A 230,686-nucleotide genomic window follows, 5' to 3' on the forward strand; every position below is an offset into this window, starting at 1 on the left:
TATCTCTTTTAAGTCACGTTCGTTAATTTTTGGAATGATGACCGTTTTAATCCCACCACGGTGAGCCGCTAATAATTTCTCTTTTAAACCACCAATAGGCAATACTTCACCACGTAAGGTAATTTCACCTGTCATGGCTACATCAGAGCGCACCGCATTACCGGTTAAGCTTGAAACCAAACACGTTACCATTGCAATACCGGCACTTGGGCCATCTTTAGGTGTTGCACCCTCAGGTACGTGTACGTGAATATCGCGCTTTTCATAAAAGTCGCTATTAATACGCAGCTCATCAGCACGATTACGCACAACGGTCATTGCCGCTTGAATCGACTCTTGCATTACATCGCCTAACGAGCCGGTGTAAGTCAATTTGCCTTTACCTGGTACTGCAGCACATTCAATCGTGAGTAAGTCACCGCCTACTTCTGTCCATGCAAGGCCTGTAACTTGACCAATACGGTCGCCGTCTTCTGCTTTACCGTAATCAAAGCGTTGCACACCTAAGTATTCTTCAAGGTTATCTGCATCAATTGTCACTGTTTTAGTGTCTTTTTCGATTAAGATATTTTTAACCGCTTTACGACATAGCTTAGATACTTCACGCTCTAAATTACGCACGCCCGCTTCACGAGTGTAATAACGGATAATACCAATGATAGCACTGTCGGCGATTTCAACTTCTTTAGCTTTTAGACCATTACGCTTAATTTGCTTAGGAATTAAGTGTTCTTTAGCAATATTTAGCTTTTCGTCCTCGGTGTAACCCGATAATCGAATCACTTCCATACGGTCTAATAAAGGACCTGGAATATTAAAGCTATTTGAGGTTGCAACAAACATCACATCAGATAAGTCGTAATCAACTTCTAAGTAATGGTCCGCAAAATGACTGTTTTGCTCAGGATCCAATACTTCTAACAATGCTGATGCAGGGTCACCGCGCATATCTGCTGACATTTTGTCAATTTCATCTAACAAGAATAATGGGTTTTTAACGCCCACTTTAGTCATGTTTTGAATTAACTTACCAGGCATAGAGCCAATGTAAGTACGACGATGCCCACGAATCTCAGCCTCATCGCGTACACCACCGAGTGCCATACGAACGTATTTACGACCCGTTGAACGCGCAATAGACTGTCCAAGTGATGTTTTACCTACACCTGGCGGTCCAACTAAACATAAGATTGGCCCTTTAAGTTTATTTGTGCGCTGTTGTACTGCGAGGTACTCAATAATGCGCTCTTTGACTTTATCAAGGCCGTGGTGGTCGCTATCTAATATTTTTTGCGCGCCGGCTAAGTCTTTTTTCACCTTAGAGCGCTTTTTCCACGGTACGTTAATTAACGTATCTATGTATGAGCGAACAACACTGGCTTCTGCCGACATTGGCGACATCATCTTAAGCTTATTTAACTCAGCTGTGGCTTTTTCTTTCGCTTCTGATGGCATGCCAGACTCTTCAATGCGCTTTTTCAACGCTTCAAATTCATCCGGTACGTCATCAATTTCACCCAACTCTTTTTGAATCGCTTTCATTTGCTCATTGAGGTAATACTCACGCTGCGATTTTTCCATTTGCTTTTTAACGCGGGTGCGAATTTTCTTCTCAACTTGCAATAAGTCTATTTCACCTTCCATCAGCGCCATTAAGTACTCTAAACGTTCTGTAACGCTAGATATTTCAAGTACTTTTTGTTTTTCAGGCACTTTCAATGGCATATGCGCAGCCATGGTATCAGCAAGGCGCGCTGGCTCATCAATACCAGAGACCGAGGTCATCACTTCAGGTGGAATTTTTTTATTTAATTTTACATAGCCTTCAAACTGGCTCAATGCACTACGAATAAAGATATCTTGTTCTTGTTCGTTCACTGAATCAGACTCAATAAACTGTGCATTGGCAACGAAGAAGTCTTCGTTATCAACAAACTCTTCGATATTCGCACGTTGTGTGCCTTCAACTAATACTTTTACTGTACCATCGGGTAGCTTTAATAATTGAAGTACAGTCGCAATTGTCCCAACACGATAAATATCGTCTTTCTCAGGCTCATCTACAGTTGCATCTTTTTGTGCAACTAAGAAAATTTGTTTGTCTTTATCCATTGCCGCTTCAAGGCATTTTATTGATTTTTCACGGCCTACAAAAAGCGGGATCACCATGTGTGGATACACCACCACATCGCGCAGTGCTAGCACAGGGATTTCGACTCGATCGTTTCTCTCAAGCGTCATTGTATTTTCTCTTTGCACTTCATTTATTTAAAGATTACTCAAGTATATGGGGATAACCTAATTAAAGTTCAACAATTTTTGTTAACTCGATTAAATTAATTATAAAAAAAGGAGCCATTGGCTCCCTTTTTTTATAATTCGCTCAGAATTTAATCTGCCGCAGCGTGTTCTTGATGACTGCTATCATAAATTAAGATAGGATCAGACTCGCCTTTAATAACGGTTTCATCAACAACCACTTTGCTAACGTTATCAATTGAAGGCAGCTCATACATAGTATCAAGCAATACACCTTCTACGATTGAACGTAAGCCACGCGCACCGGTTTTACGTTCCATTGCTTTATGAGCAATAGCACGCAGTGCATCATCACGAAACTCAAGCTCAACATCTTCCATACCAAACAATACTGAAAACTGTTTAGTAATGGCGTTTTTAGGCTCACTTAGAATTTGTACCAGCGCGGCTTCATCAAGTTCTGTCAGTGTTGCAACCACAGGTAAACGTCCAATAAACTCTGGAATTAAACCATATTTTACTAAATCTTCTGGCTCAACATCTTTAAATGTTTCACTCAAAGAACGGCTCGCCGCCGACTCTTTAACGTCAACACCAAAACCAATACCGGTGTTTTTATGGCTACGCTGCTCAATAACTTTATCAAGACCAGCAAATGCACCACCACAAATAAACAGTATTTTAGAGGTGTCTACTTGCAGGAACTCTTGCTGTGGATGTTTACGTCCACCTTGTGGAGGAACAGAAGCCACTGTACCTTCAATCAGTTTAAGTAAGGCTTGTTGTACACCTTCACCTGATACATCACGTGTGATTGATGGGTTATCTGATTTACGAGAAATTTTGTCAATTTCATCAATGTAAACAATACCACGTTGTGCTTTTTCTACGTCATAGTCACATTTTTGTAAAAGCTTTTGAATAATGTTTTCAACATCTTCACCTACATAACCGGCTTCGGTTAGTGTAGTGGCATCGGCCATAGTAAACGGCACATCAAGTAAACGAGCTAACGTTTCAGCTAATAATGTTTTACCACTCCCGGTTGGGCCAATTAATAAAATATTACTTTTACCTAGTTCAACGTCTTGTTTAGTTGATTGATTGCGTAAACGCTTGTAGTGATTGTAAACCGCTACAGACAATACTTTCTTCGCATGGTCTTGACCAATAACGTAGTCGTCTAAGTGGTTACGAATTTCTTTTGGCACAGGTAATTTGTCAGCGGCATCATGCTTAGGCGCGATGTCTTTAATTTCTTCCCTGATAATATCATTACACAGCTCTACACATTCATCACAAACGTATACTGAAGGTCCTGCAATTAACTTTCGAACTTCATGCTGGCTTTTGCCACAAAAAGAGCAGTATAACAATTTATTACTTTTGTCGCCGTCTGTAGGAGTGTCAGACATTCAGCTACCTCATTTTATTACGTTGGCCACCAAAGTCTTGGTGGCTATTTTAATACGCTTTAACTATACCAAAATTTAGTGTTTTTCGCATAGTAACTCTCATTAGCAAGCATCACTGCTTGCAGGCATACTTACTTGCTACCGCGATTAGTAAATACTGAGTCAACAATACCGTAATCTACAGCTTGGCTTGCACTCATAAAATTGTCACGGTCTGTATCGCGTGAAACAACGTCAAGCGGTTGGCCAGTATGCTCAGCCATTAAGCGATTTAACTTGTCTTTAATAGACAGGATTTCTTTTGCGTGTATTTCAAAGTCAGACGCTTGACCTTGGAATCCACCTAACGGTTGGTGAATCATCACGCGTGAATTTGGTAAACAAAAACGTTTACCCTTCGCGCCACCAGACAGTAAAAATGCGCCCATGCTAGCCGCTTGGCCTACACAGATTGTGCTTACGTCTGGTTTAATGAAGTTCATTGTATCGTAAATAGCCATTCCCGCAGTGACAGAGCCACCCGGTGAATTGATATATAAGAAAATATCTTTCTCTGGGTTCTCTGATTCTAAAAATAGCATTTGCGCTAAGATCAGGTTTGCCATGTTGTCTTCAACTTGGCCCGTTAAAAAGATAATACGCTCTTTTAATAGTCTCGAATAAATATCAAACGAGCGCTCGCCTTTAGCTGTTTGCTCAACAACCATAGGGACTAATGCGTTTAGGGGATCTGTCATACCAGTGTTCATACTTATTTAATTCCTTATGCGCTTATACTTATTCTAAGAAAAGCATAATGATCATTTTTAGCTAATTAAGAACCACAAACTAAAATGGCCCGGGCACACTGCATAAACAGAGTAACACGAGCCATTTAATCGTTAGCGAGCGCTTAAGTCAATGACTTATTATGCACCTTGCTGTGGATTCATGATGTCATCAAATGCTTTTTCAACATCAGTCACAGTTGCTTTAGCTAAAATAGCTTCAACAGCTTGCTCTTCCATTGCTACATTACGCATTTGCTGCATTAGTTGATCATTTGCTTTGTAGTATTCTACTACTTCAGTTGGATCTTCGTATGCAGAAGCTACAGTAGCAATCAATGCTTCAACTTTAGCGTCATCAACTTTGATGTCATTCGCTTTAATCACTTCACCTAATAATAGGCCAGTTTTAACACGTGTTACAGCTTGCTCGTGGAACAATTCAGCTGGAAGCTCTGGCATGTTTTGACCATTGCCACCAAAACGTTGAGCAGCTTGCTGACGTAGTGCGTCAACTTCTTGGTCGATTAATGCTTTAGGCACTTCAACTTCGTTTTGCTCTAAAAGACCTTTGATTGCTTGGTCTTTAACGTTAGCTTTAACCGCTTGGTCTAGCTCACGCGTCATGTTCTTTTTAACTTCTTCTTTAAGCGCGTCTACGCCGCCTTCGGTAACACCGAATTTAGTTGCAAACTCATCGCTTAATTCAGGTAATTCTTGCGCTTCAACTTTTTTCACTGTGATAGTGAATTGAGCCGCTTTACCTTTTAAGTTTTCAGCATGGTAATCTTCAGGGAAGTTTACATCAGCAACCACTTCTTCGCCTGCTTTTTTACCAACGATGTTATCTTCAAAACCCGGGATCATACGACCTTGACCAAGTTCTAATGGAAAGTCTTCAGCTTTGCCGCCTTCAAATTCTTCGCCGTTGATAGTACCAACGAAATCAACCGTTACACGGTCGTTTGCGCCAGCCGCTGCATCAACATCAGCCCAAGAAGCGTGTTGCTTACGAAGTGTTTCAAGCATGTTAGCTAAATCTTCGTCAGTAACTTCTACCGCTGGTTTTTCAACAGTAATTTTCTCTAAACCTTGAACTTCAACTTCAGGGTAAACTTCAAATGTTGCTGAGAATTCTAAATCTTTACCTGCTTCAAGTGCTTTAGGAGCAAATGTTGGTGCGCCTGCAGGGTTAATTTTTTCAGCAACAATTGCTTCAATGTAATTACGTTGCATTACTTCGCCAGCAACTTCTTGACGAACAGCTGGTCCGAAACGCTTGTTGATTACTGATACTGGAACTTTACCAGCACGGAAACCGTCGATACGCTGCGTTTTTGACAGTTGTTGTAAGCGTTTTTTTACTTCGGTCTCAACGTTCTCTGCAGGAACGGTGATGGTCAGACGGCGCTCAAGGCCTTGAGTCGTCTCAACAGAAACTTGCATGATTTACCTCAATATTCAATTTTGGCGACTGTTCGCCTTCCTTACAAACAAAGTAATCTATAGGCGTCTTGATAAAATTCAAGCTTTGGGGCTTAAAAAAATCCGTCGCTACCAGGAGATACCATTGCTGCTTTGCCCTTAGGGCACTATATTATTAAACAAATAGACGCGGCATTATAACCTAATATTTATGATAGTCGAGTGTAGGGGGCAATTATTTGGGGTAGATCAGGGTAGATAACGACTAAGCGAATAAAAAACAGACTAATTAAGTGAAAATACGATTAATAAAGAAAAAATTAAGGATGTTGTGTAATAAAAGTAGAATTTAGATGTGTTTTACTTAGGGGAAAATGGTCGGCGATGCAGGATTTGAACCTGCGACCCCTTGGACCCAAACCAAGTGCGCTACCAAACTGCGCTAATCGCCGATATAACTTTTTTTGAATACTTAAATGTTGGATTTAAGACCACTTATAAGAAAGTGGTCGGCGATGCAGGATTTGAACCTGCGACCCCTTGGACCCAAACCAAGTGCGCTACCAAACTGCGCTAATCGCCGATATTCTTTTTGTAAATTGGGGTGACTGATGGGGCTCGAACCCACGACAACCGGAATCACAATCCGGGGCTCTACCAACTGAGCTACAATCACCACGGCATTACAGTGTTTTCAAAATGGCGCACCCAGAAGGATTCGAACCTTCGACCGACGCCTTAGAAGGGCGTTGCTCTATCCAGCTGAGCTATGGGCGCATCGAAAACTTCATAGTTCACTAGTAAGTTAAATTGTTATGAATAAACATAAAAAATGGTCGGCGATGCAGGATTTGAACCTGCGACCCCTTGGACCCAAACCAAGTGCGCTACCAAACTGCGCTAATCGCCGATACTTACTATTGTCTGCGAGTGTCCTCGTTGACAACGGGGTGCATAATAGTGATTTGACTGGGTTAGGTCAAACGTTTTTTTAAGAAAACAAATCAATTGCTCATTTTTAGTTCATAATGGTCAAATATTACGATACAGGGATAAAATTTAAACTCTTTTTTATAATTCGAGCGCTTATACTTTAAAAGCAACTTGGCGCTTAACCGCTTTTCTGCGAAAATAGTCGCCATATTAAAAAATGAGTAAGATAAAGGTGTTTTCTTTATCGGCATTTTAACCCCTATATATGCATTCGTTTTTTAAATGTATCGGTATCAAGTTAATTAACCTAATTAAAGGTCACCCATGACGGCAAACATCATTGATGGTAAAGCAGTAGCAAAACAAGTACGTAGCGCAGTGGCTGAACGAGTTTCAGAACGTGTTGCACAAAACCTTAGAGCCCCAGGATTAGCTGTGGTACTTGTTGGACAAGATCCAGCAAGCCAAGTTTACGTTGGTTCAAAACGTAAAGCCTGTGAAGAGGTTGGTTTTATTTCTAAGTCATTCGACTTACCAGCAGACACCACAGAGCAAGCGCTATTAGCATTAATTGATGAGTTGAATGTTGATGGTGAAATTGATGGTATTTTAGTGCAGCTCCCTTTACCAGAGGGCTTAGATGCAGAAAAAATTCTTGAGCGTATTACTCCACACAAAGACGTTGATGGTTTTCACCCTTATAATATTGGCCGATTAGCACAGCGTATGCCTGCTCTTCGTCCATGTACACCTAAGGGTATTATTACTTTACTAGATTCAACCGGCGTACGTTACAAAGGCATGCATGCTGTGGTTGTTGGTGCCTCTAATATTGTGGGTCGACCTATGTCACTTGAGCTGTTACTCGCCGGATGTACCACCACTGTTTGCCATAAGTTTACCCAAGATTTAGAAACGCATGTACGCCGTGCTGACTTACTGGTTGTAGCAGTGGGTAAACCTGAATTTATTCCTGGCGATTGGATAAAAGACGGCGCGATTGTTATTGATGTAGGTATTAACCGTTTAGACAACGGTAAATTAGTGGGTGATGTAGAGTACGCCGTCGCAGAGCAAAAAGCTGACTTTATTACCCCTGTACCAGGCGGTGTGGGCCCAATGACGGTTGCCAGCTTAATTGAAAATACGCTAGAAGCGTGTGAAAAATATCACAGCTAATAAACAAAAAATAAAGTAATGAAGAGCCCGCTTAATTGCGGGCTTTTTGTATCATCATTCTTCGTTTTATTAAGTCCAAGCCTTGTGGCAATACCGAAAATACGATCATTAATAACATAATCGCGTACTGCCAACTTTCATATTGTTCGTTAATCAATAACCCTGCACATAAAATGCCGGCAATTGGGTTAGCTATAGTGCCAAAAGTAAATTCAACCACTGTCATTCGCCCTAATAACCAAACATACAAAATATAGGCTAAAGCAGTGTTAGGCACCACCAGCCAAAATAGCGCCAGCCATTGGGTTGTATTTATTGATGCAGTTAAAAATTGATACTGCTGGGGAGCAAAATAAAAAGCCTGTATTGCAGCAGCAATCGCTAGCAAACTGCCACCAATGATTAATTGCCACGTTAATACTGTCCACCAGTGCACTTTAGCGGTCACTTTTTTTACCAGCGTACTGCCTATAACAATAGTCAATAGCGCCCCTATCAGTGCCACTACTCCCAATAAATTAAGTGCAATATGTTGTGGGTCAAATAAGCGCCATGCTAAAACTAATAAAGCAAGGGCACAAAATCCTTGCACTAACGCTGGCTGTTGCCGTTTAACAAGCCAGGCATACAATAATGCCACTACCGGTACAGACACCATACCGACACCTGCAATCGCAGCAGGTAAATTAATCGCCATTACAAAAATAAAACTAAAAAACAACGCAATATTGATTGCGCCTATTAGAAAAATGCCTGGCCACTGTTTAGCCGTTGGCCAAGAAGGTTTAAATAACAACAATAATAAACCAGCAGGGAGTGCACGTATGGCTCCTAGCAAGATTGGCGGCCACTCTGGGGTTGCGTATTTAGTTACCGCATAAGTCGTTCCCCATAAAAAAGCTGGGATCATGGCAAGTAAAATATTCATTAATTTTCCATTTTTAAATTGATGAATGCGAGTTTAAAACCTCAACTATAATTGAGGTCAACAATATCAATTTTATTAAAAGCATAATCAATCTAATGCAATTGATATAACCAAAAAAGGGTTACCCTATGGCAACCCTTTTTTTGTGTTCAGCGCGTTATGGCTAAATCCGCAAAGCTCAACAAACCCTAAGCTTTACGCCACGTTGTTTTTCCCGCTGAATCTTCAAGTACTACACCTAACGCATTTAGAGCATCGCGAGCTTCATCTGCTGCAGCCCAATTTTTACTGGCACGTGCGTCATTACGTTTTACAATCAGTGCCTCAATTTCAGCCACTTCATCGTCGTTTTGACCGCCTTGTAAAAATGCCTCTGGTGCTTGTTGAGCAATACCAAGTATTTCACCTAAGCTACGTAGAATAAAGGCTAAATGTCCTGCTTTTTCGCTATCACTGTCTTTTACACGATTTAGCTCTTTAGCAACTTCAAACACAACCGGTAATGCTTCTGGCGAATTAAAGTCATCATTCATGGCTTTTCTAAACTTAGCCACATACTCATTACCCTCAAGCTCACATTCAACTGGCTCAACGCCACGTAATGCGGTGTAAATACGCTCAAGAGACGAACGTGCTTGGTCTAAGTTTTCTTGAGAGTAATTGAGCTGACTGCGGTAATGACCTGATATTAAAAAGTAACGAACCGACTCTGCGTCATATTGTTTTAATACCTCACGAACGGTAAAAAAGTTATCTAACGATTTAGACATCTTCTCTTTGTTCACTTGTACCATACCGGTGTGGATCCAAGTATTTACATACTGGCCATTATTTGCACAGCACGATTGCGCGATTTCGTTTTCGTGGTGCGGGAACTGTAGGTCTGAACCACCACCATGAATATCAAAATGCTCACCTAAATGCTTAGAGCTCATTGCTGAACATTCTATGTGCCAACCAGGGCGACCCTCACCCCAAGGTGATGACCACGACGGCTCCCCTGCTTTGGCTTTTTTCCATAAAACAAAATCAAGAGGATCGTCTTTATCTTGAGCTACTTCAACACGCGAACCTGATTGCAACATGGTTAAATCTTGTTGCGAAAGAGCTCCGTATTGCTCAAAGGTAGAAACATCAAATAAAACGTCGCCATCGGCTGCAACATAAGCGTGGCCTTTGGCAATCAAACGCTCAACCATAGCAATAATTTCATCCATGTGGCCGGTTACGGTTGGCTCTATATCAGGACGTAGCATATTTAAACTGTCAAAGTCTTCATGCATGGCTTTAGTCATACGCACGGTTAAGTCGTTAATCGCCTCACCGTTTTCATTTGCGCGCTTGATAATTTTATCATCAACATCGGTAATATTACGTACATACTTTAAATCGTAACCTAAGTGGCGAAGGTAGCGAACAATTACATCAAAACCCACAAATGTGCGTGCATGGCCAATGTGACAGTAATCATAAATGGTGATACCACACACATACATGTCGATTTTTCCATCGACCATAGGTTTAAACTCTTCTTTTTGGCGTGTCAGTGTGTTGTATATTTGTACCATTTAGTTGCTTTCCTTCACGATTAACAGAAAAGCTATGTTACCACTTGCTAAGCATGGGCTCTAGCGGTTTATCAAAGCTCTTTGTTAATCTGGGTCAACTACGATAAAATAGCGTCAATATTCAAACCAGCTATAGGAAATCTCATGGTTGTTCTACACACAAATTTTGGTGATATCACCATTAAAATGCACGAAAGCGAAGCTCCAAATACAGTAAAAAACTTTTTAGAGTATGCAAACTCAGGTTTTTATAACGGCACTATTTTTCATCGTGTAATTGATGGTTTTATGGTTCAAGGCGGTGGTTTTGCACCGGGTATGGAACAAAAAGAAGTAAACGACCCAATTGAAAATGAAGCGAACAACGGCCTATCTAACAAAGTAGGTACATTAGCAATGGCACGCACGCCTGATCCACACTCGGCTACAGCGCAATTTTTCATTAACGTGAATAACAACGACTTTTTAAACCACAGCAGTGAAACATCACAGGGCTGGGGTTACTGTGTGTTTGCTGAAGTAGTAGAAGGCATGGACGTAGTAAATAAAATCAAAGGTGTTGCTACAGGCAGCAATGGCTTCCACCAAGATGTACCACTTGAAGATGTGGTAATTGAAAGTGTAACTGTCAGCTAAGACCGCATTATTCTTCAAAGAATACATAAAGCGGGTATTCACCCGCTTTTATCTAAATGGAATCACCATGACTCGCCAAACCTACTTTATCGCCGATTTACATTTGAGTGAAAATCGCCCTGATATTACAGCGGCATTTTTTAAATTTTTACACGCCCATATTACTCCTCAAAAAGTAGACGCCCTATATATTTTAGGTGATTTTTTTGAAGTGTGGGTTGGTGACGATTATGTTAGCGAACTCTCAGCGGCAGTGGCAGAACAGCTAAAAGCGGTTAATAACTTAGGTATTCCTATTTATTTTGTACACGGTAATCGCGACTTTATCATGCGAGAACAGTACGCCAATATGGCAGGAATGACCTTACTGAATGAGCAAACAGTGATCGACCTCTACGGCACTCCTACTGTCATTTTGCACGGTGATGAAATGTGTACCCAGGATGTTGAGTACCAAAAGTTTCGTCGAAAGAGCCGTGGTTGGTGGTGGCCTAAACTTATGCTTGCTATGCCATTGTGGTATCGTAAAAAAATAGCGCGTGATGCACGTGAAAAAAGTAAACTTAGCCAAGCAGACAAACCTATAGAAATACTGGATGTAGTGCAAAGCGCAGTACTCGAAACCTTCGCCAAACATAACGTGGCTAATATGATCCACGGCCATACTCACCGCCCTGATGTACATACCTATGAAGTTAATAACCAAACGCTTACTCGCACAGTATTGGGCGATTGGTATACTCAAGGTTCGTATTTAGTGGTTACCCCTGATTCTCAAGAGTTAGTTTCGACCCCCTTGTAGGGTTTTTAGCCTTTATTGACTAACCGTAATGAGACTTTGCTTTTAAGTCAGGTAAAGTAATAATAAATTGCGTTTTAAAATAGGTATCGCTTTGTGGTTCTGAATGAAGTTTGATGTCCCCTTTTAAAATCTGGGTTACCCATTGATAAACCATATATAAACCTAAACCCGTGTTACCTTTACCTCTAGCTGTAGTATAAAAGGGTTCAAATATATCTGCCTTTATCTCACCATCAACACCTTTGCCATTATCTGACACGCTCAGCCTCACCCTATGATTAGTCGCTTGTTCGACTTTTATTTCTATTACCCCTTCCTGCTTTTCATCAAAAGCATGGTTTAGCGCATTAACCACTAAGTTTTCGACAACCTGAGAAATAATACCTGGCAAGCTAATCATCTGTTTATTAAGTAAAAAAACAGTTTTCACTTTTATTGGCGAGTTTTTTAACCTGGAGTTTAATGACAATAATAGCTCTTCAATAATTTTTTCAATATCACATGCTATAAATTCATCATTATGGCGATCAATCGCCATTTTTTTAAAACTTTTTACTAATACGGCGGTTTTATTTAAATTAATTTTAGCCAGCGCTAGGTTCTCTCCAATACTTGTTGTAGTACATTCTAACGTTGATTTAGTCAGCCCCTGTTTCATCGCTTCATTTAATTTATTCAATGCCATATCTGCATTTGAAACAGAAATAACGGCTCCACCGATAGGCGTATTCATTTCATGAGCAACACCTGCCACGAGCAACCCTAATGAGGATAGTTTTTGCGCTTCAATTAACCCTTCTTGCAGTTGCTGCTGCTGCTTAATTGTGGCATCAAGCTCACGGTTAACGATATCTAGTTCTATCTTTTCAATATGTAATTTATGTGACAGGGCTAATAGCTGATTTTGAAACTTATACTCACGATAAATAAAACCAAAGCTAATTAAACATAGTAATCCACTGCAAATTAACGCTAACCGTAAGGCCGCATTTCGTACAGTTATTAACAATTCATTGGGGCTACTTATAAGAATAATTAATTCTTTGTCAGCATTGCTAATTCTACCTTTGTTCTCGCGCAACGAAAAAATAGAAAAACGGCGGTAGGTATAAAGACTATGGTTAAAAAAGTGCGAACCATATTCTACATTGCCATCAATAATTTGCTGCCAAAGCTCTGGTTTTTTTAAAGCGAGTGTTTGCTCATTTTTACCATACATAAACCCCCACTCTAATTCAGCATCAGTATTTAATAACCAAAAGCCATCGTGGTTTAAAATGCTAATTAAAGTGCTCTCTTGGTTGTAACTTTTAATCTGATCAAACAAATAATCTAAGTTAAAGTTTACCACTAGCAAACCATCTAATAGGTAATTTTCTTTATCCGTACGATAGGTTACACGGATTGTTGGTTGATGAGGCATTACAATTTGGTTGCGTTCGATATTTAAATCTATTTCTGTGGCAAAAATGTCAGGCGCACTGACCTGCATCCCTTTTTGAAAGTAGTAACGGGTTTGCTTATTTTGCAACTCATCAGGCGATACAATTTCGCCAATACCATTGGCTGCGTTAATGCGGTATTGCTCTTGGCCTTGTGTATCTAGCCAGCGAATTTGCGCGATATTAGTAGAGATAGCAGCAAAATTTAAAAAATAGTTATTTATTTCATCTCTTCTTTGCTTTGATTGTATAGGCTTGTTTGGTGTGTCGCTTTTTAAAATCGGCCCTTGGGCCAGGATACGCGTAAGCTTTTTAATACTACTGAGCTCTTTAGAAAAATCTCCACTGATAAGGACTAACTTTTCATCTTGCTTAGCTTTTATGGTGTTTATTTTTTCTTGATATGTTTGTTCGTATATAAGCCAGCCAATAAATAAAGTGATAAATAAACTGAACGAAGACTTTAATAACACACTTTTTTTTGAGCCGACCGGCAAGCTGTTAAGGCTATTCATTCTTACTCACTTCAAACTGTTTTAGCCACACAATTAAATCTTTTAAAAATAATGGTTTAGAAAAGTAGTATCCTTGAGCAGTTTCGCACCCCTGCTGATGTAACCACTGAGCCTCAAATTCATTCTCAACACCTTCAGCAATTACCGAGAAGTTAAACTGATTCGCTAAAGATAATATCATCTTAATCATGTACTGATTGTTGTCATTAAATTCAAGATCACTAACAAAGTAGCGATCTATTTTTATCGACGTAGACGGTATTTCATTAATGTGAGCTAACGACGAGTAACCAGTGCCAAAGTCATCAATGCTGACTTTCATACCTAAGGCGATAAACCGTTCAAGTGCTTCTTTAATTAAGTTATAGTTACTTATGGCTTGCGTTTCTGTCACCTCTAGCTCAAGCATAGAAGGCAGAATGTTGTACTCTTCAATTTTAGTTTTTATTTGCTCAAAGTAACTAGGTTCAACTAAATCATAAGAGGATGCATTAAATGCAACGGGTAAGTTGCAGCCTTGCTCTTTAAGTTGATTAATAGTCTCTAGTATTTTTTCGAAAATTACATGGTCTAGTTCATTAATTAATCCGGCTGTTTCAGCTAACTCTATAAATTCATCAGGGCGTACAAAGCTGCCATCAGCTCTTTGCCACCTAGCGAGCGCTTCAAAACCTGCTGGTTTCAAGGTTGATAAGCTGATTTTGGGTTGTAACGCCACCTGTAAACTTTTATTACCTATAGCCGTTCTGAGCTCAGCCATCAGTTCATAACGACGAGTAATTTGATCTGTTTTTTCCTCGGTATGCTGAATATACTTAGTTTGGTTTAGCTGCGAAGAGTTCAGGCTCGACTCTGCAAGGCTGATTACTTTTTCAGGTGTTAAGTTTAAAGCTACATTTAATTTTAATTCTAAAATACGGACATCAATGTATTGCTTAACTTGTTCAATTTCGAATTTTTGTTTATTTTGAAAGTAACTAACTGCATTTGAGATATCAAAGTCAACGCTCACTAACATGCCAAACGCTTTGTTACTAATCAATGCTATACGGGGGTCATACCTAGTAAAGCTATCAACAATACTCTGGTAAACTAACTTCATTAATTTATTACAAAATTCATGACCAAAGGTGAATGCTTTTTCGTCAAACTGATAAATATCAAAAATGACCAATCGCGTTTTTAGCCGCTCCTGCGCATTCATGTTCTTTATTTCACGGGTTAGCCAGTTACGGTTTTGCAAGTTAAGTGACACATCGGTATAAGCAAGCTCGGTTAAGCGATTTAATAACGAAATATTAGCAAATCCTGTGCTCACATTTTCACTAAATACTTTAAGTAAATATTCGTTTTGCTCACTAATTGGGTTGTCTGATTTGACGATAGTTATGTAATCAGCGCCCTGCTGATCTGGCGTTTCGAAAAAAAACACACTGTGGTGCTTTGAAAAAATATGACGACGCTCTCTAATCGCTTGTTTAAAGTCTTGCAGCATTTCTGCAGGCAGATTAGGTCCCACAGGTTGCCCTTTAATGCCACTAAAGCAACCATGGGTTGAGAGTATTAAACATTCAGAGCAAGGGTTTGAATTACTCGAACAAAAAATACCACCACCTTCGGTTATTTTTAAAATGTTGCTAATTTCTTTAAGCACAGCATAAGAGAAAGAGGCCATATCGTGCTTACCGTTAATACTTCTAGATGCATCAAGCACCAACTGTAAACCTTGCTTGGCTGACCTAATTTGTGAGATATACTCCCAAGTGCGCATGTTGCTATTAACAATTGATTGCAGCTTCTCGGCAGATAGGTCTGATTTATTCCAGTATTCATCGATATCGAGCATTTTCATGATATCGCTCTCTGGTGCAAAACCAGGTTGCCCTGTTAAGAGCACAATACGCATTTCTGCGTTACCGATGACCTCTCGAATAGTATTCACTAAACGCAGACCTGAGTCATCCTCCTCCATCACCACATCTATAAAAATAAGTGCAATATCAGGGTGCATGCTCAACGCCAAAGCCGCCTCTGGTACCGAATTTGCTGTTAACAACTCGTATTTATAACCATCTTTGGCTTTTAGCTCTTTTAAGCTGTTAACTAACGCGTTTTGATAATCAAGATCATCCTCAACGGTTAATATTTTCCAAGTTTTCAGATCTGTATCTGCTGGTTCTTCTTCAGCTGCAAATACAAATAATCCCTCTTTATCTTGCATACATTCTCACCCAATAATAAATAAGGTATGGCCCTTTTATTAAAATGAATTACAAAGCAATATAGACCGTTGATAACTCAAAATTCGACTTGCTTAAATATTAGGAGAGAGTTTTGGAAGTGTCTAATTTAAAAATAATTTTGATACTAAAGTATGTGCTACAACAACATAACCCATTTGTAGCACTTAAGTATACTAAGCACTTTTACTTAACGGTGTTCCACTGTGAAACTTAAAGTCTTCGTCATCAGATAAAATTAACTGTGCTTCTATTTCAGCAAATTCTTTTACCCGCTCGGTAATATCAAAATCAGCAATGTCTTGAGCAAGGGTTAAATAATCTTGGTAATGACGTGCCTCAGAGCGCAGCAATGAAATATAAAAATCCCCTAAGCGTTTATCTACATGGGGTGCAAGCTTGGCAAAGCGTTCACACGAGCGAGCTTCTATGTAAGCACCTACAATAAGCTTATCAACTAAGGCATTAGGCTCAAACGTTTTAACATTGCGTAGCATGCCTTTGGCATAACGACATGGCGTTATACTTTTATATTCAACACCGTATTCATCCATAATTTCGAGCACTTGATAGAAATGATGCAGCTCTTCTTTTATCAGCATTACCATTTTATCAATTAAATCTTGGCCATAAGGCGAGTTAGATTTAGGGATAATGGATTTAGTGAGTTTATTTTTAGCCGCTAAATCACGCCAATTTCCCTCACGTTTATAAATAAGCGTTTCAAACGGTTTAAGCCATTCAAGCAGTGCATCACTGCTCTCTTTATCTACCGCATACTTACGAATTAAAAACATGGCACTTTGCGCCGCTTTTAATTCATTAAATGTAAATATGTGCATATATAAATAGCAATATATTTATCAAGTAGTTAATGAAAAATTATGCTGGGATAGTTTTTATTTGCGAATAGAATTAAATTCATATTCGTACAGAGTAAGATAGAACGTAAACAATTTTGAAAGCGTGTGGAATCTATCCAGTGTTCGCCTTAGTGAATTGATAAAAATGTTTTTTTAGTAATGATTTTGAAATATTGGTTTTAGATTGACCTAAACTGTTGCCTTTCAAACCCCTATAGTATTTATCTCTGACTTTATCAGAAACGACTATTTTCAAAGTCTGCGGCTCGATTGATATTAAAAACCTGTCAAATAGTCGATGTATATCGACTCTGAGACATAGTCCATTTTGCAACAGATTGGATTGTTCTCCTTTGTAAGGAATAATATGGGCAGCTTCTAACAAAGCCAGCTCAGCACATCCTGATACGGCACATTTTGAATAAAAGTTATCAAGAGTTAATGATCTAAATCCCTGCTGGCCAACCCTTGTAACTTGGCTCCTAGTGACTCTATCCCTGTTATCTTCTGTTAACGCATGTAGGCTCACTTGCTCTTTATCATCTATTTTTGTGTGAACATTTTCTGTTAACTTATCAATATCTTCTTCATCAATGTCAAAATCTAAATCAAGAATTTGGGGGTGTTCTAAAAAGGCTTTCCAGTGTTTTTTCTGGCTATCAATTTTTGTAGATTTTCTAATAATAGCTAATGCTTCACATGCCGCAGATATTGAAGAAAATGAGTAATTGCGCTCTTCCCATAATTTTAAAATACGCTTTAAAGGAAGCTGCACAACTTCAGATCTATTATATTTTTTTCTGTGAAACGGATTGATTGTGATTATCTGATCATTTTGAGGATTTTCTGCTAACTCAATATCCTTTAACTTTCTTTCAAATTCACTGATCAAATCATGATTTAAGTAGCTTTCCCAACCCTTATAGTTCTTAATATTACCATCATTAACATTCTTAATAGCCAATATTTCTGCCGCAGCTTCTTTTGTACCACATAACTTTAACCTGTGATGCCAAACTAACTCTACCTCCTCTAAAGTAAGCTCAGTTACATCTTCAGGGTCAAACACATATAGGTGCAGTGGCAGGTTATGTTTTACTTGGGTAGCAGTAGTCTCTTTATTTGGCGTATCTATTGTTTCGTAAAGATCATTTGAGCTCATTGATAAAGCAAAATCATCATCGAGATCTAAATCATCATCTAAAGGTATTTCCGTACTCTGCTTTTCTAAAAGGTATCGCTCGACATTAAAAGATGGACCAGGATTAATTTTTCTTTTAGTTTTATTATTCTTTTTTCCTTTATGCTCGGCATAAGCCTGTTTAGCTTTATTAAAATCAACAATATTTAAAAACTTCTTGAAAGCACTAAAATTTTCTTTATTTTCATAAGCTACTTTAAGAGCTTTCTTCTCACTTTTAGTTAACATGAATTCATGTTTCGCTAGTAGGTGAAATAAGTCGTTTATGCTTTTCCCTTTAGAATAATATTCAAAGATATCTTTTTTTATTCCAATAACAGTACGCTTCATCATAATTCTCTAAATAGATCTATATTTTGATATTATCTACATCTTTAATATAACTCGCGAAATTCCTATTCACCTTGCATACAAATACTTCTGAAAACCTATAAACGTATCGCGTATCGCAGCTGGTGATCCAAACTCAATAGCGGCGTCATTAATGGTGTTGTATTTAAGCTCTACTAAGCTACGCATTTTTTTAGGAGCCAGTTCTTGCACGCCGTCTTCAATGTATTTACTTAATATAAAGTTGATAAACTCTTGTTGTTTATAGTCAGTAAATGCAGAGTTTATTTTAGGCTTAGCTTGTTGAGCTCGTTCTGTGCGTGTTTGCGCTTCTGCGGCATAGGCTACGTAGGATAAAACATCGTATACGTCGCTGTCTTGTGCATCAATTACGGCTTTCATACTATCGAGTTTTTCGCTATCGTAGCCCGCTTCGGTTAAGTCTTCTAATAGCTTTTCGCGAGTTGTTGGGTCACTCCATATTTCGCGTAGTTGGTCTTCGTTTTCAAAAAAGCGCGGTAGGTCGTCAAACATACGTTCAACAAATTCTTTTGCTGTAATGGGCTTACCTTCTGCACTCCAGTACATTGCTGAGGAAATATGCTTAATTTGTCGTGTACGGCCGTCTGAGAGCTTTATTTCGAGCTTTTCACATACACATGGCCTTTCGCCACATTTTTCACAGCTTTCAGGCTCTGGCTTTTCACAAACACACGGCTTTTGTTCACACACCTTACACGGTTTCTTTTCACCGGCACCATCACCGCCAGTGTCTTCACATTGGCACGGGGTTGTGCCGCACTCTGGGCATACTTCGCTGGGTATTGGCTCACCATCCCAAGCTGGGTCAGCAAAGTTATGGTGCGCTTTTACAAAGTCGTAAATGGTAAAGTAGTCTTTGCCATCGTAAGTGCGGGTGCCTCGGCCAATGATCTGCTTAAACTCAATCATATTATTACAAGGGCGCATGAGCACAATGTTACGTACATTACGTGCATCTACGCCTGTAGAGAGTTTGCGTGATGTGGTTAAAATTGTCGGAATCGTTTTTTCGTTATCACAAAAGGTTTTTAAATCGTTTTCACCCGCTACGCCATCGTTAGCGGTAACACGAACACAATAGTTAGTGTTGGTAGTCCAGCCCTTTTTAACTGCATACTGATTAATAAAATCGCGCACCATACCGGCATGAACTTGTGTAGCACAAAACACGATGGTTTTTTCTTTATGATTAAAACGATCCATCCAATAGTGTACACGGCGCTCTTCGCGCTGAGGTATAGTAATAATGCGGTTAAAATCACCTTCTTTATACAGTTTACCGGGCTCAGGATCGCCTTTTACAATAACTCCATCACCCTTTATATAAGTGTACTCATCCATAGTGCCAACAATGGGTAGCACTTTAAATGGCGTTAAAAAGCCATCGTTAATGCCTTCTTTTAGGGTGTAGCTGTAAACGGGTTCGCCAAAGTAACCATAGGTATCAGCGTTATCGGTACGCTTTGGTGTGGCGGTTAAACCTAGCTGAACTGCTGGTTCAAAGTGTTTAAGAATATCACGCCAAGCACTTTCATCATTTGCGCCACCACGGTGACACTCATCAATAATAATTAAATCAAAAAAATCAGCTGGGTATTGCTCGTAATACGGATTTTCTGCCTTTTTGAGTGGCGCATTTTCATCTTCTTCTGTTGTGGCTTCTTTTAATTCGGTTTTAGGCCCACACATAAGGGTATGAAAAATTGTAAAAAACACACTGGCATTTTTTGGTACGCCGCCTCGTTTACGAATATCGTCAGGGGTGATACGTACAATGGCATCTTCACCAAATGAGCCAAAATCATTAAATGCCTGATTAGCTAAAATATTACGATCAGCCAAAAATAAAATACGCGGGCGCTTTTTAGCAAGCCTTATATCTTTCTGCGCGGTCAAACTCCAACGGGTTTGAAATAACTTCCATGCGGTTTGAAAGCCAATACAGGTTTTACCCGTACCGGTAGCCAGTGTAAGCAGTATGCGATTTTTGCCTTGAGCAATAGCATCAAGGGCATTGTGAATGGCGTTTTCTTGATAATAACGGGGTGCCCAATCACCTTTAGCTTCAAAAGGGATGGTAGAAAACGCATCACGCCAAGCGGTTGTGTAATCCGCTTCTGGTTTATCACCTTGTTGTTCAAAGGTTAAATCCCATAGCGCTTGGGGAGACATATATTCATCTACCAGCGTCTCAATACCTGTGAGCATATCAATCTGGTAAATCTCATGGCCGTTGGTGGCATACGCAATACGGCATTGCAGACGCTTTGCGTAGTCTTTGGCTTGGCGCACACCTTCGCTGTAAGTCAGGCTTTCTTTTTTGGCTTCTACTGCGGCAAGCTTACGGCCTTTATATACCAACACATAATCGCAAGGCACTTTGTTAGCGCGTTTGCCACCCGCCATAATTTGGCCTGGGCAAATAAGCTCGCGGCGAATAAAGCTGTTATCAACTTCACCCCAACCCGCAGCGACTAGTTTAGGGTCGATTAAATCCGCTCTGGTGTCGGCTTCGTTACGCGTCCTTGCTTGTGACATTAGACCACAGCTCCTTCTTTTTCTTTCGTTAACTCACCTGAAAAGGCTTTTTGTAGAATAGATTTTTTGAGTTCGTCTAAACTATCGAGCTTCTTTATGTAAATCCATTCCAGGTGGAAATACTGTTGCTTTAAAGATTTAAGAGCACGCACTATTTCTTCCTGCTGTTTTTGTGGAGCCAGCGGTGCAAGAAAAGATCTCATTGTTTTCAAAGATACATTCTTTATTGTTGCCCCAGTAGCTTCTCGTAAAGCATATTTTTGAAATAGAGGGCTCTCAATTACAAATTTTATATACTCTTTATTTACGTTTTCTTCTAAGTTGAAGTAGCAAGCACTTTTCCCAAGAATTACTTTTTCATTGTTATAAAATGCTACATTACCAAGAGTTCCATTTATAGAAACAAAGACTGTTCGATCATTAAGAGGCTTTTTGTACTTATTATATTCTTCCCTAGAAACTCTCTTGGTTTTTTCTTTAATCGTTATTTTTCCATCATCTAAATTATTACCATTGATAAAGAAATATTCACCCTCAGGATCGTACTTTGGTGTTCCGTGCAATCCATCTCCAAGTTTTGTCGTTATATCCGAAATTGGTGCTTCAACCCATCCCTCACCACTCTGGCTAAATACTTGCTGCAAGTAGCTTTCAAACAGCTCGCGGGCGTTTTTGAGGTTTTGCTCGGTCTTAGCGCGGGCTTGTTCTATATCAACAAAGGCTCGATCTAGAATGGCGACGATGCGTTTTTGTTCTTCTTCGCTAGGTGTCGGGACCATAATCTCTTTAAGAATTTTGACCGAAGCCATATTCTTAATCGCTGCCCCTTGTGATAACGACTCAATTTGCTCCTGAAAATTACGGCTTTCCATCCAAAGCTTTAAAAATTGAGGTGACAAGTTTTTATTAGGCGTTAATTTGAGTAATGCTTGATTAATTATGCCTTGCTTAATTCCTGAAGGTACAATTGCAATCTTTCCCATAGTGCCAGAGCAACTCATAATCAAATCATTAGGGAAAAGTTCAAACCGTCCCATTTCTGAAAATTTATCTTCATCTACAAAATATCTAACACTATCAAATTGGTTATAAATGGCATGTTGTTGCTCATAGACAGCATACCCGTCCTCTTTGAATATATTCTTTTTAAGAGCACCACCAAAAGGCCCCCTAACAAATTCACAGACATCACCAAAACGCTTAGTTTCCCAAGTCATCACAACAACTCCTGAATCTTACCCAGAATCGCTTCGCTCTCTTTATCCAACGCGATGATTTCTTCAATGATGGCTTGCGGTTCACGCAGTGGGGCTTCTTCTGCTTGGTTCGGGTTTTTAACTGATAAATCCCATGTTGCATCATTAAGCTCAGACGTTGCCAATAGCCAAGACTTAGCGCTGTCCTCAAAGCCTTTTTGTAGCTCTACAAATTCTTTTAAGTCTTTGTCGTTTAGCGGATTGGTTTTACCCAAGCTGCGGCCAGGGTCTAGCTGATAGAACCAAGTTTTCTGTGTCGGTTCGCCTTTGGTGAAAAACAACACCACGGTTTTAACCCCAGCACCTAAGAAGGTCTTTGCTGGGCAATCGAGTACGGTGTGTAAGTTGCAGTTTTCTAATAGCTCTTTGCGCAAGGCAATGGCGGCATTATCGGTATTCGATAAAAAAGTGTTTTTAATCACAATAGCGGCACGGCCACCAGGCTTTAGCATCTTGATAAAGTGTTGCAAAAACAAGAAGGCAGTTTCACCGGTTTTAATCGGGAAGTTTTGCTGAACTTCTTTGCGCTCTTTACCGCCAAATGGCGGGTTAGCCAATACAATATCGTGCTGGTTGCTTGGGGTAATGTCTTGTAGGTTTTCGCCCAGCGTATTGGTGTGAATAACGTTAGGTGCTTCGATGCCATGCAAAATCATGTTCATAATGGCGATAACGTACGCTAAAGACTTTTTCTCTTTGGCGTAAAAGGTGTGTTCTTGCAGGGTTTTTAAATCGCTGGTTGAAAGCTGCTTTTTGCTGGCACCACCTTGGCGAAGATAGTCGTAGGCTTCACACAAGAAGCCTGCCGACCCTGCTGCACCATCGTATATGGTTTCGCCAATTTGTGGCTGTAATACGTCTATCATGGCGCGGATTAATGGGCGTGGTGTGTAATATTCGCCACCGTTGCGACCAGCGTTGCCCATATTTTTAATTTTTACCTCGTACAGGTGTGAAAGCTCATGTTTTTCTTCTTGTGAGCGAAAACGTAATTCATCTACTTTCTCTAGCGCATCACGCAATGAATAACCACTTTGAATTTTGTTTTTGATCTCGCTAAATATCTCACCAATCTTGTATTCAATGGTGTCAGGGCCGTTGGCACGTAGCTTAAAACCTTTAAGGTAAGGGAATAACTCACCATCAACAAAATCCATTAAATCGCTACCAGTTCGGGCTTTGTCGTGATCAAACTCACCATTAGCAGTTTTAGGTGCAGCCCACGAACTCCAGCGGAAGTCTACATCAATAATGTATTCGTAGTTTTCCGCCATCAATTCGGCTTCTTGAGACTTGGTAAACTCTAAGTCGTCAAGGTATTTTAAAAATAGCATCCACGACGATTGTTCGGTGTAGTCTAATTCACTAGAGCAACCTGAGTCTTTATGAAAAATGTCGTCGATGTTTTTAAAAGTTTGTTCAAACATTATTGTTTTATCCCTGCATAGGCTGTAGAGCCTATTTAAATGTTTATATAATTATTTTAGCCACTTATTATTAGATGCGTTAAAAGCTTTAAGTGGTATTTATTATTCTCATCCATGCTTGAGCAACATAATCGATGGTTTTATTTTGCCCATCAACATTACCCAGTACATGACTGTATTTCAAGCAGTTAAACCAAAAAGAAAAATTGCAATAAAAGCACTAAGTACGTTTGTTGTATTACGTCAATAAGCGAAGCTTTTATTGTTGTATGGATTACATTGGAAGTATAAAGGGAAAAACATTAACAAAGAAGTGCTGGGTTTGAATTGAAATACTTTAATATCCACTTCAACCAATAACTTATACTTTTTAATTCTTAACGCGAAGCACCTCATAAACTTGCTTGATTTGCTTTAGCGAACTTTATATTTTTAATATGTTCGCTAAAGTTGGTTTTATACAGCCCGCATTCAAAGCGAAGTAATTTGAGTGTATTAATAACTGTAATTCAAAAAGAGTTACAGTTATTAACAACCTTATTACGCCTTGTCTATGTGCTTTGCAACAGTTTGTCTACTGAGACCTACAGCTTTAGAAATTGCCTTATAGGTCATGCTAGGAATCTCCTTTTTTAACAGGGCTGCATGCGTCTTAGGCTCACCCTGTTTTATCATTAGAAGACATGAGCTTTTACGGTTTAATTCCTCTTTGAGCTCTACATTTAACAAATGAAGACTTTCAAGATCTGCATCTTTTTGCGTAACCATAGCCAATAATTGTAACCACTTTTTCAGTAGATTGAGAAATGAACGATAATCAGAACATGCCAGTAATCTTTGTTTACTGAATAAGCGGTTTTTTAACAAACCGATTAGATGCGGGTTTGAGTCTGCCTCAAGCTTATGAAAAACCCTTGTAACCTGCTCATTTAAGGGGCTAAAGCGAATAACTTTATTACACCAGCTCTCATCCTGTTGAAACTCGTTTGCACAAGCCCGTAAAATCTTAGTTGCTGGCGCGGGTTCATTAAGGGCTAAGCTGATAAGGTAATAAAGCTGCTCATCACTTAGACTCTGACGAGTTAAGCCTTCTTTATCCGCCTTTTCTTTTTGTAAAATGCGAATATTGGCTAAAACAGCTGCCCTTTGTTTTTTAAGGTTGTTCAGCTCAGTAAATTGTTTTTTTAGCTGCATATCATGGCTTATAATGGGTTCTTCCATATCCATATCCATATCCATATCCATATCCATATCCATATCCATATCCATATCCATATCCATATCCATATCCATATCCATATTTTTTTCCCATATTCCGTTATGACAAGTTAATATCTTAACATAAATGGCACGACTCGTTATTTTTACCCTTAAATTAATTATTATTTATTAAGAAAATTATTTATTAACGCCTACAATCAACCATGAACAAATTAGATAAAAAATTAGCAATATTTATTTTTACCGATTGGCGTCGAGTTGCCCCAAATACGTTACGATAGTAATAATCAAAACAAGGAATAGAGTTTATGAGTAACGTATATATTGAAATTGAATTCATCTCAATTGTTGAAAACCTAGATAATGTATTTTCAGTTAAAATTGATGACACCATTAGTCTTAATGTAACCCTAGAAAAGGAGAACTGCACGTTAAGCGTAGACTTAACAGTTATGGAATCTAAGGAGTTTATCTTCGACGAAAATACAGGGGCTATAACAGGCGATGCAAGTTTGAAAGTCTTGCCTGTGTCCTTAGAAAAGGCAAAAGCTATCTTCTGGGAAGAAGAGTCCATATGGGGTTCTATTCGCCCCCGATCTTCGAAAGATATAATAGCTTTCGAGGCAAATGCTCATAAAAAGAAAATTAAATTTTCTAAAAGAGTCAGCCCATCAACTAAAGAAAACACACTAACAGATGAAAGCGAAACTGCTATAAAAGACGAGCATGAGGGGCTATTAGACTCAATGGGTGTTTGCCCAGAAAAATGTTAACCCACCGCGGAGCGACATTTTGGCTGAGTTGCGTAGCGTTACTCTTGCCAAAATGTGGAGTGGGTGCACAATTTACAATTGTGTTCAAAGTTGTCTATAGACAACTTTGAAGATGCATCCACATTTAAAAAAATGGCTAAGGATTAGGCAATGATTGATACAAGCAACAATAAAGCTATCTTCAGGATAAAAAAAATTAATTTGCAAAGACAGTTACGTGCTGCCCTTGCTCATAATTTGCGACTGGTAAACCCTCCAAACGTAAACACTGAGCTATCTCATTATAATATCCAAGCAAAAGGGTTAAACACTATTGAAGCCTGTATGAGTCGGTTTGAGAGTGCTTTAGAGGGTATAAAAGTGCGTAAGAATGCTGTACTAGCTCATGAAGCTATTATCACAGGCTCTCCAGATCATATGAATAAATTGACAAAAAAACAGCAAATAGCATATTTCACTGATGCTGCACACTGGCTAGTTAAATTACATGGAGGAGATTACAAAAATATCCTTTGTTTATCAATACATTACGATGAATTAGGCGCACACGGTCACTATTTAATGGTACCCAAAATAGAATCAAAGTTAAATAGCCGAGCTATTATTGGTGGAGCTCGAGGCAGACTTAGCGAATTACAAACGGAGTTTTACGAAAAAGTGGCAAAAAAATACGGATTTACACGAGGTGTAAAAAATAGTAAAGCTACACACCAGCACTACAGTGAATTTAAAAACCTTAAAAACGACTTAAGTGAGGTAAAGAATAAATTGGAACAAACCAAAATTGAGTACAAGACAGCCCTTAATAGACTCAGCTCTGCTCAGCAAAGCCTGTTATTTATAAAAAAGGAACTGAAACTAGCTAAAACTCTGGGGGTATCTGACTTAAGAAGAAAAATCGCTCTTCTGGAAAAGAATACTATGTTTAAGGTAACCCCACGCATTTAGAGTTATTGCCTTAGCGATTAAATTAAATTTCATGAAGTAACTAAACAAATAAAAATTATTTAACCTCTCAGGTTCCGAGTTAAAAAAATCGGCTATAATCAGAGATTCAAACAATGGTGTTGTTTTAATAACACTTTTTTATCCGCTAAATGCTAAGGAAAGCAATTTAATGAAGTTACATGTTACCCGCCAAGTCAAAGCTGTATTGGAAGAAGACAAGGGCTTAGATGAGCATTATGTCACTGATAAGTTAAGCTACTTTGAAAAAGCTAAAACCAACCGCGAAGCACTTATGATTTCTAGCTTTTTAGATCGAGAGGGTCGAAAAATGCTTGCTAACCGCCTGAAAATGAACGAACGTGACTTAACGGGATTTTATCAAATAGTCGAACAATCTTATTGGTGGTAGAGTAATCGGAGACTTACTACTATAGATTAATTATTTTATTAAACATGGGCTTATAAACCCATGTTTTTTTTATTAATAAGATACAACTCTTAATGAAAGCTTTCTTAAACTTAGATGGTGAAACGCTAACTTCGCAAGTTAAACCATTATGAAAGTGTAGGCACCCCACTATGAAACTTGAAGTCTTTATCTGGTGATAAAATTAGCTCAGCTTCTATGCCACCAAAAAATTTGATTCGCTCGGTAATATCAAAATCAGCAATGTCTTGAGCAAGGAGCAAGTAATCTTGATAATGACGCGCTTCTGAACGCAATAACGATATGTAAAAGTCACCTAAGCGTTTATCTACATGCGGTGCCAGTTTTGCAAAACGCTCACATGAGCGTGCCTCAATATAAGCACCAATAATGAGTTTATCGACTAAAGCATCTGGCTCATACGATTTGACATGGCGTAACATGCCTTTAGCATAACGACATGGAGTGATGCTTCTATATTCAACACCATATTCATCCATAATTTCGAGTACTTGATAAAAGTGATGTAGCTCTTCTTTTATTAGCATCACCATTTTATTAATTAAGTCTTGGCCATAGAGAGTATCTGATTTTGGGATCATCGACTTAGACAATTTATTCTTATCGCTAAGGTCGCGCCAGTCCCCTTCTCTTTTGTATATCAGAGATTCAAAAGGTTTTAACCACTCGAGTAACGCATCACCACTATCTTTATCAACGGCATACTTACGAATTAAAAACATTGCTGATTGAGCTGCTTTTAATTCACACACGAGGTGATCTAAAAGTACTATGTCGAGATTCTCATGTTTTTTTGCTTTTTCAACCCATTTCTTAGGTGTATTACACTGCAAGAAACTATTTATTGGTTCTAAGAGTTTATTAATTTCATTTGAGTTCATTACTAATCATCTTTTAATAATATATCTAAATAGCCACTTTCTGAATGTATCTTAAGGTAATACATGAGGCGAGCTGCATTTTCAACAGTAGATCCCCTGCTTTTGTGGGGGTACATTAACCTATCGATATCCCAATCAGATGTGCGCACCTCAGTGACATATTCACTTTCTCTATAATACTCTTTTGAACCATAAAAAACACATTGGTAGGCTTTACGTTTTCGATCATATTGGCTAAATTTGAACCTAGCTACAACGTCATCCTCTTCTAAGCTAAAAGATAATTCCTTGTTTTTTAAAATTATCTTATTGCCTATCCGATTTAATTCGAGATTATAATTTAAAGGGTCGGTTTGTGATAAATCGACTATTTTTTTAGATATTGAAGCTACATTAAGTTTTGTTTCAATTTCGGCTTGTATTTCAGCTAGCTGACTAACAATATCATTTATTTCATCATCTAATTCTTCCATCAAACCAAATATTGTTCCTGATTTTTTTTCACTATTTTTATAATAATCTTTCAGGTCAGCCAATTTTGTTTGAAGCCCTTTTAATTCATAAGTTAGTTTCGCTTTTTTCTCATGACTGGTAGAGCTTCGTTTTGCACCACTAATTTTAGCAAGTATCAAGGGCTCAACATAAGCAAAAAAGAAATGATAAGCTACAACATAAGGAAATGTTGTCGGTGCATCACAACTTTCTCCCCCCGATCTCTGTTTTCTACTACAGCGAAGCAACGGTAATGACTCTGCTGATTGTTGAATACTCATACCTGAACCACAATGCCCACACTTAACCAAGCCATGTAAGGGCCACTTCCTGTCAGGTCTAACGCTCGTAAACAGTCGTTCTTTACATATCCGCTGAGAATTATAAAAATCTTTATCACTTACAACCGATTCGTAAAGCTTCTCATTGTAAACTAAACCTATGCACTTAGGGTTTTGAATTATTCTGATAATTTTTGTCGGATTGATATTTTTCAGTGGCTTTATTTTACCGTATTTTTTTCTCAGTGCTCTTTCAATCAAAACTTGACCAAGTCCTTCAGCATGCAATTTAAAAATATCTCGCACTACATCCGCGTATTCATTTAACTTGCCTTTTTGGTCTAGCCAAAAAGGCATCCGCATCTTAGGGGGGATTTTATTTTCTTTGGCGTTATACTCTCGTCGACTCCAAGAGCTTTTTACTTTTTCTGAACGCCATTTAGAATCTGAATGAGCCTTATCAATCTCAACAATTAAACGCATACGTGTTGCTAAGTCATTACGCTTACTTGGGGAGTAAACACTTTGGTCTCTTGCTGTGACAATAGAAACGTCATGATCCCAAATTTTATCAAGCAACTTCTCCGTTTCAGTAATCGTCATTCGAGACAATCTAGAAAAATGCTCAACAAGAATAATCGAGCCTTTAGGAACTACCTTTGACTCTATTGCAGCAACAAGCCTCCCCAAAGATCCCGAACTTAAATGCTTGCCCGAAAATGCTGATACACCAGCATCAATGAGAGGCTTACCTTCAAGCTCAACCACAACGCAGTTCGGGTGACTACGTAACCACTCTCTTTGTGCCTCCCCTTGTCTATACAAAGAGCTGTTCCCTTCTTGTGCTTGAGAACTAAAGCGCTGGTATAAATATACGTTACCAGATAATTTATCGTCTGACATAGCAATTACTCACTGAATTTATATATGCACACATTATCATTGAGCTCACATATTAAGTGATCAATTAATATGATGGGTAAGTTTTCTTTTTTGATTGCTTGTTCAACCCACTCATCGGGAGTACTGCATAATAAAAAATTGTTAATTGGCTCTAAAAGCTGGCTATGTGGCACGCTGACTACTCATTGCTAAAAATTGCGATTATGGCATTTTAACATGAAATATTACTCTGAATAAAATAAACACTCGCCCTTATTGCAAGCATGTGGATAACTTGACTTTGTATACTTACTGAACCATAACTAAATGGACTGTATAAAAACAAACCAATTATAACCAAACAGTAATATATCCTTTTATGGAGAGCACGCAATGATACTAAATCACCTATGGGGTTTATACGCCCATCCACTCGAAGAATGGCAAACAATTGATAACCGTCACGAAAGCTTAACCTATAGCTTATCGCACATTTTGCTTATCGCTTTATTTCCCTCTGCAATGGGGTACTACTCATCGGTTTACTTAGGCTGGAGTATAGGTACAGGTAATCCAGTATTTTTAACCCATGAAAGCGCACTGATGATTGGCGCAGCCATGTATGTCGCTTTAATTGGCGGTGTATTTGCACTGGCCTATTTAGCCCATTGGATGGCGGTTACTTTTGGTGCTAAACCGACTTTTACCCAAACAATTGAGCTGGCAGCTTATACCGCTACACCGGTGTTTATGTCGGCATTGGCAGCTTTTTGGCCTGAGCTGTGGTTTGTGGTGTGTGTTGGATTAGTTGCACTCGCCTACTCAGTTTATTTACTGTACACCGGCGTGCCAATTTTGATGCACATTCCGCAAGAGCGCGGCTTTATTTATGCAAGCTCTGTTGTTACCTGTGGATTAATTTTACTGGTTATTATATTAGCACTTACCGCTATGCTATGGACCAACGGTATTATCAGCCCCATGTTTACTTAAATATTCCTTTTCTATAGACGCAAAAAAGGAGCTGTTAAGCTCCTTTTTTTATTAGCCTTAAAATACTATCAGGCTAACATTACATTATTAATCAGATTCGTTTTCATCTTGATTATGTATTTCTAAACCAGATGACATTGCGTTTTCACGGATGCTTTTAGCTGAATCGTTGCGCAGCTTATCTATACGGTTTAAGTAATCTTGATCAATGTCGCCAGTAATGTATTGTCCGTCAAACACTGATGTTTCAAACTTAGTGATCTCTGGGTTTTCTTGGCTAACGGCAGCAATTAAATCGCTTAACGATTGAAAGATTAAACCATCAGAGCTAATGCTTTGGTTAATATCTTCTACTTCACGGCCGTGTGCAATAAGTTCTGCCGCAGATGGCATATCTATACCGTATACATTTGGAAAGCGTATTTCAGGTGCTGCTGATGCAAAGTAAACATTTTTAGCGCCTGACTCGCGTGCCATCTCTACAATTTGTGCTGAGGTGGTACCACGTACAATTGAGTCATCAACAAGTAGGACATTTTTACCTTTAAACTCACGATCAATCGCATTGAGTTTTTGGCGAACTGATTTTTTACGAAGCTCTTGGCCAGGCATAATAAACGTACGACCAATATAACGATTTTTAACAAAGCCTTGGCGATACGGTAAGTCAAGCACGCGTGCCATTTCTAATGCAATATCACACGAGGTTTCAGGAATAGGAATAACCACATCAATGTCTTTGTCTGCCCATTCACGCGCTACTTTTTCACCTAACTTAGTCCCCATATTTACACGCGCTGCATACACTGACATGCGGTCAATGGTTGAATCCGGTCGTGCAAAATAAACAAATTCAAAAATACACGGTGAGTAAGACACTTTATCTGCACAGCTTAAAGAGTGAAACTCTCCATTTTCAGTGACATAAATAGCTTCGCCTGGGGCAACGTCACGAACAAATTCAAAACCGTCAGGCTTTAATGCTACGCTTTCTGAGGCAAACATGTATTCAGTGCCGTTTGCTGATTCACGTTTACCAAACACCAATGGACGAATACCGTTTGGATCGCGAAACGCCACAATACCATGACCGATAATCATGGCGATAGTGGCATAACCGCCACTTACTTTATTGTTAACTTCAGTAACCGCGGTGAAAATATCTTCAGGGTCTAATTTTAGTTTGTCTGATTTACTTAGCTCATGCGCCATGATGTTAAGTAAAATTTCAGAATCAGAGGTCGTATTAACATGGCGACGTGCCTCTGAAAATAACTGCTCTTTTAACGACTCGGCATTGGTTAAGTTACCATTATGCGCAAGCGCTATACCAAATGGAGAGTTTACATAAAACGGCTGAGCCTCTGACGAACTTGAAGAACCCGCTGTTGGGTAACGCACATGGCCAATGCCAATATTGCCTTGCAAACGTTTCATATGACGAGTGTGAAATACATCTTTCACTAGGCCATTTGCTTTGCGCAAGCTAAATGTATTGTTCTCAATAGTTATGATACCCGCAGCATCTTGGCCACGGTGTTGCAAAACGGTTAAGCCATCATAAATCGCCTGATTAACTGGCGATGTTCCGACTATTCCAACGATACCACACATGTAATTTATCCTCGCCGATTAACGGTTTACTGAATTTAAAAAGCTCGAGTTGTTTTCTAGGTACGAAAAGAACCATTCAACTACAAAGCCAAATTCTGGAATCAAAATAGAGTTGCCCCACCAATGCGTACTTGGCGCACCAGTAAAAGCATCAAGAAAGAAGAGTAACGCGCTCACGACCAACACGCCTCGAAGAGCACCAAACACCACACCAAAAACACGGTCTGTGCCGGATAATCCGGTTCGCTGTACAAGCTCACCTAAAATATAGTTTAGTAAACCGCCTAACAATAGCGTCGCAAAGAATAATATGGCAATGGCCGCCGCATTTCTTAAAAGGGGTTCAGAAATGGATGTTAGGAAGGAAGCTAAATATTGATAAAATAAGCTGGAGATGATGAAAGCCCCTGCCCATACCGCTAATGACATAGCTTCTTTAACAAAGCCGCGTATTAAACCGATGATGGTAGAGAGTGCAATAATGCCAAGAATGGCGTAATCAACCCAGATCATAAGAACCAATTAGTCGCTAATTTTGGGCGCATTCTATACCTAAACCTCCTTGTGATGCAAGTTTAAGCGTGAGATTACAGGTGAGTAAACACACACCATTATTAGATTAAAAATAGCGCAGTCTCACCGTTATAAAAACAACAAACATTTTGTTTATAGCGCATCTATTTTGCTATTTTTGTGTGGGCATTGATAAGTAAAGGAGCGAAGCTAAAAATGCGATAAAGGTCTATTTAAACGTATAAAATAAGACGAGGTAAGTGTGTAATATCTCGCGATAAACACACTTCCTTTTATTGAATTTATTTGGTCACTTCAAATTGGGTGACTTTACCGTTGAGTTTGGTTAACTCTTTAAGTGCAGGAAGTTGAGATTGCAGTTCTTGTTTATTCAGTGATGGTCCGACAAAAACTTTCGTTAACGTCCCATTTGGCGTTTTAACTGGTTTAGTAAAAGTTTTAAACCCTTTAGCCTTGAGCTTAGCTTGCAGCGCTTTTACATTGGCTGCATGTGAAAAACTACCTAACTGAATAACATACGCCATGCTAGTTAAGTTTTCGTTAGCTGGGCGCGTAGGTTCTTGAATTGCAGCCGTACTGCTTTGGTTTGTATCAGGTATTACCGCTTCAACCATTGCAGGCTGGTCGGTAATGTCTGTTTGAGCAGCACTGTTTTGCTGTTCAAATGCGGCATCATCAGGCTGAATATCTTCAACTTCATCCTCTTTTAAAGGCTGTGCATTTGCCACTTTTTGATCGATTGATTCTTGCAAATCAATGGTCTTGAACTCAGAGCGTTCTGGAATCGCTTTAAAGCCTTCTTTATAGTGCACTTTTTCACCATCGAGTATATTGGGAATAAACACAATTGCTGCGATCACCACAATACTTGTTCCGACTAAGCGATTAATAAAACCTGAGTTCACCGACATCCTCTCTATTTTTTAAAGTAATGAATAGCGCCAGCCACGGTAAAAAATGAACCAAATACAATTAATAGTGTGTTAGTTGGCTGGTTTGGCAAGATAGCATCCAATGCTGCCTCTACGCTATTATAACCCTGTTTAAAATAACTATTAGGAATGCTTAAAAGTGCCTGATGTAAATTAGCAGCGCTATCGCCGCGTGGGCCCTCTAAGCTCGCAAACGACCATTCATCTACTACATCACTAACTTCTTTAAGCACACCAACCTTATCTTTATCAGCAAGCATAGCGGCTAATGCATGAATTTTAAAGCCTTTATCTTTATAGCTTGCTAATTTAGTCGCTAAATAGCGAGCTGATTCAGGGTTATGTGCTACATCGGTATACACTAATGGCTCTGCACTTAGTTGTTGAAAACGTCCCTCAACGACTAAGTTCGCTAAACACTGAGTAATCACCTCATCGCTCGGTAATAAGTTTAGTACCGATAGAGCGGTTAATGCCGTGGCTACATTTTGACATGGGATTGCTGGTTTAGGTAACTCAAGATTATGCTCTTTAAATTGCCAACTAAAACTCTGCGCGTGCTCTTTAAAAATAAAGTCGCTGCCAGATAACACCATATTAGCGTTAATTTCTTTACCATAATCGGTCATTGTATGTGGAATATTTAAGTCCCCAATAATTGCAGGAGTACTCTCTCGAAAAATACCCGCTTTATCATAAGCAACTAATTCACGCGTGTCACCTAAGTATTCTTTATGATCTAAGTCGATGGTGGTAATGATGCTGGCATAGGGGGTAACAATATTGGTCGCGTCAAAACGCCCGCCTAAACCTACCTCTAACAGCACGTAATCAACCTCTAAACGCTTGAATATTGCTAACGCGCCTAAGGTGCCATATTCAAAATATGTCAGTGGGGTGTCACCACGACCTTGTTCTAATAAATTAAACGCATCGACATGGTATTGATCGTCAAGCTCTGCGCCATCAACGCGTACGCGCTCATTGTAACGAATTAAATGCGGAGAAGCATACGTACCAACACGATAACCTTGGGCTAATAACAGTGACTCTAAACAACGTGCTGTTGTGCCTTTGCCATTGGTGCCTGCAATAAGAATGATTTTACTTGAGGAGGTTAAAAGCCCAATGTTGTTAGCAACACGAGCAACGCGTTCTAAACCCATTTCTATATTAGCAGGGTGAACACTCTCTAAATAACAAAGCCAATCATCAAGGCTTGATGATTGGCTAGGAATTGTTTTTGTCATAGCATGTAATCAGTAAAGCTGAAATTTACGCTACTCTATGCTCTTGTTCCGTAGAAGGCAAGTTCATAAATTTTGCTAAGATACGTGCTAGCGTATCGCGCATTTCTCGACGGTCTATAATCATGTCGATTGCGCCATGTTCTAACAAGAATTCACTGCGTTGGAAACCCTCTGGTAGCGTTTCGCGAACAGTTTGTTCAATAACACGCGGACCGGCAAAACCAATCAAAGCTTTAGGCTCTGCAACATTAATATCACCAAGCATTGCCAATGATGCTGATACACCACCCATTGTTGGATCTGTCATTACAGAAATAAACGGTAGGCCTTTTTCAGTCATTTTAGCCAGTGCCGCACTGGTTTTAGCCATTTGCATAAGTGACATAAGGGCTTCTTGCATACGAGCACCGCCCGATGCAGAAAAACAAATCAGCGGCATATTATGCTCTAAACATTGGTCAACCGCGTCAACAAAACGAGCACCCACTACCGATGCCATTGAGCCACCCATAAATGAGAATTCAAATGCAACAGCAGCAACCGGAATGCCTTTTAGGTTCCCTTTCATTGCGACAAGCGCGTCTTTTTCACCGCTTGACTTTTGAGCTGCATTGATACGATCTGAGTATTTTTTTGAGTCTCTAAATTTAAGCACATCTTTAGGTTCGTGTTGGGCACCTAACTCGTGACGATCGCTTTCATCTAAAAACTGTTCAAGACGTTTACGACCACTAACACGCATATGATGATCGCATTTAGGGCATACGTTCAGTGATTTTTCTAATTCTGCTTTATATAAAATTGAATCACATGACGTACATTTAGCCCATACACCTTCTGGAATTTCTTTACGACCTGAAGATTTAGTCGTTTTTGGTAAGATTTTTTCTAGCCAACTCATTTGCAACTCTCTTAATGCTGTTCTGTGTCGCGAGTCTACATGTTAACCATGCAAACAAATTTTTCCAATTAAAACATGAATTACGCTGTCACGGTATAAAAAACTGGTCTTAGTAGTTAGCAATACGAATAACAGCGTATAAATTTAGCCTCAAAATATACACATCTCGTTACTTATCAAATATCACTGTCGGCTAAAAACAATGGTCCTAGCGGCGTTCTAGGGATATTAAAATGATCTGGATAATCAACATCCACTAAATATAAACCTGCTGCTTTTGCTGTAGCGCTCGCTTTAGCTCGCTCTTTAACATCTAGCAGCTCTTTTAACCAAATTGGTTCATGTTTATGTAAGCCAATATCCATTAAACAACCCGTAATATTACGTACCATATGGTGTAAAAACGCATTGGCTTTAATATCAATAATGACATAAGCACCTTGGCGCTGTACCGATAAATGATGAATCGTTCGCGTTGCCGTATTAGCTTGGCAGTGCAGCGCTCTAAACGAGGTAAAGTCATGCTCACCTAGTAAATATTGACACGCCTGCTGCATTTTCACTTCATCTAGTGGGTGATGAAAATGTGTAACACCTTCATTTAATACCGCACCACGAAACGCATAATTGTAAATAACATAACGATAACGACGAGCAGTTGCACTAAAGCGGGCATGAAAGTCTTCCACCACAGGTTGTGCAAAACGAATAGCAATATCTTTGGGTAATAAGGTGTTCATACCTAATGTAAAGGCCACCATTTCACGCTCAGCATGTGTATCAAAATGCACTACTTGTCCAGTGCCATGTACACCGGCATCGGTACGCCCTGCACATACAATTTCAACTGGATGATTACAAATGCGCGACAACGCTTTTTCTACTTCTTGTTGTACACTATTTACGTGTGATTGACGCTGCCAACCACTGTAACGTGCGCCATTGTATTCTACTCCAAGTGCTACTCGCATAATTACTGCTTTACCTACTGTGCTAATCGACGCTGCATTTTATGCTATATGGCGTCCCAATAAAAGCAGCGAACTAAGGTTCCTAACTATGCAATACAAAAAACCCGCTATTAGCATCACTAATAACGGGTTTTCATATCAACCATACCTTACAGGAGCTTGGTTATTAATTTTTAAGTTTAGCCTTTAAGCTTTGCGCTTCTTCTTGCACATCATCCGGGCCATTATTAATGATCTCATCCAGGATTTTAACTGCTGAGTCTGCATCATCAATCTCAATATAGGCATGTGCAAGATCAAGCTTAGCTGAGTAACCCCCGCTTTGGGTATCAACATCCATAGGGTTATCACCAGCCAGAAGTGAATCATACTCACCTAAACCAACATCCATATCGACGTCTGTGTAAGGTTCGTGATCTAAATCAGCTTCATCGCTTTGCTCTAACAATGCATCAATATCAACAAAGTCATCCTGCGCTAATGGCTCAGTAACCTCAGGTTGCTCAATAGGCTCTTGCAACGAGGATGCGCTTTCGTCAGCTAAGTCTTCACTTAGTAAGCTATTAAAATCAACATCAAACTCACTACTGTCACTTAAATCAACATTTTCAGGTTCTGCCAGTTCATTAAGCAAGGCATCAAAATCAGTTTGTGTTAAATCAGCCATGAACTCATCGTCAAGCTCATCATCTGAAATCATGTCTGATTCTGGCGATACTGGGCTTTGCGTTAAATCTGCTTCACGGTCAGCGTTCGTTTGCTCGTCAGTAAACTCTGATGATTCAGCTAAAACATCAAGTTGTTCATCATCAAACTCATCGTCTGTGCTAACGCTTTGCTCATCTGTAATTTGTTCAGTCAGCTTTTCAGGCTCTGAAGCTTCATTATCTAGACCTTGCGCAGTGTTTGACTCTGAAAACTCATTGTCTAGTAATAATTCATCATCAAAATCGTCTTCTAAGCTATCGAGATCATTGCCTGCGGATAGTGCATTAGCGAGATCTTGCTCTGCTTGACTTGGTGACATACCCGTTGCATCACCGTCTAAATTATCACCTTGAAGCTCTTCTGGTGTTAGTGATTGATGCTCTTCATCAGATAAAGGCAACTCATCATCAAGCTCTAACTCAGGATACTCTTCAAGCTCTTCACTCGGTGTAACTATTTCTGGCTCGTATAGCTCATCGTCATCTGTCGATAAATCATTGTTTTGGATATCACCAGCAAGCGGATCATCACCTAAATCAATTTCATCTTCATCAAGCTCATCGTTTAAATCGTCGAGTGACCAATCAGGAACGTGCTCATCTTCATCGCTTGTTTGCTCAAGTTCACTTAAAAGATCATCAACGCTTTTAAAGTTTTCACCGTCGTACTCGTCGAGCGCATCTTCTGGGTCGAGTAAGGTTGAAGACGTATCGGTAAAGTCATCTTCTGATTCAACGTCAAACTCAGGATCTTGTTCAAGCTCTGGTTCTACTTCAAGCTCTGGCTCTACTTCAAGTTCAGGCTCTGCTTCAAGCTCCGGATCTGCTTCAAGCTCAGGCTCTGCTTCAAGCTCAGGCTCTGCTTCAAGTTCAGGCTCTGCTTCAAGCTCCGGATCTGCTTCAAGCTCAGGCTCTGCTTCAAGCTCAGGCTCTGCTTCAATTTCAGGCTCTGCTTCAAGCTCAGGCTCTGCTTCAAGTTCAAGCTCTACTTCAAGTTCAGGCTCTGCTTCAAGCTCAGGCTCTGCTTCAAGCTCAGGCTCTGCTTCAAGTTCTGGCTCAACTTCAAGTTCAGGCTCTGCTTCAAGTTCTGGCTCTGCTTCAAGTTCAGGTTCTGCTTCAAGTTCTGGCTCAACTTCAAGCTCTGGTTCTGCTTCAAGCTCTGGTTCTGCTTCAAGTTCAGGCTCTACTTCAAGTTCAGGCTCTGCTTCAAGCTCAGGCTCTGCTTCAAGCTCAGGTTCAGTTTCAAGTTCTGGCTCTACTTCAAGCTCAGTTTCTACTTCAAGCTCAGGCTCTGCTTCAAGTTCAGGCTCTGCTTCAAGCTCAGGCTCTGCTTCAAGTTCAGGCTCTGCTTCAAGCTCAGGCTCTGCTTCAAGCTCAGGTTCTACTTCAAGTTCAGGCTCAACTTCAAGTTCAGGCTCTGCTTCAAGTTCAGGCTCTGCTTCAAGTTCTGGCTCTGCTTCAAGTTCTGTCTCAGCTTCAATTTCTGGCTCAGCTTCTACTTCAAATTCAGATTCTACTTTAAGTTCATCATCTACACCATCAACTGACCAATCTGGTGTTTCTACATAGTCGTCGGTAGGTTGTTCTAACTCACTTAACAGATCATCAATACTTTCAAGGTTTTCATCGTTAAATTCATCTAAGGCATCCTCTTGATCGAGTAATGTAGAAGATGTATCGGTGAAATCACCTTCAGATCCAACGTCAAACTCAGGCTCAGGTTCAAGTTCTGCTTGAAGCTCCGGCTCAGCTTCAAGCTCTGGGTCTACTTCAAGCTCTGGCTCTACTTCAAGCTCTGGTTCTACTTCAAGTTCTGGCTCTGCTTCAAGTTCAGGTTCAGCTTCAAGTTTTGGCTCTGCTGCTTCAAGCTCAGGCTCTACTTCAAGCTCAGGCTCTACTTCAAGCTCAGGCTCTACTTCAAGCTCAGGCTCTACTTCAAGTTCAGGCTCTACTTCAAGTTCAGGTTCTACTTCAAGTTCAGGTTCAGCTTCAAGTTCTGGCTCTGCTGCTTCAAGCTCAGGCTCTACTTCAAGTTCAGGTTCAGCTTCAAGCTCTGGTTCTACTTCAAGTTCAGGTTCTTCTTCAAGCTCCGGCTCAGCTTCAACGCCTGGCTCTGGCTCTACTTCTGGCTCAGCAAAAGATGAAGCGATAGATTCTACATCTTCACTATTTAACTCTTCTTGCGCGTCAGCTAAATCTTCAATTGAGTCCGCCAATGCATGATCTATTTCAGAATCATGAACATCACTTTCAGGTTGCTCCGCATCCAGTACATCGTCAATATCTACTTCGTCTTCATCAACTAGGCTGTCGATGTCTGGCTCTTCACTTTGAGCCTCAGTAGCCGATTGTTCTGCATCAAGTAAATCGTCAATATTAACTTCATCGTCTTCATCAACTAAGCTGTCAATATCCGCGTCTTCACTCTCTGCAGCAGCGGGTTGCTCTGCATCAAGCAAGTCATCAATGTCAATCTCGTCATCTTCATCTACTAAGCTGTCAATATCCGCGTCTTCACTCTCTGCAGCAGCGGGTTGCTCTGCATCAAGCAAGTCATCAATGTCAATCTCGTCATCTTCTTCAACTAAGCTGTCAATATCAGTTTCTTCACTCTGTGCAGTAGCGGGTTGCTCTGCATCGAGTAAATCGTCAATATCAAATTCGTCATCTTCTTCAACTAAACTGTCAATATCAGTTTCTTCACTCTGTGCAGTAGCGGGTTGCTCTGCATCGAGTAAATCGTCAATATCAAATTCGTCATCTTCTTCAACTAAACTGTCAATATCAGTTTCTTCACTCTGTGCAGTAGCGGGTTGCTCTGCATCGAGTAAATCGTCAATATCAAATTCGTCATCTTCTTCAACTAAACTGTCAATATCAGTTTCTTCACTCTGTGCAGTAGCGGGTTGCTCTGCATCGAGTAAATCGTCAATATCAAATTCGTCATCGTCTGCTGATGTGTCAGTTGCCTGCTCATTATTTTCATCGAGTAAATCATCAATGTCGAAGTCTTCGCCCTCTTCGGCGAGCTCTTCACTGAGTGCAGCCATATCATCATTCGATTCACCTTGGGGTTCATCTGGTAATGAATCGTCATCTTCTTCATCAAACAGGCTATCTAAATCATCCGCACTTAAAATATCATCCGATTCGTCAAGATTAATTGTATCGCCCGTGTCATCTTCATCAGGGCTATCAAAATCTTGTTGCATGAAAACATCAAGTTCATCGCCCTCAGTATTTTCATCTTCAAAAACAACATCATCATTAAGTAAGCTTTCTAACTCATCTTGATCTAATAAACTGTCATCATCGAGATCATCATTAAACTCCACATCATCATCAAGTAATACGTCATCCATGTTCTCATCTAACTGCACACTTAAATCATCAAGTGGATCGGGAGCAGGCGCTTCGTCAAGCGTGGGTTCTGGCATTTCATCTAGAGGGTCAGTATAAGCAGGCGCTTGTGGTATAAATTCATCATCGTTACTCTCAGGCTCTTGGTTATTATCACGCTTACGCAGCCACATAACTACAGCAAAAATAATCAACAACGCTGGAATGGTCATTAATAAAATGAGTACCAAAGGATTCGAGAGTAATGCAGCAAAGCTAAATTCATTCTCTTGCTCTGCATCTTTTAATTTTTGCTGTGCAATGATCTCGTTTTGCTTAACGATTAATTCTTTTAACTGTTGTTGAATTTCACTATCTTGGCCTAGTTGTAAACGAACGTTTTCTAACTCGTTTGAAATACCTGTCAGCTGTTTTTTAAGGTTGTTGTTTTCAACTAAAATCTCTTCTACGTTACTAACCGAACTTTTAAACTGCTGCTGAAGCTCAACTAATTTATTACCTTGATCTGTTTTAATCGCTTTTAATTCTTGTTGTAATTCTTTTTTGGCTTCATCAACGTCTGCTTTGCGGGCTTGGGTTACTTGTGTTTGTGCTGAATTGATCTCTGCTTGAGTGAGTGTGCCATTTTTCTTTTTTTCCCACAGTTCATCGTCTTGCTCAGAACGTTGCTTAGCTAATTGCGGGTTTACTCGTCTAATTTCTGCCAAAGTAGGTATTTTTAAATACGAACCACTTTGCATGTGATTTAAGTTTTGTTCTAAAAATGAGTTGGGGTTTTTGTTATACAAGGCCTGCATAACTTGATAAATGCTGACTGAGTTATCTGGGCGAACTTTAACGGCAATACGCCAAAGTGTATCGGTTGGTTTTATTGGCCCAATAGAGCGACCCTGCGCGCCGTAATCTGCGCCTTTAGGCCCTCTTAATTGGGTACTGTCTTGAGAGTAAACAGTCGTTACCATCAGTGCAGACGCTAATATAATAAGTGAAACGAAACCGCGCATGCTGATCCTTTAATGTTTAAATGTTAACGCAGCGCTTTAAAATTGGCGCTTAAACATTGATTATTCTTGCCGTTGTTAGCCACGTGGCCAACGCACATTTTTATTACAATCTATTTTTATTGCAAGCTCTATTCCAGTTACAAACTATAAACCAGTTAAGCCATAATATCCATCGCAACGCATTGAAAATAAATACCTTAAACATCATGATAAAAATGTTTTTATGTTGTTTATCAAGATGTTTACACTCTCTCAGTTAATAAGTGGCAAAAAAATGGCGGTTAAAGCATAAAAAAACGGCAAACCACTGTGGTTTACCGTTTATTGAAATTATCACTATTTTCAGGCTAATTACATATAATTAGCAATCAGTTCTTCTGCTATTTGTACACTATTGGTTGCAGCCCCTTTACGGGTATTATCACTTACTACCCACATATTTAATCCATGTGGGTGTGAAATATCAGCACGTAAACGGCCGATATAAACAGTATCATTACCACTGGCATCCGACACAGCCGTTGGGTAGTCGCCAGCATCATCAATTAGCTCAACACCTGGCGCATCACTCAATAGTTGCTTTACATGCTCAAAATCATAAGGCATACGCGTTTCAATATTAATTGACTCAGAATGACCAAAAAATACAGGGACGCGAACACAAGTCGGGTTTACCGCAATGGTTGTATCGCCTAAAATTTTATGCGTTTCGTTTACCATTTTCATTTCTTCGCGCGTATAGCCGTTATCTTCAAAGCTATCGATTTGCGGTATTACATTAAACGCAATTTGCTTAGGAAATATTTCGTTTTCCATTGGGCGTGCATTCATTAAATTTGCAGTTTGTTTAGCCAGTTCATCAACTGCCTCTTTACCCGCTCCCGACACCGCTTGGTAAGTTGAAACGTTAATACGATCAATGCCGTATGCATCATAAATAGGCTTAAGCGCAAGCATCATTTGAATGGTTGAACAATTAGGGTTGGCAATAATATTACGATTTCTAAAATCGGCTAAACTCGATGCATTTACTTCTGGCACAATGAGCGGCACTTCAAAGTCATTTCTAAAATGAGATGTGTTATCAATAACGATACAGCCAGCGTCTGCGGCGATAGGGGCATATTTTTCAGATACACTGCCACCAGCAGAAAATAAACCGATATGCGCTTGGCTAAAGTCAAAGCCTTCAACATCACGTACTTCTATGGTCTCACCACGAAACTTTATATCTTCGCCAGCACTGCGGCTGCTTGCTAATAAAAACAGCTGATCGACCGGAAATTTACGATCTTCCAAAGTTTCAATGATTTGACGACCTACAAGGCCTGTAGCGCCGAGTACGGCAACGTTATATTTTTGCGACATATTTCATCCTCTGTAAGCACGATTAAAACAACCGTGCTAATTAAATTAGTTTGCTGTAGTAAAACCAAGCTGCGCAAGTGCAGCAAGCTCGGTGCTATCACCTTCAACCACCACGGTGCTAAACTCACGTCGGGTTGGATAATTTTTTCGTAAACTGTCAAAGCCTTCATCGGCCAAGTGACGCAGTAAAATGCCATCATCACGGCGTACGTCATAAACTAAGTGCACTAAACGGGCTATATCTGTTTCGCTAAAACTACTTCCTAGGGCGACTTTTTTAATTGCAGGAGGCGGTAAAAAATCATCAAGTGATTTTATTGCGTTAACCCCTTTTAGCTCACACAAGCTTTGATACAACATTTGTGTACCCCGAGCTTTACCCTCAAGAGTATGTCCGGCAATGTGCACACTGGCATAGCGAACATGCTCAAGTAACTCGGTTAAAATGTTAGGTTCGTTTTCCCACACATCCAACACTAAATCGAGCTCAGCGCCTGCTTCCATCACCTCAAGTAATGCTTGATTATCAATCACATCACCTCGGCTGGCGTTAATTAAAGTAAGTCCAGGTTTAAGCGTAGTTAAGCGCTTTTTATCAAGCATGTGCAGTGTTTTATGCGTACCTGTTTTTACTAACGGCACATGAAACGTGACTATATCTGACTGCGCTAATAGCTCATCAAGCTCAACGTGCTCGGGTAATAGCCCTTGCTCATGCTTTATTGGGTCGCACAATAGTAAATTAACGTTAAGTGCTTTTAGCTTGTGCGCGAGGCAACTACCAATATTACCCACACCCACAATACCAATTGTTTTCCCGCTTAATGGGCTGGCGTTTTCTTGACTTAATGCAAATAAACTACTGATCACATATTCAGCAACCGCAATCGCATTGCAGCCAGGCGCACTGGTAAAATCAATATTTCTTGCGTTGAGCAAATCGGTATCAATATGATCCACACCAATAGTGGCTGTACCTACAAAGCTTAGCTTATTAGCCTGTGCTAATAATTCACTATTGACCTGCGTGACTGAACGAGTGAGTAATACATCAACATCAATGAGTTTTTCTGGAGTTAATTGCCTGCCATCAAATCGTTCAACCTCACCCATATCTTTAAAGAATTGCTCAACTAAAGGCATATTTTGATCGGCAAGAATTTTCATTGTGAATCCGTTTGGCAAAATGAGACCCTATTGTAACGAACAACCGCCTATTTGCACAAACGAAAAAGCCGAGCATTTTGCTCGGCTTTAAAATAGTTAAAGGTTTACTTAGCCTTTGTATTTGCTCATTACTAATGTGGCATTGGTGCCGCCAAAACCAAAACTGTTAGACATAACCGTATTTAGTTCAACGTCTTTGGCTTCAGTTACAATGTTCAAGCCCGCTGCTTGCTCATCAAGCTCATCAATATTGATAGATGGCGCAACAAAACCATGCTCAAGCATTAGCAATGAAAAGATGGCTTCGTGTACACCTGCCGCACCCAGTGCATGGCCTGTCATTGCTTTAGTTGCGCTGATCATTGGCGAGTTACCACCAAATACTTCTTGAATAGCGCCCAGCTCTTTCACATCGCCTACGGGTGTTGACGTACCATGGGTATTCAAGTAATCAATGCTATCAACGTTTTGCATTGCTTGGCGCATACAACGTACTGCGCCCTCACCTGATGGTGCAACCATATCGTAACCATCTGAGGTTGCGCCGTAACCGGTAATTTCAGCATAAATGTGCGCGCCACGTGCAAGTGCGTGTTCTAGCTCTTCAACAACCACAATACCGCCACCGGCTGAAATCACAAAACCATCACGGTTAGCATCGTATGTACGTGATGCTTTTTCAGGTGTGTCGTTATATTTAGTCGAAAGCGCGCCCATAGCGTCAAATTCCATCGCTAGCGTCCAGTGAAGTTCTTCACCCCCACCTGCAAAAATAACGTCTTGCTTGCCTAGTTGAATCTGCTCAACGGCATGGCCAATACAATGCGCAGAGGTTGCACACGCAGAGCTAATTGAATAGTTAACGCCTTTAATTTTAAATGGCGTTGCTAAACATGCCGAGGTGGTACTTGCCATAGTACGTGGCACCATGTAAGGGCCAACGCGCTTAACGCCTTTTTCACGAAGAATATCAGCCGCTTCTACTTGCCACTTTGATGAACCGCCGCCAGAACCCACTAATAAACCAGTGCGCTCGTTTGATACTTGTTCGTCGCTAAGGCCCGCATCTTCAATCGCTTGTGCCATTGAGATATAAGAATAAGCCGCTGCATCACCCATAAAGCGCATTGCTTTGCGGTCAACATGCTCTTTAACATCAATATCAATTTTACCTGATACATTGCTGCGCAATTTGTAATCAGCAAATTCTTGGTTAAAAGCAATACCGCTTTTACCCGCTCTTAGTGACTCTAATACTTCTTCTTTATTATTGCCGATGCTTGATACAACACCGATGCCTGTTATTACGGCTCTTCTCATGGGTAATTCCCTTAGCTTAATACTTAATTGTGTTCTATTTTACGCGAATTTAATCACCTAAGTGGTCAGCTTTCTAGCGTACACTTGTACTCTGAACCTACAGCTTATAAATAACGCCAGACTATTTCAAAGAAAACACGTAAAATAATTAAAAAATTATCTATAAAATTGAATTGGTCATGATAAAAAACGCCCACATACACTTTAATGATTTAGGGACACCGGTTGCTAATGACTTTGATGATGTTTATTTTTCTAATGACGACGGCCTCGCTGAGTCTCATTATGTGTTTTATCAACAAAACAATATAGAGTCACGGTTACAAAATCATGACCGTGAGCACTTTGTTATAGCCGAAACCGGTTTTGGTACAGGGCTTAATTTTTTAAATGCATGGCAGCAGTTTTATGACCACCTGCAATGCCCACAAGTTCAAAGTCAACAGTCTAATAACGTGCAACGACTGCATTTTATTTCTTTTGAAAAATATCCACTTAGCGTAAATGATTTAAAACAAGCCTTGCAAGCTTGGCCTAGTTTAAGTCATTTAAGCGCCCAACTCGTCTCCCACTACCCGATTAATTTAACCGGTTGTCATCGCCTTGAATTTGCCAATGGCCTTGTGGTGCTCGACCTCTACTTTGGTGATGTGCTGGAATGTATTAATAGCATGAGCTACCCACAAAGTGGACTGGTTGACGCATGGTTTTTAGATGGTTTTGCACCGAGTAAAAACCCCGACATGTGGCAGCAAAGTGTATTTAATGCCATGGTCGATATTTCTAGAAGCAATGCCACATTAGCCACGTTTACCGCTGCGGGCTTTGTGCGCAGAGGACTAAACGAGGCAGGCTTTAGCATGCAAAAAGCCAAAGGCTTTGGCCGAAAACGAGAGATGCTAGTTGGCACACTCGCTCAGGCTAATTCAAAACAATCGGCCCCCGCCTATTTTGAGCATCACTTCTCTCCCCTTACCAATGTGGCTGTTATTGGCGGTGGTATAGCCAGCAGTTGTATTCTTTATAGCCTCGCGAAACGCGGTATACCAAGCCACTTATTTTGCCAAGATAAACAACCGGCCATGGGGGCATCTCACAATGTACAAGGGGCGATATATCCGCATTTACAAGCAAAAAATTCGCCACACAGTGAACTATTTGCCCATAGTTTTTTATATGCAAAGCGCTTGTACAATCAATTACTCAATAATGGTTTTTTGTTTGATCACCAGTGGTGTGGTGTGCTGCAACATGCAGTAAAAAAACCATTGGCAGAGCGTCATCAAAATCTCGCTGATAAACAACTGTGGCCAGAGCAGCTTATGCGAAATGTGACTGCTGATGAGGGTGATGCTATTGCTGGGGTTAAAACAGGTTACTCAGGGGTGTTTTTTGAACAAGGCGGCTGGGTTAATCCCCCCCAGTTAGTCAGTGCTATGTTAGATGCCGCACAGCAATTAAATGAGTTTGAGAGCCTATTTAATTGCCACATTGAGCAACTTAACAAACAACCCGATGGCTGGTACTTAACCACGCAAAAACAAACATTTGGCCCCTTTAGCGATGTGATTATTTGCGCCGGTGAACACAGCGATGCATTTGCGCAAACTAAAACGCTCCCTATTGTTGGCGTACGCGGACAGGTGTCACATGTTCAAGCAAGCACGCAATCACGTAAGCTAAAAACCGTGTTGTGTCACAAGGGGTATTTCACCCCCGCTTATTTAGATCACCATTGTATGGGCGCCACCTTTGAAAAGAACAGTAAAAGCCGTGAAGTGACCGAGCAAGATAATCAAACTAACCGCGAGCAACTGCTGAGCTTTTATAACAACACTGAATTTGCAACCAGCTTAGGCGATATTAGCTCTGCTAAAGCCGCTGTTCGCTGTAGTTTTATTGATCACTTACCTATGGCCGGTGAATGGGTGGAGCAAACTGACTATACACATGCATTTGCTAATTTACGTTTGGGTAAGCGCTATCAATACCAAGCATTAAAAAAACCACAACAGGGCCTGCATATTTTTACCGGCTTTGGCGCGCGAGCATTATGCAGTGCACCGCTATCTGCCGAGCACTTAATTAGTAGTTTAAACAATGAACCTCGCCCACTAAGCGAGCGCGTAAGCCAAGCTATTCACCCAGGCCGCTTTATTGTTCGTGACCTTATTCGCAATAAAATTTAAAGGTAATAATACCTACAAAGCCCTCTACTGTAATTACCAAGAACGCAGTGTACGTATTGGCTTATACCAACGTAGCTTTGTAACCGAAGTAAGTATAATGATCGAGTAAAAAGTTCTAAAAAACGCCTTAAAAAATAGCTGATTTTAATACTCAGTTAAGTAATAACTTTTCACTAATATGTTTTTTTTAAATAAGCTCGTTTAAATCCCATTTACTCTTTAAAAATAATTTCCTACCCCAAGGTCTGTTTGTACGAACAATCTTTACACTATATTGAGAAGGAATTAATTATGAGTAAGACTTTAATTATTGGCGCAAGTGGTCAAATTGGTAAAATGGCTACCAAACTACTTTTAGAAAATGAGCAAAATGTTGTTGCACTTGTAAGAGACAAAAGCAAACTGCGTGATTTAGATAGCCCATTTTTAAGTATTGTTGAACAGGATTTAGAAGGTGACTTTTCAAGTGCCATTAATGGCTGCGACCAAGTTATCTTTGCAGCAGGTTCAGGTGGAAGTACAGGCACAGATAAAACCGTACTTATTGATTTGTGGGCAGCGACAAAAGCAGCAACTTATTCTAAAGAGCACGGTGTAAAACACTTTATTATGGTCAGCTCTATTGGTGCAGACGATCCTGATGCGATAGATAGTGACTTAAAGCCTTATCTTGTAGCAAAACATATGGCTGATGAGCATTTAATTCACAGTGGACTCAATTACACAATTGTCCGCCCAGGAACATTAACTGACGAAAGTGCCTCTTTGCAAGTAACAACAGAGCGCCCTAGCGATCAGTCAAAGGCTAAAATTAGCCGCGAAAATGTAGCCAACGCTTTGCTTCACGTTGCTACAAACTCATTTAATAGCAATCGTATTTTTGAGTTATTTGATGGCGACAAACCAATAAAAGCCGCTATTAAGTAAGCATTACACTCACCCCTTGCCATGCAAGCTGCATGGCAAGCAGAGTTAAAATCACTTTAAAAATAACCCTAAAACGTGCCACCGATAACCGCTTAAGTAAACGAATCCCTAACCAAGTGCCAATGGCTCCGCTTAAAATCATCGCCAGTGTTAACGGCAACCATTGCCAAAAGCTAAAACCCAGCCCCGCATAAACAACGGCTTTTAAGCTATGCTGCAAGGTCATAATACTTGAAAAAGTCGCGGTAAATTTAAGCTTATCGTAATGATTAATGTGTAAATAACTCGCCACCAGAGGCCCACTTGCTCCCACAAAAGTAGAAATAAATGCCGTAATTACACCCGCTATTAAACGCCCTAATCGTGAGTCTTTATTAAATTCAGGGATTGTTCCCCACAGTAAATAAATCACAAATAAAGCCACAAACAGCTTCATGCTATCAAGGTTAATATCGCTTACTACTTGGCTTGATAGCCCAGCACCAATTAACCCACCCAGAGTAAAATACAACAGCATCGGCTTATCAAGATGGGCAATACTTAACAACAACCGATTGGCATTAGAGCCTAACTGCACTAAACCATGAACAGGCACAACCACCGCCATCGGCATAACCGACGCCATTACCACCAACAGCATTAAACCGCCACCCGCACCAAAGGCCGCCGATACAAACGAAGTAAACCCCGCCAGTAAAATAAGTAACAGCGAGATCAAAGGGGAAATGTGTTCAGCTGTAAAAATATTCATATCAAAGCTCGCAGTTAATCATTGGCTCATAATACAAAAAATAAGCAAGTAAGCGACTAGTCTATTAGTTGTAAGAGGTTCGGGGTTCGCAAGATAAACCAAAGCACAATAAATTCAATAATTTTAGCCATAAAAAAACCCGCGACTTGATTGCTCAAGTTGCGGGTTTTTTAGGGTTTTTAAACAAACGAATTTAAAAACCGTTATTGGTGGAGCTGGGGGAGTCTGAACCAAACATATAACCAATTGAAAAATATATAGACAAGCAAAATAAAAACCTGCTGTTGTTACTATTATTGTTACTTATTATCTTTCCGTGGGTTCAACTTCTCGATTTGCAGCTGAATCGACTGTATTAATAACTACATTATTTGGATTACATTTAACTTTTGTTCATACGCTTTTTAGTTTCATCTAAAAACGCGGCTGATACCCTATGATCAACTTTAAAAATCGTGTCACACTTCTTTCCAGTGGCTTTCAATTCAATGTCTGCCTTGGCGAATTCTTCCAATCGCTCAACGGAAATATCAATTGCAAAATACTCATGCACAACTACATAGCTAACACCCATAGCTGAATTGGATGCAACATTACGATCTACCTCATGAAGTTTGTACTCTCTCCCAGTAGAATCATAGGCGCTATTTATAAAACACCAGCCATTTTGTGAAAACATCTTTCCGTATAATTGAATGAAGTCAGGTGTACTTGAATCTTTTCCGTACTTTGCACGATAATTGTAGTTTGTTACAGGTTCTGACATGCCGCCCACATAAACCTCAGACCTTAACCACCCTTCAGACTTAAACTTATCGTAATTATAAGTAATACCTTTAGCCGCAGCCTCCTTACTACCTACATTTACATTATAAGCACAAGCATTTAATAAAAATACCGATGCGCCAAATAGTGCTAAATTTAATATTTTCATACAATTCCCTTTATATAGTTTAACAGTCCTAGGGTTAATCAAACCCCAGCTCTTCTTTACTAGTTTTTGGTTTTTTTAAGCCGTTATAGCTTATTGAGAGCACAACATGCGCACTAAGCCCAGCATTAACAAAGACTAAAACTAGAGTAAAATCACCACTCACCCATTGCATTGCTGTTTTATTATTCTCTAGTTGAGTGTACTTACCGAACAATGTGGTGAGCTTATTTAATAACAACGGATAGTCTTCAACGTCAAAATATACACCAACGCCATTAAGCCGCATTTCAGAATCAAACACAAATGACGTATTTCTATTTTGCCTTTTAACCCCTAATACTTCTTTTGAATCTTTCAATTCAAGCCAAGCAATATCACCAACACTTTCCTTGGTAGTATTGGGTAATTTGTTTGCGACAGCTTCAATCGTATCACCCCACTGTGTACCAAAAACACCATCACCAAACAGCTCTGCAATAGTTGCCGCTTTTACAGGGAGTAAAAAAAATAAAAATAAAACACTTAAAAACAGCCTCATGGCTTTCCTTAAATTTAGTAGTAGAAACTGAATAAAGATATAAACCTATACCTTATACTAACACCAAAACCTAAATGGCTTGCGAGTATTTATGCAAACAAATGTAAGATACCGACTTAAAACTTTGTAGTAAAAAGCTTACAAAGCTATAAGCCTAATATGATGCATGTTTAAGAGCTTAATGAATACACGTGCATATCTCTCCGCAAAACAGCTGTAAGGTGTTTATTTGATACTGTCTTTTTATAAGCCTAAAATGATAGGTTTTGTAAGGTTTTGTTAGGCTTATTAAACTAAGTTTTACTAAGTATTAACGGCTCATACAGTTGAGGTTTTATCAGGTATAAAGGCTAGGATAATTTAGATTTCATCAGTACAAAAACAAATACATTCGCTAAGCTCTTAAAATAAGTAGAGCCATTTAAAAATCAATTTTTGACAATGTTTGATAACCTGACAGCAAACAAAGTTAGATATAAAGTGTTTAATTGCTTTGTATTGTATACATTCCTTAAAGCTTAGGTTTAACCCTACTTGAGCCGTGGTTTTTAGTTTGTGCTGGTTTATAGCCCTTCCCTCTGGCTTTAGCAAGGTAAGACATACGCCATATAGCGCCTTGCTTTTTATCATGCTCATATCGTTTAAATCTATAAAAACAATTTTTTGGAATCCATGGACGCACACCCAATGTATTTCCCATTTCTAAAATAAATTCATTTATCTTACTTGGGTAGCATACTTTGTTAGCATCAAGAATAACTACCACATGATAATGCTGCTTTTTCGCTCTTTCTTGCTCCCGCGTCCAATGGTAGCCAAAGATAGGCATTTTATACCTTTGCTTTATAAAACCGCTTAAACTTTCCATAACAGCAATAATAAAACGGTTATCATTTGTTTGATATGGAATACCGATATCAAATCGTAAAACTAAAACTTGGCTATAATGTGTTAAAACTGCCTCAAGCTGATCTAACATACTCTTCATTTGCGCTGTGTAAATGCCGCTCTTTGACGTATGAACTTGCCAAATGTTCTGTTTATGGCAAATTACAGGTGAGTGACTCACATACTGATAATTAGACACAAATACTTCCTATTAGATAATATAAATATCCGAATGATAAAAGGGGTGTTTTCACTAGTGTCATTATTCCACGGCTGGCTAACTCGACTTTATACAGTAAGTAGTAACTAACAACCTTCATTTTTAATGAAAACAAACCTATAAACCACTGCCGTTAAAGACCGCAATAAAAAAGGCTTAAGGGAAAAGACTGGATACACACGCCCTTCAATGTTAGTGGAAACTCACCTGAAAGCATTTTTATTATGAGCTTTACTTATTATATAATGCTTAAAGCTAGTGGCAGTTTAGCTACTCGCCACCAGCCCTCGAAATAACCAATCTAAAGCCGTCTAACTAACCATTAGTCGGCTTTTCCTTATCAAAGACAGGCTCATTAGCCGCACCAGTAACCTTTAAATGCTCGGTCACAATAATGGTTTTAACCTGCTCAATACCAAGTTGCTCAAGGATTTTAACAAGGCTCTTTTTTGCCCTTTGCTCTCTTTCCTTTTTGACTTTACGCTTAACTTTTTCACGCTGAGCCGCTCGTTTATTGAAAAACTCAAATCGTTGTAGCTCTGTCATAGAGTGAGAAACCTTTAGCCCAACCTCACGCTTACTTTGATAATCAATAAAGCATTTCATTTTAAGGTGGCTATGCTTTGCATCTTCCTTATCTAATTCAACATCGGCATACCCTCTACCAATTGGGCTTGTAGATTGACCGTTAAGCCATGCGAGCAAGATTGAACGGTGAATAATGTCCATTCGAACTAGCTCCTCAAAAGCTTCTGGTGCTAACTTTTCCAAATATTCCAATGTGATTGGTGTTGGCAGTTCATTTAAATTAATCATTAGCTGCCTCCAAGTGAGTGTATTGCTTAAGTAGATTTTTGCGCTTTGCGACTAGTTCACGAACAAATTCTTTTATCTGCTCATCGTTGTAGCCTGCAATGGTTACTGCTAAGGTTGCGTTTATTTCATACTTATAAAATGCAACTCCGCGTTTACCTATTTTTATAGGTGGAGGTATTAGCCCATCATTAATTTTTTGCTGAAATAGGGTTTTACCACATGCCCATAATGGACGTGCCTGCTCTTTTCTAGTTAATTCAAGTAGTGACATTTAAGACCTCCTAAGGTCGTTAATAAGTTTGCAATACAAATATTAACCTGAAGAATTATTTAAGCTATTTCAGTTTCCTAGTCATGTATCATCGTGATAAATATCAAGGTGATTTATCACTTTTTTGTAGGATTTCTTCTCTTATTTTTCTAATATGATTCTTGATAGCTTGATCACCTATCGTTGGGTACGTGTCCTTAGTAGCTAAAAAATCCTTATATTTTTTAACATAGCGCTCAAGCTTATAATCTTTTATTGCCTCACCAAAACTTCTAAAATCTTGACTTATCAGATGCTCAATATCACTTCTTATCTTTTCGGTTGAAATATTAGGCTTACTTCGTTTGGCTCTATTTTTCTTTGATTCCAACTTTCTAGTTTCATTTAAAGCCCAACTAGCTCCCTTTGTATCACCACTACACACCCCCATTTGATAAGCTCTCTTAATAAGTTCTTCTATATATAATCTTGAATACATTCTAACGTGAGTCGTCACATCAATATCATTGCCGTGTGACACATCAAAGTTCTGTATTAAACCATATTCAAGTGCATGTTCAGCTTTATCGACGTCAACTTGATTTAGCAAATCTGCATGAGAAGTTACTAAGTTCTCTATATAAATTTCGATTGCTTCAAGCGATTTCTCATAATTTTTAATAGCTGATTTAGATGGTTTCCCAAATCTATGGGGGATGTATTCGATTTTCATTTCAATACCTTTAGATAGCTAAGCCCAGCTAACGAACTACTTCCACTAGCCGCATTTTCTATATACTCAGACCACCAGCACATCATGGTTTTTCTTCGTTCAAAGTAGTCAGTGCGGTTATATGCTCGCCTTACTTCGTTTGTATCAACATGCGCTAAAGCTGCCTCTATTACGTCAGGGTCAAATCCTTGTGCATTAAGCGTTGTACTGGCAAGCGAGCGCAAGCCATGTGCCACCAGCTCGCCTTTAAACCCCATACGCTTTATTGCTGCATTGGCTGTTTGCACGTTCGCGTGGCTGCGTGGGTCTCTATCAGCGGGAAATACATATTCACGGTGCGCACTTATTGGTTTCATTAATTCAAGTAAAGCGAGTGCTTGCGGTGTAAGGGGTATGCGTTGCTCTTTGCCCTTTTTCATTTGCTCGGCTGGTATAACCCACACGCCAGTATTTAAGTCTATATCTTGCCATTTAGTTGTTGCAGCCTCATTAGGGCGTGTCATGGTGTGTAACTGCCATTCGATTAAACAACGCGTTGTAAGCTTAATACTGGCACGATTTAAGGCACTCATTAGCTCAGGTAGCCTATCCACTTCAATAGACGGCATAGCGCTTTTTTTAGGCGCTTGGAATGCTTGCCTTATATTCGCTAGTGGATTGGCTTCTATAAGCCCACAGTTAACCGCATGCACCATTACTTCGTTAATACGCTGGCATAGTCTTTTTACAGTCTCTAAGCTGCCCTTTGCCTCTATGGGTCGCACTAGCTCTATTACTTGAAAGGCTTTTAATTTACTTATTGGTTCATCACCAAACGCAGGAAAGGCATGATTAGTTAACAGATTTAAAGCGGCTTGTGCTGTTTGTGGTTTTATTTCTGTTTTCTTTTTCTCAAACCACATTAAAGAAACTGCTTTAAATGTTTGTAGGTGTGTTTCTTGTGCTTGCTTTTCATCTAGCTGGCGCTGGTGGATAGGGTCTATATTTTCAAGCACTAGGGCTTTATATTTTTTATGACGTTCTCTAGCCGTTTTAAGACTTATATCAGGGTAAGAGCCAAGCCCCATATTTTTACGTTTTTTAGTAATTGGCGCTGTGTAGTTATAAAGCCAAAATTTACCACCACTGGGCTTTATTCGTAATGTTAAGCCGCCACCGTCAGTAAGGTTATATTCCTTAGCTTTTGGTTTAGCCGAGTCGACTTGCTTTGCTTTGAGGTTGTGAATAGCCATTTGTAACAACGATCCCTATGTAAAATTCCAGTTGTTACGTTTAGTGTTACAACAAATCGCGGTTGTTACAAGTTTTAAACGGTCACTAATGGTTAAACTATAGGCATAAAAAAACCCGCAAGGCTCGAATTAACTAGCGTTGCGGGTCTTTTACGGTTCTTAGCAACGTATCTAAAAACCTTTATTGGTGGAGCTGGGGGGATTTGAACCCCCGTCCGAAAAGCCTCGACCGTCGGTACTACATGTTTAGTATTGTCATTTAATTAACCTTTAAATCCCGGACAAACACGGTAGATAAAGGCGAGGCCGCTTAGTTTTAACGCTTCAACCCCGGCCAGGGTTTCCGTCGCGATCAGGTGTTAGGGTGACACTCCAAAATCCAGTCCACAAGAATACATGGAAGGAGCGCTAGCCAGCCTAAGCTGCTAGAGAGTAGTTATCGTCGTTTGCGATTACTTTAAATTGCGGCTTTTTTACGAGGCAAACCGCACCTCGACATGCACCTTGGGCTTCTTGAATTCCGTCGAATCCTAATCAGCCCCTGAATAAGGTTACTCATTCAGAGCGTGCGAGCAGTATAACTGAGTAACCCATCAATACTCAACACCTTAGGCGTTTTATTTTATTGGTTGGTTAATCCTGCATCAAACACACTTTTAAATGTAAAATATTGGATAATTAAGAAACAATTACTTAACAAGTATGATGCTTTATGCTCAAATGTAGGGCTAGACCTTGGTCTAATACAATATAAAAAAATAATAACAGGCATATTACCTAGAGGATTTATAAATGTCGGTTTTTTCTTTTGATGAGCAAACGGGGCATATCTCTTTGCTCTCCCACCCTAATGTCTCAGGTTTAGCCTCAACAGCAACACAGCTTATTGAATTAATTAGTCAGTCAGAATATTGCGAGTGTGACATTATTGTTAGCAATATTGGTAAGTTGTTTGCTCAAAATAACGACGAAGAGATCCCCTCTTTGGTGGTTGCTCAAGCCATTGATGCAAAGCTAACCATTAACATTGATGAAAAAAATATGCTTGTTGAAGCTACCCTTATTACTGCTAAGGGCGGTAAATTACTTAACATGGAACAAGCAATTGACGTGTTAGCTCAGGCAGGGATTGTAAAGGGTATTAGCTCTCATGCATTAGAACAGTTATTGGCACAACAATTTGAACACCCCTCAGGAAGCACGCATTGCGCTGAAGTCGCTTTTGGTCGCGCGCCTAAAGTGGGTAACGATGCCAAATTTGTGCGTCTTTGCTGCACAGCGCAAGACCGCGTACTTAGCCCGCAAGCTAAGGGCGGTGGTAAAGTCGATATGAGAAACCTAGGTGATATTATTACTGTAAAACCTGGGTGTGAACTAATGCGGCGTATTCCAGCAACATCGGGAGTTGATGGCTTTACTGTGTTTGGAGATGTGCTAACTGCAATCCCTGGCAAAGAGCATAAATTACAACCTTTTGACGGTACTAAAATTGCGCCCGATAACCCCAACTTACTAATTGCCGACTGTACTGGTGTACCGGTTGCCCTTCCCCGTGGTATGCGTGTTGATGATGTTTTATGTTTTCATAATATTGACCCAAGTACCGGCCATGTTGAATTTGATGGCAGTATTATAGTCAGTGGTGATATAAAAGATGGCATGCGCGTGACTGCTACCGGCGATATTACTGTTTTAGGTTTTGTTGAATCGGCGCAGTTAAAAAGTAATAACGCCATCACAATAGTAAAGGGGGCAATTGGCAGAAAACGAGAAGCCGATGAGCCATTCACCTGTTCTATTTTTGCTAAACGAACCGTTGCTCTTGGTTACTCTCAATACTGTGACATAAAAACGGAGCAAAACTTATTAATAGAACGCCAATCATTACATTGTGACTTGAGTGCTGGAAATTTAATTAGGGTTGGCAGCGCAAAAGATCCTAAAGGGAAAATTATTGGTGGTCATATTCTAGACGCAATGCGCATTGAAACAGGTGAATTGGGCGCACCAGCAGGAACTAAAACCCGTGTTTGCATCGCACAGCGATGGTATGTGCTAAAACAAAAACAAGCGCAAATCACTGACTTTGAAAAAGTTTTAATCAGTAAGTCAATTGAACTACAGCAAGCGCGCCAGCGAATTAATAAACAAGTTGCAAGCGCACAGCGTCAGCAGTTTTTGAATAAAATAACAACGAATGAAGAACACATAGCAAACCGAAGCGCCAGTATCAGTCAGCAAAAGCAGTTGCTAAGAAAGAAAATGACGCAGCTTTTAGCGCTCAGTCGTTTGAAAGTTAATGAGCTTATGCACCCCGGGGTGGAGCTTAAAATTGCACGAGAATCAATTAGCTTTTCGCGTAATTATCCACCACATTTAATCACTCACAGTGAAGGTAAAATAACGCAATCGTTTTAATAACGCATATTAAGACTGGCTCAGCCCACACAGTGAACACTCATTAATATGAGCTGAGTTTATGCTAATCTTGGTTGCTTACTTCGTCTTCGTTTTGTTGTGTTTCATCTATAGCAAGTGGCCAACCACCTAGTTGCTGCCAACGATTAACAATTAAACAATATAATTCAGCGGTGCGTTCTGTATCGTATAACGCAGAGTGTGCTTGTTTGTTATCAAACTCTATTCCTGCCGCGCGGCATGCTTTAGCCAATACTGTTTGCCCTAATGCCAAGCCTGCAAGTGATGTGGTATCAAAACTAACAAACGGATGAAATGGTGTGCGCTTAATATTATTACGCTCAATAGCCGCATTTAAAAAGCCATGATCAAAAGCAGCATTATGAGCAACCACCACTGAGCGCTGACACCCTGCGGCTTTTTGCGCTTTGCGCACTACTTTACAAATTTCTTTAATGGCTTCTTCTTCTGGGACTGCCCCTCGAAGTGCTGAAAAAGGCTCAATACCATTGAACTCAATGGCGGCTTGTTCAATGTTTGCGCCCTCAAACGGTTGCACATGAAAATGAACAGTATGATCTATGCTAAGCAATCCCTCGTCATCCATTTTTAAAACGGATGCTGCAATTTCTAGTAGTGCGTCGGTTTCTTTGTTAAAACCGGCGGTTTCAACATCAATAACCACAGGAAAAAAGCCACGAAAGCGTTGTGCGAAAAGTGTTTGCTCAGTATTTGCCATAGTATTCTTGGTTTATAGGGATTAGCTATCTATTATGTCAAAATTAGGGGGCTGTCGGCTAGGGGATTTATTGATTTATTACAGCTAAACTATAGGCATGTTACTTGCTATGTAATTAACGTTTACGCTGAATTATTTGCTGTTGCATAATATTTTACGGTTTTTGTCACTTTTTTGGCAGAGCTTAATGGGGAGTTCTTGATGAAGTATAAGTTGTTATTTATTAGCCTAAGCATTAGCGGTGTGCTGTGTAGTTTTAATACGACTGCAGCTATGCGCCAATATACTGCTGACCAAGATAATTCAAATTGGAACTTGGTTAAAACAACTCGCTTACAATGCCAATTAAATCATGAAGTTCCCTACTATGGTGAGGCTGTTTTTAAAGCATCTGCAAGTAAAAATAAAGATCTTACCTTTAATTTAGACATGGTGGTACGCCCAGAAAATTATGCAATAGCGGGTTTAAAAGCGGTGCCACCTAGTTGGCGAGCGGGTCGCCCTGCGCGTGATATTGCTGATATGAAATTACTTAAAAAGTTTGATGGTGAATTAGGTAATAAAACAGCGTGGGAAATGCTAACTGAGCTTGAAAAAGGCAACCAACCTACCTTTTACTATCAAGACTGGCAAAATAGTGCCGACAAAATTGCCGTGGGCATGTCTAATATCAACTTTAAGCAAGCGTATTGGGCGTTTTTACAATGTCGCGACGAGTTACTACCATATAATTTTGAAGATATTTCGTTCACCATAATGAACTACGAATCGAATAGCAGTAAATTAACTAAATCATCGCAGCAGCGCCTTGATAAAATTGCTGAGTATTTAAAAAACGATCCTAGTATAGAATCAATCAGTATTGCATCGTACACCGATAGCTATGGTGGTCGCTGGAATAACCTCGATTTATCAAGAACACGCGCTAAGGCTATTAAAGATTACATGGTTGGCTTAGGCGTTGATGAAGCTAAAGTGGTTACTGAAGGTTTTGGTGAAAAACGCTTTGTAGATACTAATGACAATATTTTAGGCCGTGATAAAAACCGCCGCTTAGTGATTCAAATCGCTAAAATGTAAATTGTCGTATTCCTCCTCGACCGACGGTGTAATGTATAACGCTTTCGGTCAATACATGCCATTTTTGTGATGCCTATTTTATACATAGCAAACAACCTCCCTTTTAATTATTAACATTGAGCTTTTTATTTTTTCATTTATATTAATAAGTTAAATTTCCTTTTTTGATGATTTTGGCTTTTTTAATACAGTTGTAAATAGAAGATTACATTTTATTTTGTCTCTTTTATGACAAAACTATTTAAGTTTTACACAACTAGTTATATCTTGCGTGTCTCTCACGTTTGATCAGGATCATTAAGTGCTTAAAAATAAAACAATAGGTAGCATGTTAATTGTTGCAGGAACCACCATAGGTGCAGGCATGCTTGCCCTGCCTATTGCCTCTGCAGGGCTTGGGTTTAATACCGCGATGGTATTAATTATCGGTTGTTGGTTACTCATGACCTACACCGCTTTACTTATGCTGGAACTACATCAATACGCCCCACGCGATGCCACTTTAAATACCTTAGCTAAGCTTTGGCTAGGTAAGCGCGGGCAGTATGTGGCTAACTTTTCAATGATATTTTTATTTTATGCGCTATGTGCTGCGTATATAGCAGGTGGCGGAGCCCAGCTACAAGAACGTATAAACACTGGTTTTAATTTAAGTATTGCCCCACAGTTAGGCTCCGTTATTTTAGCGGTGGTGATTGCAGGCGTGGTGACTTTAGGCACTAGTAAGGTAGATAAGCTTAACCGAGTACTATTTAGTGTAAAAATAGTGGTTTTGGCTAGCTTGTTTTATATGCTAACACCTTATGTACATGGCCAACATTTGTTGGAAATGCCTGTTGAGCAAGGGCTGATACTATCGGCTATTCCGGTGGTATTTACCTCTTTTGGTTTTCATGGCTCTATTCCTTCTATTGTTAAATATGTTGGGCTTGATATAAAAACCTTGCGCAAAGTTATGATTGCAGGCGCCTCTTTACCACTGGTTATTTATGTATTTTGGCAAGTATTAAGCCAAGGCATAATGAGCCAAGAGCAATTATTACAAAGCGAAGGGTTAACTGGGTTTGTAGCCAGTGTGGCCAATATTGCCAATAACGCTAATGTCTCTTCTGCGGTTAAACTCTTTGCCGACTTAGCTCTAGCAACGTCATTTTTAGGGGTGAGCTTGGGGTTATTTGACTTTTTTGCTGACACATTTAAAAAAGCAGATACGGGCGCAGATAGAATAAAAACCGCATTTATTACCTTTATCCCTCCTCTTGGGTTTGCCTTATTTTATCCGCAAGGGTTTATTATGGCATTAGGTTATGCCGCTATTGCATTGGTGATATTGGCTGTATTTTTGCCGGTGAGTATGGTGTACAAACAGCGTCAAGGCGTTGAAAAAAGCGGTTATAAAGTACGAAGCGGTAATATTGGTTTAGCCATAGCCGCTTTGTGTGGCATTTCAATTATTAGTGCGCAATGCCTGCAAATGGCAGGGCTAATACCTGCAATAGGTTAATACCCAATAATAAGTAATACTCTATTGGCAATCCCCCCAAACAAGAGTTTGGGGGGATTGCCATGCAAACGCTAACGTTAAAACACGATTGCTTTTCCTCTACCGCTTTGCTCTGACGCCGCCTCTAATTTGCCATTATGATTAATAATCACATGCATATCACCAAAGTGGCGTTCGTCCACTGTGTAACCCATTTTTATCAGCTGTTGTTTTACTGATGGCTCCAAGCCGGCATGTGCTCTGATCACATTTTTTGGCCATAACTGATGATGAAAACGCGGGCTATTTACCACATCATCGGCGCTCATATTAAATTCAATCGCGTTGAGTATCGATTGATACACCGAGCTAATAATAGTAGTGCCACCTGGCGATCCTGTTACCATTTTCACCTGATTATTACTGAGTAAAATAGTGGGGGTCATAGAGCTGAGCATACGTTTATGCGGCTGAATTTCATTTGCTTTGCCGCCAATGGCACCAAATACATTCATAACCCCGGGTTTAGCGCTAAAGTCATCCATTTCATCGTTTAAAATAAAGCCTGCGCCTTCTACCACCACACCACTACCAAAGCCTAAATTAATGGTGGTGGTATTAGCTACAGCGTTACCCATGTTATCGACAATGGAAAAGTGAGTGGTTTGCTCGCTTTCTTTTAAACCGGGTTTAATGTTTTCGGTGGTTGAAATAGCCTTTAAATCTATACTGCTACTACGGTTTTTAAGATAGTTTTCTGCAAGTAGTTTTGCTGTAGGTACTTGGTAAAAATCAGGATCGCCTAAGTACTCTGCTCTATCGGCAAATACTCGCTTACCTATTTCAGCCAATAAATGCACATACCCTACTGAATTATGTTGTTGTGCAGGCGTTGGTTTTTTAAGCTCATACATTTTCAGCCATTGCAATATAGCAATGCCGCCTGAACTTGGTGGCGGTGAAGTAAGCACTTGGTAGCCATTCCAGTTCGCTTTTATAGGAGTCCGCGATTTAGCACGATAACGTTTTAAGTCATCTTGGTTAATGATCCCGCCATGTTGGTGCATAAATTTTGCAATAATTGCGGCAGTTTCACCTTGATAAAAGCCATCTTGACCGTCATCGCGAATGCGTTTGAGTGTGGCAGCTAGCTCTGGTTGTTTAAAAAGCGCACCTGCCGTAGCTGTAGCAAAATAACTGGCAAAATTTACTTTAATGTTTTTATTATTTAGATGCGCTATATAGTCCTCAATCAGCTGAGCCAACTTTTCAGGCACAACAAAGCCCTGCTCTGCTAATGTTACCGCAGGTTGCACTAACGCTTTCCACGGTAACGTACCATGCTTTTTATGGGCTAACCACATTCCTGCGACACTGCCAGGCACGCCACTAGCGTGTATGCCGTAAATAGATTTATTTTCAATTACTTGCCCCTGCTCATCTAAATACATATCACGATGCGCGGCACTGGGCGCGGTTTCGCGGTAATCTATAAAATCACCTTTTCCATCTTTATGGATAAGCATAAACCCACCGCCACCAATATTACCCGCTTCGGGGAGCGTAACGGCTAATACAAACTGAGCAGCAATAGCTGCATCAATCGCGTTGCCGCCTTGCTCTAACACGGCTTTTGCAGCGTGGGCACTAAATGTGTCGGGCATCGCCACCGCACTTTGTTTAGCCGCTACATTAAAAAAGCCTACTTGTATTATTAAGACACTGCTAATAATTAGCATGCGTGGTGAAAAAAGTGATCCCATCCCATATCCTTAGGTTATTTTTATACATTGATGGCAAACATTAATGCACAGTAACAAACACTAGGTCAATATTTATACGCCACATTTAAAGAGCTTAGGATTGTTGTTAGATTATCCACATGACTTTGAATAAAGTACGGCGGTTAAATTTGAGCCATCCTCTATATGAATATAATAATGTTTAAGCTGCATACCGAGTTTTTTCATAACATTAATTGAGCCAACATTTGAGGTCAGTGCTGTAGCGCTAATTGCCTTTACTTGGCGTTGTTTTTCAAGCTCTGAACAAATAGCGCCTGCCGCTTCAATAGCATACCCTTTGCCCCAACTCGCTTGCTTAAACCGCCAGCCCACTTCAATATCACTAAAATCAGGCGTATCTGAAAAAAAGCCCATCGGCCGAACAAGCACCCATCCTATAAAGGTATTGCTTTCACGCAAGGTTACTTGCCATAACCCCCACCCTTGTTGCTCGTTACGATAAGCAAGCATTCTAGGAATACTGACTGTTTTTATCTCTTCAAGCGAAGTGGGTTTACCTTGTGTTAAATACTGCATAACGGCTGGGTCTTGATCGAGCTCGTATAATTGCGGCCAATCATGTTCGTCCATTAATTTAAAACTTAATCGTGTTGTTACAGCTATGTTCATTTTCATTGTTGTATAGTTACCTCTGAAATATAATTTTCTCTAAAGGAGATAGTAAATGAAGAAATTAGCAGGTTTAGCTTTATTAGGCACTTTAATTACGTTAACTGGCTGTGAAGATGCCAACGAAGTAAAACAAGATGCAAAAGAAACAAGCGCTCAAGTGAAAGAAAAGCTTGATGAAACTTGGAATGAAGTAAAGGAAAAAACCAATGAGCTTAAAAATGATGAATCATTAAATGAGCTACTTGAAGAGAGTAAAGAAATGGGCTTAGACATGTACGACGACGGCAAAGAAGTAGCTGTTGATGCATGGATTAAAAGCAAAGAAGCGGCTGGCGAGCTGACTGAAAAAACCAAGCAAAAAGCACGTGAAATTGCCGCAGAAATTGAGCAGGCACGTAAAGAACATAAAGAAGGTTAATTATTTTTAACCATAAAAAAAAGGTAAGCCATGGCTTACCTTTTTTGTTTTACTTTTAAAGTAAAATATAGATTATAGTTCAAAGTCTTTTTTGAATTTTAAACCAAACTCACTACGATCATTACTGCGCATAACGCCAACAAAGCCAGTTTGCTGTAGACGTCCTACATCGTAAACTTCGTTTAATACGTTTTCGCCATATAACGTCACTTCCATATCACCGTATGGGTTAGTGTAAGAAATATTAAAGCCAACGAGCTCACGCGAATCAATCGTTTCACTCTTATTGAAAACTGATTGACCTTGCATTTCACTGCGGTATGAGTAATTTGCATTCAATGCAACTGTGCCACCATTACTTAAATCTACAAAGTAAGAAGGCGCAACCATCACTGTCCAACGCGGGGTCAATGCTGGTGAATCACCTTTACCAATACCTTGTACGCCCTCGGCGACTTCGGTAATCTCTGAGTCTAAATAACCTACCGCACTGCGAATAGTAAAGTCATCAGTTATTGCAATTGTGGTTTCAAGTTCAATACCTTGCGCTTTAGACTGACCTGCATTCTCAACGATAGTGACAAAGCCACCACCCGCAGTTGGATCTGAGAATGGTAGTGCTAAGTCAGTGTAGTCGGTAACAAACATCGCAAGCATCATAGACACATTTTCATGTACTTGGCCTTTTAAACCAATTTCGTAGTTAACTGCTTTGGTTTCATCAAACGATACAAACTGATCTGGACCACCAAATGGGCGCGGCGGGAAACCACCTGTTTGATAGCCTTTTTGTACTTGGCCGTACACATTCATATTATTGCTAAGCTGGTATGAAGCATTAATATCCCATGTCACTGCATTAAAGTCTGCACTAATGTATTTACGCTCTGAAAAGCTTGGGAAAATCGCATTCGCGTCTTTTTTATCTTCTGAGTAACGAAGACCACCGCCAATTGTTAAATCATCCGTTAAATCGTAACTACCGTTAATGTAAGCTGCGTATGAGTTTGTTTCTTGATTGATTTCAAAAAATCCAAAGCCACCAAATGACGGAGTAACTCCATCATTTAACAGACCATTTGGCGTGTTAAACGGGCTAAATACAAAATCTTCTGAGCGAGTAAAACCATCTTCATTAAAGAAATATAAGCCTGATACAAAGTCCATTTTGTCAAACGTTGCGTTTAACTGAACTTCAAAAGAGTATTGATCTGCACCGCCTACTTCTGGGAACTCAGATAAGTTAAGTGGTGATGCATCATCATCTAAGCCACCTTCATACTCAGAAGTGCGGTAGCTTGAAATAAACTTAGTTGTATACGTGTTATTAATTGCCCAATCAGCGGTAAATGACGTACCCCAACCTGAATATGAGGTTGATTCAATACCGGCAACTGTTGTGCCTAAATCATCTGGATTCGATGGAATTAAGTCTTCAGTTAATAATGGGAAATCGCCATTGAATACATCATTTGAATCTAATGAATCTGTTAGTTCAATAGTATAAGGTGATTGACCTGATTCATTATCAACCCCATCTAATGAGAAAGTAAACGCTAAGTCGCTGGTGGCTTCGTATTTAAGCGCGATACGACCACTAAACTCTTGCTCTTCACCAATTTCTTTTTCAGGGTTAGCTAAATTTACCGCCGTACCTACACCGTCACGTTGTTTGTATGACGCACTGGCTGACATGCTTAAATCATTGGTTAGTGCATTATTAAAGTAAATATCGCCAGCAATACGCCCACGGCTACCCACTTTAGCAGTTGTCGTTAAAATACCTTCATCACCAGGCTGCTTAGTAATTACGTTTACTGCACCACCTAATGTATTACGGCCATAAAGCGTGCCTTGTGGTCCACGTAGAACTTCAACTCGCTCAACATTAGGAAGCGATAAGTTAGACCCCATTTGGCGACCTAGGTAAACGCCATCTAGGTAAACACCTACACCGGGATCGGTTGTTATAATGTGATCTTGTAAACCAATGCCGCGAATAAATACAGAAGCATGTGCCGCGTTACCAACACCATAACGAGTAATGTTTAAGTTAGGAACGTATTTGCCAATGTCTTCTAAGTTACCCATATTGGCTTTATCAATAAGGTTAGCGCCTATTGATGTAATTGCAGTTGGAGATTCGAACAGGCTCTCGGTACGTTTACGTGCTGTAACTTCAATTTTTTCAAACGCGTCTTGTTTGGCAGTGGTTTTAGCTTCTTGTGCATTTACGGAAGTTGTTAGGGCTGCAATAACCGCTAAACTTAACTGTGAGAGGGTGCGTAATTTCAAGGTTTTCTCCAAAGGGTATTAATTTAATTATGCGTTATATGTTGTGTAAACATAAACTGTAGGCATAAAAAAAGATGCTTAGATGCATCTTTCCTCTGGGAGTGTATTGTATTACATAAAAGTTACAAAATGTATATTTAACTTTAGTTTATACAAAAAAATTAATTTTCAGTTTTTAATCTGAACTAATTATCTCAATAATGACGCAACTTTGGTTTTAAATTAAGACTTTAACATTAGCCAGCAGCCATGTTGTGCATAAATCGCACACATAATTTATTGTGAAAAATACATTAAAGCTACATGAGATTATGACAATATCCAAAGACCCTTTATATTTAAGTCTACAGTAAAGCCATTTTTAGGTGAAAGCATGATAAAAAAACAGACCACACAATCAGCTAACATGCTTTTTAACAACAACCACTATAATCCATTATTTTTTACTACATTGAATAACGACATATTGTTGGTATGCTACTCAGCCCTAAATTCTCTTACTAATTACGAACTTTTAAACCAATTTATTCATACTAATAATTACCAAGGGCTCGTTATTTTTAATATCCCTAAAAATACCGATGCGGCTTCACTCAAAGAATGGCCAAATTTAAAAGGTCTTTTTTATCAAGATACTAGTGAAGAGTTGTTCAATAGAGGGTTAGATGCAATTAAACAAGGTGAATTGTGGTTTCCACGAACCATTAGTGACATTTGGATGCGCCAAATGCTCGATACAGAGCAAAAAAACGCTTTGCAAACAGCTAACCTAACCGATAAAGAAATTAAAGTACTCAATCTACTCTTTAGCGGACTTCATTCCAGTGCTATTGCTGATAGTTTATTTATAAGTGAAGCGACGGTGAGAGTGCACTTACATAAAATTTATAAAAAAATAGCGGTCAAAAATAAACAGCAAGCAATTCGTTGGTGCCAAGATAACCTAAAAAATATAAATTCACGTTTATAACTAAAAAAATAATTACTACTTAATGCGTACTGCAGTAAATATTATCTCATCATAAATAATTCTAAAAAACTCAGCTAGTTACATTACCTTAAAATATAAAAGCCTTAATTTTCAATCACAATCATGTGTTCTTGTTGCAAAAAGGTGGTGAAAAGTACTTAATTTATTAATTTTAATTAGAAAAAAGTTAATACTCGTCTTATACTGCAGCGGGATACACATGAAATTAAATAGGATACACAATGAAAAAACTATCTGTAGCAGTAGCAATTTGTTGCGCACTTGCCACAAGCAACGCGAGTGCTGAAGTTCGTATTAATGGGTTTGCTTCTATTGTCGGTGGTAAGTCGCTCGATAGTGATCAAACTTTATATGGATATGATGATGATATTTCATTCAAAAATGAAAGCGTATTTGCTCTTCAGCTAACTGCTGATTTGCAAGAGAAGCTATCCGCTACAGCCCAAATAGTGGCTCGCGGCGAAAATGATTTTGATGCCGATTTTGAATGGGCATACTTAACTTATGAGATATCTGACGAATTACAGATCAGTGCTGGTAAAATGCGTGCACCGTTTTATCGTTACTCTGACTTTTTAGATGTTGGCTATACCTACCGTTGGGTGCGCCCACCTCAGTCTGTATATAACTTACCTTTTTCAACCTATGAAGGCCTAAGCTTATTACATACAACTCAGCTTGGTGATTGGGACTCTACTCTACAGGTTATTTACGGCAGCTTCGATGATAATATTGCCGTAGTATCTGTTAATGGTGATACCGAGCTTAATGATATTGCAGGGTTAAACTGGACATTAAGTTACGATTGGTTCAGTGCTCGCGCTGCTTACTTTGTTGCCGAAACGAGTATTGAGATTGAAAATGATACGGCCGAAGGTATGGCCCTTAACGGCTTAGAGCAAGCCCTTCGTAACTCAGGTTTTGTTGACCAAGCTAACAGTATTGCTATTGACGAAGACGATGGTGCATTTTTAGCGCTTGGCTTTTCAATTGATTACAATAATATCTTGTTTGACGCTGAATACACACAGTTTGAAGTAGATAACAGCGCGCTCGCTAAGCAAACTCAATATTACACATCTTTAGGCTACCGTATGGATGAATGGCTTGTTCATTTAACCTATGAAAATAACGATGATGAGCATGACAGTAATCGTTATAATGCAATCCCAACTGTGCCGCAATTAAATGCTGGCCTTAACCAAGTTTTGGAAGGCTCTAAAGCAAAAAGTAATGTGTACACTATTGGTGCTCGTTATGATTTCCACCCAATGGCTGCCTTAAAAGTAGACTTTAGCCGCTTAAAAGATGACATAACAAATACTGAAACCGACGTAGTGGCCGTTGGCGTTGATTTAGTATTTTAATTGGAGCGAATCATGAAAAAATTAATTTTAGCCAGCATGCTAACATTATGTAGCTCAGCAGTTTTTGCTGAAGTTGCAGTCATCATTAACCCTGCGAATGCTAATGCAGTAAGCCAAGACGATATTAAAAAAATATACCTTGGCAAGAGCAAATCGTTTGCCGATGGCACCAAAGTTAATCCTGTTAATCAAAATGGCACTGCAGTCGCTGATGAATTTAACGACAAACTTGTTGGTAAATCGGGTAGTCAGTTAAATGCCTATTGGTCAAAGCTCGTATTTACAGGTAAAGGTACACCGCCGGGTAAACTTGATAATGACCAAGCTGTGATTGATTTTGTCGCTGCTAATGCAGATGCAATTGGCTATATCGATAGCGCCAAAGTAAGTGATAAAGTTAAAGTAGTGGGTAAGTATTAATCTGCTAAATTAAAATAAAAGCCCGCAATAAATACTTTATTGCGGGCTTTTTTATCCCTTAACGTTTTACAAAATCATAAAACGTTAAAGTAATGTGCTTTAGCAACTACTCAATTTTAAACTTAGCAGTTGCATCTAATAAGTTATCTGAAAGGTAATGTAAGTTTTTAGCCACATCTCTTACTGCTTTTAGTGAGCTCATAGTATCTTCAAATGAAACATGCATATTAGATACGTTGTCTACAACCATTGCAGCAACAGAGGTTTGCTCTTCTGTTGCTGCTGCAATTTGCGAGTTCATGCCATTAATTTCTAGTATTTGCTCTGCAATTTTTTCAATCGAAACACCGGTTTGCTCTGCTGCACTAGCATTATCGGTTGCCATATCTCTTGCAGAGGTCATCGCACTTACAGATTCATTAGCTGCCACACTTAATGTACTTAACAATTCACGTATTTCATTAGTTGACTGCGCCGTACGAGAGGCAAGCTCACGGACTTCATCTGCAACCACGGCAAAGCCTCGGCCATGTTCACCCGCGCGTGCAGCTTCTATTGCGGCATTTAGGGCTAATAAGTTTGTTTGCTCGGCAATGGATGTAATTACATTTAATATTTGCGATACATTTTTAGTGTCATCAGCTAACTTATTAATGGTGCTGGCCGCTATATTAATTTCATCACTTAGCGTTCGCGACGCATTTACAGACATTTTTACTTGTATTCGGCTTTGATCTACTTCTTTTTCTGCGGTTTGCACGGCATTAGATGCGCTTGCAGCTGATTGTGAAATATCACCCACGCTTTGCTTCATTTCTTCCATCGACTGTTTAACAACATCTGCATCGGTGGTTTGTTTGGTGGTCGCTCTCTCCGCTCGCTCCATCCCTTGTACAAGACGGGTTGAATTTTCCATTAACGGTTCACATACCGCGATGACTTCTAAAACGGTTTCTCTAAGCAGGCTAATAAAAGCATTAAAGTTTATAGATACCTGTCCTATTTCATCCTCTGAGTTAACAGCAAGCTTGGTACTTAACGACCCTTTACCACTTGCCAAAAGGCTTAAATTATTAGCGGCATCACTAGCTGATGAACCGATATTACGCGCTATCCAAATAGCCATAAGTAATAACAGTGCTAATGAAACTACCGCAACAACCAGCATTAAGTTAAGTGCGTCATCTGAGCGTGCTTTTGTATTAGCAACAAGCTGGAAAAAGCGATCATCTGCTTTTTGCTGTGCGCTTTTAAAGCTGGTTAATACGGCTTCGTATAGGCTTGTTTTAAGCTGAGCTTGTTGTTGAATTTTACTGAAATCTGCCGTGCCATTAACCATACCATTGGCAATAGTTGCAGATATTTTTTCGTAATTAGCTAGTCGTGTTTTTGTATCATTATCAATATAAGAGGTATTAATTGCCTCAATCGCACCAAGATTAGTAACCAACTGCGCATAGGTTTCACTCGCCTTTGTTACTAAGTCTTGCTCACCAAAGGTTACAGCCTGGGTGTATAATTCATCTAATTTTTCTAAAATACTTACGTTAGCCAAGGTTAATTTGGCTACTTTATAAGACGATTTCTCCATTTCATTGAGTGATATGCGATTTTCGTTCATGGCAAAGTAGTTAACCAAAACGATTACTAAGAATGCGATGATCGCTATAGATGTAATTGCATGTATTTTTTTAGTAATGCTGAGGTTTTTAAAAGAGAAACCTGAAGCCATATTCATTTACTCCGTTTAATTATCTATAGTTATTATCGGCTTAAGATGCACAAATGTTAACTTTATTTTTAACTTTAGACGCTTTTTATACATGAAGTTAAATATACCGTAATAATCTTTCGTAAACACTAACAATTGAAATATAGAGTGTTCTACTCAATGATCAACATTAATCCTAAAAGAGTTGTTTAATATTTTAAATTGTAGGCACAAAAAAACCAGTAACATTGCTGTTACTGGTTTTTGTATTTGGTGCGGATGGGGGGACTTGAACCCCCACGCCCGAAAGCACTACCCCCTCAAGGTAGCGTGTCTACCAATTCCACCACATCCGCATTTTTTAAGCTATTGCTTAGTGTTAAGTCCGCATGTTTATTTGAGGGAAATAAACAACTTAACGATTTAAAACTAAATTAATTTGGTACGTCAGAGCTTTGCTCTTTAGTTGATGTGACTGGCACATCTTCTTCAACTGGAGTCACTGTTTCAACAGCTGGAGCCGCTTCTAGGTTTTCCCATTCGTCAGTCTTTTTAATTTGACCGGCAGTTAGGTTACCTAACACAATACTAAGCACAAAAAAGATTGTAGCTAATACCGTTGTCGTTTTCGTCATGAAATTCCCAGCCCCAGAAGAACCGAAAACTGTAGACGATGCGCCGGCACCAAATGATGACCCCATGTCCGCACCTTTACCTTGTTGGATCAAAACCATACCAACAAGCGCTAAAGCTACAATTAAATACACTACTAATAAAATTTCGTACATCTTATACGGTCCCTTTTGCACTATTGCAGATAGCAGTAAATGATTCTGCTTTTAAACTTGCGCCTCCAATTAGGCCGCCGTCTATATCTGTTTGCGCAAATAATAATTCGCTATTTTTTTCATTAACGCTACCACCATATAAGATGGTTAGCCCTTGTGCTAAATCGCTATCTAGTGCAGCAATTTTGTCACGGATAAATTTGTGAACACTTTGTGCCTGTTCAGGCGATGCAGTCTTACCTGTGCCTATAGCCCAAACGGGCTCATATGCTATCACAGATTCTTTTAGTGCTGCTACACCTAATTTATTAATTACTGCGTCAATCTGCGCAGCAACTACTTGTTCTGTTTGACCGCTTTCTTGCTCTGTTTCGCTTTCGCCAACACATAAAATAGGCGTTAGACCTACTTGTTGCGCGCGAGCAAATTTTGCAGCAACGGTATCATTGCTTTCTTTGTATATGCTGCGTCGTTCAGAGTGACCAACCAGTACATATTTCGCACCTAGCTGCTTAATTAGCTCTGCATCTACTTCACCAGTAAACGCACCTGGGGTATTTTCAGACACTGTTTGCGTGCCTGTTGTTACACCACTTGCAATCATTGCTGGGACTAGAGGAAACGGAGGAAATAAAACAATGTTTACTTCAGAAGATTTAACATCGTTAATAGCATCAGACAGTTGTTGAACGAGTTCTAATGAACCATTCATTTTCCAGTTGCCTGCGACCATCGCTTTGCGTGCTGCCATTTTCCCACTCCACATTAGAAAGCGGGCGAGATATTAACTCGACTCGCCCAAAGTTACAAGAGGTTATTGTTATCAATCAGTTTGTTTGCTCATAGATTCGACAACCGCTGCTATTTTCTGTGCACTATCTATTACTATTTTTTCTTGCTCAGCTTCAACCATTACTCGTACTACAGGCTCAGTGCCTGATTTACGCAGTAATACGCGCCCTTTATCTGCTAAGCTTTGCTCTACTTCAGCAACTGCAGCGAGCACTTCGGGTGCTTGGGTCGGATCAGTACCGGCAGTGTAACGTACGTTAATCATTTTCATTGGGTACTTAGTAAAACCGGCTCCTAAGTCTTGAAGTGTACGATTTTGTGCTACCATAGCAGCAAGCACTTGTAAGCTTGAGATGATACCATCACCCGTGCTGATTAAATCTAAATTCAACACATGCCCTGAGCTTTCACCGCCAATTTTCCAGCCTTTTTGCTGCAGCAGTTCCATCACATAACGATCACCGACTTTACTGCGAGCAAAAGCAATGTTTTTTGCTTTTAACGCATTTTCAAGTCCCATATTCGACATAACCGTGCCAACAACACCACCGCCTAAATTGTCATCTTGTGCAGCTTGGCAAGCAATAATATAAACCAAATCATCACCGTCGAATACGCGGCCATTATGATCAACCATCATCACACGGTCGCCGTCGCCATCATAGGCGATACCGACATCCGCTTTATGCTCTAGTACTTTACGCTTTAATGTATCAACATGGGTTGCGCCACATTCATGGTTAATGTTTACGCCATTTGGCTCACATGCATGGGTGATCACCTCTGCACCAAGCTCTCGCATTACAGAAGGAGCAATATGGTATGTAGCACCATTAGCACAATCTAAAACAATTTTAATTCCTTCAAGGGATAATCCTTGTGGAAACTGGCTTTTACAAAATTCAATATAACGGCCATCAGCGCTAGATAAACGTGTTGCTTTACCTAACTTGTCAGAAGCAACACAGGTCATAGGCTCGTCAAGCATCGCTTCAATTTGTAGCTCTACCTCATCATCTAACTTTAAACCTTGGCCATTGAAAAACTTAATGCCGTTATCATAATAAGGATTATGTGATGCGCTGATCACTATCCCCGCTTCAGCGCGAAACGTTTGCGCTAAATAAGCAACTGCAGGCGTTGGCATAGGCCCTAAAAGAATAACATCAATACCTGCTGCAATTAATCCAGCCTCTAAAGCAGTCTCCAGCATGTAACCTGAAATACGAGTGTCTTTACCTATAATGACTTTTTTAGTGCCATGAAGTGAGAGTACACGCCCTGCGGCCCAACCCAATTTCATCGCAAACTCTGGGTTAATAGGACCTTGACCTACTAAACCACGCACACCGTCCGTGCCAAAATATTTTCTTTCTTTCATTTAAAGTACTCCTTGTTTGCAGGCTTGATATACGCCAAGCACATCTGCGGTTTCTTTTACATCATGCACACGAATAATGTGTGCACCGTTTTGTGCGGCGATCAGTGCTCCAGCTAAACTGCCTGCCAATCTATCGTCTGTGTCTCTATTTAATAATTTACCAATCATTGACTTACGCGATAATCCCGCGAGCAAAGGAAGTCCCAATTTTGCATAATCGTTAAATTGAGCCAATATTTGATAATTATGCTTTAGTGTTTTTCCAAAACCAAAACCAGGATCTAAAATTAACTGGCTTTGTTTAATGCCAGCAGCTTCACATGCGGCTATTCGCTGGCTAAAAAAATCGTTTATCTCACCCGCTAAGTCATTATAGTGAGGAGCGTGTTGCATACTACGAGGTTGCCCTTGCATATGCATTAAACACACTGCTACCTCAGGAAACTGTGCAACCACATCGATTGCGCCGGGCTCTTGCAATGCCCGTACATCGTTGACAATATCAGCACCGGCTTCAATCGCTTGGCGCATCACCTCAGCTTTACTGGTATCGATTGAAATAACGCAGTCACTTTGCTCACGAATAGCTTTAATAATAGGAATAACACGCTTTAGCTCATCTTCAAGGCTAACATCAGGTGCGCCTGGGCGTGTTGACTCGCCACCGATATCTAAAATGGTCGCACCATCATCAAGTAATTGCATCGCATGACTCAGCGCGGCAGTTGTATTTAAGAACTGACCGCCATCAGAAAATGAATCAGGGGTAACATTCACGATCCCCATAATCACAGGCTCTGCAAAATCAAGCGTTCGGCCACGCGCAAGGTTAATTTTATTATTCATCGCTAACCTTAATATGTGATAATTTTAGTTATTTACATCAAACTGATACAAAAAAGCCCCGAACTTCGGGGCTTTTGGATATGTTATTTTAACGATTATTCAGCTTTATCATCAAGGTTTGTTTCATCTTTTTTAGATTCATCAGCTGGTTTTTGTACTTCATCAACTGGTTTGTCTTTAGAAACATCTTCTTTTTCTGGTTTAGCTTCATGACGGTCATGCGCATCACGTGGTTCACGTACAGGCTGACGAGCCATTAAATCATCAATTTGCTTCGCATCAATGGTTTCATACTTCATTAATGCATCTTTCATTGCATGCAGAATATCAATGTTTTCTTTCAATATTGATTCTGCACGTTGATAGTTGCGGTCTGAGAATAAACGTACTTCTGCATCAATTACTTTCGCCGTCTCATCAGACATGCTCATAGAGCGACCACCGCCGCCACCCATGTACATCTCACTTTGATCTTCAGCGTAAAGTAATGGACCTAATTTTTCGCTTAAGCCCCACTGAGTCACCATCTTACGCGCAATATCAGTGGCACGTTCAATGTCGTTGCTTGCACCCGTGGTTACTTTGTCTTCACCATAAATGATTGCCTCAGCAATACGACCACCGTAAAGGCTTGAAATCATTGATTCTAAAAGCTCTTTAGAGTGACTAACACGATCTTGTTCTGGTAAATACATAGTCACACCTAGCGCTCGGCCACGTGGGATAATAGATACTTTATAAACCGGGTCGTGCTCTGGCACCATACGACCTACAATTGCGTGGCCAGCTTCATGGTAAGCCGTCATTTCTTTCTCTTGCTCACTCATAACCATGGTCTTGCGCTCAGCGCCCATCATGATTTTATCTTTCGCAGCGTCGAATTCAGCCATACTAACAACACGTTTATTGCCACGCGCAGCATACAAAGCCGCTTCATTTACAAGGTTAGCGAGATCAGCACCCGAGAATCCTGGTGTACCACGTGCAATCACGGCCGCTTCAACGTTATCGCCTAATGGCACTTTACGCATATGTACTTTGAGAATTTGTTCACGACCACGAATATCAGGTAAACCGACCACTACTTGACGGTCAAAACGACCAGGACGAAGTAACGCAGGGTCTAGTACGTCAGGACGGTTTGTCGCAGCAATAACGATAATACCTTCATTACCTTCAAAGCCGTCCATTTCAACAAGCATTTGGTTTAGAGTTTGCTCACGTTCATCATGGCCGCCCCCCATACCAGCGCCACGTTTACGCCCTACCGCATCAATTTCATCGATAAAGATAATACAAGGAGCTGCTTTTTTAGCTTGTTCGAACATGTCACGTACACGTGATGCACCTACACCTACAAACATTTCAACAAAGTCAGAACCCGAAATAGTAAAGAACGGTACTTTTGCCTCACCAGCAACCGCCTTGGCAAGTAATGTTTTACCTGTACCTGGAGGACCGACCATAAGTACGCCTTTAGGAATACTACCGCCTAATTTTTGAAACTTAGAAGGGTCACGTAAAAAGTCCACCAGCTCGGTTACATCGTCTTTGGCTTCATCACAACCAGCTACATCAGCAAAGGTCGTTTTGACTTGATCTTCACTCATTAAGCGGGCTTTACTTTTACCAAATGACATGGCGCCTTTGCCACCGCCACCTTGCATCTGACGCATGAAGAAAATCCACACACCAATAAGCAGGATCATAGGGAACCAAGAAATAAAAATGCTTGCTAAAAACGATTGCTCTTCAGGTTTAACACCTTTAACGTTCACATCGCTTTTTAACAAATCATTTAAAATGTCTTTGTCATAAATAGGCATAATGGTTTGAAAACGCTCGCCACTATTTTTTATGCCAGTAATTGTGCCACTACCACTTTCAATGGACACTTCTTGTATAGAGCCGCTACGGGCGTCTTTTACAAATTGACTGTAACTTGTTTGACGATCAACTTGATCGCCGCCATTAAAGCTCTGAAATACTGACATAAGCACTACTGCAATAACCAGCCAGAGTATTAGATTTTTCGCCATATCGCTCAAGGGGTTAACCTCTTGTATCCAATTAATTTAAATTCAACTAAACGCCAAGCAACTGTACTACAGTTTGTATCCAGTCGCTACTATATATACTTCCCGAGAACGGGGACGCGAGGCATCCGGTTTACGTATCTTCACTGCTTTAAAACTATTACGTACATCTTGCAAATATTGATCAAAGCCTTCACCTTGGAATACTTTAACAATAAACGCGCCATTTTTCTTTAAAACTTGGTTGCACATATCAAGTGCAAGCTCAACCAAGTACATGCTACCTGCCTGATCAACCGAGTTATTGCCACTCATGTTAGGTGCCATATCAGACAATACCACATCTACATTTTTACCATCAATGCGTTTTAACAATGCATCAAGTACCGCTTCTTCACGAAAATCGCCTTGTAAAAAGTCAACGCCCGCTAAAGAGTCCATAGGTAAAATATCACACGCAACCACTTGGCCTTTGTCACCCACTTTTTCAGCTAAGTATTGTGACCAACTCCCTGGGGCCGCTCCTAAATCAACAACTGTCATCGCTGGGCGCAATAACTTATCTTTGTTTTGGATTTCGTCTAATTTGAAAACAGCTCGAGAGCGCCAGCCTTTTTTTTGCGCTTCTTGAACATATTTATCATCAAAATGTTCTTTAAGCCAACGTTGTGAACTGGCTGACTGTTTTTTATTTGTCATAAATTAACACGCAACTAATTAGTAATATTCTCTAGATGGCGTTAGAATACCCTTAATTCAAGCCATATTCAGCAAAATTTGTAATATCATGACATTATCAAACAAACAAAAGCAGTTTTTAAAAGGTCAGGCGCATAGCCTTAAGCCTGTAGTTTTACTAGGTTCTAACGGTTTAACCGAAGGCGTAGTAGTTGAAATCCAAAGCGCACTAGAAATTCACGAATTAATTAAAGTGAAGGTGCCAACAGACGATCGTGAAACCAAAAAGCTTATTTTTGATGCTATTGTTCGCGAAACAGGGGCTACTAAATTACAGACTATCGGTCATACGATTGTGCTTTATCGTCAAAGCCCTGAGAAAAAAATTCAATTACCTCGTGGCTAATAAGGCCATTTAAAGGTAAAACAAAAAAACCAGCCATTGCTGGTTTTTTTATGCCTGCTTAAAAACCCATTGTCAGCGTTTTAACTTCATAACTATTATTTTCTAGTTTACCCACTAAATAATAATGCCCGTACTGACTCTCATCCATACTTTCAATAGCTTGGTTACTCAATAATGAAGCCAACTGCGGTGTGGTATTACTATGCCCTATTACTACCACAACGCCATTTTGTGCTAATAATTGTTTTTTCAATGTCATTAGATCAGCAGCATCATAGGTAATAACTTTAATATTATAATACGCGGCTAATGGCGCTGCCGTGTTTAGGGTACGGTTATAGTTACTGCTGAATAACGTTATGTTTGGATAGGTGTTAACTAACGAAACCAAGTGCTCAGCACGCGCTTGGCCTTGGGCAGTTAGAAATGGATTTTCCCCTGTTTGTTTTTCGCTATGTCGAAACAAGTAAACCTGTTCAGGGACAGAAAAGGCGGGTTGGCAAATAAGTAATAATGCTATTAACAATGTTTTTATGTGGGCGTTCATTATTGCTTCTCTCGTTTATATGCTAATAGGCGATTTATAAACTCAGTTGTAAGCTCATTTATGAGTCCAGTTTCTGCATTTAAAATTAAGCTAAAGCCAACATTTAAGTGTGGAAACACAACCAAATCACTGCGATAACCTTGCACCCAACCACTGTGGTAATAAAGCGTTTCATCATCATAATCATACACACGCCAGCCTAGCCCATAGTAGGCTTCGTTCATGTGCTCTCGCCATACTCGTCTGTAGCGTTCTTTTTTAGTATGTGTATAAGGACGCGTTTGCGTGGCCAATGCATCTAAGGATAATACCGATGGATATTGCCCTAATTGCGCATTTAACCAAATAGCCATATCTGACGCACTAGCGTTTACCCCAGCTGCCGGAGCGACTTTATAATAATTCTTTTTCAAACGGGCACTGTACCAACGCTTTTTCCCACGCACATGAGGGTGTGCGTAGTTACTATCTTGCACCATGGCATCGTAGCCTAAACTTGCATCGTTCATTTTTAGAGGGATAAAAAATGCGTCATTGAGCCACTGAGTATAAGTTTTGTTGGTGCTTTTTAAAATCACGTCATCAATTAAACTAAACATGACATTTTGATAGCCGTAACAGTCACCGGGTTCGCATATGGGTTTTACACTTAATAGCTTTTCTACAATATCGCTATACCCCATTCGCGATTCGATTAAATTATCGTATGCATTCGGTACTAGCCCACTAGAATGGCTTAAAATATGAAAAACCTTTAAATCATCTTTGTAGTCGGTTTGTTTAAATTCAGGAATGTAATGACTAACAGGAAAATACAAATTAAGTTGTTCTTCATTTGCAAGTTTTGCCGCTAACGACCCTGCAAACGTTTTAGATACTGAGGCCAAACGAAACCGAGTGTGTGGATTAATTTTTTGCCCACTGCGCACTTTGGTATGCCCCATAGTATGTATATAGTCACGCGCTTGTGCGTTGACGATGGAAAGCGCTCCGCCCGGAATCTTTTTTACTTTTAGTTTTTTTTCTACGTAGCGTCCATAATTTTTAACAAAAGCTTCCCAGTCAGGATCTGTGCTTGCGCTTGCCTGTAAATGCGTCCCTAAAATACATAAAGCAAAAAAATAAAAGGGTAAGGAGTTAAAATACTTCATTCTTAGCTAATTTTTCTTTTTTAGTCATAATCAGCCTCTATAATATCATGAACTTTTGCTCGGACTAACGTACAATATGTTCGATTAATGGCTTTTGAGTGGATGTAAAATATTTATGCGTTTTTTAGTTGTATCACTTTTTATTGTATTAGCTTCAGGTTGTGCCGTAGTTAAGCAGCCTGCAGAACCTTTAGCAATGCCTGCAAAACCTTTGCTTAAGAGTCAAACTTACCAACTTAAATATGAAACCGAGCATGCTTCACCGAAAGTAAAATCGGTGCAATTACCTGCACATAACATTAAAAAAAATCAGACTGTCAGAGTGATCGTAGACCGTGCAAGTGTCACCGACACATTAGTATCTCAAATTAGCCAAGCACTTAACGATAAACAACTAAAAGTTACCACAACCGATAACAGTGATTACACGTTAGCTATCCATCAAGTTGACCTTGAGTTTATAGATGATGCTAAGTACATCCTAGCGCAGCCAGAAAAACCTTATTCATTGTTTTCAAAAGTAGCACAGCAATTCCCTTCTCAACAATGCGCAAATATACTGGCACAAGTTAGTATGCGCCTTACACACAAAGCATCGGGAGATGTAGTTTGGTTTGCCAAATCATCAATAGATAGTGCAAGCTTTCACCGTGAGCCCCTAATCTATAGCTTTACTGAAGAAAAGAAGATCACTAACGAGTTAGAAGTTGTTGCGTTTATTCATAAACATAATACCGAACAGGCTCGGCTTAAGCGTGCTGAACTTAAAAATGAAGTAACGGCCCCTGCTTATAAAACCATTACTAAACTGAGTCGTTTAACTAAATTAAATGGGCCATGTACACGTACTGAGATAAGCGCATTAACTCCCATGATGCAATTTTACTTAAGCAGTATACTTATCGATAAAATTAAGGTTCAGTAGTTGCAGGACGACCGCTACATTTTTTTACAGATTTAGCCAAGAGTTTGACAATATACTACCCTTTTAAGCAAACTCTAATTTAGGTTCCAAGGATGAAGCATTTCCCACAAAGACATTTTTTCCGTTGTACAGCCTTATTGTTTGCGCTCATTTTTAGTGGCCAGAGCACAGCAAGCAATCGTTACTATGCCGATAACACATTGGAACCCACTACAGGGTTTGCCTGGGACTGGAGTGCAGGAGCTGGTTATTACATAGAAGATTCTTATTTGGTGGGGATGAATTCTTATGATGTTGGCGCCGAGTTAGATTTAAGCCTTGCGGTTTCTTACGATAATTTTTACCTTGATTTTGATCATAATCAACTCAGCGGTGGACTTGTTTTAGGCTATAGCTTAATTAACAAATACGATTGGGGCCTTGATTTATTAGGTACTAATTCGCAAGCCGGGTTTGACGAACAAGGCTTAGGTATTTATAACGATGGCATTATTGAGCCACTGCGCGGTATCAAAAAACGTAACTATGATTTTGATACTGGCCTTCGATTAACACGTCGATTTGAAAACTCACAAATTTCCCTTGAATACTTACATGATATATCTGGTGCTCATAATGGCTGGGTGGCAAACGTATTTTTTAGTCATATTCAGCCTTGGCGTAATTGGGAGTTTCGCTCTGGTATTGGCCTAAGTGCCTACTCTGCAGATTTTACAAACTATTATTTTGGTATTGATAGCGATGAAGCAAACGCAACTCGCCCTATTTATCAAACCAATGCCAGTACCAGTATTATGTTTGAATTTCATGCTGAATATCCCATTAATCAAGATTGGGTCTTTTTAGCAGGCTGGTTAACTACTTGGTTTTCAAAAGAAATTGATGACAGCCCAATTATTTCCCAAGGATATCAACACAAAGCCAAGGTAGGCGTGCGTTATGTACTTTAGATTTTTTTACTGTTTATTGTTTAGTTATTCAGGCTCTTTGCTGGCAGCCCCAGTGCAAATACCCGCTCAATTGAGTGCAGTACCTGATACCTGTGTGGCCTTACGTGAAGGACGTCACTGTTACGCCGATGTTGTTTTGTCATGGCAGCAAGTAGAAGTGGGAAATTATTGTCTACGCGATGCCACCTCAAAGTACATTATGCAGTGCTGGCTTAAACAGCGACAAGGTTCGTTTAATTATGCCTTTGACTCAACGCAAAGTATTTCGTTTGAACTATTTGACAGTAATACATCACAAGTCATTGCCGTCACAGAAGTAAAATTACAATGGGTGTATCAAAATAGGCAAAAAAAGCGGCGTTGGCGGTTATTTTAGTCACACACTATAAACATTATGATAGCTAAACATCATTTAGGTATGCGAAGAAAGCTTATGGATAATTACGGTACTATTTTACTGGTTGAAGATGATATTTCTCTTGCACAATGGGTCACTGAGTATTTAACAGAGCAAGGCTATGTTGTACATGTATGTCATCGAGGTGATGAGGTAATAAGCCAAGTAAAACGTTTAAACCCACAACTTATTTTACTCGACATTATGCTGCCAGGGCTTGATGGTATTAGTGTATGTCGTGATCTACGTAGCTTTTATCATGCCCCAATTATAATGCTTACTGCCCGCGATGAAGAAATGGATGAAGTCATTGGGCTAGAAGTCGGTGCTACCGATTATATAATAAAACCAGTACGCCCTCGCGCATTGCTTGCACGCATTAAATCTGCCTTGCGCTACAGTAGCGACACGCCTAAAACCGATGATCAAGCAAATATGATCAATATCGGTCAATTAAGTATTAATACCGAGTCACGCAACGTTACCCTTAACCAACAGGATGTGAACATTTCAAGCGCAGAGTATTTATTACTGCATTACTTAGCCAGTAATGCAGGACAAGTTGTTTCCCGCGATGCGGTGTTTAAAGCAACCAAAGGCAGGGAATATGATGGCTTAGATAGAAGCGTTGATGTGCTTATTTCTGCCTTGCGTAAAAAGTTTAATGATGACCCACAAAAACCAGAAAAAATTAAAACCATTTGGGGACGTGGTTATTTGTTTGTGACTACAGCGTGGTAAGTTTTAATGCCTGAGTGCTTAAAATAATTAGCGCGATAGTAATAAAAGTCACTTCAGTACACCCAGCCTATTATGGAATAGCATCAATGAAAAAGTTTTATATTTCACTACTAGGCAGTGCGCTGCTTTCAATTATTGTTTTAGGTTGGCTTATTGATGCATTTAGCCAACAAGCGCATGCGCCTTTGGATGAGTTTAGCGTTCAAAGCCAGATTATTGTCGGGTTAAGTAAACAGCTCACGGCGCTTAAACCCGATGCTCGCCCGCAACAAGTAACAAAACTAGCCGCTGACTTTGACCTTATACTTAACTACAAATTAAATCAGTCGCTGGCACTGCCCTTAGCGCTATTAGATAAAATGCAAACCCAAGGCGGATTAATACTCGAAGACGAGCAAGGCTTTTATATGCTCTACACAAATGATGAGTTAAGTCCTTATCATTTAACCATGCGTTTAGATAAACCCTATGAGGCCACACAACGAAACGATATTATTTTAACGCTATTATTTTACACTGGCTTATGTGTTTTTATGGGTTTTATTATTACCCCTTTAGCAAAGCGCCTTACGGTGTTAAACGAAGCAGCAAAGCAATTTGCATCTGGTAATGTTAAAGCGCGTATTACCCCCTCTCGATTTACCTATATAAAAGATGTGGAACTGACCTTTAACCGTATGGCGAGTCAAATTGAAAAGCTAGTTGCTGAAAACAAGCTAATGGCCTCCAGCTTATCGCATGATATTAGAACTCCAATTGCTTGCTTACGCTTTGGTGTCGACGCCGCTCTTGATAGTCATGACGAGAGTAAAATAAAGCATTATTTAACTCGCATGGAAACCGACTTAGACCATATGGAGTCAATGCTAAAAAGCTATTTAACGTTTGCTACTTTAGAGCAAAATGCGAATAAGCTTACTTACTCATCAGCAAACCTTAAACAATACCTAAGTGATATTGTATTGCAACTTGAGCCTAGAATAACCTCTCGCTCGCTTAATATTTCTTTAGAATGTGATGATCATACCGTTTATGCTGACTTACATTGGCTGGCAAGAGCAATCTCCAACTTAATTAATAATGCCTGCGACTTTGCAAATCACAGCATTCAAGTAACCGCTTCAGTACAAGAACGTTTTCTGGTGGTGAACATCGCCGACGACGGACCAGGCATTGCTCAAGAAAATAATCATAAAGTATTTAGCCCATTTTTTCGTGAACGCAGCCACCGTAATCGCAGTGATAATAGTTATGGCTTGGGGTTAGCAATCGTCGCCAAAGTTGCCGATTGGCATCATGGCACCGTAAAAGTGAGTAAAAGTGAACGGCTCTCAGGCGCCTGTTTCACATTAACCATCGCTCAGTTTGAACATTAATCAACAATGCAAAGATGCTCAATACAGCTGATAAACGAAATATAATTAAAAAAATTGTGCTATTTATAATCAAAATACGCACGTGTTATTTATACAGCTAAATAAAACGCAATAATTGTGCAACAGAGACAAATAAGCACTTTTTATTTAATTACAATTCCAGTAGATTGTCACGGCGTCGAAAAAATAGAGAAGCAGAATAATATGAGTGCAGTAAGAGGTGAGTTTAGCTCCCGCTTTGGTTTTATAATGGCTGCGGCAGGATCAGCTGTTGGCTTGGGTAATATTTGGGGTTTTCCGACTCAAACAGCAAGTAATGGGGGCGCTGCATTTTTAGTCGCGTATTTAGTACTGGCTTTCTTTTTAGCCTACCCCGCTTTAATGGCAGAACTGATGATAGGTCGCCATGGGCAAGCTAATGCGGTTTCTTCATTAACTAAATTAACCACGCGACCATGGCAAAAGCAATTTGCCTTTGCTGTCGGTTTTGGTGGTATTTTATGTGCTGGATTTATTTTAAGTTTTTATGCCATTGTTGCCGGTTGGATGTTAAGTGCCACTTTAGAACCGGTAACCACATTAGTAGGCGCTGATGCCGCCTCTTTATGGTTAAGTGAGCAGTCGCTTACTCGTAATATTCTTTTCACTGTTTTATTTATTATTTTAACTGTTGCTATTATCAGCCGCGGTGTAGAAAACGGCATTGAAAAATGGTCTAAACGCTTAATGCCCGCTCTGCTCGGTATTTTGTTTGCCTTAATTGCCTACGTGATGACTCAAGAAGGCGCTGTTGAGGGGTTAAAAGCTTACTTAGTCCCTGACTTTTCTTCTATTTTTGACCCTACATTGTTAGTGAGTGCCTTAGGCCAAGCTTTCTTTTCACTGTCACTGGGCACCAGTGTGATGATTATATATGGCTCATATATCAGTAAAAAAGAAAACCTTGTGTCCCTTGGCGCGTATGTAACCTTAATTGATGTGTTTATAGCGTTTGTAGCGGGTTTATTGATCATCCCTGCTATGTACGTGGCACAAGCGCAAGGTGTTGAAATATTCTCTTCAACTACAGGTAAACTTCTCTCTGAAGATACTCTCGTATTTCAGGTATTGCCTGCCTTATTTGATGGCATGGGTGGTGTAGGTTTATTTGTTGGCTTTGCTTTTTTTGCATTGATGAGTATTGCCGCACTAACTTCATCTATTTCCATGTTAGAAGCGCCAGTGTCGTACACGGTAGAGCGCTTTGCGATGAAACGTGTTCAAGCAACGTGGTTAATAGGCGCTTTAATTGCCATAGTGAGCATTACCATTGTGTGTAACCTAGGCACTTTATTTGGCTTAGTGATCACCCTAACAACCAAAGTTGCACAACCTTTATTAGGGCTTATGTGCTGTATATTTGTAGGTTGGATCTGGTACAGATCGTCACTACTAAAAGCGATTCAACAAGGTAACCCTGAGGTGCATAATACGTTATTTTGGAAGATATGGCCTTGGTATACTAAGTTTGTATGCCCTATTGCCATTAGCTTAGTATTCTTACATTCCCTACTAAGCTAGTTAAAAGATGCATAAAAAAGGCCCACATCAGTGGGCCTTTTTAGTGGAGCGATACTACTGCTTTAAAATCATATCCTGATGGGGTATGCCATCTTCTATATATTCATCACCAACACATTCAAAACCGAATGCGCGATAAAAATTCAGTAGGTAGGTTTGTGCGCCAATATAAATATCGCGAGTCGGCCATTGCGCCTTACAGCATGCTATTGCTTCATTGACTAACTGTTTGCCTAATCCAGAACTTCGCTGTGATTGAGCAACCAATACACGCCCTATCGCACTGTACTGAGCATCTTTTTCATAACAACGGGCATAGGCATGCACCGATAGCCCATCAAGTAAATAGACATGATGTGTAGAGTCTGCGATATCGTGATCATCAAGTTCGGGGTAAGGACATGCTTGTTCTACAACGAATACGTCGACACGTACACGCATGATTGAAAACAGGGTTTGGGAGTCGAGCGCAGAGAATGGCTCACATTTAAACGCCATTTAAATACCTTTTTTATTGCAGGGGCTTACCTAAAGTAAGCCCCTAAAGCGATTAAGCAAATAATCGCTCTAACTGATCACATAACTGCGATAAATTAACATGGTCATGCTCTATGGTTAAATCAACATAGCCATCACTTCTAAACGCTCTGTCTAATTCAATCAATACATGGGTTTTATGCGCTTCAGGAATAAACGACAACTCAATTTCTTTTATGCCAAACAAACTGCGGCTATTAGGCTGATACTCAAGCTCTTGATAACACCCCGACACAGATTGAAAAGTAGGAGCACGTAAATGGCCTTGCTCTACATCGGCTTTAACTAAACTAAAACCAAGCTTTTCCATCGCTTGCATGCATGTTTTAACCGCCTCATTAGGATAAATGTGTAAATGGTCTTTATCTGTTGGATCAAGCGCAAGGTCAATATCAAGGCCTGTTTCTAACCATACATAAGATTGATTATAACCTGCATTAATTTCAGTTATAGGCGTTTCTGAGTGTAAACGGGCTTCAAACGGAATAGTTCTTACTTCACCGGGCTCAATAATACCAATATCGGTAATGCGCCACTGGTCAATCACATGATTAGTGAAATAATCACCGTCTTCACTCGCCACTTTGACACGGGTAACTAACATTAAGTCTAAACCGGTAATTTCTTGGCTCACATCGCCTGCAGTAATTACAATTTGCGCGTTAAATAATTGCCCCGGCTGAAGATGCTCGGTCTCTAAAATAGTATCTACTTTGGCGGCACCAATGCCTACCGATGCTAAAATCTTTTTAAACATATTTTCTCCTTAAGCTAAGCAACTCTAATGTTTGCTTACGCTTAAACTCCTTCGTTATGGCATCTTAACCACATTTAAAAGCTCTTGTCAGCGAAAAACTGCTATTTACATGCTGTTTACCATAAAACTAGCCATATATGTGCGTTTTTTATACATTGAAGCTACTTTACCTCTGCATAAACTGACAGTAGCAATCATTTGATAAATACTCACTATCACGTAACTAACTGCGTTAAATAAGTAGATTAATTGTCAATAAGCATTGTTTTTCGCTACACTACAGTGCCTAAAAAAGTGGTATTAATAACTATGGAACTAATTTATTTTGCTACCGCCTTCGTCTGCGGTTTTGGTATATACCAGCTAAAATTGCCGCCACTTATCGGCTTTCTTATGGCTGGATTTATTCTTAATTTAGCGGGTTATAAAAGCACGGAACTGCTGGAAACAATTGCATCTTTAGGGGTTACACTGCTACTTTTTAGTATTGGCCTCAAGCTTAAAATTTCAAATTTAATAAAACCTCAAGTCTGGGCTCCGGCCACCTTACATATTATTCTAAGCAGCGCTTTGTTTAGTGGCTTTATGCTACTACTGGGTGTTTTTGCACTGCCATTATTCGTCGATTTAAGTTGGCAAAGTGCGCTGTTAGTTGGTTTTGCTCTGAGCTTTTCAAGCACCGTATTTGCGGTAAAAGTTCTTGAAGAGCGCGGTGAAATGGCAAGCCTGCACGGTAAAATAGCCATTGGTATTTTAGTTATGCAGGATATATTTGCGGTTATATTTTTAGCGGTCAGTACCGGTAAGTTACCGAATATTTGGGCCTTAGGGTTAATTATTGCCTTACCTTTATTTCGCCCTGCTATGTACTGGGTGTTAAACCGCTCTAAACATGGTGAGTTACTGCCGCTATTTGGGTTTTTCTTTGCCTTAGTAGCAGGTTATAACGCCTTTGAATTTGCAGGTCTCAAAGGTGATTTAGGTGCTTTGATTGTAGGTATGATGTTCGCACCACACAAAAAAGCCGGTGAATTGTCTAAGTCATTGCTTAGCCTAAAAGATATATTGCTAGTTGGCTTTTTCCTAAGCATTGGTTTAAGTGCAGAGCTTACTGCCCACTCCTTAGTCGTCGCTTTAGTGCTGGTATTAATTATTCCAATTAAAACCCTGCTTTATTACATACTAACCAACCTATTTAAACTTCGTGCGCGTACCTCTTTGTTAACAGCATTTAGCCTAGCTAACTTTAGCGAATTTGGTTTGATTGTGTGTGCAGTTGCCGCATCTACCGGCATGGTTACCTCTGAGTGGCTTGCTGTTATTGCGATTGCGGTGTCGATCACCTTTGTAATTGCTTCTCCTTTAAATAAACGCTCTAACGAGCTATACGTTAAAATTGAACGCTTTTTATTAAAGTTTGAAAGCAAAACCCGCTTAGCTGAAGAGCTCCCAGTAAACTTAAATGACACAAAAATTGTTATTTTTGGCATGGGTAGAATTGGCACAGGTGCCTATGAAACAATAAACGCAACTCATCCGGATGTTGTTGCAGGTATTGATATTAAGCCTGAGGTAGTTGATAAGCATGTAAAGCGAGGTCGCCGAGTATTAATTGCCGATGCCACCGATCCTGATTTTTGGCAACGTGTTAACCACTCCCACGTTGAAATGGTAATGCTAGCTATGCCTAAGCACATGCAAAATATTTTTGCCTTAGAGCAATTACAAGCATCGGGTTATAAAGGACAAGTAACGGCGATTGCCAACTACCCCGATCAGCAAAAAGAATTAGAAGAAATGGGAATAGACTCTACTTACAACTTTTACTTAGAAGCAGGTAGCGGTTTTGCAGAGCATGTAAAGCAAACCCTGTTTCCTTAATAGGGTTTAGATGCAAATAGATTGCATTTACATTCCTTTACATCTGCGTATTTTATTGGTTTAAAAATAAGGTAAAATGTCTGTGTTGGTTTAGTAAAGCTAATACCTAAGTGTGTATTTAAATAAAATATACACAACTGGACCCCTTGCTTTTAATTAACCAATAAGATTCTCAAATTAGAGGGCCTACTCCCTCTATCAATAGGCTGTTACTTGCCCGTTACAGCCTATTTTATTTCTTTATTATCCCTTACACTTAACACCTCTACTCATAAAAGATGTCAATAATGGATCCTCAACAACTTAAAGTCGCCATTAATACCATTATGCCGTTTGGTAAATATGCGGGACGCCCCTTACTTTTGCTGCCTGAGCCTTATTTAGTGTGGTTTAAACAGCAAGGCTTTCCTAAAAGCAAGCTCGGCTCTCAACTTGCAATGATGTACGAAGTGAAGCTTAATGGTTTAGAGCAAATGTTGATGCCATTACTAGAAAAAAATAGTAAATAAATAGAACTTTTCTATAAGTGGCCTGTCTATCTATTTGCTACTTGTTGATTTTTTGGTTTTAAACCGCAAAAAAGCGCCTTTAAGGCGCTTTTTATTGTGTGGAATTTACTAGTCTAAGCTAATAATAAACTTAACCCCACCCAGTGTAGAGTCTTCAATCGTGCACTGCCCTTTATGCCATGACACAATTTTACTCACTATCGCCAGTCCTAACCCAAACCCACCGGTTTTTTTATCACGACTTTTATCTAAGCGCGTAAACGGCTTAAATACTTTTTCGCGCTCAGAGAAGGCAATGCCGGGGCCATCATCTTCAATCACTAGCAGTAACTTTTCATCGGCAGTACTTAAACTAATATGTACACTTTTCGAGGCATGTTTAAGTGCATTACTGATTAAGTTTTGCAGCACCCGCGACATAAAATGACTATCGCATAAGTAAATAAATTGAGTGGGGAGCGTTGTTGTTAGTTTAATACGGGTATCAAAGTTTACTTTTTCAATATTAGTTTTAATTAATGCAACGATATCGCAAAGGGCTAATTGTAGACTAGGTTGCTGTGTATCTAAACGGGCGTATTCCAACATTTCAGATACCAAGGACTCCAGTTCATGAATATCCATTTGCATGTCAGATAAATACTGCTGTGCTTTGGTATCGTGAGTTTTATCCTCAAGTATTGCAATAGCAAACTTCAACCGCGCTAATGGCGTTCTAAATTCATGAGATACAGAAGAGGTGAGCTCTTGCTGAGCACTCAGTAAAAACTCAATACGTTGCTGCATTACTTGCAATGTATCGGTGATGGGTAAGAAGAATGACTTTGAGCTATCGCTTAATTGAAAGTCTTGCGAGCCACCCACTGCCTCGCATGCATGACTCAGCTTTGCAAAGTCTCGCCACAACAAAAAGCTCCACAAACCTATTGGTAAACTTATAATAAACAACACCAGTAAATACGGTAACACAGTCCCGGAGCTGCTGTGTTTAACACCTACAGGGCCTACTTGTAGCAATTGTGAATTATTTAGCGTTACATACCAAACGATACGCTGCTGTTTATCATATAAATAAAGGTAATGGTTTTGAAATAGTTGTGCTTGCTGTTCTGGTGGGAGCACCAGATCTTGCTGGGCAATGACTTGGCTATCAAAATTATGTTTAAGCTGCTCAAGCCCATCTGGGGTTTGTGAAAGCAGCCATAAAGACTGCCCGAATTCGTCATCTAACAATACACTTTGCTGAGATTCATCATAGGGCCAAAACTGCTCTATAACGCCACTAACAATAAACAAAGAGGCAATAATATACACGTAAAGGCTTATAAATAGCTTTCCCATTAACCTAGCCTAACACCTTGCATTTATTACATATCCCACGCATCTGATACAAATAGATAGCCTTGCCCCCATACCGTTTTAATTCGATAGGGTTTATCACTGTTATCACCGAGCTTTTTACGAATGCGTGATACACGAACATCCACCGTGCGGTCTAACCCGTCGTACTCACGCCCTATCATATGTTGATGGACATGCTCTCGACTGAGCACTTCACCAGCATTTGAAGCCAATAACCACAGCAATTCAAATTCATGAGAAGTCAGGACAATTTCAACACCGCTTAGCTTTACAATGCGGCTGGTTTTATCTATTGATAAGTCACCAAATTGAAGTTCTTCAATCGCTTTAACACTTGGCTGTCCACGGCGAAGCAATGCACTAATTCGAGCAAGAAGTACACGCGGCTCTGCCGGTTTTATAACGTAGTCGTCAGCCCCGAGTTCTAAGCCTATGACTTGATCGAAGTCTTCACCCTTTGCTGTTAGCATTAAGATAGGGAGAGTGTATTTGTCACGTACTTGTCGACATACGCTAAAGCCATCTTTTCCTGGCAACATTACATCTAAAATGATCAAGTCGACGTGGTTTTCACTAAGATAAGGGAACACTTCGTCACCGCGTTCTAAAACGTCAACTTCTAAGCCATTATGCTCAAGATAGTCTTTGGTTAATTGTTGCAACCCTAAATCATCTTCAACAAGTAATATCTTTGGCATTTACTGCTCCTAAATTAAAAAAAGCTCCAAGGTGAGCGTAGCCGATGTTTTTTCTTAGCGTATGCGGTTTGCACTTCTATTTGCACACTCGCTAACGATACACCTGTATGGGGATTAATCAGGGAGTATATGGTCTCCACCTGAACACGCGCTTTATAACTAAGTTGGCCTTTTTTGACACCTTGCCAGCATTGTAATTGTGTATCTTGTTGGTATAAACATACATCGCTAGCGGCTGACAGTTGCCACTTAAATTTTAACTCAAGATCACAAAATTCTTGTTGTTCGGAAACCACACAGACTTTGGGTGATACGTTAAGTGAAGAGGCTTTTGCAACGCTAGCGTTGCTAAAAAATGAAGCTGTAAGCACAACCAACATAAAACACTTCATATTAAAATGTATGTTCGAATCCTATAAAGGCGGTCATTGAATAGTCATGTTCAAAAAGCGGGCTGCTATCCATTGCTGAATAATCATAATAGGCTAAATGAAAACGAAGCGCGTTGACTCCATCTACAGGCCAACGGGCGTCGATTTTAGCATAAGGTTGCCAACTACTACCAACTTCTATTTCACCGTAAATAGATTCAGCGCTATTTAAACCATAAAAATAGTTATTTAGTTGGGCTGATTTGTAATTAACGCCTAACGTCGACTTTAACGTTAATTGCTTAAACTCATGGTGATATTGCCATTGCAACGATCCCCTGTAGCCATTATAAACACTGTTTACATCATGCAATAATTGCACAGAAAATACTTGCTGCTGCTTTACAAAAAAATAGCTGATACCGGCATCAAGTGCGACTCGTCTTTTTTGTATATTATTTATATTTACTTGACGAGGTGAGTCAGTGTGTAGCGATTCTAATATCTCGTTCTCAGCGGTTGTTTTAAAGGGGAAAATATTTTGTGGATGCCAATCAATAAAAAAGCGTGACTCAGGGTTAATTTCTGACACAAAACTAACGTTATGTTGTTTGCTTTGTAAAAAAGAATAACCAAGACGGCCATTATCAAAAAACCAATTTTGACCATAATAAGCCACTTGCGGAATAACAACTAAGGGGATGTTATCTGCACCATACAGAGGATTTGTGATCACCCCAGCACCAACACTCACACTAAGATTAAGCTCATCAGTGGATATATGTTGCTGCTTCTGAGCAATAGCATTAGTGCTTAATAGCACTAATAACAGGCATGTGTTTATTCTCAGATGGAACCGCATGAAGTTAATCGCTAGTTTATAAAGTGGCTTTGACCCTATAGTAGCAAGTAGTATGAACACAAGCTCTAGAGGGTTACAATCATTAACAAATTTGATACAAACAGAACACGTTTACATATCGGCCGCTATTTCGACCCGATTACGACCATGGGTTTTAGCTAAATAAAGTGCTCTATCTGCCTTTTCAACTAATAAACAGCTTTTACTAAAAGGCTCCATTAAAGCAATGCCGAAACTGGCTGAAATATTACGTTTATTATTACTGTCTTCTTTTTTACGAATCGTCAATTTGGCAATGCTCAAACGAAGCTGATTACAAAATGCCATCGCATCATTAATGCTTTCAAAGTAACCCGTAATACAAAATTCTTCACCACCAAAACGATAAGCTCTGTATTGCTCTTGTACACTATTTTGCACTTTTTGAGCGACTAGCTTGAGTACCTCATCGCCTTTTTGATGGCCAAAATCGTCATTAAAACGTTTAAAATGATCAATATCGAACATAATCAACACCGCTAATTTACCGTGTTCATTTTGTGAAGAGGCGTTCAAACAAAACTCAACAATGTCTGTATCAAACTTACCGCGATTAAATAATCCGGTTAAGGAATCTTTATCAACCGCTTCTTGGGTCACGCTAAGCGCTTCTTTTAAATCTTTAATTTCGTTGTACGCTTGCGCTAATTTGGTTTGGAATCCACGGGCGTAATCTTGCATCGCAATTGATTCGTCAGTTAGGCGCTCAACGCAAGAAAGGATCTCATTAAATGAGTTAATACTAGAGAGCGTTTTTAATTCATTTTGTGAATCAACTAACGAGGTAGTAAAGCTTTTCGAATATTGAATGGAGTCACTAAGATCAAACTGCATTTGCTCTACGGTGCCATGAAACCTTTCAGACATTTGTTGAAAAAATGCAAGCTCTTCGTCATTAATATGCTTATTAAAAATTTCTTGGGCGGTTTGAGCTGAACACGTATTGTGCAAAGAGATGACTTTATCAAGCTCTGTGTTTAGTTGTGGGTTGTCGCCCTGTACATAACAGTACCAAATAGCATAATTTATTGGCGTTACAGGCATTTTGTATTTAACCATCAACGGAATGGCTTTTTTTAAACACTGGGCAGAATGAGCAAGTGAAACCGTATTATCCATAATTAAAACTCTTAGACATCACAACAAGGATGTTAATAAACACATAAATATTAGCGATTTATATTAACAGTTTTTTATCATCCAACAAACCTATATTATGTTTTCCCCCATATTTTGTGCAATATTCCAAAGCGCACTAATAGCAGGGTCGTTTAGTTCTTTATGTAATACAGCCAAACCAATTTTAAACCCCTGTGGTGGCTCGCCTTTATACTCTAAAACCTGAACCTTATCGTTTAGCGGACTATTATCGAGTACAATTTTTGGGATCATGGCCACGCCTAACCCTAAACTCACCATAGATACCATAGCTTCATGCCCTGCCACTTGCGCGTAAATTTTTCCTTGCACATTATTTTTTCGCCACCACTGCTCCAACCTTTGTCTTGAAAATCCTTGTTCAGCAACAATAAATTCAAGCTCAGACCAATCAATAGTTTCGCTACTAGTGGCTAATTTTTCTGTGATCGGACATTGAATAGTGGGCGCAATTAATACCAATGGCGAGTAGCCAATATCTACAAATGCAATTTGTGCAGGTAATTTACTGGGTCTGGCTGCAATGGCCATAGATTCATGTCCATCTAACACTCGGTTAATAGCCAAGGCGGGATCGCCCGTATTTAAGGTAATTTCAATATGCTGATGCTGAGCTCTCAGTTGCTCTAAAATATGATGCAAAAAACTGTAAGACGCGGTAACGGAGCAATAAAGGCTCACATTGCCATAAATATGTTGTTGCGGTTCGTTTAAATTAGCCTTAAAGCGCTGCCAATTATTAAGCGTAGCACTGGCATACTCCTTAAATGCAACGCCTTCGCGGGTAAGCTTTACACTGCGATTATCTCGCTGGAATAACATCACCCCTACTTCATCTTCTAACTGCTTAATATTACGACTTAAAGTGGGCGCACTTACATGACATAACTCACTGGCACGAGAGAAATGAAGCGTTTTTGCCAACGCCAAAAAGTAATTTAAATGCTTATGATCCATAACAACACCAGTATTTCATATTATGAAACACTTTAATTCAAATATATCATTTTACGCAAGAAAAGATTTTCCATATTGTTATTCCAAGCAAAGCAAAAGCAATGCATCTAACAAACTGAATTAATAGGAAACTTATCATGGCAAATTATTTTAATAGCTTACCTTTACGCGAACAATTAGCGCAATTGGCACAATGTGAATTTATGGGCGCAGACGAATTTAACGACGGTGTTGCTGCACTTAAAGGTAAAAAATTGGTAATTGTAGGCTGTGGCGCACAGGGCCTAAATCAAGGCTTAAACTTACGTGATTCTGGTTTAGATGTAGCCTATACACTACGTGATTCAGCCATTGCTGAGCGTCGTCAGTCATTCTTAAATGCATCTGACAATGGTTTTAAAGTGGGTACATATGAAGAGTTAATCCCAACAGCCGATGTAGTACTTAACTTAACACCTGATAAACAACATACTGCAGTTGTTAATGCCATCATGCCATTAATGAAACACGGCTCAACCCTTGCCTATTCACATGGCTTTAATATTGTTGAAGAAGGCATGCAAGTTCGTGAAGACATTACCGTTATTATGGTTGCACCAAAATGCCCGGGGTCAGAAGTACGTGAAGAGTATAAACGCGGCTTTGGTGTACCTACATTAATTGCGGTTCACCCAGAGAATGATCCTCAGGGCCATGGCTTGGCACAAGCGAAAGCCTATGCAGCAGGTACGGGTGGTCATCGCGCGGGGGTACTTAAATCATCATTTATCGCTGAAGTGAAATCTGATCTGATGGGCGAGCAAACTATTTTATGTGGCATGCTACAAACTGGCTCTATTTTATGTTTTGACAAAATGATTGAAAAAGGAATTGATGCCGGTTACGCCTCAAAACTTATTCAATATGGCTGGGAAGTGATCACAGAAGCACTTAAATATGGCGGTGTGACAAACATGCTTGACCGCTTATCAAACCCTGCAAAGGTTAAAGCGTTTGAGCTAAGTGAAGAGCTTAAAGTAATTATGCGTCCTCTTTATAACAAACACCAAGATGACATTATCGATGGCACATTTTCACGTGTAATGATGGAAGACTGGGCAAATGATGACGCTAACTTACTAAAATGGCGTGCTGAAACTGCAGAAACTCATTTTGAAAAAACCCCTGCAGGCGATGTAGAAATTGCTGAGCAAGAATTTTTTGACCACGGTATTTTAATGGTGGCAATGGTAAAAGCGGGTGTAGAACTGGCATTTGAAACCATGACAGCGGCCGGTATTATTGCAGAATCTGCCTATTATGAGTCACTGCATGAAACGCCGCTGATAGCCAATACTATTGCACGCAAAAAGTTATTTGAAATGAACCGCACTATTTCAGATACCGCTGAGTACGGCTGCTATTTATATAACCATGCCTGTTTGCCGCTTCTACAAGAATTTATGCAAGGTATTGATACTGATGTTATTGGTAAAGGCTTAAATGAGCAAAGTAATCAAGTTGATAACCAAACTTTAATTCAAATAAATACGGCTCTACGTGAGCACCCTGTTGAGAAAGTAGGCGCAAAATTACGCGGCTACATGTCCGCAATGAAAAAAATAGTTTAATTCTATAATCCTAGAACTTTCACTTGTTAGAAACCAAGCCCACTTGCATTTTGCTGTGGGCTTTTTTAAGTGCAAATTAATCATCAATAGCTGAAAATAAATAATGTGCTAAAATAATTCCCCTCATTGCCTCAGTTGTAAATATAAGCACTATCATGACGATACAAAATCTCTCTATTACTCAAAAAATAACAGCCCTTGGAAGCATTATTGCTATTTGTGTTGCTGTATTAATTGGTTTGACGTCTTTGCATAACTCAAAGAATATTATTGAGCAACGCATGATCGAATCTGAACTGCCAAGTAAATTGCAAACAATCAGTAATCATATTGGTGGGGAGATCAATGAACTTCTTGGTGCAGCACAGCAGCTTTCGGCAAATACCTTTATTTTAGATTGGGCAAATGCTGGCAACAACAACGACACGCTATTACTTAAAGAGCTCAATCGTTTGGTTGACCAATACGATCTTGCCACGGCTTCGTGGGCGAATAAAAACACTGCACAATATTGGAATCAAGATGGCTTTTTACGTGTTTTAAAAAATGATGCCGCAGATGGCTGGTTTTTTGCTTTTACACAATCAAAGCAACCTTACTCAATTAGTATTTATCAAGAGTCTGAAAACGATGTAAAAATGTTTGTTAACCACCAACAACCTAATGGTTTAGGCTTGGCAGGCTTAGCAAAAAGCATTACAGATATGCAAAAGCTGCTACAACAATTTAAAATTGAGCAATCAGGGTTTGTGTTTATTGCCGATAAAAACGGATTAATTCAGTTACATAAAGATGCAGACAAAGTCGCTAAGGTTAATATAGATAGTATTTACAGCGCTAATATTCATAACAAATTACTTAATAAAAACGGCTTCGCTTTAGAGGAAGTAAATATCAACGGGCAAGCCACACTCATTGCAGCCACACCGATTAAAAACACTGACTTATTTGTCTTAGCTCAAGTCCCAAAAAGCGAAGTCTTTTCTAGTGTAAATACCCTAGAGTGGCAAATATTCACTTTCACTATCATCACTGCGCTAATCGCAAGCGTGATCAGTTACTTATTAGCTCGCTCTTTAGCTTCACCGTTATCAACAATGGCTGAGTTATTTTCGCGTTTAGGGCGTGGCGATGCAAATTTAGCCTATCGCTTACCAACATCTCCCCAACCTGAGCTAAATAATTTAACCACCGGCTTTAATCAATTTATTGAAAAAATAGAAACCGCTATTGTGCAAGTAGCTAATGAGAGCCACGGTATTCGCCACAGCTCAGATCATGTATTTTCGCAAGCCAAGCAAAACTCTTTAGCGCTTGATAAGCAAAAAGAGCAAACTATTTCAGTTGCAGCAGCCATTAATGAAATGGGCGCTACAGTGCAAGAAATAGCGCAAAGTGCTGCCAATGCAGCTAAGTTAACCAACGATAGCCGCGATAACACCAAGCAAAGCCATCAACAAGTGTTACAAAGCCAAACGACAATCTCAGCCCTTGCCAGCGACATTGACGGCATAACCGAGCAAGTTGCTTTGCTTTCTAAAAAGACTATTGATATCGCTAGTATTGTGGATTCAATTAGAGGTATATCTGAACAAACTAACTTACTGGCTCTTAATGCAGCCATTGAGTCTGCTCGTGCTGGTGAACATGGACGAGGCTTTGCTGTAGTTGCTGATGAAGTAAGAGCGCTGGCGAATCGTACCTCACAATCGACCACTGAAATTCAATCAATGATTGAAGAACTCACTCATATTTCAGATGACGTTGTCAGCGATATCGGTCAATCAAAAGATAAAGCACAACAAAGCGTAAGCGCAATGCAAAACTCGGTTGAGTTACTTAATACCATTACTGAAACAGCCAATGAAATTAACGATATGGCGACCTTAATTGCCACCGCCACCGAACAGCAAAGTAGCGTTGTGAATGATGTAGGTCGTAGTATTGAGCAAATAAGTGAGATCAGTGATAAGTCAATGAGTGAACAAATCAATACAGAACAAGCAATTCGTGATTTAGCCACCAGCGCACAAACACTTGATGCACTCGTTGCAACGTTTAATCAGCAACGTTAAATAGAGTGTTACATTAAAAAATAACCTCTGTACAAAATAACCACTATACTTAAGTGTGTTTTTTGTACAGAGGTGTGTATGAATGCTCTCCAAGGTAAACATTATTTACTGATTGTGTGTCTGCTGGCTCTGTGTGCTTGTAGCACCACAGATAACGCCAATATAAGCGTGCCAATCCCCACTATTACTCCTCCCATGCAATTACAACAGCAGCTGGTAGAGTCTGAGCAACAAATATTTCAACTCGACGATAGCCTCAAACAGCAATTAAATGCTTACGTGCAATCGAGTAAATCAGTTAATGAAATAGCGTATAGCCTACTTAGTTTTTTACTCACAAATGGCGATAGCGCTTTATCTTATCAATCCACCACGACACAAACCGCATCTCAGAGCTATCAAAACTTAAACGCCAATTGCTTGTCACTATCAATTTTAGCATATAGTTTAGCTGAGCATTTAGGGCTTAAAGCTCGCTTTCAAAAAGTACACATTCCGGAGTATTGGTCACTAAATCAGGGATTTAATTTACTCACGGGGCACATCAACCTTGCCATAGACAATAAAACGAAACTCAAAGACAGCTCACTTGTTTATCAGCGTAATAAGCGTTTAATCATTGATTTTGATCCCAATAGCCGACAAGCCCGTTTTGCAACCTCATTGCTTTCAAAAAAAAGAGTGACCGCCATGTTTTATAATAATAAAGGGGGTGAGGCACTGGTAAATAAACACTATGATTTAGCGTTTAGCTATTTCAAAGCAGCAATCAATACGGACGCTTCATTTAGTGCTAGCTGGGGCAATTTAGGGGTACTCTTTAAACAATTAGATGATTTAAAGCAAGCGGAGCAAATGTATCGCTATGCTATTGCCTTAAATACTGATAATAATACTGCACAAGGTAACTTAGCATTATTATACACACTCACAGATAGAGTGGCCGAAGGCGAAAAGCTATTGGCTGAGCTTGACAAAAAACGCCAAGAAAATCCTTACTATCATATCTCGCTTGGTAACAGTGAGTATGTAAGTGGTAATTTTACAGGCGCAATTAGCCACTATAAAAAAGCGAACGCTATTTCACCAACCTTACATGAAAGCCACTTTGGACTGGCGCGAAGTTACTTTGAGTTAAATAATATAGCTAGGGCGGAATTTCATTTGCGTAAAGCCAGAAAAAAAGCAGACTTTACACATGACAAACAACGCTATGATAATAAACTCATCGCATTAAAATCACTTATCGTTAAGGCGAATCATTATTAAATTATTTAGCTTAACCTGCATTGTATTTTTTATAAGTTGGAGTGGACTCTCAAAGCCGATTGAGCCGCAGTTATTCACTGATTTAACAACGCTAACCAGCTCTAAATTAGCAGGCAGAAAAACGAATAGTCACTCGGCTTTACTCACCAGAGAATATTTAAAAGCACGCTTTAAAGAGCATCAACTGACGGTTATTGAACAACCTTTTACTTATCCATCAGGGCTGTTTTCTAAGGCGCAAGGCGTAAATATTGTTGCGACCAAAACAGCAAAAAATTTGCCTGTTATTGTTATTACAGCGCATTACGACCATTTAGGCCTAAAAGCCGGAAAATTACATCCTGGTGCTAACGATAATGCCTCGGGTGTTGCCGCATTACTATACTTATCGAACGCTTTAAAGGTGCAATCATCCTATGGTTTTGTGTTTGTTGCAACAGACGCTGAAGAAAACGGTTTACACGGCAGTGAGCACTTTGCCAAAACAATGCGCCAGTCTCCTATTGCTTTAAATATTAACTTAGATATGTTGGCAATTAAAAAATCGCATAAGCGGTTATACGCGCTAACAAGTCGTTCGTTAAAAGGTCAACTCACTCCACTATTTAGCCAAATAAAAAATACGAGTGTCGAATTAAAGCCCGTTTATTCATCACGAAAAATGAGTCGACTCACCAACACGAAACAAATAGACTGGCACAGAGCCAGCGACCATTATTCATTCGCTAAACAAAAAATTCCGTATGTGTACTTCTCGATGGGCGCCGATAACTATCATCACACAGCAAAAGATACGCTCGAAAATATTAACACTGCTCTTTATCAAGAAGCAGTATTGCTAATTGAGGCATTTATTAATCAGCTTTTGACAAACCCTGAGGTATTCAGTCCCCCCTTAAAAGCAGCAACGTAAGCCTCTTTTTTTGCCCGTGGAAGTTTTTTAATCGCATATTCTAATTTACTTGCGTCGCTTTTAGTCCCAACTTGTTGCTGATGAATGAGCACCAGCGGTCCTTTCCCTTTGAGGTTTTTTGCCCCTTTACCCGCTTGGTGCGTTGCTAAACGACGCGCTACATCAACTGTAATGCCGGTATACCAATGACCAAACCGTGTTTGCACAATATACAGTGACCAAACAGCCGGTTTAATTTTACTATTGCACAACTCATCGTTTAAACTTTTTTGATTATTAATGGTCAAAACCTCGCCTTAACGCGCTAAACAAAAACAATTACTCAAAAGGGTTTTACCTTGAGTGACTAATCGGTATCATGCAGACTATAAAAAATAAGGATCACAACTAACAATGCAGTCGTTAAAAACTTTTTCTCTTTGGCTTATCGTCGCTTTAACGCTTAGTTCAGCCGCAGGTTGTTCTAGCTGGGTGTACAGAATCAACATCCCTCAAGGTAACTTTTTAGAACAATCAGACGTTGATAAGCTTCGCGTTAATATGACTCGCGAGCAAGTAATTTATGTACTAGGCAGACCGATTGCCGAAGACGCCTTCGATAAAAATACTTGGCGTTACGTTTATAGCTTTAATAAAGGGCGCGCTAATGAACAATATAAATCATTAGTATTAAACTTTGAAAATGAAAAGTTGGTGACGGTCTCTGGTGACTATGAGCAACCAGAAAACTTTACAACCCCTTTAGAGCAATAAGCCATTTGGGTTTAATTTAAAAAGGTGAGCATAGCTCACCTTTTTTGTATCTAACGATCTAACGGTCGGCCACCGGTTACTTTATTTGCGCGGCCCTCTTCTTTGGCTTTTTCGGCGCGCTTTCTGCGGGCATCTTTAGGGTCGGCAATTAATGGGCGGTAAATTTCAACTCTATCGCCGTCTTTAAGCTCATGATTAAGCTTTACCGTTCTGTTCCATACACCTAAAGTTAAAGCGGTTGCATCAATTTCAGGGCACTTCTTAATAATACCTGATTGGATCACTGCTTGCTCTGCGGTGGTACCTTGGAATACTTCTATATTTAACGTGGTTGCTTTCGTTGGCAACGCAAACACAATTTCAATATTGATCATGCTCGCTCTCCATATACCGCTTTTGCACGTTGAGTAAAGGCACTCACCATATTTTTAGCTACATCATTAAAAATTTTACCAAACGCAAGTTCTATTAACTTACTAGAAAATTCAAAGTCTAGCTGTAAATGCACTTTGCACGCATGCGCATCTAATTGCTGAAAATGCCAGCGACCTTGTAAGGTTTTAAAAGGCCCATCGACCAAGCGAAGCATCACTGTTTGCTCATCAATTAGCGTATTTTCAGTGGTAAACCATTTTTTTATACCGGCTTTAGATATTTCTAAACTGGCGGTCATGTTATTATCATGCTGCTTAATAATTTTTGAGTCTGAACAATTAGGTAAAAACTGCGAATAAGCTTCTACATCATTGACTAGATCAAACATCTCTTTAGTGCTGTACATAACCAGCGCACTTTTCTCTATTTGTGGCATACTCACTCCCAACTGTGTGCAGGAATTTTAGCAAGCTTTGTGCGTTTCCCCAAACTTTCATCGCGCTTAAATGAATCCTTCGCTTTTGCATGTATAATTTAAAAAAATCGATGTAAAACATCTCGTATAACGTATATTATAGGGCACTATGGCTAAGAAAAATTCATCAAAATCGACAAGTAATACCATCGCGCTAAATAAAAAAGCGCGACACGAGTATTTTTTACACGACAAGTTTGAAGCAGGTATTGAACTCCAAGGCTGGGAAGTAAAAAGTATCCGAGCAGGTAAAGTAAATATCTCTGAAACTTATATTCATCTTAAAAACGGTGAAGCGTTTTTATTAGGCAGCACAATCCAGCCTTTAAATAGTGCATCAACCCATGTTATTTGCGACCCGCTGCGTTATCGTAAATTATTACTAAGCAGACGTGAACTTGACCGTTTGGTTGGTGCAACCGAGCGTGATGGTTATTCATTAATTGCCACAGCTATGTATTGGAAAAAATGCTGGGTAAAGCTTGAATTCCATTTAGCGAAAGGTAAGAAAATGCATGACAAACGTGAAGACGGTAAAAATAAAGATTGGTCCCGTGAAAAAGAACGCTTAATGAAACATAAAGTTTAAATAAAAAAGCCTAACATCATGTTAGGCTTTTTTTTGCTAAATTTTTAGGAAAATACAAATTATTACAAATTAAAGTCGCTCGGCGTTTTGTTTATTAATAATAACTAAATCACGTTACAGCGCCAAATAGCGAGCATCCTATCGTTTACCTTTATTGAGAAAATCAGTACATATTAGTGCAGATAACAAAATCATCTTTGTGGCCAATTGACAACAGTTAAGTTACATGGTATTAATAATTCGACTTGTAAAACAAGTAAATTATAACATATCAACAAGGACTTAAGGATGAAGCAATCAATTGCATTTACACCGAGCTTAATCATCGGTGCTACTATCGCATTGTCAGCAGGTTTTAGTACAACGACTTATGCTGCACAGCAAACTGCAGAAAAAGTAGAACGTATTCAAGTAACAGGCTCTCGTATCAAACGTTCGGACATCGAAGGCCCGTCTCCAGTACAATCCATTAATAAAGAAGACATCGAAAACATGGGTTATGACAACCTACAACAGCTTCTTGAAAGAATGCCTGTTGCAGGTAATGGTACTTTTTCAACCCGTGGTAATAACCAAGACTCAACCGCAAATGGCTCAGCTGCCGTCAGCCTTCGTGGCTTAGGCGCCGATGCTACCTTGGTACTTATTAATGGTCGTCGTGTTGCAATCAGTGCATTTGCTGAAGGGATCACCAACTCATTCGTTGATATCAACAGTATTCCTGTTTCAGCAATCGAACGTATTGATATTTTAAAAGATGGCGCCTCAGCAATCTATGGCTCTGATGCTGTAGCGGGTGTTGTAAATGTTATCTTGAAAAAAGATATTGACGGTATTGAAGTAAACTTAGGTTACGGCGGCACAGATGGCCCTAACTATGAAGAAACTACAGCCAGTATTGTTTGGGGTACTACTAGTGCAAAAAGTAGCGCATCCGTTATTATTGATTACTTTAAAAATACCTCTTTATCATCAGATGAAATGGGGCGTTTAGGTACTGCTAATCAATCTCCATATGGCGGTGAAGATTTCCGTTCATCACGTGGCTTCCCTGGCTACTTCTATGTTGATGGCGTTAAAACAATTGACCCTGCGTGTCCTGCAGAAAATGCAACATCAAGTGGCAGTTGTTTATTTGACTATGGTCCATTTGGCTATATTGCACCGGCATCAGAACGTGTAGGTGCTATTTCACAATTTGAATACCGCTTTGATAATGGCATAACGGGCTTCTTAGAAATGGCCGTTCAGCACAACAGCTCAATTGCAGCAGGTGCCCCAACGCCACTTGATGAAGATGCGGGCTTAACAGTACCAGGTAGTCACCCTAATAACCCATTCGGCCAAGATATTGAAATAGGTCGTTACAGAACCGTAGATGCGGGTGCGCGCCAATGGGATATCGAATCAGACACATTACGTTTTGTTGCTGGTTTAAAAGGTGAAATAAACGATTGGAGCTGGGAAACAGCGGTACAAAAAGGACGTAGTAAGTCATTACAAACTGGGGATCGCTCACAAGGTTGGGTACGCACCGACTTCTTACAACAAGAAATTGATGCCGGTAACTACAACCCATTTGGCGGCACTTACAACGATCCGGCCGTAATTGATAGAATTACTACGAGTTTGGTTCGTCAAGGCGAGTCTCATATGACGTCGTTCGATGCTAACATTTCAGGTGAAGCATTTAGCTTTGGTGATGATGTTGTCATGATGGCGGCCGGTATTGAATACCGCGAAGAGGACGTAACGGATACGCCAGATGATCAATTCCAACGAGGATTAATCTTTGGTACCGAGTCTGTGTCAGCTGCAGCAGAGCGTGACCAATACGCTGCCTATGTAGAGTTTTCAATTCCACTTGCTGAGAACTTAGAGCTACAACTTGCTGGTCGTTACGATGATTACAGTGACTTTGGTACCACAACCAATCCTAAAGTCGCTTTACGCTGGGCACCTACAGATGAAATCACAGTACGTGGTTCATGGGCGCAAGGCTTTAGAGCACCGTCACTTGCACAAGTAGGTTTAGGGCCATCTCAGGAAAGTCAGTTCTTTATTGATAACTATCGCTGTGATGCAACAGGTAAAGATTGTGATCCGCTAGATTACAACATTGAATTTGCCGGTAACCCTGATTTAGAAGCTGAAGAGTCTGAATCTTGGAACGTCGGCTTTATTTGGGCACCTACAACTGACTTTGGTTTGAGTGTAGATGTATGGAGTATCACCCAAGACAATAAAATTGATGAGCAAGAGTTTGGTCCAATTTACAACTCAGAGTGTAATAACCAAAACAGTACCGTATGTGTTCGCTTACCTCCTTCAGGTACGGACAGTTTAGGGACTATTCAAAAGATTTTCAGTACTTTTGAAAATGTATCATCACAAGAAGTTTCGGGCGTTGATATTTCAGCAAATTACAACCACTCACTGGATGATTTAGGCTTACTAAAATTCAATTTAGAATGGGCTTATCAAGATAAATTTGAAAAAGACGGCCGCGATTATACCGGCGAATATGGTTACCCAGAGCATCGCTGGATTTTCTCAACTAACTGGGAAATTGGTCAGTTCAACACAAACATGAACATTAGTTATGTAGGTGAGTTTGAAGATACGCCAGATATTGACTTCGATGGTAACTTAGACTTCGATAGTAATACATCACGTACTGTTGATTCACAAGTACTGGTAGATTTACAAACATCATACCGTATTACTAAGTCAGCAAAAGTATCACTAGGTGTGAACAACTTATTTGATGAAGAGCCACCGTTTGCAATTGGTGACGGTGATTCAGATCTGTATGGTTACGCATCGGGTGTACACAACCCTCGTGGTCGTTACATTTACACTAAAGTTAGCTTTTCGTTTTAATTTAAAATAATAAAAAAACCGCCATTTTGGCGGTTTTTTTTCTTAAACTAAAGGGCTAAATTATAGCTCGCCTTCGTTTTCAGATAAGAATTTAGCAACGCCTTCAGGGCTTGCGTCCATTCCTTTTTTACCTTCAGTCCAACCAGCAGGACATACTTCACCGTGCTCGCTGTGGAATGCTAGTGCATCAACCATACGGATCATTTCGTCAATGTTACGACCCAGTGGTAAATCGTTCACTACTTGGTGACGTACGTTACCTTCTTCATCGATTAGGAAAGAACCACGAAATGCAACGCCCGCTTCTGGGTGCTCAACGTCGTATGCTTTACAGATTTCGTGTTTAACGTCTGCAACTAGTGCGTATTGAACTTTACCAATACCGCCGTCTGCTACAGCCGTGTTACGCCATGCGTTGTGTGAGAATTGTGAATCGATAGAAACACCAATTACTTCTACGCCACGTTTTTGGAATTCTGCATAACGCTTATCAAAAGCAATAAGCTCAGAAGGACATACAAATGTGAAATCTAGTGGGTAGAAAAAGATTACTGCTTTTTTACCTTTGATTTTTTCGTGAAGGTTATAGCTATCTACAATCTCACCGTTACCTAGAACAGCTGCAGCGGTAAAGTCTGGTGCCTGACGGCCTACTAATACACCCATTTTATTCTCCAAATATTTTGAGTTTATTGTCAATTGCTTACGCAATACTGATTACTAATATGGGCACTAATTTTAAAATTACAATAGCAACCATATTTAATTAAACATTATTCTATGGCTATCAAAAATAAATTAACAATCGTATTTATAGATAGCACCGTTCTAAAATAGCGAACGCTTGATAAATGGACTGATTTTTAATCATAAAAAAACCTGCTTTAAGCAGGTTCTTTTTACTAATCCATAATATCGCTAGGCATATCACCGCGAATATGTTGCCATATTTCGCCGGTTTGATGACCATATTTACGCATCATGAATATTGCACCATCGTGCTCTTTATTCTCAGCAAGCTTAGTTAAGTCTTTATAAAACTGGCGTGCAAGCTCGCGAGTGCGAGGATCTGAAAAGTAATGGCAGCCAATCTTAGAATAAAAACCTTTAAAGCCATTAAGGATGAGCACATAAATGCGATTATTACCGGCAACAGCTAATTCATGATGAACTTTATAATCATAATCTGCAAACGCTTGCGCGCTGTCTTCTAATTCATCGCTTTGTGATAAAATTTCGATAACACGCTCTGGTGCAAGTTTTATAGCTGCACGGGTATAAATTGCGCTGATATTAGTACGTGCTGAGAGTAACTGATCGGTTAGCTCTGGCATTTTATCTTCATCTAAACGTGCCAGTGTTTCAAGGATATTTAATCCTGAGGTTTCCCAAAAGTTATTAACGCGAGTAGGTTTACCATGTTGTATTGTTAACCAACCGTCTCTAGCTAATCGCTGTAATACTTCTCGTAATGTGGTTCTAGTAACACCAATTAACTCTGAGAGTTCACGCTCAGCAGGCAGAATTGAACCTGGAGGAAAATCACCATTCCAGATTGACTCTACTATGTATTCCTCAGCAAATCCTGCTGGGCTTTTCGCTTTAAAAATTCTCATTCAATTCCTACTCGAATTAATTCACATCACATCGCTACATACGATTAACTGACTGATTGTACCAGACAAGCCACAACTAACAAGTAAAGTAAGTTAAATTACCTAGGTATGTGATTAAAAAGGCAACTTTACTTGTATGATTCGCTAGTTTTACCGATAGGTTTTAAACACAATATGAATGCCAACCTATTATTCATACCAGACACTTTGACTATTATTATTTAGTTGTTTACACCCTCTATAAGCTGGACTAAGTTAATGACATTAACCAGACTATTAAACGCCTCCCTAGGGAAAAATCATGCAACAGAGTGTCCCATCTGCAATATTTATAAATTTTTTAGGTAAAGCACCTCAATGGTATAAATACACCATTATTGCATTTTTAATAATTAACCCGCTGCTGTTTCAATTAAACCCTTATTTGTCTGGCTGGGTACTGGTTATTGAGTTTATTTTTACATTGGCCATGGCGCTCAAATGTTACCCACTGCAACCTGGTGGTCTACTTGCCATTGAGGCACTATTAATTGGTATGACATCAACCACGCAAGTTGAACATGAAATAGCACAAAACCTAGATGTGCTTTTATTACTTATTTTTATGGTTGCCGGTATTTATTTCATGAAAGATCTGCTGCTGTATATTTTTACCAAGTTAGTGGTTTCAGTAAGAAGTAAGACCGTTTTATCGCTTGCCTTTGCAATAGCTGCTGCGTTTTTATCAGCTTTTTTGGATGCCCTGACTGTAATGGCGGTTGTTATTGCGGTGGCCATGGGCTTTTATAGTATTTATCACAAGGTGGCTTCAGGAAAAGATTTTATTAGTGAGCACGATATTAACGATGATAACCAAGTAAAAGAGGTAAACCGTCAAGAGCTTGAAGAGTTTCGTGCTTTTTTACGTAATTTACTCATGCATGCCTCGATTGGAACCGCACTTGGCGGCGTGTGTACTATGGTTGGTGAACCACAAAACTTAATTATTGCAGAGCGAGCAAGTTGGCTATTTGGTGAGTTCTTTTTAAGAATGCTGCCCGTTTCTTTACCCGTGCTTTTTGCGGGCTTATTAACAACCTTTTTATTAGAAAAAACAAAAACCTTTGGCTATGGGGCAAAACTGCCAGAAACAATTCATGCTATTTTAAAAAACCATGCACAAACACTTGATAAAAAACGCACCAAACGCGATAGAGTTAACCTCACAATTCAAGCACTAATCGCTATCTGGTTAATTACTGGCTTAGCGTTACACTTAGCAACCGTGGGCTTAATTGGCTTATCGGTGATTATTTTAGCCACGTCGTCTGCCGGTATAATAGAAGAGCACCAACTCGGTAAAGCCTTTGAAGAAGCCCTCCCCTTCACGGCACTACTTTGTGTATTTTTTAGTGTGGTTGCAGTAATCATCGATCAACAACTCTTTACCCCTGTGATTACTTGGGTACTAACATTTGAAGGGCACTTACAATTGGTGATGTTTTTTATCGCTAATGGATTGCTTTCAATGGTCAGTGATAATGTATTTGTCGGCACTGTATATATAAATGAAGTTGCTGCAGCTCTAAAAGCAGGTCAGATAACTCGAGACCAATTTGATTTACTTGCAGTGGCGATAAACACCGGCACAAACTTACCCAGCGTGGCCACCCCTAATGGTCAAGCTGCTTTCTTATTCTTACTGACATCAACACTAGCTCCCGTGTTACGCCTATCTTACGGTCGAATGGTGTATATGGCTTTACCTTACACTTTTGTGCTTACCTTTGTTGGGTTAAGCGCGACTTATTTTGGCTTGAGTGAAATAACCAGTTTGTTTTATGACTGGGGGATAATACAACACCACATCCCTGTAGCGAATTCTGGGCATTAAGAGCTTCCCCGACTTTGAGGAGCTAGGAAATTTCATAGCTCCTCACTTTTTCCCTTTTACTTGCTCCGCTGTTTATCCTACGTCATAATCTAAGCCCTTATTTAAATACGGATTTGTTATGAACTGGCTTGCTAATCTAAGTACTCAACGTACACCTTGGTTATTATTCAGTGGGATTGTTTTTCTGCTTGAAGTCATCGCGCTCTTTTTTCAATACAACATGGGATTAGCACCGTGCATTATGTGTATTTACCAACGCACCGCGGTATTAGGCTTACTTTTTGCCGGTATTATTGGCGCCAGTAAACCAAACAACCTCGTAGTCCGTATTGTCGCTTATACAGTGTGGGGGGTTTCAAGTGTATGGGGGTTACTAATAGCTCGTGAGCACATTGAAATGCAAACAACCACTGACCCCTTCGCATTTAGCTGTGAGTTTGAGCCAAATTTTCCAGAGTTTATGCCATTACATCATTGGATACCGCAATTTTTTGAGGCAACCGGTGATTGCGGAAACATAGATTGGCAATTTGCAGGCTTAAGTATGCCAGCATGGATGGAAGTTATTTTTGTATTGTTTACCGCCACACTTATTGCGTTAGTGGCCAGTCGATTAATCTCTAAAAAGTCACTTTAATATGTTTACTTTTTTTTCAAGCCACGTTGACGAACTTAAACACTTAAAAGTTCGTCAAAGACAAACCGTTATTGCGATCTCGTTAAGTATGCTCTCTCCTAGTGATAGAGTGTTAATGCGTATTGTAAAGCTTATGCTGCTAAGCCCATTTTTTTTAATATTTACCCTTTTTGAAGGATGGCTACTCGTGCCCTTTTTGATTGTGGCTGGTTTGAGCTACCCGCTACTAACCGCCCCCGTAGATGTTAATTTTGCTAAAAAGCACCTTGGTGCTGCCTTAAAACAGTTTAATCAGGGCGCATAGCGCCCTTTTAAGTTAAAACGCCACCTTTCCATCAAGTTTGGCTAGCATTTTTTTACCCACCCCTTTTACTTTAGCTAGATCTTCAAGTGATGCGAAATCACCATTTGTTTCTCTATAATCGATAATTGCCTGTGCTTTTTTCTTGCCAACACCTGGTAACTTAATTAACTGTTTTAAATCAGCAGTATTAATATTAACCACGGCTGATTGCATCTGCTCTGATAGCATATCGCTTTGCGCAAAGGTGGTACCCATAGGTAATAAACATAAAGCAGCGGCTAATGAGATGATTTTAATTAATTTCATACTATTTCCTTTTGTGTTCTTACATGAACATTCGTTGATTATTTACACCCAGCACTTTTACATAACGTTGTGGTTACTAAGTACTAACGGTAACAATCACTCCTTGCGACTCCTTTACTGCAACGCGTTATAAAGTGACTTAATAAATAAAGTAGAGTTACTCTTTATTGTCAACCAAGCTGCAGATAAACTAAGGCTAAAGCTTGCAAAACCACGCGCAAGCTTGTACTGTATATAAAAACAGTAATCTAATGATTTAAAATAATCATATTGCCACGTAAGTAAGCAGGAGAAATCATGGCTGTTGTTGTTAAATATGTTGTAGAACGAAACGGAGTCGAGCGCATGACGTTTACTACTAAAAAAGAAGCTGATGCCTATGACAAAATGCTCGATATTGCCGAGTCACTAGAACTCATGCTTGAAAAAGTAGATGTGCCACTAAGTGAACAACAGGTTGAGTCGCTCGCGCTGGAGATTGCAAAAAGTAAAGACGACTTTATGGCCGTACTTAAAGGTGGTAAAGAAGTACCCACTAAAGCTAAAAAAACAAAGTCAGATAACGTTGCGGATATAAAAGATAAAGCAGCGAGTTAGTACTTTCAAAAGCTCAATAGTAATTATTAAAAAAACTGAATTCGGTATTCGAATTCAGTTTTTTTATGCCTTTAAATAATAATAGCTAAAGGCAAGTAATCGGTGATTAAGCGTCATAATCTCAGCTGTTTAAACGAGATGAATGGTCTCTGCTAAAGGTCAGCCAATAAAAAATGCCAACCAGTTAAACTGATTGGCATTTATAAAAACCAACACTTTACGTTAGCTAATCAGTTACAATGACGATTCAACTTCATCAAACAGATCAGTAATTTCTTTTTTCGGTTCAGCTGTCACAAGGCTTCCTACCACAATAGCAATACTCGCTAAAATGAAGCCTGGGACGATTTCATAAATTACACTGCTTAAGCTCTCACCATTAATGGTAATAGGCGCATAAATCCATACAAGCACTGTTAAAGCACCAACAACCATACCGCTAATAGCCCCTTTTAAGTTCATACGTTTCCAGTAAAGGCTAAACAAGACAAGTGGACCAAATGCAGCACCAAAACCAGCCCATGCGTTACTAACTAAATCAAGTATTGAACTATTACGGTCATACGCTAGGTAAATAGCAAATAACGCAACCAGTATTACGCTAATACGCCCTACTAACACCAGCTCAGTTTGCGAGGCATCGCGGTTTAAGTAAATCTTGTAGAAGTCTTCAGTAAGCGAGCTTGAACACACCAATAATTGCGATGAAATCGTACTCATAATCGCAGCTAAAATAGCAGCCAGTAGGAAACCAGCAATTAATGGGTGGAAAATAAGTTCAGCTAATACTAAGAAAATGGTCTCTTTATCGGCAATTGGCATTTGATTTTCAATCATAAAGGCAGCACCAAATAAACCGGTAAATACCGCGCCAATCGCAGATAGTGTCATCCAAGACATACCAATACGACGCATAGTTGGCATTTCTTTTACTGAGCGAATAGACATAAAGCGAACAATAATATGTGGCTGACCAAAGTAGCCTAAGCCCCAAGCCATCGCAGAAATAATAGCAATGGTAGAACCACCAGCAAACCAATCAAGCATATTCAATGAATGGATTTCACTGGCTTTTGGTGAACTTAACAACTGCTGGTAATTTGCATTTGCTAAAGTATCCATAAATGGCTGATCTAGCATCATATAAGTAGCGATAGGTACTGCAAGCAAGGAGATAAACATAATACAACCTTGCACGAAGTCTGTTAGGCTAACCGCTAAAAAACCACCAAATAAGGTGTAAACAACAACCACACCCGTGGTGATGTATAAACCCATTTCGTAACTCATCTGAAATGAATTTTCAAATAACTTACCACCGGCGACTACGCCTGATGAAGTATACAAAGTAAAGAACACAATAATAACAATTGCAGAGATCACACGGAGGATATTCTTGTTATCATCAAAACGATTTGCAAAATAATCAGGGATGGTAATAGAGTCATTTGCTTTTTCAGTATAAACACGCAGTCTTGGGGCGACTAAGAAATAGTTTGCCCATGCGCCTAATACTAAGCCAATAGCAATCCAAACCTTGCTAAGCCCAAACAAGTACATTGCGCCAGGTAGGCCCATAAGTAACCAACCACTCATGTCTGATGCACCCGCTGATAAGGCAGCAACACTGGGGGCTAAATTACGACCACCTAGCATATACCCTGATATATCGCTGGTAGATTGCTTATATGCGTATAGTCCTATTCCCAGCATTACAATAAAATATAATGCCAGTGAAATAATCATTCCTGTTTCCAAATTTGCCTCCACTTAAATAAGTAATAACAGGCTTTTAATCCAAATAATGACTCTTGAAATCTTATAATTAAGACAGTATTGGAATAAAAGCTTTCTACTGAACTATAACACGGTAATTGCTAATAACTCCAACCCGCTCATTTAAGTAGATAAAAAACCATCGGTTAGCTCACTTTTGAAACAAATAAAATGAAAAACAATAAAATTAGATTAAGAAATACCAAACCAACCATAGTATTTTATTAATAATGTTCATTTTACCGATGCTATTTTGAATGTTTTCCAATATATTATTACAATGTTAATCAATTTCTACTCTTTCGGAATCCTATATGTATTTTTACGCTGCTCGGCAACCTATTTTAGATCGCAATAAAGAACTAATTGGCTATGAGCTTTTATTTCGTGATGGAGTTGATAACGTATTTCCAAATATTGACGGCGATGAAGCCACGTCTCGACTGATTGAAGGCAGTCAATTTAACTTTGGCTTAGAAGATTTAACTGATAATAAACCCGCTTATATTAACTTTACCTTAGACACCTTGTTAAAAGGCTACCCAACCCTTTTAAACAAAGATGGGGTGGTAATTGAAATACTCGAAACCGTCCAGCCAGGTAAACGCTTATTGGCAATTGTTAAAGACCTAAAAGAAAAAGGCTATACGCTAGCGCTAGATGACTATGCACATCAACCTGTATGGCGGCACTTTTATCCGTTTATCGATATTATTAAAGTCGACTTTTTAACTTGTGATATTGAAAACGTTAAAACGATCATAGAGGATTTAAAACCTTATCCACACATAAAATTACTTGCTGAAAAGGTTGAAACTTACGCGCTTTACAATCAAGCTTTTGAACTAGGTTTTGAATACTTTCAAGGCTTTTTCTTTTCAAAACCAGAAATGGTGCAAAGCAAGGCCTTACCGCCATCGGGCATGGCATTGGCTGAGCTACTCTATGAAACATCCAGCGTAGAAATGGATCTTAAAAAAATCACCGATGTATTTGAGCGTGATGTCAACTTATCGTATAAGCTGCTACGCTACTCAAATTCGGCAGCATTTGCTCGCCGCTCTGAAATAAACACAATAAAACAAGCGCTTATTGTATTGGGCGCGGCTGAAATAAAAAAACTACTCTCTTTATTATTTGCCGCACAAGTCTCTGCAGACAAACCTCTGGAGCTTATTAGGTTGTCGCTAACACGCGCGCGTTTTTGTGAGCTTTTAGCAATTTCACATGGCAAACTTAGAGATACAGGAATAGCATTTTTAACCGGCATGATGTCGCTTATGGATGCCATACTAGATGAAGAGATGGACAGTGTAATGCTTAAACTACCGCTTTCAAATGAGATAAAAGCGGCACTGTTAAACAATGAAGGGCTGCTTGCTGAGTATTTAAACTTAGTAACCCTCTATGAGCAGGGTAACTGGCACGCTGCTAACGATAAAGCCCAACAGCTTAACTTGGGTGATGATGTGCCTGATGCTTACCACGAAGCACTTAATTGGGTTAGTGAACAAATGCAGATAATGATTGATAATTAAAGCGCTCATTAGTAATTAATAACTAAAAATAAAACGCCAGCATTTGCTGGCGTTTTTATTTTTATCAAAGGCTTTCTAAGAAATCTTCGTCAAAATCTTCAGGCTCTTCTTTTATTGGCGGATTGCCATCGTAGAGTTCATATAACTGACGCTGAAAGTAAATGTCTTTAACAAACAGGTATGGGTCTAATGAATCATTTAATAAACCCTCTTGAGCCATTAAAGACGCCCTTGCCTCAACCGCCTTTAACGCAAACACTAAAATTGTTTGTGGTGTTGTCAGTGCAATTTCAGGTAAAACCACATTATCAACAACATCACCGGTTAAGTTGCGTGCAGTTGATGGCCCCATTGCAGGGATCATTAAATAGGCACCATCGCCTACTCCCCACACACCTAAGGTTTGGCCAAAATCTTCATCAGTTACTTCAAGCCCTAACGAACTTGCAACGTCAAATAAGCCAAACACCCCCACCGTAGAGTTCACTAAAAAGCGCGCAAAATTAATTCCGGCACTGCTTGGCTTTCCTTGCAGACCCGCATTAATAATATCAACCGGTGCTGTAATATTATCGGTAAAATGCACAATACTTCGACGCACAGGCTGTGGGGTTACTGTTATATAACCCACTGCCGCAGGCCTTAAAATATAAGCATCAAGTACGTCCATATTAAAGTCATAAATAGGTCTGTTTACACTTTGTATGGGATCGCGCTCATCATATTTACTCTCAGGAACTTGAGCACAACCCGATAACGTGAGTAAACATAATAAAAGTAAGCCTTGTTTTAACATCTCAAATCCTTAAGGTATTAATGTATCAATGTTCAGTTGCACTTGGCGCACCTCTTTAGAAGCAAGCACTTGAGAATGCCCTTCAAGCTCCCCAGTGCTTGGCATAACTGAATCATCATTAGAGATACGCGCAGAAATGATAATTTCACTCGCACTCGATAAGTTTAGCCCTGCCATCATGGCATTAGCATCGCTCAGCTCAACCGTAATTGGAAAGCTATAGTCTGTTAGTTTGACCACGGCTAAAGGCATCGGTGATCCCTTAGCCGCTTTAGCAAACACAAACAAAATACCCTTATTGGGCTGTTTGTCTGCAAGTTGGCTATCGATATCAACGGTAACTTGAATACTTTGAGCCGCTAACTGATCGCCACTGGTTGCCACGTTTTGCTGAGCAATTTGTAGATCGATTTCGCTAATACGTTGGTTGATCATAGCATAGCGCGTATCAGACTCATCCATACTTGCAAGTAGCACCTCAAACGCTGCCTTTGCCTGTAGCCAGTCTTTTCTCTCAAAGGCGATTAGTGCAAGTAACGAAATCGCATCAAGGTTATTTGGTTGAGCTTGCAGTACTTTAGAAAGCATACCCGCTGCACGAGTCATGTTTTCTTCACTGCCCTCAAGTAATAGCACCTGAGAGTAGCTAACAAGCGCTTGCATATTATCAGGGTTTATTTTTAATGTTTTATCGAATGACTGTTTCGCCATATCAAATTCATTTAGCATTAAAGCAACACGCCCTAACAACATCCAAGCGACTTCATCATCACCGCTTTGGCTTAACTTAGTACGCAGTGCTAGGGCAAACGCTTGTAACTCATTTTTAGTTAATGGCTCGCCCTTTTGCATTACGGCGCGCTGACCATAATCGGCCAAGTTATCCATTGCATCATGCCAAGCTGCAATTTGTTGCTGGCTGCCTGTCATTGCATAGAAAATACCTGCTAATGCAATTAAAAACGCCGCCCCTGTTAAAGCAAATATACGATTGTCACCACGGCTATTTAGTGACTTCTCCGGCGATAATTCATTAAGTAAACGGCGTTTTAATTCAATAATAGCTTCGCTGTGATTTTGCGAGTCTATACGTTGATTATCTAAATCTGCCTGTAATTCAACTAAACGCTGTTCATAAATGCTGATAAGCTGTGCATTGGCGTTATGGGTGATGGTTACTATGCGCTCTTTTTTTAAAAAAGGCACAATAATAAACAGCAATGCAATGAGTGTGAGTAAAGCAAAAGACGCCCACATTAAAATCATTTAACTTTGCTCCTGATGTTTATTTTGTTTAATCAGCTTATTGAGCATCACTTCATCAGCGTCACTCCAGGTTTGTTTTACCGACGCTTTACGTTGGCGAATCACAATAAAGCCAAACCCAATTATTACGATGAGTACCGGAAGTACCCACAGTATTAACGTGGCAGGTGTTACCGGTGGATCGTAATGAACAAAATAGCCATATCGATCAATCATGTAATCAATAACTTCATCTTTGGTTTTGCCATCTTTTACCAACGCCAGCACTCGCTCGCGCAAGTCTTTTGCGACAACGGCATCAGAGTCAGCAATATTCTGATTTTGACACTTCGGGCAACGTAATTCTTTTGTTAGCTCTTCAAAGCGAACAGCTTGCTCGTTGCTATCAAATTGATAACGGTCTTGCTGAGCAAACGCAGCTACACTAACAAACAAGCTAAGGGTTAATAAAAACAATCTCATGGCTGCAGCTCCTGCATAATAGGCGCAAACTTAGCACGCCAAACTCGAGGGTTTATATCACCAGTGTGATGTAACAAAATGGTGCCATTTTTATCTACTAAAAATGTCTCTGGTGCACCGGACACCCCTAAATCTAAAGACAATGAACGTTCTAAATCTAAAATATTAAATTGATAAGGGTCGCCCGCACGTGAAAGCATATTACTCACATCATCACGCAGCGCTTGCATATCAAATGGGCCATCAAAATCGGCGTCGTAACTTTGTACATAATACAAGCCGATAATTTTAACCCCTTGCTCGCGTAGCTTAGTTAAATAGCCAAGCTCAGCTAAACACGTCGGACACCATGTGCCCCATACGTTTAGTAAATACACGTCACCCTTTAGCTGCTCATCAGTCCAACGTTTATCGTCTTGCATTAAATCAGGTAAATTAAACGCAGGCACCGTTTGACCAATTCGCCCTGTTTGTATTTCCCGCGGGTTGGCAAATAACCCTTGGTATAAAAACACACAAATAAAGATAAAAATTAATAAAGGGGCAATTGCGATAAGTTTACGGTTCATACTGCCCCCTCTATTTCATCTTTTCGCGGTGAGGCGCGATAGCGCTTATCGAATAAAATCACAAAACCAGCGAGTGAGATCAGAATACCGCCAATCCACATCCAACGTACAAACGGCTTATGGTAAATGCGTAATGACCATGCCCCTTCACTTAGTTGCTCACCAAGCGCAAGATATAAATCACGAGTGAATCCGGCATCAATAGCGGCTTCGGTCATAAATTGCATACCAATATCGTAACGACGCTTTTCTGCATATAAACGCGTTACAGTGTCATTCCCTTTTAATACCGTCACGACACCAGCATGACCACTGTAGTTTGCACCACGAATAGTCTTCACACCTTCAAAGCGGTATTGATACTGGTTAAGCTGCACGATATCGCCTTGCTTCATCGATACATCACGCTCAACTGAATACGCCGAGGTGAGTGTAATGCCCGCTATAACGAAGGCTAAACCAACATGCCCCAGCACCATTGCCCAATAGCTTAAACCTAAACGCTTTATACCGAGCTTAAGCGAGCCATGAACCGCTGCTTTGGTATATAAATCAATAAAAGTGGCAATAAATATCCATACACCTAGCGTGGTTGCTAAAAGTGTTAATGGAGTCACTACCTCATAGCTACTAAATAACCATGCGCAGGTAATGATAATACTGACTAATGCGCCTACAAATATTTTATTTTGTAAAAAGGCCCACTTATTTTGCTTCCAACGCAGGAAAGGTCCAATGCCCATTAAAATAGCAAATGGCACCAGTAAAATAGCAAACATTTTATTAAAGAAAGGTTCGCCAATTGAAATACTGCCTAGCCCCATTTCCTTGTGCACCATAGGTAATAATGTACCTAACAGTACAATTAACGTAGCAACCACTAAGAAAATATTGTTTAACCAAAGTGCCACTTCACGCGATACAAATTTATAACGCCCTTCACTTTTAACTTGTGAGACACGCAAGCCATATAACGCTAAACCGCCGCCAACAACTACGGCCAAAAAGCCAAGAATAAATAAGCCACGATCAGGGTCTGTTGCAAAGGCATGCACCGAAACAATAATTCCTGAGCGAACGATAAAGGTGCCTAGTAAACTTAATGAAAATGCCGCAATAGCCAGTAACACTGTCCATGATTTAAATACGCCACGTTTTTCAGTCACACTTAAAGAGTGCAGTAACGCGGTTGCGACTAACCATGGCATGAGTGATGCATTTTCAACAGGATCCCAGAACCACCAGCCGCCCCAGCCTAGCTCTGAATAGGCCCACCAACTACCTATGGTGATACCTAAGGTTAAAAAGCCCCATGCCGTCATTGTCCATGGGCGTGACCATTTTGCCCAGGTGTTATCAAGCTTGCCGGTTAACAACGCGGCAATAGCAAAGGCAAAAGCAACAGAAAGACCGACATACCCCATATAAAGTAATGGAGGGTGAATGATCATCCCCGGGTCTTGTAATAATGGATTTAAATCGCGTCCCTCAACAGGGAAATAGGGCAGTAAACGTTCAAACGGACTTGAAAGTAGCAAGGTGTACATCATAAATCCGACACCTAAAAAACCAAGCACACCTAATACACGAGCACGAAGTACCCAAGGCAGTGACTTTGAACGCAAAGCAACAACGGCGGTCCAACCGGCCTGCATTAATAACCACAGTAAAATAGCGCCTTCATGGCCACCCCATGTTGAGGTTATTTTATAATACCAAGGCAAGGTGCTACTTGAGTGATACGCTACATAAGATACGGTAAAATCATCGGTTAAGCTGGCATAAATAAGCGCAGCAAAAGACAAAGCAACAAATGCAAACTGACCAATAGCAAGTGATGGCGCAGCGCGCATCAAACGAAGGTTTCCTGTGTGTGCACCCCAAAGTGGGAAAATACACAACAGAATACTCAGTACCATGGCCAATGTTAGGGAAAAATAACCAAGTTCTGGGATCATATTAGCTCCCACTATCTAAATTGTATTTTGGTTTCTCGTGCTTAATTCCTTTTACTGCCTCGGCAACCTCGGCTGGCATATATTCTTCATCATGTTTAGCCAGTACTTCAAACGCTTCAATGACGTTAGGTTCAACTAGTACACCTTGTGCAACAATTCCTTGCCCTTCACGAAATAGATCAGGCAAAATTCCTTGATAACGCACCGTGACCAATGGGCCAGTATCAATCAACTTAAAGCTTACCTGTAAGCTTTGCTCATTTCTTTGTACTGTACCAGGGACAACCATACCGCCAATGCGGAGCTTTTGTCCTATATGAGGCTTTTCTTTATTCGGGCCTTTACCATCAATTAATTCACTGGGGGTGTAAAACAAATTAATGTTTTCTTGTAAGGCGTACAACACTAAACCAATTGATCCACCAATACCAAAGAGTACGGCAATAATAACCAAAAGGCGTTTTTTACGTCTAGGGTTCACGAGGTTTGCTCCTGCTTAGAATTTTTAATTCGAGTTTCACGCGCAATTTGCTGCTCTACCGACGCTAAAATTTGTTTTTTGTCGCGTAACGAGCTAAATAAAATGCCTAATAAAATTAATGCGCATGTACCAAAAGAAAGCCATACATAAAAGCCATAGCCTCCCATTGCAATAAAATCTGAAAACGAGTCAAACTGCATAATTACCCCTTAGTTAACAACTGTCGCACCCATGGGCGGTGCTTTTCACGGTGTAAAATTTCATTTTTAAGACGAATTAAAGTCACAGTACCAACAAACGCGGCAAAGGCTAAAATATTAATCATTAACGGCCAAAACATACTTGGATCTACCGCGTCGCGGTTAAACTTAGTGATGCTTGCCCCTTGATGCAGGGTATTCCACCATTCCACCGAAAAGTGAATGATAGGCAAGTTAATAACCCCAACAATAGCTAAAATAGACGCGGCGCGACCGGCTGATTTTTTATCTTCAAAGGCATGGTACAAAGACAACACCCCTAGATATAAAAATAACAAAATAAGTTCAGAGGTCAGTCTTGCATCCCATACCCACCAAGCACCCCACATAGGTTTACCCCACGCAGCACCGGTGATTAAGGCTATTGCGGTCATGCAGGCACCTACGGGTGCTATTGCAATCACCGCAAGCTCTGCATTGCGTAATTGCCATACAAGCGCAACAATGGCAGCAATCGCCATTGATGAATAGGCGCCCATAGATAAAATAGCGGAGGGCACGTGAATAAAAATAATACGGTAACTGTCTTTTTGTTGGTAATCGGCAGGAGCAAAACCTAATCCCCATACCCAACCAACAACCATACTAATAACCGTTACTACTGCAAAATATGGCAGTAGAGTATTGCATAATTGATATGCTCGCTCTGCTTTCGCATACGGATGTAACCACTTCCACATATTAACTTACACTCACTTTTAATGCTGATGATATGGCAATTGGCGCACTGATAGTCGCAACGACTAACATTGCACCAAGGATTGCAAGCTGACCACTGTAATCCAGCGACATAGTGCTGGTATCAATAGCGGAAGTTGCAAAAATTAAAACCGGAATATACAAAGGCAAAACGAGCAGACTCATTAAAATGCCGCCTTTTTGTAATCCCACAGTCAAGCCCGCCCCTATTGCGCCTATGAAGCTTAATAAAGGCGTACCCAATAATAGCGTTAATAACGTAGCCATTAGGGCCGTCGTATCTAAATTTAGTAGTAAAGCAAATAAAGGAGTCATTAGCACTAACGGGAGGCCGGTGATCACCCAGTGTGCGGCTACTTTGCCCAGCACCGTTAATGATAAGGGGTATGACGAAGCAATGAGCTGCTCCAAAGAGCCGTCGTGGTAATCATCTCTAAACAGTTTATCAAGGCCAAGCATGGTCGATAATAAAGCCGCAACCCAAATAATGCCCGGTGCCATCCTTGATAACAAGCCTGGCTCAGGCCCTATGGCTAATGGAAACAGTGAGATAACAATTAAAAAAAACAAGATAGGATTAACTATTTCAGCGCGCTGACGAAAAGCGAGCTTAACGTCTTTGCTAAATACCGCGACAAATAACTGCCAATATGAATGCTGTCGTGTCATTAGTGGCGGTACTCCAAAGTCAACGTTTGTAAGTCACTAAAGTGGGTGGTTAAATCTTGGTGTGTTGTTAACAAAATAGCGCCCCCCTTTGATAAGTGCTCAGTAAAACGTTGCTGTAAAAAGGCAACCCCGCTTTTATCTAGCGCCGTGAAAGGTTCATCTAAAATCCATAACTTCGCTTCAGATAACCATAATCGAACGAGTGCCACCCGCCGCTGTTGACCCGCAGATAACATTCTTACAGGCACATCTTCCAGCCCCACTAAACCTAACTTACTTAATAAAGGGTATAAATCAGGAGTATCAACATAACCATTAATAGCCAACCAATGTGCTACATTTTCAAGTGCACTAAGTTGTACGTTAACACCGGTTTTATGGCCTATAAATAATAAGTCTCTGGCATATTCATCATAATATTTTTTGATAGATTGATTTAGGTATAAAATATCACCTTCATCCGGCAGCGAAAAACCAGCAATAATGCGCAATAATGATGTTTTACCAGCCCCATTAGGGCCAGCTAACTGCATGATTTGACCGCTTTTAAGGCTAAAATTAAGTTCATCAAACAAACAACGCTCTTGCTTGATACAAGTAACGGACTTAATGTGTAACAAGATGACGATTCTCTCTGCCAAAAATTAGCCGTAAGTCTACCATAATGATAGGGTAATACGAATATTGCTTTAGAATCGATTTACTTAAAATAAAGAAAACTTGATATAAAATAATGAATACACCAACGCACATCACATTGTCTAACCCACAGGTTAGTAATCAAACAACTGATTCAGGTAAGGCTGCGTTAGCAACACTGCCACCTGAACTGCTGGCGGCAAAAAATATTCAGTTTTCTAAAGATTCAGTCACGCTTGATGTGTTTATGAATAAGCATTGGCAAACGATTCGCCTTGGGACAACTGAGACATTCACAAACGTTGAAAAAATAGCAAGCGCTAACATACAGTTAAGTGCAGATGGTAAAAGCTTAACCATCATCCCTAACAATACAACTTTAACAATTAAACAACCGGCTCAGTTGCAACGATTTTTAAATTTTATAAACACCCAAAGTGATATTCAAAACAGTCCACTATCACTTCAGGTGGTATTACAACCCACACCAAAGTTGGTCATTGAAAAATTTAATGCCAGTATTGCTATTAATAAACACGTTGCACAATTACTCGCAGATGAGCCTTTAATAAAGGGGATGATTGAAACGGATAGCAAAGGTACACGACTTAATATTATTAACCGTTTTGCTGATATAGTGCATTCACAGCCAATAAACCAAGCCAAACTAACACAGTTGCTTGCCAGTAATTTAACCCCTGCTCAGCTTCATGCTATGCCTAAGTTTGCGGTATTAAGCCCAAACTCTTTTAAAGACTCATTAACTATTAACCTAAGTCATCGACAATTAAGTGAACTACCTACCATCCCGACTAAGGTAAACATTACTCACCAAGCAGATAAATTACTGATCAAAACCGCTTATCACACTATGACTGTGAGCCTTAAAAACTCATTTAGTAAACCGTTTAATGAGATGCTCTCTTTGCAACAGTCGCAAGGCCTAATTGATCCCTCGCCAAGTAAACAGCATCCGCTCAGCACGATAAACAGTCCCATACAATCATGGTTAAAAAGCAGTTTTGCTGATTTTAAAACACGTATTTTAGATGCGGTAAAGTACTTTGAAAGCAAGCCATTTACGACTTCCTTAAGCTCATCTCAAAAACCAGAATTTACTGGCAATGATCAGCAAAAATGGCTCACCTCAATGCAAAAAATTGACATCACACAATTAAAAAACGTGTCAAATTTAGCGCCGCCCCTAATGCAATTTACCCAGCAAATAAAATCAAGCGTTTCTATGTGGCAACAACAACCGTTAGTAGCACATACTTTATCTCCTTTAGTGAGTCCTTTTTCATCCCCACCAACTAACGCAGTTACATTTGGTCAGAGCTTACAGCCTTTAGAAAAACTCTTATTAGCGACGGTTATAAAACACAGTCCAATCACCTCAATAGAAAAAAAAGATGCGACCAACCAAATAATAAGCAGCCAACTTAATACCATTACAAGCAAACTGACTGATCAAGGAACCGATTTAAACCGTTTAGTTAATCAGGCTTTTAATCGCATGTTGTCAGATACTAATTTACACCCAGCAACCATACAGCGCGAAATACTCAGCACCATAAAGCCCACACAACTTCAAAGCGACATCTTACAAAGCTCGTTTAATAGAGGTGTTGAACAGCTTTCATTAAGCATTTTAGCCGCGCCTATCATTAACCAAAATCCAAGTGCGGTGAGTATTAATAATCAAACGGGTTTAGAAGCTTTACTGCAGGTTTTATTACCGACGTTTAAAGTGGGTAATAGCGCCAATAAATTGTTGGAACAATTACAGCAACCACAAGTACAAGCATTAGCAGGTGAATTAACCCAAATTAAAAATACATTAAGTCAAGTACAAACGCCTGCTATTAGCCAACAACCTGACACAAACGCCTTAGTGCAATTTTTATTACCGATGAAGCTGCCTGCTGAAGCGGCGCAAACAGAAATAACTTTAGGGCAGTATAAAAAGCACAGTAGCGGTAAACTAGCGGATAAAAATGTCTGGTTTGTTAGGCTCAACTTTGATTATGCCGAGCTGGGTAAGCTACAAATAATCGCAGAACTCATGGATAAAGCTTTAGATTGTCAGTTGTTAGCCTCAACCCAAGCGGTGAGCGCTTTAGCTCATCCACATCTTGATAATTTACGCTCAAAACTGGCAAAACAAGGCTTACAAGTGGGTGAGCTTAAACTAAAACGAGCGGATGACAACCATCAAGCATTTTACCAATCGCATGCCATTATTAATATTAAGGTTTAGCCATGACTGAGTCATCAAAAAGCAATTCAGCAATTGGACTACTCTACGAGGCAGGACATTCACCCATTGTAAGTGCTAAAGGGTTTGGTGAACTGGCGGATGAAATTATTGCCCTAGCCAAAGAAAAAGGAATTTTAATCCATCAAGATGAAGCACTTGCAAATACGCTATCGAAATTAGACCTCGCAGAAGAGCTCCCCAAAGAGTTGTACTTTGTTATTGCTGAGCTCATTGCGTTTTCATACGTGGTTAGAGGAAAGTTTCCGCCTGGTTGGCAAGACTTTCAGGGAAAACTAAATATAAAAGCATAACGCAGTGTTATAAAAGCAAAAAAGGCGCTAAGCGCCTTTTTGTTTGTGTAATGAAAACAACAGTTCAGCCTCGGCGCGGGGTAATTCACATTCGCGAATAACCTCATCTAAATCAGCACCTAACTCAACCATTTTTACCGCACGAGAGTATATTTTAGCATCGGGGTCATCGTATTTTTGAGCTGCTTGTTGCTGTATCAGCTCTTGGTTTTGTTGTTCTACCTCAAGCACACGCTTACCAATACTCAGTAAACCGGTTCGCAACTCAGACACTTCGCTACGTAAAATATTAATCTGCTCTGATGAATCTTTAAACTGTTGTAATTGCGCGCCAAGCTCACTCGCATAGCGCTTTTTGAACATCACAATTAAAATCAGCGAGAATAGTCCAAAAACTAAACCCGCAATAGCAATACCAAGTAATAACATAGTTTTATGTAGAGAAGCTTATATATCGCTTAACTCATCCCATTCGTCATCACTAAGTAGTTTATTTAAATCAACCAGAATAAGTAACTCATTGTCGCGGTTACATACACCTTGAATAAATTTAGCACTTTCCTCTGTACCTACATTTGGCGCACTGTCAATTTCAGAGCTACGTAGGTAAACAACCTCAGAAACGCTATCGGCTAAAATGCCAATCACTTGCTCTTCTGCTTCAATAATTAAAATACGTGAATTATCCGTCGCTTCAATATCAGGTAAACCAAAACGAGAGCGAGTATCAATAACGGTAACAACATTACCACGTAAGTTAATAATACCAATCACATACGAAGGCGCACCTGGTACAGGAGCAATCTCGGTGTAACGCAGTATTTCTTGCACTTGCATTACATTTACGCCATAAGTTTCATCTTCTAGCTTGAACGTAACCCACTGCAAAATCTCATCATTATTATCTGCATTTTTCTTAGCTGACAGTAATTTATCTTCACTCATGCTCTTACCTCGTAATGGTCATTACTTGTGACGGCTATCTAAGCCTTTCTCTAATAGTGCGTTTAAATTATTAACATCTATTAAAGCACACATTTTTTCTTTAATTACTCCAGCAAGCCATGGGCGCTTACTGTTATTTGTACGCCATTTTACATCTTCTTTACTCAATGTAATGTTATTTATTAGTTTTTCTGCTAATAAACCCCATTGGCTATCACCTAAAGTGATGAGATATTGATAATTTAAAGATGCCTCTAACTGCTCATCGTACTTTTCAGGCATAACCCAGCGAGCGGTATCAACAACATTGAGTTTTTCTTCTCGGTTGATCATAACCCCTTTAAACCACTTAGGCTTGCCAAATAAATGATTTACTTCTCCAAGCTCATGAATGCCACCTAAGGCTTTTAGCGGCACCGCTAAAGTAAGCCCTGCCACTTCAAAAAACAGCGCTTGAAACTCACCATCAAAGTAGTCAGCTTCACCACCTACAGCCACCTCTTGCTCAGGCACGACGTGTTGCTCTTGGAGAGTGTCAATTTCTACATTCGATACTTGCTTATTAAGCTTTTCAACTTCAACAACAGGCTCAACTATTACTGGTTGTTCTTTTTGCTCTTCATACGTTACCTGCTCAAGCAGTTTAGCAACAGGCTCAAGGTCTTTTGTTGGTTCGTCATCAGATAATAACGCCCCTAAGTACTGAGTGACTACTTTTTCATTAGCAAATAATTGCTTACTCATTTATTAACCTTGTTTTATTAAATATTTAAGTAATGCTTTATAAGCATAGACTCCACGCGCATTTGGGCAAAAATCTACCGGTACTTTTTGCGCTAAACTTGCATCTCTAAATTTAGTATCCACAGGAATAACGCCTGGCCATACTTTTTCTTTATACGTTTCTTGTAGTGTTTTATAGGCCTCAAGCGATGCTTTGGTTCGTTTATCATACATAGTTGGAATTATAGTATATTCATAGCTTTTCGCTTGAGAGGTTTGCATTAATTCCATAGTACGCATCATTCTATCGAGCCCTTTAAGCGCCAAGAACTCAGTTTGCACCGGCACTAACACTCTTTCACAGGCGGCAAGCGCATTGACCATCAGCACACCTAAAACAGGTGGACAATCTAAAATTGCGTAATCGTAATACTCGCTAATTTTAGCCAGTGTTTTTTTTAAAATCAGGCCCATTCCCGTTTTATTACCCATGCTACGGTCAAGTGTCGCGATCGCCATAGTTGCGGGTAAAATATCAAGGTTTTCAATTGTTGAGGGGCATAATGCTTGCAATATTTCTTCGCTTTTCATACTCGAGCCGCGAGTAAAAATATCGTAAACACTGACCTCTAAATCTTCTGAATCAATACCAAAGTAATAGGTTAGTGAAGCATGAGGATCTGTATCAATCAATAACACGCGCTTGCCTTGAAGCGCAAGGATCCCTGCAAGGCTAACCGCTGTAGTGGTTTTGCCTACTCCCCCTTTTTGATTGGCTACTGTCCAAACTTTCACATTACATCCTAATTACTGTTCGTTGCGCGTTGTAACACGGATGCCACCATGCGGTAAACGGATTATTTTTATTGTATCGTCTTGGGCAGGTAGCTCAATTTCTGGCTGACTTTGCTCTGATACTGAAATTGATGATTTCGTTTGTTCATCAGAGGGCTCGGGTGCTAAACCATATTTAGAAAGTGCAATCACGACTTTACGGTTTTCAGCACGCCCAGCTTCGGTATCATTATCGGCAAAGGGCGAGTATTGACCATATCCCTCAATGGCCATGCGCGCGGATTCAATGCCCAAACGCTCTAGCTCAACTAATATTGAGGTTGCACGCGCCACTGATAACTCCCAATTAGAACGAAATATTTCATTTCGTATGGTTTCGTTATCTGTATACCCGCGTACTCTTATATAGTTATCGACTGATGCGATGATTGCTTCAATTTTTTTTACAATCTCTTTGGCCTTGTTATGTGCAACAGCACTACCACTGGCAAACAACAATCCGGAATTGAGCTCAATAACCAACCAGTCTTGGCTTAGTTCTAAGCTAGCCTCGCCACTGCGTATCTCATCAATTAGCGACGATTGTAATTTAGCCAATAAACTATCCAGCGGCTTACCTAAGTGGCGTTGACTAATATTGCTATTGTCACTTTGACCATCGAGTAACATTGGGTCTTGCTCTAGCTCTTGAATACTTTCGCCATAGAGAATTTCAGCCTCAGGGGTCACCCTTTCAAGCAATAAAGCATCACCATTTACCCCGTTACCCTGCTGAGAATATTGTTTTGCAGACTTATCAAAAACATGCTCAAGAGAATCAGATAAAACCTTGATGTTGTCTTCTTTGTTTATCGCAATTGCATACAATACAACAAAAAATGCAAACATTATGGTCATATAATCCGCATAAGAAACTAACCAGCGCTCAGTATGTTGGCTCTTTAATTGGTGATGACGTAAGCGACGGCGTAACATAGGCGCTAATGGGCCTGTAAAATTGGACGTTCAACGCGGTAGGCTTCAAGCTTTAGTTCAATATTAATAGGGCTCTCACCTTGGCTAATAGCAATTACACCTTCCGCTAACATTTCGTGATAAAGCATCTTTTGCTCAACCCGTTGCTTTAGCTTATTGGCCATAGGTAAAAATAATAAATTAGCCAAACCAACACCATATATAGTTGCAATGAACGCGGTGGCAATACCCGTTCCTAACTGCTCAGGATCGTTAATAAATGACATGGCTTGAATAAGCCCAAGTACCGCACCTAAAATACCAATAGTTGGGCTATACCCACCCATTGCTTCATATACCCGGCTAGCATCAAGTAATCGTTCTCGCTCAAGTAATAAGTCAATCTCGAGGGTATCGCGTAGTTTTTGCTCTGAACAGCCATCAACTAATAAGCTCAGTCCTTTGGCGGCATAGGGATCTGAATGCGCAAGTGCTTCGCTTTCTAATGCTAAATACCCTTCTTGACGGGCTTTATGCGACCAGCGTTTTACTTGCTCAATAGCATCTTCAATATCATGGTCGTCGGTAACAAAAACCCAATGAGTAATACCAAGCATTTTTTTAAATGTATTGGCTGATGTTTGTAGCATCACCGCACCTAATGTACCGCCTAATACAATAATTAGTGCAGGCCCATTAAACAGCGCAGATACCACACCTCCCTCTAAAGAATAACCGATTGCAATAGCACCTAATGCAACCAGTAATCCTAAAACAGAAAGCTTATCCACAGCCAGCCTCTCTTTTTAAACGTGCAGCCACATCATGAAGGCTAATGCTTTCGCTCGCTAAACCTGCACTGGCTATCGCCTGAGGCATACCATAGACAACACAGCTTTTTTCATCCTGAGCCCAAATTGTAGCGCCAGTTTGCTTAAGCATGCGAGCACCATCACGACCATCTGCACCCATGCCTGTCAAAATAATGGCAAGCACATCACCTTGATACGCTTTGGCCGCACTGGCAAAGGTAATATCAACACTTGGTTTATAGTTTACTCGTTCATTTTTATCTTCAAACACACGAAGGGTTCTATTAGAGCCACGTCCTTCTACCATCATTTGCTGGCCACCTGGCGCTAAATAAGCGCACCCAGGTTGTAATCTATCGCCTTGCTGCGCTTCTTTTACCTTAATCTTACACAAGCCATCTAAGCGAGTAGCAAAAGCCGGGGTAAATGCAGCAGGCATATGCTGTATGAGTAAAATAGGGTGTGGAAAATTAGCAGGTAATTGCGTCAAAATAGTTTGCAGTGCAACCGGCCCACCTGTGGATGTACCAATAGCAACTAACTGATACTGCTTACCACTGGCACGCGCTGAGGCACTGCTGCTAGTAGATGCAGGACTCGCATTATTAAAGCTACGATCAGGTTGAACTATCGGCTTTTTAGCAAGGTTAGAAAAGCGCTCAGAGCTGTTTGACGCTGGTTTACTAATACTTGGAGATGGGGCCGTTCTCGTAATTCTTCCAATACGCTGGCGGCCTATTTCCTTAACCTTATTTTGCAATAACTTAATTGCATCATCGTTATTGCGAGCAATATCTTCAAACTTTTTAGGTAAAAAGTCCATCGCCCCAGCATCAAGCGCATCCAAAGTGGCAGATGCCCCTGCTCGTGTTAACGATGAAAACATTAAAATAGGTGTTGGATTACTCGCCATGATCTCTTTCACAGCACTAATACCATCCAGCACCGGCATTTCAACATCCATGGTGATAACATCAGGACGTAACTGAGCTGTTTTTTCGACGGCCTCTCGGCCATTTACAGCAAAGCCTATTACCTCAATGCCGCTGTCTTGTTCAAGAATTTCACTCACTCTGCGGCGAAAAAAGCTTGAATCATCAACTACTAAAACTTTAACAGCCATTTCGCTCTCTTATTCAATGAATGGGTAGGCATAAAGTTTATACCTACTTTTTATTATCCAGCGTAATGCTTTAGCATACTCGGTACATCTAATATCAGTGCAATTCCACCATCAGAGGTAATAGTCGCACCCGCCATACCCGGCGTACCTTGCAATAATGCATCTAGAGGCTTGATCACCACTTCTTCTTGACCTATTAGTGAATCAACAACGAACCCTACTTTTTGAGTCCCTATTTGCACAATAACGACATGCCCTTGTGCTTTTCGCTGACCTCTATCAGCGCCTTTTATAAGCCAATGTTCAAGGTAGAATAATGGAATCGACTTTTTACGAACAATAATCGTTAGCTGGCCATCAACCACATTAGTTTTTGTTAAATCTAAGTGGAATATTTCACTTACACCCGCTAGCGGCAAGGCAAAGGTTTGCTCTCCCACCACCACCATTAAGGTAGGCAATATCGCAAGTGTTAGTGGAACTTTGATTTCTAAAGTAGTCCCTACGCCCATTTCTGATTTTATGTTAACCGAGCCATTGAGCTGAGTGATTTTTGTTTTAACCACATCCATACCAACACCACGGCCAGAAATATCTGAGATTTCTTCTTTGGTTGAAAACCCAGGTGCAAAAATAAGGTTATAAGCTTCAGTATCAGAAAGACGACTCGCTTGGTCGTGATCAAGCACCCCTTTACTAATCGCAATCTTTTTAAGCTTTTCAGCATCCATACCGGCACCATCATCTTGGATGGTAAGTAGAATATGATCACCCTGTTGCGAAGCTGATAAAGTCACCGTACCTGTTCTAGGTTTACCCGCTGCTTCACGAATATCGGGCATTTCAATACCATGGTCGACCGAGTTGCGAACCAAATGCACCAATGGATCGGCCAATGCTTCCACTAAATTTTTATCTAAATCGGTGTCTTCACCGACAAGTAATAAATTAATATCTTTTTTAAGTGTTCGTGCTAAGTCACGTACAACACGAGGAAAACGGCCAAATACTTTTTTAATCGGCTGCATTCGTGTTTGCATTACTGCACCTTGGATATCAGCAGTCACAACATCTAAGTTGGAAATAGCTTTACCCATAGCCTCGCTATCAGAGTTAGTCGCCAAACTTACTAAGCGATTTCGCACAAGTACTAACTCGCCCACCATGTTCATTATTTGGTCTAGGCGTTTGGTATCAACACGTACAGTTGTTTCTGCCGGTGGAGGCGCTGCTTTTTTGGGCGGCGCAGCTTTAGCTGCTTGTGCCGCAGGAGCCGGCTTAGCTGGCTCTGGTTTAGGCTGTGGCTTAGCTGCAGCAACTGGTTCTGGCTTTTTAGCTGCCACTGGTTCAGGTTTACTTACAGGAGCCGGTGTTTCTATCGACTTAGGTGCACCTTTACCATGAAGTTCATCAAGTAAGGCTTCAAACTCGTCGTCACTTATTTCATCATCGCCCGAGCTTTGCTCGTTACTTGGTGGAGCCACAGGAGCTGATGGTGTTTGTTGTGGTGTACTTGCGGTTGCTTGGCTCACTTCGCCAAAGCTGCCTACACCATGAAGTTCATCCAATAAGCTGTCAAATTCATCGTCAGTTATATCACCACTGACATCATTGCCACTTGATGATGATTGTTTTTCTTGTGGGGCTTGCCCTTTTCCATGAAGTTCATCAAGTAGGCTTTCGAATTCGTCTTCGGTTATTTCATCAATCTGAGACTCAGTACTGCTGCTATCTGGGCCGCTAAATAATTCATCAAAAGCAAACGGGTCTTCTTCAGCATCGTTGCTCGGTTGCTCTGCAACTGGTTCAGGCTCTACCGATGGAGTTTCCACAGGAGCTATATCTTCAACCACAGAATCGCCGGCAAGCTCTTCTGCTGTCGGTGGCTGCCCAAGTTTGTGAAGTACTGCAAGTAATTCTGGATCAGCAGGCTCTGGCTGGTCACGATTTTTAATCGTGGCAAACATTTCATTAATGGTGTCCAGTGCTTGTAAAATCACATCCATTAATTCAGAGTTAACTGTTCTTACACCTTGGCGCAGTAAATCAAACACATTTTCAGCACCATGACATGCATCAACAAGCTCTGTCATAGCCAAAAAGCCAGCGCCACCCTTTACAGTGTGGAAACCGCGAAATATTGCGTTTAGTAGCTCAGTATCATCTGGGTTGTTTTCCAGTTCTACTAACTGTTCAGATAAAAGCTCAAGGATTTCTCCGGCCTCTACTAAAAAGTCTTGTAAAATATCTTCATCGACTTCAAAGCTCATGCAGTACTCTCCTATTAGAAGCCCAAACTTGATAATAGATCATCAACTTCATCTTGATCAGATACAACATCATTACGCGTTTCTTTATCAATAATAGGCCCTTCGGGACCTGCTAGTGTTTGTGCAACAATGGGATCTTCTATTTTTTCTGGTTGTTCAGTTGGTTCAACCTCACCACCTTGCGCTGCAAATGCAGTTAACAGGTGAATTAAACTTTCTTCAACTTCACGGACAAGTTCAATAACACGGCGAATAACCTGACCGGTTAAATCTTGATAGTCTTGAGCCATCAGCACATTAGTCATCAGCATTTGTAACTCATCGGTTTTGTGATGAGAACTGCTCATAAACTTATCAATACTATGGCAAAGTGATTTAAACTCACCAAGCTCTATTTCGCGGTTCATTAAACGATCCCACGTTGGCTTGATATCAGCTATTTCGTCAGCGATTTCTTGTGCTAATGGTAAGCTTGCTTCAACCGCATCCATTGTCTTATTGGCTGCGTTTTCTGTCATTTCCATGACATAGTTAAGGCGTTTTTTTGCGTCAGGGATGGCATCAGTGGTAATGTCTGTTAAACGCGTGTCTAACTCGAAACTTTTTAAAGCTTCGTGCAGTTGACGCGTCAACTTACCCACCTCAGCAAATAACTGTGATTGCTCTTGTGAAGCTGTTTCTAAAATTAACTGATTCGCTTTATCTTGCTCACCATTTTCTAAAAAAACAACTAACTGGCGAGCTTGTTCTAAAGTAATCTGAGGCGCAGCAGGTGCTGACATAAGCCTCTCCCTCTCATTAACCTAAGCGTTCGAACACTTTTTCTAATTTAGTTTTCAATGTACCTGCAGTGAATGGTTTAACAATATAACCATTAACACCTGCTTGGGCCGCAGCAATTATTTGTTCTTTTTTAGCTTCTGCTGTAACCATTAAAACAGGAATATGCTTTAATTTTTCATCAGCTCGAATTGCCCTTAAAAGATCAATACCTTGCATGCCTGGCATATTCCAATCTGTTACAACAAAATCAAACGCTTGATTTTGCAACATAGGCAAAGCAGTTGACCCGTCATCTGCTTCTTGAACATTGGTAAAACCTAAATCGCGCAACAGGTTTTTAATAATACGTCTCATTGTTGAGAAATCATCAACAACAAGAATTTTAATGTTTTTATCCAAAACATCCTCCAGTGAGGCCTGAACCTTTATTTACTTACTTCTAGTTTATCCAGTCATTGATTTTTGCTTTAAGCTTAATCATCGCCTGACCATGTATCTGACTTACACGCGATTCACTTACATCGAGTATATGCCCAATTTCTTTTAAATTCATCTCATCGTTATAGTACAAAGAAAGCACCATTGCATCTTTTTCCGGTAACGACTTTATTGCACTGAGTAAAGACTCATTAAACCGTTCATTTTTAACATTATTGAACGGTTTGTCTAGTGCTAAATCTTGGCCATGAGGTGTAATCACATCGTCATCTATACCAAGGTCTTCAATACCTAACACTTTGCTTACATTTACATCGTTTAAAATATGATGGTACTCATTTAGCGAAATTTCAAGTTTTTCAGCAACTTCACTATCTTTAGGTTCACGGTTTAAACTGTTCTCAAGCGCAACAATAGTTTCTGCAACCAAACGGCTTTTTCTGTGAACTGAACGTGGAACCCAATCGCCTCGGCGCATTTCGTCTATCATCGCACCACGAATACGAATACCGGCAAAGGTTTCAAAGCTTGCGCCTTTGCTTGCATCAAAGTTTTTTGAAGCTTCAATTAAACCAATCATACCCGATTGAATTAAATCATCTAGCTGCACACTGGCCGGTAAACGAGCAATTAAATGGCACGCCACTTTTTTGACTAATGAGGCATGCTTTTCAACAATCATATTTAAATTTTGTGTTGACTGATATCCCATAGCTCTATTCACCGGTATTGTCATTGTTAGTTACTAACTAGTTTCTCAATGAAAAACTCTAAATGACCCGAGGCTTGACTAGGTGTTGGCCACTTAGCAATTTTTGTAGCCAGTGTTTTAAAAGCAATTGCAGCAGGCGACCCAGGAAAAACCTCAACAATTACTTTTTGGCGGCGCGTTGATTTGCGCATATTTTCATCATATGGAACCGTTGCAACCAACTCCATTGATATATCTAAAAATCGGTCGGTAACCTTTGAAAGTTTTGCAAACAATTCCTGCCCTTCGCGTAAACTACGCACCATATTGGCAACAATTTTAAATTTATAAACGCCGTGCTCACGGCTAAGTACTTTAATTAAAGCATAAGCATCGGTAATTGATGTAGGCTCATCACATACCACCACAACCACATCTTGCGCTGCGCGAGAAAAACTCAGCACCATATCGGAAATACCCGCAGCGGTATCAACAATTAAAATATCAAAGTCGGTGTTAAGTTCACTAAATGCACGAATAAGTCCAGCGTGCTCTGAGGGTGATAACTCAACCATACTTTGCGAACCCGATGTTGCAGGCACTATTTTTATGCCTGCGGGACCTTCGACTAAAATATCATCAAGTTCACATTCGCCCGATAAAACATGAGATAAATTACGCTCAACGCGCAGTCCAAGCATCACATCACAATTCGCTAATCCTAAATCAGCATCTAGTACAAGCACACGTTTGCCTTGTTGGCCTAACGCGATTGCCGTGTTAAGGGATACGTTCGTTTTACCCACTCCACCTTTGCCGCCGGTGACAGCGATAACTTTTACGCCGTTATTATTATTCTTGCTCATTTTGCGAAGGCCGCTTGCTTGATCTAAAACTGTGTTAATCATACATCTCTACTGTGCTCGACGCCACTGATTGGTGTCGTGATTGTTGTGCTTTTATTCTTTTTAAATACAATTGCTCAGCTTTTTTTACTAGTTTTTCGGCATTTGCCACTCTAATATCTTCTGGTACTCGCTGACCGTTAGTAAGATACCCTATTGGGAGACGATTTTGAATCGCAATACTAATAATCTCACCTAAACTCAATGACTCATCAAGTTTAGTAAAAATACATCCGCTTAGCTGTACTTTTTTAAAGTGCCTTACTGTTTCTTGTAATACATTAATTTGCGCCGTCGCACTTAATACTAAATAACTACGTATATCAACACGCTGATTACGCATCAAGGTGTTTAACTGCTCGGTTAAGCGTAAATCACGTTGACTCATTCCTGCTGTATCAATTAAGACTAGACGTTTATTTCGTAAATGGTATAAAACTTCTGCTAATTCATTTGCATCTTTAACTTGTTTAACGCCACAACCTATAATACGACCATACGTTGCTAGCTGCTCATAAGCACCAATACGGTAGGTATCGGTAGTAATAAGCGCTACTTTATCGGCACCGTATTTTTGTGCACCCAATGCTGCCAGTTTTGCAACTGTGGTGGTTTTACCCACGCCAGTAGGTCCGACTAACGCAAAAACACCGCCTTGGCGAAGTATTTCGTTGTTCGTGGTTTGCATTTGATCTTCAACCATGTTCAATAAAGCTTTCCAGCCTTGTTGGCGAGACACATCGTCTGGTACAAAACATGCCATTTGCTCAGCAACATTTTTTTCTATCCCCATACCGACTAAGCGGTCAATCATACATGCACGGGTCGGGTCGCGACGTGCCATATCTTGCTGCATTAAACCTGATACTTGGTGCTCTAATAGTTGACGAATTGCGTTCATTTCTTCACGCATTGTGCTGATGTCACTGGATTCTTTATGCATTGTTTGCTGACGCGGTGCGCTAGGTGAATCTAAATCGTCAAAGCCACTGTCTAAGTCGTCGAAACCTAAGCTATCGGCTTGGGTGCGAGGGCGCACTGGCGCGCTTTGTTCACGTTCAAACATATTTTTAGGTCGTGATTGCACAGGCTCTTGTTCTTGATAGTGACCAGAAGTGTCAATGCCAGAGTGTGAAAACATTGAAGCAAGCTCTGCTGAACGAGGACGTGGAGACTGACGCTCTAGTAAAGCTTGTAAGCTATCTGCAACCTTTGCCTGTGGCTTAGGTTGAGCGCGTTGCGGTTCTGGTTTAACAAAATTATGTGAACTTTGCTCAGTATGTGCAAATGAAGCTCTTGCAGCAGGTTGGCTTTGAGGCTGCTCTGGCGCTTTTGTCGCTGCTTTGTCGTAATCAACTGCAGCAACAATTTCAACGCCATTAGCTAGTTTTTTATTTGACATAATAACCGCATCAACACCCAACTCTTCTTTTACTTCTTTTAGTGCAGTGCGCATGTCTTTAGCAAAAAAACGTTTAATTTTCATAATTCAAACCCCTTTAAAATCTTATTGTTGGCCTACAGAGCTGACAATCTTGATCTGTCTTTCATCTGGTATCTCTTGATAAGACATCACTCGCAATCCTGGAATGGTGTATTTAACAAATCGAGATAACACAGTGCGTAACATTCCTGACGTTAGCAATATTGAAGGTTCACCGGCCATTTCTTGATTTTGATGCGCTTCATTCAATGATGTTTGAAGTCTATCAGCAAGCCCTGGTTCTATTCCGGCACCTTCATCACCTGCATTTTGAAGTGACTGATGCAACATCTGTTCCAACTCAGGCGCCAAGGTTATGACAGGGATTTCAGAAGACATACCAACGGCATCTTGGACGATTAATCTACGCAGTGATATTCGCACTGCAGCCGTTAATACATCTGGGTCTTGGCTACGAGGGCCATACTCAACAAGGGTTTGAACAATTGAACGCATATCTCGTATTGCCACCCCTTCGTTTAATAAATTTTGTAGTACTTTAACGATGGTGGTCAGCGGTAATACCTCAGGTACAAGTCCTTCAACTAAGCGAGGGTGACTCTTACCTAACATATCTAATAAGTTCTGTACTTCTTCATGTCCGAGTAATAATGCGGCGCTATTGGTGAGTAACTGGCTAATATGGGTTGCCACCACGGTCGCCGAATCAACCACCGTGTAACCTAAAGACTGTGCTTCATCTTTTTGATCGGGTTTTATCCAAACCGCATCTAAACCAAACGCAGGATCTTTAGTTTCAATTCCTTTTAGCGGGCCAAATACTTGGCCTGGGTTAATCGCTAATTCATCACCATGTTTAAGCTCACCCTCACCACTTGATACACCCATCATGGTTATGCGGTATGCATTTGGGTCGAGTTCTAGATTATCGCGTATATGCACCGGCGGCACTAAAAAGCCCAGCTCTTGAGATAGTTTTTTACGCACTCCTTTAATACGGTTTAACAGCTCGCCACCTTGTGATTGGTCAACGAGAGGAATGAGTCGGTAACCGACTTCTAGACCAATAACATCAACTTGTTGAACATCATCCCAACCCAGTTCTTTTTGCTCTTGTTTAGCCGCAATTCCGGTACCTGAGGCCGCATTTTCGGCTTCTTCTGCTTCTGCAGCGGCTAATTTCAGTTTATTTTGCTGAGTATAGTATGCAAGGTAACCTAAAAGCGCCCCTAAGCTTAAAAATGCAAGGTGTGGCATACCTGGGACTAAGCCCATAGTAATAAGGATACCTGAGGCAATAAATAACGACTTTTCGTTACCTAATTGCTTCTTAAACTGATCGCCCATGTTGTGCGATTCATTTTGACGGGTTACAACAATTGCAGTACCAATTGAAAGTAGTAATGAAGGTAATTGCGCGACTAAGCCATCACCAATGGTCAATAGTGTGTACACTTCCATAGCGCGTGAAAAACTTAAATCATGTTGGATCATGCCAACAAATAAGCCACCCACAATATTGATCACTAAAATGACTATGCCAGCAATAGCATCGCCTTTTACAAATTTACTAGCACCATCCATAGAACCATAAAAGTCAGCTTCACGAGTTACTTCCTCACGACGTTCTCTGGCTTGCTCGGCACTGATAAAACCGGCATTCATATCTGCATCTATGGCCATTTGCTTACCTGGCATAGCATCTAGAGTAAAACGCGCTGATACTTCTGAAATACGACCAGCACCTTTGGTGATTACCACAAAGTTAATGATGATCAGAATTAAAAACACCACCAAGCCCACGGCGTAGTTACCACCGATTACCACTGAACCAAATGCTTCAATGACTTTACCAGCAGCATCCCCACCGTTATGACCCTCAAGCAGTACCACCCGGGTACTGGCCACATTGAGTGCTAAGCGCATTATGGTTGCAATTAACAGCACGGCTGGGAACATACCAAACTCAAGCGGTTTCATGGTGTATACAGTGACCAGTAATACAACTAACGCAAGCGCGATATTAAACGAAAATAATATATCAAGCAGGAATGGAGGCAGTGGTAAAATAACCATACCCAGCGCAGCCAACACCAAAAGCGGTGTACCAACGCCCTTCGCATATTCTTTTTTATCTTTATTAAGTTGTTGTAATACCGCTTTAAATTCCATAACTCTACAATTTCAAAAAATTGACACTACGCTGAAATTGCAATAACTATTCCAAGTTAGTTGGTTAGCAGTTAATACTTAAATTCATCGGGGATAGGCAGCTTTTTATTAAGGGCAACAGGGCGTTTTCCACGGCCTTTTTTAAACCGTTTAAGCTGAAACACATAAGCAAGCACTTGAGCAACCGCAGTAAATAGCTGATCGGGGATTTGCTCACCCACTTCTGCAGTATGATAAAGCGCTCGGGTTAAAGTTGGAGACTCAACAATAGGCACTTCATTACCCAATGCAATTTTACGAATTTGCATGGCGAGCTCATCCACACCTTTGGCTAATACAATAGGCGCGCCTGCTCGCTCTGTATCGTATTTTAAAGCTACGGAATAGTGAGTAGGGTTGGTAACAATAACATCGGCGTCTGGCACATCCTGCATCATTCTCTTTTGCGACATTTGACGTTGGGTTTGCCTTATGCGCGCTTTAATCTGCGGATCACCTTCTGAGTTTTTATATTCGTCTTTTACCTCTTGCATAGTCATTTTAAGCTGTTTGTTATGACTATAGCTTTGAAATGGGGCGTCAATAGCAGCAATAATAATTAAGGTGCAAGACATGGCTAAAAACATCCACGCTAAAATTTCCAAAGCATGAACAATATTGCCAGGCGCACTTTCTATACTTAAATGTAAGATTTCATCAAAAAACGTATTAATTAAAAAAATAGCAAATGCGGCCACCAAGCCAAACTTTAATAATGACTTAAGCAATTCTATAGCCGCTTGTGGACCAAACATGCGGGTAAAGCCTTTCATTGGCGACATTTTACTGGCTTTGGGCGCAGCTGCTTGCCAACTAAAATTAAAGCCGCCAAGCATGGTATTACCGATAAATGCAGCCAATACAATAATGAGTACAAACATCGACATAGGAAATAACAGTACGTCGGCCACCTCTCCCCATACGGCAAACATTTTGGTGGTGTCGTAGGTTTCATTGCGGTTAAGACTCAGCATTCTTCCCATAATGCGGTACAAGCCTTTGCCAATTTCAGGCCCATACATTAATAAGGAAATAGCAGAAAAAATAAGCACAAACATGGTACCTAACTCTTTAGAACGCGCTATTTGGCCTTTCTTTTTAGCATCATCAACTTTTTTTGGGGTGGGTTCTTCGGTTTTTTCTTGTCCGGAATCTTCAGCCATTACGCTCTCCTAAGGGGAACAACCAATTAGAGTACACATCAGCTCAACCATTTTTAGCCATTGGAACTCAAACTGAGTGACAAAGTTACCGAGCGTTGCCCAAATAATAACGAGCCCTGCCACTAAGGTAAACGGGAAGCCTATCGAGAAAATATTTAACTGCGGTGCAGCACGGGTCATAATACCAAATGCCATATTAATAACCAGCATGGCGGTTAATGGTGCTAATGACAGCACTAATGCAGTGGTAAACATCCAACCACCCCATGTCACTATGTCCCAGTAATGATCAACCGCCCACCAATTGCCATCAATCGGGAGTACTTCAAAACTGTGCACCACCATTTGAATCATCATTAAATGACCATTAAACACAAAAAATAATAAGGTAGCTAATATTAGATAAAATTGCCCCACTGCAGGCACACTCATCCCATTAGAGGGGTCAACAACAGATGCAAAACCTAAACCGGTTTGCATAGCAAGAATTTGACCGGCTAACACAAACGTATTGAGTAATAGTGTGGACGCAAAACCAATTGCGACACCAATCAACATTTGTTGGAGTACCACTAAAATCATTTCAAAAGAAAATAGATTAGTAAATGTAGCAGCAGGAAGAACAGGAACAACTAAGAAGGTGACCACTACAGCCAAGCCCATTTTTATTCGAGCAGGTACGTTTTTTGCGCCAATACCCGCCATGATCATGATCATAGAGCTGATGCGCACTAAGGGCAGTAAAAAATCACTTAACCATTGAATGACAACGGAAAATGGAAATTCCATTGTTAACCTGCAATTTCGGGGATAAGCAGCACTAAGCGATTAAAAAAGTCCATTAGCTCTTGAGTAAACCAATGTCCTCCCACAATCAGGGCACTGATGGTGATTAATAAACGCGGTAAAAAACTCAGTGTTTGTTCGTTAATTGAGGTTGCTGCCTGAAACACAGCCACAACCAACCCAATAATTAAGCCAGGTACCACAATGGCAGACACCAGCTTAATCACTAAAAATAGGGCTCCACTTAAAATATCAACAAATACTTCAGGTTCCATGGACGACTCCTAGTGTGGTTGGTTCAATGAAGAGTGCACAACTACGTGCCCAAGCCAAAGCTTTTAGCGAGTGTACCCATCACCAAGCTCCACCCATCAACCAATACAAACAACATAATTTTAAACGGTAGCGACACAATCATGGGCGATAGCATCATCATACCCATGGCCATCAATACCGATGCAACCACCAAATCGACAATCAAAAAGGGAATAAAAAACATAAAACCAATAATAAAAGCGGTTTGTAACTCACTGGTCACAAACGCAGGAATAAGCACAACCATTGGCGTTGCTTCAGGCGAGTCAAGCTGATCGTAACCTGCTATTTTAGCAAAGGTTTCTAAATCTTTTATACGTACCTGTGAGAGCATAAACGCTTTCATTGGCTCTTTGGCTAAATCAAGTGCTTCAAGTGACGTTACTTGTTCACTTAAATACGGTTCGATAGCTCGCTCATTTATTTGCTCATAAATTGGCGCCATAATAAAAATACTTAAAAACAGCGACATACCTAGTAATACTTGGTTCGAAGGCGTTTGCTGCAAACCAATGGCTTGGCGCAAAATAGCTAAAACAACAATAATTCGAGTGAAAGAGGTCATCATGATAATGGCGGCTGGAATAAAGCTCATAGCCGTCATGATCGCCAACACTTGTAGCGTCACTGAGTAGTCTTGGGTGCCATCGGCATTAGTAGTGATCGTCAGCGCGTCAATCCCCTCGGCATTGACCCCTGGGACAAACACCATGGCAAATAGGAAAAGCAGCCATTTAGTCATAATATTAGTTCTTTTTATTTTGATTAAGTTGCGGATTCAACATTTTGCCAAACCGCTTCGCTAATTCTGGTAACTCTTTTTCTGTTAGGGGGGTTTCTAACTTGTGTAGATAATTAATACTGTGTGGAGTAACCCCTAATAGGTGCTGTGCATTATCTATTTCAACCACCATTAAGCGCTCACGTGATCCCAACGGAAGACTGCGGATCACTTTAAACTCATCGTTATTGGTTAAATTTGGATTGAGCTTTTTTACAAAAAAAGCCAACACTAAAATTAACACCACAACCATACCCAAAGATAACACCATGGATACGATATCTGTGGTCGGTGTTGCAGCATCTGTTGCTGCAAACACCGAATTGCTTAAACTGGCTAGTGCTATCATCGTAACTTTTTGATCCGTTCAACCTGGCTAATTACATCCGTTAAACGAATACCGAACTTATCGTTCACCACAACCACTTCGCCATGCGCAATCAAAGTACCATTAACTAAAACATCGAGCGGTTCGCCGGCAACCCTGTCAAGCTCAACGACCGAACCTTGGTTAAGTTGTAATAAATTACGAATATTAATTTTAGAACGCCCTACTTCCATAGAAATAGTAACGGGAATATCTAAAATAGTATCGAGTTTACGTTTTTCTTCACCGCTGAGTTCATGCTTTGAATCATCAAGCTCATCAAGCTCGGTTACTTTGACCTCAGGACTATCGTCAGTGCCTTCAGCTTCAGCAAGTGCTGCTGCCCATTCGTCCATTGTATCTTGATCATCGCTCATACTTTTAACCTTTTAATCAATTACCAGTCTAAGTCTACACCGTTTGAAAGGTGTAAATCATCTTCTAGTTCTGCTAATTCTGCATCTGAATCAATTTTTTTGCCGCCTTTGGTAAAGACATGCAGCTCAGATTTAACTGAATCAGGGCGTTTAATTTTTTCACTAATTTGTAGCGCAACGTTATCGCGTGAACGACCCATTTTAGCTCTAAATGTAGGGAGTTCTTCCACAAATACGGTAATATGCTCAGGCATTTCAACTGGAATTATATCCCCAGCTTTGAGCTCCATTATTTGTTTTAAGCTTAAATCAACTTCAAGTAGCTGGGTCGATAAATCGACTTCTACGTCCATTATTTCGTCACGAAGCGCCTTACTCCAACGTAAATCGGTATCTTCAGTATCAGACTGAACACCCGCATCCAATAGCTCTCTGATAGGTTCGAGCATTGAATAAGGTAGCGCAATATGAAAGTCTCCCCCGCCACCATCCAGCTCAATATGAAAAGAGCTGATAACCACTACTTCGGTTGGGCTAACAATATTAGCCATCGCAGGGTTTACCTCAGAATCGAGGTACTCGAACGACACATCCATCACCGGTGCCCATGCTTCTTTGTAATCTTCAAAGATTATTTTCAGCAGCATTTGCACGATTCGGCGTTCTGTTGGGGTAAATTCACGTCCTTCAATTTTGGCATGATAACGGCCATCGCCACCAAAGAAGTTGTCTACCAGTATAAATACTAAGCGTGCTTCCATGGTAATAAGGCCGGTGCCTTTTAGTGGGCGAAAACGCACCATATTCAAACTCGTTGGTACAAACAAGGTATGTATGTACTCACCAAACTTGATCATTTGCACGCCGTTAATTGACACCTCAGCGGTGCGGCGCATCATGTTAAATAAGCTGATTCGCATGTGACGGGCAAATCGCTCGTTAACAATTTCAAGTGTCGGCATGCGACCACGCACGATGCGATCTTGCGAAGAAAAGTCGTACTGTAGTGTACTTCCCTCACCATCTTCACCGTCGTGTATATCTTCCTCTTCGACTTCATCGACACCATGTAATAGCGCATCAATTTCGTCTTGGGATAATAAATCGCTCACACTGGCCCCTTATTGCATCACAAAGCCGGTAAATAGTACCCGCTCAATTACTTTATTCCCTTCAACATCCATCATAGCGGCCTGTACTTTATCAAGTGCAGTAAAACGCAGTGTTTCTTTGCCTACACTGGTGCTAAGTTCATCAGCCGTTGTCATGGAAAATACACTCAGGAGTGTGCCTTCAATCAGTGGAATGTGTTTTTTAGCCGTTTCTTCATTACCATCGCCGCGCACTAATAATTGCACTTTAATCTGTACAATTCTATCGCGACTAGCCCCTGGCACATTAAAAATAAATGGTCTAGGCATCGCAACATATAAAGCACTGCCAACCGTTGCCGAAGAACTTGTTGGCGCAGCAGCTACCTCACCATTGGCAGCATCATCTGCAAGGGTTTCTACTGGCTCATCACCACCTGATAATAAAAAGTACCCTGCCACAGCGCCAACAATAAGTAATACAGCGGCAATAATTATTATGAGTTTGCTTTTACTTTTACTTACTTCTTCTATTTCTAAATTAGTATCTTCAGCCATTGTGTTTCCTTTATTTGCAAAGGTATTTGCTTGTTTTAACTATTATAATAGCAGGACTTAGGCATAGTAATCTATTGATGATGACGTTTGTTGTCCAGAACCCTGTATTTGTTTATCTGGTTGCTCACTATTTGTCTCATCTGTAGAGCGATTATTAGCCATTTGCCCTTGTGCATCACCTTCTTGTTGCTGTGCTTGCTCACCTGAGGAATCACCGTAAGAAATACTGCTTTCACCTAGTTCTAAACCTTGCTGCATCAGCATTTCTCTAAGCCTAGGTAACGACTGCTCCAGCGCTTCTTTGGCTTGCTGGTTTTGCACTACAAAGTTGATTTGTGCTTGCTCAGCATCACTTCTAATACGAATTTGCATGCTGCCCATTTCTGGCGGATCTAGGCGAATTTCAGCTTCTTTATTATTAATACTTAACATTGAGCTAACCCGCTCTTGTAGCATTTTTGCCGCATCACTTTTAATAATGTTTAAAGCCTGTAACGTGGCAGGATCAATGCTTACTTGTTTCGCTTGTGCTGTACTTTGTAACTGTCCTGCTTGCAAGCTTTGCGCTTCAATAATAGCTTGTTCGTACCCTAAAGTATCGTATTTAGCGAGACTACTAAGCGACTGTTTGTCAAATATATTAATGATCTGAGAGAAAATTTGTGCTGCACGCGGTGGCATTTGCTCAGCATTAGTGCCGCGCATGCTCTCTTTTTGTAATGCGTCTAACTGTTTGGCAAGCTCTTCAGGGTTATCAGCTACCGATTTTGAACTCTCTAATTTTAGCTCAGGTTTTACATTGGCTGATTCAGTACCAGCCTGTGCTTTTGGCGCTATTGCTCCCGCCAAAGCATTATTTGAAAATAGTGGCTTATCTTTGGCGCTAAACAAGCTGTCCGCGTTAATCGCGGTCTCTAAATCACTGATTACTCCTTTTAGCGAGGTAAGTTCTTTCGTTGATAAAGATTCATTTTTAACGTAACCCTGCAACTGATTGAGTAAGGCCTGTTTTTCTGAGGTAGTTAACGTACTTATTTGTGCATTAATGGTCTGCTGAGGTGTTTGCGGCTTCTCACTTTCACTCACATACTTACTGAGTAATTGCTTTAAATCCGCTAGGTTATCTTTATTAATTGGCTTGCTCATCGCATTAAGCTCAGTGGCTAATTCACCTTGCTGAGCAGGTGTTAAATTTGCCAATAATTTATCTGCTTTAATGGCATTATCATCTTTTGATAACAGCGCCAAAATTGATGAGTCTAATGATGATTTTACGGTTGTGGTATCAGTCGGCTTATCGGCCACCTTATCTGTTGCTAATTGACTTGAAACAACATCGCCTTTTTGACTCGCATTAACAGCTGCTAGCGCTTTTGTGTCAAGCAGTGTCGGCTCACCTTCGCCTTTTCCTGCTAAATTAGCACCTTGTACATTTTGTGTTTGTGGAATGATTTCATCATCCACAACGGCATCACTTGGCATAGTAATAATAGGTGCCAGCTTATCTTCAGGCTTAGCGTTTATTTTAACAGCGTCTTTGTCTATTAACTGCGCACCACCATGGGGGTTATTTTTTACTGAGGTATCGATGACTTGTGCCGCATTAATTTGCGCCAGCATATCTTCACCGCTCAAAGGCTTTTCTTCGCTACTTTGCTCTTTTAGATCGGATTGTTCATCTGCTGATTGTTTGTTTGGCGCTTTAGCTTGCGTACTGTGTGTTTCAGAAGCTTGGTTAGCAAGGGCTAATTGATCAAAAAAGCCCGCATCATTACTGCTGTCTAGCTTTGTTTTATCACTGTCTTTTTTAACTAAGTATGAGTCTTGCTCAGATACCGCTAACATTGAAATATCATTTATCGCCATAAATCACCTAATAAAAGCGGCAACAGCCCACCGCACAATCCTAAAAATCATTGCTCTTGTAGAATCTAAGCAATTAGCATGCCTACCTTATAGTGCTTTATGCCTTTGATAAAACTGATTAGAGGAAAATTCATCGAGCATTTTTTGCTCACTTTTAGCGGCCAACATATCCGCTTTTATCTGTTGTTTTTCAATTAACTTAGCAACCGCTTTCGCTTTTACTTGTTGCTTTAACCACAAGGTTTTACGCTGGCTAACCACCTGCTTTGCAGTGTTAACAGTGCTTGCTTGTTGACGTATCGCTTCTTCAATCTTAGCAATGAATGCATGATACTGACTAAATCCGGCACTTGATAAACCCGACTGCCCCTTAATATGAAGTTGCTGCGTGTATTCAAGTCGAAAGTCATTTAAGCCCTGCAGCTTTTGCTGATTTACTTGCAAATTTTGATTAGCTTGCAAGTAGCTCATGCGTAACGTTTCTTCTTTTTCGTTTTCAAGCCTGAGCAACAAATGCAGTTTATTTTTTGCCATTATGCTTGTCCTAATAATTGCGCTAGCCCTTGAAGGCCATCATCATAGCTAATCACATCACGCATCCCTTGTTGTAAAAATGCGTTCACTCGTGGCATCATGTTTATTGCCTGATCGAGCATTTGATCACTGCCTTTTTGATAAGCGCCCAAGGTGATCATATCTTTGTTCTGTTGATACATTGAATACACTTGCTTAAGCACCCGAGCTTGTTGCATGTGCGACTCAGACACCACTTGAGGCATAACTCGAGAAATCGATTTTTCTATGTCAATGGCAGGATAATGGCCGCTGTCGGCTAAATCACGCGATAAAACAATATGTCCGTCAAGTATGGCACGTGCAGCATCAGCAATCGGGTCTTGCATGTCATCGCCTTCACTCAGTACGGTAAAAAAGGCAGTAATAGAGCCTTGTCCTTCCCCGCCGTTACCCGCTCTTTCCACCAGCGCAGGTAATTTAGCAAATACTGAAGGTGGGTAGCCTTTTGTTGCAGGGGGCTCACCTACAGCCAGCGCGATTTCACGCTGTGCCATAGCATAACGCGTCACCGAGTCGAGTAATAACAATACGTTTAAGCCTTGATCTCGAAAATACTCTGCAATGGTTACCGCACTTTCGCAGCCTTTTAATCGCATTAATGGTGAGGCATCAGCGGGGGCTGCAACAACAACTGAACGTTTACGCCCTTCAACACCCAGTATTTCTTCAATAAATTCTTTTACTTCTCGACCACGCTCACCGACTAAACCCACTACAATCACATCGGCTTCACTGCCTCGGGTCATCATGCCTAATAATACTGATTTACCCACACCAGAGCCTGCAAATAAGCCCATGCGCTGGCCTTGGCCGACAGTAATCACCGAGTTAATAGCACGTACCCCCACATCCATAGGCTTACTAATGGGGCGTCTTGCAAGAGGGTTTATTGCATTTTGAGCAAATTTGAGTGTATGTTCTGCATTAATTTTACCTAAGCCATCTAAAGGTCTGCCTAAGCCGTCTACCACTCGACCAAGTAAGCTCATGCCAACAGGCAAACCTGTGTCATTAACTTGGGGGATAACTCGCGCACCAGGCAGTACGCCTGAAATGTGGTCGTTAGGCATTAAATACAAAGTTTGATCGTTAAATCCAACAATTTCAGCGTCAACAAAGCCGTTCATTGTTTCAATTTTACATTGGCTGCCTACCGGAGCGCGCAAACCTTTGGCTTCCAGTGTTAAACCAACCACACGCGTTAAAACTCCCGCGACTGCAGGCGCTGGAATTTTAATATGCCGTTGGTATTGAGATAAGCGTTCGCTTAATGAAGTATCGCTCACAGACATAACACGCCAATAAAAAAGTTAGATACCACTGTTATGCAAAAAGCTATCCAACGTTTCTTTGACACGGGTTTTCAAGGTCATATCTAAAGATGATAACGTTGTTTTAACTTCACAACCGCCCCGCTCTAGAGTGGGTTCTGCAATTAATTGCCAATGATTATCTTCAATAGCTTGTTCGCCATAACTGGTTTTTATCAGCGATAAGTCATCTGGATGAAGATGAATTCGAACTTTTTCTTGTTCTGCATTAAGTGCATCAATGCTTTTTTTCAAAGTATGTAAAATAATATCAGGTGATGTTTTTACTTCTTGATAAATAATCGCTTCACTGAGCATAGTGGCTAGCTGTACCAGCTGTTTTTCTGCTTGTTCGTCCACTTTTTTAAGCGGGTCGCTTAAACTATCTAGTAAGCCACGCAGGCTGGTCAACTGCTCATCAATTAAGGGTTTAACGTCTTCTTGGCCTTGTGTTTTACCCAGCTCTACACCTTCTTTGTAACCCGCCTCTTTACCCTCGGTTACGCCTTTGTCAAAGCCATCTATATAGCCTTGTTCGTGCCCTTGTTTAAGGCCTTCTTCGTAGGCATCTTGGCGAATACGCTCCAGCTCTACCATAGTTAATGAAGGCAGCTCTGGTTCTTCCGGTTCTTCTACTTGTTCTTTTGCTATTTCTTTACGGTATAGCTCGGCTAAGGGTGTGCCATAAGCCGTAGAGCGATTGCGAAAGCTTCGCTCATCGGGAGCAACATCAGGAATTGGCCAATTTTTTAATAACTCATCAGCTTCATCTGCATGTAATGGGCGACCTTTAGAGTGACTCATAGGTTATAAGAACTCCTCACCACCGCCACCACCAAGCATAATTTCACCTGAATCAGAAAGGCGACGTGCTGTTGATAAAATTTCTTTTTGCGCCGCTTCTACTTCACTAATGCGCACAGGAGCCATAGCCTCTAAATCATCAGCAAGCATTTCAGCAGCACGTTTTGACATGTTACCCAAAATTTTCTCTTTAAGGGCATCGTCGGTCCCTTTAATGGCTTTCATTAATACATCTTGCGGCACTTCACGCAGGATTGCTTGAATGCCTCTGTCGTCTACATCCATTAAGTTTTCGAAGACAAACATTAAGTCTTGAATTTGTTGCGACATTTCTTCGTCATGCTCACGGATTGAATCCATTAACTGCCCTTCAACATTTGTATCGAGGTAGTTCATGATATCTGCCGCAGCTTTTAAGCCACCCATTTTCGCAGCTTGTGCACCCGCTTGACCGGCAAATTGTTTTTCCATAATTTCATTCAATTCTTGCAATGCTGCCGGTTGTACTTCTTCTAAATTAGCAATACGCATGGTTAAATCGAGACGCACTTTTTCAGGAAATTGCGCTAAAATTTCAGCCGACTGTTCAGGCTCTAGGTAAGAGAGAACAATTGTTTGAATTTGTGGATGCTCATTACGAATAATGTTAGCCACCTGTTTAGAGTCCATCCATTTTAATGAATCAAGACCTTTAGCGCCTGAGCCCATCACTATTTGGTCTATCAAGCTGGCGGCTTTATCTTCACCTAATGCGGCTGTAAGTGCTTTTTTGATGAAGTCTTCAGACTGAAAACCAATCGTACTAAAGCTTTGAATTTGTTCAATAAACAAATTATGAACCGCGCTAATTTTAGCTTGCGACAAATCATCGATTGCTGCCATAGCCATACCGACCTTTTGCACTTGTTTTGGCTCTAAGTGCTTGAGGATTTGCGCTGCATCTTCTTCAGTTAAGCTCAGCAATAATATTGCGGCTTTATCTACACCATCAAGTTTATCAACATCAAACGCTTGAGGTAGTTGTTTTTGTTCTTGATCAGTCATCTTCTGTTAACCACGCTTTCACTACTTGTGATGATAGTTCTGGTTCATTGGCTACAAGGGCACGAACCGCTTTGAGTAAGTCTTCGTCGCCGTGTAGGTCTGGTAAGCGTAGTGTACCATCGCTTGAGAAGCCAACTGAAGCAGAATCAAAGTCATTATTTAGCATATCTAATGTGCTGTCACCAAGATCAACACCTGAACTAAGAGAATCTTCATCGTATTCTTCAAGTGTATTATCTGGGTAGATTAAGCGTTTAAGCATAGGTTTAACGACAGCTAAAATCAGTACAATAATAACCAGTGCACCTAATACTAAGCGCATCATTTTCATAAACCAATCTTGTTCCCATAAAGGCAACTCAAAATCAAGCGCTGAGTCTTCACGAACAAATGGTACGGTCACTACTTCAAGTGCATCGCCACGTTGCATATCAAAGCCTACGCCACCTTGTAACAAGCGACGAATATTTGACAGGGCTTCAACCGAGCGTGGCGTCATAGTTGTTTCACCATTTTCACCCACCGTAGGCAGGTAATCAACCGCAACAGAGACGCTTATTCTGCGGATCACTCCAGTTTGCTGACGCTTATGTGAAATAGTGGTATCGAGTTCATAGTTACGAGTGGCTTCTTTGTGAGTTCTACTCGGTGAGGTTGCAGTGCCTGCACCGCCCGCCATCGCATCTTCAGGAATAGTTGAGTTAACTGGTGGCTGATTAGTAAGCGCGCCTGGAATACCAACCGCTAGGCCACCAATATTATTTTCTTCAAAGGTCGTTTCACTTCTTACCGCAGGTAAATCTGGGTTGTAACGTTTTTGTGTTTCTTCTACCGCACTAAAGTCCATACTTAAATCTACTTGTGCGGTGTAATTACCTAATCCAACCACGGGGATCAAAATACTGTCGATTTTTTCTAGGTATTCTTGCTCACGTTTACGTTCTATATCGTATTCTTTACGTGAGCGTGCAGCTAAAGAGGTTTGCGAGCCTGAATTTAATAAACGACCATTTTGATCGGTCACAGTAACGCGCGAAGGCTCAAGCCCTTGTACCGCTGAAGCTATCATATCAACAACCGAGTCAACTTCTTCGCCATCTAGAGAGCGACCGCGTTTAAGAGTAAGTACAACAGTTGCAGAGGGTTTTTTCTCTCTACGGGCAAACACATTTTCTTTGGGAATCGCTAACAATACTTTGGCGCGAGTAACATTATTTAGCTCTTCTATAGTACGGGCAAGTTGTTGCTCACGGCCATGTTTAAGGCGCTCACGCTCTAAACGTTGGCTTACCCCAAACCCCATGTCTTGCATAATAATGTCGCTACCTGATGTAGGCCCTTGATCTAAACCTTCACGGGTCATCAATAACTTGATATTTTGATATTCAGTTTCATCCACCGAGACCACATTGCCATCAAGTTGGTAGTCAATTTTTTGTGCATCTAAAAAGTCGAGTGTTTCTATTAACTCTTCAGTTTGCATTTTACCTAAAGGGCGCATATCTGGCTGACGAGCCCAAATAATAACGAAAATAGCAATGGCTAAACAAATAGCTAATGCAACAATCAGGGTAATTTGACGTAAAACATCAACACCGCCAAGGGCACTGAAATAGCCTGATTTTTGCTCTTGTTGATCTTCGTTTTCACTTTGATCCATCATGCCATCAGCAAGTGCCAGATCTGTAGATTGATTAGATTGCGCCACAATAATTCTCCACTACCTAGTTAAACAGGCATGTTCATAATTTCTTTATAAGACTCAACAAGCTTATTACGAACCTGTACCGTAGCTTCAAATGCCACAGAAGACTTTTGCGAAGCAATCATAGCCTCAGCAAGTGATACGCTTCTGTCGCCATTCTCTACCGCTTTTACTTTTTGTCCTGTGTCTTGCTGAAGTTCATGCACTGTATTAAGGGCATTACTCAACATGTCACCAAACTGTGCTGTAGAGGTTGATTGCACTTGCGTTGGCAAGTTATTAACTTGATTACTACGTGTGGCCTCCGCAGCCATTGATTGCATTTCTTGAAATAAAGCACTGTTTTGAATTTTCATAATTGTCTCTGATAATGCAGTAAACTCTTAAAGAGAATAAAGCACAAAACATGCCAAAAATTAAAACCAATTAAAACAACGCTTTAAGTAAAATAATTAAGCAGTCAGAGTTTTGACAGCCCTAAATTCAAGTGATTGAACTTAGGGCTTATGGGGGTTATGCTGGGAGGGAAATACCTAAATCACGCATTTGTGCTAATTTGTAGCGTAAAGTACGCGGGCTAATACCTAAGGTTTCGGCGACCTCTTTGCGTTTTCCTTGGCAGCGTGCCAAGGTTTCTAAAATAATACGATGTTCTTTATCTTTAAGCTCATCTTTGTAACTACCAGTATCGACGGCTAACAAATCATTTTTTTGCTCATCTGCAGGCGCTGCTTTTTCATCATAATAAGCGTTACTGAGACTACTTTTTACAGGCTCAATGTCAGCTTTAGTTTCTGCCACAAAATGCGTTGGGGCTAGATTTTCGATAAAAATAGCATGCTCATCAATACTATTCCCACTGCGTAAAATTAATGCTCGCTGGATAACGTTATCTAGTTCGCGTACGTTACCGGGCCAGCTATGGCTAAGCAGTTTTTGCTCTGCACTGCTATCTAAATACGCCATTGGCTCTTTGCTTTTACTTAAGTGACGTTCAATCAAATGTTTAGCCAACACAATAATGTCCCCTGGGCGCTCACACAGTGGTCGCCACAGCAGTGGGAAAACATTGAGTCGATAGTATAAATCTTCGCGGAACTGGTTTTCAGCAACCGCTTCTTTTAACTCTCGGTTACTTGTGGCAAGCACACGTACATCCAGTGCAATGGTTTTACGACCACCTAAACGCTCAACTTCACGCTCTTGTAGTACACGTAACAGCTTGGCTTGCAGGCCTAAATCCATTTCGGTGATTTCATCAAGTAAAATAGTACCGCCCTGTGCTTGTTCAAACTTACCAGGGCAAGCTTGAATAGCACCGGTAAACGCGCCTTTCTCATAACCAAATAAAGTGGCTTCGAGCATATTTTCAGGAATAGCAGCACAGTTAATCGCAACAAACGGTTCATTACAGCGTTTTGATTTGTCATGAATATAACGCGCCAGTACTTCTTTACCAGAGCCACTTGGCCCAAGAACCATCACACTGGCATCTGATCGAGCAACTTTATTAGCAAGTTCGAGTAATTGAATACTACTAGGGTCGGCGACAATGGGCCCGTCTGTTTCTTTTTCTTTTTCTGGTAAGTAACGACTCACCATATTCAATAGCACTTCTGGTGCAAATGGCTTAGCCATATAATCAATCGCGCCTAAACGCATAGCCTCTACAGCATCATCAATAGTGGCATAGGCCGTCATCATTAGTACGGGTAAATCAGGGTAATTTAATTTAATACTACGTAATAAATCCAAGCCGCTCATTGCGCCCATTTGTACATCACTGACCACCAATGAAAATACTTCTTTTTTTAGTAGCACCATGGCTTGCTCGGCACTATTGGCGGCCATACAGGCTATACCTGACATTTCAAGCGTATCAATTAATGCTTCACGAAGTCCGGCGTCATCTTCTACAACTAAAATAGTGTTACTCATTGTGACTCCCCTAATTTAGATGTGACACTAATAGGTAGCAACATACTAAAAATTGCTCCCCCTTGTGGGTTGTTGTTTGCTTCAACACGTCCCTGATGTGCACTGGCCACTGAACTTACAACGGCAAGTCCTAAACCAGTACCTTGGCTTTTAGTGGTATAAAAGGGTTCAAATATTTTTTCAGTTTGTGCTAAATCAAGCCCAGGGCCATTATCACTAACACTAATGCGGACATAATCAGGGTCTTGCATATCACGCAAAGCACTAAGATGTACTTGTGCACCACTGCCAATGACTTGAATACTATTATGAATTAGGTTTTGAATTGCGCTTGCCAATGCTGTTTTGTTACCCATAATTTCAATATCGGGTTCAGGTAAGCTCACATTTAATTCGCTATCATTGAGCGCTACCATAGCATCGGCACCGGCTTTAACTTCACTTAGTAGCTGTTGCATCGACACTTGCTCAACAACTTGCTGATCACCACTTTTAGCAAATAACAGCATGTCGTTTACTTGGGTTTCTAAATCTTTTAAACGTGACATTAATTTAGTATGAAAACTGCCGCGAGACGCTTCGGGTAAGCGTTTTGAGCCTAAATTTGCGGCATACAACATAGCCGCTGATAACGGTGTGCGTACTTGATGAGCTAAAGACGCAACCATTTTACCTAAGGCACTTAAACGCTGCATATGCGCGACTCGCTTTTGTAAGCGTCGGGTTTCGGTTAAATCGGTCATTAGTATAAGTTGCCCAGGCTCAGGCGCGAGTGCAGTAATATCGAGCTTTATTAAGCGTCCATCTTTTAACGACACTTCATGACCATCATCTTGATGAGGACGAAATGAGCGCTGAATAACGCTAAACCACTTCTCTCCTTCTAATGGCTCGCCGAGCATATCGATAGCTATTTGGTTTGCCTTAGCGATCATTCCTTTACCATCAAGTACAATCACGCCCGCAGGCATGGTATCAACCAGATGAGAGAGCCAACTTGCTTGTTGACGCAAATCACTCAACTCACCAACATACTCCTCTTGCAGTAAACATGGGTTATACTGATTAGCAGAAATAAACTGGGGTTTTAGCACACTTGCAAGGGCCATAATCAACTCTCTAAAATAATGTAGATACACTGGCTAATGCACAATATGTACCAAAATTATTTCATAATAATATCAACAATTTAAATAGTTAAAATACGTGCCGTAAAAATGACGCGCTAAGGAATAAGCATGAAAGAAGAAGCTCAGTATCGCTGTCCATGGTTAGATACAACAAAACCTGACTATGTAGAATATCATGATCATGAATGGGGCGTCCCTGTGTATGACGATCAACTACTTTTTGAGTTTTTAACATTAGAATCGGCACAAGCAGGACTCAGCTGGTATACCATATTAAAAAAGCGTGAGAATTATAAAAATGCCTTCGCCAACTTTGATGTACACAAAGTAGCGGCCTTTACTGAACACGATATAGAAAAATTAATGCAAAATGCGGGCATAGTTCGCAACCGCTTAAAAATTGTCGCAACAATTAATAACGCAAAATGCTTTATTACTATTCAAGAAGAGTTTGGCAGTTTTAGTGATTATCAGTGGCGATTTGTTGGTAATAAACCTCAGGTAAACGATTTAGAGACGCTTGCGGATTACCCTGCAGTTACTGAGGCATCGACGTTATTTGCAAAAGATTTAAAAAAGCGCGGTTTTAAGTTTTTAGGCCCAACCACAGTGTATGCCTACATGCAGGCCTGTGGAATGGTTAACGATCATAGTAATAATTGCTTTAGAAAAGAAGAAGTTAAAAAGTTAGGGTTAAAGGTTAAAGGTTAAAGGTTAAAGGTTAAAGGTTAAAGGTTAAAGGTTAAAGGTTAAAGGTTAAAGGTTAAAGGTTAAGCAAATAGCATAACTTTAGGCTTTTTGGTTTTAACCCTTTAATTGTTATATTTACCCAAAAAACAGTAAGTTGGCACCCAACGCAGACGTGGGGTAAACCTGCTAAAAAATAGAACCTGTAACGGATTCAGTGTAACTACCGGTGTTTAGTTTTTCTAACCTAATATCTAATACCTAATACCTAATACCTAATACCTAAAATATAACACCTGCACTTTGCTCTTAATCCCTAGACAAGTTATATTTTTTCATTTTTTCGACCAGTGTGGTTCGCCTTACGCCAAGTACTTCAGCAGCACGGGCGACAACGTAATCAAAGCGCTCTAATGCCTGTGTGATTAAGTTAATTTCAAGCTCAGCTAAGTACTCTTTAAGCTCAATACCTTCATCGGGCAATAAACCAGGTGCGGCCTGAGCAAAGTCATCTTCTAGATCTATTTCATCTTCACTAAATCCGCCGCTAAAAATATCATTAAATGCATCACGCTCCATCAGTTCTTCTGGGTACTGTGGCTCATAGGCTTCAACTTCAATGTAGCGATATTTATTAGGTAAGTCAGGAACATCAACCACCTTGTCTGGGAACATAATAACCATTCGTTCAACAAGGTTCGCCAGCTCGCGAATATTACCCGGCCAAGAATGTTCTTTTAAACTATCAATAGCACGCTCTGTAAACTTAGCCGTAGTACCGCTTTGTTCATTTACACGGCGCATAAGCTCTTTAAGTAGCAAAGGGATGTCTTCCGCACGTTGAGCAAGAGATGGGCTCTCAATAGGAAAAACATTTAAGCGATAGTATAAATCTTCTCTAAATGAGCCTTTTTCTATCATGTTTTCAAGGTCACGGTGGGTTGCAGCAATCACACGCACATCAGCTTGGATCGCTTTGGTACCACCAACACGCTCATAACTACGCTCTTGAAGCACTCGCAGTAACTTAACTTGCATTTGTAGTGGCATGTCGCCGATTTCATCTAAAAATAGCGTACCACCTTGCGCCAATTCAAAACGGCCTTTCCGTGCTGAAATAGCCCCAGTAAACGCGCCTTTTTCATGACCAAATAGTTCACTTTCTAATAGCTCAGCAGGAATAGCCCCACAGTTTACCGGAACAAAAGGCCCTTTATTACGCTTAGAGAGCAAATGTACGTTACGGGCAACCACTTCTTTACCTGTGCCCGACTCACCTAAAATAAGTACGTTAGCATCGGTTTTAGCAACCTGCGTAATTAAAAAGCGTAAATCTTTTACCGCTTTGGTTTCACCAACAAGACCATCAAAGGTGCTTTTCTCTTTATTATTTTTATGTTCATGCGGCAACATGCGCTGATATTGCTGACAGTCGTGTAACAGCTGTGTGGTTATTTCATGAGTAAATGGCTCACATATCAACCCCACAACATTAGCCAAACTCAACAAAGGTTTAAGCGTTTCACCAATTAGTAAAAAAGGAAATGTTGGGTATCGTTTAATTAAACTTTCGTGATCTAAAGACTGCAAAGCACCTAACACCACAATACATTCTTTGTTTTGATAGTGGCTGCATGCCTGTTCAAAGTCAGCTTCTGTTTGCAACTGTACAGCCTCACCAATAAAAGTAAGCGATGCGTATAATCCAATAGAGCGATTGTTATTATTATCTAAAATTAAGATCATCTTTAGCGAGCCATTTATTTCACTAATTTGTTTTATTAATCAAATTGTAAGCCAGTTGGGTTTGGATGCAAGCAATAGCGGCGATTTTTTGACATTAACGCCAAAAAACAGACACTGTCCGCACAAAGTCAATACTTTATAACTATTAATTGCCTGGGTAGTTTTAGTGACATACATACTTAGGATGAATTAAACGACATATAATGCGATTTTCAATGATACGATTCCACACAGAAGAAACACATAAAAAGTGCTATTATTACTTAAAGGTGTGACTGTTTTTGCCGATAAAGTAATAGTCAAACTTATGTTGGAACTAAACTTGCTTAAGGTTCTACACAGTAATTAAAATTTGAGGAATTACCTATGGCTCATGCATCAATCAATAAATACCGTCAAATAACAGTTAGCAGCGTTAAAGAAATGACTCCCTACGACCAAGTTAAACTCGTGTTTGTAAATATTGTTGGCAAGCTCTCTGCTGCAAAAGGATTTATTGAACGTAAAGAGTTAGAAAAAAAAGGCAACGCAATCTCTGATTGTATTGTGCTACTTGGTGCGTTGCAGCAAGTGTTAAATTTTGAAGACAATAATGAAGTATCAACTAACTTAGACTCTTTGTATGACTACTGCCAGCGTTGCTTATTAACTGCAAACCTTGAAAACAACATTGATAAAATTGATGAAGTAATTACCTTAATTAAAGAAATTAAGTCAGGCTGGGAAGCAATTCCATTTGAACAAAGAGAACCACAACTGTAATGACTTTAAAGCAGGTTACGAGCTCACAAATTACTGATAGTAAGACCAGAGACTACTGCAATGAGCTGGTTAGTTTGATTACTGACTCTCAGGATTGGGATATTGAGCAAGCACTGAATATTCATAGCCGGTTAGACAGTTACATGAATGAATCTTTAAAGCATGACGACGGTTTTTATTCTGAATCTGAGCTTGAGTTTTTAATCGCATTTGTGGCACAGCTTTCAACACTATTTGATAGCGAAAAACAAAAGCTAGCGATAGAAATTATAAAGAAACAAAAAAGCAAAGGCGCGGTGAATAAGTATAAATCTAATATTTAAAAACACTGCTTGCCTTAGCTAACCCCTATTTTATTCCCCTTTACAGAGTGATTAATTGATTTATCACTCTGTATTTTTATAGCCTGAAAGTTCACTATAAACCAAGCGTTGTTAATTACCAATAAGCGAACAGGTATAAAAAAACCTGACTAACAAGCCAGGCTTTATTTACTAAACAATGCTATTTAGCTAGACTTTTTAGCCACACCCGGTAGGTTAGCTAATTGTTGCTGCAAGTAACTTCCTGTCGAGTTTAGGTTAGCAACTAATATATCCATGGCATTGTATTGGCTATATAGTCGCTCTTCATACTTTTTCATTCGGCTATTAAATGCATCAACTTCATCTTGTAGCTTATCGAGTTGTGTTTCACGCCCTTCAATACGTGAACTAATAATACCATCAGAGGCCGTATAACCTTTAATAACAGTATCTAACTGGCCAACAAAACCATCACCGTCATTTTCGCCAACAAAAAACGTTTGGATAGCTTGTGGATCACTTTCTACGGCAGCTTTAAGCGCGTCAGAATCAATACTTAACTTACCTGAGCGCTCAGTTCTAATACCAAAGTTAGCTAAAAAGTCGGTATTACCATTACCCGTGCTAAATTCAGATGTTAACATCGAGCGTACTTGGTTTACAGAGCCTCTAAGTAATGAATCACCCGCAAGTGCACCAACGCCCTCTTCAGCGCTAGAGCGACCGAGCTGATTTGATAAATCAATAAATGCATTAAACTTCTCTACAAACGACTTTAAGCCAGCAGCAACATTATTATTATTTTCAGTGATAGTTGCTTTACTTAAATCATCGTCTGCATTGTGAGTTTTTTTAGCATTAATGGTAACGCCTTCAATAACATCTTTAAACTCATTGGTACTGCTTGAGGCCACAAGCGTCCCATCAATCGTAATTGAAGCATCCGTCGCTGCTGTTACTTCGTTTAAGTTTTCAGCATAGGTTGCAGATGCAGTATCGCTGTCATAAGCTAGTCGTGATAAGCCAGACAAATCAGTATTATTAGCATCACCAACATCATCAACCACAATCTTTATTGCGTTTTCTGCGCCAGTTTCCTTACTTGATAATACCAATCGCTGCCCCGTATCATCGGTAATAATAGTAGCATTAACTGAATCATTGTCAGCAGAGTCATTAATCGCGTCACGTATATCAGCCAGCTTTGCTGTGTCTGACACATTTATGTCAAAACTGTTAGAGCCAGAACTAATCGTGAGCTTACCCTCTCCCACCGCTTCATCGCCAGCTATAGCATTTGATGTTAGCTTATGGTTCTCAGCCAAACTATTAACTTTAATCGAGTAATTATTGGTTTGCGCGTTTTTTTCAGAGCTTAAAGAAACAAAGTCGTCACTGCCACTGATAGTGCGCTTTTGAAAGTTTTCGATGTCACCCAATGATTCTAGTGAACCATTAAGCTCTTCCAAAGAGGCTTTTAGGGTACCTACTGCAGATATATCGGTAGTAAAGTTTGCTTGCTGTTTAGTTACTCGAGCTTGGTAAGGGCTTTTTTCAGCATTCACTAAAGCAGTTACAATTTCATTAACTTGAAGCCCTGAACCTATACCTGTAAATGAAATAGCCATAATACTTACCCTCTTAAATTGCTCAAACTAAACTTTAAAATCAACTAACACGCCAGTGGCTTCCGCTAATTTAGCAACAATTCCTAACACTTCTTCAGAAGGATACTGCTTAACTAAATCACCACTTTCTTTATCAATCACCTTAATAACATTACGGCCAGAATCCTCATCCACTTTAAACTGTAGGCTACGGTTCATTTCGCCCATAAAGTCCTGCAATTGCTGTACCACCTTCTCTAGTTTTTCAGGTGATAACTCTGTTTCAGAAACTTCACTATTACTTGCAGTGGTGGTGATGGGTGTATTCTTTTGTTCATCAGCATTTTGCTTAACTTGTGATGGGGTTTGGTAACTTGAGGTAACCTCACCTTTTTGCGCTGAGCTGATATTTAGATTTAAACTTTGCGTTTCCATAATTCGCTCCTACTATAAAGCGATATAAAGCTTTATACCTATACAAGAAAGGAAGGGTTGCCCCTTCCTTAGTAGTTAAGTATAGAGCTTATTGTTAAATTAACCTAATAAGCTAAGTGCTGCCTGTGGTAACTGGTTAGACTGAGCTAAGATTGTTGTACCAGCCTGTTGCATAATCTGGTTCTTAGTTAGTTTAGCTGTTTCTGCAGCATAATCTGTATCTTCGATACGACTTTTAGAAGCCGACACGTTTTCTGATACGTTTGAAAGGTTAGCAATAGTGAAGCCAAAACGGTTTTGTACCGCACCTAAGTCAGCACGTTGTGCATCAATTTGCGCAAGCGCCGCATCAATTGTTTCGATTGCGTTTTGTGCACCAGCACTAGTCGTACCAGAGATATCAATTGTTTCTACTGACGTTAATGAACCTTGACCACCCGTAGCAGCAAGACCACCACCTAATATTTCATTTACAGCTGCACCAGAAATACCAATCTTATCTGGAGAAGAAAGCTTTAATGAAGATGCCACTGCTTGTGTGCCCGCAGCAGTACCACCACCTAGGCTTGCTGTACCATTCGCAGCGGCTGTTAACTCAATACCGTCAACACCAGTTGCGTTAATTGTCAATGAACCACCTGACTCAACAACATCATAACCATCAGCAACCATGTCAACAGCCAAACGTGCAGCGTCCCCACCATAATCGGCTAAGTCGTATGTATCACTACCAATTTTTAAATCAGCTGAGTCAGCCGAACTCAAACCAGTTAATGTAGTGCTAAGCACTGATGTAGCAGTAACGCCAGATGCTTCAGCATTAATTGCTTGTGCAATTGTTTCTGCACCTACATCTGCTGCATAAGTTACTGACTTACCATTTACAGTCATAGTATCCCCAGTGACGCCACCAATTAACGTAGCTAAATCGCTAGTTGCGCCCGCAGTACCCAAAACAGTTCCGGCACCATTTACACCATATGAGCCAATTGCATCAGCAGACACATCACGCAGGCTTACGTTGATTGTTTCGTTGGCGTTAGAACCTACTTGGAACTGTTTAGTACCAAACGAGCCATCTAGTAAGCTTGTACCACCAAATTTAGTGGTTTCAGCGATACGCGTTAGCTCTTGCTGTAATGCGCCCACTTCTTTTTGTAGTGCTGCACGAGCGTTAGCATCGTTTGAACCATTTGCCGATTGTAAAGATAGGTCACGCATACGTTGTAAGATGTTTGATGACTCTTGCATCGCACCTTCAGCGGTTTGTGACATTGAAATACCGTCATTCGCGTTACGCTGAGCAACACCTAAACCATTAATTTGTGAAGAAAGACGGTTAGCAATTTGTAGACCTGCCGCATCATCTTTCGCGCTGTTAATTTTCATACCAGATGAAAGACGTTGCATTGATGTACCTAACGCATCGCTAGATTTTGATAAGTTTCTTTGTGCATTTAGTGATGACACGTTAGTATTTACTGATAAAGCCATGTTATAACTCCTGATTACTTTCGTAATGTAACTAATTGATTTTAACCAAGAGCCATCACAATAAAAATCTGTTCAAGCTCCGTTCTAATTAAGTTAACGGCCGTTATAAAATTACCTTTAGCTTTTTTTTTAAAAAAACAGTAAAAACTTTTAATTGATTGAAATACAGACAAAAAAGCCAAGCATATTTGCTTGGCTTTTTATAATTAGCGGATATTAGCCACCTAAAAGACTTAATGCTGCCTGTGGCAACTGGTTTGCCTGAGACAAAATAGTGGTACCTGCTTGTTGCATTATTTGGTTTTTAGTTAGTGTTGCGGTTTCAAGCGCGTAATCAGTATCTTGAATACGACTGCGAGAAGCTGACACATTCTCAGATACATTAGCAAGGTTGGCAATGGTAAAACCAAAACGGTTTTGTACCGCACCTAAGTCTGCACGCTGGGCGTCAATTTGCGCAAGCGCCGCATCTATAGTGTTAATCGCAGACTGCGCACCCGCACTAGTCGTACCTGATATATCAACACTTTCAACAGATGTTAATTCACCAGAACCACCGGTAGCTGAAATATTTGTACCGCCTAGAATATCATCTACATCAGTACCCGATATGCCAATTTTTTCTGACGAAGATAAGGTCAGTGATGATGAAACACTGATATCATTATTGGTAGCGCCACCAGCTACTGGCGTACCACCTGTTGCATTGTTAGCAATAGTAGCTGTACCGGCAGTACCTGTCATTTGAATACCATCAACGCCTTCAGCTTTTAGTGTTAACGAACCATCGTCTACGATTGCATCATAGCCATCGGCTTGCAGCTTTTCAGCAAGACGATCAAGATCACCACCAAATTCTGATAGTTTATACGTATCAACCGCAGCGCCAGCTTTGCGAAGAGTTAAGTCACTGTTATCCGCTGATGTCAGTCCTGCAATAGTGACATCTAATTTTGCAGTTGCAACTACGCCTGTTGCCTCTTTGTTAATGGTATCGGCTATTTCAGCAGCTCCCTTACCCGTAACACCTGCATCAGGGATTGCAACACCATTAATATTTAGTCCTGCCGTAGCAACTGCACCTGTTGCCGTAGCAAGCGGTGCTGTTTGTGTTGCAACAGCACCCAGTAACGTACTGTTTCCTTTTACTTCATATGCACCAATAGCGTTTGCAGCAACATTACGCAAACTTACATTAATGGTTTCATTCGCATTTGCACCTACCTGAAACTGTTTAGTACCAAAAGTGCCGTCAAGTAAGCTGGTGCCACCAAATTTAGTGGTATCAGCAATTCGAGTGAGCTCTTGTTGCAAGGCTGCTACTTCTTTTTGCAGTGATGCACGGTCAACCGCACTATTTGAACCATTCGCCGATTGCAGTGATAAGTCACGCATACGTTGTAAGATGTTTGCAGACTCTTGCATCGCACCTTCAGCCGTTTGCGCCATGGAAATACCATCATTGGCATTACGCTGAGCAACCGTTAGGCCATTAACCTGAGACGTTAGTCGGTTGGCAATTTGTAAACCTGCAGCATCGTCTTTTGCGCTATTAATACGCAAACCAGATGATAGTCTCTGCATTGAGGTTTCAAGTGCCATGCTAGATTTAGATAGATTGCGTTGCCCATTAAGTGATGCAACATTTGTATTTACGCTTAAAGCCATTTTACCATCTCCTAGTTTCAATCAGAATGTGGTTCAAAATATTTAAGCAAAAACCACACTGTCTATGACTAGTTGAATGCATTACTTGTGCCAACTAATAATAAAATATTAAACCCATGTTTTATAACAACTAAATAACGTTTATTACGGTATTTAATAAATAGTGAGCATTTTTTTGACAGGAGAGAAAAAGGGGGGTGACAGTTTTTTGCCGCTACGTTAAGGCAAGTTATTACCTACTTTTCTCGTAAAGTAATAACCTGCCTTCGATGGTATTTATAAATAATCGAATAATGAAAGTTTAGCCAAGCGACCAAAAGTCGCCATCGATCTGTCTAAACCTGCCTCCTGTTTAGCGAGTTCACTAATGGCTGCAGCAGGATCAATTTCAATTAAGCTCGCTCTGTTGTCTTGATTATTAATATCTAAAGCACTGTTTGAATCGGTCACACGCTCCACCACGTTCATACGCCCACCAAGTCCAGCCTGAGTAAACACAATTTGCTCACTGGCATTTTTAAGCTGAATTAACCCATCCGATAACGCTTGGTTAATTTGCGCTCCATCAAGTTGTTCGTCATTTAGACTAGTGATCAGATCTTCAAGCGTATTAAGCACATTTTCTTTACCTGGCTTTTCAAGGGTGAAATCAAGTTGGCCGGGTGCTACACCTTCAAGTTGAATTTCCATGCCTGCAAACTCAATCGGCTCATCAGTTACTTCACCAGTAACAGGTGGTACAAGAGGGTTACCATCACGTAATATTTCATACTGATCAGGCGCTGAAGGCGTTGCACCAGGGATAACATTAACGTTATAGGTATTGATCGTTGGAGAAATAAGCGGATCTGGGTCTGAGTTATAATTATCTTTATGAAACTTGTCAAACTCGCCTTGGTTTTCAACATAAACAGTCCCTGCGGTAATGCCGCCTGATGGCGCTCCATCATTCGACACCACATCAAGACGTGCATCAACTCGTTCAAATACATTAAAACCATTATCACTTGATTTGATCTCAACCCCTTTTGCGATCGTCACTTCGTGTTGGCCTTGATCGCCTTGGTATTCGTATTTGCCATTAGTGCTATTAAATGTATAGGTTTGAATATCGTCTTGATAGCCAGAGAATAGGTATTTCCCCCCTTCTGATTGGCTATTCATTAAGTTAAGCAGCGATTTTTGCAATTCTTTTAGTTCACTGGCAACTGAAGCCAAATCACTTTGACCTAACGAACCATTGCCCGCTCGTATGGTTAGCATTTGCGCCTCTAAAATAGTGTCGTTCATACCTTTAAGTATGCTTTCTTCGGTTGATAAGCGACCATTTAGCTGCTTTATATTTTTAGTTAACTGCTCATTGGTTTCTATTTTATTGGTGTACAACATCCCTTGCGATATAGCAGCTGGGTTTTCAGAGGTACTCAAATACTTTTGACCTGTGTTTGCTCGCTCTAAAGCGCCTGCAACGCCCTGTTGATTATCTAAAATTTTATTAATTTGACTTTGATACATTAAATTATTTGATAAACGCATAATTACCTCGCCGCACTCAATAAGGTGTCAAAAATAGCTCTCGCTGCAGTTAATACTTGTGCAGAAGCAGCATAAGATTGCTGGAAGCGCAGCAAATTAGCCGCCTCTTCATCTAAGTTTACGCCCGACAACGATTCGTACCAGGCTTCTGATTGTTGTGCTAAAGCATCAAATGCAGCACCATTGGTTTTTGCTTGACTGGTTACCACACCAACATCGGTGACTAATCCAGCATAGGCCTGATTCAATGTTTTATGATTATCAGCTGATGCGCTCGCTACTACATTTTGACGTACTAAATCAGTATTTTGTAAGTCAGCAAGTTTTTGGCCGTTGCGGTTATCATCAAAACCGCCTTCATTAAATTCTAAATTAAAGGTATCACCTGTAGCCGGTACCCCTTCAATATTAAAGTCAAAACCATAGCCATCATAAGGAGGCCCCGCTTGCGCCAAAATATTGTTAGCAGGCGGTGTAACTGTAAACGTAGTTGTGCCATTACCATCAGTAAGTTGATATTCGTTAGCATTAGCTGTTTTAACAATGCTAATAGGGCCATTTGCTAAACCCAAAGGATTACTAAAGCTGCCAGTGGTTACATCGGTAACATTACCCGGTGAAATAGTCCCTGTACCTGTATTATCAAGGCCGTCTGATGTTCTAATTGGGGAGGCCAATGCAATGTCCTCACCTCGACCTGTTGTCAGCGATATATTGCCAGCCGCGCCACTATTAAGTTTTACCTGAAATTGGTCACCGGCATTACCGGCTCCGGTTACGTTTAGCTCTAAACCAAACGACTCCCCGCTGGTGATAGCTGCTGAATCGATAATGCCACTGGGTGGGATAGTTGCTAAAGAGGCTATGCCTAAAGGTTCACCTTTATTATCAATTGGCTGAATACTTACTTCGTTAGGGTTCCCCGTATAGGTGATCACAAAATCACTCGCTGGTAGTTCACTGCCTTTACCAGCTTCAACGGTTGCTGACATATTAGCTGTTCCGGTATTTGCTTGATAAACAAAAGCACTGACCGTTGGGATATCAAAAATATCTCCTCCAAGCTCACCGTTTGCATCCATTCCTAAACGGTTTTGCTGATTAAACGAATCAGCAAGCGCAATGCCCATCTGACCTATTTGATTTTGTGCAGGCACCAAAATATCGTCTCTAAATGCCAATAAGCCACCAATTTTACCTTTGAGTTTAGTGGGATCTATTTCTAATGGAACGGCTTGGCCACCATTTACATCTAAGCGTAACTCTTTAAAATTGGCATCGGGATCGCCACTAATCGAAAATAAGTTAAATGAACCATTTTGCATAACAACCGCTTCACCTGTGCCCATAAATACTTGTTTTTCACCATTAGGGCCATCGAGTGTTTCTATATCAATTAGTTTTGATAAATCACGTATTGCTTTATCACGCTCATTGTAAGCTGAGCTCGCATCTGCTTCGTTTTTAGTGCCATGAACACCCGCAATTTCTTGGTTCAACGAACTAATACTTTCAATAAGCGTATTCGCCTCTTCTGAAAAAATCTCTAATTGCTCATTAACCACCGCTTTTTGCTCTGAAACGATACCTGCAAGCCGATCCATTTGATCAATCAGGTTTTGCGCATCACTCATCACCAATGAACGAGCAACTGTTGATGACGGTTGATTAAGGGCTTCTTGCACGTTATTAAACATTGAGTTGATACTAGTTGATAAGCTGTTTGATTTTTCTGAAAAAATTTGATCAACCCGACTCGCTTCACTAACAAATTGATCAAAAAAACTTTTATTTGAAGTATCTCGATTTAATTGCTTTTGCGCAAACTCATTCAATAACCGGTACGTTTGGCCACGGCCTACCTGATTATCAATCATGGTGGTAAACTCGGTGCGCTCACGTACATACCCTTCGGTATTAACATTTGCGATGTTTTTACTTGTCGTTTGCAATAACTCAGAGTTTGCTCTTATTCCTGAATTAGCAATGTTTAATAAATTAAACGACATGTTACTCTACTCCCTGGCGGATCACGCTTGTGGCGATATTCTTCAATTCGTTACTGTTCAGCACTCTTTTTATTTTGTCTGCATAATTAGGGTCGGTTGCATAACCAGCTTGCTGTAAAGAGTCTAAAAATTTATGCGGCTTTGCCGTATTGTTTAATGCATCTTGATAGCGCGGGTTCTGTGTTAAAAAATCCACAAAATCATTCACGCTATCTTTTATCGAGTCATACGCTCTAAAGCTTGCTTGCTTTTTAACTGCAGCACCTTGTTCAAACTCTAAAGTAACTTTACTGGCCTTTTCACCCTGCCAACTTTTATCTGACTTAATATTGAATAAATTGTTTGAGCTATTACCATCACCTTTACTAATAATATGTTTACCCCAGCCAGTTTCTAATGCCGCCTGTGCAACCATAACCGCCGGATTTAAACCAATTTTTTTAGCCGCTGTTTTTGCGTGTTCCCACACGGTGCTTACAAATTCCTCAGCATTTTCAAATGTGCTAGACGCTGTGTTTTGTTCGCTTTTTTCAGTTGAATCAACGAGCGGCACTTTTTCAGTGCCCTTTTGGTTTTCTTGATGAGGTAAAGTACTACCCGCACGTTGGTCACTAAAAAAATCTGACGTGGTGCGAAGAACAGAGCCTGGCATAAAGTTTTTTCCATCTGGCGATAATTGTTGCACAATTAAATCAGCAAGACCCAAAGAGCCATTTGATGAAAGCTCTGTAGCCATTTGTTGGTCGTGCATTTCTTCAAAAAACTTAACGCCACTAGCATTAAACGGGCTTTCTTTATCTTCAAAAGCCTCATTGGCTTTACGCATACTTTTAAGCAGCATTTGGGTGAATATAGCTTCAAATTGTGCCGCCGCTTTTTTTAACGCCGCTTTAGATGCATCGGTTGATGCGTCACCGCTGTTTAAAGCATCTCGACGCAAAGAGTCTAAGTTGCCTAAATCAAAAAAGTTTTGCTTATCTAGATGATTTGTTTCCATCAGCTTTTTGACACAATAATTAATAATATCTAGTGGAATGCAATAATTGAGCCAAAAGAAGAGTAGCGGTGAAAGGTTAAGGGTGAAAGGTTAAAGACCCTAGGCCCTAGAGCTTAGAGTCTTATAAAACTAAATTACAACAAGCTGACCATTAATTGCACCGGCTTCTTTGAGCGCTTCAAGAATAGCCATTAAATCACCAGGAGCAGCGCCAACTTCATTAATTGCACGTACTAAGTCATCAAGACTTACACCAGGGTCAAATACAAAAGCGCGTGAATCATCTTGATTAACATCAATAATACTTTGCTGAGTAACCACGGTTTCACCCTCTGCTAAAGGATTTGGCTGCGCTACATTTTGTTGTTCCGCAATCGTTACTGTTAAACCACCGTGGGTAATTGCCGCAGGTTGTAATTTTACATTTTTGCCAATAACAATGGTGCCAGTACGCGAATTAACAATTATTTTTGCCGAAGTATCTGCCGGTTTAAACTCTAAGTTTTCAAGAGTTGATAAGTACGATACGCGCTGCGAAGCATCACGTGGGGCAATAACGCGAATAGAGGCTGCATCGAGTGCTTGAGCGCTATTTGGACCAATTAAATCATTAATGGTTTTCTCTAAACGTTTCGCAGTAGTAAAATCAGGGCGGTTTAAATTAAAAGTAATATAGTCGTTTTGCATAAATGGGCTTTTAACAGCACGCTCAACCGTGGCACCATTTGGCACACGCCCTACCGTTGGCGTATTAATCACAACGCGACTGCCATCAAGCCCCTCAGCACCTAGGCCACCTACAATTAAACTGCCTTGAGCGATGGCGTAAACATTACCATCAACCCCTTTTAAGAATGTTTGTAATAATGTGCCACCGCGCAAGCTGCCTGCACTGCCAATCGATGATACGGTTATATCAATAGTCTGCCCTGGCTTTCTAAATGGCGGGAGTTCTGCATGAACAGCAACCGCTGCAACATTTTTAATTTTTGGCTTTAAACTAGCTGGTAACGTAATACCAAAACTATTGAGCATGCCTTTAAAGCTTTGCTCGGTAAAACGGCTTTGCTCACCAGTTCCCGGTAAACCCACTACCAATCCATACCCGACTAATTGGTTTGACCGCACCCCTTCGACCATAGATACATCTTTAATTCGCTCAGCACTGGCAGTAAATTGCCAGCCTAGTAGCACCATAAAACAAAAAACTTTAAAACCATTCATGTCGAATGTCCTCTAAAAGGGAAACAATGAGCTACTAAAGAAACGCGTTAACCAACCCGGGCTTTGTGCCTCTTGAGTTTGACCCTTACCTGAATACTGAATACGTGCATTCGCAATTCGATTAGACTCAACAGTATTATCGGCATTGACATCTTGCGGACGCACTAACCCTTCTAAGCGAATAAATTCTTCACCGGTGTTTAACGTTAGCCATTTTTCACCGCGAATCACTAAATTACCATTTGGTAGTACTCGCATTACGTTAACCGAAATATCGCCAACTAAGCTATTTGATTGATTTGATTTTGAGTCACCTTTAAATGAGGAGTCACTGCCAATACCAAATTGAATGCTATCGCCGCCAATATTTACCGGTAAACCACCTAAACCAATTACAGGGTCGAGGCTAGCATCTGTTTGTTTATCTGTTTCTGTTTTAGCCGCTTTTGTGGCTTGGGTTGACTCTTGTAATTTAACCGTAATGATATCGCCTGTTCTAAGTGCTTTCTTATCGGCATAAAGATCATTCGATAATTGAGTACTGAACAAAGAGCCGGTTGCGACTACTGGCTCCATATTAGGCTCTGGATACATAGGTGCATAATAGGGATCGTCTTGTACTACCTCATTATTTTGTGTAGCTACACAACCACTTAATAGTAAAGTCCCTACTGTAAATAACATAACATTACGCATACAACCCCCCAAAACTATAACTGTTGATTGATATAACTCATCATTTCATCAACGGCTGAGATCACTTTTGAGTTCATCTCATAAACGCGCTGCGTTTCAATCAAATTAACTAATTCTTCGGTCACATTTACATTTGATGTTTCAAGTGAACCTTGAATAATCGTGCCTAAACCTTCAACACCCGGGTTACCTTGAACAGGCGCACCGCTTACCGCGGTTTCGGTATATAAGTTTTGCCCTATAGGCTCAAGGCCCGACGGATTAATAAAATCACTAATCGTGATCTGACCAATAACCACGTTTTCGGCCTGACCTTTAACGCGAACTGACACTTCACCATCTTGAGATACGGTGATCGACTGTGCATCGTCAGGTACATTCATTTCAGGCTGAACAACATAACCAGCACCCGAGGTCACAACACGCCCGTCGCCGTCAGTAGTAAATTGGCCGTTTCGCGAATATGCAATATTGCCATCTGGTTGCAGTACTTCAAAAAACCCAGGACCAGAAATCATCCAATCTAATGAATTTTCAGTAGTGAGCATATTACCTTGCGAAAAGTTTTTTTGGTTAGCCACTACCTTAGTACCCGCACCAAGCATTAAGCCTGACGGCATTTCGGTGTCTTGCGATGAGCGACCGCCTGGTTGATTAATATTTTGGTAAAGCAAGTCTTCAAAAATAGCGCGGCTTTTTTTGTAACCTACTGTACTGGCGTTCGCTAAGTTATTTGATATAACCGATATATCAGTTTGTTGAGCGTCAAGCCCTGTTTTACTTATCCATAATGCTGGATTCATAATAATATCCTCACGTTAAAGTTAAACGATGCGCATCAGCTGTTCTTGACGTTCGTCAATCTCTTCAGCTGTTTTCATCAGTTTTACTTGTAATTCAAATTGGCGTTGGTGACTGATCATATCGACCATTTCATGTACTGGGTTTACATTCGATTTTTCTAATGTGCCACCTAATACTTGTACATTGGCTGATGTTTCAACTATTTGGCCTGGTTTAGCTCTAAATAAGCCATCGTTACCCTTCTCAAGCGTGGCGTTGTTTGCATCAACCACTTTTAGCCGATCAACTTCTTCTAAAAAGTTAGCCGGTGCACCTTGAGGGCGAACTTGAATAGTGCCATCTTTGCTAAATTCAATTTTTTCAATCGGTACAGGTAATATGACAGGCCCACCTTCGCCAATAACTTGACGACCGTCGCTGGTAGTCAACATACCTTCAGCAGTGATATTTAACGAGCCCACTTTTGTATAGGCTTCATTACCAGAGGCATCCTGAACACTCAGCCAGGCGTTATCGCTCATAGCGATATCAAGGCTGCGACCTGTTTCCACAATACCGCCCGATGTCATGTTAGATCCTGGGCGCTCTTGCATAGCAAAAACACGAGTCGGCAAACCTTCACCGAAAGCCTGCATTGATCGCGCTTGCGCAAAATCAGATTTAAACCCAGTGGTATTCGCATTTGCCAAATTATTGGCTTTAAGAGCAAGCCCTTGCATGCTTTGTTTAGCGCCAGATGCCGCTATGTAGACCATTTTATCCATAACATCGACTCATTAAGAAATCTATATATGGGTAAATGCAATATAAGTGCCAGATTAAATTTAAGTATGAATAAGATTTTAAGGAGGAATAAAAAAGGCTGCATTAAGCAGCCTTTATAAATCAAAATATGATTATCGGATCTGTAAGATATTTTGTTGAAGCGTTGAATTCACTTCAAGCGCACGAGAGTTTGCTTGGAAGTTACGCTGCGCACTAATCAAATCAACCAGCTCTGTGGTTAAGTTTGTATTTGATTGCTCGAGCGCTGAAGAATTGATTTTACCTAAAGTCCCCGTTCCCGGCTCACCTGCAATCGGCTCCCCTGAAGTTAAACTTTTTTTCCAAGAAGTATCACCCACCTGTTGTAAACCTTGTGAGTTTGCAAATCTAACCATGGCTACTTGACCCAAATATGAAGTGTCGCCATTACTGTACGATGCAACTACTTTTCCATCGGTGCCAATGTCAATACCCGCTAAGCGGCCTACTGTCGCACCGTCTTGTTCAAGTGCTTTTACTTCAAATCGATTAGCATATTGAGTAGGGATTTTACCTGTAGTACCAGCCTCATCACGCCACTGAATTGCAATGTCATTAAACTGTGCACCGTTGGTTAATAACCCTGAAAAGTTAGCGGTATTTAAATTTACATCATCAAAGGTACTTCCTGTAATAGGTGTGCCATTGGTTGTTTCTGGAGTACCGCTTGCGTTAAATCCAAACGTACTAAGTGGGCTTGGAGTTGCCGTTGCAGCACCGGTAGCATCAAATGGTTTTTGATCCAATGTACCATGCACTTGCCATTCGTTTGGTGCAGTTTTAACAAAATAAAACTGCATTACATGCGGCTCACCTAGTGAGTCGTAAACTGTGGTTGAAGTCGAAGAGTTATAAGTAGTGCCATCTGTTGCATCAAATGGCACAGCTATAACATCGTCACGCGAATCAACATTGAACGACGTATAAACGTTTGAAGTAGAGCGCGGTGATCCTGATGAATCAGGTATTTGCAGTGCAGAGGATGTACTTAAACTAACCGAAGTGGTACTGCCTGTAACTTCATTCACCGGAAAACTCTGTAAGAAGTTTCCTTTAGCATCAACTACAAAGTTGTCTTTATTAAGCTTAAACGCACCTGCGCGAGTATAACTAAAATCTAAAGAGCCTAAATCATTACTTGTTGCAAAGTAACCTTCACCCGTGATCGCTAAATCCAGTGAGTTATTAGTAAACTGCAGCGACCCTTGATGAAACTGCTGAGCAACCATGGTGGTTTGCACACCATCACCATTTTTTGTTTTACCGGCGCTAAATACTGATGATGCGTATACATCAGCAAACTCGGCGCGAGACTCTTTAAAGCCCGTGGTATTTACGTTGGCAATGTTATTGGCGGTAACATCTAAATCTTTTTGTGCGGCAGCAAGGCCTGTTAATGCAATATTGAAGCTCATAATTAACCTCTAACCTAAAAATATTTAGCCTGATGGCTAAAAAAATACATAAAATCTATTACGCGATTTCTGCGACATCAGTCAGCCTAACCGCACCTTCTTTAGTATTAATAATAATGCCGCTTGAGCCGTTAATATTAACACTTTCAATATTTTTGAATGTAGCTAATGGGAGGCTTGAAAATTCCCCATTTGTACTACCCTCTGCTTTGATGTTGTATTCACCAGGTGGTAGCCGTTCACCCGCTTCATTTTTACCATCCCATGCAAAACGGATGGCTCCTGCAGGCTGAGTGCCTAAATCTATAGTTTTAACCAACTGCCCGGATGCATCTTCAATGCGAATCATTAAACTATCGACTGGCTTTTCAGCTACAACAGAACCTCTTGATTCACCCGACTCATTAAGCTCCAGTGTATCCGACTCCAACAAAGCTTGTTTGCCTACCAGTGTTGATGCTTGCAATGCTGAATTTGATGTCATCGACGCAGCTAAAGACTCAAAGTTAGAGTTTAAATTTGAGATCCCTTCAGCCATAGTAAAGTTTGTCATTTGTGCAATCATCTGATCGTTATCAGCTGGTTTGCTTGGATCTTGATATGACAATTGCTGTGTTAACAACGAAAAGAAATCTTCTTGGGTTAACGCATCACTTTCTTCTTTTTTTGGCACTTGCTTATCTTGCCAACGTAAAGAGTCCATGTAGGATGAAGAAGTACTAATATCGTTACTCATGAGCTACCCTCAGTTACCGCTGACCTAACAGCAGTGTTTTACTTAACATTTGCTTAGCTGCATCAGCAACTTGAACATTTGTCTGATAAGAGCGAGAAGCAGAAATCATATTTGCCATCTCCTCAACAACATTCACGTTGGGTTTGTAAATATATCCATTTTCATCCGCACTCGGGTGATTTGGGTTATATTCGATTTGTAGTGGTTTATTACTTTCAACCACTCCTAACACTTTTACACCAACGGCAGAGCCCTGTGGGTTGCTTGCTGACGCTGACGCTTTTGTTAGCTCCGCAGCAAATACAGGTTGTCGCGCTCGGTACGTCTCATTTTGTGAAGAGCTAATTGTATTGGCATTAGAGATATTACTTGCCGTGGTATTTAATCGCACGTTTTGCGCGCTCATACCAGAACCAGCAATATCAAACACATTATATAAACTCATAATTAGGCTCCTTGACTACCGAGGGCTTTTTTCAGGCCTTTAAATTTACCATTAAGAAACTGGACACTGGCCTGATACTCCATAGCATTCTGTGTATACAAGTTCCGTTCCACTTGTATATCAACAGAGTTACCATCACCTGTATCTGTTTGATTTGGCGTACGAAATAGTTCATTACTACCTACACTACGGGTACCACCGGCAATGTGTTTTTCATTGGTTCTTACCATGGTATTGCCGCTTAGTTGGTTGGACTTTGCCGTTTTTAATGCTGAGGCAAAGTCGATATCTTTTGCTTTATAGCCGGGCGTATCAGCATTTGCGATATTAGTAGCGAGCATTTCTGCTCTTTGCGAACGGATCAACATCGCATGCGGATGCACGCCTAATGCTTTATCAAAACTGATAGCCATAACTACCTCCAAAAAATTGACTCAGTACCGATAAAGCAATAAATGAGCCAGCAGTGAAAATAGTGATGATAAAAACAAAAAACGACGCAATAGGCGTCGTTTAGAGGAGGGATAATATATTAATGAAGGTCATTTCTTTTGATAAATGATACCAGGGTTACAACGCACCATATCAAAGTCAGTACTTAAACCAGACATAGACTCCGACGCACCTAAAAATAAATACCCCTTAGGGTTAAGTGCTTGAGAGAATTGTGCAATTATTTTGGCTTTCACCTCAGGTGAAAAGTAAATTAAAACATTACGGCAAAATATAATATCGAACTTACCCATTAAAGCGTACGAATCGAGCAAATTTAAATGCCTAAAGCTCACTTGCTTTTTCAATGAATCAACCACTTGTGCCATACCATTGCCGCTGTCTTTAAAAAACTTTTTACGACGTTCAGCAGAGAGTCCGCGAGCCAATGCCAATGCATCATATTCAGCATGTTTACACATATCAAGCATGGTATTTGATATATCTGTACCAATTATTTGTGCACCCATTTTTAAAACACCAGGGCTGCTGGATTGAAACTCAGCAACCGACATCGCTATTGAGTAGGGTTCTTGTCCTGATGAGCTCGCCGCAGACCATATTTTTAATGGCCTATTTAACGTTTTAAACTCAGGGAATAATCTGGTTTTAAGTAACTCAAACGGATACTGATCTCTAAACCACAATGTCTCATTGGTTGTCATGGCATCAACAACGGCTGCACGCAACTGGCGCTCATGCACACCGAGAGTTTTACTTACCAATTCAGACAACGATTCAACATTAAATCGAGACATTAATGGTGCCAAACGGCTCTTTACCAAATACTGCTTATTTTCACCTAAAACAATACCGCACTGTTGTTCTAAAAATAAGCGAAATTGATCGTATTCGTTTTGCTGCAAATCTTTATTAGTCAAATCAATAACACCTATGTTTATTAATCACGATGAACCCATTTATTAACGGCTGTTGCAAGCTCGTCTGGGTTAAATTTTGCAATAAAATCATCTGCTCCTACTTTTTCAATCATCGCTTGATTGAAAACACCACTCAATGATGTGTGTAAAATCACATGTAGTGGCGCAAGTTTAGGATTAGCTTTGATTTCTGCAGTCAGCGTGTAACCATCCATTTCTGGCATTTCTACATCAGAAATGAGTAGCCCTACTCGCTCTGTAATATCATTTACGCAATCGAGCTCTGCAATTTCTTTTAATCTTATTAAAGCTTCTTTACCATTTTTAGCCAACTCAGTTGTTACACCTAATGGTTCCAATGCTCGTTTTACTTGATTTCGCGCAACAGCCGAATCATCAGCAATAAATACTATTCTCTCGCCTAAATCTTTTTGTATATTACCTTGCGAGGCAACATCATCGCTCACGGTAGTATTAACTGGGCAGATTTCGTTTAAGATTTTTTCTACGTCGAGTATCTCAACGAGCTCATTTTCAATTTCAGTGACGGCTGTTAAATAAGAATAACGACCCGCTCCTGACGGCGGTGGCATTATTTTTTCCCAGTTCATGTTAACTATACGTTCAACACCACCTACTAAGAATCCTTGCACTGTACGGTTATACTCAGCAATTATTATAAAGCCATCTTCGATGCTTTTTATTGGGCGCCCGCCTACGGCCATAGATAAATCAATCACCGAAATAGTTTGCCCACGAATATGTGCTACGCCACGGATATAAGTGTTAGATTTCGGCATGCTAGTCAATGGAGGGCATTGAAGAACTTCTCTTACCTTGAACACATTAATACCAAAGCGCTGACGCCCATTAAGCTTAAATAACAATAATTCCAAGCGGTTTTGCCCAACCAACTGTGTACGTTGGTTTACTGAGTCTAAAATGCCGGCCATTTAAATCTCCTAAGAAAACAAATATAAGGAACGATAATTGCTTTCAATTAATAAAGCGTCATAACACAACGGGGGCGTCTAAATTCTGACGCAAAATATTTATACCCTGTTTGCAACCATAAGCATAGTCGAAACATTATGAGTTTGTTAAAAAAAACCAGAAGATACAGTGTTTTTTATTTTCTTGCTAGCCTCTGCTTCGCTTTGCCACTAAAGGCACAAGTATTTAGTAAAGAGTTATTGCAAGAAATGGCTGTATCTTATGTTGCTCAAAAAGCAGTGACTACAAATGATAACAAAATACAGTTTAGCGCATTACCGCTAGATAGCCGCATTCCCGATCGCCAATGTAATTCTGAGCCTGAGCTAATAACGCCAAGTGAGCCTCCCTTTAATCGCCAAGTCACTATTCAAATAAAATGTAACGATAGTGACAACTGGGCACAGTACGTTCATGTCAGAATCACTGAATCAGCACCTGTTGTAGTTGCAACTACCAATTTAGCACGAGGTGAAGTGATTACTCCATCCCATTTAAGTATTGATATGCGCCCTGCACACTTTATCAGAGCGCAGTACCTTGAAGATCCAACGGCTCTTATTGGTAGTCGTAGCAAACGCAACATCCGTGAAGGAATGCCCGTTTTACTTAATCAAATATGTATGGTGTGCAAAGGTGATTCTGTTACAATTTATGCTAATATCAAAGGGTTAAGAGTGAAAACGACGGGTATTGCATTAGAGGATGGCACCTTGGGCGAGCAAGTAAGGGTAGAAAACAAAAAGACAGGTAAAGTTTTAAATGCGCGTGTAGATGGTGTAGAGTCTGTGCAAGTAAATATTTAATATAAATTTATGCTAAAGTATCTTTGATAAATGCCGATATAAAGGCATCAGTTGGGCAATATACGGATTTTTATTATGGTCGGTCAAGTAAATAAATCAAATCAACAACCGAGTGTTTTAACAAACACTCAACAGCAAAAAGTTGATTTAAAAAGAGATAATGCAAATACGCAGGCGGCACAAACGCCTTCACCTAAAGCTGCCAGCGATTCGGTGAGCTTAACACCGCAAGCTAAGCAATTAAAATCGTTACAAGAGAAAGCGCAGCAGTCTTCTGGTTTTGATAGCAACAAAGTTGCTGAGCTTAAAAAAGCGATTACTGAAGGTAATTATCAAATCGACAGTGAGAAGCTTGCCAAAAATCTAGCAGACTTTGAGTTTAACGTTTATGGCTGATCACAATAGTTTAATTACAATTAAACTAAATGAGCAAATTACTTGCTTAACAAAACTGAGCGAGTTACTCACTCAGGAGCTTACAGCGATTGCATCTCGAAGAGGTGAAGGTTTAAAAGAAATTGCCCAACAAAAAATGTCTTTTTTAACCAGTATAAGCACCCTTGATAAAGAACTCAGCAAACTTATTGCCAGTAATGATCAGCAAACAGATGAAAACGCTGACTTAATAAAGCTAACTCGAGAAAAGCTTGAGCAGTGTCAAAAACAAAATGAAGTTAACGCTCATGCAGCGCACCAGGCGCAGTTAAGTGTAAAGCAATTAAAGGGTATTTTAATTGGCGCACCTTCGTCTATGACCTACGATCAAGCCGGTAGCGTAGTTAATACTGACAACAGCATTGTGCGTAACCTAAAAGCCTAAAGAATAATCATAAAAAAATGCCTAAACGATTATTCGTTTAGGCGTTTTTTTATGATTAATAATTTGTCGGTTAGTAATAACTTGTCGCTTAGTAATAAGTGACTTTTTTCACTTCCCGTGGTTTTATCTCACCGATGTACAAGTCGTGTACGCGCTTCATATTAAGCTCAAGCTCAGTAATATACATATCATTAACGGCATAAGTTTTTATAATTTGCGCGCCTTTTATAATACCTTGCACTTTACTCTGTAAATAATCATCTTGGGCAACAGAGCCTGCGACGGTTGTGCCTGCGGTAATTTTTTGCCCGTACACTTGTTCCGTTAGTTCGCGGTATGCTTCTAGCTTGGAGGCTTTAATTGCCATAAGCTGTTTTTGAGTGTCATTACTTCCCGACTGCAAACTAATGGGCGCGTACCCTATTGCTTTTAATACAGGGTAATTATTTGGCTCAACATATTTATATTCAACGTGCTTATCAAATATATTGCTACAACCGCTTAACGTTAAGCAGCCTAATGTGATCATTAATGGCATTACTCGCATCATACAGGGCCTTTAAAAACTAATTAAACTCAGTTATGCACGTTTAATGCCAGTGATACCTATATTCTGTAACAACAAATAATAGTGGTACATTACTTGCTGAGACTCATTAACGCTAACGTTTAATTGGAGTAAGAGTATGAAGTCGTTTTTAAAAGCAGTATTGGCAGGATTAAGCACCACTGCTGTATTAACGTTTTCACCTTTTACCCACGCTCAGTGGTATGAATCTACTGGCCATGCGGTTATTCAAAATAGCGACATTCCCGGTGCAAAGGCCGCTGCAATAAAAGATGCGATTACCCAAGCCCTTGTATTCTCTGGTGCGCGGGTGAGCTCGGTGCAAACGCTTGTTGATGGTGTTTTAACCCAAGATCAGCTAAAAATAAGTAGCCAAGGCGAAATTCAAAAAATAGAGCTTGTCAGTGAAAACCGCAGTAGTGATGAGTTTGCAATTACCTTACGCTTAGATATCTTTGCGCAAACAGAGCAATGTCCACAAAGTAACTTTAATAAGTTTATAGCCGTCACGCAAAGCCAATTAACAAATCGTGAACAAGCGAGAATGGGTCAAATATTTGACATTAACAAAGCAGTCAGTAAAAACATTTATACCTCGTTGCAAAAATCAAAAATGAGTGCAATACCCGTTGCCTATTTCAACAAAGCTATAAAGGTTGATACCTACTTTAATCAGCAGCATGACTATTCAAACAGTCAGTTAGAAGAAATTTCATCACGCAGCAACGCGCAATATGTGCTGTTAAGTCAAATAACCAGTTTATCTACCAGCGATAAACTCAATAGCGACTATGCGTTTTGGCAAGATGAAAGCTATCAGCGCCACTACCAAATAGAGTTTAGCTTATTTAATGGCACCACTTATGAGCCTTTATGGCAAAATAGCTATCAAAGCCAAGCAATTTGGCCATTTGAAAAAACAGCCATTATTGATGTAAATAGTAATCGGTTTTGGCAATCACCTTTTGGCCAAAGCATTAGTGATATAAACCAAACCTTAAGTTACGACCTACAAGCCGCCATGGCCTGCCTACCTACTCAAGGTAAAATAATGCATATGGAAAACAATAAATTAGTGATTAATTTAGGTAAGGCTCATGGCTTAGAAAAAGGCCAACAACTGAGTATTGCCCATCATAATTATTTAACCGACGCACAAGGCAACACTATGCCGCATACCATCACTACACTTAACCGTATACGAATTGAGCAGCTTTATCAGCACAGCGCTATTGCCGTTAGTATTAATGATCAGCCTTTGCCGGGCGTACAAATTAATGACATTGTAGAAATTGCCGAGCAATAGCCGCATGTAAAATGCTAAAGCGCCTCGCTTAGTTTAGCCTTTAAATTAGAGTGGGCGCTTAACCACTGAGCCAATTGCTCAACCCCAGATAAGTGCGGGTAATGCTTTCTGCATGCAAACACAATATTACGTTGTTGATTAGGAAAAATAGGCAAATAATGAATACCCACTCGTGGTATTGCTGCAAGTTTTGGCACAAATGTAATTCCATCATCCATCGCCACCAGCGCTAATAAAGTCTCAAGGCTATTTCCTTGATACTGGCTGGAAACATCGACTCCTGCCGAAAAACAAAACTGCTGGGCTTGATCTTTAAAGCAATGGCCATCACTTAACATTAATAGGTTGCAACCTTGCAGGTCTTGCAGTGCCACTTTTTTATGCTTACACAATACGTTATCGCTTGATACGGCAACTAAAAAGTCTTCTTTATATAAATCAATGGTATGGTAACTTTTAAGTTCAGGTACATCCGCTAAAATTGCAAAGTCGACTTCACCACTTTCTAGCGCAGCTAAAATAGTGGTTGTTTGCATTTCAATAAACGAAAACTGGCTATTTATAAACGCTGCTTTCATTGATGTTAGTAGCGTAGGTAATAAATAAGGCGCAATCGTTGGAATAATACCAATGGTAAGCTTGCCCTGCAGTGGTTCATTAGATGTTGCTGCCAGCTCTTTTAATATTTGTGTTTGCTCTAGAACGACAGCTATTTGTGTCAATAAACGTTCACCTTTGGCAGTTAAGGTAACGTGCTTGGTAGAGCGATCAAAAATAATAACACCCAATTCTTGCTCAAGCTTTTTAATTTGCCCGCTTAAAGTAGGCTGGCTTACAAAACAGGCATCGGCCGCTTTACGAAAATGCTTATAGTGGGCAACCGCTTTGACATACTCTAAATCTTTTAAGTTCATATTCACACCCAACCTGATAGTTTACATCTATCAGTTTAATACAAACAAACGATTGGAACTATATTTAAATACTCGCCATAATGGCTATCAACAAATCAAGAGGAACTAAAAAACATGTTAAACAATATTGAAGGTCAAACAATCCCAAACGTAACATTCGCAACGCGTCAAAACGACGAATGGAAATCAGTGACTACAGACGACATTTTTAAAGGTAAAACGGTTGTTGTATTTTCACTACCAGGTGCATTTACACCTACGTGTTCATCAACGCACTTACCACGCTATAACGAACTAGCTGGCGTACTTAAGCAAAATGGCGTTGATGACATTGTTTGTGTATCAGTAAACGATACGTTTGTAATGAACGCATGGGCTGAACATCAAGAAGCGCAAAACATTACCTTACTACCAGATGGTAACGGTGAATTTACCGACGGCATGGGCATGTTAGTTGATAAAAACGATTTAGGTTTTGGCAAGCGCAGCTGGAGATACTCTATGCTGGTTAAAGATGGCGTAGTAGAGAAAATGTTTATTGAGCCAGATTTACCAGGCGACCCATTTGAAGTATCAGACGCTGACACTATGCTTGATTACATCAACCCAACTCAAGTAAAACCAGAAGCAGTTACTCTATTTACTAAGCCTGGCTGTCCTTTCTGTAAAAAAGCAAAAGAGCTACTTACAGCTAAAGGCTTTGCATTTGAAGAAATCGTAATGGGCGCTGGCGCATCACTTACCAGCCTTAAAGCGGTATCGGGCCGTGAAACCGTACCACAAGTATTTATTGGCGGTAAGCACATTGGTGGCTCAGACGACCTAGAAAAATACTTTGCTTAATTAAGTAAATAAAACAGGGGCTGCAACGCCCCTGTTTACTAAAGGATAAACACTATGAAAGAATTGCAAACCGACGTTGTTGTTATAGGTGCAGGTACCGCTGGTTTAAGTGCCTATCGTAATGCTAAACAATTTACTCAAAACGTACTTATGATTGAATCTGGCCCATACGGTACAACCTGCGCACGTGTTGGTTGCATGCCAAGTAAATTATTGATTGCCGCAGCAGAAGCCGCCCATTCAATAGAAATGGCCTCTGCCTTTGGTGTTCACAGCTCAAAACCGGTTATTGACGGTAAAGCCGTTATGGCACGAGTAAAAAGTGAGCGCGATCGCTTTGCAGGATTCGTAGTAGAAGCGGTAGATGAAATACCTAGCGAAGATAAAATTCGTGGCTATGCACAATTTTTAGACGCCAACCGCGTACAAATAGACGACCACACCATTATAACTGCCAAACGCTTTGTAATTGCAACGGGTTCACGCCCTTCTTACCCAGGCGTATTTAATAACTTTGGCGACCGACTGATTATAAATGACGATGTATTCGACTGGGATGATTTACCAGAATCAGTAGCCGTATTTGGCCCAGGTGTTATAGGCCTTGAAATTGGCCAAGCGTTACACAGATTGGGTGTAAAGGTAAAACTATTTGGTGTAGGTGGTGCCATAGGTCCATTAACCGACCCAGTAGTTAAAGATTACGCTAATACCGTATTTGCAGAAGAATTTTATGTTGATACCGACTCAAACGTATCCGACATGAAAAAAGTTGGTAATAAAGCAGAGCTCACCTACACCAACAAACAAGGCATTAAACACACTGAACAATTTGACTACGTGCTGGCTGCAACAGGGCGAGTACCAAACACAGATAAACTAGGGTTAGAAAACACCGGCATAGACCTCGATGAACGTGGCGTACCAACGGCCGATGCCCATACTATGCAATGTGGCGACTCACACATATTTATAGCCGGTGATGCCAGTAACATGATCCCACTGCTTCACGAAGCATCTGATCAAGGAACAATCGCAGGGCAAAACGCAGGCCGTTATCCTCAAGTGCGTGCTGGTTTACGTAGAGCTAAAATTGCCGCTGTGTTTAGCGACCCACAAATAGCCATGGTTGGTGAAAGCTTTAAAGAAATTAGCGAACGATTAGGAAGCTGTGACTGCTTTGAAATAGGCGAAGTCAGCTTTGAAAACCAAGGCCGTAGCCGCGTTATGCTAAAAAACAAAGGGCACATGCGTGTGTATGCCGAGCACGGTACCGGCTTATTTTTAGGTGCTGAATTTATTGGCCCACAAGCAGAGCACATAGCACACTTACTTGCATGGGCTGTACAAAACAAAATGACTGTACCACAAATGCTAGATATGCCTTTTTATCACCCTGTTATTGAAGAAGGTCTACGCACTGCACTGCGTGATTTAAACGCTAAATTAAAATTTGGCCCAGACATTCTTAACCATTGTATGGAATGTGGCCCAGGCGCATAACACATCACTAATACACACTTGCTACTCAAAGCCAAAACCATTGTTTTGGCTTTTTTTATGTTAAAAACTGGTATATAAAATGGAGTTTAAACTGCTACACTCAGATTAATAAACAAACAAAAATGGACCGAAAATGAGCAATAATAAATATAGACTTGTCACTCGAAGCGATTTTGACGGCCTAGTGTGTGCCGTATTACTAAAAGATTTAGATTTAATCGACGATATTTTATTTGTGCATCCAAAAGACATGCAAGACGGTAAAATAGCCATTACCAGCAACGACATTACCACTAACCTCCCCTATGTTGCCGGTTGTCATATTGCATTTGATCATCACTTGAGTGAAACCGTTCGTAACGCAAGCGATATAAAAAACCACATTATTGACCCAGATGCGCCCTCTGCAGCACGCGTTGTATACGACTATTATGGCGGTGCAGAGAAATTCCCTAATATTTCAACTGACATGATGGAAGCGGTCGATAAAGGGGATTCTGCACAATTTTCAAAAGACGAAATTTTAAACCCAACAGACTGGGTACTGATGAACTTTATTATGGATGCGCGCACAGGACTTGGCCGTTTTCGTGAATTCAAAATTTCTAATTACCAGTTAATGATGAAGTTAATTGACGCCTGTAAAGATCACAGCATAGAACAAATACTAGCAATGGAAGATGTTGCCGAGCGTGTTGCGTTATACCACGAGCACAACGCACAAGCTAAAGAGCAAATAGACCGCTGTTCATCAATACACGACAACTTAGTGGTACTCAATTTAACCGAAGAAGAAACCATTTACGCCACTAACCGCTTTGTTATTTACGCCATGTTCCCCGAGTGTAATATTTCAATTCATAAAATGTGGGGGCTTAAAAAGCAAAACGTGGTGTACGCCATTGGTAAATCAATCACCAACCGCAGCTCAAATACTAATGTTGGCGAGTTATGCCTTAAATACGGCGGCGGCGGCCATTTAAATGCCGGTACTTGCCAAGTAGACACTGACAAAGCCGAAGAAGTATTGAGTGAGCTGATTGCTACGATTACCAGTGATGGCTGAGTTATAGCCACGAGGTTCGGGGTTCGGGGTTCGGCAAAGTATTTTATAAAGCGGGCTAATTGATAGCTCGCTTTTTTATTATGAAAAATTTAATGGAGGGCTTCTTTGAGAGAAATATAGTCATTCGGGTGAGTCATCATTAACTTAGTAAGAATAGGAGGAAACTTTCCTATTTTTACATGTTTATATAAGTTACATAAGGCATAATATTTATAGCTGGCAATAGCTTACACTATTTGCTATTAATACAAGTTCATAAAATAAGGATGTTTTCGCGCTAAAGTAGGGGAAGTGTTCTCTGATAAAGCTGTTATGTTTCAAGGAGAGTTTGTGAGTCAATATGAAATAATAAGCACTTCAATTGCTTTAATTGCTTTAATTGCAGTATGTGTTTCTTTTATGGCAATAGTACGAACTCGTAAACTATCAGAAAAACAATTAGCGTTTGAAAAAACAAATGCTAAGTTGTCTGCTCTAGCTATTCTAGTTTCAGAATATAAATCTTAAGCAGAATCAATTAGAGTTGCGTTAAATGATGGCACTATCGAGATAGAAAACCTATCTAGAATTGGTATGGAAAACGCTTTAGATGAAGTTCTCGACAAACAATATAAAGCTATTGAGGATATAGAAAAAATACTAATTACTCATCAAGCAACTGAAACATAACAAGCGAATAAGTCAGGACTAAAAACTGTTGGCTTTTGCTCCTGCCTCGCTTATTTTAGTCAACCATTTTTAGCCCATGATTATGGGCGTTACCAATCTAAACTGTTGGCACTCAGCCGATAGTCGTTATAGAGTGGTTTAACTTACAGTGTAAAGCAGTTGTTTCTGGTAGATTCATCATTTTTGTCGGATGGCGTGGCTCCGCCACTTATCCGACCTACGTCAAAATGTAGGTTGGTTAAGCCGAAGGCGCCACCCAACAGGCTTTCAAATTCACTTTTCATCCGCACATGGCACATAGCTGACATTGCTACAAATATACTACATAGAGTTGGGATAGGAATAGAGAGAAAAAATAACCCATTGATTTAATTGGTAGCCCCTGCAGGAATCGAACCTGCAACTGCCCCTTAGGAGGGGGCCGTTATATCCATTTAACTAAGAGGCCACGCTGGGTGCTAAGTACTAGGTGTTTGGAAATTATAACGGCATCTGGTTTTTTATATCAAGCATCAAATTAAGTTAATTGCTTGATAAATATATATCTTCTTTATTTAATACGTAAAGCGGTATAAATGTTCGGCTGCTGGCTGCTAAACGTTTGCTTTGAATATCAATAACGCGTGCGTTTATTTCTACCCCGTCCTCTCTATAAATAAGGGTGCCTGACAATACATGGCTGGCTATACTGGTACCAGCAAGTTTGCGAGTGTTTCGTGTAAAGGCAAAATCGCCTTGCTTATTTACGGTAATTAAATTGGCTGTTTTAAAATCAACGGCGCTATAACCAAACTTTTGTAGCTGATGTATAAAGGTTTCTGATAACTGATTACCTAACTGGCTTGCTGTAGTTAAACTTGCGTCTAAATCAACGAACGACGTAACCGCAATCGCTGCATCTTGAGGGGCTACTTGCATGGTGTCGGTTAAATCAAGTGCCATTTGCTCAACGTAATTAACTAAGCTTTTGTGGTGCTTGTTTGGATTAAATTGCGTTGTATCAGCATATTGCTCTTGCTCGTCATTGCGCTGCATTTGCGCCATGATCTGGTTAAAATCAAGATCACTTACCACTGTTTGCTCTGGCTCAGATTTGGCGGGTTCGGCCATGCTAGATTCACCAAGTAAATTACAGCCTGAAAGTAATAATGATAATGCACTTATGCTAATTAAAGCTGAGCGCTTAGCTAAGTTAGCCATGATAAACCTCACTTACTCGCTTGTTTTAGCATGATGCCATCAGCACTGTTACTGCTATTTAACGCGTCGATCACTGATTGCGGAATAAAGCCCTGTGCAGAGCCTACAACCGCTTTACTCGCTAAACCAACAATACGTGCGTTTACTAGTATGCCACCTTGGTGGTTTACTAGCGTGCCGGCTAATACGTAACTAAAATTTTGTTCTTGGTTAAGCTCTAAGTAGTCGCGACTAAAAACAAAATCGCCGCCAGGTGTTACACGCATATAATCGGTGGTTTTAAAATCGATTACCGGTACACCAAAATTATGCAGCTCATGCATAAAGCTCTCTGCTATTTGGTTACCCACTAAGTCAGCATTGTTGTAGTCACGGTCTAAAAAAACAAAGCTTGATACCGCTAATGGCGTTTTAGTATTTACGTACTGTAAATTTTCAGCCATGTCTTGCATGATGCCACGCACATAATGATTAATATTTTTACGTGTTGGCGTGTTAACTTGTTTGTTTTTATTCATCACTGCTGTTTTATTTTGATACAGCGAGTCGCTTTGTGTAGGTGCGGCTACAGGGCGTTGCTCAAAAAACATAGGCGCATCGTCGGTAATTTGTGTGTCACTATGGTTTGTCATTTGTGAACAACCAAAGCCTAGTGGCAAACATAAAGTTAATAGTAGGCGTTTCATGTGTGCTCCTAATTAATATTCACTGCGGTAAATATAGTCACCGCGCTGCTGTATTTTTTCATTGCTCCACATCACATTGATGGGAATTTCAGTACTGCCGGCAGATACAACTTGGTTGGTTTGCATATTTACCATTCGTGCATTAACAATATAAGCATGCTCTTGGCGAGTTAAAGTACCGGTGATGACAAAGTCAATAATCTGACGCTGCTTTAAGTTGCCAGTATTGCGGCTAAGTACTGAGTCTGCACTCGCTGATAAGTTAAGTTGGTTTTCAAGCCGATATTCAACCGTGTTATAACCTAATTGGGTGAACTGGGTTATTAAGCTTTCCTGAATCTGCTGGCTAAGCCCTGCCCCCTGCCCTTGAGCAACGTGAGAATCTAGGGCATCTGCTAAATAAAAGCTACTGACCGCAATTGAAGCAGTGCTTTTAAAAGGCTCTTTAATATGGCTAAGCTGGGCACTTAAGCTACTTACGTACTGGTTCACCGTATAAGGTGCCATAACCGCTTTAGGCGCATCAGTGCTTATACTCGGCTTTGGCTGAGGTGTTAAACTACAGCCCGCTAAATTTAATAATAGTAAGGGTAACAAAAGGCGCATAGTTGCCATCCTCTAAAAACATAATAACAACAAAGCAATTATTATGCCGAATACCCTTGTCACATATTTATTTTAAAGGCTGCTGGGTGTAATGACTCACAATGCAGTTGATTTGGCGCTGTTTAAGTTTATCGCAATCAGCAGCCGCATTCGCTTGTTCCTGATAAGCCCCAAGCTTTAAACGGTAGTAAGTTATGCCACTCACGTTGATAGTTTCTACATTCGCCACAAATTCCCCCTCAAATAACGAAGATGCGCTGGCTTTTATTTCATTTAAACTTTGGCTAAGTCGGTCTTTGTCGGTAACGGCTGCAACTTGGAGGGCAAACAGCGCTTTAACGGCTTGTTTTTCATCAGCTGCTGCATTCGTTGCCATTTGAGCTTTTTGTGCTACTTTTGGTGATACCGTTTCAGCTGAAGCTTTAGCTGTTGGTACTACAGGCGTATTTGTTGATGCGGTGTCTTGATTTGCCACCGCATTTAATTGGCTTATTAATAGCTTTAAGTCTTGTTCAATAACTAATAGACGCTCAACACCTGCTTTGGCTGCTTGCCACTGTTGAGACGATGCTTTTAGCTGCGCTAACTCCTCATCAGAAAGGCTTGCACTGGCTTGTTTAGGCTGAGGCGACTCTACTGTTGTTTTGGGACTGCTGCATCCAGATATAAAAAGAGCACCAATACAGGCGATGAGTATTGAATAGCGTTTATATAAATTAGCATGTTGCATGGTTAAACCTTATTGTTATTAGTGGCTAATAAGTTGCGCTTGGACTTGGCAGTTCAAGCCTTTCACTTTTAATTCTGCGCATACTTGTTCAAGCTCTCCTTGGGCAGACTCGGCATAAGCGACGGCTAAAATATACCGTTTTTGTTTATCGTCTTTAATATAAAAAGCATCACGCTTTGATTGCTCATTTAAATGACGTTTAATTAATTGATAATACGCTTTCATAATCGGCAATGATGAAAACCCACCCGCATTGGCAATATACGCTGGCGTTTGTGTTTTTTCTTTCAGTTCAAAGTCAACGCCCATTACTACTTCACCTTGCGCTGGTAAATTCACCATTACTTGTTGCGTATCTTTTAAGGACTTACGTTGCTTAAACTCATCATCTATAACCGCTTTATATTCGCCAGGGCGTAAATCGGTAAACAAATAATAGCCATCATAGGCAGCTTGAGTTTGCGCCACTTGCTTACCTTGTTTATCGAGTAATTTAACGGTAGCAAAAGGCTGCACTTCACTGCTGCCTTGCTCATCTCGTTTGTAAACAGTTCCCTCCAATTCACTACTGTGATTAAGCGGTATTTCCATATATTCAACAAAACCGGCACGCGGTGTAATTGAAAAGCCATCGTTGGCGGCAACTAAAAAAGGATCGTTAATAGTGCCAGGCTCAATCACTATGTCGGTGGTTAAGTTAGCCGACATACCCGATAATAAAGCCATGCCGTTTTTATCAGTAACAGCTCTTCGATAGTTTTGTAGCCCTTTAACTTTTACGCCTTCTAAATTTTGCTCACCATCGTCATAAATACCATTATTATTTTCATCAAGGTAAACATGCACTATTAGCGAACCCGACTGCACTAAGCTGCGCCTGTTTATAAAGTAGTCATTATTTTTACTGTTAAACCCTAAGCTAAAGCGTCCAAATAAGCCAATGCGCCAATTGTCATTAGTGTCGTAATTAACCTTGCTATTTAAACTAAATAAATCTGTTTGCCAGTTTAGTCCTAGCTCAGCAAACTTAATCTCAGTTTGTAATGCATGCGTAAGCTTTAGCTCTGCTTGTAAATTTGATGTAAGTGAGCGGCTAAACTCGGTTTCATAGCTGGTAATTTCGCTAGTCGGCTCTAAAGAATAGTTGATGTTAAAACGCGTTCCCAAACGCCCAAAGCGTTTTTGTAAACGACTAGTGCCAGAAAAAAGATTGTTGTCGCTCCATTGTAGATTATTATTAAATGCATATCCGCCAGCGGTATAATTTAAAATATTACCAAACCTCACTATGCTATCTCTAACATCGCTATTGATGTAACTCGCGGTGTTTTGATAACTTAATCGACCATAACTATTTTCCATTAAGTTACCTGAAAAAAACAATTCGTAATTTTCTGTGTCATTAAATACATTATTATTTTGCTGAACTTGGCCTTGTAGTTCAGAGGCTTTGCGGAGGCTGAACCTTACTGACTGTCCTAAAATTTCAGAGCGCGTAGAAAGCTTTAATTCTTTTTCTTCAAGGGTATTTTGTTCATAATCTAAATTAATGAGCACTTTGTTGAGTACACTTAAGTTAGAGCCAAATGCATAGTTAGTTAGGTTTTCTGCATCATCACTTTTTAGTGCAGAAACTCCCGTATAAACAGAGAAGTAATCAGTTATGCCTTTTTCGTAGCGCCCTGATAAAAGCCAACCTTCTTCACCTGCTATGGTATTGCCAGAATTTAATAACTGCTCTCCTTGCTGAGTAAGTGATAGTTCATAAAAACCATCTCCCCTTTCTAAGCTATTACCATCAATGAGGTATTCTTCAACTTTACGCTCCACCTCTCCTTGTGGGCCATAAAATATGAGCTCAAAAGTGTTAGCACCAAATAATAAGTCAACATTTTCAAATAGATAGCGCCCATCAGGTAAGCTAAGCTGCTGATCGATCAAAATATTATTTCGATATAACTCTACATCCCAACCAGCTTGCACTGCTCCCGTTAAAGTTATTTGATTGCTGTTTATTTCTTTGTAAAGCGGTTTATTATTTACTTTAACGCCGCGCGCATAATTGCTTTTAAAGCGAGTGCCAATTTGTGTTGCAAGTACATCACCAAACTCAATACTTGTCGCGTTGAGTGGGCCAAGTAAATTACCTTCAGCGTTTTCCCGGTTAAATGAAAGCCGTGAATCTTTTAATAAATCGCCATTGCTACCGGCTAAATAGTATTCGCTGTTAAAGTAGGCCAAATCTTGCGAACCTAATATGGCATAGTTTAATGTGTTGTCATTATTTGTTGCTGTGTAGCTTAGTTGTACATCAGCCACAGGTGACGACATTGCTTGATAAGGACTTGGTTTCCACGGTAGTGTGGGCGTTTTATCGGGTGAACTTGTGTATAAGGTACGCTGTTGCCGCTGTAGTTTTTTTTCTATGGGGAGGGTTACAGTTGGTGATAAACCTAATTTTAAGGAGCTATAATTAGCAATCATTCCTAATCCAAACCAGCGGTTTAACACTTCTATATCTATAAATATATCACCGGCATCTATATAGTAATCGGATTCATTAAGGCGCTGTTTTTCTGTGCTTAACTGCACAGTTTTATTATTAATATTTAAATTAAAAATGTTATTCGGCGAAATATACCACCCTTGTGCCATTAACGAATCGCGATCAACATTAACAGCAAAATTAAGTAACTCAAATAAACTACTTAGTTCAATCCATGCACCATTTTCATTTTTAATCGCAATTATCTCGCCTAAGTAATATTTATCCAAGTAAGTTGAAAAAAACAGTAGCTCACCAACAGGAATGCCTATGAGGTTTTGGTCTGTTGTTGCTGATGATGTATTACTTAACGAACCACTGGTATCGTTAAAAGCATCAATTACAACAATTTTGTCCGATGAAATATCTTTTGTTGTATCAGAATTACCTTGCTTTTCCCTTAAGCTTTGCCATTTTTTTTCAATATTAAAAAGCGTGTTGTAAACAGCCTCATTATTTTGCTGCGCAGCAAACACACTAAAGCCCAATATCCATAAAGGTATTAGGCTTGCGTAAAAAACGGAGCGAGTAAGTAAGGTCAGTTTAGTAATCCTACTGAGTTTGTATTAATAGACACTGTTTTTTCTGCAAATATTGTATTGCGATATTCTTTTAGCCCTGTATAAACTATTCGTAATTTACCTGGCCCTGTAATTGCGTTGTTTTCAAAAAAATTGAGCGTGAGTTCTGGCTGCAACACCTCAGGATAAATACTTAAGCTACCAACCATCGCCACTTTTACTTCTTTATCGCTGTTGTTTGCTTTGTAAAAAGCTTCAATATTACCGAAGGTACTGTACTCACCTTTTCTTTGCATTGAAACATGTAATGATTTTTTTCCTTGGTCATTACTTAGTGCAATGCTTTTTATGTCAACCTCCGGTAATTTTGACCCTTGGCGCAAAAGTACAGGAATCGAATAACTCAAAATAAGATCAATTTTAATGCCTATTGCCTGTGTGGCTTTTTTGTTTTCATTTGGTAGGGCTTGAAACAATAAGTGAGAGCGATACTCCTGCTCTGCTAAGTTTTGTGGCCTTCTTAGCACTAATTTTACTATTTGCCTTTCTCCTGGTGCTAAGCGCACTTGCGATGGGCTCATACGCACCATATTGCTCAGTGCAGTTGGGTGAGCTATACCCTCTTCTAACCTTGTATATCCACCTGCAGGTTTAGCTATTTTTTCTTCCCAGGCAAGACGATAAGTTTTATATTCTTTACTATTGTTAATAACAACGACCTGAGCAACTCGTTGACGTTCATCGAATGCAATTCGTGTAGGTGATATAAGTAAGTTAGCGTGTGTATAAAAGCTATAAAATAATGAAGTAAAACACACACTGAAAATAAAAGATTTCCATAAATTCATTGTTGTAATTCTCTTAGTAAGCAATAGTAATTTCAATTGTTGTACTGTATCTATCATCTAAATAAGGTTGGCCATTTCCACTCGTGTTTAACTGACCACCTATTTTTACAGTCGCCATACCATAGGCGTTTGTAGTAACAACAGTATTGGAATAGCTAATATTTGATAGCGTAAATGCATTGCCGCCATTTACACGAGACAACGCAGTAAACACACCCGCATCGCTAAAGCTTATTTGAACGCCAGCACCTAAACCTTCAAGTAATAACTCTGCAGGATGACCACTTTGCATTAAATAAATACTGTTGCTGGTACTTCCACCGTTAGGGAGGAGTGTTATTGACCTGATGCTTGTATTGTCAGGAATGACTATAGTCCCAAAATTAAGAGGCTCAAGAACGGTTACTTGAGCTAAACTATTAGCGCAATAAAAAATACATGCAAATAATATATGTTTATTCATAAAAATACCTGCCTATTTAATAAGGCAGGTAGACACCTATTAATAATCGAGTGTTAATGCAAATGTACCTCTGTACTCACCATCAATATAAGCACTTGTAGTTACAGCGGCATCTGTGGTTAGCGTAGCACCCATGTTAAAAGTAGCTGCTCCGGTTGCGTCAACTTGAAGAGTAGTCGTGAATAAAGCACCAGTACCCGCACCACCGGTTAATAACCAAAAGGTAGGTGTACCTATCGTAAATTTAGGAGTACCTGGAGGCGCAGTAACCGCATTAACATTGCCAGTTATTCCTGAAGAGTCAAGAGTTAGAGTTCCAAAAGGAGCAACACCTGAGACAGAAAATAATGCTCGTTCTCCACGAACTAATTCAGCAATTGACGCGTTAGTTCCATCTGTAGCCACTGGATCTGCACCAGGATTTGCAGGCATAACGATTGTAGCAGTTGTGGTACCAGCAGGATCTGCAGTCGCGCGAATAGTACCAAAGTTTAAACCAGCATCATTGGTAAAGGTAAATGCATTTTGCACAGTTACGCTTGCTTGGACATCTGCACTTTCTAAAGCAGTTGCATTAAAAGCGAATAACGATACTGATGCAGCCAACGCTGCTTTAGTAAATATTTTGTTCATAGTTTTCCCTTAGATATAAGTTGTTAACCTTTTGTTCAGGTTAATTTAAGTATCGGCCAAAATCACTAAAAAGTTAGAAAAATATTTACTTTATTTTGATTTATAATAACAGGATGCAAAAATAAGCGAAAAAAACCTTAAACATCCTCTGAAAATGCCGCTAAGGTACATTTATTACCCATCTTATAAAAAAACAAACACAACTGCGCCGCCTGTTGTTGATTTTTTAGCGGGCCTGCTACAACACTATAAAAGGTACTTGATTCTTTTTGTTGCTCATTAATGCGGTATTGCAAAATACTGTTTAATTGAGGGTATTGCTCTTTTAGCCGCTCCACTTGCCTTTTGGCCCCATTAGAAATTAAATAGCGACCAATTTGCACACCGTAAATCCCTTCGTTTGTACTGGTAGTATTATCAGCTAAAGCGGTTTCTGATGAGGGTTGTAAAGGTTGCTTAGAGCCATATTCAACACGTTTTACCTTCTCTTTCATCGGCTCTGGTACGGTATCAATATCTGTTTGAGCAGAAAGAGCTTGAATCAATAACGATAAGTCTTCTTCCATGGTGCTTAAGCGCGCTATTTGCTCTTTGTTGTTATCCCATTGCTCTAGGTAAGGTTTTATATCTTTTTCACGCACAAGCTTGTCGCTTTGTGAATCTGAGGGCATTAGCTGGTTGCTGCAACCAGCTAATGCAAATGGTATTAATAATGTTATTAAATGAAGTTTCACTTTAGGCACCCATTACAAAAGACTAGCTATCTAAAGCTATTATGCAATAAAAGCGCCAAGTAATACTGTTTTATAACCTGATTGGTCCGTCAGTGTAGTTACTCACAAAACAGTCAACTTTATAAAATTTAAATACTTCGCAATCATCCTCTGCACTTTTAAAGTTAAAATACTCACCTAATTTTAGTCGATAATAGGTTTTGTTATTAACCTTTGCTTTTTCAATATTTGTCGTGATTTTGTCCTTAAACAAAGGCGCTGCTTTTTTGTTAATTTGCTTCCATTCTTTAGCAACACTCTCTTGTGAATCGAGTGACGCAACCTGCAATGCAAATACTTTTTTGTTGGTATCAACCATTGCCACTTTTGTTAGCTTCGATGTTTGAGGGAATACTTTTTTCTTCACGATTGAGTTCGTTGCTTTCACAGGCAAACTAACAGCGCGCTTACTGTAGCTTTTTGAAGGGGCTGTAATCATTTTTGTAGGCACGCTAGCATAGCGACTACTGTGTCGCTGATTGTATGGAGCGTCCCCTTTAGAGGATTTTGCGTAGCGATTACTATACCTTTGCCTTGGTCGTTCAACTTTATCTGAGGTGCTTGCGTAATTATTACCATACCTAAGATTTGGCGGCGCCTTTGTGTTTATTACTGAGCGAGCATAACGATTGCTAACAGCCTGATTAGATTGCGCTATTGCTTTACTGTTAATAATATCCAGGTTATCAACTAAATATGTGAGCTCACGTTCTAACTTTAATAGCCGCTCTATGCCAGAGCGTGCTTGCTGCCATTGCAAGGCGGCATCTTTTAGTTGAGCAAGCTCAAGTGCAGTGATAGTTACATATTCAGGTGAATCTTTAACTTGTTCATTTAATGATGTTTTATCAGGCGATATCGTACAACCAGTACTTAATAACAACAGTAATACGACTAACAGATATCGGTGATACTTTTTGCTGTATTCACACATTGATTGTTTCTCTTTCAATAGTTTAGACCGCTCAATTAAGTCAATTTTCAATTGAATCAATAAAGCACGTTAACAACAAAACAACTTGGGTTAACATAAAGATTACAACACAATGTTAAATATGTCTGTATAACTGCAAAAATAGTGATAATTTAAAATACTAAAAAAGCTATTTTACAATCAAAAAAAGCGCCATATAGGCGCTTCTAATAATGATAAGTTTATTTAAATTAACGTTTTAATAAACGTTTTAAGCTCACCGGCGAATTCATCACGACGAAGAGCAAATTCAATGGTTGCTTTTAAATAACCAATTTTACTGCCACAATCATGGCTTCGGCCTTTCATTGCGTAGGCATCTACTTTTTCATCTTGCATAAGCATGGCTATTGCATCTGTTAGCTGAATTTCATCACCAGCACCTTGAGGGGTTTTAGCCAGTAATGGCCAAATATTTTTACTCAACACGTAACGACCAACCACAGCAAGGTTTGAAGGTGCCTCGTCAACGGGTGGTTTTTCTACCATGCTTTGAATGGGTGAGCTTTCACCTTGGTTTAACTCAACATCACCTAAATCCACAACACCAAATTTATCTACGTCATCTTTAGGGACTGGCTCAACCATAATTTGACTGTGTTTAGTTTGCTCAAAGCGAGTAATCATTTCAGCTAAGTTGTCTTTTGTTAGGTCACTTTCTACATCATCAATAATAACGTCGGGTAAAATAACCACAAAAGGTTCATTGCCAATAATAGGAGCGGCACAGTTAATAGCATGACCTAGGCCTTTTGCTTCACCTTGACGTACATGAATAATGGTCACATCTTTAGGGCAAATAGACTGTATTTCGGCAAGTAATTGCCGCTTTACACGTTTCTCTAACGTTGCCTCTAGTTCAAAGCTGGTATCAAAATGGTTTTCAATCGAGTTTTTACTCGAATGCGTTACTAGCACTATCTCTTTGATACCAGCGGCAACCGCTTCGCTAACAACGTATTGAATGAGTGGACGGTCTACAACGGGCAGCATTTCTTTTGGAATTGCTTTAGTTGCCGGTAACATACGTGTTCCAAGGCCGGCTACGGGGATCACTGCTTTCATTATGCTCTCCTTATTTTTTAAACTGAAAATGGGTATTGAATAGCCTCGTGGCATTGATAACCAACCACCTCAAAATCATCACGTGTTACCCATGTTTCTATATCTTCGAGCGACTTAATCTCTGGGTTAATTTTTAATTGAGGAGAAGCAAATGGCTCGCGCTTTAATTGCACATCTCGCATTAAATCTAGCTGATTTTCGTAAATGTGGGCATTGGTGATTTTATGATATGCCTTACCTGCTTTGTGGCCAGTAATTTGTGCAACCAGTGCCAATAAAACAAAACATTGAATTTGATTAAAGTTTAGCCCTAACGGTACATCACAACTTCGTTGGTACGAGGTTAAATACAGGGTATCGCCTAGTAATGAAAAGGTATGCGTATGCATGCATGGGCGCAAGCAGCCAAGCTCAAACTCACCTGGGTTGTAAAAGGTAATAATTTCGCCGCGATCATCAATGCCATTTTTTAAATTATTGATGACCTTTGCAAGTTGATCCAGTGTTGAACCATCAGGGCGTTGCCAGCCTCGTCCTTGCACGCCATAAACGCGCCCCATATCATCCTCACCTTTACGATTAGGATTATTGAGCCAGGCACTATTTTCATTGGCGTTAGCATCCCAGGTTTTACAACCTATATTGCGAAACTGCTCAGCACTGTCATAGCCTCTTAAATAACCTAATAATTCAGCAATAGCCGCTTTGTAATAGCTTTTTCTCGTGGTGATCATTGGGAACTGATTATTAGCCACATCGTATTCTAAATCAGCGTTTATAACCGTTAAACAACGTGTACCGGTACGCTTGTTTTCAACCCATTTTCCTTGGTCAACAATGCGCTGACATAATTCTAAATATTGTTTCATCTAACTTCTTCTTTTAAGCTTTTGCCGCTGTTTTTGATTGTGGTTGTTTATAGGCCCAAATAAGTAAGCCTAACCCGCCAATTATCATTGGTAACGATAGAATTTGCCCCATAGAGATAAAGTCGGCAAATAACCCCAATTGCGCATCTGGTTGGCGAAAATATTCAATACAAAATCTAAATACGCCGTAACCCAGTAAAAACAAACCCGACACACTTCCCGCAGGACGTGGACGCTTAATAAACCACAATAATATGACAAACAATACAAGCCCTTCAAAAAAAGCTTCGTAAAGTTGTGAAGGGTGGCGTGCAAGCGGGCCTCCAGTTGGAAACACCATTGCCCACGGAACATCAGTGGTACGCCCCCATAATTCGCCATTAATAAAGTTACCTATACGCCCAGCCAGTAAACCAACAGGCACTAAAGGTGCTACAAAATCACCGACTTGTAATAACGATTTTTTACGCTTGTAAGCAAAAATAGCAATTGCAGTGATCACCCCCAGTGTCCCACCATGAAACGACATGCCACCTTGATCTATTCTAAACAAATATAAGGGGTTTTCGATAAAATAGCTAAATTGATAAAACAGAACATAACCAATACGCCCACCTAATATAACGCCCAGCATGCCGTAAAAGAGTAAATCGCTGACTTCGTCTTTAGTCCAACCTGAACCGGACTTACTAGCTTGGCGATTCGCAAACCACATCGCAAACGCAAAACCAATTAAGTACATTAATCCATACCAACGAACGCTAAGTGGCCCAATAGAAAAAATTATTGGATCAATTTGAGGAAACTCCAGTGCCATAAAAATAAACCTTTAGCTAAAAACCATTTTAATAGCGATGATAACAAGTAACATCGCGAAAACTTTCTTAATTGTATTCACAGGTAAGTAATGCGTTGCTTTGGCGCCTATTGGCGCTATAAACCATGAGGTAACAACAATCCCTAACAATGCAGGTAAATAAACAAATCCCATAAAACCATGCGCTAAGTCAGTTACTTGCCAACCGGCGCTGACATAACCAATAGAGCCAAAAAAGGCAATTACAATACCACATGCAGCAGCGCAACCAATTGCCTTTTTAATATCAACCGAAAAATAGTGCAACATAGGCACAAGTAATGCGCCACCGCCAATCCCAATCAACCCAGATAGTGCCCCCATTATCGCACTAATACTTCCTAGCACGGGGCCTGCAGGCATCGGGTGACCTACGCTCACTTTATTACGGGCAGAAAGCACCATTCTCATAGCAATAAAAACCACACTCACTGCGAACACGGTTCGTAACATTTTCTCAGGTATAAAGCTGGCAGCAAAGCCGCTAATCAAGGCGCCAATGGCCACACCCGACATTACCCAAGGGGCAATTTTCCAAGGCACATTATCATTTTTATGATGAGCTAACGCTGAAGAAGTCGAGGTAAATAAAATAGAGGCTAAAGATGTCGCAATAGCGATAACTAATACATGATCGGCAGCGGCCACATTAAAACCCAGTAACAAGCTCGTTAGCACCGGCACAATGATTAAACCACCGCCTATGCCTAGAAGTCCTGCTAAAAAACCAACAATGCAACCTAATAACGCACAACTTGCAACTAGAAGTCCTAGTTCATACATAGTTATCTCTAATACATTTAAGAATATGTATATTTTAATTGATTATATAAACAATAACAGCTCTATCATTTAGGTGTATAAAATAAATTACCTAGCTGATGCTCTATCATAAAATTACGGGTTAAACGCAACACTTGTTTAGCATTGGGCTGTGCTAAACACTCGCTCAGTAATTGTTCCATGTCACTAACATTTAAGCGCCTAAGCACCCATTTCACTTTATTTAACGACGATAAGTTCATACTTAAACGTCTATAGCCCATGGCAATAAGTAATATTGCTCCCTCGGGATCGCCGCCAAGCTCACCACATAAACTAAAGGGCAATTCATAGTGCTCACATTCGCTGGCAATATTATTTAATACACGTAACACAGCTGGATGATAAGGATTGAATAAATCGGCCACACGGGCATTTGCTCTATCTACCGCTAATAAATACTGAGTTAAATCGTTACTACCCACTGAGCAAAAATCGACTTTTCTAGACCACTCTGGCAGCATAAATACACTTGAAGGTACCTCAAGCATAATGCCAATATCTGGCTTTTCTATTAGTTGCTCAGGAAATGTTTCGCTTAACTCATAATAGGCTTGGTTATACAATGCCAGCGACTCTTCAACTTCATCAGTGCCACTGATCATAGGCAGCATTATTTTTAAATTACCTAAGCCAATATTGGCTTTAAGCATGGCTTTGAGCTGATCTAAAAAAAGCTCGGGATGATCTAGGCTAATTCTAATACCACGCCATCCTAAAAACGGGTTTTCTTCGGTAATATTAAAATAATCTAAAACTTTGTCGCCACCAATATCTAACGTTCGCATAACTACGGGGTTAGGATAATAGCTACTGAGTACTTCTCGATACCATTTTTCTTGTTCTTGCTGCGATGGAAACTGCCCTTTTTGCATAAACCACGCTTCGGTTCTGTAAAGACCAACACCATCACAAATATGGGCACTATTTTGTTGCGTATTAAGTTCAAGCCCAGCGTTGAGCAATAAACTAATATGCTCCCCGTCCATGGTAATTGCAGGCAGTGATTGCTCTTCTAAAAAACGATTATTGAGTAAGTTATCTTGATGTTGTAACTCGGTATACTCATCAATAAGCATTTGCGAAGGCGAAATATATAAACGCCCAGCAAAAGCATCTAAAATCATTTCTTTGTTATCAAACTGCAATAACGGTAAATCTTCAATACCCCAAATTGCAGGCACCCCCATTGCTCGCGTTAAAATAGAGGCATGGCTATTAGCTGAACCATTAATGCTTACCACACCTGCTAAACGCTCATTTGGCACTTCGGCCAACATCGCAGGAGTTAATGTATGAGCGATGAGGATTGTGTTTTCAGGGTAGTCTTTTATTGCATGCTCTGTGTTCACTAAGTGATGAAGCACCCGTAAGCCAATGTCTTTAACATCAACCGCACGCTCTTTAATATAAGGGTCTTGCATTTCATTAAACTGTGCAACTAAACGTTCAATCACAATTTTTAATGCACTTTTAGCACACCATCCTTCTTGTAATTGTGCCTCTACATTATGACCTAAACTTTTAGCATCCAATAATTGCTGATACACATCAAACACCGCCAACGCCTCTTGCGGTATGGTATCGCTTAATGTCATCGATAAAGTGCTAAATTCTTTGCGCGTTGCAGCAACCGCTTGCGTGAATAAACGGCGTTGTTCATTCACATCACTATTTTTAGTAAGCTCTATGGACTTAAAATTAAGTTTAGGAATAACAACAAAGGCTTTACCAATACTAATGCCTGGCGCACTAGACACCCCTTTTAAAACCGATGTTTGATGAGACGACTCATCTTGGCGCAATACTTCTTTTATTTCGGCATGCGCAAGCTGTGAAGCTAACTGCGCTGAGAGCGTAATTAAAAACGACTCTTCATCTTGAGAAAATACTCGAGCCATTTTCTGTTGCACAACAATAACGCCTAATACCTTTTTTTGATGAACAACAGGCACAGACAAAAAGGCGTTGTAGCCTTCTTCGTTCACTTCTGGGGAGAGTTTAAAGCGAGGATGCGATTTAGCAAACGCAATGTTAATCGCCTCTTCGCGCTGAGCAACTAGCCCAACAAGTCCTTCAGTAAAGCCAATTCTAAATTTACCCACCGCATCGGGGTTTAACCCTTCGCTGGCCATTAGTACAAAGTTATCTTGACTGTAATCGGCAAAATAAATGGAGCAGCACTGGGTATTCATGGCATCTTTTACCATTTTCACAAAGCACACTAACGCATCGTCTAAATTCGCTTGTTGCGAAACAGACTCAGCTATCGATCTGAGTGTTGCCAGCATACACTGCTCCTTTTTATGTAAAACTACCTTTTGCTTCGCCAATTGTCTTTTTGTTGCTCTCGCTTATTGAAGGGCATAGCAAAAGGAGCAAACTCTTTCATAACACGTCGATAAACATCCCGTTTAAACGATACTACCTGCCTTACTGGATACCAATAACTCACCCACCGCCAATCATCAAATTCAGGATGGTGCGTTTTTAGTAAATTTACATCTTCATCTTTACAGCGTAACTTCAGTAAAAACCATTTTTGTTTTTGCCCAATACACACCGGACTTGAGTCGCGGCGGATTAATCGTTTGGGTAATTTATAGCGTAACCAATGTTTTGAGCTTGCAACTATTTCTACATCTTCTGGTCGCAAACCTACTTCTTCGTGTAATTCACGGTACATAGTTTGTTCTGGTGTTTCACCATCATCAACACCGCCTTGGGGAAATTGCCAAGAATGTTGACCATAGCGTCTGGCCCAAAACACTTGCCCCTGATTATTGCAAATTACAATTCCGACATTGGCACGAAAACCTTCGGCATCAATCACCTTAGTGCCTCATTTGTAAGTCGATTTTTTATGATTGTTCCACATTAGCTGCAATACGGCAAATACTATTACGTACAAGCCCCGTTAACGTCCTCGGTTAAGGCAAATTAATAGCGAAATCCATTGCATGTGAATAACAAACAACACTGCCATGTATAAATACATAAAAACCACACTGTTTGTGCTGGTTACTCACAGCTTGTGCATAACTTTTGTAAAACACGCTCATTTAGCAAACAAATCCACAATACAAGATCTAAAAGGTGATGTTCTCCACAGAATCTGTGGATAAACATGTTTATACATCTGTATTTATCCTTACAACAATTATAGACCTTAATTAAAACTGAACACTAAAAACAAAAAAAACAATGCAGTTCAGTTACTTAGTTAAATTTAGCGTTTTAAAACAGCGCATAAAATTGCACCACACACAGTGCGAACAAAATTCAACCAACCGCTAAAGATATCCACTAACAAGCTAATTTGCTATCATGGCGTTGGTATTTATTCAACTAAAATAAACAGTATGCAACCTTTAAAACCTCATTCAATCAATCAATTAATGCAACGTGTCAACGCTATTGCAGGGCTTACACTTGGACAACTAGCACAGCAGTACCACTTTAAAACGCCAGATGATTTATTGCGTGAAAAAGGCTGGACAGGTCAACTGATTGAGTATGTATTAGGCGCAACGGCTGGTTCAAAACCGCTCCCCGACTTTGAAGATTTAGGCATAGAGCTTAAAACATTGCCTATTTCATATAAAGGTAAGCCGCTAGAAACCACCTTTGTGTCGGTCACCCCGCTAATGAATGTAACCGGTATGACGTGGCACACAAGTAGCGTACGTAAAAAGTTGAATCATGTTTTATGGCTACCTATTTTAAGTGAGCGCGATATTGCTCCGTTTGATAGAACCATAGGCAGTGGCTTTTTGTGGCAACCCTCCCCCGCGCAAGATGCGCAATTACAGCGTGACTGGGAAGAGCAAATGGAGCTTATAGCGCTTGGTCGGGTAGATGAAATATCAGGGCATTTAGGCGACGCCATGCAAATACGGCCAAAAGCAGCTAATAGCAAAGTAGTTACCGATGCCATAGGCCCCAACGGGCAAATTATACAAACCCTGCCCCGTGGCTTTTATTTGAAAACCAGTTTTACAAAAGAGATATTAAAACAGCAGTTTCAGTTGTAATTATTTGTCGGTATTAATTTTTGCACCAAATAGATTCGCGTAACCAAAAAGGTTTTTCTCGCATCCAAAGGGTACAAATCCACTTTTCACCTAATAATACGGGTTTTCCACTATGTACTGAGTTTTTATCTACCTGATTACCAATCATATTATTAAATTTAATTACTTGTCCTTGCTTGGCTTTAACACTTACATTCCAGTCTTTAAAGGCGGTTTCTCCACCTTCAAATCCGTCATTTAAATTTATAATACGTGTTCGCCGTCTTTGACCAAAAAAATTAAGTTCTTTTTTAGCATTTTCATTTGAAGGTGTAATAAAATCATAGTGCCATTTGTATTGCTGACCTTGAGTATAACGATAAATAATCATAGGCTCAGCATATGCTAAGTCAGCATAGTCGTCTGAACATATGATGCGCTGTAATATAGCTATTAAAATATTATCGACTGGTAATTGTGTTATAAGCTGCTCATTGTCTCTGATGTCTATAACTTTTTGTCTTGTAGAGTTTTCAGCATACACCCCAGCTAAATTTAAATTATTATTAGCAAGCTTTATAATCTCCTGCGCTAATTCATTCGTTAGTTGCGTTTCTAATGTTGTCACAGGTAATGATTGTTCAGAGGATTGAATATTCAATGGCATAATTAAGCTACTCCACAACCCTATTAAATCGGTTTCAATACCCTGCTGTATAGTCTTAGGAAGGCCCGATATATGTTTTTCAAAGTTAATTGTTACTTGCGGATCAGCAGTTCGGATTGGCCAAAAGTGAGATAAAACCTTAAGAGCTTCAATTTTATGATACTTAGCTAAGCATAAAACAATGGCTAGCTCCTGAGAAGAAGTTGATGATGAAACCGCATGACATAACCAATAGTGAACAAATTCAGGAGCTGTTAGCGCAAAAGACACTATTTCTTGTTTTGGAGGAAGCGTGCCATGATATTTGGCATTTATGAGGTGAGTAACATAGTTATTTTTCATAATCATTTTATTGTTATTTTTAATACGCTCCTAAAGTAACAATAAATTTACAAACAATAAACCACCCACCTGTTATATTTGCATTTATGATTAAAAATCCCCGCATAAGCGAGGATTTTTATAATTTTAAACAAATTAAAGAATTACTGGCCTTTAACTTCTTTTAAACCATTGTACGGTGCTTTAGCGCCTAATTGCTCTTCAATACGAAGCAATTGGTTGTACTTAGCAACACGGTCTGAACGGCTTAATGAACCTGTTTTGATCTGGCCTGCAGCTGTACCAACCGCTAAATCAGCAATGGTTGCATCTTCAGTTTCACCAGAGCGATGAGAAATAACGACTGTAAAACCAGCATCTTTCGCCATTTTAATTGCCGCTAACGTTTCTGTTAGTGAACCAATTTGGTTAAATTTAATTAAGATTGAGTTAGCAATACCATTGTCGATACCACGTTTTAAAATCTTAGTATTGGTTACGAATAAGTCATCACCCACTAATTGGACTTTATCGCCCATTAGTTTAGTTTGATGAGCAAAGCCATCCCAATCAGACTCATCTAAGCCATCTTCAATTGATACAATTGGGTATTGCTCAGTTAAGTCTTTTAAGAAGTAGTTAAACTCTTCAGAGGTAAACTTTTTACCTTCACCTTTAAGGTCGTAGATATTTGCTTCTTTGTCATAAAACTCAGAGGCAGCACAATCAAGTGCAAGGGTAATATCTTTACCAAGCTCATAACCGGCATTTGCAACAGCCACTTTAATTGCTGCAAGTGCTGCTTCGTTTGATGCAAGGTTTGGTGCAAAACCGCCTTCGTCACCAACAGCTGTTGAATGACCATCTGCTTTAAGCACTTTTGCAAGGCTGTGAAATACTTCAGCACCCATACGCAATGCTTCACGGAAATTAGCAGCACCAACTGGCTGAACCATAAATTCTTGAATATCTACTGAGTTATCAGCGTGCTCACCGCCGTTGATGATGTTCATCATTGGTAGTGGCATAGAGTAAACACCTGGCGTGCCATTTAAGTCAGCAATGTGCTCGTATAGCTCTACTTTTTTAGATTGTGCAGCCGCTTTTGCGTTAGCAAGTGAAACCGCTAAAATAGCATTAGCACCTAGTTTTTCTTTATTTTCAGTACCATCTAAATCAAGCATTACTTGGTCTACATCACTTTGAGCAAGTGCATTTTGACCTTTTAAAGCCGCTGCAATTTCATTATTAATGAAACCTACCGCTTTTAATACGCCTTTACCTAAATAACGAGTTTTATCACCATCACGTAATTCTAATGCTTCGCGAGTTCCTGTAGATGCACCTGATGGTGCAGCAGCACGGCCCCATGAACCATCAGCTAAATATACCTCAGCTTCTACAGTTGGGTTACCACGCGAGTCCATAATTTCACGACCGATTACTTTTACGATTTCTGACATCTTGATTCCTCTATATTCCCAAAATGGTGAGTACGGCTAACCTAGGCCAGCCTTAGAAACAAAAAAGGCCGCGCAATATGCACAGCCTTTTTTAAATTACGAAGACGCTTTTTGGTAGGTATGAGCCGCAGCTACAAACCCTTCAAATAGCGGATGACCATCGCGTGGCGTTGAAGTGAATTCCGGGTGGAATTGCGCTGCAATAAACCAAGGGTGATCTTTATTTTCAATAATCTCTACTAGCTTTTTATCTTCAGATAAACCAGTAAAGCTTAAACCTGCTTGTTCAAGCTGTGCAACGAAGTTGTTATTAACTTCGTAACGGTGACGGTGACGTTCAACAATTTCGTCGCTGCCATACACTTCGTGTACTTTAGAGCCAGGCGTTAAATGGCATTTTTGTGCGCCTAAACGCATTGTGCCACCTAAATCAGACTTTTCATCACGTACTTCTACGTTACCCTCAGCGTCTAGCCACTCAGTGATTAAACCAACCACTGGAGCCTCTGAGTTTGCATTAAATTCCGTTGAGTTTGCATCAACTAAACCGGCAACATTTCGTGCGTATTCAATTAGCGCAACCTGCATACCTAAACAAATACCTAAGTAAGGCACTTTGTTTTCACGAGCATATTTAGCCGCTAAAATCTTACCTTCAACACCACGACCACCAAAACCACCTGGCACTAAAATAGCATCTAAGCGAGAAAGAATATCCGTTCCTTTAGTTTCTAAGTCTTGTGAATCAACGTATTGAATATTAATAGTTAAACGATTTTTTAGTCCCGCATGTTTTAATGCTTCGTTTACTGATTTGTATGCATCCGGTAATTCAATGTATTTACCAACCATACCAATTGTCACTTCACCCGTTGGGTTAGACTCTTGATACAATACTTGTTCCCACTCAGCTAAATCAGCCTCAGGCGCGTCTAAATGGAAACGACGACATACAAAGTTGTCTAACTCTTGCGACTTTAATAACGCAGGGATTTTATAAATACTGTCTACATCAGGCAGTGAAATAACGGCTTTTTCTTCAACGTTTGTGAACAATGCAATTTTTGCACGCTCGTTATTTGGCAGCTTACGATCTGAGCGACAAATAAGAATATCTGGTTGAATACCGACTGAGCGTAACTCTTTAACTGAGTGCTGAGTTGGTTTTGTTTTCACTTCACCGGCAGGGCCTAAGAATGGCACTAGCGTTAAGTGAATAAATAGCGCACGTTCACGACCAATCTCTGTGCCCATTTGACGAATAGCTTCGATAAATGGTTGTGACTCAATATCACCTACCGTACCACCAATTTCAACGATTGCTATATCATGGCCTTCTGCGCCATCATAAACACGTTGCTTAATATCATTAGTGATATGAGGAATAACCTGAATTGTTGCGCCAAGATATTCGCCACGTCTTTCACGACGTAGTACATCTTCATATACGCGCCCTTGCGTAAAGTTATTACGGCTGGTCATTTTGGTGCGAATAAAACGTTCGTAGTGACCTAAATCAAGGTCCGTTTCTGCGCCGTCTTCGGTAACGTATACTTCACCGTGTTGAATTGGGCTCATTGTGCCTGGGTCAACGTTGATGTAAGGATCCAGCTTTAAAATGGTAACATCTAAGCCACGGGCCTCTAAAATAGCGGCCAACGATGCTGCTGCAATACCTTTACCCAACGAAGAAACAACTCCGCCAGTAACGAAGATAAATTTTGTACTCATGCGAACCCTAGAATATCAGGAATTAAAAGGAATATAATACCCAAACAAGTGATTTTGGAATATAAACAAGACGGGGCGAAATTGTACCAAAACATAGCTAAGCAATCCAGCTAAAATTGGTAAATCTGTGCACAAAAAACAAACATTTTTTATGTCCCTATTTATTTAGTTTTTTTATCGCATCCCATGCTGCATCCATTTCCTCTAAAGACGCAGAATCAATACATTTACCCTGTGCAATTAAGTAGTTTTGTACCTTTTCAAACCGTGCAGAAAACTTATCGTTGGCACTGCGAAGCAGTTGTTCGGGGTCGCGTTTAACATGGCGCGCTACATTAACAGTAGCAAACAGCAAATCACCTAGCTCTTCTGCTGTATGATCTGAGTATGGGTCATGAGCTAAGGCTTCTTTCACTTCTTCAACCTCTTCACTCACTTTATCAATAGCACCGTGATAAGTCGGCCAATCAAACCCTAACGCAGCGACCCGTTGCTGAATTTTTTTAGCTTTTGTTAAGCTAGGTAAACTGTTTGGTATATCTTGCCAAAGTACTGAGCTTTGGCCTTGGAGTTTAGCCGCACGCTCTTGTGCTTTTATTGCTTGCCACTGCGCAGCTAATTCGGCATCGGTTTTAGGTGTGTCTTGCGCTGAAAATACATGCGGATGACGACGCACCAACTTTTCATTTAACTGTGCCACTACATCGTTAAAATTAAATAATTGCTGCTCTTGTGCTAGTTGCGCATAAAACACGATTTGAAAAAGTAAGTCGCCTAACTCATTTTTTAAATCGCTTAAATTATTCGTTTCAATACAATCAGCCACTTCATAGGCTTCTTCAAGAGTATGCGGCACGATTGACGCAAACGTTTGCTTGAGATCCCAAGGGCATCCGCCCTCAGGGTTTCTCAGTGTTTGCATTATTTCCAGCAGTTGGCTTATAGCCTCATTATTAGCCTGATTACTGCCCTCGTTTTGCACTGTGCACCCCTTCTATCTGGTGTAACTTAGAAAGCACTTTATTTGTGCCTTGTAAGTCATGCACTTCTATTTGCATCACAAAAATAGCCGTTTGAGTGCTATCAACCGTGTTGACATTCATATTGAGCACATTGACTTTTTCATTCGCCAAAGCAGAACTAATATCACGAATTAAACCAGACCGATCGCTGGCTTCAATACGAATAGTTAACGCGTAGGAGCTGCTAATATCATCTGACCAACTTACTGAAATAACGCGCTCTGGGTGCTTGTTTTTTAAATTACTAAACGAGTCACAATCCTCACGATGCACGGCAATGCCACGGCCTTGGGTAATATACCCAATAATTTCATCCCCAGGTACAGGGCGGCAACAGCGAGCAACATGGCTCATTAAACTGCCTACTCCATCAACCACAATACCGTTTTTATCGCCAGTCACTTTACTGGGCGATTTAAAGCGAATAACCGGCTCGTGCTCCGTTCTATCGGTAATAAAGTTGAGCATTTGGTTAAGGCGAATATCGCCTGCACCAATGGCGACCATTAAGTCATCAAGCTCTCTAAAGTTAAAGCGCTTTATCGCTGGGTCTAAATCTTTGTAAGTTAACTCTAACTTTTGTAATTCGTTATCAAGGATTTCTTTACCCGCGCTTAAATTTTTATCGCGGTCGAGCTGTTTAAACCAATGGTGGATTTTGGCTCTAGCGCGAGAAGACTTAATGTAACCTAACGACGGATTTAGCCAATCACGACTTGGATTTGGCTGCTTTTGGGTCAGTATTTCAACCTGATCGCCGGTACTTAATTGATGAGTAAACGGCACTATTTTGCCAAATATTTTTGCACCAATACACCGATGCCCTACATTGGAGTGAATGTAGTAAGCAAAATCAAGAGGCGTTGCCCCTAGCGGTAAGTCAAAAATATCTCCACGTGGAGTAAACACATAGACGCGGTCTTCAACCACTTGGTTTTTAAGCTCTTGCGCTAAATCGCTGCCATCAACCACTTCTTCTTGCCATTGCAGTAACTTACGCAACCAGCTAATTTTTTGCTCATAGCCTGAACCACGCCCTGGTAACGCACCTTCTTTGTACATCCAATGTGCGGCAACGCCCAGCTCTGCATCTTGATGCATGTCGTGCGTTCGGATCTGAATCTCAACAGTTTTACCTTCGGGGCCAAATACTACGGTATGAATAGATTGATAGCCATTTTGTTTTGGGGTCGCAACGTAATCGTCAAATTCTTTATTTAAATGGCGCCAATTAGTGTGCACTATGCCTAGGGCACCGTAGCAATCTTGCAGGCGCTCAACCACAATTCGCATCGCGCGTATGTCAAACAGCTGATCAAACTCGTAGTTCTTTTTCGCCATTTTTTTATAAATGCTGTAGATATGTTTTGGCCTGCCGTATACCTCGGCTTTAATACCCGCTTCATGTAGGCGCTGTTTTACTTGCTCAACCATATCAGCCATATACGCTTCACGGGCAAGGCGCTTATCATCAAGTTGTTTAGCTATATTTTTATAAATATCTGGGTGTAAATAGCGAAAAGCTAAATCCTCTAGCTCCCACTTTAATTGGCCAATACCAAGGCGATTAGCAAGCGGTGCAAATATATCCGCAGTCTCTTTGGCTGCAATCACTCGTTCTTCTTCAGCGGCGTCTTTTACGTTGCGTAAATGGCACACCTGTTCGGCTAATTTAATCACCACGGCACGCACATCTTCCACCATAGCAAGCAACATACGGCGAATATTATCGACCTGCACGGTACCATTGCCTTGATGAGCTAACGTACTTATGGTGGCCATTTGCGACACACCCGTTAATAACACCGCAACATGATTTCCTAAATGCTCTTCGACAGCGTCAATGCTCACTACATCATTTAAATAATAAGGGGTTAAATAGGCGGTGGCTAACGAGTCAGCATCTAAATTTAGCTCAACCAAAATCTCCACCATCTCTATGGCGGTATTTTGGCGTTCGCTGTTATCACAAGTTTGGCAAAGTTGCTGCGCTTTATTGAGTAAGCTAATTTTTTCCTGAGACAAATCAAGAGATTCTACGCGTGAAAAAAAATCACCCGCTTTGTCATGTTGATGAGATTGACGTGTCGCTACCATAATGCGCTTTACCTCCGTTGAAATAACGCCATAGTTTCGATATGCCCCGTATGAGGGAACATATTCATTAGCCCTATTTTATTAAGTTCAAAGCCGGCTTGCGAAATAATAGCGCTGTCACGGGCTAAAGTAACAGGGTCGCAAGAGACATATAAAATCGCTTTAAACTGCGTTAATGGAAGCTGCTCTAAAACTGCCATAGCACCAGTGCGAGAGGGGTCGAGTACTAAAATATCTAACTCTTTATTAAACCACGGCGCTTTTTTAATACTCGTGGTTAAATCAAAACAATGAAATTGAGTATTTGTAATAGAGTTAGTGTGCGCATTTTGCGTCGCTAATGCAACCGCCGAAGTAACGCCTTCAATTCCTGTTACTGTTTTAGCCTGCTTTGCTAACACTAAAGAGAAGTTACCAATACCACAAAATAAATCCAGTACATTTTCATCACCTTGTAATGCTAACCAGCTCACCGCTTGAATTAACATTGCCTGATTTACACTCGCATTGACCTGAATAAAGTTATTTAGTCCAAATTCAAATTTTATATCTAACTGATCAAGCTTATAAAATGGCATCGCTAAATGGGCATGATCAATGGTATCGCTATCACTTTGCCACACTAATTGCCAATGATATGCCGAGACACTTTGCTCAACAAACGCTTTATCTGTGGGCGAAATGGCTTTTGTATGACGAATAACAATAAAGTGTTGCTCATCTGCAGCGCATAACTGCAAATGACTTATACTGTGCAGCGCCTTATTATGATTAATTATGTTATCAAATACGTTAAATACCTCTGCAAATACGTCACTTAATACTGGGCAATGATTAATGCTAACAATACTTTTAGAGCCACGTGCTCTATAGCCTACCCGCATTTTTTTTGCTGCTTTGTCGAACATTACGGCAATGCGGGCACTACGTCGGTAATGCGTTGCTTGGCTTAGCAGCGGAGTTTGCCAGTTTAAATCGGTTAATTTTGCAAATTTGGCAAATAATTGATTTACTGCTGCTTGCTTTTCAACGACTTGTTGTGTGGCATCTAAATGCTGTAACTGACAACCACCGCATTGGCTGTAGTGTTCACAAATGGGTGTAGTGCGATATTCACTGGCTTTGAGTATTTTAAGCGTGTCAGCTTGGCTGTAACGTGCTTTATCATCAACTAACTTGGCTTTTACTCGCTCACCAGGTAATGCCCCACTGACAAAACACACTTTATTATTATGCTTAGCAATACCACGTCCGTGGTGATCCATTGCCGTTATATCAAGTTCAAGTGATTGCTGTTGAAGTGGTTTTTTATTTGCTTTAAATATTTGTGCCATTAGGCATTACCTTAAAAGGTTGATGAATCACGTCTCTACCTAGATACTTTGAGAATAACTATGAGTATGTATATACTCACATTCAATAAAAATGATAATAATGCTCAGATTATGACCAAACTAGGCTTGCGCGATTCTGTTTTAACACTCACCCTGATCCCCACAGTGATCATCGGGCTATTACTAGGTGGTTATTTTACAATAAATCGTTACATTGAGCTTGATGAAATTTTATATCAACAAGGCACAACGATTGCTGAACCTCTGGCTATTGCACTTGAACAACCTTTACTGGAAAAAAATAAAAAACTGCTTAATCGCATCATTCGCTATACACACAACAAACACTCCCCTTCGATTAAATCGATTGCCATCTTTAATGATAACAACCAACTTATTATAACCAGTAATTATCATCGCTCATTCGACACTTTAATTGAGCAAACGCAATTAAATGGCTTTAAAGCCACCTATGTTCAGCAAAGTGAAGACTTAGTAACTTTTTTCACCCCTATCATTAACCATACAACCCCCAATAGCGACTGGAATACTTCTGAGTTCCAAACCTCGTTGGGCACCGTTGTGATTCAGCTTAACCGCGACAAAGCTGTTATTGGCCAACAACGTGCATTATTGGTCAGCGGTATTATTATTATTCTCGCCTTAGTATTAGCCGCTATTTTAGCGCTAAGACTTAGTCGGATGTTTATGACCCCGCTTAATAAGTTAGTACTTGCTACCGACAGGTTGATTGAAGGTAAAAGACAAACCGGATTAACTGAACCCATGAATGGCGAGTTTGAGTTATTACGTGAGGGGCTCAATACCATCTCGCATTCTATGGTGATGCAAAAAGATGAAATGCAAAAAAATATTGATCAGGCAACCAGCGATTACCGCGAAACGCTTGAACAATACGAAACACAAAATATCCAGCTCACCATGGCTAAAAAAGAAGCGCAAGATGCTAACCGTGTTAAATCTGACTTCTTAGCTAAAATGAGTCATGAGTTACGCACCCCACTTAACGGGGTTATTGGATTTACCCGTCAGCTTTATAAAACGCCTCTGAATAAAAACCAAAAAGATTACCTTGATACCATAGAGCTTTCGGCTAACAGCTTAATGACTATTATTAGTGACATATTAGATTTCTCCAAGTTAGAAGCAGGAGCCATGGAGCTTGAGTCTATTCAGTTTCAACTGCGCGATAGCGTAAACGAAGTTATGACCTTACTGGCACCTAGCGCACACGACAAACAACTTGAGCTTTCTATTTATATTAATCCTCAGGTGCCCGACCACTTAACCGGCGACCCCACACGGTTTAAACAAGTGCTGATTAACTTGTTAAGTAACGCAATTAAATTTACTGAAAAAGGCGCGATAAAAGTTGATATTAGCCATCGTTTGCTTGATGAAGAGCGCACCTCTGTCTTAGTGTCAGTCGCAGATACTGGGGTAGGTATTCCAGCAGATAAACAAGACGCGCTATTCACCGCCTTTGGTCAAGCCGACTCCAGTATTACCCGCAAATTTGGCGGTACCGGCTTAGGGCTTATTATTACTAAACATATCGTTGAAGCAATGAGCGGCCGTATTACCTTAAATTCAGCCCCTGGTAGCGGTACTTGTTTTACCTTTAATGGCGTATTTAGATTACCAAATCATGTATTTATCAACGATTTGCCTACCCAGTCATTAATTGGTAAACGTGTTCTTTATTTAGAGCCGCATAAGCATACCCATCATGCTGTTGCCTCATTATTACAAGAGTGGAAAGTCAGTGTCACTCCTTGCTATAACGAAACCGAATTTTTAGAGTGCATAAAAAATTCAGAGATCAATTTTGATATTTGTCTTATTGGTCACATGGCATCAGTTGACGATATGCAGCGTTTAAAAAGCTATGTAAAAGCGGTTAGAGAATCAACCGATTATTTATATTTAATGCTCAATACCGTATCGCACAACATGCGCGAAGCCTTCATCGGCAGCGGCGCTGACGCCTGTTTGAGTAAACCTCTTAATCACCGAAAGCTATGTGAGCTATTAGCTGCGCCTTATCGACTCGACCACCCGGCACATAATATAGAACAGCATGAACAAACCCTGCTGCCGCTAAAGGTGTTAGTGGTGGATGATAATGACGCTAATTTAAAATTAATTTACACCCTACTCAACGAGCAAGTTGAATTAATTGATACCGCACATAATGGGTCACAAGCGTATAGTTTAAGCAAAAGCCATAAATATGATGTGATTTTTATGGATATTCAAATGCCTATAATGGATGGTATTACAGCCTGTAAACTCATTAAAGAGTCATCTTTGAATGAAGATACCCCTATTATTGCCGTGACGGCGCATGCACTTAATAGTGAAAAAGAACAGTTATTAAAAGATGGTTTTGAAGGTTATTTAACTAAGCCTATCGATGAAGATATGCTAAACCAGATTATTTGCGATCATAGCCCGCAATTACCAGTGAGTCGTGATAAGTCAAAAAGCACATTTGAACATAGCCCTGCCCCTTTTGATAGCACTCGGCTTGATTGGACGCTGGCATTGCAACGTGCAGGCGGTAAAGCAGAATTAGCCAATGAAATGCTTAATATGTTACTGCTAAGCGTGCCCGAAACCCTAAACTTACTAAATCAAGCAATAAGCAGCGAAGATTGCCCTCAAGTACTTAGCGTTATCCATAAATTTCATGGCGCATGCTGCTATACAGGTGTACCAAAATTAAAAACATTGGCTGAAACGATCGAAACATCACTTAAAAATGAATGTACGCTTGAGAATATTGAGCCCGAGTTATTTGAGTTGCAAGACGAGCTTGAAAACTTACTTGTTGATGCCAACATTGATATCAGTAATAAATAAGCTCGTCTTTAATATTGTTAATTATAACTTTACGCGCGAGCTTCAAGCATTAAGCGTTTCATATCACGAACCGCTTTATCTAAACCGTCAATGGCTGCGCGGGCAATAATAGCGTGGCCAATGTTTAGCTCATAAATCTCTGGCATCGCTGCAATTGGTTTTACATTTTGATAATGCAGACCATGGCCAGCATTAACAATTAAACCAATACTGGCTGCATATTTCACGCCTTGGCGAATGTGCTCGAGCTCTTTGGCGGTGTCTTCATCGTTGGTGGCATCTGCGTAAGCCCCAGTGTGAATTTCAACATAAGGTGCACCACACGCTTTTGCTGCATCTAACTGCGCTTTATCAGCATCAATAAACAGTGATACTTTAATTCCAGCTTGCGTTAATGTTTTAGTTGCAGCGGCTATTTTATCGATATTGCCTGCCACATCTAAGCCCCCTTCAGTGGTAAGCTCTTCACGTTTTTCAGGCACTAAGCATACATATTCAGGTTTAACCTCAAGTGCAATAGCAATCATTTCATCGGTTACTGCGGTTTCAAGGTTCATACGTGTTTGAATAGTTTTAGCCATTACATACACATCGCGGTCTTGAATGTGTCTGCGGTCTTCGCGTAAATGAATAGTAATGCCATCAGCACCGGCATGCTCTGCAACACTTGCTGCATGGGCAGGATCAGGATAAGAAGTGCCTCGTGCTTGGCGAAGCGTTGCAATATGATCTACGTTCACGCCTAGAAGAATATCTTTCATTTTTGTACCTGTGAAATTTGTTTATTGAGAGGCCGTAAATAATTCACGACTTTTTAATGGTTTGTTGCCCAACAATGGTTTTAATAAATAACGACTTAATTGCTTTGCCATATATAACACATCCGCTTGGCTAAAGTCATGATTTGCTATGGCATTGAGTTGTGAACCAGTAAACCCAGAACGCGAGTCGTGTTGCACCGCAAAGCCCACTTCTGCAAAGTAGCTATACGTTTGCGTGTCATCAATTGGCTCACCATCCGCATCAAAACTAAAATCAACCCCATAACCTAGTAGCTCTAGCAATTGAAACTCATAAGAGCGAAGCACTGCTTGCATGTCAGTCCCGCTATTAAGGTTTTCTAGGTGAGTTTTATAAAGTTGAAAAACCTGATCAATGGGTTCATTAATCGGCACAATTCGGTTGGTTAATTCATTTAAATAAAAGCCACAGTAAAGCTTATCACCGGTTAAAAATAACGGATTACCATGAAGCTCAAATTTATTGATGTACTTTAAATCGTATTTGCCATTGTAATGGACGAGTAAGGCGTGAAATGGTTGGAGTTGAGCTTTGTATTTAGTGGCCTGACGGCCACTAACTCGTGCGAGCATTCTAAGCTGGCCAACGCCTTCTACTAGCATATCGAGCATTACTTGCGAGTCGCTATATGGACGCCGATGTAATAAATAAGCTTTATAGAAATCGCTGTCCATAAATTATGCTGCGTATAAAATGTTAATCTTCACCGTAACCTAAGCTTCTTAAGGCACGCTCATCGTCAGCCCAGCCCGATTTAACTTTAACCCACAGTTCTAAAAACACTTTATTTTCAAGCATTTCCTCTAAGTCTTTACGCGCTTCACGGCCGATTACTTTTAGCTTTTCGCCTTTGTTACCAATTACCATGCGCTTTTGCGTTTCACGCTCAACTAGTATCAGGCCATTAATATGCCAAATACCGTTTTCTTGCCATTTAAACTGCTCTATTTCCACAGTCACTGAATACGGTAACTCTTCACCCATAAAGCGCATTAGCTTTTCACGGATAACTTCAGCCGCCATAAAGCGCATTGAGCGGTCAGTTACGTAGTCATCAGGAAAATAAAATTCGCACGGTGGTAAGCGCTTAGTCACTTCTTCTTTGATCAGGTTAATGTTTTTACCCTGAGTCGCAGATACGGGCATAATACCAACAAAATCAAACTTATCGCCTAAAAACTTCATATGTGGAAGTACAAGGTCGCGATCTTTCACTTGGTCAATTTTGTTAATAACTAACAATACCGGCTTGCCACTTTGGCTTACTTTGTTAAGTACCATGTCGTCATCGGCATTCCAATGAGTGCCTTCAACCACAAAAATGATCAGCTCAACATCACCAATTGAGCTAGACGCTGCACGGTTCATTAAACGGTTAATAGCACGCTTTTCTTCAACGTGCAGGCCTGGGGTATCGACGTACACCGCTTGGTGCTTACCCTCAGTATGAATACCCATAATACGGTGGCGCGTGGTTTGTGGCTTACGTGAGGTAATACTGACTTTTTGCTCAATAATTTCATTAAGCAGTGTTGATTTACCCACATTAGGACGGCCAACAATCGCAACCATGCCACAAAATGTGTCTATTTCGCCTTCATGAGGCTGTATTAAGGTATCAAGATTCATTTTTAAGTATCTTCAATGCTTTTTCGGCCGCTTTTTGTTCGGCTTTACGCCGTGAGCTGCCAACAGAAATAATGCTATCCATTCCATCAACGATACATTCAACCGTGAATGTTTGATTGTGTGCCTGACCTTTAGTATCAACTACGGTGTAGCCTGGTAATGATAGCTTACGAGCTTGCAAATACTCTTGCAGCAGGGTCTTAGGATCTTTTTGGTTAAGCCCTGGTGAAATAGCATCTAAACGTGATTCATACCACGCTAAAATAAGCTCGCCGCAGCGATCTATGTCTGAATCTAAAAATACAGCGCCAATAATAGCTTCAACTGCATCCGCTAGGGTTGACTCGCGTCTAAAACCACCACTTTTTAGCTCGCCAGGACCTAAGCGTAGGTAATCACCAAGCTCAAATTCAAGGCCAAATTCAGCTAACGTCTGACCGCGAACTAAAGTCGAACGCATTCGACTTAAATCGCCTTCGCGTGCTTTAGGAAATTTAGCGTACAGCGCATTGGCAATGACAAAGCTCAAAATTGAGTCGCCCAAAAATTCGAGTCGCTCGTTATGTTGACCTTTGTGGCTGCGATGCGTCATTGCTTGCTCAAGTAACCCTTGATCAGCAAATGTGTAGCCAATTCTTTTGTATAACTCTGTTACATTTTTTTTCATTGTTACTGAATATTACCTAGGCGTTCAAAACGAACACCAGTTGGAACCCATCCTGGTAAAATGTCATCTGGGCCATTATCAAATTCAAAACTCATCCATATAAAGACAGCTTTACCCACCAAGTTTTCTTTTGGTACAAAGCCCCAAAAGCGACTATCTTGGCTGTTATCGCGATTATCACCCATCATAAAGTAATGATCAGCTGGAACCACCCATTCATCCGCAGGTGTGCCCAATTGCTGGTAGTAACGCCCCTTACGTTCAGGCGATTTTGGGTTGATTAAAATGTCATGGTTAGTCGTTGTTAAATCTTCATTTAAACGCGCTAAATCCATTGGGCCTTGCTTAAATTCATTATCATTAATTAATTTAAAATCAATTTTATTGAATTCATTACAAAGAAGTGCGCCCTTTTGAACTTCACCTTCTTCGCATTTTGGTTGAATATATAAACGCTTATCACGATAAACAATTTTATCGCCAGGTAAACCTATAGCACGTTTAATATAGTCCACTCTCTCATCTAACGGGTATTTAAAAACAACAATATCGCCACGCTCTGGTTCGCTTACATCCACTAATTGGCTGCGCCATACTGGGTCTTTAATCCCATAAGAATACTTTTGCACTAAAATAAAATCCCCCACTAATAAGGTGGGCATCATTGAACCCGATGGGATCTGAAACGGCTCAAAAATAAATGATCTAAAAATAGTGATAGCAGCAATCATCGGAAAAATCGACTTTGCTGTTTCAGTAATCATTGGCTCAGGCGCAATCAATGCTGCGGTTTCTTCATCAAGTTGACCACCGGCAGAAGTTTGAGCAATTGCTAAACGTTCCTGCCTCTTAGGGGCAAACATTAAGTGATCTATTAACCATATTAGACCTGAGCCTAAAGTTAACAACACCAATAAAACTGAAAAGTAGCCAGCCATTTATTATCCTTTATTTTTATTTACCAACTTTCAAAATGGCTAAGAACGCTTCTTGAGGCACTTCAACGTTACCAAGTTGCTTCATTCGCTTTTTACCATCTTTTTGTTTTTGAAGTAATTTCTTCTTACGGCTCACGTCACCACCGTAACATTTAGCGATTACGTTTTTACGTAGTTGCTTAACAGTTGTTCGGGCGATTACATGTTGACCAATTGCTGCCTGAATCGCAATATCAAACATTTGACGTGGTATAAGTTCTTTTAACGCATCAGCAAGCTGTCGACCACGTGATTGTGCGCTGTCGCGGTGAACAATGATAGCCAATGCATCCACACGCTCGCCATTGATAAGTATATCTACACGTACCATGTCTGAAGTTTGGAAATGCTTAAAGTTATAATCAAGCGAGGCAAAACCACGGCTTGTTGATTTTAGCTTATCAAAGAAGTCCATTACCACTTCAGCCATTGGCAGTTCATACGTTACTGCAACTTGCTTACCGTGATAACTCATTTTAGTTTGCATACCGCGCTTATCAACACATAAGGTGATTACGCTGCCTAAGTACTCTTGTGGAACTAAAATATTAGCTTCTACAACCGGCTCACGTATCTCTAAAATATCGTTAACTGGCGGAAGATCAGACGGGTTATCAATTTGCGTCGTGCCCTCTTTAGTTACGACCTCATAAATAACCGTTGGTGCTGTGGTGATTAAATCAATGTCGTATTCACGCTCTAAACGCTCTTGGATAATTTCCATGTGTAACATGCCCAAGAATCCACAACGGAAACCAAACCCTAACGCAGTTGAATTTTCTGGTTCAAAGAATAACGAGGCATCGTTTAAGCTAAGTTTGTTAAGGGCATCGCGGAATGACTCGTAATCATCAGAGGCTATTGGGAACATACCCGCATAAACTTGCGGCTTAATTTTTTGAAAACCAGGTAAGCGCAGTGGTGCCGCATTTTTTTGATGAGTAATGGTATCACCCACCGGTGCACCATGTATTTCTTTGATACCAGCAATAACAAAGCCTACTTCACCAGTGCGTAAAACACCGGTGTTAGTTTGTTTAGGCGTAAAAATCCCCACATGATCTGCGGTATGAACGTTCTCGTTTGACATGATTTTAATTTTGTCGCCAGCGCGAAGTTCGCCATGTTTGATACGCACTAGCGATACAACGCCTTGGTACGGGTCAAACCAAGAATCGATAATTAGCGCTTGTAATGGCGCGTCTTTATCACCAACTGGTGGCGGTACATCTTTAACGATCATTTCAAGTACTTCAGCAATACCTACACCTGTTTTGGCGCTACATTGCACGGCATCAAGGGCATCAATACCAATAATGTCTTCAATTTCTTCGGCTACACGTAATGGATCAGCTTGCGGTAAATCAATTTTATTAAGTACCGGTATAACTTCTAAGTCCATTTCAATGGCGGTGTAACAGTTTGCTAATGTTTGCGCTTCTACGCCTTGACCAGCATCAACAACGAGCAGTGCCCCTTCACAAGCCGCTAACGAACGCGATACTTCATAGGTAAAGTCAACGTGCCCAGGGGTGTCGATAAAGTTAAGCTGGTAAGTTTCACCATCATTCGCTTTATAATTTAAGGTTACACTTTGTGCCTTGATGGTAATGCCACGTTCACGTTCAATATCCATTGAATCCAGAACTTGCTTCTGCATTTCACGGTCGGTTAAACCACCACAAACTTGGATCAAACGGTCAGAAAGGGTCGATTTACCATGGTCAATGTGGGCGATGATCGAAAAATTACGGATATGCTTCATAAACTGGATTCTAAACTTCTATTTTAAAAGACTAAGGCCATATGCCTAAATAACTTGAAAATACTTGCTGTGTATTTTCAAGTTACTGTGGCATAAAAACGCAATTTTACATTTAATTGGCGTCAATCACCATCTATTTGAGTTAAAGGGAGGCTAATTGGATGAATTTTTATCACTTTTATCTCATGTCTTAATGATTTCACCCATGTTTTAGCAATTAAAAAGCCGGTGATCCCACCCAATATCGCGGCTAAAATTTGCCAGCCTTCGGCTAACAATATCAATTCACTGGCTATTAAAGCGAATATTAAACTCAAAAACAAAGGCAGCATGTAAACTGCAAAGGCATGCTTTACAACATGGCTATCATCCAATGACAAAGTTACTTTTTGGCCTATTTCTAACTGTGTTTCAAATTTATAAGGTAATGTTTTTTTGGCGGTACCAAATAACTTACTAAACACTTGTGAGCCACAACGTCCATTACAGCCTTCACAGGCCTGTTTTTGTTGGGCTTCTAAATGCGCAACGTGGCCACTAAGGGCCACGACGGTTAACGTTTGTTCAATCATAGTTTAGTTACTTTATAATGCCCGCGATACAGACTCAGCAATGGCTTTGGCACTCATGGTTGGAATGTTTCCCACCACAGAGACATCAAAATTTCCGCCGTTGTGTACATAAATCGTAGTTGCCCCTGAGGTGAGGGCACCGCTTAAACGCTTACCCGGTAGTGGTCGTTGTACAAACACCGATACTTCAACAAACCCATCAGAAAATAAATAATAATCTGTTAATTCATTATTTAAGTCGAGCTTATGCCTGTCTGACTTAAGTAATTCAAACCCCTCAGGTAACCAGCCAATAGTCCAGTTCATGGCATTCGCTTTAGTTTGTTCATCAATTGAATTGGCAGGTAATGGGGTTGGAAAGTTACGATTAAGCACTTCTAATAATAAGTTTGCCGGTTGCTCAGTCACGCTAATATGAGTGAGCTGTAATTGCTCAAGCGCTTCACCTTGATGATTAACATACGCCGCTTTTAATAATAACGACGACTCAGTATCAATCCATATCCAATAGTTGTATTTATCTTCGTTTTTAGATTCAATTCGAACTAATTGCGCAGGACGCCCAGCAATACGGCCTTTACCACCAAGCACAAAATCATAATGCGCACTTAAGCGGTTAATATCTTTAAAAAGCACTTCAGGAATAGGGCCGGCAATTGAGTCGGTTGTTAGTGAATACGGCTCTGATTGTGGCTCAAAATAGGTAACTTGGTTGTCAATGCGGATCATTTCAAGGCCAGCACCGTTGAGTAAACTCAAATGCTCAAGCTCAACGTCCCCCTGTTTAGCATGCACCCAACGGTAGGGCTCCATACTTTTGCCTTTAACAACAACAAAAGAGGCATCAAAATTACGTGTATGAACTGCACTGGCCATTTCAAGCAGTAAATCTTTAGCGGGGTTTGTGTCATTGGCAAAAGCATTAAAACTTAACACCAACGACATAACAAAAGTTATTACTTTCATCTAATTAGTTTTTTTCCTCTTGTGACGTTTCATCTGTTTTCGCAGTTTTCAACGAATGAGCCACACGTGCTTGACGCTGGTGTTCAAGTACTAGAGCGCCAATACGTTGCTGTTGAAGCTCTCGTAAGCCTTGCTCTGCGTTCTCTAGCGCCGGTGCTGATGAATAACTCACTGGCGATGCCATGCCGGTTAACGGCGTGGTTTGTAATAAAGGAATTTCGTTTTGCACAGCATCTTCACCTTGCGGCAAGGTGTTCACGCCAACAATAGTAAACATTGCCACGCTAGCTGCAATTGCTAACTGCGCAACCGGCTTGCGCCAATTAAACGCCACGATTTTATTATCGGCTTCAGTATTTACCGGCTTTGCCACACTTTCAGACTGGCTAAAGTCTGCATAAACCGGCTCACTATCAAGTGCTAACGAAATGCGATCGCTAATATCAAAATCCATATTTTTGTTGTTTTCTTTAGCTCGCATTGCATCACCGATTAACGCGTAACGGCCAAATGTAGCTACATCAGCAGATGCAATCTCGGCATCATTTAATGCTTGCTCACCGTCAAGTAATGCTGATAACGATTCGTTATCTAAGCGGTTAACGTGTGCTTTTGTCATACTAAGACTCGCCTATTAATGGGTTTAATTTGTTATCAATTGCTTCACGGGCACGAAAAATACGCGAACGCACCGTCCCGACTGGGCAATCCATCACCACGGCTATTTCTTCATAGCTCATCCCCTCAATTTCTCTAAGGGTAATCGCGGTTTTAAGATCTTCAGGCAAACTATCAATCGTATTAAAAATAACAGCGCGTACTTCTTCGCTTAATAGTAAATTTTCAGGTGATGCGTTTGAACGCATTGAATCAGCACCCTCATAAAACTCGGCATCGTCAGCATCTATATCATTTGCTGGCGGTTTACGCCCTTGAGCCACTAAGTAATTTTTAGCACAATTAACGGCGATACGGTAAAGCCAAGTATAAAAAGCACTGTCACCACGAAAATTAGGAAGGGCACGATACGCTTTAATAAACGCCTCTTGTGCTACATCAGCAATGTCACCCTGATTTGATACATAACGTGAGATCAAACCGGCAATCTTGTTCTGATACTTCTTAACTAATAGGTTAAAGGCGTTTTTATCTCCCTGCTGAACCCTTTTCACTAACGCTAAATCTAATTCCTGCTCGCTCATTCGAGCCGGTACTCCTCTGATTGATTCTTGCTTATTATTCATAGTGTCGCCATTGTTCACACCTACTCTGACCCTTAGATGAATAAAAAGTTCTGCTTCATATTGTTTTTTTATAAAATAGCTAAAAAATTACGTATTTATACGCTAAAACCACTTAGTAGTAGTTCAACAAATATGGTACAACTATAAGTATTAAAAATAAATATTGCTCTATCTGAGCATTGTAACCGCAAAGTACCTCACAGATGAACCAAAATAAACATCACATTACCGATGTCGCTATTATTGGTAGCGGCGCAGCAGGCTTATCACTTGCTTTATCTTTGGCTAATTACTGTAACGTTACCGTAATTAGTAAAGGTGAATTAACCGAAGGTTCTACTCTTTATGCCCAAGGCGGAATTGCCGCTGTTTTTGATAAAAAAAATGACAGTATAGAGTCTCACGTTGAAGATACCTTAGACGCCGGTGGCGGTTTATGCGACAGAGAGGCGGTTCATTATACTGCCAGCAATGCTCATGACTGCCTGCAATGGCTGATTGACCAAGGCGTGCCTTTTGATATGGAGTTTGATAGCAAAGGTAAAGAGCGCTTTCATTTAACTCGTGAAGGTGGGCATAGCCACCGACGCATTTTGCATGCAGCCGATGCCACAGGCAAAGCTGTGCAAACAACCTTGATTAGCCAAGTTCAAGCGCACAGCAATATCACCTTGTTAGAGCATTACAACGCGATTGATTTAATTACCGATAAAAGTATTGGCAAAACGGGCACACATGTTCATGGCATGTATGTGTGGAATAAAAAAGCCAAAAAAGTAGAAACAATTGGCGCAAAATTTGTTGCCCTAGCAACGGGTGGCGCAAGTAAAGTATACCTTTATACCTCTAACCCTGATGTTTCTAGCGGTGATGGTATTGCCATGGCATGGCGTGCAGGGTGTCGCGTTGCTAATATGGAATTTAATCAATTTCATCCAACCAGTCTTTATCACCCTGAGTTGCAAAACTTTTTAATTACCGAAGCAATGCGTGGTGAGGGAGCCTATTTAAAACGCCCTGATGGCACGCGATTCATGAAAGAGTTTGATGAGCGAGAAGAACTCGCCCCGCGCGACATAGTCGCGCGCGCTATCGATTTTGAAATGAAGCGCCTTGGTGCAAATTGCTTATATTTAGATATTAGCCACAAAGACAAAGATTTTATTATTGAACACTTCCCAACGATTTACGCCAAATGTTTAAGCGTAGGGCTTGATATCACCAAGGAGGCAATTCCTGTTGTCCCTGCTGCGCATTATACCTGTGGCGGCGTTATGACCGACTTTAATGGCAAAACCGACTTAGCTAATTTATACGCTGTGGGTGAAGTGGCTTACACTGGGTTGCACGGTGCTAACCGTATGGCAAGTAACTCATTATTAGAGTGCATTGTATTTGCCCATGCAGCAGCAAAAGACATTTTGAGTAAAATAGAGACCGCTCCTGCACTGGTTGAGTTACCTAGTTGGGATGAAAGCCGCGTATCTAACTCAGATGAAGAAATCGTGATCACCCATAACTGGCATGAGCTGCGATTATTTATGTGGGATTATGTTGGGATTGTGCGCTCAACCAAACGACTTGAACGCGCGCTTCATCGTGTTGAACTATTACAGCAAGAAATCCACGATTACTACGCGAACTTTAGAGTGAGTAATAACTTACTTGAGTTACGTAACTTAGTTCAAGTAGCCGAGCTTATAATTAGAAGTGCTATGGAACGTAAAGAAAGTCGCGGACTGCACTTTACCATTGACTACCCAGAGCAAAACGAAAATCCAACGCCAACTATTTTGACTCCAAAGCGCAATTAATTGCCGCAAGTGTTGCCCGTTTTAAACGCGTGTAGCTTTGCTCATCAACACTATTGGCTGAGATAATCAGCCAATAGTTTTCACTAAAGCCATTAATATACAACCACACACTGCGACCAAGTAATCGGCTTTGCTTACCAATAACCCCTTGAATTAGCAGCTTTTCATTCTCAAAACGAAATTGATTTGGCTCTAATAATATAACGCCCTGCTCTGGCTGAGCAGCCACGATTTTTCGCCAAACGATAATGCCAGCAACGATATTAAGCGCAATGCAAAAAAGAGTTGCCAAAATAGAAGTGGTAAATAAGCATAATATTAAAGTTAGCACACAAAAAAAGACCACAATCTGTTTGTGGTCTGTCTGATTATTTGTGACGGTAAACCTATACACGAACTCGGTCTAAAATTAGCTCAACCATACTGTTTAGCTCAACGTCTTTACATTTTTCATGGCCCATAAACCAAGCAAATAAATCTGGGTCTTCTTGTGTTAATAAGCGCTGAAAAGTCGCCTGCTGTTTAGCATCTAACGAATCATAAGCTTCTTCAACAAACGGCATAAACAAAACATCTAGTTCTAACATGCCACGGCGGCAAGCCCAACGGATACGTGCTTTACTATGTATTTCAACCATTTTAAACCTCATATTTAATTAATTCGAGTTTAACAAATGCACGTTAATTTAACAGCACTAAATTATAAAAAAACAACGCTTGTTGGTGGCTGTACCATCGGCTTTAACTACGTTATTATGTGGTTTCATTTGTTATTGCAAAGAAGGTGTTTATGTCTCTGGTTTATGCATGTCCTTTATCACATCAGGTTATTAGCCTCTCAGGCACAGATAAATTATCTTACCTACACGGACAAATCACTCAAGATCTCAATAAAATCAACAACAACAACTTTTTGTGGACAGGTCACTGTAGCGCAAAAGGTAAGCTGTGGGGTGTATTTAAGCTATTTTCTTACCAGCAAAACTATTATTTAACCGGATCAAGTGCTGAAGTAGAACGCTCACTGGCTGAGTTAAAAAAATACGCTGTATTTGCAAAAGTTGAAATTAATAAAGCCCCAGAGCGATTAATTGGTTTATTAGGTGATGACCTAACTGATTTGCTTACGCAACTTGATATTCACTTTAGTGACGATGCCACAGCATGCGACTTTGCTAACGGCAAAGCCCTTAAACTTGCGCCAAACCGCGTTTTACTTATGGTTGATAGCCAATTTTGCTTACCTGATGAAGTATCTACCCTCGACAACGACGCTATGTGGCAACAGGCCTCACTGCTAGCTGGTGAGCCTCAGTTAAGCGTTGATGCAATTGATGAGTATGTGCCGCAAATGGTTAACCTTCAAGCCATCAATGGCATCAGTTTTAAAAAGGGTTGCTACACCGGCCAAGAAACCGTCGCACGTATGAAATACTTAGGTAAAAATAAACGTGCCATGTATATCGTTACAGGGCAAAGTGAAGGATTGCTCGATGCACCCGATATCGAAACCCAGTTAGGTGAAAACTGGCGCCGCGCGGGCAAACTTATTGCGCAAAGCTTTAATGAAAAAACACACACTTTAACTGGCTTAGTTGTGTTGCCAAACGATACTGACACCGCTCAGGTTCTTCGTGCAAAACATACCCCTTCGGTAGAGCTAAACATTCTGCCTCTACCTTACTCTCTTGAAGATGAATAATAGGAATGACTATGATCGTTGCAGCAAATAAAGTGGTAAAAATGCATTACTCTGTACTAGATAATGACGGCAATACCATTGATAACTCATTTGGCGGTGAGCCATTAATTTTTATCGTTGGTACGGGTTACCTGATCTCAGGACTTGAAAACGCGCTGCAAGGCAAACAAGCTGGCGATACACTAAGTGTAAAAGTTGAACCTGAAGAAGGTTACGGTGAGCGTCATGATCACCTAATGCAAGCCGTGCCAAAATCAATGTTTGAAGGCATGGACATTGAAGTGGGCATGCAATTTCGTGCAACCACCGATGACGGCGACCAGTCAGTCATGATCATCGATATTCAAGACGAAGAAGTGATTGTTGATGGTAACAACCCACTCGCTGGTATTACGCTCAATTTTGATGTAGAGATTTTAGAAGTACGCGATGCAACGGCTGAAGAGCTTGAGCATGGCCATGTACATGGTGAAGGCGGTTGTGGTCACGACCACTAAGCCCTAATCCAGTAATAAAAAAAGCGCCTCAGGCGCTTTTTTTATAGCATATTATTATGCGTACGTAATTTAACTTGAGGCTCTGCTGCTGGTGCTTCGCCAGGGGTTATTTTATCTTCAAGTGCAGCAACTAATCCGGCTTGGTCATTAGTGCCTAAGCGGTATTGGCTGCCATCTTTAAGCGTTAATTGCACGGCACTAAAGCCTGATACTGAATAAATCCAACCATCATGCGTAATGCGAATACCAATACCGTGACGGTATGAGTTTTGTACTGCTTTTACGTCAACTATGTCCTCTAGTGCTAATTTTTGACCCGCAACGCCTGGACCAAATGCCCAGCTAATATGGGCTTCATCAACTTTAATGGTTAAACCATGAAATAAAAAACCCACCAGCAATAAAATACCTGCAAATACCATTAACGGCACATCGGCACCCATTAAATTCCATGCAAGTGCAACAAACCCACCTATCCATGCCAATACTACAAATATAAATATCGCATACTGCTTATGCTGATACATAACACTCTCAATTAAAAAGTTAAAAAATTAAAAACTGTATACTAACGTTGCGCTGAGCTCTGAATCATATTTAAGCTTATCTTCTTCAGGCTTAGAGTTATAACGGTACATATAAGCAAACTTGAGCGATACAGCCCCAACCACTTGGCTAATTAAGGCGGTTTCTGACTTTAACCGTGAGTTAAGCCCAGATAAAGACTGCTCTATACTAATGTCTTGATTAAATCGGGTGCGCTTAGATACTAATCGCTCCCATTGCATGGCAATACGTAACAAGTAACCCATTTTGTCTTTATCGTCTTCGCTTATTGTTGACTCATCATCAGCAACGGAGCGATATAAACCAGGGCCAATATCTATATCTACTTTATTTTTAACCCCTTGATAAATACGTGCACCATAACCGGTTGCCACCGTACTTTTAAAATCAAGACCGCTAAATTCATCCTCTTCATAATCGCCATAAATAAAGAAAGACGAATTTTTAACACCAACTTTATAGTTACCCTGCGCAGAAACAAACACGCGATTAGCCGTAACATCCGACTGGCCCGTTTCTTCATTTTCGTCACGTTTGTATAAGGAATCTATTTTGAATTGATTACGCCAGTTTTCAAAATCTTGGTAAAGATTACCTTTGAGTTTAAAACTGGTTGAGTTGGTATTACCTTTACTTAAAATAAAACCAAACTCGGTATCACCATAAAGTACTTCGCCTTTGTGTAGCTCATGAATTTCTTCATCAGAGAGCTCCCCATATTGATGAAAATCTTCAAAGGGATCTACTGCCCAGCTGTAGGAGCTAAATAATAAAAGCAGTAATACAACGTACTTTCGCAAAATACATTCTCTTGCAAATGGTAATAATGAAAAGGGGCCGAAAAAGTTATTCACTTTCTTTCCATAAAATATGGCAAAAAGGCGCGTCTTTATCACGGCTAATTAAAATTTTCGCAAATAAGACGTCTTCGTTATCAAACTCAAGGCCTACTAATACTTGAATAAAATGCTCAGGCTCTATTTCTAGTGCAACAAAATCTTGCCACTGTTCATCGGGCTCATCTTCTTCAATAAAGCCAAGTTCTTCACGATGCAGGTTAAATTCTTCAACATCTTTATCACTCAGGTTGTTGGGAGCCAGCTCCAAAAAAATATCATAAGCTTGATGGGTTGCTTCTTCTACCGTAAATAAACGTGGACCTGACATGAGTGGTTAACCTCTGAGCTTTTAAGTTGGCGCCATAATATCAAAAGTTGTTAGTGTTTTGATAAAAAAAACACGTTAAATACTGACTTTTTTACTTTTACCTAATACTTATAGATATTAATGGATTGGTTAGCATTAGGGTCTGTTGGCCTTTCAAGATTAAGTTTGCCTTGAAAGATAACAGACCGCAATTGCATTAAAAAATTCACTTTGTTTTTTATTCATCTTCATCCACTTTACTTAGCACGAATAAAAACATAAGCTCAAGTAACAGGTCAGAGGAGTGCGAGATGATAAAACTAGAAAAAAAACAGGGCATTGCCACCGTCACATTAAATCGAGTAGAAAAACAAAATGCCTTAAGCTTTACTATGTTTATTGAGCTTAACAAGGTGATTAAAAATATTAAAAAAGATGCCAATATTCGTGCGGTTGTATTAACCGGTGAAGGCGAACACTTTTGTGCAGGGCTTGATATTAACGCGGTTATGGCCTCGCCAATAAATATTATAAAACTCCTATTTAAATGGCTTCCTGGTAATCAAAATTTAGCGCAAAAAGTAGTACTTGGTTGGCAATCATTGAGTGTGCCTGTTATTGCAAAAATAAACGGAAATTGCCTTGGGGGTGGATTGCAAATAGCACTGGGTGCCGATTACCGGATTGTTCACCACGATGCCAAACTCGCCATTATGGAAGCGCGCTGGGGGTTATGCCCAGATATGGGCGCTAATGTTATGCTTTCAGGCTTAGTAAAACGCGACCAAGCGCTTTGGTTAGCAAGTCACGCAAATCCAATAAACGCACAACATGCTTTTGAACTAGGTTTAGTAACCAAAACAACCGACGATACAGATAAAGCAACTAAAGAGATGCTTGATACACTGCTAGCGCGCTCACCTGACACATTAGCTGCAATAAAGCGTGTAACTCAACAAAGCTATAAAGCCCCTGCTCGAAAAATACTCGCTAAAGAAACATGGAGCCAAATTCGCTTACTGATCAACCCTAATACTAAAAAAGCCATTGCTAAAGCTAAAGGGAAAGCTGATATTGAGTTTACAAACGCCAAGCGCTGGTAACATTGATGGTAATACTAAGGCACAATGCATAAAACAGCGTTATTTGTTAAAGTTAGGCTCTTCTATTCTAGTGAGCCAAATTAATGAAATACCTACTAAGTAGCGCAATTATTTTATTGTGCTTGGCAACAAGCAAATTCATTATGCATCTTCTTGATGCAAGTTTTCCTGCTCCTCTACTCGCCATGGTTTTGCTGCTAACGTTACTGTTATTGGGCATAGTTAAAGAACATCAACTCGCTCCCTGCGCATCACCTATTTTGAATGTAATGCCTATTTTCTTTATTCCTGCAGGCGTCGGTTTTATAGAACATTTAGGGCTAATTAAATCACATTGGCCTTTCTTAACTGCGGTCATCTTATTAGTCCCACTCAGTAGTTTAATTTTAGTGGCAAGCCTAGTGGGCTATTTTAAAGGCAGAGCTAATAATGACTAACTTAACCACCAGCATAACCCCCAGCCTATGGTGGTTAACCGTGCCATTTATTATTATTCTCTTTATTGCACTAAGAGCGGTTAATCTTAAAATAAATCAGACTATTTTAAAGTCATTAACCAACCCTGTTTTTTTAAGCATTGGCATTATTGCCCTACTGTTAGTCAACCTTAAATTACCCTATTCACAATTTGCCTCACATAGTCAGTTACTAAGTTGGCTATTAGAGCCGGCCATTGTTGCTTTAGCCTTGCCGCTTTATCAGCAATTTATGCACGTACGTAAAAACTTACTATTAATTGTCGCTACTTGCAGTATAGGTATTGTTAACGCCACACTAGTGGCTTTTGTATTAAGTATTTTATTTGCTGTGCCCTCACAATTGAGCGCCTCTGTTGCGGCACTTAGTGTAACAACCCCTATCACACTGCTGGTTACTGACTCATTAGGAGGAATTAGCTCACTTGCCGCTGCCATGGTTATTTTTATTGGTTTATTGGGGGCTTTGTTTGGCTTTATGTTACTCAAATTAGTTAAGATTTATAACTTTGAGGCACAAGGAATTGCAATCGGTACCGCGTGCCATGCAATTGGTACGGCGGCAGCTATTGCCGAACACCCAAAAATAGGCGCATTTTCATCAGTGGCTATGGCACTCAGTGCATTATTAACCGCAGTGATAGTACCACTATTATATCCAATTTTAGTTAACACTTTGTTATAGTAAGCAGATAACAGTATCGCTAAAAATAGAGCCCAGCATGATCAGTTCCGAAATTCAGCAATTTGAAAAGTACTACGCCCTACTTACCGAGTATTTAGTTACCTACAGTATGCAAATAGTGGGCGCTATTTTTATTCTACTCGTTGGCCTGTGGGTCGCTAAAAAGCTCGCCGAAGTTGTCGCAAACTTAATGACCCGCCATAACATTGATATCACCCTGACTAATTTTGTCAGTAATGTTGTAAAAGTACTGCTGATCATTATGGTGATCATTATTGCGCTTGGTAAAATTGGCATTAGTGTGACCCCATTTGTAGCTGCAATAGGTGCCGCCTCATTAGGCGCAGGCTTAGCGTTACAAGGTATGCTTTCTAATTATGGCGCGGGGCTTGCTATTATTGCTACGCGGCCATTTGTGGTTGGCGATACCATAGAAGTAAAAGGCGTTAGTGGCCAAGTAAAAGTAATTGAGCTGGGGCACACCATATTAATTAATGAAGAAAAAGTAGAAATAACCATTC

Annotated in this window: 218 protein-coding genes, 7 tRNA genes, 1 other RNA gene and 2 pseudogenes (2 of these 228 only partly in view); 59 read left to right on the forward strand and 169 right to left on the reverse strand. The window is 40.2% G+C overall.

The features are described from left to right. The 9 genes from lon to PTET_RS10915 form a co-directional block, all read right to left on the reverse strand. Nucleotides 1-2,241 carry the 5' portion of an endopeptidase La gene (lon, locus tag PTET_RS10875; protein ID WP_013465448.1) on the reverse strand. 120 nt of this gene lie to the left of the window's left edge, so only the first 2,241 of its 2,361 coding nucleotides appear in the window; its start codon is at nt 2,239-2,241; its stop codon lies off the left edge, out of view. Between the two features lie 149 nt (nt 2,242-2,390). Further along, entirely contained in the window at nt 2,391-3,674 is a 1,284-nt protein-coding gene (gene clpX, locus PTET_RS10880) for an ATP-dependent protease ATP-binding subunit ClpX (protein WP_016899275.1), read from the reverse strand. Between the two features lie 131 nt (nt 3,675-3,805). Beyond that, the gene (clpP, locus tag PTET_RS10885; protein ID WP_013465450.1) at nt 3,806-4,423 is read right to left on the reverse strand and encodes an ATP-dependent Clp endopeptidase proteolytic subunit ClpP; all 618 of its coding nucleotides are present in this window, start codon (nt 4,421-4,423) and stop codon (nt 3,806-3,808) included. A gap of 159 nt (nt 4,424-4,582) precedes the next feature. Continuing rightward, the gene (gene tig, locus PTET_RS10890; protein ID WP_013465451.1) at nt 4,583-5,887 is read right to left on the reverse strand and encodes a trigger factor; all 1,305 of its coding nucleotides are present in this window, start codon (nt 5,885-5,887) and stop codon (nt 4,583-4,585) included. Between the two features lie 354 nt (nt 5,888-6,241). Next, nucleotides 6,242-6,318 (reverse strand) — tRNA-Pro (locus tag PTET_RS10895). A gap of 54 nt (nt 6,319-6,372) precedes the next feature. Next, nucleotides 6,373-6,449, reverse strand: a tRNA-Pro gene (locus tag PTET_RS10900). A 17-nt stretch (nt 6,450-6,466) separates the two neighbouring features. Then, nucleotides 6,467-6,542 (reverse strand) — tRNA-His (locus PTET_RS10905). A gap of 24 nt (nt 6,543-6,566) precedes the next feature. Further along, nucleotides 6,567-6,643: transfer RNA gene (locus PTET_RS10910), tRNA-Arg, on the reverse strand. 56 nt (nt 6,644-6,699) lie between these two features. After that, nucleotides 6,700-6,776: transfer RNA gene (locus PTET_RS10915), tRNA-Pro, on the reverse strand. Nucleotides 6,777-7,123: 347 nt separating this feature from the next. Here PTET_RS10915 and folD point away from each other — a divergent pair. Further along, nucleotides 7,124-7,978, forward strand: coding sequence for a bifunctional methylenetetrahydrofolate dehydrogenase/methenyltetrahydrofolate cyclohydrolase FolD (gene folD / locus PTET_RS10925; protein WP_013465452.1), 855 nt, complete (start codon nt 7,124-7,126; stop codon nt 7,976-7,978). Nucleotides 7,979-8,009: 31 nt separating this feature from the next. Here the strand turns inward: folD and PTET_RS10930 are convergent, their stop codons facing one another. Then, nucleotides 8,010-8,906, reverse strand: a complete 897-nt coding sequence (locus tag PTET_RS10930; RefSeq protein WP_013465453.1) for a DMT family transporter — start codon at nt 8,904-8,906, stop codon at nt 8,010-8,012. 188 nt (nt 8,907-9,094) lie between these two features. Beyond that, entirely contained in the window at nt 9,095-10,474 is a 1,380-nt protein-coding gene (gene cysS / locus PTET_RS10935; RefSeq protein ID WP_013465454.1) for a cysteine--tRNA ligase, read from the reverse strand. Between the two features lie 144 nt (nt 10,475-10,618). Between cysS and PTET_RS10940 the strand changes: the two genes are divergently transcribed. Next, nucleotides 10,619-11,110 (forward strand): peptidylprolyl isomerase, encoded by a 492-nt coding sequence (locus PTET_RS10940; RefSeq protein WP_013465455.1) that lies wholly within the window; start codon nt 10,619-10,621, stop codon nt 11,108-11,110. A 67-nt stretch (nt 11,111-11,177) separates the two neighbouring features. Continuing rightward, complete coding sequence (locus PTET_RS10945; protein WP_013465456.1) at nt 11,178-11,912, forward strand: UDP-2,3-diacylglucosamine diphosphatase; 735 nt, start codon at nt 11,178-11,180, stop codon at nt 11,910-11,912. A 19-nt stretch (nt 11,913-11,931) separates the two neighbouring features. On the opposite strand, the gene PTET_RS10950 is transcribed toward PTET_RS10945, so the two are convergent. The 8 genes and pseudogenes from PTET_RS10950 to PTET_RS10985 form a co-directional block, all read right to left on the reverse strand. Continuing rightward, nucleotides 11,932-13,869 carry a sensor histidine kinase gene (locus PTET_RS10950; protein WP_013465457.1) on the reverse strand — a complete coding sequence of 646 codons (1,938 nt, stop codon included), beginning with the start codon at nt 13,867-13,869 and terminating at the stop codon, nt 11,932-11,934. Beyond that, nucleotides 13,862-16,090, reverse strand: a complete 2,229-nt coding sequence (locus PTET_RS10955) for an EAL domain-containing response regulator (RefSeq protein ID WP_096038625.1) — start codon at nt 16,088-16,090, stop codon at nt 13,862-13,864. Before PTET_RS10955 ends, PTET_RS10950 begins: the two co-directional genes overlap by 8 nt. Before the next feature lie 195 nt (nt 16,091-16,285). Continuing rightward, nucleotides 16,286-16,930, reverse strand: a pseudogene (gene miaE / locus PTET_RS10960) (tRNA isopentenyl-2-thiomethyl-A-37 hydroxylase MiaE); the annotation flags it as partial. Between the two features lie 154 nt (nt 16,931-17,084). Next, nucleotides 17,085-18,506, reverse strand: a complete 1,422-nt coding sequence (locus tag PTET_RS10965; protein WP_096038626.1) for an HNH endonuclease — start codon at nt 18,504-18,506, stop codon at nt 17,085-17,087. Nucleotides 18,507-18,572: 66 nt separating this feature from the next. Next, nucleotides 18,573-21,083 (reverse strand): EcoAI/FtnUII family type I restriction enzme subunit R, encoded by a 2,511-nt coding sequence (gene hsdR / locus PTET_RS10970; protein WP_096038627.1) that lies wholly within the window; start codon nt 21,081-21,083, stop codon nt 18,573-18,575. After that, nucleotides 21,083-22,300, reverse strand: coding sequence for a restriction endonuclease subunit S (locus PTET_RS19115; RefSeq protein WP_208619150.1), 1,218 nt, complete (start codon nt 22,298-22,300; stop codon nt 21,083-21,085). The genes hsdR and PTET_RS19115 overlap by 1 nt, the downstream gene beginning before the upstream one ends. Next, nucleotides 22,300-23,766, reverse strand: coding sequence for a class I SAM-dependent DNA methyltransferase (locus tag PTET_RS10980; protein WP_096038628.1), 1,467 nt, complete (start codon nt 23,764-23,766; stop codon nt 22,300-22,302). The genes PTET_RS19115 and PTET_RS10980 overlap by 1 nt, the downstream gene beginning before the upstream one ends. A gap of 540 nt (nt 23,767-24,306) precedes the next feature. Next, nucleotides 24,307-25,065, reverse strand: coding sequence for a hypothetical protein (locus PTET_RS10985; RefSeq protein ID WP_167378566.1), 759 nt, complete (start codon nt 25,063-25,065; stop codon nt 24,307-24,309). Between the two features lie 230 nt (nt 25,066-25,295). Here PTET_RS10985 and PTET_RS10990 point away from each other — a divergent pair, with 230 nt between their 5' ends. From PTET_RS10990 to PTET_RS11000, 3 genes are all read left to right on the forward strand, one after another. Further along, nucleotides 25,296-25,760, forward strand: coding sequence for a hypothetical protein (locus PTET_RS10990; RefSeq protein ID WP_096038630.1), 465 nt, complete (start codon nt 25,296-25,298; stop codon nt 25,758-25,760). A gap of 150 nt (nt 25,761-25,910) precedes the next feature. Next, nucleotides 25,911-26,708: a MobV family relaxase gene (gene mobV, locus PTET_RS10995; protein ID WP_096038631.1), complete on the forward strand. Its 798-nt coding sequence runs from the start codon at nt 25,911-25,913 to the stop codon at nt 26,706-26,708. 169 nt (nt 26,709-26,877) lie between these two features. After that, nucleotides 26,878-27,117 (forward strand): hypothetical protein, encoded by a 240-nt coding sequence (locus PTET_RS11000; RefSeq protein WP_096038632.1) that lies wholly within the window; start codon nt 26,878-26,880, stop codon nt 27,115-27,117. Nucleotides 27,118-27,263: 146 nt separating this feature from the next. Here PTET_RS11000 and miaE (PTET_RS11005) read toward each other — a convergent pair whose 3' ends face one another. The 3 genes and pseudogenes from miaE (PTET_RS11005) to miaE (PTET_RS11015) all read right to left on the reverse strand — a co-directional run. Beyond that, nucleotides 27,264-28,037: a tRNA isopentenyl-2-thiomethyl-A-37 hydroxylase MiaE gene (gene miaE, locus PTET_RS11005; protein ID WP_096038633.1), complete on the reverse strand. Its 774-nt coding sequence runs from the start codon at nt 28,035-28,037 to the stop codon at nt 27,264-27,266. A gap of 2 nt (nt 28,038-28,039) precedes the next feature. Continuing rightward, nucleotides 28,040-29,713: a recombinase family protein gene (locus PTET_RS11010; RefSeq protein ID WP_096038634.1), complete on the reverse strand. Its 1,674-nt coding sequence runs from the start codon at nt 29,711-29,713 to the stop codon at nt 28,040-28,042. Between the two features lie 41 nt (nt 29,714-29,754). Then, nucleotides 29,755-29,886, reverse strand: a pseudogene (gene miaE / locus PTET_RS11015) (tRNA isopentenyl-2-thiomethyl-A-37 hydroxylase MiaE); the annotation flags it as partial. Between the two features lie 199 nt (nt 29,887-30,085). Here miaE (PTET_RS11015) and PTET_RS11020 point away from each other — a divergent pair. Further along, entirely contained in the window at nt 30,086-30,685 is a 600-nt protein-coding gene (locus PTET_RS11020) for a Yip1 family protein (protein ID WP_008111059.1), read from the forward strand. An 87-nt stretch (nt 30,686-30,772) separates the two neighbouring features. Here PTET_RS11020 and purF read toward each other — a convergent pair whose 3' ends face one another. The 10 genes from purF to fabB all read right to left on the reverse strand — a co-directional run bounded on the left by purF (nt 30,773) and on the right by fabB (nt 45,813). Beyond that, on the reverse strand, nt 30,773-32,299 hold the full coding sequence (gene purF, locus PTET_RS11025; protein WP_013465461.1) for an amidophosphoribosyltransferase: 1,527 nt from the start codon (nt 32,297-32,299) through the stop codon (nt 30,773-30,775). 18 nt (nt 32,300-32,317) lie between these two features. Then, nucleotides 32,318-32,812: a CvpA family protein gene (locus tag PTET_RS11030; protein ID WP_024601787.1), complete on the reverse strand. Its 495-nt coding sequence runs from the start codon at nt 32,810-32,812 to the stop codon at nt 32,318-32,320. A gap of 302 nt (nt 32,813-33,114) precedes the next feature. Beyond that, on the reverse strand, nt 33,115-33,738 hold the full coding sequence (locus tag PTET_RS11035) for an SPOR domain-containing protein (RefSeq protein ID WP_013465463.1): 624 nt from the start codon (nt 33,736-33,738) through the stop codon (nt 33,115-33,117). Between the two features lie 11 nt (nt 33,739-33,749). Then, on the reverse strand, nt 33,750-35,015 hold the full coding sequence (gene folC, locus PTET_RS11040) for a bifunctional tetrahydrofolate synthase/dihydrofolate synthase (protein ID WP_016899265.1): 1,266 nt from the start codon (nt 35,013-35,015) through the stop codon (nt 33,750-33,752). A gap of 25 nt (nt 35,016-35,040) precedes the next feature. Continuing rightward, nucleotides 35,041-35,916 carry an acetyl-CoA carboxylase, carboxyltransferase subunit beta gene (gene accD, locus PTET_RS11045; protein ID WP_096038636.1) on the reverse strand — a complete coding sequence of 292 codons (876 nt, stop codon included), beginning with the start codon at nt 35,914-35,916 and terminating at the stop codon, nt 35,041-35,043. A gap of 176 nt (nt 35,917-36,092) precedes the next feature. Next, nucleotides 36,093-36,887: a tRNA pseudouridine(38-40) synthase TruA gene (gene truA, locus PTET_RS11050; RefSeq protein ID WP_096038637.1), complete on the reverse strand. Its 795-nt coding sequence runs from the start codon at nt 36,885-36,887 to the stop codon at nt 36,093-36,095. Between the two features lie 166 nt (nt 36,888-37,053). Continuing rightward, nucleotides 37,054-41,958, reverse strand: a complete 4,905-nt coding sequence (locus tag PTET_RS11055) for a FimV/HubP family polar landmark protein (protein WP_096038638.1) — start codon at nt 41,956-41,958, stop codon at nt 37,054-37,056. A 351-nt stretch (nt 41,959-42,309) separates the two neighbouring features. Then, nucleotides 42,310-43,326, reverse strand: a complete 1,017-nt coding sequence (locus tag PTET_RS11065) for an aspartate-semialdehyde dehydrogenase (RefSeq protein ID WP_013465468.1) — start codon at nt 43,324-43,326, stop codon at nt 42,310-42,312. Nucleotides 43,327-43,371: 45 nt separating this feature from the next. After that, entirely contained in the window at nt 43,372-44,493 is a 1,122-nt protein-coding gene (locus PTET_RS11070; protein WP_096038639.1) for a 4-phosphoerythronate dehydrogenase, read from the reverse strand. 108 nt (nt 44,494-44,601) lie between these two features. Further along, nucleotides 44,602-45,813: a beta-ketoacyl-ACP synthase I gene (gene fabB, locus PTET_RS11075; RefSeq protein ID WP_013465470.1), complete on the reverse strand. Its 1,212-nt coding sequence runs from the start codon at nt 45,811-45,813 to the stop codon at nt 44,602-44,604. A 179-nt stretch (nt 45,814-45,992) separates the two neighbouring features. On the opposite strand from fabB, the gene mnmC reads away from it, so the two are divergent. Further along, nucleotides 45,993-48,002 (forward strand): bifunctional tRNA (5-methylaminomethyl-2-thiouridine)(34)-methyltransferase MnmD/FAD-dependent 5-carboxymethylaminomethyl-2-thiouridine(34) oxidoreductase MnmC, encoded by a 2,010-nt coding sequence (gene mnmC, locus PTET_RS11080; protein WP_096038640.1) that lies wholly within the window; start codon nt 45,993-45,995, stop codon nt 48,000-48,002. 291 nt (nt 48,003-48,293) lie between these two features. Next, entirely contained in the window at nt 48,294-48,929 is a 636-nt protein-coding gene (locus PTET_RS11085) for an NAD(P)-binding oxidoreductase (protein ID WP_096038641.1), read from the forward strand. Here the strand turns inward: PTET_RS11085 and PTET_RS11090 are convergent. The 9 genes from PTET_RS11090 to ssrA all read right to left on the reverse strand — a co-directional run bounded on the left by PTET_RS11090 (nt 48,922) and on the right by ssrA (nt 55,833). Continuing rightward, complete coding sequence (locus PTET_RS11090; protein WP_096038642.1) at nt 48,922-49,680, reverse strand: sulfite exporter TauE/SafE family protein; 759 nt, start codon at nt 49,678-49,680, stop codon at nt 48,922-48,924. The genes PTET_RS11085 and PTET_RS11090 overlap by 8 nt on opposite strands. 382 nt (nt 49,681-50,062) lie before the next feature. Beyond that, the gene (locus PTET_RS11095) at nt 50,063-50,614 is read right to left on the reverse strand and encodes a hypothetical protein (RefSeq protein ID WP_013465475.1); all 552 of its coding nucleotides are present in this window, start codon (nt 50,612-50,614) and stop codon (nt 50,063-50,065) included. Between the two features lie 34 nt (nt 50,615-50,648). Then, a complete protein-coding gene (locus PTET_RS11100; protein ID WP_013465476.1) occupies nt 50,649-51,152 on the reverse strand; it encodes a hypothetical protein in 504 nt (167 codons plus the stop codon). A gap of 511 nt (nt 51,153-51,663) precedes the next feature. Next, entirely contained in the window at nt 51,664-52,239 is a 576-nt protein-coding gene (locus PTET_RS11105; protein ID WP_008465776.1) for a YagK/YfjJ domain-containing protein, read from the reverse strand. Between the two features lie 336 nt (nt 52,240-52,575). Next, on the reverse strand, nt 52,576-53,076 hold the full coding sequence (locus PTET_RS11110) for a hypothetical protein (protein WP_008465777.1): 501 nt from the start codon (nt 53,074-53,076) through the stop codon (nt 52,576-52,578). Further along, a complete protein-coding gene (locus PTET_RS11115) occupies nt 53,069-53,347 on the reverse strand; it encodes a helix-turn-helix transcriptional regulator (RefSeq protein WP_013465477.1) in 279 nt (92 codons plus the stop codon). Before PTET_RS11115 ends, PTET_RS11110 begins: the two co-directional genes overlap by 8 nt. A 103-nt stretch (nt 53,348-53,450) precedes the next feature. Beyond that, a complete protein-coding gene (locus PTET_RS11120; RefSeq protein WP_013465478.1) occupies nt 53,451-54,059 on the reverse strand; it encodes a hypothetical protein in 609 nt (202 codons plus the stop codon). Next, the gene (locus tag PTET_RS11125) at nt 54,056-55,291 is read right to left on the reverse strand and encodes an integrase domain-containing protein (protein ID WP_096038643.1); all 1,236 of its coding nucleotides are present in this window, start codon (nt 55,289-55,291) and stop codon (nt 54,056-54,058) included. The genes PTET_RS11120 and PTET_RS11125 overlap by 4 nt, the downstream gene beginning before the upstream one ends. A gap of 185 nt (nt 55,292-55,476) precedes the next feature. Beyond that, nucleotides 55,477-55,833: a transfer-messenger RNA gene (gene ssrA, locus PTET_RS11130) on the reverse strand. A 250-nt stretch (nt 55,834-56,083) separates the two neighbouring features. On the opposite strand from ssrA, the gene PTET_RS11135 reads away from it, so the two are divergent. Then, a complete protein-coding gene (locus tag PTET_RS11135) occupies nt 56,084-57,709 on the forward strand; it encodes a DUF342 domain-containing protein (RefSeq protein WP_096038644.1) in 1,626 nt (541 codons plus the stop codon). Between the two features lie 64 nt (nt 57,710-57,773). Here the strand turns inward: PTET_RS11135 and rnt are convergent, their stop codons facing one another. Beyond that, on the reverse strand, nt 57,774-58,448 hold the full coding sequence (rnt, locus tag PTET_RS11140; protein ID WP_013465481.1) for a ribonuclease T: 675 nt from the start codon (nt 58,446-58,448) through the stop codon (nt 57,774-57,776). 201 nt (nt 58,449-58,649) lie between these two features. Here rnt and PTET_RS11145 point away from each other — a divergent pair, with 201 nt between their 5' ends. Both PTET_RS11145 and PTET_RS11150 read left to right on the forward strand, forming a co-directional pair. After that, a complete protein-coding gene (locus PTET_RS11145) occupies nt 58,650-59,528 on the forward strand; it encodes a flagellar protein MotY (protein ID WP_096038645.1) in 879 nt (292 codons plus the stop codon). A gap of 301 nt (nt 59,529-59,829) precedes the next feature. Beyond that, entirely contained in the window at nt 59,830-61,032 is a 1,203-nt protein-coding gene (locus PTET_RS11150; protein WP_096038646.1) for an aromatic amino acid transport family protein, read from the forward strand. 77 nt (nt 61,033-61,109) lie between these two features. Here the strand turns inward: PTET_RS11150 and ggt are convergent, their stop codons facing one another. After that, nucleotides 61,110-62,774, reverse strand: coding sequence for a gamma-glutamyltransferase (gene ggt / locus PTET_RS11155; protein WP_096038647.1), 1,665 nt, complete (start codon nt 62,772-62,774; stop codon nt 61,110-61,112). Between the two features lie 111 nt (nt 62,775-62,885). Next, nucleotides 62,886-63,431, reverse strand: a complete 546-nt coding sequence (locus PTET_RS11160) for a GNAT family N-acetyltransferase (RefSeq protein ID WP_013465486.1) — start codon at nt 63,429-63,431, stop codon at nt 62,886-62,888. Between the two features lie 49 nt (nt 63,432-63,480). Here PTET_RS11160 and PTET_RS11165 point away from each other — a divergent pair, with 49 nt between their 5' ends. After that, nucleotides 63,481-63,846, forward strand: coding sequence for a hypothetical protein (locus PTET_RS11165; protein ID WP_013465487.1), 366 nt, complete (start codon nt 63,481-63,483; stop codon nt 63,844-63,846). Nucleotides 63,847-63,918: 72 nt separating this feature from the next. On the opposite strand, the gene PTET_RS11170 is transcribed toward PTET_RS11165, so the two are convergent. Continuing rightward, nucleotides 63,919-66,141, reverse strand: coding sequence for a TonB-dependent receptor (locus PTET_RS11170; RefSeq protein ID WP_013465488.1), 2,223 nt, complete (start codon nt 66,139-66,141; stop codon nt 63,919-63,921). A gap of 373 nt (nt 66,142-66,514) precedes the next feature. On the opposite strand from PTET_RS11170, the gene PTET_RS11175 reads away from it, so the two are divergent. The 3 genes from PTET_RS11175 to PTET_RS11185 all read left to right on the forward strand — a co-directional run bounded on the left by PTET_RS11175 (nt 66,515) and on the right by PTET_RS11185 (nt 68,919). After that, entirely contained in the window at nt 66,515-67,111 is a 597-nt protein-coding gene (locus PTET_RS11175) for a LuxR C-terminal-related transcriptional regulator (protein ID WP_013465489.1), read from the forward strand. Between the two features lie 242 nt (nt 67,112-67,353). Next, nucleotides 67,354-68,499, forward strand: a complete 1,146-nt coding sequence (locus tag PTET_RS11180; protein WP_013465491.1) for a porin — start codon at nt 67,354-67,356, stop codon at nt 68,497-68,499. A gap of 12 nt (nt 68,500-68,511) precedes the next feature. Continuing rightward, nucleotides 68,512-68,919, forward strand: coding sequence for a type 2 periplasmic-binding domain-containing protein (locus PTET_RS11185; RefSeq protein WP_013465492.1), 408 nt, complete (start codon nt 68,512-68,514; stop codon nt 68,917-68,919). 106 nt (nt 68,920-69,025) lie between these two features. On the opposite strand, the gene PTET_RS11190 is transcribed toward PTET_RS11185, so the two are convergent. From PTET_RS11190 to rlmE, 8 genes are all read right to left on the reverse strand, one after another. Further along, nucleotides 69,026-70,651: a methyl-accepting chemotaxis protein gene (locus PTET_RS11190; protein WP_013465493.1), complete on the reverse strand. Its 1,626-nt coding sequence runs from the start codon at nt 70,649-70,651 to the stop codon at nt 69,026-69,028. 250 nt (nt 70,652-70,901) lie between these two features. Next, nucleotides 70,902-70,986, reverse strand: a tRNA-Leu gene (locus PTET_RS11195). A gap of 78 nt (nt 70,987-71,064) precedes the next feature. Next, on the reverse strand, nt 71,065-71,418 hold the full coding sequence (gene secG / locus PTET_RS11200; protein WP_013465494.1) for a preprotein translocase subunit SecG: 354 nt from the start codon (nt 71,416-71,418) through the stop codon (nt 71,065-71,067). A gap of 1 nt (nt 71,419) precedes the next feature. Further along, entirely contained in the window at nt 71,420-72,169 is a 750-nt protein-coding gene (tpiA, locus tag PTET_RS11205) for a triose-phosphate isomerase (RefSeq protein ID WP_013465495.1), read from the reverse strand. Nucleotides 72,170-72,241: 72 nt separating this feature from the next. Beyond that, nucleotides 72,242-73,591: a phosphoglucosamine mutase gene (gene glmM, locus PTET_RS11210; RefSeq protein WP_013465496.1), complete on the reverse strand. Its 1,350-nt coding sequence runs from the start codon at nt 73,589-73,591 to the stop codon at nt 72,242-72,244. Then, the gene (gene folP / locus PTET_RS11215) at nt 73,592-74,437 is read right to left on the reverse strand and encodes a dihydropteroate synthase (RefSeq protein WP_013465497.1); all 846 of its coding nucleotides are present in this window, start codon (nt 74,435-74,437) and stop codon (nt 73,592-73,594) included. It lies immediately after the preceding gene. A 95-nt stretch (nt 74,438-74,532) separates the two neighbouring features. Next, a complete protein-coding gene (gene ftsH / locus PTET_RS11220) occupies nt 74,533-76,476 on the reverse strand; it encodes an ATP-dependent zinc metalloprotease FtsH (protein ID WP_033104106.1) in 1,944 nt (647 codons plus the stop codon). A 66-nt stretch (nt 76,477-76,542) separates the two neighbouring features. Then, nucleotides 76,543-77,172 (reverse strand): 23S rRNA (uridine(2552)-2'-O)-methyltransferase RlmE, encoded by a 630-nt coding sequence (rlmE, locus tag PTET_RS11225; RefSeq protein ID WP_013465499.1) that lies wholly within the window; start codon nt 77,170-77,172, stop codon nt 76,543-76,545. An 88-nt stretch (nt 77,173-77,260) separates the two neighbouring features. Between rlmE and yhbY the strand changes: the two genes are divergently transcribed. Further along, the gene (yhbY, locus tag PTET_RS11230; protein WP_008112687.1) at nt 77,261-77,557 is read left to right on the forward strand and encodes a ribosome assembly RNA-binding protein YhbY; all 297 of its coding nucleotides are present in this window, start codon (nt 77,261-77,263) and stop codon (nt 77,555-77,557) included. A 58-nt stretch (nt 77,558-77,615) separates the two neighbouring features. Here yhbY and PTET_RS11235 read toward each other — a convergent pair whose 3' ends face one another. Further along, a complete protein-coding gene (locus tag PTET_RS11235) occupies nt 77,616-78,104 on the reverse strand; it encodes a SixA phosphatase family protein (protein WP_013465500.1) in 489 nt (162 codons plus the stop codon). Then, entirely contained in the window at nt 78,104-79,255 is a 1,152-nt protein-coding gene (locus tag PTET_RS11240) for a serine hydrolase domain-containing protein (protein ID WP_013465501.1), read from the reverse strand. The genes PTET_RS11235 and PTET_RS11240 overlap by 1 nt, the downstream gene beginning before the upstream one ends. A 115-nt stretch (nt 79,256-79,370) precedes the next feature. Here PTET_RS11240 and PTET_RS11245 point away from each other — a divergent pair, with 115 nt between their 5' ends. The 6 genes from PTET_RS11245 to PTET_RS11270 all read left to right on the forward strand — a co-directional run bounded on the left by PTET_RS11245 (nt 79,371) and on the right by PTET_RS11270 (nt 85,204). Continuing rightward, the gene (locus tag PTET_RS11245) at nt 79,371-80,180 is read left to right on the forward strand and encodes a hypothetical protein (protein ID WP_013465502.1); all 810 of its coding nucleotides are present in this window, start codon (nt 79,371-79,373) and stop codon (nt 80,178-80,180) included. Nucleotides 80,181-80,272: 92 nt separating this feature from the next. After that, entirely contained in the window at nt 80,273-81,130 is an 858-nt protein-coding gene (locus PTET_RS11250) for a MipA/OmpV family protein (protein WP_013465503.1), read from the forward strand. Beyond that, the gene (locus tag PTET_RS11255; RefSeq protein ID WP_016899250.1) at nt 81,120-81,506 is read left to right on the forward strand and encodes a DUF3019 domain-containing protein; all 387 of its coding nucleotides are present in this window, start codon (nt 81,120-81,122) and stop codon (nt 81,504-81,506) included. Before PTET_RS11250 ends, PTET_RS11255 begins: the two co-directional genes overlap by 11 nt. Nucleotides 81,507-81,563: 57 nt before the next feature. Further along, nucleotides 81,564-82,268, forward strand: coding sequence for a response regulator transcription factor (locus tag PTET_RS11260; RefSeq protein WP_013465505.1), 705 nt, complete (start codon nt 81,564-81,566; stop codon nt 82,266-82,268). An 86-nt stretch (nt 82,269-82,354) separates the two neighbouring features. Next, a complete protein-coding gene (locus tag PTET_RS11265; protein WP_013465506.1) occupies nt 82,355-83,644 on the forward strand; it encodes a HAMP domain-containing sensor histidine kinase in 1,290 nt (429 codons plus the stop codon). 204 nt (nt 83,645-83,848) lie between these two features. After that, nucleotides 83,849-85,204: a sodium-dependent transporter gene (locus PTET_RS11270; protein ID WP_013465507.1), complete on the forward strand. Its 1,356-nt coding sequence runs from the start codon at nt 83,849-83,851 to the stop codon at nt 85,202-85,204. A 54-nt stretch (nt 85,205-85,258) separates the two neighbouring features. On the opposite strand, the gene PTET_RS11275 is transcribed toward PTET_RS11270, so the two are convergent. Further along, complete coding sequence (locus PTET_RS11275; RefSeq protein ID WP_013465508.1) at nt 85,259-85,702, reverse strand: GNAT family N-acetyltransferase; 444 nt, start codon at nt 85,700-85,702, stop codon at nt 85,259-85,261. A 52-nt stretch (nt 85,703-85,754) separates the two neighbouring features. Then, complete coding sequence (locus tag PTET_RS11280) at nt 85,755-86,498, reverse strand: sporulation protein (protein ID WP_013465509.1); 744 nt, start codon at nt 86,496-86,498, stop codon at nt 85,755-85,757. 309 nt (nt 86,499-86,807) lie between these two features. On the opposite strand from PTET_RS11280, the gene PTET_RS11285 reads away from it, so the two are divergent. Both PTET_RS11285 and PTET_RS11290 read left to right on the forward strand, forming a co-directional pair. Continuing rightward, nucleotides 86,808-88,379 carry a cation:proton antiporter family protein gene (locus PTET_RS11285; protein ID WP_013465511.1) on the forward strand — a complete coding sequence of 524 codons (1,572 nt, stop codon included), beginning with the start codon at nt 86,808-86,810 and terminating at the stop codon, nt 88,377-88,379. Nucleotides 88,380-88,666: 287 nt separating this feature from the next. Next, complete coding sequence (locus PTET_RS11290; protein WP_013465512.1) at nt 88,667-88,888, forward strand: DUF3820 family protein; 222 nt, start codon at nt 88,667-88,669, stop codon at nt 88,886-88,888. Between the two features lie 108 nt (nt 88,889-88,996). Here PTET_RS11290 and PTET_RS11295 read toward each other — a convergent pair whose 3' ends face one another. The 6 genes from PTET_RS11295 to ilvY form a co-directional block, all read right to left on the reverse strand. Beyond that, nucleotides 88,997-90,229, reverse strand: a complete 1,233-nt coding sequence (locus PTET_RS11295) for an ATP-binding protein (protein ID WP_013465513.1) — start codon at nt 90,227-90,229, stop codon at nt 88,997-88,999. Between the two features lie 26 nt (nt 90,230-90,255). Then, nucleotides 90,256-90,948, reverse strand: a complete 693-nt coding sequence (locus PTET_RS11300; protein ID WP_013465514.1) for a response regulator — start codon at nt 90,946-90,948, stop codon at nt 90,256-90,258. Between the two features lie 14 nt (nt 90,949-90,962). After that, complete coding sequence (locus PTET_RS11305) at nt 90,963-91,328, reverse strand: DUF3019 domain-containing protein (protein ID WP_013465515.1); 366 nt, start codon at nt 91,326-91,328, stop codon at nt 90,963-90,965. A gap of 13 nt (nt 91,329-91,341) precedes the next feature. Then, on the reverse strand, nt 91,342-92,181 hold the full coding sequence (locus tag PTET_RS11310; protein ID WP_049775589.1) for a MipA/OmpV family protein: 840 nt from the start codon (nt 92,179-92,181) through the stop codon (nt 91,342-91,344). A 111-nt stretch (nt 92,182-92,292) separates the two neighbouring features. After that, nucleotides 92,293-93,339 (reverse strand): GGDEF domain-containing protein, encoded by a 1,047-nt coding sequence (locus PTET_RS11315; protein ID WP_013465517.1) that lies wholly within the window; start codon nt 93,337-93,339, stop codon nt 92,293-92,295. Between the two features lie 90 nt (nt 93,340-93,429). After that, nucleotides 93,430-94,335 carry an HTH-type transcriptional activator IlvY gene (ilvY, locus tag PTET_RS11320; RefSeq protein ID WP_013465518.1) on the reverse strand — a complete coding sequence of 302 codons (906 nt, stop codon included), beginning with the start codon at nt 94,333-94,335 and terminating at the stop codon, nt 93,430-93,432. A 137-nt stretch (nt 94,336-94,472) separates the two neighbouring features. Between ilvY and ilvC the strand changes: the two genes are divergently transcribed. The 4 genes from ilvC (at nt 94,473) to PTET_RS11340 (ending at nt 100,202) form a co-directional block, all read left to right on the forward strand. After that, a complete protein-coding gene (gene ilvC / locus PTET_RS11325) occupies nt 94,473-95,945 on the forward strand; it encodes a ketol-acid reductoisomerase (protein ID WP_013465519.1) in 1,473 nt (490 codons plus the stop codon). A gap of 155 nt (nt 95,946-96,100) precedes the next feature. Further along, a complete protein-coding gene (locus PTET_RS11330) occupies nt 96,101-98,020 on the forward strand; it encodes a methyl-accepting chemotaxis protein (RefSeq protein ID WP_013465520.1) in 1,920 nt (639 codons plus the stop codon). 78 nt (nt 98,021-98,098) lie between these two features. Next, on the forward strand, nt 98,099-99,289 hold the full coding sequence (locus PTET_RS11335) for a tetratricopeptide repeat protein (RefSeq protein ID WP_013465521.1): 1,191 nt from the start codon (nt 98,099-98,101) through the stop codon (nt 99,287-99,289). A 193-nt stretch (nt 99,290-99,482) separates the two neighbouring features. Then, on the forward strand, nt 99,483-100,202 hold the full coding sequence (locus PTET_RS11340) for a M28 family peptidase (RefSeq protein WP_255314614.1): 720 nt from the start codon (nt 99,483-99,485) through the stop codon (nt 100,200-100,202). Here PTET_RS11340 and PTET_RS11345 read toward each other — a convergent pair. Continuing rightward, nucleotides 100,148-100,489, reverse strand: coding sequence for a GIY-YIG nuclease family protein (locus tag PTET_RS11345; protein ID WP_016899245.1), 342 nt, complete (start codon nt 100,487-100,489; stop codon nt 100,148-100,150). The two genes, PTET_RS11340 and PTET_RS11345, sit on opposite strands and share 55 nt — an antisense overlap. 106 nt (nt 100,490-100,595) lie before the next feature. Between PTET_RS11345 and PTET_RS11350 the strand changes: the two genes are divergently transcribed. Then, complete coding sequence (locus PTET_RS11350) at nt 100,596-100,955, forward strand: outer membrane protein assembly factor BamE (protein WP_013465523.1); 360 nt, start codon at nt 100,596-100,598, stop codon at nt 100,953-100,955. Nucleotides 100,956-101,005: 50 nt separating this feature from the next. Here the strand turns inward: PTET_RS11350 and PTET_RS11355 are convergent, their stop codons facing one another. Further along, nucleotides 101,006-101,329, reverse strand: coding sequence for an RnfH family protein (locus PTET_RS11355; protein ID WP_013465524.1), 324 nt, complete (start codon nt 101,327-101,329; stop codon nt 101,006-101,008). Beyond that, nucleotides 101,326-101,766, reverse strand: a complete 441-nt coding sequence (locus tag PTET_RS11360; protein WP_013465525.1) for a type II toxin-antitoxin system RatA family toxin — start codon at nt 101,764-101,766, stop codon at nt 101,326-101,328. Before PTET_RS11360 ends, PTET_RS11355 begins: the two co-directional genes overlap by 4 nt. A gap of 148 nt (nt 101,767-101,914) precedes the next feature. On the opposite strand from PTET_RS11360, the gene smpB reads away from it, so the two are divergent. Continuing rightward, nucleotides 101,915-102,394: an SsrA-binding protein SmpB gene (gene smpB / locus PTET_RS11365; RefSeq protein ID WP_013465526.1), complete on the forward strand. Its 480-nt coding sequence runs from the start codon at nt 101,915-101,917 to the stop codon at nt 102,392-102,394. 288 nt (nt 102,395-102,682) lie between these two features. Next, nucleotides 102,683-105,277 carry a TonB-dependent receptor gene (locus PTET_RS11370; RefSeq protein WP_013465527.1) on the forward strand — a complete coding sequence of 865 codons (2,595 nt, stop codon included), beginning with the start codon at nt 102,683-102,685 and terminating at the stop codon, nt 105,275-105,277. Between the two features lie 60 nt (nt 105,278-105,337). Here PTET_RS11370 and PTET_RS11375 read toward each other — a convergent pair whose 3' ends face one another. Beyond that, the gene (locus tag PTET_RS11375) at nt 105,338-105,943 is read right to left on the reverse strand and encodes a peroxiredoxin (protein WP_008109095.1); all 606 of its coding nucleotides are present in this window, start codon (nt 105,941-105,943) and stop codon (nt 105,338-105,340) included. Between the two features lie 236 nt (nt 105,944-106,179). Continuing rightward, nucleotides 106,180-106,893, reverse strand: coding sequence for a fatty acid metabolism transcriptional regulator FadR (fadR, locus tag PTET_RS11380; protein ID WP_008109093.1), 714 nt, complete (start codon nt 106,891-106,893; stop codon nt 106,180-106,182). Between the two features lie 301 nt (nt 106,894-107,194). On the opposite strand from fadR, the gene nhaB reads away from it, so the two are divergent. From nhaB to PTET_RS11395, 3 genes are all read left to right on the forward strand, one after another. After that, nucleotides 107,195-108,766, forward strand: a complete 1,572-nt coding sequence (nhaB, locus tag PTET_RS11385; protein WP_013465528.1) for a sodium/proton antiporter NhaB — start codon at nt 107,195-107,197, stop codon at nt 108,764-108,766. A 118-nt stretch (nt 108,767-108,884) separates the two neighbouring features. Next, complete coding sequence (gene dsbB, locus PTET_RS11390; protein WP_013465529.1) at nt 108,885-109,403, forward strand: disulfide bond formation protein DsbB; 519 nt, start codon at nt 108,885-108,887, stop codon at nt 109,401-109,403. A 1-nt stretch (nt 109,404) separates the two neighbouring features. Beyond that, nucleotides 109,405-109,707 (forward strand): DUF6170 family protein, encoded by a 303-nt coding sequence (locus PTET_RS11395; protein ID WP_013465530.1) that lies wholly within the window; start codon nt 109,405-109,407, stop codon nt 109,705-109,707. Between the two features lie 12 nt (nt 109,708-109,719). Here PTET_RS11395 and PTET_RS11400 read toward each other — a convergent pair whose 3' ends face one another. Further along, entirely contained in the window at nt 109,720-110,013 is a 294-nt protein-coding gene (locus PTET_RS11400) for a ComEA family DNA-binding protein (RefSeq protein ID WP_024602041.1), read from the reverse strand. 297 nt (nt 110,014-110,310) lie between these two features. Here PTET_RS11400 and PTET_RS11405 point away from each other — a divergent pair, with 297 nt between their 5' ends. Continuing rightward, the gene (locus tag PTET_RS11405) at nt 110,311-110,610 is read left to right on the forward strand and encodes a YebG family protein (RefSeq protein ID WP_013465532.1); all 300 of its coding nucleotides are present in this window, start codon (nt 110,311-110,313) and stop codon (nt 110,608-110,610) included. Nucleotides 110,611-110,844: 234 nt separating this feature from the next. Here the strand turns inward: PTET_RS11405 and putP are convergent, their stop codons facing one another. Continuing rightward, on the reverse strand, nt 110,845-112,356 hold the full coding sequence (gene putP, locus PTET_RS11410) for a sodium/proline symporter PutP (protein ID WP_008113313.1): 1,512 nt from the start codon (nt 112,354-112,356) through the stop codon (nt 110,845-110,847). 344 nt (nt 112,357-112,700) lie between these two features. On the opposite strand from putP, the gene PTET_RS11415 reads away from it, so the two are divergent. Then, nucleotides 112,701-113,924, forward strand: a complete 1,224-nt coding sequence (locus tag PTET_RS11415) for an EAL and HDOD domain-containing protein (protein WP_013465534.1) — start codon at nt 112,701-112,703, stop codon at nt 113,922-113,924. Between the two features lie 64 nt (nt 113,925-113,988). Here the strand turns inward: PTET_RS11415 and PTET_RS11420 are convergent, their stop codons facing one another. Genes PTET_RS11420 through ccmA form a run of 10 tightly spaced genes read right to left on the reverse strand, consistent with a single transcriptional unit; the run spans nt 113,989 to nt 121,704 of the window. After that, nucleotides 113,989-114,720 carry an MlaA family lipoprotein gene (locus tag PTET_RS11420; RefSeq protein WP_028834001.1) on the reverse strand — a complete coding sequence of 244 codons (732 nt, stop codon included), beginning with the start codon at nt 114,718-114,720 and terminating at the stop codon, nt 113,989-113,991. Nucleotides 114,721-114,729: 9 nt separating this feature from the next. Further along, nucleotides 114,730-115,986: a c-type cytochrome biogenesis protein CcmI gene (gene ccmI / locus PTET_RS11425; RefSeq protein ID WP_096038648.1), complete on the reverse strand. Its 1,257-nt coding sequence runs from the start codon at nt 115,984-115,986 to the stop codon at nt 114,730-114,732. Next, a complete protein-coding gene (locus PTET_RS11430; RefSeq protein WP_013465536.1) occupies nt 115,987-116,448 on the reverse strand; it encodes a cytochrome c-type biogenesis protein in 462 nt (153 codons plus the stop codon). Next, complete coding sequence (locus tag PTET_RS11435; protein ID WP_013465537.1) at nt 116,445-117,017, reverse strand: DsbE family thiol:disulfide interchange protein; 573 nt, start codon at nt 117,015-117,017, stop codon at nt 116,445-116,447. Before PTET_RS11435 ends, PTET_RS11430 begins: the two co-directional genes overlap by 4 nt. Next, nucleotides 117,014-118,975, reverse strand: a complete 1,962-nt coding sequence (locus PTET_RS11440; RefSeq protein WP_036953653.1) for a heme lyase CcmF/NrfE family subunit — start codon at nt 118,973-118,975, stop codon at nt 117,014-117,016. The genes PTET_RS11435 and PTET_RS11440 overlap by 4 nt, the downstream gene beginning before the upstream one ends. A gap of 1 nt (nt 118,976) precedes the next feature. Then, on the reverse strand, nt 118,977-119,456 hold the full coding sequence (gene ccmE / locus PTET_RS11445) for a cytochrome c maturation protein CcmE (RefSeq protein WP_008465420.1): 480 nt from the start codon (nt 119,454-119,456) through the stop codon (nt 118,977-118,979). Next, nucleotides 119,453-119,656 carry a heme exporter protein CcmD gene (ccmD, locus tag PTET_RS11450; RefSeq protein ID WP_008112240.1) on the reverse strand — a complete coding sequence of 68 codons (204 nt, stop codon included), beginning with the start codon at nt 119,654-119,656 and terminating at the stop codon, nt 119,453-119,455. Before ccmD ends, ccmE begins: the two co-directional genes overlap by 4 nt. A gap of 2 nt (nt 119,657-119,658) precedes the next feature. Continuing rightward, nucleotides 119,659-120,396: a heme ABC transporter permease gene (locus PTET_RS11455; protein ID WP_010387946.1), complete on the reverse strand. Its 738-nt coding sequence runs from the start codon at nt 120,394-120,396 to the stop codon at nt 119,659-119,661. Nucleotide 120,397: 1 nt separating this feature from the next. Next, nucleotides 120,398-121,084 carry a heme exporter protein CcmB gene (ccmB, locus tag PTET_RS11460; RefSeq protein ID WP_033104087.1) on the reverse strand — a complete coding sequence of 229 codons (687 nt, stop codon included), beginning with the start codon at nt 121,082-121,084 and terminating at the stop codon, nt 120,398-120,400. Further along, nucleotides 121,084-121,704, reverse strand: a complete 621-nt coding sequence (ccmA, locus tag PTET_RS11465) for a cytochrome c biogenesis heme-transporting ATPase CcmA (protein ID WP_076920609.1) — start codon at nt 121,702-121,704, stop codon at nt 121,084-121,086. The genes ccmB and ccmA overlap by 1 nt, the downstream gene beginning before the upstream one ends. Before the next feature lie 113 nt (nt 121,705-121,817). Here ccmA and fliK point away from each other — a divergent pair, with 113 nt between their 5' ends. Next, entirely contained in the window at nt 121,818-123,983 is a 2,166-nt protein-coding gene (fliK, locus tag PTET_RS11470; protein WP_096038649.1) for a flagellar hook-length control protein FliK, read from the forward strand. Between the two features lie 2 nt (nt 123,984-123,985). Beyond that, nucleotides 123,986-124,294 carry an EscU/YscU/HrcU family type III secretion system export apparatus switch protein gene (locus PTET_RS11475; protein WP_096038650.1) on the forward strand — a complete coding sequence of 103 codons (309 nt, stop codon included), beginning with the start codon at nt 123,986-123,988 and terminating at the stop codon, nt 124,292-124,294. A gap of 27 nt (nt 124,295-124,321) precedes the next feature. On the opposite strand, the gene PTET_RS11480 is transcribed toward PTET_RS11475, so the two are convergent. The 31 genes from PTET_RS11480 to PTET_RS11630 all read right to left on the reverse strand — a co-directional run bounded on the left by PTET_RS11480 (nt 124,322) and on the right by PTET_RS11630 (nt 154,178). Continuing rightward, the gene (locus PTET_RS11480) at nt 124,322-124,723 is read right to left on the reverse strand and encodes a DUF2802 domain-containing protein (protein ID WP_090494424.1); all 402 of its coding nucleotides are present in this window, start codon (nt 124,721-124,723) and stop codon (nt 124,322-124,324) included. An 18-nt stretch (nt 124,724-124,741) separates the two neighbouring features. Continuing rightward, a complete protein-coding gene (locus PTET_RS11485) occupies nt 124,742-125,239 on the reverse strand; it encodes a chemotaxis protein CheW (RefSeq protein ID WP_008112225.1) in 498 nt (165 codons plus the stop codon). A gap of 21 nt (nt 125,240-125,260) precedes the next feature. Then, nucleotides 125,261-125,983, reverse strand: coding sequence for a chemotaxis protein CheW (locus PTET_RS11490; RefSeq protein WP_096038651.1), 723 nt, complete (start codon nt 125,981-125,983; stop codon nt 125,261-125,263). Between the two features lie 3 nt (nt 125,984-125,986). Continuing rightward, on the reverse strand, nt 125,987-126,757 hold the full coding sequence (locus tag PTET_RS11495) for a ParA family protein (protein WP_008112222.1): 771 nt from the start codon (nt 126,755-126,757) through the stop codon (nt 125,987-125,989). A 12-nt stretch (nt 126,758-126,769) separates the two neighbouring features. Further along, the gene (locus PTET_RS11500; protein WP_096038652.1) at nt 126,770-127,732 is read right to left on the reverse strand and encodes a flagellar motor protein MotB; all 963 of its coding nucleotides are present in this window, start codon (nt 127,730-127,732) and stop codon (nt 126,770-126,772) included. 5 nt (nt 127,733-127,737) lie between these two features. Then, complete coding sequence (locus PTET_RS11505) at nt 127,738-128,502, reverse strand: flagellar motor protein (RefSeq protein WP_024602033.1); 765 nt, start codon at nt 128,500-128,502, stop codon at nt 127,738-127,740. Then, nucleotides 128,495-129,646 (reverse strand): protein-glutamate methylesterase/protein-glutamine glutaminase, encoded by a 1,152-nt coding sequence (locus PTET_RS11510; RefSeq protein ID WP_010387935.1) that lies wholly within the window; start codon nt 129,644-129,646, stop codon nt 128,495-128,497. The genes PTET_RS11505 and PTET_RS11510 overlap by 8 nt, the downstream gene beginning before the upstream one ends. Before the next feature lie 53 nt (nt 129,647-129,699). Further along, entirely contained in the window at nt 129,700-131,916 is a 2,217-nt protein-coding gene (locus PTET_RS11515) for a chemotaxis protein CheA (protein ID WP_096038653.1), read from the reverse strand. 14 nt (nt 131,917-131,930) lie between these two features. After that, complete coding sequence (locus PTET_RS11520; RefSeq protein WP_010387932.1) at nt 131,931-132,698, reverse strand: protein phosphatase CheZ; 768 nt, start codon at nt 132,696-132,698, stop codon at nt 131,931-131,933. 16 nt (nt 132,699-132,714) lie between these two features. Further along, complete coding sequence (gene cheY, locus PTET_RS11525; protein ID WP_008112210.1) at nt 132,715-133,098, reverse strand: chemotaxis response regulator CheY; 384 nt, start codon at nt 133,096-133,098, stop codon at nt 132,715-132,717. Between the two features lie 40 nt (nt 133,099-133,138). After that, the gene (locus PTET_RS11530) at nt 133,139-133,849 is read right to left on the reverse strand and encodes an RNA polymerase sigma factor FliA (protein WP_008112209.1); all 711 of its coding nucleotides are present in this window, start codon (nt 133,847-133,849) and stop codon (nt 133,139-133,141) included. Between the two features lie 26 nt (nt 133,850-133,875). Further along, nucleotides 133,876-134,736: a MinD/ParA family ATP-binding protein gene (locus tag PTET_RS11535; protein ID WP_010387928.1), complete on the reverse strand. Its 861-nt coding sequence runs from the start codon at nt 134,734-134,736 to the stop codon at nt 133,876-133,878. Next, nucleotides 134,729-136,219 (reverse strand): flagellar biosynthesis protein FlhF, encoded by a 1,491-nt coding sequence (gene flhF, locus PTET_RS11540; protein WP_096038654.1) that lies wholly within the window; start codon nt 136,217-136,219, stop codon nt 134,729-134,731. Before flhF ends, PTET_RS11535 begins: the two co-directional genes overlap by 8 nt. Before the next feature lie 21 nt (nt 136,220-136,240). Continuing rightward, nucleotides 136,241-138,349, reverse strand: a complete 2,109-nt coding sequence (gene flhA / locus PTET_RS11545; RefSeq protein WP_008112204.1) for a flagellar biosynthesis protein FlhA — start codon at nt 138,347-138,349, stop codon at nt 136,241-136,243. A 71-nt stretch (nt 138,350-138,420) separates the two neighbouring features. Then, nucleotides 138,421-139,551 (reverse strand): flagellar biosynthesis protein FlhB, encoded by a 1,131-nt coding sequence (gene flhB, locus PTET_RS11550; RefSeq protein WP_008112201.1) that lies wholly within the window; start codon nt 139,549-139,551, stop codon nt 138,421-138,423. 9 nt (nt 139,552-139,560) lie between these two features. Further along, nucleotides 139,561-140,340, reverse strand: a complete 780-nt coding sequence (fliR, locus tag PTET_RS11555; RefSeq protein WP_024602030.1) for a flagellar biosynthetic protein FliR — start codon at nt 140,338-140,340, stop codon at nt 139,561-139,563. A gap of 2 nt (nt 140,341-140,342) precedes the next feature. Beyond that, on the reverse strand, nt 140,343-140,612 hold the full coding sequence (locus tag PTET_RS11560) for a flagellar biosynthetic protein FliQ (RefSeq protein ID WP_010387922.1): 270 nt from the start codon (nt 140,610-140,612) through the stop codon (nt 140,343-140,345). Nucleotides 140,613-140,653: 41 nt separating this feature from the next. Next, nucleotides 140,654-141,394: a flagellar type III secretion system pore protein FliP gene (fliP, locus tag PTET_RS11565; protein WP_013465552.1), complete on the reverse strand. Its 741-nt coding sequence runs from the start codon at nt 141,392-141,394 to the stop codon at nt 140,654-140,656. A gap of 4 nt (nt 141,395-141,398) precedes the next feature. Beyond that, entirely contained in the window at nt 141,399-141,782 is a 384-nt protein-coding gene (gene fliO / locus PTET_RS11570; RefSeq protein WP_024602027.1) for a flagellar biosynthetic protein FliO, read from the reverse strand. Continuing rightward, nucleotides 141,779-142,177, reverse strand: coding sequence for a flagellar motor switch protein FliN (gene fliN, locus PTET_RS11575; RefSeq protein WP_013465554.1), 399 nt, complete (start codon nt 142,175-142,177; stop codon nt 141,779-141,781). The genes fliO and fliN overlap by 4 nt, the downstream gene beginning before the upstream one ends. A gap of 20 nt (nt 142,178-142,197) precedes the next feature. Next, nucleotides 142,198-143,289, reverse strand: a complete 1,092-nt coding sequence (gene fliM / locus PTET_RS11580; protein WP_010387912.1) for a flagellar motor switch protein FliM — start codon at nt 143,287-143,289, stop codon at nt 142,198-142,200. Nucleotides 143,290-143,298: 9 nt separating this feature from the next. Continuing rightward, entirely contained in the window at nt 143,299-143,826 is a 528-nt protein-coding gene (gene fliL / locus PTET_RS11585; protein WP_013465555.1) for a flagellar basal body-associated protein FliL, read from the reverse strand. Between the two features lie 57 nt (nt 143,827-143,883). Beyond that, nucleotides 143,884-145,692, reverse strand: a complete 1,809-nt coding sequence (locus tag PTET_RS11590) for a flagellar hook-length control protein FliK (protein ID WP_096038655.1) — start codon at nt 145,690-145,692, stop codon at nt 143,884-143,886. Between the two features lie 87 nt (nt 145,693-145,779). Further along, entirely contained in the window at nt 145,780-146,226 is a 447-nt protein-coding gene (gene fliJ, locus PTET_RS11595; RefSeq protein WP_008112186.1) for a flagellar export protein FliJ, read from the reverse strand. Then, on the reverse strand, nt 146,226-147,560 hold the full coding sequence (gene fliI, locus PTET_RS11600) for a flagellar protein export ATPase FliI (RefSeq protein ID WP_008112184.1): 1,335 nt from the start codon (nt 147,558-147,560) through the stop codon (nt 146,226-146,228). Before fliI ends, fliJ begins: the two co-directional genes overlap by 1 nt. 18 nt (nt 147,561-147,578) lie before the next feature. Further along, the gene (fliH, locus tag PTET_RS11605; protein WP_013465558.1) at nt 147,579-148,382 is read right to left on the reverse strand and encodes a flagellar assembly protein FliH; all 804 of its coding nucleotides are present in this window, start codon (nt 148,380-148,382) and stop codon (nt 147,579-147,581) included. Between the two features lie 3 nt (nt 148,383-148,385). Continuing rightward, nucleotides 148,386-149,426: a flagellar motor switch protein FliG gene (gene fliG / locus PTET_RS11610; RefSeq protein WP_013465559.1), complete on the reverse strand. Its 1,041-nt coding sequence runs from the start codon at nt 149,424-149,426 to the stop codon at nt 148,386-148,388. After that, nucleotides 149,419-151,134: a flagellar basal-body MS-ring/collar protein FliF gene (gene fliF, locus PTET_RS11615; RefSeq protein WP_096038656.1), complete on the reverse strand. Its 1,716-nt coding sequence runs from the start codon at nt 151,132-151,134 to the stop codon at nt 149,419-149,421. The genes fliG and fliF overlap by 8 nt, the downstream gene beginning before the upstream one ends. A gap of 20 nt (nt 151,135-151,154) precedes the next feature. Next, complete coding sequence (gene fliE, locus PTET_RS11620; protein WP_016899229.1) at nt 151,155-151,487, reverse strand: flagellar hook-basal body complex protein FliE; 333 nt, start codon at nt 151,485-151,487, stop codon at nt 151,155-151,157. A gap of 157 nt (nt 151,488-151,644) precedes the next feature. Next, nucleotides 151,645-153,069: a sigma-54-dependent transcriptional regulator gene (locus tag PTET_RS11625; protein WP_028833986.1), complete on the reverse strand. Its 1,425-nt coding sequence runs from the start codon at nt 153,067-153,069 to the stop codon at nt 151,645-151,647. Then, nucleotides 153,066-154,178: a sensor histidine kinase gene (locus tag PTET_RS11630; RefSeq protein WP_013465561.1), complete on the reverse strand. Its 1,113-nt coding sequence runs from the start codon at nt 154,176-154,178 to the stop codon at nt 153,066-153,068. Before PTET_RS11630 ends, PTET_RS11625 begins: the two co-directional genes overlap by 4 nt. 129 nt (nt 154,179-154,307) lie before the next feature. Here PTET_RS11630 and PTET_RS11635 point away from each other — a divergent pair, with 129 nt between their 5' ends. Continuing rightward, nucleotides 154,308-154,910 (forward strand): DNA-3-methyladenine glycosylase I, encoded by a 603-nt coding sequence (locus PTET_RS11635; RefSeq protein ID WP_096038657.1) that lies wholly within the window; start codon nt 154,308-154,310, stop codon nt 154,908-154,910. A gap of 285 nt (nt 154,911-155,195) precedes the next feature. Here the strand turns inward: PTET_RS11635 and PTET_RS11640 are convergent, their stop codons facing one another. After that, nucleotides 155,196-156,632, reverse strand: coding sequence for a sigma-54 dependent transcriptional regulator (locus PTET_RS11640; protein ID WP_008112169.1), 1,437 nt, complete (start codon nt 156,630-156,632; stop codon nt 155,196-155,198). Between the two features lie 366 nt (nt 156,633-156,998). Here PTET_RS11640 and fliS point away from each other — a divergent pair, with 366 nt between their 5' ends. Both fliS and PTET_RS11650 read left to right on the forward strand, forming a co-directional pair. Then, complete coding sequence (gene fliS / locus PTET_RS11645; protein ID WP_008112168.1) at nt 156,999-157,394, forward strand: flagellar export chaperone FliS; 396 nt, start codon at nt 156,999-157,001, stop codon at nt 157,392-157,394. Continuing rightward, nucleotides 157,394-157,717 (forward strand): hypothetical protein, encoded by a 324-nt coding sequence (locus PTET_RS11650; RefSeq protein ID WP_028833982.1) that lies wholly within the window; start codon nt 157,394-157,396, stop codon nt 157,715-157,717. Before fliS ends, PTET_RS11650 begins: the two co-directional genes overlap by 1 nt. Nucleotides 157,718-157,902: 185 nt before the next feature. On the opposite strand, the gene fliD is transcribed toward PTET_RS11650, so the two are convergent. From fliD to PTET_RS11735, 17 genes are all read right to left on the reverse strand, one after another. Further along, nucleotides 157,903-159,327 carry a flagellar filament capping protein FliD gene (gene fliD / locus PTET_RS11655; protein ID WP_096038658.1) on the reverse strand — a complete coding sequence of 475 codons (1,425 nt, stop codon included), beginning with the start codon at nt 159,325-159,327 and terminating at the stop codon, nt 157,903-157,905. A 27-nt stretch (nt 159,328-159,354) separates the two neighbouring features. Beyond that, nucleotides 159,355-159,741: a flagellar protein FlaG gene (locus PTET_RS11660; protein ID WP_054201727.1), complete on the reverse strand. Its 387-nt coding sequence runs from the start codon at nt 159,739-159,741 to the stop codon at nt 159,355-159,357. 99 nt (nt 159,742-159,840) lie between these two features. Beyond that, nucleotides 159,841-161,235: a flagellin gene (locus PTET_RS11665; RefSeq protein ID WP_096038659.1), complete on the reverse strand. Its 1,395-nt coding sequence runs from the start codon at nt 161,233-161,235 to the stop codon at nt 159,841-159,843. 216 nt (nt 161,236-161,451) lie between these two features. Continuing rightward, the gene (locus PTET_RS11670; protein WP_096038660.1) at nt 161,452-162,903 is read right to left on the reverse strand and encodes a flagellin; all 1,452 of its coding nucleotides are present in this window, start codon (nt 162,901-162,903) and stop codon (nt 161,452-161,454) included. A 276-nt stretch (nt 162,904-163,179) separates the two neighbouring features. Then, nucleotides 163,180-164,439, reverse strand: a complete 1,260-nt coding sequence (flgL, locus tag PTET_RS11675) for a flagellar hook-associated protein FlgL (RefSeq protein WP_096038661.1) — start codon at nt 164,437-164,439, stop codon at nt 163,180-163,182. A 2-nt stretch (nt 164,440-164,441) separates the two neighbouring features. Continuing rightward, nucleotides 164,442-166,448 (reverse strand): flagellar hook-associated protein FlgK, encoded by a 2,007-nt coding sequence (flgK, locus tag PTET_RS11680; protein WP_096038662.1) that lies wholly within the window; start codon nt 166,446-166,448, stop codon nt 164,442-164,444. Between the two features lies 1 nt (nt 166,449). Then, a complete protein-coding gene (gene flgJ, locus PTET_RS11685) occupies nt 166,450-167,445 on the reverse strand; it encodes a flagellar assembly peptidoglycan hydrolase FlgJ (RefSeq protein ID WP_096038663.1) in 996 nt (331 codons plus the stop codon). Between the two features lie 129 nt (nt 167,446-167,574). After that, the gene (locus PTET_RS11690; RefSeq protein ID WP_008113075.1) at nt 167,575-168,669 is read right to left on the reverse strand and encodes a flagellar basal body P-ring protein FlgI; all 1,095 of its coding nucleotides are present in this window, start codon (nt 168,667-168,669) and stop codon (nt 167,575-167,577) included. 12 nt (nt 168,670-168,681) lie between these two features. Beyond that, nucleotides 168,682-169,365 carry a flagellar basal body L-ring protein FlgH gene (gene flgH / locus PTET_RS11695; RefSeq protein ID WP_096038664.1) on the reverse strand — a complete coding sequence of 228 codons (684 nt, stop codon included), beginning with the start codon at nt 169,363-169,365 and terminating at the stop codon, nt 168,682-168,684. Between the two features lie 14 nt (nt 169,366-169,379). Next, nucleotides 169,380-170,168 (reverse strand): flagellar basal-body rod protein FlgG, encoded by a 789-nt coding sequence (flgG, locus tag PTET_RS11700; protein WP_010387879.1) that lies wholly within the window; start codon nt 170,166-170,168, stop codon nt 169,380-169,382. Nucleotides 170,169-170,189: 21 nt separating this feature from the next. Next, on the reverse strand, nt 170,190-170,933 hold the full coding sequence (locus PTET_RS11705) for a flagellar basal body rod protein FlgF (protein WP_010387878.1): 744 nt from the start codon (nt 170,931-170,933) through the stop codon (nt 170,190-170,192). Nucleotides 170,934-171,065: 132 nt separating this feature from the next. Beyond that, a complete protein-coding gene (gene flgE / locus PTET_RS11710) occupies nt 171,066-172,388 on the reverse strand; it encodes a flagellar hook protein FlgE (protein WP_096038665.1) in 1,323 nt (440 codons plus the stop codon). A gap of 58 nt (nt 172,389-172,446) precedes the next feature. Further along, nucleotides 172,447-173,124 carry a flagellar hook assembly protein FlgD gene (locus PTET_RS11715; RefSeq protein ID WP_024602009.1) on the reverse strand — a complete coding sequence of 226 codons (678 nt, stop codon included), beginning with the start codon at nt 173,122-173,124 and terminating at the stop codon, nt 172,447-172,449. Nucleotides 173,125-173,137: 13 nt separating this feature from the next. After that, nucleotides 173,138-173,569, reverse strand: coding sequence for a flagellar basal body rod protein FlgC (gene flgC, locus PTET_RS11720; RefSeq protein ID WP_013465593.1), 432 nt, complete (start codon nt 173,567-173,569; stop codon nt 173,138-173,140). A gap of 2 nt (nt 173,570-173,571) precedes the next feature. Further along, entirely contained in the window at nt 173,572-173,982 is a 411-nt protein-coding gene (gene flgB / locus PTET_RS11725) for a flagellar basal body rod protein FlgB (protein ID WP_013465594.1), read from the reverse strand. Nucleotides 173,983-174,111: 129 nt separating this feature from the next. After that, nucleotides 174,112-174,942 (reverse strand): CheR family methyltransferase, encoded by an 831-nt coding sequence (locus PTET_RS11730; RefSeq protein WP_013465595.1) that lies wholly within the window; start codon nt 174,940-174,942, stop codon nt 174,112-174,114. A gap of 20 nt (nt 174,943-174,962) precedes the next feature. Beyond that, on the reverse strand, nt 174,963-175,895 hold the full coding sequence (locus PTET_RS11735; RefSeq protein ID WP_013465596.1) for a chemotaxis protein: 933 nt from the start codon (nt 175,893-175,895) through the stop codon (nt 174,963-174,965). 138 nt (nt 175,896-176,033) lie between these two features. Between PTET_RS11735 and flgA the strand changes: the two genes are divergently transcribed. The 3 genes from flgA (at nt 176,034) to flgN (ending at nt 177,561) form a co-directional block, all read left to right on the forward strand. Beyond that, nucleotides 176,034-176,741, forward strand: coding sequence for a flagellar basal body P-ring formation chaperone FlgA (gene flgA, locus PTET_RS11740; protein WP_016899218.1), 708 nt, complete (start codon nt 176,034-176,036; stop codon nt 176,739-176,741). Nucleotides 176,742-176,816: 75 nt separating this feature from the next. Further along, the gene (gene flgM, locus PTET_RS11745; protein WP_013465598.1) at nt 176,817-177,137 is read left to right on the forward strand and encodes a flagellar biosynthesis anti-sigma factor FlgM; all 321 of its coding nucleotides are present in this window, start codon (nt 176,817-176,819) and stop codon (nt 177,135-177,137) included. Continuing rightward, nucleotides 177,130-177,561, forward strand: a complete 432-nt coding sequence (gene flgN / locus PTET_RS11750) for a flagellar export chaperone FlgN (protein WP_013465599.1) — start codon at nt 177,130-177,132, stop codon at nt 177,559-177,561. The genes flgM and flgN overlap by 8 nt, the downstream gene beginning before the upstream one ends. Before the next feature lie 88 nt (nt 177,562-177,649). Here flgN and PTET_RS11755 read toward each other — a convergent pair whose 3' ends face one another. Further along, nucleotides 177,650-178,108, reverse strand: a complete 459-nt coding sequence (locus PTET_RS11755; protein ID WP_010387855.1) for an LPP20 family lipoprotein — start codon at nt 178,106-178,108, stop codon at nt 177,650-177,652. A 139-nt stretch (nt 178,109-178,247) separates the two neighbouring features. Here PTET_RS11755 and PTET_RS11760 point away from each other — a divergent pair, with 139 nt between their 5' ends. Next, on the forward strand, nt 178,248-179,435 hold the full coding sequence (locus tag PTET_RS11760; protein WP_013465600.1) for a flagellar assembly protein T N-terminal domain-containing protein: 1,188 nt from the start codon (nt 178,248-178,250) through the stop codon (nt 179,433-179,435). Nucleotides 179,436-179,449: 14 nt separating this feature from the next. Here PTET_RS11760 and PTET_RS11765 read toward each other — a convergent pair whose 3' ends face one another. After that, nucleotides 179,450-180,349 carry a LysR substrate-binding domain-containing protein gene (locus PTET_RS11765; RefSeq protein WP_028833973.1) on the reverse strand — a complete coding sequence of 300 codons (900 nt, stop codon included), beginning with the start codon at nt 180,347-180,349 and terminating at the stop codon, nt 179,450-179,452. Nucleotides 180,350-180,463: 114 nt separating this feature from the next. On the opposite strand from PTET_RS11765, the gene PTET_RS11770 reads away from it, so the two are divergent. The 4 genes from PTET_RS11770 (at nt 180,464) to PTET_RS11785 (ending at nt 184,268) form a co-directional block, all read left to right on the forward strand. Beyond that, nucleotides 180,464-181,192: a glutathione peroxidase gene (locus PTET_RS11770; RefSeq protein ID WP_008466566.1), complete on the forward strand. Its 729-nt coding sequence runs from the start codon at nt 180,464-180,466 to the stop codon at nt 181,190-181,192. Between the two features lie 54 nt (nt 181,193-181,246). Beyond that, a complete protein-coding gene (locus PTET_RS11775) occupies nt 181,247-182,695 on the forward strand; it encodes a dihydrolipoyl dehydrogenase (protein WP_096038666.1) in 1,449 nt (482 codons plus the stop codon). A 133-nt stretch (nt 182,696-182,828) separates the two neighbouring features. Then, nucleotides 182,829-183,761, forward strand: coding sequence for a DHH family phosphoesterase (locus PTET_RS11780; RefSeq protein ID WP_096038667.1), 933 nt, complete (start codon nt 182,829-182,831; stop codon nt 183,759-183,761). Between the two features lie 330 nt (nt 183,762-184,091). Continuing rightward, a complete protein-coding gene (locus PTET_RS11785; RefSeq protein WP_157740499.1) occupies nt 184,092-184,268 on the forward strand; it encodes a hypothetical protein in 177 nt (58 codons plus the stop codon). A gap of 535 nt (nt 184,269-184,803) precedes the next feature. On the opposite strand, the gene PTET_RS11790 is transcribed toward PTET_RS11785, so the two are convergent. The 17 genes from PTET_RS11790 to rppH all read right to left on the reverse strand — a co-directional run bounded on the left by PTET_RS11790 (nt 184,804) and on the right by rppH (nt 200,853). Next, nucleotides 184,804-184,878 (reverse strand) — tRNA-Arg (locus PTET_RS11790). A 74-nt stretch (nt 184,879-184,952) separates the two neighbouring features. After that, a complete protein-coding gene (locus PTET_RS11795; RefSeq protein WP_096038669.1) occupies nt 184,953-185,630 on the reverse strand; it encodes a FlgO family outer membrane protein in 678 nt (225 codons plus the stop codon). 8 nt (nt 185,631-185,638) lie between these two features. Further along, on the reverse strand, nt 185,639-186,316 hold the full coding sequence (locus PTET_RS11800) for a FlgO family outer membrane protein (RefSeq protein WP_013465606.1): 678 nt from the start codon (nt 186,314-186,316) through the stop codon (nt 185,639-185,641). Between the two features lie 12 nt (nt 186,317-186,328). Next, nucleotides 186,329-186,922: a FlgO family outer membrane protein gene (locus tag PTET_RS11805; RefSeq protein ID WP_013465607.1), complete on the reverse strand. Its 594-nt coding sequence runs from the start codon at nt 186,920-186,922 to the stop codon at nt 186,329-186,331. A gap of 67 nt (nt 186,923-186,989) precedes the next feature. Continuing rightward, nucleotides 186,990-187,652: an SPOR domain-containing protein gene (locus PTET_RS11810; RefSeq protein ID WP_096038670.1), complete on the reverse strand. Its 663-nt coding sequence runs from the start codon at nt 187,650-187,652 to the stop codon at nt 186,990-186,992. An 18-nt stretch (nt 187,653-187,670) separates the two neighbouring features. After that, a complete protein-coding gene (locus tag PTET_RS11815) occupies nt 187,671-190,673 on the reverse strand; it encodes a carboxypeptidase-like regulatory domain-containing protein (RefSeq protein ID WP_147154702.1) in 3,003 nt (1,000 codons plus the stop codon). A gap of 62 nt (nt 190,674-190,735) precedes the next feature. After that, complete coding sequence (locus tag PTET_RS11820) at nt 190,736-191,623, reverse strand: fimbrial biogenesis chaperone (RefSeq protein ID WP_244186360.1); 888 nt, start codon at nt 191,621-191,623, stop codon at nt 190,736-190,738. Beyond that, nucleotides 191,580-192,029, reverse strand: a complete 450-nt coding sequence (locus tag PTET_RS11825) for a DUF4402 domain-containing protein (RefSeq protein ID WP_090495303.1) — start codon at nt 192,027-192,029, stop codon at nt 191,580-191,582. The genes PTET_RS11820 and PTET_RS11825 overlap by 44 nt, the downstream gene beginning before the upstream one ends. Before the next feature lie 39 nt (nt 192,030-192,068). Then, nucleotides 192,069-192,662, reverse strand: a complete 594-nt coding sequence (locus PTET_RS11830) for a hypothetical protein (RefSeq protein WP_090495305.1) — start codon at nt 192,660-192,662, stop codon at nt 192,069-192,071. A 137-nt stretch (nt 192,663-192,799) separates the two neighbouring features. Then, a complete protein-coding gene (locus tag PTET_RS11835; protein ID WP_096038672.1) occupies nt 192,800-193,396 on the reverse strand; it encodes an SPOR domain-containing protein in 597 nt (198 codons plus the stop codon). Between the two features lie 70 nt (nt 193,397-193,466). Next, complete coding sequence (locus tag PTET_RS11840) at nt 193,467-194,369, reverse strand: SPOR domain-containing protein (RefSeq protein ID WP_096038673.1); 903 nt, start codon at nt 194,367-194,369, stop codon at nt 193,467-193,469. A 225-nt stretch (nt 194,370-194,594) separates the two neighbouring features. Then, complete coding sequence (gene galU, locus PTET_RS11845; RefSeq protein ID WP_013465615.1) at nt 194,595-195,473, reverse strand: UTP--glucose-1-phosphate uridylyltransferase GalU; 879 nt, start codon at nt 195,471-195,473, stop codon at nt 194,595-194,597. Between the two features lie 17 nt (nt 195,474-195,490). Beyond that, the gene (locus tag PTET_RS11850; RefSeq protein ID WP_096038674.1) at nt 195,491-196,342 is read right to left on the reverse strand and encodes a thymidylate synthase; all 852 of its coding nucleotides are present in this window, start codon (nt 196,340-196,342) and stop codon (nt 195,491-195,493) included. Nucleotides 196,343-196,355: 13 nt separating this feature from the next. Continuing rightward, nucleotides 196,356-197,159, reverse strand: a complete 804-nt coding sequence (lgt, locus tag PTET_RS11855; protein WP_064663050.1) for a prolipoprotein diacylglyceryl transferase — start codon at nt 197,157-197,159, stop codon at nt 196,356-196,358. Nucleotides 197,160-197,171: 12 nt separating this feature from the next. Beyond that, the gene (locus PTET_RS11860) at nt 197,172-197,981 is read right to left on the reverse strand and encodes a sulfite exporter TauE/SafE family protein (RefSeq protein ID WP_013465618.1); all 810 of its coding nucleotides are present in this window, start codon (nt 197,979-197,981) and stop codon (nt 197,172-197,174) included. Between the two features lie 65 nt (nt 197,982-198,046). Beyond that, the gene (gene ptsP / locus PTET_RS11865; RefSeq protein ID WP_096038675.1) at nt 198,047-200,311 is read right to left on the reverse strand and encodes a phosphoenolpyruvate--protein phosphotransferase; all 2,265 of its coding nucleotides are present in this window, start codon (nt 200,309-200,311) and stop codon (nt 198,047-198,049) included. Between the two features lie 23 nt (nt 200,312-200,334). Beyond that, nucleotides 200,335-200,853: an RNA pyrophosphohydrolase gene (gene rppH, locus PTET_RS11870; RefSeq protein ID WP_013465620.1), complete on the reverse strand. Its 519-nt coding sequence runs from the start codon at nt 200,851-200,853 to the stop codon at nt 200,335-200,337. A gap of 529 nt (nt 200,854-201,382) precedes the next feature. On the opposite strand from rppH, the gene mutH reads away from it, so the two are divergent. Continuing rightward, on the forward strand, nt 201,383-202,054 hold the full coding sequence (mutH, locus tag PTET_RS11875; protein ID WP_096038676.1) for a DNA mismatch repair endonuclease MutH: 672 nt from the start codon (nt 201,383-201,385) through the stop codon (nt 202,052-202,054). Between the two features lie 13 nt (nt 202,055-202,067). On the opposite strand, the gene PTET_RS11880 is transcribed toward mutH, so the two are convergent. The 6 genes from PTET_RS11880 to rlmD form a co-directional block, all read right to left on the reverse strand. Beyond that, nucleotides 202,068-203,042: a prolyl hydroxylase family protein gene (locus PTET_RS11880; RefSeq protein WP_013465623.1), complete on the reverse strand. Its 975-nt coding sequence runs from the start codon at nt 203,040-203,042 to the stop codon at nt 202,068-202,070. Nucleotides 203,043-203,185: 143 nt separating this feature from the next. Continuing rightward, entirely contained in the window at nt 203,186-204,484 is a 1,299-nt protein-coding gene (gene eno / locus PTET_RS11885; RefSeq protein WP_013465624.1) for a phosphopyruvate hydratase, read from the reverse strand. Nucleotides 204,485-204,580: 96 nt separating this feature from the next. Further along, on the reverse strand, nt 204,581-206,215 hold the full coding sequence (locus PTET_RS11890) for a CTP synthase (protein ID WP_013465625.1): 1,635 nt from the start codon (nt 206,213-206,215) through the stop codon (nt 204,581-204,583). Nucleotides 206,216-206,372: 157 nt separating this feature from the next. Next, nucleotides 206,373-207,197, reverse strand: coding sequence for a nucleoside triphosphate pyrophosphohydrolase (mazG, locus tag PTET_RS11895; RefSeq protein WP_013465626.1), 825 nt, complete (start codon nt 207,195-207,197; stop codon nt 206,373-206,375). After that, on the reverse strand, nt 207,178-209,334 hold the full coding sequence (gene relA / locus PTET_RS11900) for a GTP diphosphokinase (RefSeq protein WP_013465627.1): 2,157 nt from the start codon (nt 209,332-209,334) through the stop codon (nt 207,178-207,180). Before relA ends, mazG begins: the two co-directional genes overlap by 20 nt. 8 nt (nt 209,335-209,342) lie before the next feature. Then, nucleotides 209,343-210,668, reverse strand: a complete 1,326-nt coding sequence (gene rlmD, locus PTET_RS11905) for a 23S rRNA (uracil(1939)-C(5))-methyltransferase RlmD (protein ID WP_013465628.1) — start codon at nt 210,666-210,668, stop codon at nt 209,343-209,345. Nucleotides 210,669-210,779: 111 nt separating this feature from the next. Between rlmD and barA the strand changes: the two genes are divergently transcribed. Further along, nucleotides 210,780-213,554 carry a two-component sensor histidine kinase BarA gene (gene barA, locus PTET_RS11910; protein ID WP_174818635.1) on the forward strand — a complete coding sequence of 925 codons (2,775 nt, stop codon included), beginning with the start codon at nt 210,780-210,782 and terminating at the stop codon, nt 213,552-213,554. Between the two features lie 29 nt (nt 213,555-213,583). Here barA and pdxJ read toward each other — a convergent pair whose 3' ends face one another. The 10 genes from pdxJ to rpoE all read right to left on the reverse strand — a co-directional run bounded on the left by pdxJ (nt 213,584) and on the right by rpoE (nt 222,133). Further along, nucleotides 213,584-214,315, reverse strand: a complete 732-nt coding sequence (pdxJ, locus tag PTET_RS11915; protein ID WP_096038678.1) for a pyridoxine 5'-phosphate synthase — start codon at nt 214,313-214,315, stop codon at nt 213,584-213,586. Nucleotides 214,316-214,336: 21 nt separating this feature from the next. Continuing rightward, the gene (gene recO, locus PTET_RS11920; protein ID WP_096038679.1) at nt 214,337-215,029 is read right to left on the reverse strand and encodes a DNA repair protein RecO; all 693 of its coding nucleotides are present in this window, start codon (nt 215,027-215,029) and stop codon (nt 214,337-214,339) included. Nucleotides 215,030-215,051: 22 nt separating this feature from the next. Next, nucleotides 215,052-215,984, reverse strand: a complete 933-nt coding sequence (gene era / locus PTET_RS11925) for a GTPase Era (RefSeq protein ID WP_013465632.1) — start codon at nt 215,982-215,984, stop codon at nt 215,052-215,054. Beyond that, on the reverse strand, nt 215,974-216,651 hold the full coding sequence (gene rnc, locus PTET_RS11930) for a ribonuclease III (RefSeq protein WP_008466504.1): 678 nt from the start codon (nt 216,649-216,651) through the stop codon (nt 215,974-215,976). Before rnc ends, era begins: the two co-directional genes overlap by 11 nt. 2 nt (nt 216,652-216,653) lie before the next feature. After that, a complete protein-coding gene (gene lepB, locus PTET_RS11935) occupies nt 216,654-217,589 on the reverse strand; it encodes a signal peptidase I (RefSeq protein WP_013465633.1) in 936 nt (311 codons plus the stop codon). Between the two features lie 16 nt (nt 217,590-217,605). Continuing rightward, nucleotides 217,606-219,393: a translation elongation factor 4 gene (gene lepA, locus PTET_RS11940; protein WP_013465634.1), complete on the reverse strand. Its 1,788-nt coding sequence runs from the start codon at nt 219,391-219,393 to the stop codon at nt 217,606-217,608. Between the two features lie 122 nt (nt 219,394-219,515). Beyond that, a complete protein-coding gene (locus PTET_RS11945; protein ID WP_013465635.1) occupies nt 219,516-219,965 on the reverse strand; it encodes a SoxR reducing system RseC family protein in 450 nt (149 codons plus the stop codon). Between the two features lie 12 nt (nt 219,966-219,977). Beyond that, nucleotides 219,978-220,931, reverse strand: a complete 954-nt coding sequence (locus PTET_RS11950; protein ID WP_016899682.1) for a MucB/RseB C-terminal domain-containing protein — start codon at nt 220,929-220,931, stop codon at nt 219,978-219,980. A gap of 4 nt (nt 220,932-220,935) precedes the next feature. Further along, nucleotides 220,936-221,550: a sigma-E factor negative regulatory protein gene (locus PTET_RS11955; protein WP_013465637.1), complete on the reverse strand. Its 615-nt coding sequence runs from the start codon at nt 221,548-221,550 to the stop codon at nt 220,936-220,938. A gap of 1 nt (nt 221,551) precedes the next feature. Next, a complete protein-coding gene (rpoE, locus tag PTET_RS11960; protein ID WP_010387792.1) occupies nt 221,552-222,133 on the reverse strand; it encodes an RNA polymerase sigma factor RpoE in 582 nt (193 codons plus the stop codon). A gap of 245 nt (nt 222,134-222,378) precedes the next feature. Between rpoE and nadB the strand changes: the two genes are divergently transcribed. Then, nucleotides 222,379-223,989 carry an L-aspartate oxidase gene (gene nadB / locus PTET_RS11965; RefSeq protein ID WP_033102801.1) on the forward strand — a complete coding sequence of 537 codons (1,611 nt, stop codon included), beginning with the start codon at nt 222,379-222,381 and terminating at the stop codon, nt 223,987-223,989. On the opposite strand, the gene PTET_RS11970 is transcribed toward nadB, so the two are convergent. Together PTET_RS11970 and PTET_RS11975 are read right to left on the reverse strand one after the other, a co-directional pair. Continuing rightward, nucleotides 223,964-224,320: a hypothetical protein gene (locus PTET_RS11970; RefSeq protein WP_016899679.1), complete on the reverse strand. Its 357-nt coding sequence runs from the start codon at nt 224,318-224,320 to the stop codon at nt 223,964-223,966. The genes nadB and PTET_RS11970 overlap by 26 nt on opposite strands. A 55-nt stretch (nt 224,321-224,375) precedes the next feature. Further along, complete coding sequence (locus PTET_RS11975) at nt 224,376-224,627, reverse strand: FAD assembly factor SdhE (protein WP_013465640.1); 252 nt, start codon at nt 224,625-224,627, stop codon at nt 224,376-224,378. A 152-nt stretch (nt 224,628-224,779) separates the two neighbouring features. Here PTET_RS11975 and ygfZ point away from each other — a divergent pair, with 152 nt between their 5' ends. Both ygfZ and PTET_RS11985 read left to right on the forward strand, forming a co-directional pair. Further along, nucleotides 224,780-225,691, forward strand: coding sequence for a CAF17-like 4Fe-4S cluster assembly/insertion protein YgfZ (gene ygfZ, locus PTET_RS11980; protein ID WP_016899678.1), 912 nt, complete (start codon nt 224,780-224,782; stop codon nt 225,689-225,691). A gap of 11 nt (nt 225,692-225,702) precedes the next feature. Further along, nucleotides 225,703-226,188, forward strand: coding sequence for an FKBP-type peptidyl-prolyl cis-trans isomerase (locus PTET_RS11985; RefSeq protein WP_013465643.1), 486 nt, complete (start codon nt 225,703-225,705; stop codon nt 226,186-226,188). Between the two features lie 41 nt (nt 226,189-226,229). Here the strand turns inward: PTET_RS11985 and PTET_RS11990 are convergent, their stop codons facing one another. The 3 genes from PTET_RS11990 to PTET_RS12000 are packed head-to-tail and all read right to left on the reverse strand — an operon-like array spanning nt 226,230 to nt 227,922. Continuing rightward, complete coding sequence (locus tag PTET_RS11990) at nt 226,230-226,715, reverse strand: hypothetical protein (RefSeq protein ID WP_096038680.1); 486 nt, start codon at nt 226,713-226,715, stop codon at nt 226,230-226,232. Between the two features lie 27 nt (nt 226,716-226,742). After that, entirely contained in the window at nt 226,743-227,555 is an 813-nt protein-coding gene (locus tag PTET_RS11995) for a DUF481 domain-containing protein (protein WP_013465645.1), read from the reverse strand. A gap of 46 nt (nt 227,556-227,601) precedes the next feature. Continuing rightward, nucleotides 227,602-227,922, reverse strand: a complete 321-nt coding sequence (locus tag PTET_RS12000) for an HI1450 family dsDNA-mimic protein (RefSeq protein ID WP_013465646.1) — start codon at nt 227,920-227,922, stop codon at nt 227,602-227,604. Between the two features lie 290 nt (nt 227,923-228,212). Between PTET_RS12000 and PTET_RS12005 the strand changes: the two genes are divergently transcribed. From PTET_RS12005 to PTET_RS12020, 4 genes are all read left to right on the forward strand, one after another. After that, complete coding sequence (locus PTET_RS12005) at nt 228,213-229,004, forward strand: crotonase/enoyl-CoA hydratase family protein (RefSeq protein WP_028833950.1); 792 nt, start codon at nt 228,213-228,215, stop codon at nt 229,002-229,004. An 83-nt stretch (nt 229,005-229,087) separates the two neighbouring features. Next, complete coding sequence (locus PTET_RS12010) at nt 229,088-229,441, forward strand: CidA/LrgA family protein (protein WP_013465649.1); 354 nt, start codon at nt 229,088-229,090, stop codon at nt 229,439-229,441. Continuing rightward, the gene (locus tag PTET_RS12015; protein WP_090495323.1) at nt 229,434-230,165 is read left to right on the forward strand and encodes an LrgB family protein; all 732 of its coding nucleotides are present in this window, start codon (nt 229,434-229,436) and stop codon (nt 230,163-230,165) included. The genes PTET_RS12010 and PTET_RS12015 overlap by 8 nt, the downstream gene beginning before the upstream one ends. Before the next feature lie 37 nt (nt 230,166-230,202). Continuing rightward, on the forward strand, nt 230,203-230,686 hold the 5' portion of the coding sequence (locus PTET_RS12020; RefSeq protein WP_096038681.1) for a mechanosensitive ion channel family protein. The gene runs 350 nt beyond the window's last position; only the first 484 of its 834 coding nucleotides appear in the window; its start codon is at nt 230,203-230,205; its stop codon lies off the right edge, out of view.

Source organism: Pseudoalteromonas tetraodonis, from assembly GCF_002310835.1.
Lineage (GTDB): Bacteria > Pseudomonadota > Gammaproteobacteria > Enterobacterales > Alteromonadaceae > Pseudoalteromonas > Pseudoalteromonas tetraodonis.

Coding starts and splice junctions, on each gene's coding strand:
- clpX (WP_016899275.1), bottom strand. CDS start 3,674: ATGTCTGACACTCCTACAGACGGCGACAAAAGTAATAAATTGTTATAC.
- clpP (WP_013465450.1), bottom strand. CDS start 4,423: ATGAACACTGGTATGACAGATCCCCTAAACGCATTAGTCCCTATGGTT.
- tig (WP_013465451.1), bottom strand. CDS start 5,887: ATGCAAGTTTCTGTTGAGACGACTCAAGGCCTTGAGCGCCGTCTGACC.
- folD (WP_013465452.1), top strand. CDS start 7,124: ATGACGGCAAACATCATTGATGGTAAAGCAGTAGCAAAACAAGTACGT.
- PTET_RS10930 (WP_013465453.1), bottom strand. CDS start 8,906: ATGAATATTTTACTTGCCATGATCCCAGCTTTTTTATGGGGAACGACT.
- cysS (WP_013465454.1), bottom strand. CDS start 10,474: ATGGTACAAATATACAACACACTGACACGCCAAAAAGAAGAGTTTAAA.
- PTET_RS10940 (WP_013465455.1), top strand. CDS start 10,619: ATGGTTGTTCTACACACAAATTTTGGTGATATCACCATTAAAATGCAC.
- PTET_RS10945 (WP_013465456.1), top strand. CDS start 11,178: ATGACTCGCCAAACCTACTTTATCGCCGATTTACATTTGAGTGAAAAT.
- PTET_RS10950 (WP_013465457.1), bottom strand. CDS start 13,869: ATGAATAGCCTTAACAGCTTGCCGGTCGGCTCAAAAAAAAGTGTGTTA.
- PTET_RS10955 (WP_096038625.1), bottom strand. CDS start 16,090: ATGCAAGATAAAGAGGGATTATTTGTATTTGCAGCTGAAGAAGAACCA.
- PTET_RS10965 (WP_096038626.1), bottom strand. CDS start 18,506: ATGATGAAGCGTACTGTTATTGGAATAAAAAAAGATATCTTTGAATAT.
- hsdR (WP_096038627.1), bottom strand. CDS start 21,083: ATGTCACAAGCAAGGACGCGTAACGAAGCCGACACCAGAGCGGATTTA.
- PTET_RS19115 (WP_208619150.1), bottom strand. CDS start 22,300: ATGACTTGGGAAACTAAGCGTTTTGGTGATGTCTGTGAATTTGTTAGG.
- PTET_RS10980 (WP_096038628.1), bottom strand. CDS start 23,766: ATGTTTGAACAAACTTTTAAAAACATCGACGACATTTTTCATAAAGAC.
- PTET_RS10985 (WP_167378566.1), bottom strand. CDS start 25,065: ATGGATATGGATATGGATATGGATATGGATATGGATATGGATATGGAT.
- PTET_RS10990 (WP_096038630.1), top strand. CDS start 25,296: ATGAGTAACGTATATATTGAAATTGAATTCATCTCAATTGTTGAAAAC.
- mobV (WP_096038631.1), top strand. CDS start 25,911: ATGATTGATACAAGCAACAATAAAGCTATCTTCAGGATAAAAAAAATT.
- PTET_RS11000 (WP_096038632.1), top strand. CDS start 26,878: ATGAAGTTACATGTTACCCGCCAAGTCAAAGCTGTATTGGAAGAAGAC.
- miaE (WP_096038633.1), bottom strand. CDS start 28,037: ATGAACTCAAATGAAATTAATAAACTCTTAGAACCAATAAATAGTTTC.
- PTET_RS11010 (WP_096038634.1), bottom strand. CDS start 29,713: ATGTCAGACGATAAATTATCTGGTAACGTATATTTATACCAGCGCTTT.
- PTET_RS11020 (WP_008111059.1), top strand. CDS start 30,086: ATGATACTAAATCACCTATGGGGTTTATACGCCCATCCACTCGAAGAA.
- purF (WP_013465461.1), bottom strand. CDS start 32,299: ATGTGTGGTATCGTTGGAATAGTCGGAACATCGCCAGTTAATCAGGCG.
- PTET_RS11030 (WP_024601787.1), bottom strand. CDS start 32,812: ATGATCTGGGTTGATTACGCCATTCTTGGCATTATTGCACTCTCTACC.
- folC (WP_016899265.1), bottom strand. CDS start 35,015: ATGACAAAAACAATTCCTAGCCAATCATCAAGCCTTGATGATTGGCTT.
- accD (WP_096038636.1), bottom strand. CDS start 35,916: ATGAGTTGGCTAGAAAAAATCTTACCAAAAACGACTAAATCTTCAGGT.
- truA (WP_096038637.1), bottom strand. CDS start 36,887: ATGCGAGTAGCACTTGGAGTAGAATACAATGGCGCACGTTACAGTGGT.
- PTET_RS11055 (WP_096038638.1), bottom strand. CDS start 41,958: ATGCGCGGTTTCGTTTCACTTATTATATTAGCGTCTGCACTGATGGTA.
- PTET_RS11065 (WP_013465468.1), bottom strand. CDS start 43,326: ATGTCGCAAAAATATAACGTTGCCGTACTCGGCGCTACAGGCCTTGTA.
- PTET_RS11070 (WP_096038639.1), bottom strand. CDS start 44,493: ATGAAAATTCTTGCCGATCAAAATATGCCTTTAGTTGAGCAATTCTTT.
- fabB (WP_013465470.1), bottom strand. CDS start 45,813: ATGAGAAGAGCCGTAATAACAGGCATCGGTGTTGTATCAAGCATCGGC.
- mnmC (WP_096038640.1), top strand. CDS start 45,993: ATGATAAAAAACGCCCACATACACTTTAATGATTTAGGGACACCGGTT.
- PTET_RS11085 (WP_096038641.1), top strand. CDS start 48,294: ATGAGTAAGACTTTAATTATTGGCGCAAGTGGTCAAATTGGTAAAATG.
- PTET_RS11090 (WP_096038642.1), bottom strand. CDS start 49,680: ATGAATATTTTTACAGCTGAACACATTTCCCCTTTGATCTCGCTGTTA.
- PTET_RS11095 (WP_013465475.1), bottom strand. CDS start 50,614: ATGAAAATATTAAATTTAGCACTATTTGGCGCATCGGTATTTTTATTA.
- PTET_RS11100 (WP_013465476.1), bottom strand. CDS start 51,152: ATGAGGCTGTTTTTAAGTGTTTTATTTTTATTTTTTTTACTCCCTGTA.
- PTET_RS11110 (WP_008465777.1), bottom strand. CDS start 53,076: ATGATTAATTTAAATGAACTGCCAACACCAATCACATTGGAATATTTG.
- PTET_RS11115 (WP_013465477.1), bottom strand. CDS start 53,347: ATGTCACTACTTGAATTAACTAGAAAAGAGCAGGCACGTCCATTATGG.
- PTET_RS11120 (WP_013465478.1), bottom strand. CDS start 54,059: ATGAAAATCGAATACATCCCCCATAGATTTGGGAAACCATCTAAATCA.
- PTET_RS11125 (WP_096038643.1), bottom strand. CDS start 55,291: ATGGCTATTCACAACCTCAAAGCAAAGCAAGTCGACTCGGCTAAACCA.
- PTET_RS11135 (WP_096038644.1), top strand. CDS start 56,084: ATGTCGGTTTTTTCTTTTGATGAGCAAACGGGGCATATCTCTTTGCTC.
- rnt (WP_013465481.1), bottom strand. CDS start 58,448: ATGGCAAATACTGAGCAAACACTTTTCGCACAACGCTTTCGTGGCTTT.
- PTET_RS11145 (WP_096038645.1), top strand. CDS start 58,650: ATGAAGTATAAGTTGTTATTTATTAGCCTAAGCATTAGCGGTGTGCTG.
- ggt (WP_096038647.1), bottom strand. CDS start 62,774: ATGGGATCACTTTTTTCACCACGCATGCTAATTATTAGCAGTGTCTTA.
- PTET_RS11160 (WP_013465486.1), bottom strand. CDS start 63,431: ATGAAAATGAACATAGCTGTAACAACACGATTAAGTTTTAAATTAATG.
- PTET_RS11165 (WP_013465487.1), top strand. CDS start 63,481: ATGAAGAAATTAGCAGGTTTAGCTTTATTAGGCACTTTAATTACGTTA.
- PTET_RS11175 (WP_013465489.1), top strand. CDS start 66,515: ATGATAAAAAAACAGACCACACAATCAGCTAACATGCTTTTTAACAAC.
- PTET_RS11180 (WP_013465491.1), top strand. CDS start 67,354: ATGAAAAAACTATCTGTAGCAGTAGCAATTTGTTGCGCACTTGCCACA.
- PTET_RS11185 (WP_013465492.1), top strand. CDS start 68,512: ATGAAAAAATTAATTTTAGCCAGCATGCTAACATTATGTAGCTCAGCA.
- PTET_RS11190 (WP_013465493.1), bottom strand. CDS start 70,651: ATGGCTTCAGGTTTCTCTTTTAAAAACCTCAGCATTACTAAAAAAATA.
- secG (WP_013465494.1), bottom strand. CDS start 71,418: ATGTACGAAATTTTATTAGTAGTGTATTTAATTGTAGCTTTAGCGCTT.
- tpiA (WP_013465495.1), bottom strand. CDS start 72,169: ATGGCAGCACGCAAAGCGATGGTCGCAGGCAACTGGAAAATGAATGGT.
- glmM (WP_013465496.1), bottom strand. CDS start 73,591: ATGAAAGAAAGAAAATATTTTGGCACGGACGGTGTGCGTGGTTTAGTA.
- folP (WP_013465497.1), bottom strand. CDS start 74,437: ATGAATAATAAAATTAACCTTGCGCGTGGCCGAACGCTTGATTTTGCA.
- ftsH (WP_033104106.1), bottom strand. CDS start 76,476: ATGGCGAAAAATCTAATACTCTGGCTGGTTATTGCAGTAGTGCTTATG.
- rlmE (WP_013465499.1), bottom strand. CDS start 77,172: ATGACAAATAAAAAACAGTCAGCCAGTTCACAACGTTGGCTTAAAGAA.
- yhbY (WP_008112687.1), top strand. CDS start 77,261: ATGACATTATCAAACAAACAAAAGCAGTTTTTAAAAGGTCAGGCGCAT.
- PTET_RS11235 (WP_013465500.1), bottom strand. CDS start 78,104: ATGAACGCCCACATAAAAACATTGTTAATAGCATTATTACTTATTTGC.
- PTET_RS11240 (WP_013465501.1), bottom strand. CDS start 79,255: ATGAAGTATTTTAACTCCTTACCCTTTTATTTTTTTGCTTTATGTATT.
- PTET_RS11245 (WP_013465502.1), top strand. CDS start 79,371: ATGCGTTTTTTAGTTGTATCACTTTTTATTGTATTAGCTTCAGGTTGT.
- PTET_RS11250 (WP_013465503.1), top strand. CDS start 80,273: ATGAAGCATTTCCCACAAAGACATTTTTTCCGTTGTACAGCCTTATTG.
- PTET_RS11255 (WP_016899250.1), top strand. CDS start 81,120: ATGTACTTTAGATTTTTTTACTGTTTATTGTTTAGTTATTCAGGCTCT.
- PTET_RS11260 (WP_013465505.1), top strand. CDS start 81,564: ATGGATAATTACGGTACTATTTTACTGGTTGAAGATGATATTTCTCTT.
- PTET_RS11265 (WP_013465506.1), top strand. CDS start 82,355: ATGAAAAAGTTTTATATTTCACTACTAGGCAGTGCGCTGCTTTCAATT.
- PTET_RS11270 (WP_013465507.1), top strand. CDS start 83,849: ATGAGTGCAGTAAGAGGTGAGTTTAGCTCCCGCTTTGGTTTTATAATG.
- PTET_RS11275 (WP_013465508.1), bottom strand. CDS start 85,702: ATGGCGTTTAAATGTGAGCCATTCTCTGCGCTCGACTCCCAAACCCTG.
- PTET_RS11280 (WP_013465509.1), bottom strand. CDS start 86,498: ATGTTTAAAAAGATTTTAGCATCGGTAGGCATTGGTGCCGCCAAAGTA.
- PTET_RS11285 (WP_013465511.1), top strand. CDS start 86,808: ATGGAACTAATTTATTTTGCTACCGCCTTCGTCTGCGGTTTTGGTATA.
- PTET_RS11290 (WP_013465512.1), top strand. CDS start 88,667: ATGGATCCTCAACAACTTAAAGTCGCCATTAATACCATTATGCCGTTT.
- PTET_RS11295 (WP_013465513.1), bottom strand. CDS start 90,229: ATGGGAAAGCTATTTATAAGCCTTTACGTGTATATTATTGCCTCTTTG.
- PTET_RS11300 (WP_013465514.1), bottom strand. CDS start 90,948: ATGCCAAAGATATTACTTGTTGAAGATGATTTAGGGTTGCAACAATTA.
- PTET_RS11305 (WP_013465515.1), bottom strand. CDS start 91,328: ATGTTGGTTGTGCTTACAGCTTCATTTTTTAGCAACGCTAGCGTTGCA.
- PTET_RS11310 (WP_049775589.1), bottom strand. CDS start 92,181: ATGCGGTTCCATCTGAGAATAAACACATGCCTGTTATTAGTGCTATTA.
- PTET_RS11315 (WP_013465517.1), bottom strand. CDS start 93,339: ATGGATAATACGGTTTCACTTGCTCATTCTGCCCAGTGTTTAAAAAAA.
- ilvY (WP_013465518.1), bottom strand. CDS start 94,335: ATGGATCATAAGCATTTAAATTACTTTTTGGCGTTGGCAAAAACGCTT.
- ilvC (WP_013465519.1), top strand. CDS start 94,473: ATGGCAAATTATTTTAATAGCTTACCTTTACGCGAACAATTAGCGCAA.
- PTET_RS11330 (WP_013465520.1), top strand. CDS start 96,101: ATGACGATACAAAATCTCTCTATTACTCAAAAAATAACAGCCCTTGGA.
- PTET_RS11335 (WP_013465521.1), top strand. CDS start 98,099: ATGAATGCTCTCCAAGGTAAACATTATTTACTGATTGTGTGTCTGCTG.
- PTET_RS11350 (WP_013465523.1), top strand. CDS start 100,596: ATGCAGTCGTTAAAAACTTTTTCTCTTTGGCTTATCGTCGCTTTAACG.
- PTET_RS11355 (WP_013465524.1), bottom strand. CDS start 101,329: ATGATCAATATTGAAATTGTGTTTGCGTTGCCAACGAAAGCAACCACG.
- PTET_RS11360 (WP_013465525.1), bottom strand. CDS start 101,766: ATGCCACAAATAGAGAAAAGTGCGCTGGTTATGTACAGCACTAAAGAG.
- smpB (WP_013465526.1), top strand. CDS start 101,915: ATGGCTAAGAAAAATTCATCAAAATCGACAAGTAATACCATCGCGCTA.
- PTET_RS11370 (WP_013465527.1), top strand. CDS start 102,683: ATGAAGCAATCAATTGCATTTACACCGAGCTTAATCATCGGTGCTACT.
- PTET_RS11375 (WP_008109095.1), bottom strand. CDS start 105,943: ATGGGTGTATTAGTAGGCCGTCAGGCACCAGACTTTACCGCTGCAGCT.
- fadR (WP_008109093.1), bottom strand. CDS start 106,893: ATGAGAATTTTTAAAGCGAAAAGCCCAGCAGGATTTGCTGAGGAATAC.
- nhaB (WP_013465528.1), top strand. CDS start 107,195: ATGCAACAGAGTGTCCCATCTGCAATATTTATAAATTTTTTAGGTAAA.
- dsbB (WP_013465529.1), top strand. CDS start 108,885: ATGAACTGGCTTGCTAATCTAAGTACTCAACGTACACCTTGGTTATTA.
- PTET_RS11395 (WP_013465530.1), top strand. CDS start 109,405: ATGTTTACTTTTTTTTCAAGCCACGTTGACGAACTTAAACACTTAAAA.
- PTET_RS11400 (WP_024602041.1), bottom strand. CDS start 110,013: ATGAAATTAATTAAAATCATCTCATTAGCCGCTGCTTTATGTTTATTA.
- PTET_RS11405 (WP_013465532.1), top strand. CDS start 110,311: ATGGCTGTTGTTGTTAAATATGTTGTAGAACGAAACGGAGTCGAGCGC.
- putP (WP_008113313.1), bottom strand. CDS start 112,356: ATGATTATTTCACTGGCATTATATTTTATTGTAATGCTGGGAATAGGA.
- PTET_RS11415 (WP_013465534.1), top strand. CDS start 112,701: ATGTATTTTTACGCTGCTCGGCAACCTATTTTAGATCGCAATAAAGAA.
- PTET_RS11420 (WP_028834001.1), bottom strand. CDS start 114,720: ATGTTAAAACAAGGCTTACTTTTATTATGTTTACTCACGTTATCGGGT.
- ccmI (WP_096038648.1), bottom strand. CDS start 115,986: ATGATTTTAATGTGGGCGTCTTTTGCTTTACTCACACTCATTGCATTG.
- PTET_RS11430 (WP_013465536.1), bottom strand. CDS start 116,448: ATGAGATTGTTTTTATTAACCCTTAGCTTGTTTGTTAGTGTAGCTGCG.
- PTET_RS11435 (WP_013465537.1), bottom strand. CDS start 117,017: ATGAACCGTAAACTTATCGCAATTGCCCCTTTATTAATTTTTATCTTT.
- PTET_RS11440 (WP_036953653.1), bottom strand. CDS start 118,975: ATGATCCCAGAACTTGGTTATTTTTCCCTAACATTGGCCATGGTACTG.
- ccmD (WP_008112240.1), bottom strand. CDS start 119,656: ATGCAGTTTGACTCGTTTTCAGATTTTATTGCAATGGGAGGCTATGGC.
- PTET_RS11455 (WP_010387946.1), bottom strand. CDS start 120,396: ATGTGGAAGTGGTTACATCCGTATGCGAAAGCAGAGCGAGCATATCAA.
- ccmB (WP_033104087.1), bottom strand. CDS start 121,084: ATGACACGACAGCATTCATATTGGCAGTTATTTGTCGCGGTATTTAGC.
- fliK (WP_096038649.1), top strand. CDS start 121,818: ATGAATACACCAACGCACATCACATTGTCTAACCCACAGGTTAGTAAT.
- PTET_RS11475 (WP_096038650.1), top strand. CDS start 123,986: ATGACTGAGTCATCAAAAAGCAATTCAGCAATTGGACTACTCTACGAG.
- PTET_RS11480 (WP_090494424.1), bottom strand. CDS start 124,723: ATGTTATTACTTGGTATTGCTATTGCGGGTTTAGTTTTTGGACTATTC.
- PTET_RS11485 (WP_008112225.1), bottom strand. CDS start 125,239: ATGAGTGAAGATAAATTACTGTCAGCTAAGAAAAATGCAGATAATAAT.
- PTET_RS11490 (WP_096038651.1), bottom strand. CDS start 125,983: ATGAGTAAGCAATTATTTGCTAATGAAAAAGTAGTCACTCAGTACTTA.
- PTET_RS11500 (WP_096038652.1), bottom strand. CDS start 127,732: ATGTTACGCCGTCGCTTACGTCATCACCAATTAAAGAGCCAACATACT.
- PTET_RS11510 (WP_010387935.1), bottom strand. CDS start 129,646: ATGGCTGTTAAAGTTTTAGTAGTTGATGATTCAAGCTTTTTTCGCCGC.
- PTET_RS11515 (WP_096038653.1), bottom strand. CDS start 131,916: ATGAGCTTTGAAGTCGATGAAGATATTTTACAAGACTTTTTAGTAGAG.
- PTET_RS11520 (WP_010387932.1), bottom strand. CDS start 132,698: ATGTCAGCACCTGCTGCGCCTCAGATTACTTTAGAACAAGCTCGCCAG.
- PTET_RS11530 (WP_008112209.1), bottom strand. CDS start 133,849: ATGGGATATCAGTCAACACAAAATTTAAATATGATTGTTGAAAAGCAT.
- PTET_RS11535 (WP_010387928.1), bottom strand. CDS start 134,736: ATGATTAACACAGTTTTAGATCAAGCAAGCGGCCTTCGCAAAATGAGC.
- flhF (WP_096038654.1), bottom strand. CDS start 136,219: ATGAAAATTAAACGTTTTTTTGCTAAAGACATGCGCACTGCACTAAAA.
- flhA (WP_008112204.1), bottom strand. CDS start 138,349: ATGGAATTTAAAGCGGTATTACAACAACTTAATAAAGATAAAAAAGAA.
- flhB (WP_008112201.1), bottom strand. CDS start 139,551: ATGGCTGAAGATTCCGGACAAGAAAAAACCGAAGAACCCACCCCAAAA.
- fliR (WP_024602030.1), bottom strand. CDS start 140,340: ATGGAATTTCCATTTTCCGTTGTCATTCAATGGTTAAGTGATTTTTTA.
- PTET_RS11560 (WP_010387922.1), bottom strand. CDS start 140,612: ATGGAACCTGAAGTATTTGTTGATATTTTAAGTGGAGCCCTATTTTTA.
- fliP (WP_013465552.1), bottom strand. CDS start 141,394: ATGACTAAATGGCTGCTTTTCCTATTTGCCATGGTGTTTGTCCCAGGG.
- fliO (WP_024602027.1), bottom strand. CDS start 141,782: ATGATAGCACTAGCCAGTTTAAGCAATTCGGTGTTTGCAGCAACAGAT.
- fliN (WP_013465554.1), bottom strand. CDS start 142,177: ATGAGCGATGATCAAGATACAATGGACGAATGGGCAGCAGCACTTGCT.
- fliL (WP_013465555.1), bottom strand. CDS start 143,826: ATGGCTGAAGATACTAATTTAGAAATAGAAGAAGTAAGTAAAAGTAAA.
- PTET_RS11590 (WP_096038655.1), bottom strand. CDS start 145,692: ATGGCGATAAATGATATTTCAATGTTAGCGGTATCTGAGCAAGACTCA.
- fliJ (WP_008112186.1), bottom strand. CDS start 146,226: ATGGCAAAAAATAAACTGCATTTGTTGCTCAGGCTTGAAAACGAAAAA.
- fliI (WP_008112184.1), bottom strand. CDS start 147,560: ATGTCTGTGAGCGATACTTCATTAAGCGAACGCTTATCTCAATACCAA.
- fliH (WP_013465558.1), bottom strand. CDS start 148,382: ATGAGTCACTCTAAAGGTCGCCCATTACATGCAGATGAAGCTGATGAG.
- fliG (WP_013465559.1), bottom strand. CDS start 149,426: ATGACTGATCAAGAACAAAAACAACTACCTCAAGCGTTTGATGTTGAT.
- fliE (WP_016899229.1), bottom strand. CDS start 151,487: ATGAAAATTCAAAACAGTGCTTTATTTCAAGAAATGCAATCAATGGCT.
- PTET_RS11625 (WP_028833986.1), bottom strand. CDS start 153,069: ATGAGTAACACTATTTTAGTTGTAGAAGATGACGCCGGACTTCGTGAA.
- PTET_RS11630 (WP_013465561.1), bottom strand. CDS start 154,178: ATGGCCCTTGCAAGTGTGCTAAAACCCCAGTTTATTTCTGCTAATCAG.
- PTET_RS11635 (WP_096038657.1), top strand. CDS start 154,308: ATGAAAGAAGAAGCTCAGTATCGCTGTCCATGGTTAGATACAACAAAA.
- PTET_RS11640 (WP_008112169.1), bottom strand. CDS start 156,632: ATGATCTTAATTTTAGATAATAATAACAATCGCTCTATTGGATTATAC.
- fliS (WP_008112168.1), top strand. CDS start 156,999: ATGGCTCATGCATCAATCAATAAATACCGTCAAATAACAGTTAGCAGC.
- PTET_RS11650 (WP_028833982.1), top strand. CDS start 157,394: ATGACTTTAAAGCAGGTTACGAGCTCACAAATTACTGATAGTAAGACC.
- fliD (WP_096038658.1), bottom strand. CDS start 159,327: ATGGCTATTTCATTTACAGGTATAGGTTCAGGGCTTCAAGTTAATGAA.
- PTET_RS11660 (WP_054201727.1), bottom strand. CDS start 159,741: ATGGAAACGCAAAGTTTAAATCTAAATATCAGCTCAGCGCAAAAAGGT.
- PTET_RS11665 (WP_096038659.1), bottom strand. CDS start 161,235: ATGGCTTTATCAGTAAATACTAACGTGTCATCACTAAATGCACAAAGA.
- PTET_RS11670 (WP_096038660.1), bottom strand. CDS start 162,903: ATGGCTTTAAGCGTAAATACAAATGTTGCATCACTTAATGGGCAACGC.
- flgL (WP_096038661.1), bottom strand. CDS start 164,439: ATGCGTTTATCAAATAATTTAATGTATCAAAGTCAAATTAATAAAATT.
- flgK (WP_096038662.1), bottom strand. CDS start 166,448: ATGTCGTTTAATTTATTAAACATTGCTAATTCAGGAATAAGAGCAAAC.
- flgJ (WP_096038663.1), bottom strand. CDS start 167,445: ATGGAAACAAATCATCTAGATAAGCAAAACTTTTTTGATTTAGGCAAC.
- PTET_RS11690 (WP_008113075.1), bottom strand. CDS start 168,669: ATGAATGGTTTTAAAGTTTTTTGTTTTATGGTGCTACTAGGCTGGCAA.
- flgH (WP_096038664.1), bottom strand. CDS start 169,365: ATGCGTAATGTTATGTTATTTACAGTAGGGACTTTACTATTAAGTGGT.
- flgG (WP_010387879.1), bottom strand. CDS start 170,168: ATGAATCCAGCATTATGGATAAGTAAAACAGGGCTTGACGCTCAACAA.
- PTET_RS11705 (WP_010387878.1), bottom strand. CDS start 170,933: ATGGATAAAATGGTCTACATAGCGGCATCTGGCGCTAAACAAAGCATG.
- flgE (WP_096038665.1), bottom strand. CDS start 172,388: ATGAGCTTCAATATTGCATTAACAGGCCTTGCTGCCGCACAAAAAGAT.
- PTET_RS11715 (WP_024602009.1), bottom strand. CDS start 173,124: ATGAGTAACGATATTAGTACTTCTTCATCCTACATGGACTCTTTACGT.
- flgC (WP_013465593.1), bottom strand. CDS start 173,569: ATGAGTTTATATAATGTGTTTGATATTGCTGGTTCTGGTATGAGCGCG.
- flgB (WP_013465594.1), bottom strand. CDS start 173,982: ATGGCTATCAGTTTTGATAAAGCATTAGGCGTGCATCCGCATGCGATG.
- PTET_RS11735 (WP_013465596.1), bottom strand. CDS start 175,895: ATGGCCGGCATTTTAGACTCAGTAAACCAACGTACACAGTTGGTTGGG.
- flgA (WP_016899218.1), top strand. CDS start 176,034: ATGAGTTTGTTAAAAAAAACCAGAAGATACAGTGTTTTTTATTTTCTT.
- flgM (WP_013465598.1), top strand. CDS start 176,817: ATGGTCGGTCAAGTAAATAAATCAAATCAACAACCGAGTGTTTTAACA.
- flgN (WP_013465599.1), top strand. CDS start 177,130: ATGGCTGATCACAATAGTTTAATTACAATTAAACTAAATGAGCAAATT.
- PTET_RS11755 (WP_010387855.1), bottom strand. CDS start 178,108: ATGCGAGTAATGCCATTAATGATCACATTAGGCTGCTTAACGTTAAGC.
- PTET_RS11760 (WP_013465600.1), top strand. CDS start 178,248: ATGAAGTCGTTTTTAAAAGCAGTATTGGCAGGATTAAGCACCACTGCT.
- PTET_RS11765 (WP_028833973.1), bottom strand. CDS start 180,349: ATGAACTTAAAAGATTTAGAGTATGTCAAAGCGGTTGCCCACTATAAG.
- PTET_RS11770 (WP_008466566.1), top strand. CDS start 180,464: ATGTTAAACAATATTGAAGGTCAAACAATCCCAAACGTAACATTCGCA.
- PTET_RS11775 (WP_096038666.1), top strand. CDS start 181,247: ATGAAAGAATTGCAAACCGACGTTGTTGTTATAGGTGCAGGTACCGCT.
- PTET_RS11780 (WP_096038667.1), top strand. CDS start 182,829: ATGAGCAATAATAAATATAGACTTGTCACTCGAAGCGATTTTGACGGC.
- PTET_RS11795 (WP_096038669.1), bottom strand. CDS start 185,630: ATGGCTAACTTAGCTAAGCGCTCAGCTTTAATTAGCATAAGTGCATTA.
- PTET_RS11800 (WP_013465606.1), bottom strand. CDS start 186,316: ATGAAACGCCTACTATTAACTTTATGTTTGCCACTAGGCTTTGGTTGT.
- PTET_RS11805 (WP_013465607.1), bottom strand. CDS start 186,922: ATGCGCCTTTTGTTACCCTTACTATTATTAAATTTAGCGGGCTGTAGT.
- PTET_RS11810 (WP_096038670.1), bottom strand. CDS start 187,652: ATGCAACATGCTAATTTATATAAACGCTATTCAATACTCATCGCCTGT.
- PTET_RS11820 (WP_244186360.1), bottom strand. CDS start 191,623: ATGATAGATACAGTACAACAATTGAAATTACTATTGCTTACTAAGAGA.
- PTET_RS11825 (WP_090495303.1), bottom strand. CDS start 192,029: ATGAATAAACATATATTATTTGCATGTATTTTTTATTGCGCTAATAGT.
- PTET_RS11830 (WP_090495305.1), bottom strand. CDS start 192,662: ATGAACAAAATATTTACTAAAGCAGCGTTGGCTGCATCAGTATCGTTA.
- PTET_RS11840 (WP_096038673.1), bottom strand. CDS start 194,369: ATGTGTGAATACAGCAAAAAGTATCACCGATATCTGTTAGTCGTATTA.
- galU (WP_013465615.1), bottom strand. CDS start 195,473: ATGAAAGCAGTGATCCCCGTAGCCGGCCTTGGAACACGTATGTTACCG.
- PTET_RS11850 (WP_096038674.1), bottom strand. CDS start 196,342: ATGAAACAATATTTAGAATTATGTCAGCGCATTGTTGACCAAGGAAAA.
- lgt (WP_064663050.1), bottom strand. CDS start 197,159: ATGGCACTGGAGTTTCCTCAAATTGATCCAATAATTTTTTCTATTGGG.
- PTET_RS11860 (WP_013465618.1), bottom strand. CDS start 197,981: ATGTATGAACTAGGACTTCTAGTTGCAAGTTGTGCGTTATTAGGTTGC.
- ptsP (WP_096038675.1), bottom strand. CDS start 200,311: ATGCTGGCAACACTCAGATCGATAGCTGAGTCTGTTTCGCAACAAGCG.
- mutH (WP_096038676.1), top strand. CDS start 201,383: ATGCAACCTTTAAAACCTCATTCAATCAATCAATTAATGCAACGTGTC.
- PTET_RS11880 (WP_013465623.1), bottom strand. CDS start 203,042: ATGAAAAATAACTATGTTACTCACCTCATAAATGCCAAATATCATGGC.
- eno (WP_013465624.1), bottom strand. CDS start 204,484: ATGTCAGAAATCGTAAAAGTAATCGGTCGTGAAATTATGGACTCGCGT.
- PTET_RS11890 (WP_013465625.1), bottom strand. CDS start 206,215: ATGAGTACAAAATTTATCTTCGTTACTGGCGGAGTTGTTTCTTCGTTG.
- relA (WP_013465627.1), bottom strand. CDS start 209,334: ATGGTAGCGACACGTCAATCTCATCAACATGACAAAGCGGGTGATTTT.
- rlmD (WP_013465628.1), bottom strand. CDS start 210,668: ATGGCACAAATATTTAAAGCAAATAAAAAACCACTTCAACAGCAATCA.
- barA (WP_174818635.1), top strand. CDS start 210,780: ATGACCAAACTAGGCTTGCGCGATTCTGTTTTAACACTCACCCTGATC.
- pdxJ (WP_096038678.1), bottom strand. CDS start 214,315: ATGAAAGATATTCTTCTAGGCGTGAACGTAGATCATATTGCAACGCTT.
- recO (WP_096038679.1), bottom strand. CDS start 215,029: ATGGACAGCGATTTCTATAAAGCTTATTTATTACATCGGCGTCCATAT.
- era (WP_013465632.1), bottom strand. CDS start 215,984: ATGAATCTTGATACCTTAATACAGCCTCATGAAGGCGAAATAGACACA.
- rnc (WP_008466504.1), bottom strand. CDS start 216,651: ATGAAAAAAAATGTAACAGAGTTATACAAAAGAATTGGCTACACATTT.
- lepB (WP_013465633.1), bottom strand. CDS start 217,589: ATGGCTGGCTACTTTTCAGTTTTATTGGTGTTGTTAACTTTAGGCTCA.
- lepA (WP_013465634.1), bottom strand. CDS start 219,393: ATGAAGCATATCCGTAATTTTTCGATCATCGCCCACATTGACCATGGT.
- PTET_RS11945 (WP_013465635.1), bottom strand. CDS start 219,965: ATGATTGAACAAACGTTAACCGTCGTGGCCCTTAGTGGCCACGTTGCG.
- PTET_RS11950 (WP_016899682.1), bottom strand. CDS start 220,931: ATGAAAGTAATAACTTTTGTTATGTCGTTGGTGTTAAGTTTTAATGCT.
- PTET_RS11955 (WP_013465637.1), bottom strand. CDS start 221,550: ATGACAAAAGCACACGTTAACCGCTTAGATAACGAATCGTTATCAGCA.
- rpoE (WP_010387792.1), bottom strand. CDS start 222,133: ATGAGCGAGCAGGAATTAGATTTAGCGTTAGTGAAAAGGGTTCAGCAG.
- nadB (WP_033102801.1), top strand. CDS start 222,379: ATGAACCAAAATAAACATCACATTACCGATGTCGCTATTATTGGTAGC.
- PTET_RS11975 (WP_013465640.1), bottom strand. CDS start 224,627: ATGGTTGAAATACATAGTAAAGCACGTATCCGTTGGGCTTGCCGCCGT.
- ygfZ (WP_016899678.1), top strand. CDS start 224,780: ATGTCTCTGGTTTATGCATGTCCTTTATCACATCAGGTTATTAGCCTC.
- PTET_RS11985 (WP_013465643.1), top strand. CDS start 225,703: ATGATCGTTGCAGCAAATAAAGTGGTAAAAATGCATTACTCTGTACTA.
- PTET_RS11990 (WP_096038680.1), bottom strand. CDS start 226,715: ATGTATCAGCATAAGCAGTATGCGATATTTATATTTGTAGTATTGGCA.
- PTET_RS12000 (WP_013465646.1), bottom strand. CDS start 227,922: ATGTCAGGTCCACGTTTATTTACGGTAGAAGAAGCAACCCATCAAGCT.
- PTET_RS12005 (WP_028833950.1), top strand. CDS start 228,213: ATGATAAAACTAGAAAAAAAACAGGGCATTGCCACCGTCACATTAAAT.
- PTET_RS12010 (WP_013465649.1), top strand. CDS start 229,088: ATGAAATACCTACTAAGTAGCGCAATTATTTTATTGTGCTTGGCAACA.
- PTET_RS12015 (WP_090495323.1), top strand. CDS start 229,434: ATGACTAACTTAACCACCAGCATAACCCCCAGCCTATGGTGGTTAACC.